205 protein-coding genes, 2 tRNA genes, 7 pseudogenes and 1 riboswitch (1 of these 215 only partly in view) are annotated in these 230686 nt (G+C 61.0%); of the genes and pseudogenes, 129 read left to right on the plus strand and 85 right to left on the minus strand.

Annotated elements, in window-relative coordinates; genetic code table 11:
• Positions 1–36: 36 nt before the first annotated feature.
• Complete coding sequence (locus LOY50_RS06800) at positions 37–627, plus strand: YceI family protein (protein WP_214512127.1); 591 nt, start codon at positions 37–39, stop codon at positions 625–627.
• Between the two features lies 1 nt (position 628).
• Complete coding sequence (locus LOY50_RS06805; RefSeq protein ID WP_258690520.1) at positions 629–1786, plus strand: phosphatidylserine/phosphatidylglycerophosphate/cardiolipin synthase family protein; 1158 nt, start codon at positions 629–631, stop codon at positions 1784–1786.
• A gap of 132 nt (positions 1787–1918) precedes the next feature.
• Here LOY50_RS06805 and bglX read toward each other — a convergent pair whose 3' ends face one another.
• Entirely contained in the window at positions 1919–4210 is a 2292-nt protein-coding gene (gene bglX / locus LOY50_RS06810; RefSeq protein WP_258690521.1) for a beta-glucosidase BglX, read from the minus strand.
• Between the two features lie 251 nt (positions 4211–4461).
• Here bglX and LOY50_RS06815 point away from each other — a divergent pair, with 251 nt between their 5' ends.
• From LOY50_RS06815 to LOY50_RS06840, 6 genes are all read left to right on the plus strand, one after another.
• Positions 4462–5070: a LemA family protein gene (locus LOY50_RS06815; RefSeq protein WP_003198691.1), complete on the plus strand. Its 609-nt coding sequence runs from the start codon at positions 4462–4464 to the stop codon at positions 5068–5070.
• A 136-nt stretch (positions 5071–5206) separates the two neighbouring features.
• Positions 5207–5956, plus strand: coding sequence for a YgcG family protein (locus LOY50_RS06820; RefSeq protein WP_258690522.1), 750 nt, complete (start codon positions 5207–5209; stop codon positions 5954–5956).
• A 27-nt stretch (positions 5957–5983) separates the two neighbouring features.
• Positions 5984–6601, plus strand: coding sequence for a TPM domain-containing protein (locus LOY50_RS06825; protein ID WP_253472157.1), 618 nt, complete (start codon positions 5984–5986; stop codon positions 6599–6601).
• A 213-nt stretch (positions 6602–6814) separates the two neighbouring features.
• The gene (locus LOY50_RS06830; protein ID WP_258690523.1) at positions 6815–8032 is read left to right on the plus strand and encodes an SAM-dependent methyltransferase; all 1218 of its coding nucleotides are present in this window, start codon (positions 6815–6817) and stop codon (positions 8030–8032) included.
• Between the two features lie 235 nt (positions 8033–8267).
• Positions 8268–8849, plus strand: coding sequence for a DJ-1/PfpI family protein (locus LOY50_RS06835; protein WP_253472161.1), 582 nt, complete (start codon positions 8268–8270; stop codon positions 8847–8849).
• Between the two features lie 71 nt (positions 8850–8920).
• Positions 8921–9265, plus strand: a complete 345-nt coding sequence (locus LOY50_RS06840; protein ID WP_057449704.1) for a YegP family protein — start codon at positions 8921–8923, stop codon at positions 9263–9265.
• A 162-nt stretch (positions 9266–9427) separates the two neighbouring features.
• Here the strand turns inward: LOY50_RS06840 and LOY50_RS06845 are convergent, their stop codons facing one another.
• On the minus strand, positions 9428–10447 hold the full coding sequence (locus tag LOY50_RS06845) for a DUF4917 family protein (protein ID WP_258690524.1): 1020 nt from the start codon (positions 10445–10447) through the stop codon (positions 9428–9430).
• Positions 10448–10587: 140 nt separating this feature from the next.
• Here LOY50_RS06845 and yiaY point away from each other — a divergent pair, with 140 nt between their 5' ends.
• The gene (yiaY, locus tag LOY50_RS06850) at positions 10588–11736 is read left to right on the plus strand and encodes an L-threonine dehydrogenase (RefSeq protein WP_258690525.1); all 1149 of its coding nucleotides are present in this window, start codon (positions 10588–10590) and stop codon (positions 11734–11736) included.
• Here yiaY and LOY50_RS06855 read toward each other — a convergent pair.
• The gene (locus tag LOY50_RS06855) at positions 11733–12896 is read right to left on the minus strand and encodes an MFS transporter (RefSeq protein WP_258690526.1); all 1164 of its coding nucleotides are present in this window, start codon (positions 12894–12896) and stop codon (positions 11733–11735) included. The genes yiaY and LOY50_RS06855 overlap by 4 nt on opposite strands.
• A gap of 13 nt (positions 12897–12909) precedes the next feature.
• Entirely contained in the window at positions 12910–14145 is a 1236-nt protein-coding gene (locus LOY50_RS06860) for an aminotransferase class I/II-fold pyridoxal phosphate-dependent enzyme (RefSeq protein ID WP_258690527.1), read from the minus strand.
• A 258-nt stretch (positions 14146–14403) separates the two neighbouring features.
• Between LOY50_RS06860 and fos the strand changes: the two genes are divergently transcribed.
• The 3 genes from fos to LOY50_RS06875 all read left to right on the plus strand — a co-directional run bounded on the left by fos (position 14404) and on the right by LOY50_RS06875 (position 17172).
• The gene (gene fos, locus LOY50_RS06865) at positions 14404–14820 is read left to right on the plus strand and encodes a fosfomycin resistance glutathione transferase (protein ID WP_258691210.1); all 417 of its coding nucleotides are present in this window, start codon (positions 14404–14406) and stop codon (positions 14818–14820) included.
• 175 nt (positions 14821–14995) lie between these two features.
• Positions 14996–16345 (plus strand): GGDEF domain-containing protein, encoded by a 1350-nt coding sequence (locus LOY50_RS06870; protein ID WP_258690528.1) that lies wholly within the window; start codon positions 14996–14998, stop codon positions 16343–16345.
• A 323-nt stretch (positions 16346–16668) separates the two neighbouring features.
• A complete protein-coding gene (locus LOY50_RS06875) occupies positions 16669–17172 on the plus strand; it encodes a DUF4142 domain-containing protein (RefSeq protein WP_258690529.1) in 504 nt (167 codons plus the stop codon).
• 88 nt (positions 17173–17260) lie between these two features.
• Here the strand turns inward: LOY50_RS06875 and LOY50_RS06880 are convergent, their stop codons facing one another.
• Positions 17261–17665 (minus strand): low affinity iron permease family protein, encoded by a 405-nt coding sequence (locus LOY50_RS06880; protein WP_057449713.1) that lies wholly within the window; start codon positions 17663–17665, stop codon positions 17261–17263.
• 175 nt (positions 17666–17840) lie between these two features.
• On the opposite strand from LOY50_RS06880, the gene LOY50_RS06885 reads away from it, so the two are divergent.
• Positions 17841–17987, plus strand: coding sequence for a hypothetical protein (locus LOY50_RS06885; protein ID WP_258690530.1), 147 nt, complete (start codon positions 17841–17843; stop codon positions 17985–17987).
• 121 nt (positions 17988–18108) lie between these two features.
• Here the strand turns inward: LOY50_RS06885 and LOY50_RS06890 are convergent, their stop codons facing one another.
• The 5 genes and pseudogenes from LOY50_RS06890 to LOY50_RS06910 all read right to left on the minus strand — a co-directional run bounded on the left by LOY50_RS06890 (position 18109) and on the right by LOY50_RS06910 (position 20640).
• Entirely contained in the window at positions 18109–18519 is a 411-nt protein-coding gene (locus LOY50_RS06890) for a type II toxin-antitoxin system HicB family antitoxin (RefSeq protein WP_018606974.1), read from the minus strand.
• 40 nt (positions 18520–18559) lie between these two features.
• Positions 18560–18736, minus strand: a pseudogene (locus LOY50_RS06895) (type II toxin-antitoxin system HicA family toxin); the annotation flags it as partial.
• Between the two features lie 337 nt (positions 18737–19073).
• Positions 19074–19433, minus strand: coding sequence for a type II toxin-antitoxin system HigA family antitoxin (locus LOY50_RS06900; RefSeq protein ID WP_018606969.1), 360 nt, complete (start codon positions 19431–19433; stop codon positions 19074–19076).
• Entirely contained in the window at positions 19433–19735 is a 303-nt protein-coding gene (locus LOY50_RS06905; RefSeq protein ID WP_024616086.1) for a type II toxin-antitoxin system HigB family toxin, read from the minus strand. Before LOY50_RS06905 ends, LOY50_RS06900 begins: the two co-directional genes overlap by 1 nt.
• Positions 19736–20010: 275 nt before the next feature.
• A complete protein-coding gene (locus LOY50_RS06910) occupies positions 20011–20640 on the minus strand; it encodes a LysE family translocator (RefSeq protein ID WP_253472196.1) in 630 nt (209 codons plus the stop codon).
• Positions 20641–20784: 144 nt separating this feature from the next.
• Between LOY50_RS06910 and LOY50_RS06915 the strand changes: the two genes are divergently transcribed.
• The 3 genes from LOY50_RS06915 to LOY50_RS06925 all read left to right on the plus strand — a co-directional run bounded on the left by LOY50_RS06915 (position 20785) and on the right by LOY50_RS06925 (position 22585).
• Positions 20785–21267: an Lrp/AsnC family transcriptional regulator gene (locus LOY50_RS06915; protein WP_024616088.1), complete on the plus strand. Its 483-nt coding sequence runs from the start codon at positions 20785–20787 to the stop codon at positions 21265–21267.
• A gap of 807 nt (positions 21268–22074) precedes the next feature.
• Entirely contained in the window at positions 22075–22269 is a 195-nt protein-coding gene (locus LOY50_RS06920; protein ID WP_024616091.1) for a hypothetical protein, read from the plus strand.
• Between the two features lie 130 nt (positions 22270–22399).
• Positions 22400–22585: a hypothetical protein gene (locus LOY50_RS06925; protein ID WP_253472198.1), complete on the plus strand. Its 186-nt coding sequence runs from the start codon at positions 22400–22402 to the stop codon at positions 22583–22585.
• 119 nt (positions 22586–22704) lie between these two features.
• Here the strand turns inward: LOY50_RS06925 and LOY50_RS06930 are convergent, their stop codons facing one another.
• From LOY50_RS06930 to LOY50_RS06990, 13 genes and pseudogenes are all read right to left on the minus strand, one after another.
• On the minus strand, positions 22705–23286 hold the full coding sequence (locus tag LOY50_RS06930) for a hypothetical protein (RefSeq protein WP_258690531.1): 582 nt from the start codon (positions 23284–23286) through the stop codon (positions 22705–22707).
• Between the two features lie 128 nt (positions 23287–23414).
• Positions 23415–23488, minus strand: a tRNA-Gly gene (locus LOY50_RS06935).
• Positions 23489–23650: 162 nt separating this feature from the next.
• Positions 23651–24535: an alpha/beta fold hydrolase gene (locus tag LOY50_RS06940; protein WP_024616094.1), complete on the minus strand. Its 885-nt coding sequence runs from the start codon at positions 24533–24535 to the stop codon at positions 23651–23653.
• Positions 24536–24846: 311 nt separating this feature from the next.
• Positions 24847–25539, minus strand: coding sequence for a pseudouridine synthase (locus LOY50_RS06945; RefSeq protein WP_253472202.1), 693 nt, complete (start codon positions 25537–25539; stop codon positions 24847–24849).
• A gap of 35 nt (positions 25540–25574) precedes the next feature.
• A complete protein-coding gene (locus LOY50_RS06950) occupies positions 25575–25793 on the minus strand; it encodes a cysteine-rich CWC family protein (RefSeq protein ID WP_018606955.1) in 219 nt (72 codons plus the stop codon).
• Positions 25786–26403, minus strand: a pseudogene (locus LOY50_RS06955) (GGDEF domain-containing protein); the annotation flags it as partial. The gene LOY50_RS06950 and the pseudogene LOY50_RS06955, both read right to left, overlap by 8 nt.
• A gap of 251 nt (positions 26404–26654) precedes the next feature.
• Entirely contained in the window at positions 26655–28433 is a 1779-nt protein-coding gene (gene atzF / locus LOY50_RS06960; RefSeq protein ID WP_253472204.1) for an allophanate hydrolase, read from the minus strand.
• Positions 28434–28455: 22 nt separating this feature from the next.
• Positions 28456–32097, minus strand: coding sequence for an urea carboxylase (gene uca / locus LOY50_RS06965; protein WP_258690532.1), 3642 nt, complete (start codon positions 32095–32097; stop codon positions 28456–28458).
• Between the two features lie 285 nt (positions 32098–32382).
• The gene (locus LOY50_RS06970) at positions 32383–33024 is read right to left on the minus strand and encodes an urea amidolyase associated protein UAAP2 (protein ID WP_253472208.1); all 642 of its coding nucleotides are present in this window, start codon (positions 33022–33024) and stop codon (positions 32383–32385) included.
• Positions 33025–33035: 11 nt separating this feature from the next.
• Positions 33036–33761: an urea amidolyase associated protein UAAP1 gene (locus LOY50_RS06975; RefSeq protein WP_253472210.1), complete on the minus strand. Its 726-nt coding sequence runs from the start codon at positions 33759–33761 to the stop codon at positions 33036–33038.
• 14 nt (positions 33762–33775) lie between these two features.
• Complete coding sequence (locus LOY50_RS06980) at positions 33776–34564, minus strand: ABC transporter ATP-binding protein (RefSeq protein ID WP_214512102.1); 789 nt, start codon at positions 34562–34564, stop codon at positions 33776–33778.
• Positions 34561–35376: an ABC transporter permease gene (locus LOY50_RS06985; protein WP_258690533.1), complete on the minus strand. Its 816-nt coding sequence runs from the start codon at positions 35374–35376 to the stop codon at positions 34561–34563. Before LOY50_RS06985 ends, LOY50_RS06980 begins: the two co-directional genes overlap by 4 nt.
• Positions 35377–35391: 15 nt before the next feature.
• Positions 35392–36459, minus strand: a complete 1068-nt coding sequence (locus LOY50_RS06990) for a putative urea ABC transporter substrate-binding protein (RefSeq protein ID WP_253472214.1) — start codon at positions 36457–36459, stop codon at positions 35392–35394.
• A gap of 60 nt (positions 36460–36519) precedes the next feature.
• Positions 36520–36621, minus strand: a riboswitch (guanidine-I (ykkC/yxkD leader).
• 304 nt (positions 36622–36925) lie between these two features.
• Between LOY50_RS06990 and LOY50_RS06995 the strand changes: the two genes are divergently transcribed.
• Complete coding sequence (locus LOY50_RS06995) at positions 36926–37315, plus strand: hypothetical protein (protein WP_214512099.1); 390 nt, start codon at positions 36926–36928, stop codon at positions 37313–37315.
• A gap of 180 nt (positions 37316–37495) precedes the next feature.
• Here LOY50_RS06995 and LOY50_RS07000 read toward each other — a convergent pair whose 3' ends face one another.
• Positions 37496–38608, minus strand: a complete 1113-nt coding sequence (locus LOY50_RS07000) for an enoyl-CoA hydratase/isomerase family protein (RefSeq protein WP_258690534.1) — start codon at positions 38606–38608, stop codon at positions 37496–37498.
• Positions 38609–38739: 131 nt separating this feature from the next.
• Between LOY50_RS07000 and ung the strand changes: the two genes are divergently transcribed.
• Entirely contained in the window at positions 38740–39432 is a 693-nt protein-coding gene (gene ung / locus LOY50_RS07005) for a uracil-DNA glycosylase (protein WP_258690535.1), read from the plus strand.
• Positions 39433–39561: 129 nt separating this feature from the next.
• On the opposite strand, the gene LOY50_RS07010 is transcribed toward ung, so the two are convergent.
• The 4 genes from LOY50_RS07010 to LOY50_RS07025 are packed head-to-tail and all read right to left on the minus strand — an operon-like array spanning position 39562 to position 43620.
• Positions 39562–40602 (minus strand): AbrB family transcriptional regulator, encoded by a 1041-nt coding sequence (locus tag LOY50_RS07010; RefSeq protein ID WP_258690536.1) that lies wholly within the window; start codon positions 40600–40602, stop codon positions 39562–39564.
• Positions 40595–42109, minus strand: a complete 1515-nt coding sequence (locus tag LOY50_RS07015) for a tripartite tricarboxylate transporter permease (protein WP_253472220.1) — start codon at positions 42107–42109, stop codon at positions 40595–40597. Before LOY50_RS07015 ends, LOY50_RS07010 begins: the two co-directional genes overlap by 8 nt.
• A 1-nt stretch (position 42110) precedes the next feature.
• A complete protein-coding gene (locus LOY50_RS07020) occupies positions 42111–42572 on the minus strand; it encodes a tripartite tricarboxylate transporter TctB family protein (protein WP_253472222.1) in 462 nt (153 codons plus the stop codon).
• A gap of 55 nt (positions 42573–42627) precedes the next feature.
• Positions 42628–43620 carry a tripartite tricarboxylate transporter substrate binding protein gene (locus LOY50_RS07025; protein ID WP_003198777.1) on the minus strand — a complete coding sequence of 331 codons (993 nt, stop codon included), beginning with the start codon at positions 43618–43620 and terminating at the stop codon, positions 42628–42630.
• A 424-nt stretch (positions 43621–44044) separates the two neighbouring features.
• Here LOY50_RS07025 and LOY50_RS07030 point away from each other — a divergent pair, with 424 nt between their 5' ends.
• Both LOY50_RS07030 and LOY50_RS07035 read left to right on the plus strand, forming a co-directional pair.
• On the plus strand, positions 44045–44716 hold the full coding sequence (locus LOY50_RS07030; protein WP_253472224.1) for a response regulator: 672 nt from the start codon (positions 44045–44047) through the stop codon (positions 44714–44716).
• Positions 44709–46094 carry a sensor histidine kinase gene (locus LOY50_RS07035; protein ID WP_214512093.1) on the plus strand — a complete coding sequence of 462 codons (1386 nt, stop codon included), beginning with the start codon at positions 44709–44711 and terminating at the stop codon, positions 46092–46094. The genes LOY50_RS07030 and LOY50_RS07035 overlap by 8 nt, the downstream gene beginning before the upstream one ends.
• A 176-nt stretch (positions 46095–46270) precedes the next feature.
• Here LOY50_RS07035 and LOY50_RS07040 read toward each other — a convergent pair whose 3' ends face one another.
• Both LOY50_RS07040 and LOY50_RS07045 read right to left on the minus strand, forming a co-directional pair.
• Positions 46271–47092 carry an HDOD domain-containing protein gene (locus LOY50_RS07040; RefSeq protein WP_258690537.1) on the minus strand — a complete coding sequence of 274 codons (822 nt, stop codon included), beginning with the start codon at positions 47090–47092 and terminating at the stop codon, positions 46271–46273.
• 35 nt (positions 47093–47127) lie between these two features.
• The gene (locus LOY50_RS07045; protein WP_258690538.1) at positions 47128–48069 is read right to left on the minus strand and encodes a folate-binding protein YgfZ; all 942 of its coding nucleotides are present in this window, start codon (positions 48067–48069) and stop codon (positions 47128–47130) included.
• Between the two features lie 149 nt (positions 48070–48218).
• Between LOY50_RS07045 and LOY50_RS07050 the strand changes: the two genes are divergently transcribed.
• Complete coding sequence (locus LOY50_RS07050) at positions 48219–48473, plus strand: succinate dehydrogenase assembly factor 2 (RefSeq protein ID WP_003184348.1); 255 nt, start codon at positions 48219–48221, stop codon at positions 48471–48473.
• Complete coding sequence (locus tag LOY50_RS07055; protein ID WP_258690539.1) at positions 48457–48909, plus strand: protein YgfX; 453 nt, start codon at positions 48457–48459, stop codon at positions 48907–48909. Before LOY50_RS07050 ends, LOY50_RS07055 begins: the two co-directional genes overlap by 17 nt.
• On the opposite strand, the gene nadB is transcribed toward LOY50_RS07055, so the two are convergent.
• Positions 48878–50494 carry an L-aspartate oxidase gene (gene nadB / locus LOY50_RS07060; protein WP_253472232.1) on the minus strand — a complete coding sequence of 539 codons (1617 nt, stop codon included), beginning with the start codon at positions 50492–50494 and terminating at the stop codon, positions 48878–48880. The genes LOY50_RS07055 and nadB overlap by 32 nt on opposite strands.
• 559 nt (positions 50495–51053) lie before the next feature.
• Here nadB and rpoE point away from each other — a divergent pair.
• From rpoE to LOY50_RS07080, 4 genes are all read left to right on the plus strand, one after another.
• The gene (gene rpoE / locus LOY50_RS07065; RefSeq protein ID WP_003172477.1) at positions 51054–51635 is read left to right on the plus strand and encodes an RNA polymerase sigma factor RpoE; all 582 of its coding nucleotides are present in this window, start codon (positions 51054–51056) and stop codon (positions 51633–51635) included.
• Positions 51636–51666: 31 nt separating this feature from the next.
• Positions 51667–52254, plus strand: coding sequence for a sigma-E factor negative regulatory protein (locus LOY50_RS07070; protein WP_258690540.1), 588 nt, complete (start codon positions 51667–51669; stop codon positions 52252–52254).
• Positions 52255–52266: 12 nt separating this feature from the next.
• Positions 52267–53214 carry a MucB/RseB C-terminal domain-containing protein gene (locus LOY50_RS07075; protein ID WP_253472234.1) on the plus strand — a complete coding sequence of 316 codons (948 nt, stop codon included), beginning with the start codon at positions 52267–52269 and terminating at the stop codon, positions 53212–53214.
• Between the two features lie 234 nt (positions 53215–53448).
• Positions 53449–54879, plus strand: a complete 1431-nt coding sequence (locus LOY50_RS07080) for a DegQ family serine endoprotease (protein WP_072347114.1) — start codon at positions 53449–53451, stop codon at positions 54877–54879.
• 62 nt (positions 54880–54941) lie between these two features.
• On the opposite strand, the gene LOY50_RS07085 is transcribed toward LOY50_RS07080, so the two are convergent.
• Positions 54942–56375, minus strand: coding sequence for a M48 family metalloprotease (locus tag LOY50_RS07085; RefSeq protein ID WP_258690541.1), 1434 nt, complete (start codon positions 56373–56375; stop codon positions 54942–54944).
• Between the two features lie 98 nt (positions 56376–56473).
• Here LOY50_RS07085 and LOY50_RS07090 point away from each other — a divergent pair, with 98 nt between their 5' ends.
• Positions 56474–56713 (plus strand): sulfurtransferase TusA family protein, encoded by a 240-nt coding sequence (locus LOY50_RS07090; RefSeq protein ID WP_014337032.1) that lies wholly within the window; start codon positions 56474–56476, stop codon positions 56711–56713.
• Between the two features lie 29 nt (positions 56714–56742).
• The gene (locus tag LOY50_RS07095; protein WP_014337033.1) at positions 56743–57813 is read left to right on the plus strand and encodes an AI-2E family transporter; all 1071 of its coding nucleotides are present in this window, start codon (positions 56743–56745) and stop codon (positions 57811–57813) included.
• A 130-nt stretch (positions 57814–57943) separates the two neighbouring features.
• Here the strand turns inward: LOY50_RS07095 and LOY50_RS07100 are convergent, their stop codons facing one another.
• A complete protein-coding gene (locus LOY50_RS07100; RefSeq protein ID WP_024616115.1) occupies positions 57944–58417 on the minus strand; it encodes a peroxiredoxin in 474 nt (157 codons plus the stop codon).
• A gap of 10 nt (positions 58418–58427) precedes the next feature.
• Entirely contained in the window at positions 58428–58988 is a 561-nt protein-coding gene (locus tag LOY50_RS07105; RefSeq protein ID WP_214512086.1) for a glycine cleavage system protein R, read from the minus strand.
• A gap of 315 nt (positions 58989–59303) precedes the next feature.
• Here LOY50_RS07105 and dapA point away from each other — a divergent pair, with 315 nt between their 5' ends.
• The 5 genes from dapA to LOY50_RS07130 all read left to right on the plus strand — a co-directional run bounded on the left by dapA (position 59304) and on the right by LOY50_RS07130 (position 62992).
• Positions 59304–60182, plus strand: a complete 879-nt coding sequence (gene dapA, locus LOY50_RS07110; RefSeq protein WP_253472239.1) for a 4-hydroxy-tetrahydrodipicolinate synthase — start codon at positions 59304–59306, stop codon at positions 60180–60182.
• 17 nt (positions 60183–60199) lie between these two features.
• Positions 60200–61315 carry an outer membrane protein assembly factor BamC gene (gene bamC, locus LOY50_RS07115; RefSeq protein ID WP_253472240.1) on the plus strand — a complete coding sequence of 372 codons (1116 nt, stop codon included), beginning with the start codon at positions 60200–60202 and terminating at the stop codon, positions 61313–61315.
• 4 nt (positions 61316–61319) lie between these two features.
• Positions 61320–62078: an MBL fold metallo-hydrolase gene (locus LOY50_RS07120; protein ID WP_214512083.1), complete on the plus strand. Its 759-nt coding sequence runs from the start codon at positions 61320–61322 to the stop codon at positions 62076–62078.
• A 27-nt stretch (positions 62079–62105) separates the two neighbouring features.
• The gene (purC, locus tag LOY50_RS07125) at positions 62106–62819 is read left to right on the plus strand and encodes a phosphoribosylaminoimidazolesuccinocarboxamide synthase (RefSeq protein WP_024616118.1); all 714 of its coding nucleotides are present in this window, start codon (positions 62106–62108) and stop codon (positions 62817–62819) included.
• Positions 62820–62902: 83 nt separating this feature from the next.
• A tRNA-Ser gene (locus LOY50_RS07130) sits at positions 62903–62992 on the plus strand.
• Between the two features lie 207 nt (positions 62993–63199).
• Here the strand turns inward: LOY50_RS07130 and LOY50_RS07135 are convergent.
• Positions 63200–63466, minus strand: coding sequence for a hypothetical protein (locus LOY50_RS07135; RefSeq protein ID WP_041475780.1), 267 nt, complete (start codon positions 63464–63466; stop codon positions 63200–63202).
• 343 nt (positions 63467–63809) lie between these two features.
• Here LOY50_RS07135 and LOY50_RS29060 point away from each other — a divergent pair.
• From LOY50_RS29060 to LOY50_RS07145, 3 genes and pseudogenes are all read left to right on the plus strand, one after another.
• Positions 63810–64586, plus strand: a pseudogene (locus tag LOY50_RS29060) (MCP four helix bundle domain-containing protein); the annotation flags it as partial.
• Positions 64587–64664: 78 nt separating this feature from the next.
• Complete coding sequence (locus tag LOY50_RS29065) at positions 64665–65444, plus strand: methyl-accepting chemotaxis protein (RefSeq protein WP_408980859.1); 780 nt, start codon at positions 64665–64667, stop codon at positions 65442–65444.
• Between the two features lie 13 nt (positions 65445–65457).
• Positions 65458–66204: a phytanoyl-CoA dioxygenase family protein gene (locus tag LOY50_RS07145; RefSeq protein ID WP_258690543.1), complete on the plus strand. Its 747-nt coding sequence runs from the start codon at positions 65458–65460 to the stop codon at positions 66202–66204.
• 11 nt (positions 66205–66215) lie between these two features.
• Here LOY50_RS07145 and LOY50_RS07150 read toward each other — a convergent pair whose 3' ends face one another.
• The 3 genes from LOY50_RS07150 to LOY50_RS07160 form a co-directional block, all read right to left on the minus strand.
• Positions 66216–66584, minus strand: coding sequence for a cupin domain-containing protein (locus LOY50_RS07150; RefSeq protein ID WP_258690544.1), 369 nt, complete (start codon positions 66582–66584; stop codon positions 66216–66218).
• A 102-nt stretch (positions 66585–66686) separates the two neighbouring features.
• Positions 66687–67493, minus strand: a complete 807-nt coding sequence (locus LOY50_RS07155) for an AraC family transcriptional regulator (protein WP_014337048.1) — start codon at positions 67491–67493, stop codon at positions 66687–66689.
• A gap of 209 nt (positions 67494–67702) precedes the next feature.
• Positions 67703–67894, minus strand: a complete 192-nt coding sequence (locus LOY50_RS07160) for a DUF1508 domain-containing protein (protein ID WP_014337049.1) — start codon at positions 67892–67894, stop codon at positions 67703–67705.
• A gap of 302 nt (positions 67895–68196) precedes the next feature.
• On the opposite strand from LOY50_RS07160, the gene LOY50_RS07165 reads away from it, so the two are divergent.
• The 6 genes from LOY50_RS07165 (at position 68197) to LOY50_RS07190 (ending at position 73976) form a co-directional block, all read left to right on the plus strand.
• Entirely contained in the window at positions 68197–69165 is a 969-nt protein-coding gene (locus LOY50_RS07165) for a glycosyltransferase family 2 protein (RefSeq protein WP_214512077.1), read from the plus strand.
• A 2-nt stretch (positions 69166–69167) separates the two neighbouring features.
• Entirely contained in the window at positions 69168–69878 is a 711-nt protein-coding gene (locus tag LOY50_RS07170; RefSeq protein ID WP_253472250.1) for a bifunctional 2-polyprenyl-6-hydroxyphenol methylase/3-demethylubiquinol 3-O-methyltransferase UbiG, read from the plus strand.
• Positions 69879–69922: 44 nt separating this feature from the next.
• Positions 69923–70258, plus strand: coding sequence for a GtrA family protein (locus LOY50_RS07175; RefSeq protein ID WP_212800680.1), 336 nt, complete (start codon positions 69923–69925; stop codon positions 70256–70258).
• Positions 70255–72342: a DUF6311 domain-containing protein gene (locus tag LOY50_RS07180; protein ID WP_258690545.1), complete on the plus strand. Its 2088-nt coding sequence runs from the start codon at positions 70255–70257 to the stop codon at positions 72340–72342. Before LOY50_RS07175 ends, LOY50_RS07180 begins: the two co-directional genes overlap by 4 nt.
• Positions 72343–72583: 241 nt before the next feature.
• Positions 72584–73507 (plus strand): LysR family transcriptional regulator, encoded by a 924-nt coding sequence (locus LOY50_RS07185; protein ID WP_253472254.1) that lies wholly within the window; start codon positions 72584–72586, stop codon positions 73505–73507.
• Between the two features lie 103 nt (positions 73508–73610).
• Positions 73611–73976, plus strand: coding sequence for a 5-carboxymethyl-2-hydroxymuconate Delta-isomerase (locus LOY50_RS07190; RefSeq protein ID WP_214512073.1), 366 nt, complete (start codon positions 73611–73613; stop codon positions 73974–73976).
• 3 nt (positions 73977–73979) lie between these two features.
• On the opposite strand, the gene LOY50_RS07195 is transcribed toward LOY50_RS07190, so the two are convergent.
• Complete coding sequence (locus LOY50_RS07195) at positions 73980–74912, minus strand: LysR family transcriptional regulator (protein ID WP_258690546.1); 933 nt, start codon at positions 74910–74912, stop codon at positions 73980–73982.
• Positions 74913–75448: 536 nt separating this feature from the next.
• Here LOY50_RS07195 and LOY50_RS07200 point away from each other — a divergent pair.
• The 6 genes from LOY50_RS07200 to LOY50_RS07225 all read left to right on the plus strand — a co-directional run bounded on the left by LOY50_RS07200 (position 75449) and on the right by LOY50_RS07225 (position 81945).
• Positions 75449–76816 carry a glutamine synthetase family protein gene (locus LOY50_RS07200; protein WP_258691211.1) on the plus strand — a complete coding sequence of 456 codons (1368 nt, stop codon included), beginning with the start codon at positions 75449–75451 and terminating at the stop codon, positions 76814–76816.
• A 166-nt stretch (positions 76817–76982) separates the two neighbouring features.
• Positions 76983–78632, plus strand: a complete 1650-nt coding sequence (locus LOY50_RS07205) for a phosphoethanolamine transferase (RefSeq protein ID WP_253472259.1) — start codon at positions 76983–76985, stop codon at positions 78630–78632.
• Positions 78633–78700: 68 nt separating this feature from the next.
• On the plus strand, positions 78701–79342 hold the full coding sequence (locus tag LOY50_RS07210; protein WP_253472261.1) for a class I SAM-dependent methyltransferase: 642 nt from the start codon (positions 78701–78703) through the stop codon (positions 79340–79342).
• 121 nt (positions 79343–79463) lie between these two features.
• Positions 79464–80597, plus strand: coding sequence for a ribonuclease D (rnd, locus tag LOY50_RS07215; RefSeq protein WP_003198851.1), 1134 nt, complete (start codon positions 79464–79466; stop codon positions 80595–80597).
• Entirely contained in the window at positions 80594–80887 is a 294-nt protein-coding gene (locus LOY50_RS07220) for a YcgL domain-containing protein (protein ID WP_003198853.1), read from the plus strand. Before rnd ends, LOY50_RS07220 begins: the two co-directional genes overlap by 4 nt.
• A 125-nt stretch (positions 80888–81012) precedes the next feature.
• Complete coding sequence (locus LOY50_RS07225) at positions 81013–81945, plus strand: D-2-hydroxyacid dehydrogenase (RefSeq protein ID WP_253472263.1); 933 nt, start codon at positions 81013–81015, stop codon at positions 81943–81945.
• Between the two features lie 405 nt (positions 81946–82350).
• On the opposite strand, the gene LOY50_RS07230 is transcribed toward LOY50_RS07225, so the two are convergent.
• A complete protein-coding gene (locus LOY50_RS07230; protein ID WP_253472265.1) occupies positions 82351–82944 on the minus strand; it encodes a nitroreductase family protein in 594 nt (197 codons plus the stop codon).
• Positions 82945–83104: 160 nt separating this feature from the next.
• On the opposite strand from LOY50_RS07230, the gene LOY50_RS07235 reads away from it, so the two are divergent.
• Together LOY50_RS07235 and LOY50_RS07240 are read left to right on the plus strand one after the other, a co-directional pair.
• Positions 83105–83554 (plus strand): YcgN family cysteine cluster protein, encoded by a 450-nt coding sequence (locus LOY50_RS07235; protein ID WP_018607524.1) that lies wholly within the window; start codon positions 83105–83107, stop codon positions 83552–83554.
• 31 nt (positions 83555–83585) lie between these two features.
• Positions 83586–84815, plus strand: a complete 1230-nt coding sequence (locus tag LOY50_RS07240) for a hypothetical protein (protein WP_258690547.1) — start codon at positions 83586–83588, stop codon at positions 84813–84815.
• Between the two features lie 98 nt (positions 84816–84913).
• Here LOY50_RS07240 and LOY50_RS07245 read toward each other — a convergent pair whose 3' ends face one another.
• The 4 genes from LOY50_RS07245 to LOY50_RS07260 form a co-directional block, all read right to left on the minus strand.
• Positions 84914–85291, minus strand: a complete 378-nt coding sequence (locus LOY50_RS07245) for a DUF2892 domain-containing protein (protein WP_258690548.1) — start codon at positions 85289–85291, stop codon at positions 84914–84916.
• Between the two features lie 77 nt (positions 85292–85368).
• The gene (locus LOY50_RS07250) at positions 85369–85839 is read right to left on the minus strand and encodes an RNA methyltransferase (protein ID WP_003198862.1); all 471 of its coding nucleotides are present in this window, start codon (positions 85837–85839) and stop codon (positions 85369–85371) included.
• 202 nt (positions 85840–86041) lie between these two features.
• Positions 86042–86416 (minus strand): YajD family HNH nuclease, encoded by a 375-nt coding sequence (locus tag LOY50_RS07255; protein ID WP_003184246.1) that lies wholly within the window; start codon positions 86414–86416, stop codon positions 86042–86044.
• A 49-nt stretch (positions 86417–86465) separates the two neighbouring features.
• Entirely contained in the window at positions 86466–87152 is a 687-nt protein-coding gene (locus LOY50_RS07260) for a spermidine synthase (RefSeq protein ID WP_003184244.1), read from the minus strand.
• Between the two features lie 72 nt (positions 87153–87224).
• Between LOY50_RS07260 and LOY50_RS07265 the strand changes: the two genes are divergently transcribed.
• The gene (locus tag LOY50_RS07265; RefSeq protein ID WP_253472271.1) at positions 87225–87512 is read left to right on the plus strand and encodes a hypothetical protein; all 288 of its coding nucleotides are present in this window, start codon (positions 87225–87227) and stop codon (positions 87510–87512) included.
• A 134-nt stretch (positions 87513–87646) separates the two neighbouring features.
• On the opposite strand, the gene LOY50_RS07270 is transcribed toward LOY50_RS07265, so the two are convergent.
• Both LOY50_RS07270 and LOY50_RS07275 read right to left on the minus strand, forming a co-directional pair.
• Positions 87647–88120 (minus strand): cyclic nucleotide-binding domain-containing protein, encoded by a 474-nt coding sequence (locus LOY50_RS07270; RefSeq protein WP_003184242.1) that lies wholly within the window; start codon positions 88118–88120, stop codon positions 87647–87649.
• 246 nt (positions 88121–88366) lie between these two features.
• Positions 88367–90421, minus strand: a complete 2055-nt coding sequence (locus tag LOY50_RS07275; RefSeq protein ID WP_253472273.1) for a S9 family peptidase — start codon at positions 90419–90421, stop codon at positions 88367–88369.
• Positions 90422–90556: 135 nt separating this feature from the next.
• On the opposite strand from LOY50_RS07275, the gene LOY50_RS07280 reads away from it, so the two are divergent.
• From LOY50_RS07280 to LOY50_RS07310, 7 genes are all read left to right on the plus strand, one after another.
• Positions 90557–91054 carry an MFS transporter gene (locus LOY50_RS07280; protein ID WP_214512060.1) on the plus strand — a complete coding sequence of 166 codons (498 nt, stop codon included), beginning with the start codon at positions 90557–90559 and terminating at the stop codon, positions 91052–91054.
• Between the two features lie 32 nt (positions 91055–91086).
• Complete coding sequence (locus LOY50_RS07285) at positions 91087–91863, plus strand: class II glutamine amidotransferase (RefSeq protein WP_014337068.1); 777 nt, start codon at positions 91087–91089, stop codon at positions 91861–91863.
• Positions 91864–91875: 12 nt separating this feature from the next.
• A complete protein-coding gene (locus tag LOY50_RS07290) occupies positions 91876–92418 on the plus strand; it encodes a DUF2937 family protein (RefSeq protein WP_018607553.1) in 543 nt (180 codons plus the stop codon).
• Between the two features lie 306 nt (positions 92419–92724).
• Positions 92725–94011, plus strand: a complete 1287-nt coding sequence (locus LOY50_RS07295) for an MFS transporter (RefSeq protein WP_253472275.1) — start codon at positions 92725–92727, stop codon at positions 94009–94011.
• Between the two features lie 63 nt (positions 94012–94074).
• On the plus strand, positions 94075–94827 hold the full coding sequence (locus tag LOY50_RS07300; RefSeq protein ID WP_258690549.1) for a 5-oxoprolinase subunit PxpA: 753 nt from the start codon (positions 94075–94077) through the stop codon (positions 94825–94827).
• The gene (pxpB, locus tag LOY50_RS07305) at positions 94824–95528 is read left to right on the plus strand and encodes a 5-oxoprolinase subunit PxpB (protein WP_258690550.1); all 705 of its coding nucleotides are present in this window, start codon (positions 94824–94826) and stop codon (positions 95526–95528) included. The genes LOY50_RS07300 and pxpB overlap by 4 nt, the downstream gene beginning before the upstream one ends.
• The gene (locus tag LOY50_RS07310) at positions 95525–96445 is read left to right on the plus strand and encodes a biotin-dependent carboxyltransferase family protein (RefSeq protein WP_253472281.1); all 921 of its coding nucleotides are present in this window, start codon (positions 95525–95527) and stop codon (positions 96443–96445) included. Before pxpB ends, LOY50_RS07310 begins: the two co-directional genes overlap by 4 nt.
• Before the next feature lie 103 nt (positions 96446–96548).
• On the opposite strand, the gene LOY50_RS07315 is transcribed toward LOY50_RS07310, so the two are convergent.
• Positions 96549–97727, minus strand: a complete 1179-nt coding sequence (locus tag LOY50_RS07315) for a VWA domain-containing protein (RefSeq protein ID WP_003198888.1) — start codon at positions 97725–97727, stop codon at positions 96549–96551.
• 34 nt (positions 97728–97761) lie between these two features.
• A complete protein-coding gene (locus LOY50_RS07320; protein ID WP_258690551.1) occupies positions 97762–98607 on the minus strand; it encodes a MoxR family ATPase in 846 nt (281 codons plus the stop codon).
• Positions 98608–98938: 331 nt separating this feature from the next.
• On the opposite strand from LOY50_RS07320, the pseudogene LOY50_RS28955 reads away from it, so the two are divergent.
• Both LOY50_RS28955 and LOY50_RS07325 read left to right on the plus strand, forming a co-directional pair.
• Positions 98939–99052, plus strand: a pseudogene (locus tag LOY50_RS28955) (DUF4160 domain-containing protein); the annotation flags it as partial.
• The gene (locus tag LOY50_RS07325) at positions 99040–99540 is read left to right on the plus strand and encodes a DUF2442 domain-containing protein (protein ID WP_253472283.1); all 501 of its coding nucleotides are present in this window, start codon (positions 99040–99042) and stop codon (positions 99538–99540) included. The pseudogene LOY50_RS28955 and the gene LOY50_RS07325, both read left to right, overlap by 13 nt.
• Here the strand turns inward: LOY50_RS07325 and LOY50_RS07330 are convergent.
• On the minus strand, positions 99537–100613 hold the full coding sequence (locus LOY50_RS07330) for a DUF748 domain-containing protein (RefSeq protein ID WP_258690552.1): 1077 nt from the start codon (positions 100611–100613) through the stop codon (positions 99537–99539). The two genes, LOY50_RS07325 and LOY50_RS07330, sit on opposite strands and share 4 nt — an antisense overlap.
• Before the next feature lie 147 nt (positions 100614–100760).
• Here LOY50_RS07330 and cysK point away from each other — a divergent pair, with 147 nt between their 5' ends.
• The 3 genes from cysK (at position 100761) to LOY50_RS07345 (ending at position 104246) form a co-directional block, all read left to right on the plus strand.
• Complete coding sequence (cysK, locus tag LOY50_RS07335) at positions 100761–101735, plus strand: cysteine synthase A (protein WP_092150801.1); 975 nt, start codon at positions 100761–100763, stop codon at positions 101733–101735.
• Positions 101736–102103: 368 nt separating this feature from the next.
• Positions 102104–103042, plus strand: coding sequence for an aspartyl/asparaginyl beta-hydroxylase domain-containing protein (locus LOY50_RS07340; RefSeq protein ID WP_258690553.1), 939 nt, complete (start codon positions 102104–102106; stop codon positions 103040–103042).
• Positions 103043–103382: 340 nt separating this feature from the next.
• A complete protein-coding gene (locus tag LOY50_RS07345) occupies positions 103383–104246 on the plus strand; it encodes a DMT family transporter (protein ID WP_258690554.1) in 864 nt (287 codons plus the stop codon).
• Positions 104247–104349: 103 nt separating this feature from the next.
• On the opposite strand, the gene LOY50_RS07350 is transcribed toward LOY50_RS07345, so the two are convergent.
• On the minus strand, positions 104350–105258 hold the full coding sequence (locus LOY50_RS07350) for a DMT family transporter (protein WP_258690555.1): 909 nt from the start codon (positions 105256–105258) through the stop codon (positions 104350–104352).
• Between the two features lie 130 nt (positions 105259–105388).
• Between LOY50_RS07350 and aceK the strand changes: the two genes are divergently transcribed.
• The 7 genes from aceK to LOY50_RS07385 all read left to right on the plus strand — a co-directional run bounded on the left by aceK (position 105389) and on the right by LOY50_RS07385 (position 116690).
• Positions 105389–107110 (plus strand): bifunctional isocitrate dehydrogenase kinase/phosphatase, encoded by a 1722-nt coding sequence (aceK, locus tag LOY50_RS07355; protein WP_258690556.1) that lies wholly within the window; start codon positions 105389–105391, stop codon positions 107108–107110.
• 343 nt (positions 107111–107453) lie between these two features.
• Positions 107454–111365, plus strand: coding sequence for an ATP-dependent RNA helicase HrpA (hrpA, locus tag LOY50_RS07360; RefSeq protein ID WP_258690557.1), 3912 nt, complete (start codon positions 107454–107456; stop codon positions 111363–111365).
• Positions 111366–111693: 328 nt separating this feature from the next.
• Positions 111694–112815, plus strand: coding sequence for a beta-ketoacyl-ACP synthase III (locus tag LOY50_RS07365; RefSeq protein WP_258690558.1), 1122 nt, complete (start codon positions 111694–111696; stop codon positions 112813–112815).
• Positions 112816–112989: 174 nt separating this feature from the next.
• Complete coding sequence (locus LOY50_RS07370) at positions 112990–113601, plus strand: RNA polymerase sigma factor (protein ID WP_253472299.1); 612 nt, start codon at positions 112990–112992, stop codon at positions 113599–113601.
• Positions 113595–113831: an anti-sigma factor gene (locus LOY50_RS07375; RefSeq protein WP_258690559.1), complete on the plus strand. Its 237-nt coding sequence runs from the start codon at positions 113595–113597 to the stop codon at positions 113829–113831. The genes LOY50_RS07370 and LOY50_RS07375 overlap by 7 nt, the downstream gene beginning before the upstream one ends.
• Before the next feature lie 281 nt (positions 113832–114112).
• The gene (locus LOY50_RS07380; RefSeq protein ID WP_214512047.1) at positions 114113–115423 is read left to right on the plus strand and encodes an OprO/OprP family phosphate-selective porin; all 1311 of its coding nucleotides are present in this window, start codon (positions 114113–114115) and stop codon (positions 115421–115423) included.
• A gap of 142 nt (positions 115424–115565) precedes the next feature.
• Complete coding sequence (locus tag LOY50_RS07385; RefSeq protein ID WP_258690560.1) at positions 115566–116690, plus strand: GNAT family N-acetyltransferase; 1125 nt, start codon at positions 115566–115568, stop codon at positions 116688–116690.
• Positions 116691–116706: 16 nt separating this feature from the next.
• Here LOY50_RS07385 and aqpZ read toward each other — a convergent pair whose 3' ends face one another.
• From aqpZ to LOY50_RS07410, 5 genes are all read right to left on the minus strand, one after another.
• A complete protein-coding gene (gene aqpZ, locus LOY50_RS07390; RefSeq protein WP_253472305.1) occupies positions 116707–117396 on the minus strand; it encodes an aquaporin Z in 690 nt (229 codons plus the stop codon).
• A gap of 435 nt (positions 117397–117831) precedes the next feature.
• Entirely contained in the window at positions 117832–119664 is a 1833-nt protein-coding gene (locus LOY50_RS07395) for an ABC transporter ATP-binding protein (RefSeq protein WP_258690561.1), read from the minus strand.
• 84 nt (positions 119665–119748) lie between these two features.
• On the minus strand, positions 119749–120312 hold the full coding sequence (locus LOY50_RS07400; protein WP_214512043.1) for a peptidylprolyl isomerase: 564 nt from the start codon (positions 120310–120312) through the stop codon (positions 119749–119751).
• Positions 120313–120316: 4 nt separating this feature from the next.
• A complete protein-coding gene (locus tag LOY50_RS07405; RefSeq protein ID WP_253472308.1) occupies positions 120317–121120 on the minus strand; it encodes an alpha/beta fold hydrolase in 804 nt (267 codons plus the stop codon).
• 14 nt (positions 121121–121134) lie between these two features.
• A complete protein-coding gene (locus LOY50_RS07410; protein ID WP_003198924.1) occupies positions 121135–122058 on the minus strand; it encodes a LysR family transcriptional regulator in 924 nt (307 codons plus the stop codon).
• Between the two features lie 50 nt (positions 122059–122108).
• Between LOY50_RS07410 and LOY50_RS07415 the strand changes: the two genes are divergently transcribed.
• The 4 genes from LOY50_RS07415 (at position 122109) to LOY50_RS07430 (ending at position 126352) form a co-directional block, all read left to right on the plus strand.
• A complete protein-coding gene (locus tag LOY50_RS07415; RefSeq protein WP_018607591.1) occupies positions 122109–122423 on the plus strand; it encodes a hypothetical protein in 315 nt (104 codons plus the stop codon).
• Positions 122424–122573: 150 nt separating this feature from the next.
• A complete protein-coding gene (locus LOY50_RS07420) occupies positions 122574–123173 on the plus strand; it encodes an FMN-dependent NADH-azoreductase (protein ID WP_018607593.1) in 600 nt (199 codons plus the stop codon).
• Between the two features lie 302 nt (positions 123174–123475).
• A complete protein-coding gene (locus tag LOY50_RS07425; protein ID WP_253472310.1) occupies positions 123476–125344 on the plus strand; it encodes an ATP-binding protein in 1869 nt (622 codons plus the stop codon).
• A 141-nt stretch (positions 125345–125485) separates the two neighbouring features.
• The gene (locus tag LOY50_RS07430) at positions 125486–126352 is read left to right on the plus strand and encodes a carboxylate/amino acid/amine transporter (protein WP_253472312.1); all 867 of its coding nucleotides are present in this window, start codon (positions 125486–125488) and stop codon (positions 126350–126352) included.
• A 137-nt stretch (positions 126353–126489) separates the two neighbouring features.
• Here the strand turns inward: LOY50_RS07430 and LOY50_RS07435 are convergent, their stop codons facing one another.
• Positions 126490–127788: a mechanosensitive ion channel family protein gene (locus LOY50_RS07435; RefSeq protein ID WP_253472314.1), complete on the minus strand. Its 1299-nt coding sequence runs from the start codon at positions 127786–127788 to the stop codon at positions 126490–126492.
• 193 nt (positions 127789–127981) lie between these two features.
• Between LOY50_RS07435 and LOY50_RS07440 the strand changes: the two genes are divergently transcribed.
• Entirely contained in the window at positions 127982–129328 is a 1347-nt protein-coding gene (locus LOY50_RS07440; RefSeq protein ID WP_253472316.1) for a DEAD/DEAH box helicase, read from the plus strand.
• A gap of 223 nt (positions 129329–129551) precedes the next feature.
• On the opposite strand, the gene LOY50_RS07445 is transcribed toward LOY50_RS07440, so the two are convergent.
• Positions 129552–129827: a hypothetical protein gene (locus tag LOY50_RS07445; RefSeq protein WP_253472318.1), complete on the minus strand. Its 276-nt coding sequence runs from the start codon at positions 129825–129827 to the stop codon at positions 129552–129554.
• 247 nt (positions 129828–130074) lie between these two features.
• On the opposite strand from LOY50_RS07445, the gene LOY50_RS07450 reads away from it, so the two are divergent.
• Entirely contained in the window at positions 130075–132624 is a 2550-nt protein-coding gene (locus tag LOY50_RS07450; RefSeq protein ID WP_258690562.1) for an exo-alpha-sialidase, read from the plus strand.
• A 248-nt stretch (positions 132625–132872) separates the two neighbouring features.
• Here LOY50_RS07450 and LOY50_RS07455 read toward each other — a convergent pair.
• The 3 genes and pseudogenes from LOY50_RS07455 to LOY50_RS07465 all read right to left on the minus strand — a co-directional run.
• A pseudogene (locus LOY50_RS07455) lies at positions 132873–133037 on the minus strand (addiction module antidote protein); the annotation flags it as partial.
• Between the two features lie 52 nt (positions 133038–133089).
• Positions 133090–133362, minus strand: coding sequence for a hypothetical protein (locus tag LOY50_RS07460; RefSeq protein WP_258690563.1), 273 nt, complete (start codon positions 133360–133362; stop codon positions 133090–133092).
• Positions 133363–133613: 251 nt separating this feature from the next.
• Positions 133614–134345 (minus strand): thioredoxin family protein, encoded by a 732-nt coding sequence (locus tag LOY50_RS07465; RefSeq protein WP_253472324.1) that lies wholly within the window; start codon positions 134343–134345, stop codon positions 133614–133616.
• 185 nt (positions 134346–134530) lie between these two features.
• Between LOY50_RS07465 and LOY50_RS07470 the strand changes: the two genes are divergently transcribed.
• Entirely contained in the window at positions 134531–134923 is a 393-nt protein-coding gene (locus LOY50_RS07470) for a transcriptional regulator (RefSeq protein ID WP_258690564.1), read from the plus strand.
• A 125-nt stretch (positions 134924–135048) separates the two neighbouring features.
• On the opposite strand, the gene LOY50_RS07475 is transcribed toward LOY50_RS07470, so the two are convergent.
• The 3 genes from LOY50_RS07475 to LOY50_RS07485 form a co-directional block, all read right to left on the minus strand.
• On the minus strand, positions 135049–135915 hold the full coding sequence (locus tag LOY50_RS07475) for a DUF6279 family lipoprotein (RefSeq protein WP_253472328.1): 867 nt from the start codon (positions 135913–135915) through the stop codon (positions 135049–135051).
• Between the two features lie 81 nt (positions 135916–135996).
• On the minus strand, positions 135997–136713 hold the full coding sequence (locus LOY50_RS07480; RefSeq protein WP_223472324.1) for a TorF family putative porin: 717 nt from the start codon (positions 136711–136713) through the stop codon (positions 135997–135999).
• A gap of 194 nt (positions 136714–136907) precedes the next feature.
• Positions 136908–137096, minus strand: a complete 189-nt coding sequence (locus LOY50_RS07485; protein WP_018607615.1) for a hypothetical protein — start codon at positions 137094–137096, stop codon at positions 136908–136910.
• A 339-nt stretch (positions 137097–137435) separates the two neighbouring features.
• On the opposite strand from LOY50_RS07485, the gene LOY50_RS07490 reads away from it, so the two are divergent.
• Together LOY50_RS07490 and LOY50_RS07495 are read left to right on the plus strand one after the other, a co-directional pair.
• Complete coding sequence (locus LOY50_RS07490; protein WP_253472329.1) at positions 137436–138272, plus strand: S1 RNA-binding domain-containing protein; 837 nt, start codon at positions 137436–137438, stop codon at positions 138270–138272.
• A 395-nt stretch (positions 138273–138667) separates the two neighbouring features.
• Entirely contained in the window at positions 138668–140122 is a 1455-nt protein-coding gene (locus tag LOY50_RS07495; RefSeq protein WP_253472330.1) for an NCS1 family nucleobase:cation symporter-1, read from the plus strand.
• Here the strand turns inward: LOY50_RS07495 and LOY50_RS07500 are convergent, their stop codons facing one another.
• On the minus strand, positions 140123–141295 hold the full coding sequence (locus LOY50_RS07500; RefSeq protein ID WP_258690565.1) for an MFS transporter: 1173 nt from the start codon (positions 141293–141295) through the stop codon (positions 140123–140125).
• Between the two features lie 103 nt (positions 141296–141398).
• On the opposite strand from LOY50_RS07500, the gene ptrR reads away from it, so the two are divergent.
• The gene (ptrR, locus tag LOY50_RS07505) at positions 141399–142292 is read left to right on the plus strand and encodes a putrescine utilization regulator PtrR (protein ID WP_253472334.1); all 894 of its coding nucleotides are present in this window, start codon (positions 141399–141401) and stop codon (positions 142290–142292) included.
• Positions 142293–142431: 139 nt separating this feature from the next.
• Positions 142432–142560: a PA1414 family protein gene (locus tag LOY50_RS07510; RefSeq protein WP_003198971.1), complete on the plus strand. Its 129-nt coding sequence runs from the start codon at positions 142432–142434 to the stop codon at positions 142558–142560.
• A 206-nt stretch (positions 142561–142766) separates the two neighbouring features.
• On the opposite strand, the gene LOY50_RS07515 is transcribed toward LOY50_RS07510, so the two are convergent.
• The 4 genes from LOY50_RS07515 to speB form a co-directional block, all read right to left on the minus strand.
• Positions 142767–144155 (minus strand): sodium:solute symporter, encoded by a 1389-nt coding sequence (locus tag LOY50_RS07515; RefSeq protein ID WP_258690566.1) that lies wholly within the window; start codon positions 144153–144155, stop codon positions 142767–142769.
• Between the two features lie 260 nt (positions 144156–144415).
• Positions 144416–145930, minus strand: a complete 1515-nt coding sequence (locus LOY50_RS07520; RefSeq protein ID WP_253478447.1) for a cytosine permease — start codon at positions 145928–145930, stop codon at positions 144416–144418.
• Between the two features lie 49 nt (positions 145931–145979).
• The gene (locus LOY50_RS07525; RefSeq protein ID WP_253472338.1) at positions 145980–146387 is read right to left on the minus strand and encodes a nuclear transport factor 2 family protein; all 408 of its coding nucleotides are present in this window, start codon (positions 146385–146387) and stop codon (positions 145980–145982) included.
• Between the two features lie 9 nt (positions 146388–146396).
• Positions 146397–147347: an agmatinase gene (gene speB, locus LOY50_RS07530; protein ID WP_003198979.1), complete on the minus strand. Its 951-nt coding sequence runs from the start codon at positions 147345–147347 to the stop codon at positions 146397–146399.
• Between the two features lie 383 nt (positions 147348–147730).
• Here speB and LOY50_RS07535 point away from each other — a divergent pair, with 383 nt between their 5' ends.
• Positions 147731–148624 carry a LysR family transcriptional regulator gene (locus LOY50_RS07535; RefSeq protein WP_003184133.1) on the plus strand — a complete coding sequence of 298 codons (894 nt, stop codon included), beginning with the start codon at positions 147731–147733 and terminating at the stop codon, positions 148622–148624.
• Positions 148625–148626: 2 nt separating this feature from the next.
• A complete protein-coding gene (locus tag LOY50_RS07540; protein ID WP_258690567.1) occupies positions 148627–149223 on the plus strand; it encodes a tRNA-uridine aminocarboxypropyltransferase in 597 nt (198 codons plus the stop codon).
• A gap of 212 nt (positions 149224–149435) precedes the next feature.
• Here the strand turns inward: LOY50_RS07540 and LOY50_RS07545 are convergent, their stop codons facing one another.
• The 3 genes from LOY50_RS07545 to LOY50_RS07555 all read right to left on the minus strand — a co-directional run bounded on the left by LOY50_RS07545 (position 149436) and on the right by LOY50_RS07555 (position 154598).
• The gene (locus LOY50_RS07545) at positions 149436–150800 is read right to left on the minus strand and encodes an HlyD family type I secretion periplasmic adaptor subunit (RefSeq protein WP_253472342.1); all 1365 of its coding nucleotides are present in this window, start codon (positions 150798–150800) and stop codon (positions 149436–149438) included.
• Positions 150801–151049: 249 nt separating this feature from the next.
• Positions 151050–153209: a type I secretion system permease/ATPase gene (locus tag LOY50_RS07550; RefSeq protein WP_253472344.1), complete on the minus strand. Its 2160-nt coding sequence runs from the start codon at positions 153207–153209 to the stop codon at positions 151050–151052.
• 30 nt (positions 153210–153239) lie between these two features.
• Entirely contained in the window at positions 153240–154598 is a 1359-nt protein-coding gene (locus LOY50_RS07555; RefSeq protein WP_214512017.1) for a TolC family outer membrane protein, read from the minus strand.
• A 455-nt stretch (positions 154599–155053) separates the two neighbouring features.
• Between LOY50_RS07555 and LOY50_RS07560 the strand changes: the two genes are divergently transcribed.
• Positions 155054–163636: a retention module-containing protein gene (locus LOY50_RS07560; RefSeq protein WP_258690568.1), complete on the plus strand. Its 8583-nt coding sequence runs from the start codon at positions 155054–155056 to the stop codon at positions 163634–163636.
• A gap of 295 nt (positions 163637–163931) precedes the next feature.
• Here the strand turns inward: LOY50_RS07560 and LOY50_RS07565 are convergent.
• The 4 genes and pseudogenes from LOY50_RS07565 to LOY50_RS07580 form a co-directional block, all read right to left on the minus strand.
• Positions 163932–164024 (minus strand): annotated as a pseudogene (locus LOY50_RS07565) (DUF454 domain-containing protein); the annotation flags it as partial.
• A gap of 95 nt (positions 164025–164119) precedes the next feature.
• Complete coding sequence (locus LOY50_RS07570; protein ID WP_253472348.1) at positions 164120–164947, minus strand: hypothetical protein; 828 nt, start codon at positions 164945–164947, stop codon at positions 164120–164122.
• A 303-nt stretch (positions 164948–165250) separates the two neighbouring features.
• Positions 165251–165646 carry a YbaN family protein gene (locus LOY50_RS07575; RefSeq protein ID WP_253472350.1) on the minus strand — a complete coding sequence of 132 codons (396 nt, stop codon included), beginning with the start codon at positions 165644–165646 and terminating at the stop codon, positions 165251–165253.
• Positions 165647–165654: 8 nt separating this feature from the next.
• On the minus strand, positions 165655–166242 hold the full coding sequence (locus LOY50_RS07580) for a YecA family protein (protein WP_003198997.1): 588 nt from the start codon (positions 166240–166242) through the stop codon (positions 165655–165657).
• A 438-nt stretch (positions 166243–166680) separates the two neighbouring features.
• Between LOY50_RS07580 and recQ the strand changes: the two genes are divergently transcribed.
• The 3 genes from recQ to LOY50_RS07595 all read left to right on the plus strand — a co-directional run bounded on the left by recQ (position 166681) and on the right by LOY50_RS07595 (position 171431).
• Positions 166681–168807: a DNA helicase RecQ gene (recQ, locus tag LOY50_RS07585; RefSeq protein WP_253472352.1), complete on the plus strand. Its 2127-nt coding sequence runs from the start codon at positions 166681–166683 to the stop codon at positions 168805–168807.
• A gap of 118 nt (positions 168808–168925) precedes the next feature.
• Positions 168926–169360 (plus strand): MarR family transcriptional regulator, encoded by a 435-nt coding sequence (locus tag LOY50_RS07590; protein WP_030141131.1) that lies wholly within the window; start codon positions 168926–168928, stop codon positions 169358–169360.
• Between the two features lie 112 nt (positions 169361–169472).
• Positions 169473–171431, plus strand: coding sequence for a FimV/HubP family polar landmark protein (locus LOY50_RS07595; RefSeq protein WP_258690569.1), 1959 nt, complete (start codon positions 169473–169475; stop codon positions 171429–171431).
• Between the two features lie 170 nt (positions 171432–171601).
• Here the strand turns inward: LOY50_RS07595 and LOY50_RS07600 are convergent, their stop codons facing one another.
• Positions 171602–173158, minus strand: coding sequence for a BamA/TamA family outer membrane protein (locus LOY50_RS07600; protein ID WP_408980860.1), 1557 nt, complete (start codon positions 173156–173158; stop codon positions 171602–171604).
• 30 nt (positions 173159–173188) lie between these two features.
• Positions 173189–173804: pseudogene (locus tag LOY50_RS29070) on the minus strand (patatin-like phospholipase family protein); the annotation flags it as partial.
• 70 nt (positions 173805–173874) lie between these two features.
• Between LOY50_RS29070 and LOY50_RS07605 the strand changes: the two are divergent.
• The gene (locus LOY50_RS07605; protein WP_258690570.1) at positions 173875–174162 is read left to right on the plus strand and encodes a SelT/SelW/SelH family protein; all 288 of its coding nucleotides are present in this window, start codon (positions 173875–173877) and stop codon (positions 174160–174162) included.
• Here LOY50_RS07605 and LOY50_RS07610 read toward each other — a convergent pair.
• Positions 174156–175046 carry a DMT family transporter gene (locus tag LOY50_RS07610; RefSeq protein ID WP_253472368.1) on the minus strand — a complete coding sequence of 297 codons (891 nt, stop codon included), beginning with the start codon at positions 175044–175046 and terminating at the stop codon, positions 174156–174158. The two genes, LOY50_RS07605 and LOY50_RS07610, sit on opposite strands and share 7 nt — an antisense overlap.
• A gap of 274 nt (positions 175047–175320) precedes the next feature.
• A complete protein-coding gene (locus tag LOY50_RS07615) occupies positions 175321–176070 on the minus strand; it encodes an AraC family transcriptional regulator (protein ID WP_253472370.1) in 750 nt (249 codons plus the stop codon).
• Between the two features lie 135 nt (positions 176071–176205).
• Between LOY50_RS07615 and LOY50_RS07620 the strand changes: the two genes are divergently transcribed.
• Entirely contained in the window at positions 176206–177021 is an 816-nt protein-coding gene (locus tag LOY50_RS07620) for a UDP-2,3-diacylglucosamine diphosphatase (protein WP_258690571.1), read from the plus strand.
• A 104-nt stretch (positions 177022–177125) separates the two neighbouring features.
• Here the strand turns inward: LOY50_RS07620 and LOY50_RS07625 are convergent, their stop codons facing one another.
• Both LOY50_RS07625 and LOY50_RS07630 read right to left on the minus strand, forming a co-directional pair.
• Complete coding sequence (locus tag LOY50_RS07625; protein ID WP_258690572.1) at positions 177126–177716, minus strand: HD domain-containing protein; 591 nt, start codon at positions 177714–177716, stop codon at positions 177126–177128.
• A 14-nt stretch (positions 177717–177730) separates the two neighbouring features.
• A complete protein-coding gene (locus tag LOY50_RS07630; RefSeq protein ID WP_027912759.1) occupies positions 177731–178042 on the minus strand; it encodes a DUF962 domain-containing protein in 312 nt (103 codons plus the stop codon).
• Between the two features lie 139 nt (positions 178043–178181).
• On the opposite strand from LOY50_RS07630, the gene LOY50_RS07635 reads away from it, so the two are divergent.
• Entirely contained in the window at positions 178182–179243 is a 1062-nt protein-coding gene (locus LOY50_RS07635; RefSeq protein ID WP_253472375.1) for an AraC family transcriptional regulator, read from the plus strand.
• On the opposite strand, the gene LOY50_RS07640 is transcribed toward LOY50_RS07635, so the two are convergent.
• The gene (locus LOY50_RS07640; RefSeq protein ID WP_253472377.1) at positions 179200–180654 is read right to left on the minus strand and encodes a TrkH family potassium uptake protein; all 1455 of its coding nucleotides are present in this window, start codon (positions 180652–180654) and stop codon (positions 179200–179202) included. The genes LOY50_RS07635 and LOY50_RS07640 overlap by 44 nt on opposite strands.
• 162 nt (positions 180655–180816) lie before the next feature.
• Here LOY50_RS07640 and LOY50_RS07645 point away from each other — a divergent pair, with 162 nt between their 5' ends.
• A complete protein-coding gene (locus LOY50_RS07645; protein ID WP_258690573.1) occupies positions 180817–181380 on the plus strand; it encodes an NAD(P)H nitroreductase in 564 nt (187 codons plus the stop codon).
• A gap of 42 nt (positions 181381–181422) precedes the next feature.
• Here the strand turns inward: LOY50_RS07645 and LOY50_RS07650 are convergent, their stop codons facing one another.
• The 3 genes from LOY50_RS07650 to phhA all read right to left on the minus strand — a co-directional run bounded on the left by LOY50_RS07650 (position 181423) and on the right by phhA (position 183856).
• Positions 181423–182616: an amino acid aminotransferase gene (locus LOY50_RS07650; protein ID WP_258690574.1), complete on the minus strand. Its 1194-nt coding sequence runs from the start codon at positions 182614–182616 to the stop codon at positions 181423–181425.
• On the minus strand, positions 182616–182972 hold the full coding sequence (locus LOY50_RS07655) for a 4a-hydroxytetrahydrobiopterin dehydratase (protein WP_003184087.1): 357 nt from the start codon (positions 182970–182972) through the stop codon (positions 182616–182618). The genes LOY50_RS07650 and LOY50_RS07655 overlap by 1 nt, the downstream gene beginning before the upstream one ends.
• Positions 182973–183070: 98 nt before the next feature.
• Positions 183071–183856: a phenylalanine 4-monooxygenase gene (gene phhA, locus LOY50_RS07660; RefSeq protein ID WP_018614446.1), complete on the minus strand. Its 786-nt coding sequence runs from the start codon at positions 183854–183856 to the stop codon at positions 183071–183073.
• 335 nt (positions 183857–184191) lie between these two features.
• On the opposite strand from phhA, the gene LOY50_RS07665 reads away from it, so the two are divergent.
• The 38 genes from LOY50_RS07665 to fliM form a co-directional block, all read left to right on the plus strand.
• On the plus strand, positions 184192–185754 hold the full coding sequence (locus LOY50_RS07665) for a sigma-54-dependent transcriptional regulator (RefSeq protein ID WP_214510718.1): 1563 nt from the start codon (positions 184192–184194) through the stop codon (positions 185752–185754).
• Between the two features lie 186 nt (positions 185755–185940).
• Positions 185941–187059 (plus strand): dTDP-4-amino-4,6-dideoxy-D-glucose aminotransferase VioA, encoded by a 1119-nt coding sequence (vioA, locus tag LOY50_RS07670; protein ID WP_253472381.1) that lies wholly within the window; start codon positions 185941–185943, stop codon positions 187057–187059.
• Positions 187056–187814 (plus strand): WbqC family protein, encoded by a 759-nt coding sequence (locus tag LOY50_RS07675; RefSeq protein WP_258690575.1) that lies wholly within the window; start codon positions 187056–187058, stop codon positions 187812–187814. The genes vioA and LOY50_RS07675 overlap by 4 nt, the downstream gene beginning before the upstream one ends.
• Positions 187807–188787, plus strand: a complete 981-nt coding sequence (locus LOY50_RS07680) for a hypothetical protein (protein WP_258690576.1) — start codon at positions 187807–187809, stop codon at positions 188785–188787. The genes LOY50_RS07675 and LOY50_RS07680 overlap by 8 nt, the downstream gene beginning before the upstream one ends.
• Entirely contained in the window at positions 188784–189341 is a 558-nt protein-coding gene (locus tag LOY50_RS07685; RefSeq protein WP_253472387.1) for a GNAT family N-acetyltransferase, read from the plus strand. Before LOY50_RS07680 ends, LOY50_RS07685 begins: the two co-directional genes overlap by 4 nt.
• The gene (locus tag LOY50_RS07690) at positions 189338–190117 is read left to right on the plus strand and encodes a phytanoyl-CoA dioxygenase family protein (RefSeq protein ID WP_258690577.1); all 780 of its coding nucleotides are present in this window, start codon (positions 189338–189340) and stop codon (positions 190115–190117) included. The genes LOY50_RS07685 and LOY50_RS07690 overlap by 4 nt, the downstream gene beginning before the upstream one ends.
• A gap of 4 nt (positions 190118–190121) precedes the next feature.
• Entirely contained in the window at positions 190122–190874 is a 753-nt protein-coding gene (locus tag LOY50_RS07695) for a bifunctional 2-polyprenyl-6-hydroxyphenol methylase/3-demethylubiquinol 3-O-methyltransferase UbiG (protein WP_003199040.1), read from the plus strand.
• Entirely contained in the window at positions 190871–194377 is a 3507-nt protein-coding gene (locus tag LOY50_RS07700; protein WP_258690578.1) for a glycosyltransferase family 2 protein, read from the plus strand. The genes LOY50_RS07695 and LOY50_RS07700 overlap by 4 nt, the downstream gene beginning before the upstream one ends.
• Positions 194378–194690: 313 nt before the next feature.
• Positions 194691–195428 carry a flagellar basal body rod protein FlgF gene (locus LOY50_RS07705; protein WP_214510725.1) on the plus strand — a complete coding sequence of 246 codons (738 nt, stop codon included), beginning with the start codon at positions 194691–194693 and terminating at the stop codon, positions 195426–195428.
• 49 nt (positions 195429–195477) lie between these two features.
• Entirely contained in the window at positions 195478–196263 is a 786-nt protein-coding gene (flgG, locus tag LOY50_RS07710; protein WP_214510726.1) for a flagellar basal-body rod protein FlgG, read from the plus strand.
• Positions 196264–196330: 67 nt separating this feature from the next.
• Entirely contained in the window at positions 196331–197026 is a 696-nt protein-coding gene (gene flgH / locus LOY50_RS07715; protein ID WP_253472395.1) for a flagellar basal body L-ring protein FlgH, read from the plus strand.
• Between the two features lie 45 nt (positions 197027–197071).
• Positions 197072–198142, plus strand: a complete 1071-nt coding sequence (locus LOY50_RS07720) for a flagellar basal body P-ring protein FlgI (RefSeq protein ID WP_161796644.1) — start codon at positions 197072–197074, stop codon at positions 198140–198142.
• 10 nt (positions 198143–198152) lie between these two features.
• On the plus strand, positions 198153–199457 hold the full coding sequence (gene flgJ / locus LOY50_RS07725) for a flagellar assembly peptidoglycan hydrolase FlgJ (RefSeq protein WP_253472397.1): 1305 nt from the start codon (positions 198153–198155) through the stop codon (positions 199455–199457).
• Between the two features lie 10 nt (positions 199458–199467).
• Positions 199468–201534: a flagellar hook-associated protein FlgK gene (gene flgK, locus LOY50_RS07730; protein ID WP_258690579.1), complete on the plus strand. Its 2067-nt coding sequence runs from the start codon at positions 199468–199470 to the stop codon at positions 201532–201534.
• A 13-nt stretch (positions 201535–201547) separates the two neighbouring features.
• Positions 201548–203113, plus strand: a complete 1566-nt coding sequence (locus tag LOY50_RS07735) for a flagellar hook-associated protein 3 (RefSeq protein ID WP_253472400.1) — start codon at positions 201548–201550, stop codon at positions 203111–203113.
• Positions 203114–203223: 110 nt separating this feature from the next.
• Positions 203224–206805: a glycosyltransferase gene (locus LOY50_RS07740; protein ID WP_253472403.1), complete on the plus strand. Its 3582-nt coding sequence runs from the start codon at positions 203224–203226 to the stop codon at positions 206803–206805.
• A gap of 63 nt (positions 206806–206868) precedes the next feature.
• The gene (locus LOY50_RS07745) at positions 206869–209763 is read left to right on the plus strand and encodes a TIGR00180 family glycosyltransferase (RefSeq protein ID WP_258690580.1); all 2895 of its coding nucleotides are present in this window, start codon (positions 206869–206871) and stop codon (positions 209761–209763) included.
• A gap of 332 nt (positions 209764–210095) precedes the next feature.
• Complete coding sequence (locus LOY50_RS07750; protein WP_027912745.1) at positions 210096–211022, plus strand: ketoacyl-ACP synthase III; 927 nt, start codon at positions 210096–210098, stop codon at positions 211020–211022.
• Positions 211023–211299: 277 nt separating this feature from the next.
• Complete coding sequence (locus LOY50_RS07755; protein ID WP_003199067.1) at positions 211300–212148, plus strand: flagellin domain-containing protein; 849 nt, start codon at positions 211300–211302, stop codon at positions 212146–212148.
• A gap of 72 nt (positions 212149–212220) precedes the next feature.
• The gene (locus LOY50_RS07760) at positions 212221–212586 is read left to right on the plus strand and encodes a flagellar protein FlaG (protein WP_258690581.1); all 366 of its coding nucleotides are present in this window, start codon (positions 212221–212223) and stop codon (positions 212584–212586) included.
• Positions 212587–212668: 82 nt separating this feature from the next.
• Entirely contained in the window at positions 212669–214099 is a 1431-nt protein-coding gene (gene fliD, locus LOY50_RS07765; RefSeq protein ID WP_214510732.1) for a flagellar filament capping protein FliD, read from the plus strand.
• A 131-nt stretch (positions 214100–214230) separates the two neighbouring features.
• Positions 214231–214626: a flagellar export chaperone FliS gene (gene fliS, locus LOY50_RS07770; protein WP_214510733.1), complete on the plus strand. Its 396-nt coding sequence runs from the start codon at positions 214231–214233 to the stop codon at positions 214624–214626.
• An 11-nt stretch (positions 214627–214637) separates the two neighbouring features.
• Positions 214638–214934 carry a flagellar protein FliT gene (locus tag LOY50_RS07775; protein ID WP_072408529.1) on the plus strand — a complete coding sequence of 99 codons (297 nt, stop codon included), beginning with the start codon at positions 214638–214640 and terminating at the stop codon, positions 214932–214934.
• Positions 214935–215103: 169 nt separating this feature from the next.
• On the plus strand, positions 215104–216579 hold the full coding sequence (locus LOY50_RS07780) for a sigma-54 dependent transcriptional regulator (RefSeq protein ID WP_003199076.1): 1476 nt from the start codon (positions 215104–215106) through the stop codon (positions 216577–216579).
• 110 nt (positions 216580–216689) lie between these two features.
• The gene (locus LOY50_RS07785; protein WP_408980842.1) at positions 216690–217898 is read left to right on the plus strand and encodes a sensor histidine kinase; all 1209 of its coding nucleotides are present in this window, start codon (positions 216690–216692) and stop codon (positions 217896–217898) included.
• A 5-nt stretch (positions 217899–217903) separates the two neighbouring features.
• Positions 217904–219286 carry a sigma-54-dependent response regulator transcription factor FleR gene (gene fleR, locus LOY50_RS07790; RefSeq protein ID WP_258690582.1) on the plus strand — a complete coding sequence of 461 codons (1383 nt, stop codon included), beginning with the start codon at positions 217904–217906 and terminating at the stop codon, positions 219284–219286.
• A gap of 223 nt (positions 219287–219509) precedes the next feature.
• The gene (gene fliE / locus LOY50_RS07795; protein ID WP_003199082.1) at positions 219510–219836 is read left to right on the plus strand and encodes a flagellar hook-basal body complex protein FliE; all 327 of its coding nucleotides are present in this window, start codon (positions 219510–219512) and stop codon (positions 219834–219836) included.
• A 15-nt stretch (positions 219837–219851) separates the two neighbouring features.
• Entirely contained in the window at positions 219852–221636 is a 1785-nt protein-coding gene (gene fliF / locus LOY50_RS07800; RefSeq protein ID WP_253472420.1) for a flagellar basal-body MS-ring/collar protein FliF, read from the plus strand.
• Positions 221629–222648 carry a flagellar motor switch protein FliG gene (fliG, locus tag LOY50_RS07805; protein WP_018611787.1) on the plus strand — a complete coding sequence of 340 codons (1020 nt, stop codon included), beginning with the start codon at positions 221629–221631 and terminating at the stop codon, positions 222646–222648. The genes fliF and fliG overlap by 8 nt, the downstream gene beginning before the upstream one ends.
• A gap of 7 nt (positions 222649–222655) precedes the next feature.
• Positions 222656–223501 carry a flagellar assembly protein FliH gene (gene fliH / locus LOY50_RS07810; RefSeq protein ID WP_258690583.1) on the plus strand — a complete coding sequence of 282 codons (846 nt, stop codon included), beginning with the start codon at positions 222656–222658 and terminating at the stop codon, positions 223499–223501.
• Entirely contained in the window at positions 223491–224849 is a 1359-nt protein-coding gene (gene fliI, locus LOY50_RS07815; RefSeq protein WP_063322402.1) for a flagellar protein export ATPase FliI, read from the plus strand. The genes fliH and fliI overlap by 11 nt, the downstream gene beginning before the upstream one ends.
• Before the next feature lie 6 nt (positions 224850–224855).
• The gene (fliJ, locus tag LOY50_RS07820; RefSeq protein WP_003199091.1) at positions 224856–225305 is read left to right on the plus strand and encodes a flagellar export protein FliJ; all 450 of its coding nucleotides are present in this window, start codon (positions 224856–224858) and stop codon (positions 225303–225305) included.
• 102 nt (positions 225306–225407) lie between these two features.
• Positions 225408–225713: an STAS domain-containing protein gene (locus LOY50_RS07825; protein WP_214510738.1), complete on the plus strand. Its 306-nt coding sequence runs from the start codon at positions 225408–225410 to the stop codon at positions 225711–225713.
• A 5-nt stretch (positions 225714–225718) separates the two neighbouring features.
• Positions 225719–227425 carry a SpoIIE family protein phosphatase gene (locus LOY50_RS07830; protein ID WP_258690584.1) on the plus strand — a complete coding sequence of 569 codons (1707 nt, stop codon included), beginning with the start codon at positions 225719–225721 and terminating at the stop codon, positions 227423–227425.
• Between the two features lie 31 nt (positions 227426–227456).
• A complete protein-coding gene (locus tag LOY50_RS07835) occupies positions 227457–227801 on the plus strand; it encodes an Hpt domain-containing protein (protein WP_253472429.1) in 345 nt (114 codons plus the stop codon).
• Between the two features lie 88 nt (positions 227802–227889).
• Complete coding sequence (locus tag LOY50_RS07840) at positions 227890–229263, plus strand: flagellar hook-length control protein FliK (protein ID WP_258690585.1); 1374 nt, start codon at positions 227890–227892, stop codon at positions 229261–229263.
• A gap of 230 nt (positions 229264–229493) precedes the next feature.
• Positions 229494–229997 carry a flagellar basal body-associated protein FliL gene (gene fliL / locus LOY50_RS07845; protein ID WP_212797040.1) on the plus strand — a complete coding sequence of 168 codons (504 nt, stop codon included), beginning with the start codon at positions 229494–229496 and terminating at the stop codon, positions 229995–229997.
• 9 nt (positions 229998–230006) lie between these two features.
• Positions 230007–230686, plus strand: partial view of a flagellar motor switch protein FliM gene (gene fliM / locus LOY50_RS07850; protein WP_018611773.1) — the 5' portion only. It continues 289 nt past the right edge of the window; only the first 680 of its 969 coding nucleotides appear in the window; it begins with the start codon at positions 230007–230009; its stop codon lies beyond the right edge, outside the window.

The following is a 230686-nucleotide window of genomic DNA, read 5'->3' on the forward strand; positions in this document are numbered from 1 at the left end:
AGGTTCGCCACAGGTTTATCTACCCTCCGAGTGTGTATGTTCAAGCGGTTTTTCCCTCACGCTGCCGCCAGCTTGCTGCTGGCCTGCGCCGCGCTGCCAGCCCAGGCCGACTGGTACCTGGACGGCGAGTCGTCGCGGCTGTCGTTTATCAGTAGCAAAAACGGCAATGTTTCCGAGGTCCAGCGTTTCCTGGTGCTGCACGGTCAAGTCCAGCCCGAGGGCTTGGCGCGCCTGGAAGTGGAGCTGGAGTCCGTCAACAGCGGCATTCCCCTGCGCGATGAGCGCATGCGGGCCGAGCTGTTCGAGATCAAGCAGTTTGCCGAAGCCACCGTCACCGCCAAGATCGACCTGGCGCCGATCCAGGACCTGGCCAGCGGCGCGCAGTTGGAATTGCGCCTGCCGCTGACGGTGAACCTGCACGGCAAGCAGCACGAATACAACGTCGAACTGCTGGCGACGCGCCTGGACGAACGCCGCTTCCAAGTGGTGACACTGGAACCGGTGGTGCTCAACGCGGCGGATTTCGATCTGGCACCGGGGCTGGAAAAGCTGCGAAACCTGGCCGGGTTGTCGGCCATCAGCCTCTCGGTGCCGGTGAATGCGGTGCTGATCTTCACGGCGCGCTGACATGAGCGGCCCGGTATTTCCCTGGCGTGAAGGCAATCGCTTCGAGCTGTTGATCGATGGCCCGCAGTTCTTCCCGCGCATGCTGGTGGAAATCGCCCGTGCCCAGGAACAGGTCGAGCTGGAACTCTATCTGGTGGAGGCGGGCACATGCGCCGAGGCGATGGTCCAGGCGCTGGTGCAGGCCGCCGAGCGTGGCGTTCGCGTGCGGTGCCTGTTCGATGACTACGGCAGCCTGGCGTTTACCCTGGCCCTGCGCAAGCGTCTGACCGAGGCCGGGGTGGAGTTGCGTTTCTACAATCGCCTGAGCTGGCGTCGCTGGGTGCGCAACCTTTACCGGGATCACCGCAAGCTGCTGTTGGTGGACCAACGCCTGGCCGTGGTCGGCGGCACTGGGGTGACCGATGAATTCTGGAACCCCCTCGACGACCGCAGTGAGTGGCACGAAGTGATGGTGGAAATCGTCGGCCCGCTGGTGCTCGACTGGCAGTTGCTGTTCGACCGCCAGTGGCTCGCCAACCGCCATCGGCGAGCCTGGAAACCGGCGTCCAACTTCGGCTTGCCGCGCCTGCCGCGCGTACCGCCAGTGGGCGAGGGCATGGGTCGGGTGGCGTATGCCGACGCCCGCCAGCATCGCGACATCCTGCAATCGCTGTCGCGGGCATTGAACAGCGGCCAGAAACGCATCTGGATGGCGACGCCGTATTTCCTGCCGACCTGGAACGTGCGCCGTTCCTTGCGCAAGGCCGCCGCCCGCGGCATCGATGTGCGCCTGCTGCTGACCGGCCCGCGCACCGATCATCCGTCCGTGCGCTACGCCGGGCACCGTTACTACCCGCGATTGCTCAAGGCTGGCGTGCAGATTTTCGAATACCAGCCATGTTTCCTGCACCTGAAGATGGTGCTGGTGGACGACTGGGTCAGCATCGGCTCCTGCAACTTCGATCACTGGAACCTGCGCTTCAACCTGGAAGCCAACCTCGAAGCCCTGGATTCCAGGCTCAGCAGTGCAGTGGCGGCCAGTTTCGAGCGGGACTTCACCCAGAGCCTGCAAGTCAGCCTCGACGCCTGGCAGCGCCGGCCATTGTGGAAGCGCTTCAAGCAGCGGTTGTGGGGGTTGGTGGATCGGGTGGTGGTGAACTTGCTGGATCGACGCGGCTAGCCCGAACACCCAGATACAACTGTGGGAGCGAGCTTGCTCGCGATGGCGGTCTGATATTCAACATCTGAGTTGAATGTTAAGCCGCTATCGCGAGCAAGCTCGCTCCCACATGGGGTTTGTGTTGCCTGGGGATCAGAGCAACTCAAAACTCTGCTGCTTCACGTCCTGGGAATCCAGGCCGATCTGCACGTTGAACTTGCCCGGCTCTGCCGCGTACTTGAGTTGGGCATTGAAGAACTTCAGGTCGTCTTCGGTGATGGTGAAGTGGATGACTTTCTTTTCGCCGGCCTTGAGCATCACCTTGCGGAAGTTCTTCAGTTCCTTCACCGGGCGAATGATCGAGCCGGTCACGTCCTGGATGTACAGCTGCACCACGGTTTCGCCGTCACGCTTGCCGGTGTTTTCCAACGTCACGCTGGCATCGAGCTTGCCGGTCTTGTTCAGCGTGGTCGACGACAGGGCCATGTCCGACAGGCTGAACTCGGTGTAGCTCAAGCCGTAACCGAACGGATAGAGCGGGCCGGTGGTGTCATCGAAGTACTGTGAGGTGTAGTTGCCCGGCTTGCCTGGCGTGAACGGCCGGCCGATGCTCAGGTGGTTGTAGTAGGTCGGAATCTGCCCCACCGAGCGTGGGAAGGTGATCGGCAGCTTGCCCGACGGATTGTAGTCGCCGAACAGCACATCAGCGATGGCGTTGCCGCCTTCGGTGCCGCTGAACCAGGTTTCCAGGATCGCATCGGCCTGCTGCTTCTCGTCCAGCAACGCCAGCGGACGGCCATTCATCAGCACCAGCACCAGCGGCTTGCCGGTGGCCTTCAGGGCCTTTATCAGTTCGCGTTGGCTGGCCGGGATGTTCAGGTCGGTACGGCTCGACGATTCATGGGACATGCCACGGGACTCACCCACGGCGGCCACCACCACATCGGCATCCTTGGCGGCTTTTACCGCTTCGTCGATCAGCACCTGGGCCGGACGCGGGTCGTCTACCACTTCCGGGGCATCGAAGTTGAGGAAGTTCAGGTAGTCGAGCACCTTCTTGTCGCCGGTGATGTTGGCGCCACGGGCGTAGATCAGCTTCGAGTCAGCGCCCAGGGCGCGGGTCATGCCGTCGAACAGGGTGACCGATTGCGCAGGACGCCCGGCCGCGGCCCAACTGCCCATCATGTCGATCGGAGCCTTGGCCAACGGGCCGACCAGGGCGATTTTTGCTGTCTTCTTCAGGGGCAGGGTCTGGTTGCGGTTTTCCAGCAGGACCAGGCTGCGGCGCGCCACATCACGGGCGTCGGAGCGGTGCATGCGGCTTTCGGCGTAGGTGTCGGCCGGGTCGTCCTCGGCCTTGCCGATGCGCAGGTACGGGTCCTTGAACAGGCCCATGTCGTATTTCGCCGCGAGCACTTCGCGCACCGCGTTGTCGATGTCGCTCTGCTCGATTTCACCGGCCTTGAGCAACCCTGGCAGTTCCTTGCCATAGAGCGAGTCGTTCATGCTCATGTCGATGCCGGCCTTGATCGCCAGTTTCGCCGCTTCGCGACCGTCCTTGGCAACGCCGTGCTTGATCAGTTCGAAAATGGCGCCGTGGTCACTGACCGCCAGGCCCTTGAACCCCCATTCCTTGCGCAGCAGGTCGTTCATCAGCCAGGTGTTGGCCGTGGCCGGCACGCCGTTGATGGAGTTCAGCGCGACCATCACCCCACCGGCCCCGGCGTCGATGGCGGCGCGGTAGGGTGGCAGGTAGTCCTGGTACATTTTCAGCGGACTCATGTCCACGGTGTTGTAGTCCCGGCCACCTTCCACTGCGCCATACAGGGCGAAGTGCTTGACGCTGGCCATGATGCTGTCGGCCGCGTTGGCGCCGTTGCCCTGGAACGCCTTGACCATCACCCCGGCGATGCGCGACACCAGGTAGGTGTCCTCGCCGAAACCTTCGGAGGTGCGGCCCCAGCGCGGGTCGCGGGAAATGTCGACCATCGGCGCAAAGGTGATGTCCAGGCTGTCGGCCGCGGCTTCCTGGGCCGCGATGCGGCCGGAGTGGTAGATCGCGTCCATGTCCCAGCTCGAGGCCAGGGCCAGGGGGATCGGGAAAATCGTGCGGTGGCCGTGGATCACGTCATAGGCGAAGAACATCGGGATCTTCAACCGGCTGCGCATGGCCGCGTCCTGCATCGGACGGTTTTCATCGCGCGTGATGGAGTTGAACGTGCCCCCGATGTTGCCGGCGGCGATTTCCTTGCGAATCATCTCCCGGGGCATTTCCGGGCCGATGCTGATCAGGCGCAATTGGCCGATCTTCTCTTCGAGGGTCATCTGCTTCATCAGGTGGCTGATGAAGGCGTCCTTGTTCTCTATGGGGGCTGGCAGGTTGTCGGCTAATACGGATTGACTGGCCAGACTGACAAACAGGCCCAGCAAACACAGCTTCTTCATGAATAATTTTCTCGCAAGCCTAAAGGGCGGTAATCAGGACACGCCGGTCAGCCAAAATGTGAGGAGCGGCTATTGTTGTTCAGTTAAATGCAGCACACTTTCGAACCCATTGGGCTGAACTTAGTTTCGCACTGCGCATCTTTTAGCCCATCGACCCGTTTCAATCCAGTGCGGCGGCAGATTATGCCCCAGGCGCCGGTGAGATAGGTGGCCGTGTTTTTCCAATGTCATGCAACGGAGAGCTCCACCCGATGAATCCACGACTGAACCACCTTCGCAGCTTGCCGATGCTGGCCCTGATGCTGCTCACCACGTTGCTGGCCGGTTGCGGCATCAATAACATCCCGACCCTGGACGAACAGGCCAAGGCCGCCTGGGGCCAGGTGCAGAACCAGTACCAGCGCCGCGCCGACCTGATTCCCAACCTGGTGGAAACCGTCAAGGGCTACGCCCAGCACGAGCAGGAAACCCTGACCGCGGTGATTGAAGCGCGGGCCAAGGCGACGTCGATCCAGGTCGATGCCAGCACCCTGGACAACCCGGAAAAACTCAAGCAGTTCCAGCAGGCCCAGGACCAGCTGACTGGCGCGTTGAGCCGGTTGATGGTGGTGTCCGAGCGTTACCCGGACCTCAAGGCCAACCAGAATTTCCTGGCGTTGCAATCGCAGCTTGAAGGCACCGAGAACCGCATCGCCGTGGCCCGCCGCGACTTCATCCTGGCCGTGCAGAAGTACAACACCGAAATTCGCACGTTCCCGGGGCGCCTGTGGCACAGCGTGATGTACAGCGACCTGCCGATCCGCGAAACCTTCGAGGCCACCAGCCCCAATGCCGAAAAAGCCCCTGAAGTGAAGTTCTGAAAAAACTGTGGGAGCGAGCCTGTGGGAGCAAAGCTTGCTCGCGATGAACGATAACGCGGTCATTAGCAAGACCGAGGTGCCTTCATCGCGAGCAAGCTCAGCTCCCACACCCGCTCGCTCCCACACAGGAGTTCCAATGCGCGTGTTGAAATTTGGCCTGGTGCTGTTGCTCTGGGTGTTTGCCATCACGGCCCAGGCCGAGCTGAAGTTTCCGGCATTGACCGGGCGGGTGGTGGACGCCGCCCAGATGCTCGAACCCTCGGTGCGCACGCAACTGGAAGCGCAGCTCAAGGCCCATGAACAGGCCACCGGCGAACAGGTAGTGGTGGTCACGCTGGCGGATTTGCAAGGCAGCAGCATCGAAGACTTCGGTTATCAACTGGGGCGCCACTGGGGCATCGGGCAGAAGGATAAAAACAACGGCGCACTGCTGATCGTCGCTCGGGATGACCGTAAACTGCGCATCGAAGTGGGCTACGGCCTGGAGGATCGCCTGACCGATGCGCAGAGTTCGGTGATCATCAACCAGGTGATCACCCCGGCTTTCAAGACCGGCAACTTCAACAAAGGCATCAGCGACGGCGTCGCGGCGATGCTGGTGGTGCTGGGCGGCAGCCCGTTGGACGAGCCGGCACCGGCGTACAGTGCGCACGGGCAGCAGGAGCCGAGTGATTTCGTCGAGCGCCATCCCGGGCTGTTCATCTTCCTGGTGATACTGTTTATTTTGATGATATGGGTCTGCCAGATGCTCGGTATCCTGCCGACCGGAAGCGGTGGCTCCAGCCGTTCGGGCGGTTCCGGTGGAGGCTTCGGCGGCGGAGGCGGCGGGGGCTTCAGTGGTGGCGGTGGCAGTTTCGGGGGCGGCGGTTCGTCGGGCGGCTGGTGATAATAATAATGAGCAGGCACTTTTAACATGGCATTACTGACTGAACACGAACAACGCAAAGTCGCCGAGGCCATCGCCCGGGTCGAGCGGTATACCGACGCTGAACTGGTCACGGTGCTGGCCGCCCGTGCCGACGACTACGCCTATATCCCGCTGTTATGGGCCAGCCTGCTGGCCCTGGTGGTGCCCGGTGTGGTCCATTACCTCTCCGGTTGGTTGACGATGCACAGCCTGTTGCTGGTGCAGTGGGTCAGTTTCATTGTGCTGTGCCTGGTGTTTCGCATCCCCAGGATCACCACGCACCTGATCCCCCGTTCCGTGCGTCACTGGCGGGCCTCCAACCTGGCGCGCCGGCAATTCCTCGAACAGAACCTGCACCACACGGTGGGCAGCACGGGGATACTGATCTTTGTCTGCGAGGCTGAGCGGTACGTGGAAATCCTGGTGGACGAAGGCATTTCCAAGCGCCTGGACAACAAATGCTGGGATGCCATCGTCGCAGCGTTCACCCAGCAGGTTCGCCAGGGGCAGACCTTGCAGGGTTTCGTGACCTGCATCGAAGCGTGCGGCGAATTGCTCAAGGAGCACGTGCCCGTGACCCAGGAACGCAATGAACTGCCGAATCGGTTGGTGGTGCTGGGCTGAAAATTCGCTGCCAGCACAAGCCTGTGGGAGCAAAGCTTGCTCGCGATGAACGATAACGCGGTGAGCCTGCACTATCGTGGCGTATTCATCGCGGGCAAGCCTTGCTCCCACAGAGGCTACTGCTTGCCACACGAACTTTTCCGTGCCCTCGCTGCCCATCCCCCCTAAAATACCCGCCATTCCCGATTCGCCCCGCCCCGAGGCCGCTTGTCCATGTCTGCCACCGCAACGCCCGTCCGTCCCGCGCCGGATCACCACGCCCAGTTCATCGAGCTGCTGCGCACCAGCCTTGAACAGAACGCTTTCATCAAACTGGTGCTGGCCAAGTACGTGGGTGACGAAGCGGACCTCCAGCGGCTGATCATCAAGCAGCTGACGGTCAAGGATCAGCCGTGCCTGTCCTTCGTCTACCGCTACAAGACCCGCGACATCACCAAGAATTTCCCTGTGGCCGAAGGGGTGGAAACCATTGCTGCGCTGTTGCCGGCATCGTTCAAGAACGCGCATTTGCTGGCGGTCACCGACGAGGCGCAGCTGGAGTACAGCAAGAAGGGCAAGAGCTCGCTGTTCAAGAGCCAGCCCCAGCAACTGCGAGAAGTGCCATCTGCCGAGCACAACCGTGAGAAAAACCGCTTTCTCGACCTGAGCCGGCCATTTTTGGCCGACCTGGGCGTGACCAACCACAAGCACGAGCTGATTCCGGCGATGTCGCGCAAGTGGAAGCAGATCAACAAGTTCATCGAGGTCTTCAGCCATGCGCTGACGTCTTCGCCGCTGGCCCTGGACAAACCGGTGCGGGTCTCGGATTTCGGTTCGGGCAAAGGCTACCTGACGTTCGCCATCCACGATTACCTGCGCAACACCTTGCAGGCCGAAGGCGTGGTGACCGGTGTCGAGCTGCGCGAAGACATGGTCAAGCTGTGCAACGAAGCCGCCGCGCGCCTGGAACACCCGGGCCTGAGTTTTCAGCACGGTGACGTGCGCAGCGTGGCGCCGAGCGCGGTGGATGTGATGATCGCCTTGCACGCCTGCGACATCGCCACCGACTACGCGATCCACATGGGCATTCGCTCGGGCGCCTCGATCATCATGTGCTCGCCGTGCTGCCACAAGCAGATCCGCTTGCAGATCCAGAGCCCGGCCTTGCTCAAGCCGATGCTGCAATACGGCCTGCACCTTGGCCAGCAGGCGGAAATGGTCACCGACAGCTTGCGGGCGCTGTTCCTGGAAGCTTGCGGCTACGAGACCAAGGTCTTCGAGTTCATCTCCCTGGACCACACCAACAAGAACAAGATGATCCTGGCCGTCAAACGCGCCGACCCGGTGGACCCCACCGAGCTGCTGGCCAAGATCCAGGAGCTCAAGGCCTTCTACCACGTTACCGAGCACTGCCTCGAAACGCTGCTACGGGCCGATGGTTACCTCGCCTGAGGCTGGTGCCCCAAATACTGTGGGAGCAAAGCTTGCTCGCGATAAGGGCGACACGGTTTAACGGCTAGAACCGCGTCATCGTTCATCGCGAGCAAGCTTTGCTCCCACAGGACTCGCTCCCACAAGGGCTGAGGTGCATCCCGTCAGGTAATCAGCGCTTATCCCTCATCTACCGACGTAGCGGGCTACCTTTAATGCGTTAACCACTCACGCATCCCCCAAAGGAGCCCTTCCCATGGCCGCGAAGAAAATCCTCATGCTGGTCGGCGATTACGTCGAAGATTATGAAGTCATGGTGCCGTTCCAGGCCCTGCAGATGGTCGGCCACACCGTGCACGCCGTGTGCCCGGACAAAACCGCTGGGCAGACGGTGCGCACGGCGATCCACGATTTCGAAGGCGACCAGACCTACAGTGAAAAACCGGGGCACTTGTTTGCCCTCAACCATGACTTTGCCAACGTCCAGGCCGCCGACTACGACGCGCTGCTGGTGCCGGGTGGGCGAGCGCCGGAATACCTGCGCCTGAACGAAGCGGTCCTGCAACTGGTGCGCGATTTCGATCTGGCGGGCAAGCCGATTGCCGCGGTGTGCCATGGTGCGCAATTGCTGGCGGCGGCGGGCATCCTCGAAGGGCGTGAATGCAGCGCCTACCCGGCGTGTGCCCCGGAAGTCCGGCTGGCGGGCGGGACCTATATCGATATTCCCGTGACCCAAGGCCATGTCCAGGGCAACCTCGCAACCGCACCGGCCTGGCCTGCGCATCCGAACTGGCTGGCGGGGTTCCTGACCCTGCTGGGCACGGCGATCACTTTGTAGTAACGCACTGGCAAGGCAAGCGCGGCGGGTCTTTACTCTCGGAGCATGTCTTCATTGCCAGGAGAAAAATCATGTCCGGATGGTACGAAATCAGCAAAAGCAGCAGTGGCCAGTTTCGGTTTGTACTCAAGGCGGCCAACGCCGAGACAATCTTGACCAGTGAGCTGTACACCACCCGCAGCGGTGTCGACGGTGGCATTGCTTCGGTGCAGAAAAACAGTCCGTTGGCCGAGCGCTATGAACTCAAGAACACCAAGGACGGCCATCCGTATTTCAACCTCAAGGCGGCCAACCATGAAGTGATTGGCAGCAGTGAGGCTTATTCATCGGACGCGGCCCGGGACAAAGGCATCGCCAGCGTCAAGGCCAACGGACCGACGACGGTCATCAAGGACAAGACGGTGGCTGCGCTCTGACAGAACGATAATAAGGAGAACTGTGGCGAGGGGATCTGTGGGAGCAAGGCTTGCCCGCGATGCAGGCGCTGCGATTGTGCAGGCTCACCGAGTTATCGTTCATCGCGAGCAAGCTTTGCTCCCACAAATGAATCCCCCTGATCATGCGGGTTTACCCTGCCTTTAAACCTCCACCGGCACCGACAATTTCGGATCACCCAGCGGGTGGCTCTTCGCGTCGAAGAAGCGCAATTGCACCTCCAGCCCCTGGAATACCTTGGCGTAATGCCGCTTCTGATGCTGGATGAACGCCTGGCTACGGGGATAGATCGAAATCGCCACGGTTTTCGGTGCGGCCAGGCGCAAGGCTTGCACAATGTGGTTGTCCTGCTCGCCCAGGGCATGGCCGAACAGGCACAGGTTGTCGCCATGCTGCAGCAACTGGTCGTAGCAGAACGACAGGTAATCGCTGCTGCGGATGGTCTTGAGCTTGTCCTGGCTCGGGCCTTCATTGACGAACAGCGGCACATCGTCGAGGGTCTTGATCGTGTTGTTGATGGCGAAACTGCCCAGCAAGGTGCCTTCGGTGGAGGTGAGCTTGCGCGCCGTGCCGTCCTGGTTGCGCACCAGGTGCAGGCCGCCGTGCAGGTACAACAGGCGTGGTTTGTCGGTGGTCGCCTGGCTCAGGTCGAAACTGTGGTCATCGCCGAAGAACAGGTCGCTGATGCTCTCGGGCGCCTGCTGGATCGCCCAGTAGTTGAGCAGGTCGTAGTTGGTGGTGAACACCGTGCGGTAGCGGCCCAGCTCCTGGTTGAGCGCCGCCAGGGTCGACGGTTGCACCAGCCGCCACGGGATATGCACCGCATGCACGGTGTTGATCAGCGCTTCCTTGATCGCGTAATAGCGATTGCGCGGCGCGGCAGAGCTGACGGCCAGGGCCTTGTTGACCCGACTGGTGGTTTTCAGCGCAGCGAGCACCTGTTCGAAACTGCGCGTCTGCATCGCATCGAACACGCTCAGCTCCGACGGGCTCAGGGGTTTTTCCTCGACGGTGCGGGCATTTTCGAACAGCGAGTCATAGCCGAAATCATCCCACACTGCGCGGCTGGCCCCATTGCCCACCAACAGGCCGCTGAAGGCGGTGTCGGCGCGCAAGGCCTCCCAGTCTTCGAGCCGGGTGTCGTATTCCTGGAAATCGGTCATCGCAAGGATCATCTCAAAACGTGGCAAAGGCAGGGCGCGACTTTATCACGACCCAGTCTTGAGCCAGATCAAGATGCGTCATGACTACTCGGTCATTCTGTAGGCCCTGCCGATCCGGCCTCAACCAGGAGCGTGACCCCATGAGCAGCACTTTTTTTATTCCCGCCGTGAACATCATGGGGCTGGGCTGCCTCGATGAAGCGATGATCGCTATCCGCAACTACGGCTTTCGCAAAGCCCTGATCGTCACCGACGCGGGGCTGGCCAAGGCCGGCGTCGCCACCAAGGTGGCCGAGTCGTTGGCGATACAGGACATCGACTCGGTGATTTTCGACGGCGCCAAGCCCAACCCAAGCATCGCCAACGTCGAGCTCGGGCTGGGGCTGCTGAAGGAGAGCCAGTGTGATTTCGTCGTGTCGCTGGGTGGCGGTTCCCCCCACGACTGCGCCAAGGGCATTGCCCTGTGCGCCACCAACGGTGGGCAGATTCGTGACTATGAAGGCGTCGACCGTTCGAGCAAGCCGCAGTTGCCGCTGATCGCCATCAACACCACGGCGGGCACCGCCAGCGAAATGACCCGTTTTTGCATCATCACCGACGAGACACGCCACGTGAAAATGGCGATTGTCGATCGCAACGTCACCCCATTGATGTCGGTGAACGACCCGGCACTGATGGTGGCGATGCCCAAGGGGCTGACGGCCGCCACCGGCATGGATGCACTGACCCACGCGATCGAGGCTTATGTCTCCACCGCCGCCAACCCCATCACCGATGCCTGCGCCCTGAAGGCCATCACCCTGATCAGCAACAACCTGCGCCTGGCCGTGCGTGACGGCAATGACCTGACGGCGCGGGAGAACATGGCCTACGCGCAGTTTCTCGCGGGGATGGCGTTCAACAATGCATCGTTGGGTTTCGTGCATGCGATGGCGCATCAGCTGGGTGGCTTCTACGACCTGCCTCACGGCGTGTGCAACGCGGTGCTGTTGCCTCATGTGCAGAGCTTCAACGCTTCGGTGTGCGCCGTTCGCCTGACCGACGTGGCCAATGCCATGGGCGCCGATACACGCGGCTTCAGCCCGGAAGAGGGAGCCCGGGACGCCATTGCGGCGATCCGCAAACTGGCCCGTGACGTGGACATTCCGGCCGGTTTGCGGGACCTGGGCGTACGTCTCAACGACGTACCGGTGCTGGCCGCCAACGCCTTGAAAGACGCCTGCGGCCTGACCAACCCACGGGCGGCGGACCAGCGGCAGATCGAAGAGATTTTCCGTAGCGCGTTTTAAACGACCCGCGGCGGCATGCACTTCACACAGAGCATCGCCGCCGCCCCCAGCAGTGCGCACAACGCCGCCAGCGGCCAGGCCTGTTGGCTCAACAACAGGCTGGCCATGGCACCGATCACCGAGGCCATCAGCTGGTGCAGGAACCCACTCAACGCCATGGCATAAGCGCCGGCCACCGGTGAGCCTTCGTTGGCCAGGGACAGGCTGATGGGGTAGATCAACGACTGGCCAAACACCGCGAAGCAATACGGCAGCCAGAAGAGCAGCGCGATGCTGCTCAGGGTGAGGCTGCCTGCCAGCATGGTCATGCTCCCACCCAGCACCAGGGCGATGCCCCAGCCCATCATTCGCCGTTGACCGCTACGCAGTACAAAAGCGTTCACCGCCAGCGCCCCAAGCAAGTACGCCGCACTGACCGGCCAGCCCAGCAGGCCGTATTCAATGGGCGACCAGTGGAAGGTCTCCTGTAGGATCAGCGGCGCGGCGGTGTTGAAGGCGACGATCACGCCGTAACCCAGCCCACCGGCCAAGGCCGGCAGCAGGAACGCGCGTTGTCGCAGGATGTGCCCGTAGATGCCCCACGCCGATTGCCCGTTGCCGGCTTGCACCAGCACCGGGAACCTGGCCCGGGACACCGCCGCTGCCATGGCCAGGCTGACGGCACCCAAGCCATGGAAAATCGCCTCCCAGCCAAAAGCGGCCTGGATCAGCGAGCCCAGGTACTGGCCGATACCGAGGGCAATCACAAAGGCGATCGATATCCAGGACAGCGCCTTGGCCAACAGGTCGCCGATGAAGCTGTCCCGAATCAATACCCGCGCCATCACCGAGATACCGCTGGCGCCGATGCCCTGGATCAACCTGAGCGTCAGGAACGCCTCCACGGTTGTGCCCAGCGGCAGGGCCAGATTGCCCAAACCGTACAACCCCAAGGCCGCCAGCAAGACCGGCTTGCGCCCCAGTCGCTGGCTCAGGCTGCCCCACAGCAACATCGGCAGCGCCATGCCGATCAGGTACACCGACAAGCCCCAGGAAACCCGGGACGCATCGGCGCCCAGGTCCCGGGCGATATCGGGCAGGGCCGGCAAGTAGATGCTCATGCCCAGTTGGGCCAGGAAAACGGTGGCGCAGGTGACGATCAGGGTTGTACGGTTCTTCATCGAGCGTCCTGTCTCAAGGGCGGATGTCACGCCCGTGGGTCAGCAGCAGTTCGGTGACCTTTTCGCAAAACGAGCGAATCACGTTCGGCTCCATGTCGGCGCGCAGGGTAATGCGAATGGCGGCCTTGCCTTGCGGCACCACGGGGAAAAAGACCGCTGAAGTGAAATACCCCAGTTCGGCCAGTTCGACGGCCAGGCTGTTGGCCAGGGTCGCTTCACCGCAGGGCAGCATGCGGATTGCCATGGGATTGCCACGCTGTTCAGTGCGCACGAGGCTGTCGAAGAAGCGGATATTAGCTTGCAAACGCTCCTGCAGGGCGCTGAATTCTCGACTGTGGTGCAGGCGGATCGACGCCATGCCGGCGCCGATGGCCGCTGCGTTCAGGCTCTGGGACCAGTTGCTCGGCCCACCGTAACGCTGCACCAGCGTCTTGTGCCGTTCACTGCCAAACATGATCAGCCCGCCACTGGCGCCAAATGACTTGGCCAGTGAAGCAACGATCAGGGTGCGTTCATCCACGGCCGGGACGCGCGAACGGACCAGGCCTGCGCCGGACTCCCCGACCGCAGACAATGCGTGGGAGTCGTCCAGATAGAGAAACAGGCCATAGCGCTGCTTGAGATACATCAGGCTGTCCAGGTCCGCCAATCCGCCCATGCTGTAGGCGCTGTCGGCCACGTACGCCACGCAGCGCTGGCGTTTGCACAGGTCTTCGATGAAGTCCATGTCGTTGTGCGGGCAGGTGACGACCTGGGTTTCATCGGCGCAGGCGGCCTTGCTGTGGTTCATCGAGTAATGGGCGTATTTGTCGAACACCATGACCGGCGAACACTGGTTGGTGAACGCGCCGCTGGCCAGCAACGGCAGGATTCCAGCACTTGCCGCACTGCACGACAGGGCACTGAGGCAACTGGCCCCGAACAGCTCCGACAATTTGGTTTCGTACTGGTCCAGGATCGCCAGCTTACAGCGATTCCTTGAGTTGGCGACCCGCAGGGTCCCGGTTTCCCACAGGGCAGTCATGGCGCCGTCCAGCAACGCGGGGTGATAGTCCAGGCCCAGGTAGGACGTGGTACAGAAATGATGAAAGGTACGACCGTATTGGTCGACCAGCACATTGGGTGTCTTGACCTCGACATTCAGCCCTGAGATTTTTCCGGCTTCGGTGCCCTGCCAGTTCTGGTCTGCCAGGGAAATCACTTTGCGGTAGTGGGTGAAGTGATGGGGCGCTTGAGCAGTCTGGTTCATGGTGCGATTACATTCCTTGGTGAGTGGTGCTGTCCGTGGGGTGTTTCGATAGCGGGGTGTTTCCAGACTTTACAGATTGTTGTGCAGGGCTTTGAATCGGCTGTTTCCGGCGTGCTTGAGTGTCACTGGAGATTTCTGCGTAGGACTTTGCCTAGGACCTTGGACGGGGAATCCATCAGTGGTGTCGGAGCTTCGGAGCACCCTGGATTTGCCCCAAGCCCGCTGGGTTATCACTCTTTTCTGGAAGGTAGCTTGCTGATGCTCTCAGGCCTCAATCATCTGACCCTCGCTGTCACCGACCTGGATCGCAGTGTGGTTTTTTATGGCGAGCTATTGCAGCTGCGTCTCGAAGCCAAGTGGGACCGCGGGGCCTATTTGTCGCTGCCGGGTTTGTGGTTGTGCCTGGCTTTCGACCCGTTGCGCAGGCCCGAGCCGGCAGCGGACTACACCCATTACGCTTTCAGCATCGCTGCCGAGGATTTCCCGGAGCTGGTGGCGCGGCTGAGCTCGGCCCAGGTGTCATCATGGCGAGACAATCGCAGCGAGGGTGATTCGTTCTACTTTCTCGACCCGGACGGGCACAAGCTCGAGGTCCATGTGGGCGACTTGGCGTCGCGGTTGAAGGCCTGCCGGCAAGCACCGTATGCCGGCATGGTGTTTTTTACGGAGTTCTGACGGGTCGGTGCCGAATCGAGTGGCTGACCTACTTGGCGTTTCATCCCCTACGAATGATTGCCTGCGCTATCCTCATCGGTACTGGGCGCGTCGGTCTCGCTCGTTGTATCGGCGTCAAGAACTGACCAACACTCGCTTCGCTCACCGTTGCATTATCCGGATGACCTCCAGCCCCATGGACACTCGAAGTTCCGCGCCGCTGGCCAGCTACATCGACCTTCTGCTGGACGCCGTATGTGCCGTCGACGGCCAAGGGCGTTTCGTGTTTGTCAGTGCTGCCTGCGAGCAGATTTTTGGCTACACCCCGCAGGAGCTGATCGGCCAGCCGATGATCGACCTGGTGCACCCCGCCGACCGCCAGCGGACCCTCGAGGCGGCGCGGGAGATCATGGACGGCGAGCCCAAGCTCAATTTCGAGAACCGTTACCTGCGCAAGGACGGTCGGGTGGTGCACATCCTGTGGTCGGCGCGCTGGTCGCCGGCGGACCAGCTGCGCATTGCCGTGGCCCGGGACATCACCGAACGCAAACAGGCCGAGTCCCGACAGGCGGCGTTGTATGCGATTTCCGAGGCGGCCCATGCCGCGGCAGACCTGCTGGCGCTGTTCAAACGCATCCACCTGATTATTGGCGAGTGGCTGCCGGCGCTGAATTTTTCGGTGGCGCTGTATGACGAACAATGTTCGCAACTTAACTTCCCTTATCACGTCGACGACCGGGAAGGGCAACCCGAATTGCCGGGCACGGTCACGGGGCGTTTGTGCGCCGAGGTGATTCGCAGCGGCCAGCCAATCCTCCTGACGCCCGGTTGCAACGACTTGCCGCCGGGGTTCGACGACCTTGTGGCGCAGCCGGATGCGCCGTGTTGGCTGGGCGTGCCGCTGAACTCGCAGAGCGGCACGATTGGCGCGCTGATCGTCAAGAGTGCGCCGCACAACGAGCGCTACACCGAGCAGGACAAGGAACTGCTGCAATACGTCTGCGCACAGATCACCGTCGCCATCGAGCGCAAGCAATTGCACGCCCGGTTGCAGCACATGGCTCAGTACGATCAATTGACCCAGGTGCCCAACCGCGAATTGCTCCGTGAACGGTTCAAGTGCGCATTGGCGAGCGCTCGCGCGGCGTCCGGGCGCATGGCCTTGCTGTACATCGACCTGGACCGTTTCAAGCAGATCAACGACACCTATGGCCACGGGGTTGGCGACATGCTGTTACAAGCGGTGGCCAATCGTCTCAAAGGCTGTATCCGCGACACCGACACCGTGGCACGTATTGGCGGGGACGAGTTCGTGGTGCTGCTGCACAGCATCCAGGCCTTGGAGGATGCCCAACGCGTGCAGGAAAAAATCCGCCATGCATTGGCCCAGCCGCTGCGTCTGGACGGGCACTGCCTGAGCATCGAACCGAGCATCGGCGTGGCCTGTTTCCCCGACCATGGCACTGAAGATATTGCCCTGTTCCGCCACGCCGACGAGGCGATGTATGCGGCCAAACGCCAGAATCACAGGACATTCGGTATCTGAAAGCGCGCCACCGTTCGTCGTGGCACGAGCACCTTTCTCAAACCTTCAACCCGTATCCAATTCGAATGTGAGAAGAGGGCTGCGCGCCCTGCATCCACGAATTGGGGGCTGGACCATGCCCGCTTCAGGCGGTATTTATCTGGTAAACATTGCTCATGATCGAACGAAGATGTCCGAAGCGGGTCGCAGAAGTGGGAGAACCACCATCACGACCGTCGATAGAAACCGTCGAAAGTCGAGTCGCACGTTTCGCTGTATTCATGGCTGGTTCTGATTCAACGGTGGATAAACCACCAGAACTTTCATCAGAGGAGGGCGCGACCATGAGCCGTATGGCCAGCTTTTTTCGCACCACCAGTGTTGTCGTGTTGATGGGCCTGGGCGCCAACAGTGCCTGGGCCCAATCGCCTGCCGAATTCATCAACGATGCTTCCGCCAAAGGCATGGCCGACATCGAGACAAGTCGCATGGCCCACGGGAAAGCCGAATCCAGGGAGGTCAAGGACTACACCATCATGGTGATCAATGATCGCACCACGGCCAATCAACACCTGGCGAAGATCGCCAAGAAGCTCGACTTGCCTGTCGCCCCCCGGGAGGAGGTGGCGGACAAGGCCAAGGGCCTGATGCCGCAGGTCAAGGAAGGCGAGTCGTTCGAGGCTGCGTATGCCGCCACCCAGGTCAAGGCCACCGAGGAGGCCATCGCGCAGATCCAGCAGGAGGCCCAGACCACCGAAGTGCCGGAGATCAAGGCCTTCGCCGATGAAACCCTGCCTAAACTGCAGACCCATCTCGAAATGGCCAGGGCGCTGCAGGCCAGCCGCTGATCCGCTGCGTTTTTGTATTCAGGGCCGGGACGTTCGCGTCCCGGCTGATTTTTGCCCGCCAAAATGAGAACCTTCCAGCGCGTCTGCGTCAGCACTGGTTCAGGTCTACTTTGTTCTTTTCTTCCAGCCCTTCAAGACTCTTGGCTTCACCCTGGCCCATGGCCTGGTAATGCTTTCTCAGCGCTTCCAGTTGCTTGAGGTCCAGCGACTCAAGGCCGAGCATGGCATTCTGTGCCTCCTTGGTCGCTCGCAATAACTCATCGACCTTGAGATGCAAGATGTCGGTATCGCGGTTCTGCGTGTTTTGAATCAGGAACACCATCAGGAAGGTAATGATCGTCGTTGATGTATTGATGATCAGTTGCCATGTGTCATTGAAGTCGAAAAGCGGTCCGCTGAGGGCCCAGAGCGCCAACAACACGATGGCCCCCAGAAACGTCTTGGGGCTCCCCGCCCAAAGGGCCAGTTTTTGAGCGATTTTTGCGAAGGTCATTGCTGTGTTCCTTATGGATGCACCTGTCTGGTGTGACAGCAACGAAACGGTGAAAATTCTGCTTACATTTTCAGGCGCCGCTGTTCGGCAAGTTTTTCGTGCAGCCTGAAAATCATCGCAACCAATTGCCGCGTTGGCAGGTCACTCCTTAAGGTCCTCAGCTTCGGAGTCCACCATGAGCCTCGCACGCACTGTTTGCCTTGCCTGCTGTTTGTTCGCCCTGCAAGGCTGCTTCGACAACTCGGGTAACGAGACCAAGGACAACACCGATGGCACCAAGTCCTCGGTGCAGATGAAAGAGTCGGGAACGGAAAACAAATAGTTGTCTAGCTCAACCCTGTTGGAGCGAGCTTGCTCGCGATGGCGTCGGCTCAGCAATAGCAAGAGTGCCTGACGCACTGCCATCGCGAGCAAGCTCGCTCCCACAGGTTATGGCGGCTTTCTTAGCGCCCTTGCTGCAACACCTTCAGCGCTGCCGAAGCCAGGAACCCGGAACGGCTCTTCTCTTCAGGGTGGTGCAACACGTATTCATCAATACGATTGAGCAGATAGCCGGGCAACGTGATGTTGAGTTTCTGCGCCTTGCCCAGGTACTTGGTCACATCGATGTCCACCAGCGCCCAGGTGCAGCCGGCATATGCCGGATTGGCGGCGTGCAAGGTGACGGTGTTGGCCGACGGAATCGGCGAGCCGTCTTCAGCCAGAATCTCGAAGTGACCCTCGATGGCCTCACGCGCCATCGCCATGGCCTCGTCCAGGTCGTCGCCTGCGGAAAAACAACCGGGAATGTCCGGCACTTCAACACCCCAGGCGTGCTTGTCATCGCCCATGGAAATCGCAATCGGGTAAAGCATATTCATCGTCCTCCGCGAACGTCGCGCAACGGGCCGGCTGAAGCAGTGCCTGTTGCAAAATACTGATGGCCGTTTTCTTGAGCAGGTCCTTCTTCGGATGAGGAACCGTGACCAATCCCGGTTTGGTCGGGTGCTTGAAGTGATGGTGGCTGCCCCGAACCCGCACCAGATACCAACCGTCTGCAATGATCTGGCCTATCAAAAATCGGCTATTCACAACACCTCCGTGTGGTGCGCTTGGTAGGTACTATACCTACTGAAAATGAATGATCAACACTATAACCACCGAAGGTGACCTCGGGAGGCATGCGCAGTCACTGCAACGAAGTCTAGAAGCGGCGTCGCACAAGGGCGGTGGCGAGGCGGGGCGGGTTTATTTCGGGATGTGAAGCCGGACGTAATGCTTGTGTGGCGAGGGAGCTTGCTCCCGTTGGGTGGCGAAGCAGCCCTCGAGTTTTAGCTGTTGCAGAAAAAAGTGCAAAAAAACCGGCCATGTTGGACCGGTTTTTTTGATCTTGAGATGCGGCTGCAGATTGGTGTTGAGTCGTTATGTATTACGCAACGTCCGACAGTAGGCTCTCGTAAGGAATTCGCAATCCGTCGTGCAGGCGTTTAATCATCGCCAGACTCAACTTGCGTTTGCGGTTCAGCACTTCAGACACACGGCCGCTCGAACCAAGGAACGGTTCCAAGTCACGCGGAGTCAAGCCTTGTTGATCCATTCGGAATTTAATTGCCTCAATTGGATCGGAGGGGGGCATCGGGTAGTGCTCGTCCTCGTATTTTTCGATTAACAAGGCAAGGATTTCCAGTTCATCGCCTTCAGCCGAACCGACTTCCGCACCCCAGAGCTGTTCGATGCGAGTAAACGCTGCATTCAAGTCATCCTGGTTGCGAATGGGTTTGATGTTCATCATACGGTCTCCGCGTTGATTTGGTCGTACTGGGCGTGGGTGCCGACGAATCGTACAAAACCAAGCTGTCGCTGATAATCGATTGCCAGAATTACTCGGTATTTGTTACCGCCGATGTTGAATACAACCCTGGCGCTTTTGAGAATACTGGCTGTTCTGAGTTCAGCCTTAATCTCTTGAGGCGTTCGATAGGTCGCTTTCTCCATGTGTCGATACCATTCAACCAATGGCGTCTGGGAATCGGCATAAGCTGGATTGCTTTCCCAAAATTCCCGCAAGGTACCTCTCGCGATAATTCGCACCTATTTTCTCCCATTTTGGGAGGAGTCTAGTCTGACTGGGCCGGCGTTGCAATTGGGTTTGTTGGGAAGGTTGATGAACGATTTGCTCGACCCCTAGCACCCCATGCTAGTGCGCTGTTATCAGTTGCGAGGTAGACAATGGATAACGGCCACGCAGCCTATGATCTAGAAGGAAAAATGTATTCGTGGCGAGGGCGTTTGCTCCCGCTGGGGGGCGAAGCAACTCCTGGATTTACAGTCCAAATACCAGGAGCCACTTCGCGAAACTACGGTCGCTATGACTGCTGCACAAACGTCAACCGTACCGCAAAACCAATCAGAAGACTGCCAAACAACCACTGCTGCACGCGCTGGGCCGAAGGCGAACGCTGAAGCCAGCGACCGAGTGCGACACCCGCCAATGCATAGGCGCTATCGAATAGCAGGCCGACGCCGACCAGTACCATGCCCAGAGTCGCGAATTGCCCCAGTACTGGTCCGCCTTGTGGATCAATGAACTGCGGCAACAGCACTGAGCAAAACAGCAAGGCCTTGGGGTTGAGCAGGTTCGTCAGCAGCCCACGCCGAATCGCCTGGTGCCAACGCCGCTTTCCGGCCTCGACAGCGGCGCTTTCAAAACTCGGCAACAAGGTGGTCCGCAGGCATTGAAAACCGATCCATAACAAGTAGGCAGCCCCGGCCAGGCGCACCACATCGAATGTCCATGGTGCTGTCTTGAACAAGGCCGAAAGCCCCAACGCCGCCAATGCAACATGACACCCACGAGCAACCCCCAGGCCCACCGCCGTCGCCAGCGCCGCGCCCCTGCCCTGACGGGCACCGGTTTGCAGCAGCAGAATCATGTCCGGCCCGGGCAACACGTAGACCACCATCAAGGCCATCAGGAACAACCAGAGCTCTGCCACGTGACACCCCTTTGAGCGACGATTTGATAGCGTCAGTCTAGAGCCGAGAGGTAGGGCAGGTGGTTGCGAAGTCAACTTCTAAAGCGTTGCTAATTGGCATAACCTGCCACTTATTCGTGCCATTAAATCGGAATCTGCCAATCCATGAAACTGGACGCCTTCGACCGCAAAATCCTCGCCGCGCTGCAACGGGACGGCCGCCTGAGCAACGTACAACTGGCCGAAGAAATCGGCCTGTCCCCGTCGCCCTGCTTGCGCCGCGTGCGGATGCTCGAAGAAGCCGGTGTCATTCGCGGTTATCAAGCCATCCTGGACCGTGATGAAGTGGGCCTCGGATTAACGATCTTTGTCGGCGTGAAAGTTGAACGGCACAACGACGAACAAGCCGAAGCGTTTCGCCAGGCCGTCACGGCGTTGCCGGAAGTGATCTCGGCGTTTCTGGTGTCAGGCGAATCGGATTTTCTGTTGCAAGTGGTGGTGCCGGATTTGCGGGCCTACGACCGTTTTCTCACTGGGCGGCTGCTGAAACTGCCGGGTGTGAGTGATATCCGGAGCAACTTTGCGATTCATACGGTGAAGACGCCGGGGGCGTTGCCGTTGGGGCATTTGCCGGGGACTGAGCAATGAACGACACAAGTGGGCGGCCAAGATACAAAAAGCCCCGCTGCGAAAAACGCCGGGGCTTTTTGTTTTGTCGTTAGGTGGGAGTCGGTCGGGGACTTGAGAAACCGCCGCCATCCTTTCCTAGATTCGGGTGGCGGCCGTACGTGGGCTAGGAACCGGGAATCAAGGCACCCGGCACACCCGAGGGTGTCCCACGCACAGCCGCCATAAAACATCATCGCAAACACAAAAAACGCCTGCAATTTTATGGGCGCTGTGCGCCTTGAACTCAACGGGTTCCTAGGCCCGGTCGCTGAATTTGCAGCGACGTCTGGAGAGTAGCCACCGAAGGACAAGGGCAACAAGGCGAAAGCTCGCCGAAAAGCAACGTAAGCGCACCCCCTACGCAATTCTCGGATTTTGCCTACAAATCTCCCGGGTCCATGCAATACGTGGCGAGGGAGCTTGCTCCCGCTGGGCTGCGCAGCGGCCCCTCTTGTGAGCGCTTCGCACTCAAGCGGGAGCAAGCTCCCTCGCCACGGGACTCATTTGTTCTCAGGACTATGTCCGAGGTTGCCTCTACCTAAAAACAAGCGCCAACAAGACGATCAACTGACCGAAAAACAGTTGATTCTCTGTCGTACGCAACTCTCTGATCTTGCCTACAAACGAAGCGGGAGTTACCCGCTATCCACAGCAGGGTAGATAGGAAATAGTGCCCCGCAGAACGGACTGCACGATTAGTGATAAGCCATTGACGTCCGACAGATTTTGCCGGCTTCGCAGAAAACGACGCTTGGTGCGGCGGCTCAAACCTTGGAAGGATGATCAATGCTTCAGAACGACCGCGATAATTTAGAACTCGATAAACTATTGGTCGAAACCCGAAAGCTGTTGGCTGAGACTCGCAAACTTACGGCCGAGGAAACGAAGCTGAAGCACGAGGCCTTCTGGTACCCGTACGCAGTAGGGGCAGGGGTTGCGACCGCCCTTGTCGCCGTTGCGGGTTTTGGGATTAAAATTTGAGCGCTGGTTCGCCAGAATGCGCCAATACCCACCCAACATTACTGGTACTTGAGCTTCGCAAGCATACGGCTCACATTGCTCGAAATGGTTCAGGCTCAGCGCGACCCACGACCTCGGAGGAGAAAGAAACATGCCTACACCTCGTAGTTATCAAGCAAGCATCGAGCAATTGCATCAAGAGGTAGAGGCGTTAGCTGAAGAGATGAGACGCCCGGCTCCGACCACGCTCCGCGTTACGTTGCTGCCGTTCAGCATCGGTGCTGCGTTCGCCTTGACTCTGTTTGCCGTCGTCGCTTTTATCGCAAAACATGTTTGATTCTCTGTCGCCCAAATACTTTTTTCGGCATAGCCCAATCCGGTTCGGTCGGCACCCTTGCCGCCTACCAGTTCCCCTCTTGGCGAGGGCGCGGTGAAATCTTCTTCATGAGCGCTCATTCATGCTCTTGGCGTACTGCTCTTCAAAGCGCCTGCTGCACAACGCCTCGCAATAGCCTTCAGCATGCGCCGACGGATAAGCCCGCTGACCGGCCGAATCAAATACCAATACGACGTAAAACTTCGCAACGCATCCGCGTCGAGGCAATGCACCCGTGTCTGCGTGGTGACCCTCGTCAAGCCCGGTCGCAGCAACTGGCAGGTGAAGCTAATGACCAGCTTCACATTCCCCGACTCATTGAATAGCTCGAACGCTTCGGCATCCGCGACAACGACTTGACCGTAGTCAGCTTTCCACAGCTTGCCGGCGAGCCCGTAAGCGACCTCTACATCGCCGTTGCGCTGAAGCAACGTGAAATTATCCATGCCGAAAGAAGCGCGTTGATCAGCCTCTGGGTGCCGGGATCGACCCAGCAGGCGCATGGGGAGTTCGCGAAGTTTGATTGCATACCGAAAAAAACGATCGTCTTCGGGGCGATGGGCGAGGATTGCCGCCATGGCATGGGAAGGGTCTACGGGGATGTCCATGGTATGCAATTCACTGAACTGATACGTAGGCAAATATGAGTCAATCAGGTGCATCCTTGCTCTCCTTCATAGGTACTCGGGTGCCAATCCCACAAAATTCCAGACCAAAAAAAACCGGCCACCAAGAGCCGGTTTTTTAATCCCTCGCCAAAAAAACATACGACGCAGGACCAGAATTCGATTGGAGCGGGTGAAGGGAATCGAACCCTCGTTATCAGCTTGGGAAGCTGGAGTAATGCCATTATACGACACCCGCTCAGAGCGGCTGACTTTGTACCAGATGTGGGCACGGATTTGAAGTTTTTCTTCACGCAACGTGCGGTCAGTCGTCTATGCGAGCCTCAAACCAGAGCGGTCGTTGGCGGGCAAGCCCCGTTGCTGAAGGCGCAGGACGGGGCTTGCTCGCCAGGACTCGGTTTCAGATGGCCAGTGCATGGTAGCCCTGTACGTAGCTATAGCGCGGTCGGCTTTCGTGGTGTTCCGGTGTGAGGAAACCCAGCAAGGCGTTACGGCTGTCGCGGCAGGCGGCTTTGTGTTCCATGTCCAGGAAGTGCCCGGTGGCTTGCAGTGTGCTGAAGCTGCTGTACTGCACGTGATCGGCAAAGAGCCTGGCGTCGTCGGCCGCGGTGTATTCGTCCCATTCGCCGTTCAGGAACAACACCGGCACGTTGATTTTTTTCGCGGCGTTGACGTAGCACAGCTGGTCGCTGTGGAGCACATCGCTGATGTGGAAGTGCATCTGCCCGTACTCATGCTCGGCCAAACTGCTGACATGGCGATAGTTGAAGCGCTTGAACAGCGGCGGCAAATGCTTGCCGATGGTGCTGTTGACCAAGTGCCCGACACGGTCGCCGTCCAGGCTGCCGAGGTAATCCACACCGCGTTCCAGATAGTCGCGCATCGGCGCATTGAGCACCGGCGAGAACGAACTGATCACCGCTTTTTCGATGCGCCGTGGCCGTTGCGCCAAGGCGGTCAGCGTAGCGGCGCCGCCCCAGGAAAACGACAGCACGTGCTCGGCGGCGAAGTGGTCGATCAGTTCCAGGAGAATCTGGCCCTCGATCTCTTTCGTCAGCATTTGCTCATGTCGGTTGTGAGCTTTTGACTTGCCCGCGTAGGGTTGGTCGTACAGCACAACATTGAATTGCGGGTAGAGGTTTTTGGCGGTCTGTGCAAACGACGCGGTGGTGGCCATTGAGCCGTTGACCAGGATGATGGTCTTTTGTGCGGCGTCTGCGCGATAGAACTCCGTGTAAACCCGATACTGACCCTGTATATCCAGCACAGCGATTTCTGGCCTCATGTCATAAGACTCCTGGCAAGCGGGTATGCGCGCAATGAGATTGCACGGGCAATGTGACAGGTAGGCATACGCCTGGAAGATAAAGCCCATGTCGATCCAAAAAAAACGGTCGACGGGTATTGTTATAGGCGGGCAGTTCGCCGGCGGGACAAGGCGGAACCTGAGGGTTCCAGCCGGCAAAAAGTTTCTTGGAAGTATGTTGTGACTCATCGGTCACATTTCGGCCGACGACCTGATTCAAGCAGGGGGACGACCGTTGCGCAAGTACCTATCGGAAAATTGTTCGACACTTCTGCCCAGCGGTAGCAGGTTCAGATGAGATGGACTTCTTCAAGGCTCAAGGCGCGGTACTGGCCCGGCTCGAGATGGGCGTCCAACGTCAGCGGGCCCATGCGCTCGCGGTGCAGGCGCAGCACCTTGTTGTTGAAGTGGCCGAACATGCGCTTGACCTGGTGATAGCGCCCTTCAACGATGCTCAAGCGCGCCGATCTGGGCCCCAGCAGCGTCAGCTCTGCTGGTTGGGTGGTGAGGTCTTCGAAGGCAAAGTACAGGCCCCGGGCAAAGGTGTCGGCGTATTCGGCCGTGATGATTTGCTCGGTTTCGACGTAGTAGACCTTGGGCAGTTTGGTCTGTGGTTGGGTCAGGCGCCGCGACCAGGCGCCGTCATTGGTGATCAGCATCAGCCCGGTGGTGTTGAAATCCAGGCGCCCGGCGATGTGCAGGTCGTCCTTGTCCGGTTCGTCCAGCCAGTCGAGGACAGTGGGGTGTTGCGGGTCGCGAGTCGCACTGACACAGCCGGGCGGCTTGTGCAGCATGAAGTAGCGCGCCGGCCGGCCTGCTTGCAGCACTTCGTCGTCGACTTCTACACGGCTGAATTCACGGACTTGTGCATGGGGATCGCTGACGGTCTGGCCGTCGATCCGCACCCGGCGCTCCACCAGCAACAGGCGCACTTGTTGGCGATTGAATCGCGGCAGATTACTGAGGAAACGGTCGACGCGCATGGGCAGTTCAGGCAAGGCAACGGAGGGCGGGCATCTTACGCGATCGGCTGGGGCTTGGCGCGCAACTGGGCTTCGACCTGGGCGCAGCGTGGGCACAGGCAGGACTGATCACGCAGCTCGGCTGGCAATGCCTCGAGCACGGCCGGGTCGATGCTCACGCCGTAACACCAGCAGGCGCGGTCGGCGGTTCGTGGGTCGGCCAGGGTGCAGTCATTGGCACCGCCGCAGGCCGGGCAAAGATCGGGTTTATTCATAACTGGAGTGAGGCATTTCCACGCAGGTTCGATTGCACCCGGTCTGCCGGGCGCGTTGCAGCGCATGATCGGTCCGCGACAGCAGGCTGTGCAAGGTGTCTTCGTCCTGCAAGGTGGTGAGGCCGAGGCTGACGGTGACCAGCAATTGGTTTCCACTGCAGAAATAGCGCTGCTTTTCGATGTGCTGACGAATTTTCTCAGCGATTTTCAGACCGGTCTGTCCGTCGGTGTCCTTGAGCAGGACGACAAAGGCTTCCGTGCTCCAGCGGCACACGATGTCCGAATACCGCAGGCTTTGCGTCAGGTCGCGGGCGAACCCGGTCAGCAGTTGATCGGTGGCGATATGACCATGGGTGGTGTCCAACCGCTTGAAATCGTCCAGTTCCACCAGCAGCGCAGTCAACGGTTTGGGCTCGCGCTGGGCTTCGTGCAGGGCTTGCACGGCCAGCAGGTCGAAACCACGGCGATTGGGTAGTTCGGTCAGGCTGTCGAGGGTGGCCTGGGCGTCGATGCGTTGTTGGTAGCTGTTGATCAACCGATAAAGGATTGCCAGGACTGCCAGCGTCACGAGTATGCCGATCAGCAGGTTCACGTACAGCGTCTTGAGGATGTTATCGCGTACCGAGGCATGGGCTGCGTAATAGCCCAGCAACGCAATGATCAGGAAACCTATACCGAGCAGCGTCACCACCGCCAGGAGCGGCTTGCGCTGGGAATACAACGGCGAACGGAGCGACATGGCGATTCCCTTGGCGCAGACCCAATGAAATCAGTTTAGTGGCCTTGTGGGAAAAGACATTCGGATTTGCAGGTTTGTAGGACCATGGGGAGGGAGCAAGCTCCCCCGCCACAGGTTCAGCCTTATTCCAGGCTACGCAGATAAGCCCGCCACCCCCCCAGGTGACTGATGTCCCGAGCGCCGTCCAGGCCGTACGATTCGCAGATGAATCCGCTTTCCCAGCGACCATCGGCCAGTTGCACCTTGCCCAGCCCCAACGGTGCGGGGATACCAGTCAGGAATGAACCCAGTTCGCTGCTCGGCAGTTCCCAGACCTCCACCTCGATTGCCACGCCGCCCTCGCTGACCCGAAGCATGCCGGGGCGCAGGGGTGGGCCACCGGCCAGGGCGTAGAGGCGGTAATCCGCTGAGCTTTGGGTGGCCTCGATCAGACGCGCACCGCGTTGCTTGAGTTGCCCGTTCAGCGCCAACCCGTCCAGGTGTGCGCCACACACCACCAGCCGCGCCCGGTCGTGGCGCGCCGGGTTGGCGGGCACGGGCAAGGCCTTGTCCTGTTGACGCTGCAGGGCATCGGCCACGCTCAAGAGGTATTGGTCGGTGAAGGCTCGACCGAACAACGTCACGCCCCAAGGCAAGCCGTTGCCCATGAACGCACTGGGAACGGCGACGGCGGCGTAGTCCAGCAGGTTCATGAAATTGGTGTAGTAACCCAGCTCCGAGTTGCGCAGCACCGGTTCGGCGGCCAGTTCGGCGAGGGTCACCGGCCGGCCGATGGTCGGTGTGAGTACGCAATCGAGCGCGTCCATGGCCCGGTCGCATTGGGCTTTGAGTGCTTGCAAACGGTAGCGGGCGCGGAAGGTTTGTACTCCATCCACCGTAGGCGCTTTCGCCAGGACGGTGCGGATGACCGGCAGTACGGCTTCCGGCTCACGCTCCATCAAGGGGCCGGCAACGCTGTAGCGTTCGGCCACCCAGGGGCCTTCATACAGCAGCCGTGCGGCTTCCAGGAACGGCGACAAGTCCAGTTCCATGGCTTCGCCGCCCAGGCGTTCGAGTCGGTCGATGGCTTCCTGAAACAGTTGCGGACCTTCCTGGCAGCCGAAAAATGCCAGGTCCTGCTGGCGCGGCACACCGAAGCGAAAGCGCCGGGGCGCGCCGAACGCGGCGCCGTCGTTCCACTGCGGGTTGTGGCGGCTGTAGTCGTCACGAGGGTCTGGACGGGCTGTCAGCGCCAAGAGCTGGCTGGCTTCCTTGGCCGTCGCCGTGAAGGTGGTGACGCAGTCCAGCGTGCGACAGGCCGGGACCACGCCCGCCGTGGAGATCAACCCCAGGGTGGCCTTCAACCCCACCAGGCTGTTCAACGCTGCGGGCACCCGCCCGGAGCCGGCGGTGTCGGTGCCCAAGGCAAAGCTCGCCACGCCCAGGGCCACGGCCAGCGACGAGCCGGCGCTCGAACCGCCTGCCGGATAGTCGGGCAACACGCTGTTGCGGCAGGCGCCGTAGGGCGAGCGAGTGCCATTGAGCCCGGTGGCGAATTGGTCGAGGTTGGTCTTGCCCAGAGGGATCGCGCCCAGTGCCAGCAACTGCTCGACAATGGTCGCCGAACGGTCTGGCACGTAGGCAAACGCGGGGCAGGCGGCGGTGGTTGGAATGCCGGCCAGGTCGATGTTGTCCTTGATGGCAAACGGCACTCCGTACAGCGGCAGGCTCTCCAAGTCGCGGCTTTCCAATGCGGTCAGGTAGGGTTCCAGCTCCTCTGCCGTCAGCAGGTGGATGAACAGGTGATAGTCCGGGTTCAGCGCCGCGGCTTTTTCCCGCAGGCCCAACAGCAATTGGCGTGGCGTCAGTTCGCCGCTGCGGTAGGTATTGCGCAGGTCGTCCAAGCGAAGAGAGAAGTTCATGGTGTTAATCCTTTGATTGAGTTCAGTCACGGTCCAGCACCACGACGCGCTGTCCGGCGCGCACTGCAGAACCGGGTTGGACACGCACCTCGCGCACCACGCCGGCCGAGGGCGCAAGCAGCGGGATTTCCATTTTCATCGACTCGAGAATAACCAGCACATCGCCGGCGGCGACCCGTGCACCAACGTCTACCTGCACCTGCCAGAGGTTGCCGGCGATGTGGCTGTCGACACTCAGTTGACCGTCAGTCAGTTGCGAACCTTCGCTCGGCGCGATGGCCGGTTCTTCACTGTCGAAGTGCGCCTGGCCGCTGGCGATCCAACGCTCGCGCTCGGCGTCGAAGGCGCCTTGTTGCCGTTGGCGGAACGCGGCGATGCCGTCGGCTTCCTGCACCAGGAAACGCTGGTAGTCGGCGAGGTTGAGCTGGCTGTGCTCGATCTCCAGGTCGAAGCGGCCCAGGGGGAACTCGCGGCGGATGCGCAGCAGTTCGTCGGCGCTGACCGGATAGAAGCGGATCTGGTCGAAGAACCGCAGCAGCCACGGCTTGCCGTCGAAGGCGGCGACGTCCCGATAACGGTTCCACATCTGCAACGTGCGCCCGACGAACTGATAGCCGCCAGGACCTTCCATGCCGTACACGCACATGTAGGCGCCGCCGATGCCCACCGAGTTTTCTGCGGTCCAGGTGCGGGCCGGGTTGTATTTGGTGGTTACCAGTCGATGGCGCGGGTCGAGCGGCGTGGCGACCGGCGCGCCGAGGTAGACGTCCCCCAGGCCCATCACCAGGTAGCTGGCGTCGAACACCGTGCGTTGCACTTCATCGAGGTTGGGCAGGTCGTTGATGCGCCGGATGAACTCCAGGTTGCTCGGGCACCAGGGCGCGTCCTTGCGCACCGTGGTCATGTATTTTTCGATGGCCAGCTGACAGGCCGGGTCATCCCAGGACAGCGGCAGGTGGACGATGCGCGACGGCACTTGCAGGTCCTGGGCGGCGCACACCGCGTCCCACTCACCGGCGACGATATTCAGTAGATCGGCCAGGGGCATTTGCTCGGGTTGGTAGTGCACTTGCAGCGAGCGAATGCCCGGCGTCAGGTCGATCACGCCGGGCAGGTGTTTGTGTTCCAACGCCTGCATCAAGGCATGGGCGCGAAAGCGCAGCACCAGGTCCAGTTCGGGGGCGCCGATTTCCAGCAGCAGGTGGGTGTCGCCAGATAGCCTTGCCACCAGGCGGGTATCGTCCTGGCCGATATCCAACACCACAGGCGACACCACTCCCTGTGGGAGCGAGCTTGCTCGCGATAGCGGCGGGACATCCAGAATCGATGGGACTGACAGACCGCTATCGCGAGCAAGCTCGCTCCCACAGGGGGACCATTGCAGGGCCAGTGAGCGGGCGGTGGAGATATCTACCGGCACAAACCGCACCTTGTCTCCCGCCTTGAGTTGCCCCAACTGCCACAGGTCCGCTTCGATCACCGTCACCGGGCAGACGAAACCGCCCAGGCTTGGGCCGTCGGGGCCGAGGATGACGGGCATGTCGCCGGTGAAGTCCACGGCGCCGATGGCGTAGGGGTTGTCATGGATGTTGGAAGGGTGCAGCCCGGCCTCGCCACCGTCGGCGCGGACCCATTCGGGTTTCGGCCCGATCAGGCGCACGCCGGTGCGGCTGGAGTTGAAGTGCACTTCCCAGGCCGTGTCGAAGAAGGTCTGGATGTAGCGCTCGGTGAAGTATTCGGGCGCGCCGTGCGGGCCGTAGATCACGCGGATCTGCCGCACGCTTGGCAGTTCCAGGATCGGCGCGCTCGTTGGCGGCAGCGTCGTGTGTTCGTCCAGCGGCGCCAGGTGCAACACGTCGCCGGTACACAGCGCTCGTCCGCCGTGGCCGCCAAACTGGCCGAGGGTGAAGGTGCTTTTACTGCCCAGGTAATCCGGCACTTGCACGCCGCCTTGCAGGCACAGGTAGCTGCGCGCCCCGGCGCCAGAGATGTTGCCGATCGCGAGGGTGGCGCCGGCAGCAATCGACAACGGTGTGTTCATCGGCACCGCTTCGCCGTCGAGCGTGAGGGCAATCACCGCACCGGTCACCGCCACTCGGGCAGCGCAGTTGAAACGCAGCAGCGGCCCGTTCATGGTGATTTCCAATGCCGCCGCACCTTCTTCGTTGCCCAGCAGGCGATTGCCCAGGCGCAACGAACGGCTGTCCATCGGCCCCGACGGCGGCACCCCCACCGCCCAATAACCGAGGCGGCCGGGATAGTCCTGGACGCTGGTCTGGGTGCCGGGGCTGAGCACTTCAACGGTGTTGGCGCGATAGACCAACGCCTCCAGGCAGCGGGTCCAGGGTTGGCCGCTGGCAAACGGTGTGTCGAGGAGAATCTGTTGCAGGTAGTGGCGGTTGGTCTCGACGCCGTACAGCAGGCTGTCGTCCAGCGCTTGGTGCAAGCCCAGGCGTGCCTGCTCGCGGGTCGGCGCCCAGCGAATGACCTTGGCGATCATCGGGTCGAAGTAGGGCGGGATCTGGCAACCGGCCTCGACCCAGGTGTCGATGCGCAGTGCCTTGCCGTCGGCCTGGGGAAATTTCACGGCGGTCAGCAGCCCCGGGCTTGGCTGGAAATCCCGACCTGGGTCCTCGGCATACAAGCGCGCCTGGATCGCGTGGCCCTCGGCTTTCAAACCTTGGCCGAGCTCGTTCAGTGGCGGCAGATCACCGGCCGCCAATTGCACCATCCAGCGCACCAGGTCCACGCCCCACACCTGCTCGGTGACGCCGTGCTCCACTTGCAGGCGGGTGTTCACTTCCAGGAAATAGAAGCGCCCGGCGTCGCTGTCGAACACGAATTCCACGGTGCCGGCGCTGCGGTAGTTCACGGCCTGGGCCAGTTGGATCGCCGCCGCGCAGAGTTCGTCGGCCATGCCCTCGGGCAGGTTCGGCGCCGGGGTTTCCTCGAGGACTTTCTGGTTGCGCCGTTGCACCGAGCAGTCGCGCACGCCCAGGGCGATCACCTGGCCCTGGCCATCGCCGAATACCTGCACTTCCAGATGCCGCGCGCGTTCGATGTACTTTTCGATGAACACCCCGGCGTCGCTGAAGTTGTTCTGGCCCAGGCGCTTGACCGCTTCGAAGGATTCGCTCAGGTCGGCGGCGCTGCGACACACACGCATGCCGATACCGCCACCGCCCGCGGTACTTTTGAGCATCACCGGATAGCCCAGCTGTGTGCCTGCCAAGAGCGCGGCGTCGAGGCTGTCGAGCAGTTCGGTGCCTTCGAGCAGTGGCACTCCGTGCCGGCGCGCCAGGTCGCGGGCGGTGTGCTTGAGGCCGAACACACGCAGTTGGTCTGGCGTCGGACCGATGAAGGCAACACCGGCAGCTTCGCACGCTTGCGCGAAGGCGGCGTTTTCCGAGAGAAAGCCGTAGCCGGGATGGATCGCTGTCGCGCCGCTGCTTTTGGCGATCGCCAGGAGCTTGTCCACCGCCAGATATGTATTGGCCGCCGCGCCTTCGCCCAGGCAGTGGGCTTCATCGGCCTGGAGGATATGCAAGCTGGCGGCGTCGGCCTGGGAATACACCGCAACGCCCTCGACCTTCAGCTCACGCAAGGTCCGCAGGATGCGGCAGGCGATGGCGCCACGGTTGGCGATCAGGATTTTTTCGAACATGGCATTGCCCCCTCAGGCATGCGTGCTGCCTGAACTGGGATGCGGGCCGTCCCGCAGTTTTCGATGGCCGCCGGGGTCGTCCCTGGCGACAAACCTCCAAACACCACTGCCCCCTTGTGGGAGCGAGCTTGCTCACGATAGCGGTGGTACATCCAACCTTGATGTAACTGATAGACCGCTATCGCGAGCAAGCTCGCTCCCACAGGGGATCAGGGCGTTATTTGATGCACTGCCCCGACCGGCTCTGGCACAACACAAACAACCAGCGGCGCAGGCGGGTAAGTTTCAGTTCCATATCAAGAGCTCCGCTGGCGTGGGGTTGTAGGCGTTGCAGGGGTTGTTCAGTTGCGGGCAGTTGGAGATCAACACGATCACGTCCATTTCGGCCTGCAGGTCGACGTATTTGCCCGGCGCCGAGATGCCGTCTTCGAAGGTCAGGCCGCCGTCGGCGGTGACGGGCACGTTCATGAAGAAGTTGATGTTCGGCCCGATGTCGCCCTTGCCCAGCCGCCCGTCGTGGGCGCAGGCCCGCAGGTAGTTGTCACGGCAGCTGTGCATGTAGCGTTTTTCCAGGGCGTAGCGCACGGTGTTGCTTTCCTGGGCGCAGGCGCCGCCGAGGGTGTCGTGGCGCCCGCAAGTGTCTTCGACGATGGTCAGCATCGGGTGGCCGAGGTTGGAATACAGCACGCTGCCGGTGCTCAGGTAAACGCTGTTCTGCCGGCGCAGGGTGCGCTGCACGTCGTAGCGTTCCTTGGGGTTGACCAGGCTGTAGAACAGCGTATCGACCGCCTGGTTGCCTTCCAGGTCGAGGATGCGCAGGGTCTGGCCCTTCTTGACCTCCACCAGCCACGGTTCCCCGGCGGGGATGGTGGCGCGATAGATGGCGGCGTCAGGCTGCTTTTTTACGGTGGCGATGGCGAGTGACATGGCAGCGATCCTCAGGCGAACAGGCGGTCGGTGTTGATGAAGCCGCGCTGGTTTTCCGGGCGCGAATGGCGACAGTGCTCGGCGACGCTGGCGTCAGCGTTCATCCAACTGAGCTTGAGCGGTTGCGGGGCGTATTGCGGGTTCGGGTCCATCGGGTGTTGCAGCGCTGTCAGCACCATCAGGGTGTCCATCGGCGCGTACAGCTCGATGTAGTCGCCGGCCTGGGAGTTGCCTTCAACGAAGTGAAAGCCGCCGGCCTCATCGACATCGACCCGGCTGAACAGGTTGAGGGTCATCAGCAGGTCGGACAGGCCCAGCCCCCATTTACCCAGCTCCACCAGCAGGTTGTCGGTGCCGTTGCGAAAGAAGCCGTTGCGCAGTTCCTGGTAGCGGCCCTGACCATATTTTTCAGCGGCTTCCTCGGCGCAGAGCACGCCGCCGAGGCTATCGCTCCAGCCGCAGGTGTCGGCGGTGATGGCCGCCAGCACCCGGCCCATGTCGGAGTAGAGGCAATGGCCGGCGGTGAGCTTGGCGGTGTGTTGGCATTTGAGGCTGTCGGGCAGGTTCAGGCGTTCGGTTTTTTCGTTGGCATTGAGCATCGTCAGGCTCACGTTGGCCCCGCCGCGCAGGTCGGTCAGGCGCAGCAGTTGGCCGCGCTTGAGCACGAAGGAACGGTGGCCGCCGCCGGGCAGCATTTCTTCGGCGAAGGGTGTAAACAATTGGGTCGAGTCGGTCATGGGAGAAACTCCTTTCAAGCGATACGCAACGTGCCGGCCAGTTCGGCGGGCAGGGCGTCGACGGCGGCACGGGCGGTGCGGCGGTCGCTGTTCAATGGAATGTCGTAGGTAATGCGTGCGCCATAGGCGCCGGGGGCGTGCGGGTCGGTGCGGACCTTGTCGAACACCAGCAGGCGTGTGCCGAGGCTGAAACCTTCGGACAGGTCATGGGTGACCATGAACACCGTCAGCCGGGTTTCGCGCCACAGCTCCAGCAACAGGGCGTGCATGTCTTTGCGAATGCCCGGGTCGAGGGCGCCGAAGGGCTCGTCCAGCAGCAGGACACGCGGCTTCATGATCAGTGCCTGGGCGATCGCCAGCCGCTGTTGCATGCCTCCGGACAGTTGCGCCGGGTATTTATCCAGCGCATGGCCCAGGCCGACCTTGTCCAGCAGTTGTGCGGCTTCTTCGCGGGCCTGGCGCTTGGCGCTGCCGAACAGCCGCCCCAAAAGTGCTGAGCGCGGCAACTCCAGGCCCAGGGTCACGTTGTCCAGCACGCTCAGGTGCGGGAACACCGAATAACGCTGGAACACCACGCCCCGGCTGGCATCCGGCTCGCCGGCCAAGGGCGCGCCGTCCAGGAGAATCTGTCCGCGGCTGGCGCGTTCCTGGCCCAGCAGCAAGCGCAGGAAGGTCGATTTGCCGCAACCCGAGGCACCCACCAGGGTGCAGAACTCACCCTCAGAGACGCTCAGGTTCAAACGCTCCAGGACCACCTGGTCGGCATACTGTTGCCAGACGTTGTTCACCGTAATGAAGCTCATGCCTTCGCCCCCTCGTACCAGGGGAACGCTTGCCGGGTCAGGCGCTTGAGGCCCCAGTCCATCAGCCAGGCGAGCAGGGTGATCCACACCACATACGGCAAGATCACGTCCATCGCCAGGTAACGACGCACCAGGAAAATCCGATAGCCCAGCCCATCCGTAGAGGCGATGGCTTCAGCGGCGATCAGGAACAGCCAGGCCGAACCCAGCATCAGCCGCAGGGAAATCAACAGGCGCGGCAGCAGTTGCGGCAACACCACCCGCAGCATCAGGGTCCAGGTCGACGCACCGAGGGTCTGGGCCTTGATCAGCAGTTCGGGCGGAATTTCCCGGGCGCGCTGTTCCAGGTCGCGCGCCAGGCACGGTGTGATGCCAATCACGATCAGCATCACTTTCGACAGTTCGCCCAGACCGAAGACGATGAACAGGATCGGCAGGATGGCCAGTGGCGGCACCATCGACACCACGGTGAGCAACGGTGACAGCGGTGCGCCAAACAGTGGCAACGTACCGGCGGCAATGCCCAGGCACAGCCCGGCCAGGGCGCTGATGCCCAGGCCGATGGCCAACCGGCGCAGGCTCGACACGGTGTCTTGCCAGAGCAGGTAGTCGCCGCTGCGGGCATCGGCTGTGAAGGCCAGGCGTTTGACCGCATCGGCCATTTGCACAGCGCTGGGCAGGAGCTTGTCGTTGGGGTTGTCCGTCAACCGTTCGGCCGAGCCCATGAAGTAGGCGAACAACACCAGCGCGAATGGCAGGATCACCAGCAACAAGCGGCTGGGACGATCCGGGTAGCGGTTGATCAGGCGCATGCCAGGTCCTCCGGTTTACAGCTTGGCGTCGGCGGCCAGCTGCACGTAGGTCGGATCAAAGCGCAGCTTGAGGTTGGCCTTGTCGCCGCGGGTCACGCCATTGGCGAACGCCATGCCGACCGCGTTGGTGTCCTTGGCGCCTTCACCCAACAAGCCGTGCTGGAACGAGAACTCGGCCACCTTGCCCATGGTGGCGGGCAGTTGCTCGCTGGTGGCGAAGGTGAGCGCTTCCTTGGGCGTGGCGAACAACTTGGTGGTGTCCAGTTGCGCCTGGAAACCTTTGAGGTCGGTGCCTGACGCTTTGGCCATGTGTTCCAGCGCCGTCTTGCTCGCGGCGTTTTTTGCGTTCATCAGTGCCACCACTTCAAACCAGGCGCCGGTCAACGCTTTGCCCAGGGCGGGGTTGTCCTGGAGGGTCTGGGTGTTGACCACCATCATGTCCATGATTTCGCCGGGAACCTGGCTGGAATTGAACACTTCGCTCACACCTGGCTGGGCCTTGATGTCCGAGAGCATTGGGTTCCAGGTGGTGACGGCCTTGACCTGGTCGGTGTTGAAGGCGGCAGAGATATCAGCGTCGGAGGTGTTGACGACTTTCAAGTCTTTCTCGGCGAGACCAACCGAATCCAGGGCGCGGGCCAGCAGGTAGTGGGACACCGACAGTTCCACCAGATTGACGTCCATGCCCTTGAGGTCGGCGACTTTCTTGTCCTCGCCCTTGAGGACGATGCCATCGTTGCCGTTGGAGAAATCGCTGATGATCAGCGCGGTGCTGTCCACGCCACCGGCGGCGGGAATGGTCAGGGCGTCCATGTTGGTCATGGTGCAGCCATCGAACTGACCGGCGGTGTACTGGTTGATGGATTCGACGTAATCGTTGAGCTGCACCACATCGATCTGGATGCCGTATTTTTTCGCCCATTTATCGACGATGCCTTGGCTACCGGCGTATTCCCAGGGCATCCAGCCGGCGTAAATGGTCCAGCAGACGCTGAAGTGGTCTTTTTGGGCGGCGGCGGATGAGAAGCTCGCGAGGGCCGAGAGGGCGGCGAGGAGCAGGGCTGACAGACGAAGCTTGAGCATGGTGGTTCTCCAGTTGATCAAGGGCGGACAGGAGCAACGCGGCACCGCGAACGGTGGCTTGTCTCCCGGGCTTTTGTCCCGCCGTGTAACCTCAACTGGAGGTCGCCAACTCTCGGACCAGCCACTCGCCAGAAGCGAGCCGGAACCCTAGTCAGCCATTGCAAATTGTGGTGCCGCGAACCTGTGATGACTCCTGCACGGGATTTGTTAAAGCGAGAGCCGTGCCAATTCGAGCAAAGGCCCGGGTTAGAGAGGGCAGGTGTAGGGGAGGGATACCTGAGGACGGGTTTGTGCTTGCTTGTGGTGCCGTCGCGCACCGGAAGAGGGCGACGAGCGACATGTTTCTAGTTGTTGCCAGGTCGCACCAGATTCCGATTTTGCTGTCTGAATATGCGTCAGTCACACAAAGTTGGCTGCCGCCCATCAGCGTCGCTGATGTGGCCCATTCGCGGTCCAGGAGGCCGCCATGTATCGACGACTGCTGCTCATTGCGTTTCTCGGTTTGACTCTTTCGGCATGCGTGCCTTATTACGACGGAGACTCGAGCTACTACCGTTCCGAGGTCTACACCTCACCATCGCCGGTCTATTACGGTGGCGGGAGTTATTATTCGGCTCCGCGTGGCTATTACGCCCCGCGGTATTACCAACCGGCGCCGCGCTATTACTCGGCACCGCGTTACTACCAACAAGGCCCACGCTACTACTCGCCACCGCGAGCGGCGTACCGGTCTTATCCGAATCGGGGTGGCTGGGACGGCCATGACCGGGGCGGCTGGAATGACGACCGAGGCGGTCGAGGCGGACGTGATCATCGGGGACGCGGCGATCACGATGGACGGGGCAGTCACCGCTGATCGTTGGGCAACAAGAAGCGGCGCATTGAGCGCCGCTTTTTTTGTGCCTGCAATAAACCCGATGGGATAACTTGTGGGAGCGAGCTTGCTCGCGATTACGGTGTGTCAGGCACTTCGATATTGCTGGCCCACCGTAATCGCGAGCAAGCTCGCTCCCACAGGGATCTTTTTCCTGGATCGTTACTCGTTGGACAAATCCGCCAACGGATGCCGCCCTTCCCACGCCTTGTGGAAATGCGCTTCCACCGCCGCTTCGGGCACATGGTTGATGTCCGGCCAGTGCCAACGGGGCTTGTGGTCCTTGTCGATCAGCCGCGCGCGCACGCCTTCGCTGAATTCCGGATGGCGACAGCAGTTGAGGCTCAAGGTGTATTCCATCCGGAACACGCCGGCCAAGGACAAATGCCGGGCACGGGCGATCTGTTCCCAGACCAGATAAGCGGTCAAGGGCGAACCTTCGGTCATGGTCTTGGCGGCGCGGGCGATCAGTGGGTCCGAGTGGTCCACCAGCAGGCTGAGGGCTTTCCAGGCGCAGCGCACATCGCTGACATCCAGCCATTCATCGATTTTCTGCCGACGTGGCAGCCATTGGGCTTCGGGCATTTGGTCGACCGCTTCCTGTTGCAGGGCCTTGAGCAGGCTGTTGAGCTGCATCTCGGTCTGTTCCTGCCAGTTGAGTTGCAGCAGGCCTTCGATCAGGTCGTCCTGTTGTTCATCCAGCAAAAAGCGGTCGGCCAGGTCCAGGTCGATGGCGTCCCGGGCATTCATGTGGGCGCCGGTCAGGCCGAGAAACAGGCCGAGCTTGCCGGGCAGGCGCGACAAGAACCAACTGGCGCCGACATCCGGGTACAGGCCGATGCTGATCTCCGGCATTGCCAGGCGACTGCTTGGTGTGACGATGCGGGTACTCGCCCCTTGCAGCAGACCCATGCCGCCGCCCAGTACATAACCATGGCCCCAACACAGCAGGGGTTTGGGGTAGGTGTGCAGGTTGAAGTCCAAGCGGTATTCCGCCGCGAAGAATTGTGCAGCCAGCGGCGGTACTTCACCGGGATGGGCACGGCAGGCCTCTACCAGGCTGCGTACTTCACCGCCAGCGCAGAACGCCTTGGCGCCGTTGCCGCGCAATAACACACACACGACCTGCGGCTCCCGGGCCCAGGCATCGAGACGATCACGCAAGGCGTTGATCATCTGCAGGGACAAGGCATTCAGGGATTTTTCGGCGTCCAGGGTGGCGATGCCGATACGGGCACCGTCGATGCCGGTGAGCTCTTCGAAGTGCAGATTCATCGTGACCTCGATCAGAAATTTGAATAATCAGTATGACCGCTGCGTAGGAAAGTGCTGGTTCTGCGTCAGATCAATTGACAAGCCATGTAGGCTTTCCTAGGGTGCGCCCATTGTTTTTACCGGATGCAACCATGACTGCCGACGACCGTATCAAACTCGAACCGAGCTGGAAGCAGGCACTGCGTGCCGAGTTCGACCAGCCCTACATGGCAGAGTTGCGCGAATTCCTGCGTCGGGAATACGCCGCCGGCAAGGAAATTTATCCACCGGCACCGCTGATTTTCAACGCCCTTAATTCCACGCCGCTGGACAAGGTCAAGGTGGTGATCCTCGGCCAGGATCCCTACCACGGTCCGGGCCAGGCCCATGGCTTGTGCTTTTCGGTACAGCCGGGTGTGCCAGCGCCGCCGTCGCTGGTGAACATCTTCAAGGAATTGAAGCGCGACCTGAACATCGATATTCCCAACCATGGCTATCTGCAAAGCTGGGCCGACCAAGGCGTGTTGCTGCTCAACACTACCATGACCGTGGAGCGTGCCAACGCCAACGCCCACGCAGGCAAGGGCTGGCAGCATTTCACCGACCGGGTCATCGAAGTGGTCAGCGAACACCAGCAGAACCTGGTCTTCCTGTTATGGGGCGCCCATGCCCAGGGCAAGCAGAAACTGATCGACGCCACCAAGCACTTGGTGCTGACCTCGGTCCACCCGTCGCCGTTGTCGGCTTATCGGGGTTTTCTGGGGTGCGGGCATTTCAGTCGGGCCAACAAGTTTCTCGAGCAACATGGCGAGGCGCCTATTGATTGGCGGTTGCCGCCGCTTTAAGTGGTCGGCAGTAAGGGCCTCATCGCGAGCAAGCTCGCTCCCACATGGGTTTTGTGGTGGGATGCAAAATGGGTGCTCGCCGCAGATCCTCTGTGGGAGCGAGCTTGCTCGCGATGAAGGCAACTCGGTCTACAAGTCCGAACCCGGCTTGCGCATCCAATACCTGAACAACGGCTCCGCCAGAAACAGCACAAACAACAACCGCATCACCTGCAACGCCGTCACCAATGGCACCGACAGTTGCAACGTCTCGGCCGTCAGGCTCATTTCCGCGATGCCGCCGGGCATCATGCCCAGGGTCAGTGAACGCAGGTCCAGCTGGGTCAGGGTGCTCAGGCCCAACGCCGCGAGAGTGGCGATCAGCATCGTCAACACCGTGCCGATCAGGGTACGCCCCATGAACGACGGCGCCCGACGAAAGAACTGCCGGTTGAAATGACAACCCAATCCGCTGCCGATCAACCACTGGCCGACCTGGCTGGCGCCGTTGGGCAGGCCGATGTGCAGGTCCCAACCGACGCTCACCGCCGCACTGACCAGCAATGGTCCGAACAACCAGGGATTGGGTTGGCGCAAGCGCTCCCAGACCCAGGCGAGCAGGGCGCCCGCCGGGAACAGCATCGCCAGCCACAGCCAGTCCACCGTCGTGGCGTGTTGCACCGGTGCACCTTCGCCCAACAGGTACTTGAAGGCCGCCGGTACGCACAGCACCACTACCAGCACTCGCAGGCTCTGGCCCGCCGCAACACGACTGAGGTCGGCGCCGTTGCGGGCGCCGAGGTTGACCATTTCGCCGGAACCGCCCGGCATGCTCGAGAAGAACGCGGTGGCGCGATCCTCGCCGGTGCGACGCATCAGCCAGACACTCACCACGCTGGACACGCTGGTGATCAGCGCGCCGAAGAAGATCAGGCCGAAGTGGCTCAGGACCTGCTCCATCACCACCGGGGTGAAGTGCAGGCCGATACCGATGCCCACCACCCATTGGCCGCATTTACGGCCACCGGGGATTTCCATCAGTTGCCACGGCGTAAGACAGCGCACCAGGATGATCGCCAGCAACGAGCCGACCATCCAGGGCAAAGGCCAGCCGATCAGGCTGGCCAGGTAACCGCCGGCCAGGCCGACCAGCGGTGTTCCCCACCATTGTCTGAATATCGCCTCAGACATTGGCCAGGGCGCGACGTTGTGCGGCGCGGCGCCGCCAGATCCGCAGCAATGGCATGAACAGCATGATCGCCGTCAGCACCCAGCAGCCGAAGGTGATCGGGCTCGACCAGAGGATCTCCAGCGCACCGTTGGAAATCGACAGCGCACGACGCAGGTTCTGCTCCATCAGGCCACCGAGGATGAAGCCCAGCAGCACCGGCGACAGCGGGAAGTCCAGCTTGCGCAGGATATAGCCGAAGATGCCGATACCGATCATCAGGAACAGGTCGAACGTGGTGGCATGCACCGCATAGACACCGATCCCGGTGATGATCGCGATGACCGGAACCAACGCCCAGTTCGGCACGGCCAGGATCCGGGTGAAGATGCGGATCATCGGGATGTTGAGAATCACCAGCATGACGTTGGCGACGAACAACGACGCGATCAGGCCCCAGACGATGTCCGGCTGTTGCTGGAACAGCAGGGGACCAGGCGTGATGTTGTACAGCGACAGCGCGCCGATCATCACCGCCGTGGTGCCCGAGCCGGGAACACCGAGGGTCAGCATCGGCACCAGCGCACCGCAGGCCGCGCCACCGATAGCGGTTTCCGGGGCGGCGAGGCCGCGCTTGTCGCCCTGGCCGAACGTGCCACCGGCGCCGGCAATGCGTTTTTCGGTCATGTAGGCCACGGCACTGGCCAGGGTCGCACCAGCACCCGGCAGCACGCCCATGATGAAACCGAGTACGCCGCAGCGCAGGTTCACAGTGAAGACCGACGCGGCTTCCTTGAAGTTGAACATCATCCGCCCGGTGGCTTTTACCGCTTCCTGGCCGCGATGGGTTTTTTCCAGCAGCAACAGGATTTCGCTGATGGAGAACAGGCCCAGCACCAGCACGACGAACTGGATGCCGTCGGTCAGGTGGATGTTGTCACCGGTGAAGCGGTAGACGCCGCTGTTGGCATCGATCCCGACACTGGACAGGAACAGGCCGATCAGCGCCGCGATGAAGGTCTTGAGCGGTCGGTCGCCGGCCATGCCACCGAGGCAGACAATGGCGAACACCATCAGCACGAAATATTCCGCCGGCCCGAAGGCAATCGCCCATTTGGCCAGCAGCGGTGCGAACAACACCATGCCGCAGGTGGCGATGAACGCGCCGATGAACGAACTCCACGCCGACAGCGACAACGCCACGCCGGCCAGGCCTTGGCGGGCCATCGGGTAGCCGTCGAGGGTGGTCATCACGGTGGAGGCTTCACCCGGGATGTTGAGCAGGATCGAGCTGATACGTCCGCCGTATTCGCAACCCAGGTACACCGCGGCCAGCAGGATCAGCGCCGATTCCGGCGGCAGCCCCAGGGCAAAGGCAATCGGGATCAGCAGCGCCACGCCGTTGATCGGGCCCAGGCCCGGCAGCAGGCCGACCACGGTGCCGATCAGGGTGCCGGTCAGTGCTGTGACGAGGTTGTAGGGAGTCAGTGCAACGCCAAAACCCTGGCCGAGATAATTCAGGGTATCCATATCAATTCTCCAGGACGTCGAGCAGGCCCAGGGGCAGCGGCACGTCCATCAGCTTGTCGAACAACAGATAAAGACCGATGGCCATCAGGCTGATGATCACCACGCTCGGCACCCAGCGACCGCCGTAAAGGCGCGCCATCGGCACGCCGATCAGGATGCTGGCAAGGATGAAGCCCAGGGGTTCGAAGGTCCCGGCGAATACCAGCAGCAGCACCACGCAGATGCCGATTTTCTGCAAGGTTTCGCGGTCCAGGTGCGGGTCTTCGTCGCTGTGCACGATGGGTGTAGGGCGAAACACCATGTACAGCAATGCCAGCCCCATCAGCCCGAGCATCAGCAAGGGAAAGGCGCGCGGGCCGACCGGTTCGTAGGAAAAGGCGGCTTGATAGGGCCAAGCCATCAGCGCCAGGCCGATACAGACCAGTAGCAGCACCGCGGCAAAAATACGTTGGATGGTGAGCATGACTAACTCCTGGGCGACGCCGACAGTGCCGGCGCCGCCGCGAGAACAGAGACGGTTACTGGATCAGGCCGAACTCTTTGGCCAGCACCTTGTAATCAGCCACTTGTTTCTTCACATAGGCATCCAGTTCCGGTCCGGTCATGGCGAACGGGAACAGCTCGCGCTGGTCGCGCAACTTGGCGAACTCTTCGGAAGCCAGCAGTTTGTCGAACGCGTCTTTCCACCAGGCGTAGTCTTCATCGCTGACCTTCGGCCCGAGGTAGAAGCCACGGACCACTGGCCAGAGGATGTCGTAGCCTTGTTCGCGAGCGGTCGGGATGTCTTTCATTTCCGGCTCGTCCAGGCGTTTATCGGAGAACACTGCCAGCAGGCGCATGTCACCACTCTGGATGTGCGGCATGGAGTCGGAAATGTCCGTACTGCCGACCTGAATATGACCGCCGAGCAGGGCCGTGGCGATTTCACCACCGCCTTCGAGTGCCACGTAGCGCAGTTTGCGCGGGTCGATGCCGGCAGCCTTGGCGATCAGGGCTGTTTGCATCCAGTCCTGGCTGCCGACGGTGCCGCCGGAGCCGATCACCACCGAGCCTGGATCTTTCTTCAGGGCCTGCACCAGATCGTCGAGGTTCTTGTAGGGCGAATCGCTTTTTACCGCGATGGCGCCGTAGCTGGTACCAACGGCCGCCAGCCAGCGCACGGCGTTTTCATCGAAACGACCGAACTTGCCTTGGGCCAGGTTCAGCAACGAACCACTGGACCAGGCCACCAGCGTGCCGGCGTCGGCCGGACGTTGGGCGACCACTGCGTTGTACGCCACCGCGCCAACACCGCCGGGCATGTAGGTCACGCGCATGGGTTTGGTCAGCAGCTTCTGGTTCACCAGCGCGCTTTGCGCCAGTTTGCACGTCAGGTCGAAACCGCCGCCCGGTGCCGCCGGGGCGATGCATTCGGGGCGCTTGGGCTCTTTGGATGGATCGGCGGCGAGCAACTGCCCGGCGAACATCAGGCATCCGGCGGCCAGGGCTACTTTACGCAGTGATAGGTTCATTGTTGTCTCCACAGGATTGTTGTTATGTGTGGTGAAAATGTGTCGTGACGGATCCCGCCCAGGTCATCGCTGATGGGGCGCGCAGGTCGTTACCGGGATTGAATACAGGGCGACACCGCCCAAGGCGGTCTGGTTGGAGCGAGAAGGGCGAGCAGGCGCTGGGGCCTGTAGCTGCATGGACAGCATGGTGAGTACTCCGCTTTTATTTTTCTTATTTTAGGACGAAAACGCTTCGTGGCATTTTTCATTCGCGATCGGGCCGCGGCGGTCAGTCGAAACTATCCGTAAAGTGACTCTAACGGCCTAACCTTTCGCTAACCTTTCAAAAGCTTTCAGCGTGTTTTTTGCCTTCACAGTCGCGGATGCGGCTGTAAACTCCGCGCCAAAGAATGGCGTCGGCCATCCCTGAATCGAGGAATAATCCATGCGTGTTCTGCTCGTCGAAGACCATCTGCAGCTCGCCGAAAGCGTTGCCCAAGCGCTCAAGAGCACTGGTTTGACCGTGGACGTGCTGCACGACGGCGTCGCGGCCGACCTGGCCTTGAGCAGCGAGGAATACGCAGTAGCGGTCCTGGATGTCGGGCTGCCGCGCATGGACGGTTTCGAGGTTCTGGCGCGTCTGCGGGCCCGTGGCAAGACCTTGCCGGTGCTGATGCTGACCGCTCGCAGCGACGTCAAGGACCGTGTCCATGGCCTGAACCTCGGCGCCGACGATTACCTGGCCAAGCCATTCGAGCTCACTGAGCTGGAGGCTCGGGTCAAGGCACTGTTGCGCCGCAGCGTGCTGGGCGGTGAACGCCAGCAGCGCTGTGGCGGGCTGGTCTATGACCTGGACACCCGCCGCTTTACCCTCGACGATGAGCTGTTGACCCTGACGTCCCGCGAGCAAGCCGTGCTGGAGGCGTTGATCGCCCGGCCGGGGCGGGTGATGAGCAAGGAGCAACTGGCGGCCCAAGTGTTCGGCCTGGACGAAGAGGCCAGCCCCGACGCCATCGAAATCTACGTCCATCGCTTGCGCAAGAAACTCGATGGTCGTGCGGTGGCGATCGTGACGTTCCGCGGCCTTGGCTACCTATTGGAAAATCGCAATGCATAAGCCCGACAGCCTGCGCTGGCGGCTGCTTCGCAACCTCGCACTGCTGCTGGTGGTCTTGATGCTCGCCAGCGGCTTGAGCGCCTATTGGAACGGTCGCGAGGCTGCCGACACCGCCTACGATCGGACCCTGCTGGCCTCGGCCCGGACCATCGCCGCGGGCCTTTCGGCGCGTGACGGCAGCCTCAGTGCGGATGTGCCCTACGTGGCCCTGGATACTTTCGCCTACGACAGCGCCGGGCGCATTTATTACCAGGTCAATGACATCGACAAGAAGCTGATTTCCGGCTACGAAAACCTCCCCGGCCCGCCGCCCGGCACGCCGCGCACGGACGATTACCCAGCCCTGGCGCGTTTTTACAACGCTCGCTATCAGGGTCAGAACGTGCGGGTGGTGAGCCTGCTCAAGGCCGTGAGCGAGCCGAACATGAACGGCATGGCGGAAATTCGCGTAGCGGAGACTGAAGAGGCGCGGGTCAGCATGGCCCGCGGGCTGATGGCCGACACGCTGTTGCGCCTGGGCATGCTGGCCGTGGGCGCGCTGCTGTTGGTGTGGTTTGCAGTCAGCGCGGCATTGCGCCCGCTGGAGCGCTTGCGCACGGCGGTGGAGGAACGCCAGTCGGATGATCTGCGACCGTTGCCGCTGGTGGAAGTGCAGCACGAATTATGGCCACTGGTGCGGGCCCTCAACCATTTCACCGAGCGTCTGCGCGGGCAATTCGAGCGTCAGGCGCAGTTCATCGCTGATGCCGCCCATGAGCTGCGCACGCCCTTGGCCGCGCTCAAGGCGCGTCTTGAGCTGGGCTTGCGAGCCAGCGAGCCAGCGACCTGGCGTGAAACCCTGGAAACTGCGGCCCAGGGTACTGACCGGCTAACCCACCTGGCTAACCAACTGCTGTCCTTGGCGCGTGTGGAAAACGGCGCCCGGGCCATTGCCGAGGGCGGCGCGCAGCTGCTTGATCTCAGTCAGTTGGCCCGTGAGTTGGGTATGGCCATGGCGCCGCTGGCCCATGCCCGAGGGGTGGCGCTGGCCCTGGAAGCCGACGAACCGGTATGGCTGCGGGGCGAGCCGACCTTGTTGAACGAGTTGTTGAGCAACCTGGTGGACAACGCCCTGGCCCATACCCCATCGGGCGGCAATGTAATCCTGCGGGTTTCTGCCCCGGCCGTGCTGGAGGTCGAGGACGATGGCCCCGGCATTCCGCTGCACGAGCGGGACCGGGTGTTCGAGCGCTTCTATCGACGCAACCAGCAAGTGGCCGGTTCGGGGCTGGGCTTGGCGATCGTCGGCGAAATCTGCCGTGCGCACCTGGCGCAGATCACCTTGCACGATGGGCAGGAGCGCGGGTTGAAGGTGCGGGTGAGTTTTATCCCAGGGTAACCCTGACGATGCAAAACCCTGTGGCGAGGGAGCTTGCTCCCGCTGGGGTGCGAAGCAGCCCGAAGCTTTTGCGGCCGCTGCGCGACCGAGCGGGAGCAAGCTCCCTCGCCACAAAAGCGTCTCCTGACCACAAAAGAGCGGCATGGCCAGAGAGGCCTTCATGGCTTCAGATGTCTCTAATAGAACATCGACCGCGCTTCTTCGATATCCGCGCAGCGGGCCTTGTTCTCCGGGTCGATGCCCAGTTTCTTGAAGGCGGGAACCCCGGACATGTCAATCATGCTCAGGGGATGGTCGGTGTCCTTGTAGCAATACAGCGCTGCGACCTGCACCAGGTCGACATAATCGATTTGCTTGGAATCCCGGGTGAAATCCAGATACAGCCCCGGCAGTTTCACCAGCCGCTCCGGAAACTCCCAGACGCTGAGTAGTTTGTCCCCCAGCACCGGGTGAATCGTTTCGATGACGTGGTTGAGGCTGACCGGGTCCGACAGCAATTCATTGTTGTCTTGCGCATACGTCAGGATCGGCAACACGCCGATCTGGTGCACCAGCCCACCCAACGCAGCCTGGTCGGGCTTGAGTTGGGTGTAACCGCGACACAGCGCATAGCTGACGCCGGCGATCTCCAGGCTCTTGCGCCAGACGTCGCGCATCTTCAGTTCCACCACCTCGGAGCGGGCGTGGAAAATCTGCTCCATGACCAGGCCGATGGCCAGGTTGCTGCTGTAGTTGACGCCCAATCGAGTGATGGCCGTGTGCAGGTCGGTGACTTCCTGGGTGGCGCGCAGCAGTGGGCTGTTGACCACTTTTATCAGGCGTGCCGAGAGGGCCGTATCGCGGCCGATCACTTTGCTCAGGTTGCTGACGCTGATTTCCGGGTCTTCGGCGGCCCGGCGAATCTGCAGGGCCACTTCCGGTAATGTCGGCAGAACCAAGTCATCGTTGTCGATGGCCTGCACCAAATCCCGTTGGACCTTATCCGCCAAATCGCTCATTTCGGTTCTCTAGGGTATTGCGGCAAATGCTGCGATCAGCGCTGGATTTCGCGGTCGCGATCCAGTTCGTAAGGCAGGTCCAACTGTTGAAGGCGTGGGCCTTCCAAGGTACCGAGGTGCAAATTGTCGTCTTCTGCTGCTTCGGCCTGCAATACCGCCAGTAGTTCGATGCTTCCTTCGCCGCGGGCGGCCATCACCACTTCGCCGATGGAACTGCCATGCGTGGGGGAGAACAGCGCCGTGCCGGGTTCCGGCAGTTCGCTGGCGTCCAGTTGCAAGCGGTACAGGCGTCGCTTGAGCTTGCCCAGGTATTGCATGCGGGCGACGATTTCCTGGCCGGTGTAGCAGCCTTTCTTGAAACTGACGCCGCCGACGGCTTGCAGGTTGAGCATCTGCGGGATGAACAGTTCGCGGGTGGCCGGCATGACCTGGCCGATTCCGGCGCGGATCTGGCCCAGCAGCCAGGGGTTCAGGTCCGCTTCGGCCAATTCTGCGCCCAGGCGGGTTCGCAGCGTCTGTGCCTGTTCGGCGGGTGCCCACAATTCGGCGCGACCGGGAGATACGCGGATGGCGATCAAGGCTTCATGGCGAGCCACACTGTCGGTGTCGCTTGACAGTTCGAGGCCCAGGCCAGTCAGCGCCTTGTCGGCGTTTTCCAGGCCGAAGCGAACCCAGGCCGCGCTTTCGTCGGTGAGCTTGGATTTGGAGAACACGGCATATTTTTTCAGGTCGGCCAGTTGCGGTTCGAGCAGTTCGGCGGCCATGGCCATCAACACACCGTCGCCTTCGAGCAGGATGCGGAAGCTCGATTGCATCCGGCCTTTCTGGGTGCAGCGGGCGCCGAGGCTGGCCCGGCTGTCGCTCAGGTAGTCGAGGTTGCAGGTCAATTGGCCTTGCAGGAATTTGCTGGCATCCACGCCGCGGACCGCGAGGACGCCTTCGTGGGACAGGGTGCAGAAAAAAGCGGAATCAGCCATGGGTCATCGCAGGATAAAAGGTCTGGTGGACATCATAAGGTGGCGCCCTTGAAATGGGTAGTTCACAAAGGATCGGTGGTGCCCGACCAAAGCTGTCTGTTCCACTGCGGCGGGGCCTGTATACTTGCGCTCTATTTGAGGAGCGCTCCATGGTCGAAGATGTTGAACTGAATCGCCTCTACTGGCACAGCCGCCGCGGCATGCTTGAACTGGACGTGTTGCTGGTGCCATTCGTCAAAGAGGTTTATCCCCATCTCAATGAAGTGGACCGCGCGTGCTATGTCCGCCTGCTCGAATGCGAGGATCAGGACATGTTCGGCTGGTTCATGGAGCGCAGCGAATCCGAAGACCCTGAGTTGCAGCGCATGGTCCGGATGATTCTGGACCGTGTCCAACCCAAGTAAGCGCTTCGAATGCCGCTGGCAGGCCTCCGGGCAACTGCTGGCGGCCTATCTGCTGGCCCAGGTGTTTGCCCTGGGTTCGTTGTTCCTGTTGTCCGTACCGTCCTGGTTCGCAGCGCTTGGCATCGTATTGTGCCTGGCCCATGGCGCCTGGGTGATTCCCCGATATGTAGTGCTGACCCATCGCCGGGCTTTCTGCGGGCTGCGTCGTAATGCCGCTGGCTGGCAACTCTGGAGTCGGGCCGATGGGTGGCGGGCTGTGCAACTGCGCCCCGATAGCCTGGCGTTGCCGATGATCGTCGTGCTGCGTTTTCGCTTGCAGGGTGAACGGCGGGTCCGCTCGGTGTGTGTGCCGCGCGACGCGCTGGCGCCGGATATCCATCGGCGCCTGCGGGTGCGGCTCAGGTTCAGTCGGCGTAGGTGGGCGGCACCAGGATAGTATCCCGTGCCTCGGGCAGCAGGTTCGGGTAGTCCAGCGTGTAATGCAGCCCCCGGCTTTCCTTGCGTTCCATGGCCGAGCGAATCATCAGTTCGGCCACCTGGGCCAGGTTGCGCAGCTCGATCAGGTCGCGACTGACTTTATAGTTGCTGTAGAACTCGTCGATTTCATCCAGCAGCAGGCGCACCCGATGTTGTGCCCGTTGCAGGCGCTTGTTGGTGCGCACGATGCCCACGTAGTCCCACATGAATCGCCGCAGTTCGTCCCAGTTGTGCGCGATGATCACGTCTTCGTCCGAATCGGTGACCTGGCTGGCGTCCCACGAGGGCAGGGCGGCTGGAACGGCAATCTGCGGCAATTGCGCCAGGATGTCTGCCGCCGCCGAGCGGGCGTAGACAAAGCATTCCAGCAGCGAGTTGCTGGCCATGCGGTTGGCGCCGTGCAGGCCGGTGAAGCTGGTTTCGCCGATGGCGTACAGGCCAGGCACGTCGGTGCGGCCCTGTTGGTCGACCATCACGCCACCGCAGGTGTAATGCGCTGCCGGCACCACCGGGATCGGCTGCTTGGTGATGTCGATGGAAAACTCCAGGCAGCGTTCGTACACCGTCGGGAAGTGGCTCTTGATGAACGCTTCGGGCTTGTGGCTGATGTCCAGGTAAACGCAATCGATACCCAGGCGCTTCATTTCGTGGTCGATGGCCCGGGCGACGATGTCGCGCGGTGCCAGTTCGGCGCGCGGATCGAAGCGCTGCATGAAGCGTTCGCCGTTGGGCAGCTTCAAGTGTGCACCTTCGCCACGCAGGGCTTCGGTGATCAGGAAGCTCTTGGCCAGCGGGTGATAGAGACAGGTGGGGTGGAACTGGTTGAACTCCAGGTTCGCCACCCGGCAACCCGAACGCCAGGCCATGGCGATGCCATCGCCGCAGGCGCCGTCGGGGTTGCTGGTATAAAGATAGACTTTTGCTGCGCCGCCGGATGCCAGGATGACGAAGCGCGCGCCGTAGGTGTCGACTTCACCGGTGCCGCGATTGAGCACGTAGGCGCCGAGGCAGCGATCGCCGTCCAGGCCCAGGCGTTTTTCGGTGATCAGGTCGACCGCGACGCGCTGTTCCAGCAATTCGATGTTCGGCCGCAGTCGCGCTTGTGCGAGCAGGGTCTTGAAGATCGCTGCTCCAGTGGCGTCGGCCGCATGGATGATGCGCCGATGGCTGTGACCGCCTTCGCGCGTCAGGTGGAACTCGAAACCGCCGTCTTCGGTGCCCGATTGTTCGTCACGGGTAAACGGCACACCCTGGTCGATCAGCCACTGGATGGCTTCCCTGCTGTGCTCCACGGTGAAACGCACCGCCTGTGGATTGCAAAGGCCACCGCCGGCGTTGAGGGTGTCGTCGACATGGGATTCAATGGTGTCGGTATCGTCCAGTACGGCTGCGACACCGCCCTGGGCCCAGAAGGTCGAACCGTTGGCCAGGTCGCCCTTGCTCAGGACTGCAATGCGCAAATGCGCGGGCAAAGTCAGTGCCAGGCTCAATCCGGCGGCTCCGCTGCCGATTACCAGAACATCGTGTTGAAACTGTTGGCTCATTCGAATGGTTTCCGCTCAAGGCGACCCGGGTCGGGGTTGGCGCAAGACACCGCTTCAACGGGTCAGGCAGCCACGCAGCCCACTAGTATATAGAGGGGGGGATCGGCACAATAGCCGGGCATTCATGGCAATGTGAAACCAGCGTGACAGAAAAGCGACACGCTTCGTCGGATCGCCGGTTTGGGTACAACATCGATAAGGCCGCCGTTTCGAGGACAGAACGCTGTTTATCTCGTCACGGTTGCCTGATATTCAGTGTGCAGCGCTATAAATAGCGGGAACTTTTGCCGAGCGCCTACGTTCAATAGACGGTTGTCTGCAAAAGGGAGCAGCGTCGGGTTGGTGCAAGATTTCGATTGGAGTCTCTGCCGTCAGTCCCGGTGACAGATTATTCGCGCAGCCGGGGAATCTCCTGCTGCGTTTTTCGTGCGTGCCGAGATCAGAGCGCGCCGGAAACTTGCTTGGAAGGGGGAGAACTTTTGCGAAAAGCCCGAGTCTATGTTTGCAAGCCCGGTCAATTAGTAATGCAAGCCTCCTTCGAGCTTATCGAGGAGTGTTCATGCTAACCCAGGAAGAGGATCAGCAGCTGGTCGAGCGCGTCCAACGCGGCGACAAGCGAGCTTTCGATCTGCTAGTGCTTAAATACCAGCACAAAATTCTCGGGTTGATCGTGCGTTTCGTGCACGACACCCATGAAGCGCAGGATGTCGCTCAGGAAGCCTTCATCAAGGCCTACCGCGCACTTGGTAATTTTCGCGGGGACAGCGCGTTTTACACGTGGCTTTACCGCATCGCCATCAACACGGCGAAAAACTATCTGGTTTCACGCGGCCGCCGGCCGCCGGATAGCGATGTAAGTTCTGAGGATGCCGAGTTCTATGATGGCGATCATGGCCTCAAGGATCTCGAGTCACCAGAACGCGCGTTGCTGCGGGATGAGATCGAAGGCACTGTCCATCGAACCATCCAGCAATTGCCCGAAGATTTGCGTACGGCTTTAACTTTACGCGAATTCGACGGTCTGAGTTACGAAGACATTGCGAGCGTCATGCAATGTCCTGTAGGCACCGTGCGCTCCCGGATCTTCCGCGCCCGGGAGGCCATTGATAAAGCCCTGCAACCTTTGTTGCAGGAAAACTAGAGACAGCGGCGACAGCCAAGAGAGGAACGCCATGAGTCGTGAAGCCCTGCAGGAATCGCTGTCCGCAGTTATGGACAACGAAGCGGACGAACTGGAATTGCGTCGGGTATTGAATGCCTTCGACGATGTTGAAACCCGTGAGACCTGGGCTCGTTACCAGATCGCCCGGGCCGTGATGCACAAGGACTTGTTGCTTCCACGCCTGGACATCGCTGCGGCCGTTTCCGCTGCATTGGCTGACGAAGCCGTACCGGCAAAAGCCTCCCGCGGACCATGGCGCAGCCTGGGTCGCCTGGCAGTAGCCGCTTCGGTCACCGTGGCCGTACTGGCCGGTGTGCGCCTGTACAACCAGGATGAGATTGCCGGCGTGCAGATGGCGCAGCAGTCCAACCAGCCAGGCTTGGTCGCTCCACAGGTCAAAGGCCCAGCGGTACTGGCCGGTTACAGCGAAGGCTCGGAAACCGCAGGCCCGATGGTCAATGGTGTTCTGCAAGGCCAACCTGGCTGGCGTGATCAGCGTCTGCCCAACTACCTGCGTCAGCATGCTCAGCAAGCTGCCCTGAAAGGTACTGAAAGCGCGCTGCCTTACGCCCGTGCAGCCAGCATGGAAAACCGTTAATAAGGAAAACCATTGCGCGCCATACCTCTATTCACGCTTCTGCTTGGTGGCTGGTGTGCGATTCCAGCCCATGCCGATGAGGCTCAGGATTGGTTGAACCGCCTGAGTCAAGCCGAGCAGCAGCAGAGCTTCCAGGGCACTTTCGTTTACGAGCGCAACGGTAGTTTTTCTACCCATAACATCTGGCATCGCGTCCAGGATGGCAAAGTCCGCGAGCGGTTACTCCAGCTCGACGGCTCGGCACAGGAAGTCATGCGCATTGATGGACATACTCAATGCGTCAGTGGCTCCTTGATCGCGGGGCTGGGCAATACGCCTGACGGCACCTCACGTGCGCTCGATCCGCAAAAACTCAAGAATTGGTACGACCTGGCCGTCATTGGCAAGTCGCGCGTGGCCGGGCGTCAAGCGGTCATTGTGGCATTGACGCCCAAGGACCAGCATCGCTATGGCTTCGAGCTGCACCTGGACAAAGAGACTGGCTTGCCGCTCAAGTCCCTGTTGCTCAATGACAAGGGCCAGTTGCTCGAACGTTTCCAGTTCACCCGCTTGAATGTCGCGGCGCCGACAGACGGTGATCTGCAAGCCAGCGCCGAATGCAAGGCTGTCACGCAGGATTCCGTCAAGGTCGTCGCGGTGAAAGCCGCCTGGCACTCGGACTGGCTGCCGCCTGGTTTCGAGCTGTCCAGCAGTGCCGTGCGCAAGGACCCGGACACCCAGGTCCAGGTCAACAGCTTGATGTACGACGATGGCCTGGCGCGCTTCTCGGTGTTCCTGGAACCGTTGAACGGTGCCAACGCCACTGATACCCGTACTCAGCTCGGCCCGACGGCTGCCGTCTCCCGCAGGCTCACGACGCCCCAGGGCGAAATGATGGTCACGGTGGTCGGTGAGATTCCTATCGGTACGGCGGAACGGATTGCGCTTTCCATGCGCTCCGACGTCACGGCGACTCAATAGCCTGCTGGCTGCATGGGTGGTTCGATTGTGCGAGAGGCTGATGATGCCAGGGCTTGATCGAAATGCCGAAACTTCCTGTCAGTATTTTCATTTGCAAAAAACCAGCTTTTTTTCTATAGGTCAGAGCCGCTCGGCCCTGGCCTTGTCTGTTTCCGGAACAAAAATACCGGCGTATCTTTTCCTGGTATTCCTTGCTCCATATCGCTTAACCATGCTCGTCGTAACGGGAGCCGTATGTCGATACCACGCTTGAAAACCTATCTCTCTATCCTTGCCACCGTGCTTGTGCTCGGCCAGGCCGTTCCTGCCGTGGCGGTCGAGTTGCCCGACTTTACGCAATTGGTCGAGCAGGCGTCGCCCGCCGTAGTGAACATCAGCACGACCCAGAAACTGCCGGATCGCCGCGTATCGGACCAGCAAATGCCGGACCTGGAAGGCTTGCCGCCGATGCTGCGAGAGTTCTTCGAGCGCGGCATGCCGCAACAACCCCGTTCGCCCGGCGGTGGTCGCCAGCGCGAAGCGCAATCCTTGGGTTCGGGTTTCATTATTTCGCCTGATGGCTACATCCTGACCAACAACCATGTGATCGCCGATGCCGACGAAATCCTGGTACGCCTGGCCGATCGCAGTGAGCTCAAGGCCAAGCTGATCGGCACCGATCCACGTTCCGACGTGGCGCTGTTGAAAATCGAAGGCAAGGATCTGCCCGTGCTCAAGCTGGGCAAATCCCAGGACCTGAAAGCCGGCCAATGGGTCGTGGCCATCGGTTCGCCGTTCGGCTTCGACCACACCGTGACCCAGGGCATTGTCAGCGCCATCGGTCGCAGCCTGCCGAACGAAAACTACGTGCCGTTCATCCAGACCGACGTGCCGATCAACCCGGGTAACTCCGGTGGCCCGCTGTTCAACCTCGCGGGTGAAGTCGTCGGCATCAACTCCCAGATCTATACCCGTTCGGGTGGCTTCATGGGCGTGTCCTTCGCGATTCCGATCGACGTTGCCATGGACGTGTCCAACCAACTGAAAAGCGAAGGCAAGGTCAGCCGTGGCTGGTTGGGCGTGGTCATTCAGGAAGTGAACAAGGACCTGGCCGAGTCGTTCGGGCTGGAAAAACCGGCCGGTGCGCTGGTGGCGCAGATCCAGGAAGGTGGCCCGGCTGCCAAGGGCGGCCTGCAAGTGGGTGACGTGATCCTGAGCATGAATGGTCAGCCGATCGTCATGTCTGCCGACCTGCCGCACTTGGTGGGTGCCCTCAAGGCCGGTGCCAAGGCCAATCTGGAAGTGATTCGTGAAGGCAAGCGCAAGAACGTCGAATTGACCGTCGGCGCCATTCCTGAAGAAGGCAAGGAGTTGGATTCGCTGCCCAAGTCTGGCGTCGAGCGCAGCAGCAACCGTCTGGGCGTGGCGGTGGCCGAACTGACTGAAGAGCAGAAGCGCACCCTGGAGCTCCAGGGCGGTGTGGTGATCAAGGAGGTGCAGGATGGTCCTGCCGCCCTGATCGGCCTTCAGCCGGGCGACATCATTACGCACCTGAACAACCAGGCCATCGGTTCCGCCAAGGAGTTCACCGACATCGCCAAGGCGTTGCCGAAGAATCGTTCGGTGTCGATGCGGGTCCTGCGCCAGGGGCGTGCAAGCTTCATCACCTTCAAGCTGGCCGAATGACCGGTTAGCGGCTCAAAAAAAACCGCCTCGAGAGAGGCGGTTTTTTATTGCCTGGCAAATGCTCAGCCCATCATGTCCTTGACCATGCGTTCCTGCTCCATGAGTTCCCGCTGTCGGGCATCGATGCGTGACGACAGGGGAAAATTGGTGCCGGCGCGCCGTTTGGCGAAGTCCAACTGCTGAATGGCCTGACGGTAGTCGCCTACCAGTGCGAAGTACTCGGCACGAGCCTGATGCAGGCCGATGATGTTGCCCGACAGCCCGCGGGTCTCGGCCACCATGTACCAGACGTCCGGATCGTCCGGGCGGGTCTTGAGCAAGGATTCCAGGGCCTTCTCGGCATCGGCGGGGCGGTTCTGCTTGAGCAGCAGGTCGACGCGTACCTGGTTGAGTGGATAGTTGCCTGGGTATTGGCCCAGCATCCGCTCGACGCGCGATTGAGCGTCGGCCAGTTTGTTGTTGGTGATGTCCAGGTCCACCTGGGCGAGGTTGTAGATGATCTCGTTGGGCGATTTGGCCAGCAACGGCTGGAGGTTCTCCCGGGCTTCATTCAACTGGCCCCCCTTGATCTGCGCGATCGCCAGGCCATAGCGTGCCACGTCGTTCTTCGGGTTCTCATCCAGCTGCGCCCGGAAGCGCTTGGCGGCCAGGCCCGGGGTTTCTTCGTAGGTCAACTGGACCCGAGCGCGAATCAGTTGATAGCGCACACTGTCCTCGATACCGCCCGGCTTGGCCTGTTCGGCGCGGTTGCGGGTGTCGGCGATCCGGGATTCGGTCACCGGGTGAGTCAGCAGGAATTCCGGGGGTCTGGCGTCGAACCGGTACTGGCGCATCAGACGCTCGAACATGGTCGGCATGGACCGTGGATCATAGCCGGCTTTCTCGAGGTTCTGGATGCCGATGCGGTCCGCTTCCTGTTCGTTCTGGCGCGAGAAACGCCGTTGTTCCTGGATGGCCGCAGCCTGGGTCCCGGCGATGGCCGCGATCCCCGCGTCACCGCCACCGGCGGCGGCAATCACGATGCCGGCCAGCAGCGCGGCCATCATTGGCACTTGCATGCGCTGCTGGGCTTCGACGCCGCGGGCGAAGTGGCGTTGTGACAAGTGCGCCAGTTCGTGGGCCATGACCGAGGCGTATTCGCCTTCGGTCTGTGCATTGAGGAACAGGCCGCCGTTGACCCCGACGATTCCGCCAGGTGCGGCGAAGGCGTTGAGCTGCGGGCTGTTGATCAGGATGAACTCCAGGCGTCGGTCGTTGACCTGGCTGGTTTCCACCAGTTTATAGACGCTGGATTCGACGTAGTCCTTGAGCTGTGGATCGTTGAGCTGTGAAACCTGGCTGCGCAGCAGGGCCAGCCAGGCGCGGCCCAGTTGGTGCTCCTGTTCTGGCGAGACGATGGCAGAACTGGCATCGCCAAGTGACGGCAGGTCGTCGGCGAAGCCCGGTGAGGCAAGCAGGCAAGCGAGCGTCAGCAGGGTGGGGCGCAGAAATGTCATGCACGAAGCCTTAGTCGACAAAGACCTTACTGTAGCCGGACACCGGGCCCGGGACCAGATATTCTAGGCCGCTCAACGATCTGCCGCGGAGTGAACCCATGACTGATGCTGTAGCCCACGATGCCGAACTGGACGCCAGCGGCCTGAACTGTCCGTTGCCGTTGCTCAAGGCCAAGCTGGAACTCAATCGCCTGGCCAGCGGCAGTGTGCTCAAGGTGATCGCCACGGACGCGGGCTCGCAGCGTGATTTCCGCACCTTCGCCCGATTGGCCGGTCATACGCTGCTGCGTGAAGAAGACGATAACGGCGTCTACCGTTACTGGCTGAAAAAGGCCTGAAAACCGACAGCGTTTCTTAAGGATTTTTAATGTTCAAAGTGTTACGCGACTGGATCCAGCGCTACTTCTCCGATGAAGAAGCTGTGGTCCTGGCAGTGCTGCTATTCCTGGCCTTTACCGCCGTGCTCACCCTGGGCGGCATGCTGGCGCCGGTGCTGGCGGGGATGGTGCTGGCGTACCTGATGCAAGGGTTGGTCACGACCCTGGAGCGCTTGCGGTTGCCGGGTGCGGTGGCGGTGGGCTTGGTGTTCGCCCTGTTCATGGGCTTGTTGTTGGTGTTCATAATCGTGATCGTGCCGCTGCTCTGGCACCAGTTGGTGACGCTCTTCAACGAGTTGCCGGGGATGCTTGCCAAATGGCAGTCCGTGCTGTTGCTGTTGCCCGAGCGTTATCCGCACCTGGTGTCCGACGAGCAGGTGTTGCAAGCCATTGAAGTCGTGCGCGGCCAGATTGGCAAGTTCGGCCAGTGGGCGCTGACGTTTTCGCTGTCCAGCCTGCCGCTTTTGGTCAACATCATGATCTACCTGGTGTTGGTGCCGATCCTGGTGTTTTTCTTCCTCAAGGACCGGGAAATGATCGGTCGTTGGGTCCGAGGCTACCTGCCGCGTGAGCGAGCGCTGATTACCCGGGTGGCCCAGGAGATGAACCGGCAGATCGCCAACTACATTCGCGGCAAAGTCATCGAGATTTTCATCTGCGGTGGCGTGACCTACATCGGCTTCGTCGCCCTGGGGCTCAATTATGCCGCCTTGCTGGCGCTGCTGGTGGGCATCTCGGTGGTAGTGCCTTATGTCGGCACCGTGGTGGTGACCGTGCCGGTGGCCTTGATTGCGCTGTTCCAGTGGGGCTGGAGCGATCAGTTCATCTACCTGATGGCGGTCTACGGGATCATCCAGACGCTGGACGGCAACGTGCTGGTCCCGCTGCTGTTTTCCGAGGCGGTGAACCTGCATCCGGTGGCGATCATCTGCGCGGTGCTGCTGTTTGGCGGGCTGTGGGGGTTCTGGGGGGTGTTCTTTGCGATTCCCCTGGCGACGCTGTTCAAGGCGGTGCTGGATGCGTGGCCGAGCAAGGAGCCGGTGGTGGCGCCGTTGTTGTAGCTTGGGTAATGGGGTGAGGCTTTTGGCCCCATCGCGAGCAAGCTCGCTCCCACAGGGATTTGATTAACACCACCAATCCAGTGTGGGAGCGAGCTCGCTCGCGATAGCGCCAGTACAGGCAGCGAAAATTTCAGCCCTTGTTGAGGGCCTGAGCCGCCGCCAAAACCGCATCCACATGCCCCGGCACCTTCACGCCACGCCATTCCTGGCGCAGCACGCCGTTCTTGTCGATCAGGAATGTGCTGCGATCAACGCCCAGGTACTCCTTGCCATAGAGCTTTTTCAGCTTGATCACGTCGAACAGCTGGCAGACGGCCTCGTCCTTGTCGCTGATCAGCTCGAACGGGAATTCCTGCTTGCACTTGAAGTTCTCGTGGGACTTGAGGCTGTCCCGGGAGACGCCGAACACTTCGGTGTTGGCGGCCTGGAACTGCGCATACTGGTCCCGAAAACCCTGGCCTTCGGTGGTGCAGCCCGGGGTGCTGTCCTTGGGGTAGAAGTAGATCACCACCTGTTTACCCTTGAGGGCGGCGAGGCTGATGGTCTGCCCGCTGGTGGCGGGTGCCTGGAAATCGGTAACCGGCTGGTCGACTGCAACGGCCATGAACGCTTCCTTACATTGGGTTTTGTGGGCGCCACGGTTCGATCAGGGCATCCAGGTTCATCGCATCGGCGAAGTCCAGGAACTGATCGCGCAGCCAGCTGATCTGGGTGCCGGCCGGCAGGGTCACGGTGAACGTGGCATTGAGCATGGTGCCGCCGGTCTGCGGGGCCTGGTAGGTGTCGCAGGTCAGGTTTTCCAGCTCGACGTGATGGTCCATGAAGAACTGGCACAGCTCGTTGATGATGTCCGGACGATAGGCTGAGCTCACATAAGCCACGTAGGGCAGGGCCTGGGGACGGTTCTCCAGCGCGGCGCTACGCACCACGTTGACGGTGAAGGCATGCTTCTTGGCCAGCGCCGGCAGGCTGCCTTCCAGGCGAGCCAGGGCGTCCCAGCTGCCGGAGATCTCGAGCACGAGTGCACTGCATTCGCCATGACGGGTCAGGCGTGAGGTCACGACGGCGCAGCGATTTTCATGGCTGGCGCGGCACAGGACGTTAGTCAGCTCCATGGGGTTGGCGCCAAGGGCACTGATAACAAGGAATTGTTCGCGGACTGTGGGGGTGGACATGCAGCATTCCTAAAGCGATGAGCGGTCGGTACTGTTGCCGCTCGATACAGCGCCAGGCCCTGAGAAACGAACGGCTCAAGCCTTGTGCCCGGGGTTGCGCTGCATTCCATGACAGCAGGAACGCACCAGGACAAACCCGGGATCGGGGCTTGCGGCGACGAAAACGGAGGCTGGAAACCGGCGTATGAGCTTGTCGGTACCGATCAAAGCCTGAAGGGTAGCGAAAACCATCGCCAAGGGGAATGGTAGTTCGCTTGTACAAGCATCTTGGCGCCAGTACCATTACCGCTCTCTTTTTCCGGCAGGAGCGGTTTCATGATTGCGGGCAGTATGGTGGCACTGGTCACACCCATGGATGCACAAGGGCATCTTGACTGGGCCAGCCTCAGCAAACTCGTGGACTTCCACCTTGAGAACGGCACCCATGCCATTGTCGCTGTCGGTACCACCGGCGAGTCGGCAACCCTCGACGTCAATGAGCACATCGAAGTCATCCGTGCCGTGGTCAAGCAGGTCAACGGGCGCATTCCCGTCATCGCCGGCACCGGCGCCAACTCGACCCGCGAGGCCGTCGAGCTGACCCGCAACGCCAAGGAAGCCGGTGCCGACGCTTGCCTGCTGGTCGTTCCGTACTACAACAAGCCGACCCAGGAAGGCTTGTACCAGCACTTCAAGCACATTGCCGAAGCCGTCGACATCCCGCAGATCCTCTATAACGTTCCCGGCCGCACCTCCTGCGACATGCAGGCCGAGACCGTGATCCGCCTGTCCACCGTGCCGAACATCATCGGCATCAAGGAAGCCACCGGCGACATGAAGCGCGCCAAGGCCATCCTCGATGGCGTGAGCAAGGACTTCATCGTGCTGTCTGGCGATGATCCGACCGCGGTCGAGCTGATCCTGCTGGGCGGCAAGGGCAACATCTCCGTCACTGCCAACGTTGCCCCACGCGAAATGGCCGACCTGTGCGAGGCCGCGCTCAAGGGCGACGCCGAGACCGCACGGGCCATCAACGAAAAACTGATGCCATTGCACAAGGACCTGTTCCTCGAGGCCAACCCGATTCCGGTGAAGTGGGCCTTGGTTGAAATGGGCCTGATGCACGAAGGCATCCGCCTGCCACTGACCTGGCTGAGCACCCCCTGTCACGAACCGCTGCGGCAGGCCATGCGCCAGTCCGGCGTCCTGGTTTAATTGAGGAAGTACAACGCATGAAGCGAATGGCCGGACTTTCCGCACTTGCCTTGATTATCTCCAGCACCAGCGGCTGCGGATGGATCTGGGGGCCGGAAGGTTACTTCCGCGACCGTGGTAGCGATTACCTGCAGGCGCAACAGACTGCACCGATGCAACTGCCGCAAGACGTCAGCGTTGCCAAGCGCCTCGATCCGCTGCTGCCGATCCCGCGCAACGTAGCCGACGACAGCGTCAAGGGCGAATACATCGTCCCACGTCCACAGCCGCTGTCGGCCGTGGCCGATGCCAGCGACTACACCCTGCAGAAGAGCGGCGACTCCAGCTGGGTCATGGGCCAGCATCCACCGGCCGAAGTCTGGCCGGTGGCGATCCAGTTCTTCCAGGACAACGGTTTCCGCCTGGACGAACAGCGCCCACAAACTGGCGAATTCACCACCACCTGGCAGCGCTCCGATGAACTGTCCGCCGCCATGGCCAAGCGCATGAGCGCCGCCGGCGTTGCTGCCGACAGCGAAACCCGCGTGCGGGTGCGTATCGAGCCGGGCGTGCAGCGCAACACCAGTGAAGTCTATGTGGTCAGCGCCGAGCGACCTGCTGGCAGCACCGCCGACGTGGCCTTCAGCAACCGTTCGGTCAATACCGGCCTCGACGCTGCGCTGGTGGACGACATGCTCGCCAGCATGAGCCGTAACGCGGAGCAGGGCGGTTCGGTCTCGATGCTGGCCTCCAAGGAGTTCGATGCGCCGAGCCGCGTCAGCCTGAGCGAAGACGGCAGCGGCAACCCGGTGCTCAACGTCGGCTCCGACCTGGACCGTGCCTGGTCGAGCGTTGGCCGTGCGCTGGAGCAGGGCGAATGGCGCGTTGAAGACATCAACCGCAGCCTGGGCCTGTACTACATCAACCTCGCTGAAAAGGCCGAGAAGAAAGACGATAAGCCTGGCTTCTTCAGTGGCCTGTTCGGCAGCAAGCCGGACAAGGAAGAAATCGAAGCCCGCGCCGAGCGTTATCAGGTTCGCCTGAGCAAGGTCGGCGACAACGTCCAGGTCACCGTCGAGAAGAACATCAACACCGTGGCGCCGGCCGATGTGGCCCGCAAGGTGTTGGGCGTGATTCAGGACAACCTGGGCTGATCCGATGCGTTTTGCCGTTCTCGGCAGCGGTAGCCAAGGGAACGGCACGCTGGTAGCCAGCGCCGGCACGTATGTGTTGGTCGATTGTGGTTTCTCCCTGCGGGAAACCGAGAAGCGCCTGTTGCGCCTGGGTGTGCACCCGGCGCAACTGAGCGCGATACTCGTGACCCACGAACATGCCGACCACGTGCATGGCGTGGGTTTGCTGTCTCGGCGCTACAATCTGCCGGTGTACCTGAGCCGTGGGACACTGGAAGGCCTGCGCAAACCCATCGAGCCGGCCGGGTTCGTGGCCGGTGGCGAGCAACTGCGCATCGGTTGCCTGGATATCAGCGTGGTCAGCGTGGCGCACGATGCCCGGGAACCGACGCAATATGTGTTCAGCGACGGCGAGCGGCGCTTTGGGCTGCTGACCGACCTGGGGTCGTATTGCGACAGGGTGATGGACAGTTACCGGGACCTCGATGCGTTGATGATCGAGTCCAACCACTGCCGCGACATGTTGGCGCGTGGTTACTACCCGTACTTCCTCAAGCAGCGGGTAGGCGGGGAATACGGGCATTTGAACAACCACCAGGCAGCGTTCCTGGTGGCCGAGTTGGGCTGGCAAGGCCTGCAACACCTGGTCCTGGCCCATCTGAGCAGCAAGAACAACCTGCCGCAGCTGGCCCGGCAATGTTTTGTCGACACCCTCGGGTGCGACCCGGACTGGCTGCAACTGGCCGATCAAGATTCAGGGCTCGACTGGCGACATATCGCCTAGCCCACTACTTAGCAAGCGGAGCCCATCATGGAAAAACGTGAAGAACTCTACCGCGGCAAAGCCAAGTCGGTTTACAAGACCGACGACGCTGACCGCTTGATCCTGCTGTTTCGCAACGACACTTCGGCGTTCGACGGCAAGCGTATCGAACAGCTGGACCGCAAGGGCATGGTGAACAATAAGTTCAACGCCTTCATTATGCAGAAGCTCGAAGCCGCCGGCGTGCCGACCCAGTTCGACAAGCTGCTGGGCGACAACGAATGCCTGGTCAAGAAGCTGGACATGATCCCGGTCGAATGCGTCGTGCGTAACTACGCCGCCGGCAGCCTGGTCAAGCGCCTGGGTGTGGAAGAGGGCTTGAAGCTCAACCCTTACACCTTCGAGCTGTTCCTGAAGGACGACGCCAAGGGCGACCCGTTCATCAACGAATCCCACGTCGTGGCATTCGGTTGGGGCACCGCCGAGCAACTGGTCCGCATGAAGGAGTTGTCCCTCAAGGTCAACGAAGTACTGACCAAGCTGTTCGACGACGCCGGCCTGCTGCTGGTGGACTTCAAGCTTGAATTCGGTGTGTTCAGCGACGGCTCCATCGTCCTGGGCGACGAATTCAGCCCGGACGGCTGCCGCCTCTGGGACAAGGACACCAAGAAGAAGATGGACAAGGACCGCTTCCGCCAGGGCCTCGGTGACGTCATCGAAGCCTACGAAGAAGTCGCCCAGCGTCTGGGTGTGCCGCTGTAATCGACGCAAGCATCTGATAGCACGGAAAAAATTTCGCTCGGGGGTTCGCTTCCGGCGAATGTGCTGGTATGATGCGCGCCACTGGAGAGATGCCGGAGTGGCCGAACGGGACGGATTCGAAATCCGTTGTACTGGCGACAGTACCTAGGGTTCAAATCCCTATCTCTCCGCCATTATTGTGTATGACTAAGCCCCTGAAATGGTTGAACATTTCAGGGGCTTTTTCGTTTTCGTCATCTGTCAGTCTGGCGTAAATCCTGTGGGAGCAAAGCTTGCTCGCGATTGAGGTAAGCCAGCCGACAACGATATTGGCGACTCTACCGCTATCGCGAGCAAGCTTTGCTCCCACAGACTTTATCTCTAGCTGACAAGTATTATCCCTAGGCAGGTTCCGCATCCAAGCGTCGGGCTATGACGTCGAGCACGTCGCAGCCATCCCTCAAGGAGATGCAGCACAGCTGTGCAAAGTCCTGGAGGACCACTGAATCACTCGGAATGTCCCCTCGCATGGCGAGGTTCTCTAAAAGCTGGGTGACCGCGCGAATTCTATAGCCCGCCGTGTCGAGCAGGATGTGCAAAGGCGCAGAAGTGTCGACGAAGAGGGGTTGATCATCGGCATTGCTGGTAAGAGCCATGTATCTATTCATTTCAAACTCCGCTTGATTGAGGGCTTTCTTACCATTTGTCATTGAGTCGCCAAACCCAAGCCGTTCTTACGAGCGACATTTGGACTATAGGGCCTCGCTGGAGAAATCATCAATCAGATGATGAGTCAGAAAATTCTCTAAATTATGTGGGCGGGAAATGTCAGAAAAGTCCCCGCTGCAATTGCGTTCTCCCAGCTTTTTATCCCGCCCCAACCCCCTCCATAACCCGCATAACCACGGCATTTCCAACACCCAAAGCTTTGTAACAATTGGACTAATGGTCTATAGCTCAAGGCATGGCTGCCGATAGGCCAGTTAATCCCCATGAAAGGAGTGACACCCCATGCCGCGGTTTTTTGCCGATCTGGGCTTTCGCTGGAAAATCACCCTGCCCATTGCGTTCCTGGCGTTGCTGTTGGTGCTGATGGGGTGGTCGGGCATGCGTGGCATTAGCCAGGTGACTGAGTCGAGCACGCAATTGACCAAGCGCTACCTGCCGGCCATCAGCCTGTTGCTCAACGCCGATCGTGATCTCTACCAGGCCTTTGTTGCCGAGCGCAGTCTGCTTGGGGGCAATGCGGGCAGTCATTCCGAGGCACTGCGTGCCAGTCATCGGGACAATCTGAAGCAAGCTTATGATCGCGTGCAGAAATATGCGGCGATGCAGCCGAGTGCCGAGGCGTTGGCGCTGGTCAGTCAGTTCAATGACCGTTTTGCACAGTGGTCGCAGGTTTCGCGGCAGGTGGTCGAGCAGGCCGCGAGCAATCCGCAGGCGGCCAGTGCGCTGAGTTTTGGTGACGGTGAAAGTAAGTTCGACACCATGCGCGATGCCATCGACAAGCTGGGTGAACTGGAAGACGAAGCATCGCTGCGCGAGGGGCAAGCGGCGATTGACCATGGCCAGGCTGTTGGGGTGCAGCAGGGCGGTATCTTGTTGGTGGGTCTGCTGGGTTGCATCCTGCTGATTGTGGCCTTGCCCATGGTCGTGCTTCGCCCAATGCGTCGACTGCTGCACCGTGTTGAACAGATAGCCGAGGGCGGTGGCGATCTGAAGGGCCGTCTTGAGGTGCGTTCGGCTGACGAGTTGGGCCAGCTTGGCAGCGCGTTCAACCGCTTCCTCGATAAGCTGCAGCCGTTGATTGCCGAAGTGGGCCGCGTGACCGGGGAGGTGGACGCCGCCGCGCGGGCCATGGCGAATATGGCCGCGACCAATGACAAGTTGATCAGCAGCGAACACGCGGCGCTCGACCAGGTCAGTACCGCGGCGACCCAGATGAGTGCCGCGGTGCATGAGGTGGCACACAATGCCGTGAACGCGTCGGACGCCGCGCAGCAAGCCAGCAGTCAGTCTCGTGACGGCACCGCGGTCGTCAGCAGCACCATCGAATCGATCCGTCAGTTGGCCCAGGAAGTGGAGAGCGCTTCGGGCACCATTGAGGCACTGGCCCAGGAAACCTCCAGCATCGGTGCCGTGCTCGAGGTCATCCGAGGCATTGCCGAACAGACCAACCTGCTCGCGCTGAACGCGGCCATCGAGGCGGCACGGGCGGGCGAGCAAGGCCGCGGTTTTGCTGTCGTGGCCGATGAAGTCAGGGCCCTGGCGGCGCGTACCCAGGATTCGACCAAGGACATTCAGGTGCGTATCGAACGGCTGCAAAGCGGTGTCGCCAGGGCCGTGCAAGCCATGCAGGTCGGCAGCAGCAAGGCCCGTGACAGCGTCGAACGTGCGGCGGGTGTCGATCAGGTGCTCAGCGGCACCAGTGGCTCGATTCAGCGGATCAACGACATGGCCGCGCAGATCGCCAACGCCTGTGAGGAGCAGAGCAGTGTCACCGAAGAAATCGCCCGCAACATCTCCGACATCCGCGACTTGTCCAACGAAGCGGCAGCAAATTCTGCCCAGAGCATGCATGCCAGCCAGCAGCTTTCCGGCCTGTCGAGAAACCTGGCAGAACTGACCGGCCGCTTCCGCACTTGAGACGGATGCGGTCGTGTCCATCGACGATCGCCTGAGAGTCCTGCATCAGGACGGTTTCGTCCTGATGCAGGGCGTGTTGGATGCCCGGCAGATCGCCGACCTGCGCCATGCCATTGACCAGTTGAAGCCCCTGCATTGGGACTACAGCGGCGTCATCGATCATTACAAATGTGTGTTCAATCGCGATCCGTTCTGGCTGCCGTTCCTGGATGTGGCCGGGGTGATCGAGCTGGCCGAGGCGGCCCTGGGCGATGATTGCCATGTCATCGGCCAAACGGCCTGGCGCTGCCGTCCCGGTTTTACCGGGGCGCCGTTGCACCTGGATTATCTGGTGATGCAATTGCCGCCAGGGTTGTTGGCCGACCCTGGCTTTGAACTGCCGATGCAGGTTTTTACCGCGCAGTTTTACCTGGATGACATCGACGCCGACTTGAGCCCGACCCAGGTCATTGCGGGCAGCCACAAAGCCGGTCGGGCGCCAGTGAAGGGCGAAACGCAATGGCAGGGGCGCCCCGCGCAGCCCGTGCTATGCCGGGCGGGCGATGTGCTGGTACTGCGCAGTGAGTTATGGCACGCCGGCAGCGACAACCGGACCGCCGACCGCACGCGTTACATGCTCCAAGTGCACTATGGCCGGCGGATGGTCGCGCAGAAGTTCTCACCTTACTTGCATTGGCAGTTCAACCCTGTGGTCTTGGCCGCCGCGACACCTCGTCAGCGACGGTTGTTGGGCGATCACCAGGAAGCTGAATACGATTGAGCCTGGCTCAGTCAGATCCACACATCATTGACTGCCGTTCGCTCATTGGTTTGCTCGCCGGTATTGAGGACGCCGCGAGGCTCGATCAACAGCAGTTTCACTTCGTGTGCGGCGCTGGGCTTGTGCTCGACACCTTTTTTGACCACGTACATTTCGCCCGGCCCTATGGTCACCGCACCGTCGAGAAAGTCGATACGCAACTCGCCCTCCAGCACGATGAAGGTTTCATCGGTGTCGGCGTGGGCGTGCCAGATGAATTCGCCTTCGAGCCGGACGATCTTGAATTGGTAGTCATTCATTTCGGCCACGACTTTCGGTGCCCATTGTTCGTGGAACAGTGCGTATTTCTGAGCGAAGTTGATGGGGGCGTAGTGGGTCATCGAGGCATGCTCTTCAGGTGGGTGGTGAGCTGTACCTTACTGTCGGAGCCTGGGTGCGTATTGGATGATCGTGCAGCTTTTTGCCGTGCGCAGCCTCTGCCTTCAGCGCAGCATTTTCAGCCAGCGTGCCGGTGAAATACCGAAGGCCTGGGTGTGCAGTCGGGTCATGTGGCTCTGATCGAAAAAACCACAGGCCAGGGCTGCTTCGCTCAACGGCATGCCATGCAATACCAGGCGCCGGGCTTCGTTCAAGCGGCGCTGAGTGATGTAGCGATAGGGGCTGGTGCCGTAAAGTGCCCGGAAATCCCGGGACAGGCTCCATCGATCCCGGCCGCTGGCCTGCACCAGGTCATCCAGTGTGATCGCCTGGTGGAGGGCATCGTGGATGAACAGGCGGGCACGCTCCGCCGCCGGGTAGTCGATCAGCCGCCGCCCACGTCGGCTGCCGGCCGCGATGTCGAGTGCCTGGGCCATATCGTAGATGGCGTCCTCTTCCTCCAGCGGGTCGAGGGGATGATCCAGGCCGTTCAATAGTCGACGGGTCGCGATGTTGAGGCGAGGGTCGTTGGACAATCCTCCTCCGATGAAGGGCAATGGCTTGCCCCCCAGCACTTGCTGGATCAGCGACGGTTCTATGTAGAGCATCCGGTAGCGAAAACCCTCGCTCGTCCCGGCTTCGCCATCGTGCACCTCGTCCGGGTGCAGGACGACGGTGCCGCCGGGCTGGCTGTGGCGTTTGCTGTGGCGATAGTTGAAGCTCTGCACGCCGGAAAGTGTGATTCCGATGGCGTAGGTGTCGTGGCGATGGGTGGTGTAGCCATGCCCGCTGAAATAGGCCTCGATGCGTTCCATTTTCCTCGATTCGGGCGCCCGTACCAGCCAGTCGCGATTATGGATTGATCGAGTCATTGCACCAGCCTCCTGCTTTAGTCCGCATACCCTACCTGCCTGAAAACTTTCGTTACAGCAAAAAAAAGCTAAACCGGTGTAGGAGCTGCGTAGGAGCTGTCGAGTGCAACGAGGCTGCGATCTTTTCCCTGACACTTGAATCTCAGGCGAAAGATCAAGATCAAGAGATCGCAGGCTTCGCCAGCTCCTACAGGGCCCGCGCGGCGCTGTTAGATCTCCTTTACCGGCGTTTCGCCCTGGACATTCTTGATCAGCCCGATGACGTGAAGGCAGTCACTCTTGTTCACATAGGATTCGCCGCTGGCGATCGTTTCGTGGTTGCCGGCTCTCAAGCGCCAGCGCCATTGGCCTTTTCCAGTGCTCGGGGTGCCTCGGGTCTGTCGATAGATTTCAAAATACATCGGTTCGCTCCCTGCGATTCATTCAGTCAAGACATGCGTTGGACATGTGGCTGCCAGCCTAGCCAAGTGGCTGGTTTTGGCTACGGGAAATTCGTTTCCATTGGTTATCAAATATTGCCGGAAATGAGCCTGGATCGGGCGTTCGACTACTTCCATGGAAAAAGTCATGTTGCGAACATGTGGTCGGCTGGAAGTTCGGGCTTGATCCTTGCGTTGCCCTGCTCGGTCCTGCTTAATACGTTTCGACGCCTAGGGCCGCAAGCCGATGGGACTGAAAACACTATAAGAAAAAGAGCCATCAAGTGACTGAATATCCAGGAACGGATCTGCAGGGTCGTCTAGCGCTTTCGCTTGTCATTCCGGTCTACAACGAAGTCCAGTCCATCGATGTGTTCATGGCCAGGATCGACCAGGTCTTTGCCCATGAATCGCTGGTGAGCCTGGAGCTGGTGTTCGTCAACGACGGCAGCGTGGACGACACATTGGTGCTGCTGCTGGAACGGCAGAAGACCGATCCGCGCATCCGAGTCGTCGACCTGAGTCGCAACTTCGGCAAGGAAGCGGCGTTGAGTGCCGGCCTGCAAGCCGCCCGCGGCCAGGCGGTGGTGCCGATCGATGTCGATCTGCAAGACCCTCCCGAAGTGATCCTGGAAATGATTGCCCATTGGCGCAACGGTGCCGAAGTGGTGCTGGGCCATCGGATCAACCGCGACTCCGACTCCTGGGCCAAGCAGGTTTCCGCCAACGGGTTCTACCGGCTGCACAATAAAATCGCCGACCACAAGCTGCCGGAGAATGTTGGCGATTTTCGCTTGATGGATCGCTGTGTGGTCGATGCCCTGCAAACCCTGCCTGAATCGCGGCGCTTCATGAAAGGGCTGTTTGCCTGGGTAGGATTCCGCACCACCTACGTGGATTACGTCAGGCCTGAGCGGGCCGCCGGTGAAAGCAAATTCAACGGCTGGCGCCTGTGGAATTTTGCCCTTGAAGGCATCACCAGCTTCAGCACCGAACCGCTGCGTATCTGGACGTACCTGGGGCTTTGCGTGTCGCTGGTGTCCTTTGCGTTCGCCATCTTCATCGTGCTTCGGACCCTGATTTCCGGGGTTGACCTGCCGGGCTATGCCTCGCTGATGGTGGCGGTCACGTTCCTGGGCGGGTTGCAACTGATCGGCATCGGCGTGCTGGGTGAGTACCTGGGCCGCACCTACATCGAATCCAAGCGTCGACCGGTTTTCCTGGTGCGGCGCATCTATGACGCCAAGGACTGACCATGGACCTCAAGGAAACCGACATCCTGGGCCCCGAGATCGGGCAGCATTGGTACTACCGCTCGAAGGCGCGCGCCATGCTGCACATGCTCAAGGGCACCTCGGCCAGTACACTGCTGGACGTGGGCGCCGGGTCGGGCTTTTTTTCCCATCACCTGCTGACCCATACCGCAACGGCCCAGGCCTGGTGCGTGGACATCAGTTACCCGGCCGACTCCGACGCCAGCACCGCCGGTAAACCGGTCCGCTACCGTCGTGCCATCGACACGCTGGACGCTGACCTGGTATTGCTGATGGACGTGCTGGAGCATGTGGACGATGACGTGGGGCTGCTCAAGGCCTACGTCGACAAAGTGCCGTCCGGCAGCCGTTTCCTGATCACCGTGCCGGCGTTCCAGTTTCTCTGGAGCGGGCATGATGATTTTCTCGAGCACAAGCGCCGCTACACCCTCAAGCAGCTGGAAAGTGTCGTGGCGCAGGCCGGTCTGCAGGTCCAGCAAGGTGCGTATTACTTCGGCCTGGTATTTCCCATTGCCGCCGGTCTGCGCCTGTTGCAGCGCAAGGCGTCCGGAGCCCCGGCCAAGTCGCAGCTTGCGCGGCATCATCCGCTGGTCAATGGCGTGTTGAGGTCACTGTGCAGCCTGGAGCGTCCGTTCATGGGCGCCAATCGTATGGCCGGCCTGACGGTGTTCTGCCTGGCGCAGAAGCCGTGACCTGGACGCACTCGCCGTTGCTGCGACGTGCCTTGCGCTTTGCCATGACCGGCCTGCTCGTCACGGCGGTGCATGTGGTGGCTGCGGTGCTGTTCGTGCACCTGATCCTGGCGAACCCGCCACTGGCCAATGGTTTCGCCTTTGTCGTGGCGACCGTGGTGTCGTACCTGATCAACACCCTCTGGAGCTTTTCCAGCCGCTTGCATGGCCGCACCCTCGGCCGTTTCGTGGTGGTCTCGATCGGCGGGTTGGGGCTGGCGATGCTGGTGGCCTGGGTGGCCCAGCGCGTCGGCCTGGATTACCTGGCGGGCATAGCAGCCGTGGCGCTGATTATCCCGGTGTTCACCTTCATCCTGCATAATTTCTGGACGTATCGATGACCGTTCGTGGTGAGCGTTACTGGGTTTGCTTGTTGCCCATCCTGTTGGGTGCGCTGGCGTTTCTGCTGGTGATCGGCCCGCGGGTACTGGATCCGACGAACATCGGCTGGTTGGGGGAGGGCGATGCGGCGACCCATTATATGGGCTGGGCGTTTTTCCGCAGTTCGCCCTGGACCTTTCCGTTGGGCATGAACCCTTCCTATGGTTTGGAATTGGGCAACGGCATCATTTTTTCCGACTCCAACCCGCTGCTGGCGTTCCTGTTCAAACCCTTCAGTGCCTGGCTGCCCGAGACGTTCCAGTATTTTGGCCTGTGGTTGCTGGCCTGCTTCATCCTGCAAGCCTGGTTCGCCTGGAAATTGGTCGGTCTGCTGACGCCATCTCTGTGGATCAGGCTGTTGGGGACCGGGTTGTTTGTGTTCTCGCCGCCGATGTTTCTGCGCATGGGCGGGCATCTGTCGTTGTCCGGGCATTTCCTGATCCTGGCGGCCTTGTACCTGGCGCTACGACCGGGCTTGCAGAAGCGGCGGCTGGCCTGGGGCGTGCTGTTGGCCGCGACAGCGTTGGTGCATGCCTACCTGTTGGCCATGGTGGCGCTGATCTGGTTGGCTGACCTTGCCAGCCAGGCCATCAAGGGCCGGTTGTCCCGACGCGATGCCTGGATCGAGCTGGGTGGCTTGTTTTTGCTGGTCGCGTTCTGCTGCTGGCAAGCGGCTTATTTCAGCGTGGGTGGCGGGACCGTGGCAGGCGGTTTTGGGTTGTACCGTCTGAACGTGATGTCGCTGGTCAACCCCAGTGGCTGGTCATACACCTTGCGCGATATGCCCCAGGGCCCCGGGGACTACGAAGGTTTCAATTACCTGGGCTTGGGCGTCCTCCTGCTGGCGATCTGCGCCGGCGTGGCATTGCTGCAAGGCAACACCGGTTTGGCGAATGCCGTGCGCCACAGGCGGCTGTTGCTGTTGGCATTGATCGGGCTGACGCTGTTTGCGCTGACCAACAAGCTCGGCATCGGCATGCAGAATATGCATTACTGGCTGCCCAAACCCCTTGAACTCCTGGCAAACGTCTTTCGTGCGGCCGGCCGGATGTTCTGGCCGGTGTTCTACGCCATCGTATTTACCGTCATTTTCCTGGTGATCCGCGGCAACAAACCACGGGCGGCGGCGTGTCTGCTGGCCATCGCCCTGCTGGTGCAAATCCTGGATACCCGCGCTGGATGGGCCGGCCTGCGCCAGAGCCGGATGATGCCGGCCGCCTCCAGTTGGCCCACGTCCATGAATGATCCGTTCTGGGCCAGTGCGGCCAGCCATTATTCGAAAGTCCGGACGCTGCTGCCGCAGAACCAGCCGGAAAATTGGCTGCTGACCAGCCAATACGCCCTGAAGCATGGGTTGGAAACCGATGGCGTGTACCTGGGACGCATGGGCACCCGTGAGATCGAACAAGCCCAGCGCCGCGCCGCGCAGATGCTTGCCAGCGGCGAGTATGCAGCGGATTCGCTGTACATCCTCGACCCTGGCGCCGCGCTTCAGGCGGCGAAGACCGTCAATCGCCAGACCGACCTGTTGACCCGTATCGATGGCCTCGTGGTGCTGGCGCCGGGTTGGAAGTCATGTGCCCAATGCCCACCGCTTGCCGATGAGACGCTGGATGTGCAGGTGAAGATCGGCGAGCGCCAGGTGTTCAGCCGAATCAACGCGATGTTGGTCGACGGCTGGGGACGCGTCGAGGATTGGGGAACTTGGTCGGAAGGGACCGAGGCTGAGATTGTCTTGCGCATTGCGCCAGAAGCGCGCGTCCTCTCGATCGACGCGGCGGCGTTCGTGCAGCCCCCCCTGCATACGCGCCAGCGAGTGGACGTCTCGATCAACGGTGTGGCGGCGTTGTCGACGCAGTTCACGCGCCTGCAAGACAACACCCTTGAACTGCCCCTGACACCGGCCATTCGTGAAACGATGGGCGCGGATGGGGCGTTGCGCGTGCATTTCCATTTGCCCGATGCCATCAGCCCCAAGGCGCTGGGGTTGGGGAGGGATGAGCGAGTCATGGCGCTGGGGCTGAAGTCGCTGATCGTGAGGTAGGGCTTTTTCATTGTGGCGAGGGAGCTTGCTCCCGCTCGGTTGCGCAGCAACCGCAAAATCTTGGGGCCGCTTCGCCCGAAGCGTCGGACCGGCCCCGCGGGAGCAAGCTCCCTCGCCACAAAAGCAGGGTGCCTCTTCCAATTTATTTGACGGTATTACACAGGCGCTTAGCCTTTTTGCGCATAGACGCGCAGCCCCTGGCGTTTCTACACTGCATCCCATCAAGGATCGAGGGCAGTGGATGAACCGCAACGAATTGCGCAAGGCCGACATCAACCTGATGGTGGTTTTCGAAACGCTGATGCTTGAGCGTAACGTGACGCGGGTGGCGGAAAAACTGTTCCTGGGCCAACCGACCATCAGCTCGGCCCTCAATCGTTTGCGCAAGATGTTCAACGACCCGTTGTTCATTCGCGTCGGCCACCGCATGGAGCCGACGGCCCGGGCTGAAGAAATCATCCGGCATCTATCACCGGCCCTCGATTCGCTGTCAGTGGCCTTGAGCCTGACCCACGATTTCGATCCCACCAGCAGCACCATGACGTTTCGCATCGGCCTGTCGGACGACGTCGAGTTCGGCCTGTTGCCACCCCTGCTGAGCAGCCTGCGGCAAGAAGCGCCGCAAATCGTGTTCGTGGTGCAGCACGTCGATTACTGGCGCATCCCCGATTTGCTGGCGTCAGGCGACATCACCGTGGGCATCAGCCAGACGCGCGGGCTGCCGGCCAACGCCAAGCGCAAATTGTTGCGACACATCCAGCCCCGCGTGTTGCGCGCCGATGCGTCGGACACGCCGCTGACCCTGGACGAGTATTGCGCGCGGCCTCATGTGCTGGTGTCCCATACCGCGAACGTTGCCGGGTTTGCCGATGAATGGCTGGCCGAGATCGGACGCACACGCCAGGTCGTGCTGTCGGTGCCGCAATACAGCGCATTGCCGGCATTGCTGGCCGGCACTGACCTGATCGCCAGCTTGCCGGACTATACCGCCGCCGCCATGGCGGCTTCGGGGCAACTGTTCGACGAACCCTTTCCTTTCAAGACCCCGACCCTGGATTTGTCCATGGTCTGGCTGAGCCATGTCGACAGTGACCCGGCCGAGCGCTGGTTGCGGTCGCGGTTGGAGGCCTTCATGGGCGAGCGTGGGGGCTTGGTGCAACCCTGACACCGGCCCGCAGCGAAACAAAACCTGCCCCAACGTTTAAAGTCGAGGTAAGGTTGTGACGGCTGAAATCCCCTTGTCATATTTTCGAATCGGAGTCGAACACATGCCTCACCTGCACATGGAGTACACCGCCAACCTGCCTGAGCTGAAGGCGGATGTCGCATTGCTGCGCCTGAACAATGCGTTGGTGGCTTCCGGTCAATTCGCTGCCGAGCTGGACATCAAGAGCCGGGCCGTGAAGCTCGAGACTTTCCGGGTGGGCACGGGGCTGGGCGAGCGGGGCTTCGTGCACGTGAAGCTGGCCTTGCTGAGCGGTCGCTCGCCGGAAATCAAGAAGCAGCTGGCCGATAGCCTGCTGGCCGTGATCCAGGAACTGGGGCCATGGCCGGCCGACGTTAGCGTGCAACTGTGCGTGGAAATCCTCGACATCGATCGAGGCCCGTATGCCAAGGACTTGATCGGTCAATAACGATCAGGTGTTGCGGGCGGCGCAGGCCTTGATGATCTGTTCGCGCAGCCAGGCGTTGGCACTGTCCTGATCGCCGGCCAGGCTCCACTGCATGTTCAGGGTGAACCCCGGCAGGCCCTGGGGCGCTTCGTGATGATTGAAGATCGCCTCGTTGGCCAGCAGTTTCTGGATGCGGCGGGGCAGGGTCAGGATGAAGTCGGTGCCGGTGATCATCTTCAGTGCGGCACTGTAGCTGTTGGCGCGGGCGGCAATCTGGCGTTGATGCGTCTGCTGCGACAGCCAACCGTCCACCATGTTGGTCGCTGACGACCAGGGCGTCGGAAACACGTGTCGACGCCGTACGAAAGACTGAAGGCTCAGTTGCGGCTCAAGTGGCGTCGCCCGTTTATCCACCACACAAACCAGGTCTTCCTCCAGCAACTGCCGGGATTTGAAATCGACATGGTTGCTGTGGAAGTTCGGGCCGAAGCAGATCACCAGGTCCAGGCTGCCGTCGCGCAACTCTTCGGCGGGGATGTCGGCTTCGAGCTTGTGCACGTTCACCACCACCGGCAGATTGGCGTAATCGAAGCCTTGCAGCAGTTGCGGCAGGATCAGCTGTTCGAAATATTCCGGTGCGCAAATATTGAAGGTAATGGCTTGCCGGGTCGGATCGAAGGTGGGTGTACCAGCATGGCACAGGTTGATGCTTTGCAAAATGGCGCGCACATGGTCGTACATGCCCTCGGCCTTATAGGTGGGGCGCATGCCGGTGCGGGTGTTGATGAATAGCTCGTCTTCGAAGCAGGTTCGCAGTTTCTTGAGGCAATAACTGACGGTTGACTGACTGACGCACAATGCCTCGGACACGCCGGTGACACTGCTTTGCTCGTACACGGCGCTAAACACCATGAGGTCTTGCATGTCGAGCTTTCTGAGGGAGTTACTGTTCAGCATCCGTTCTGTCTCTCGCTGTGCTCCTTGCGCGGATTTTGCGCAAACCAGGCTGACGATCCTAACGGAACGAACGTGCCAAGAGAATGCCAGGCAGGCGCTTTCATGGTCGGGAACGGGACAGATAATGTAGGGAACACGACGTGTTGATCAACGACTGTTTGGTTTGCCTATGTTTAGTTAGCTGCGATCCAAGCTCCATCAAATCCAGGTTTAACCTCCCTGGGTGCCATGGGACGCTTGTCCGATGTGTTTCCTGTGATGCGCTCATGGACGGTTGGCCCCTGGCATTCCAATACCCCTCATCTGCCGCGGTCGATCCGGTCGGCCGGTTCACGCCTGCCATGGCCCCAACCCTCAATGCGTTGCCCTCCGAGCTGGCCTTTTGGGCGCTCTGGCATTGCCGTCACGCCCGTCCTCCAGATACTCGTATTACCTGTTGATCATTCGCAGTGCTCGCTCAATGGCGAGCACAGACTGACGGTGCCTTGTCGCCCGTCCGACATGGAAATACGAGCCTTCTCATGAGCCTTGCCAAGATTTCTTTCGCACCCGTGCAACACGCCGAGGTGTTCCTTGCGCAGAACCCTGATATCGAACTGTTCGAGCTGTTCATCCTCGACAACAACGGCGTGCCCCGGGGCAAGTTGTTGCATCGGGACGAATTGCTGGCGGTTTTCGAAAGTGGCCGGCCACTGCCCAGTACGATTCTCGGGCTGACCGTCAATGGCGATGATGTGGAAAATTCCGGGCTGGTGTGGGACGTCGGTGACATCGATTGCCGTGCCTATCCCCTCAGCGGCAGCTTGCAGCGCATGCCGTGGCGATTGATTCCCACGGCCGCCGTGCAGGTCAGCATGCATCCCCAGGAGGGCATGCCAGCGACCATCGCTGATCCACGTTATCTGCTCAGCCAGGTGATCGAGGCCTTGCAGGCCGACGGCTATTACCCGGTGATGGCGGCGGAGCTGGAGTTCTATCTGCTGGACGCGCAACGCGACAGCCAAGGCCGGCCACAACCGGCGCGGGACGCCGACGGTGGCCGACCGCGTGCTACCCAGGTCTATGGCTTGCGCGAGCTGGAGCAGATCGAGCCGTTCCTGGCCGACCTGTACGCTGCGTGCAAGCTGCAAGGCATTGCGGCCCGGACCGCCATTTCCGAATACGCACCGGGACAAGTGGAGATCACCCTTGAACACCGCAGCGATGCCTTGCAAGCCATGGATGAAGCGGTGCGCTACAAGCGACTGGTCAAGGGCGTGGCCCACAAGCACGGCATGCAGGCCTGTTTCATGGCCAAGCCGTTCGATCACTTGGCGGGCTCCGGCATGCACATGCATGTCAGCCTGGCGGACCGCGATGGTCACAATTTGTTTGCCAGTGACGCCGCCGACGGCACGCCGCTGTTGCGCCAGGCAGTGGGTGGGATGCTCGATACCCTGCTCGATTCGCTGTTGATGTTTTGTCCGAACGCCAACTCCTACCGGCGATTCCAAAGCAACAGCTACGCACCACTGGCGGCGACCTGGGGCGTGGACAACCGCACGGTGAGCCTGAGGGTACCGGGCGGCCCGGCGTTCTCGCGGCACATCGAGCATCGTATCTGCGGCGCCGATGCCAACCCTTACCTGGCTGCGGCGGCGATACTGGCCGGCATTCATCGTGGCCTACGTGAACAGTGCGACCCCGGGAAGCCTGTCGAAGGCAACGGTTACGCCCAGGCGAGCGAGCTGTTGCCCACCGACTGGCTCACCACCCTGCGTGCCCTCGAGGCATCGACCTGGGCCCGGGAAGCGTTTGGCGATGAGTTTCTTGGCGTTTATCTGGCGGTCAAGCGCGCCGAATACCGTCAGTTCATGGGGGAAGTCGGGGAGCAGGACTGGCGCTGGTACCTGCATCAGGCCTGAAACCGGCTGGCCAGCGGTTTCTTAAATAATTATTTAGTAGCAACTTTTTCACGAAAAATTGATGGTGGGCTACCTAAAGTTTGTGCTGCCGTAGGAAATGAATTTTTCACATTTTCCTGCGGCACTTCTTTTTCAAAGAGCAACTTTCAGGAAATCGTCAACCATCATGCTGACCATTAAAGCCGTGCGCCCCGAGTGGGTGACACTGGCCGCCAGTGCCTTTTTGTTAGTGGGTTTCAATCTCGTTCTCTGGCAACACTTGCTGGCGATCACCACGGCTGACGCTCGTGGCCTGCTGATGTGCGTGGCGTTTGGCCTGATGATTTTCTGCGCGTTCAACCTGGTGTTGACGCTCGTGGCCTTCCGTCCGCTGCTCAAGCCCGTGCTGATGCTGTTGTTCCTGATCAGTGCTGGCGTGGCGTATTTCATGGCCCAATACGGCGTATTGATCGATGCGGGCATGTTGCGCAACTTTGCTGAAACCAATGCCACGGAAGTCCGCGATCTGTTGTCGCTGAAGTTATTTATCTACCTCGGGTTATTGGGGGTGCTGCCTTGCTGGTTATTGTTCAAGACCCCGATCAGCTACCGTCGCTGGCCCAAAGAGTTATTAAGTAAGTTGCTGGTCGGTGTGGCCTCGGCCGCGGTGATTGGCATGGTCGCACTGGCCAACTACCAAGGCCTGTCTTCGTTGTTTCGCAACCACCACGAGTTGCGCTTGATGGTCGTACCGAGCAATTACATCGGTGCTTCGTTCGGCTACTTGCGTGAGCAGGTCGCGTCGGCCAAGCGGCCGTTCATCGCGCTGGGCGAGGACGCGAGCCGTAACCCTGCCTGGCAAACCCACAGCCGCAAATCCCTGACCGTACTGGTGGTGGGCGAGAGTGCCCGGGCCGAGAACTTCGGCATCCTCGGCTATAACCGCGATACCACACCGACATTGAACAAAGAGGCCGGCCTGATCGCCTTCACCGACGTGCATTCCTGCGGCACTGAAACCGCCGTGTCGGTGCCCTGCATGTTTTCCAACATGGGGCGCAAGAACTACGACGCCAGCATCGCCAAGAATGAAGAGGGTTTGCTGGACGTGCTCAAGCGCGCCGGGCTGGAGGTGATCTGGCGGGACAACCAGTCTGGCTGCAAGGGCACCTGCGACCGGGTCACCGTGCAGGATGTGAGCAATCTGAAGGATCCAAACCTGTGTGCGAGCAGCGAATGCCGTGACGAAATCCTGCTCCAGGGTTTGCAGCATTTCATCGACACGCTCGACAAGGACACGGTGCTGGTGCTGCACCAGATGGGTAGCCACGGGCCGGAATACTTCAAGCGCTATCCCAAGGAATACGAGCATTTCACCCCGGTGTGCGAAAGCAACGCGCTGAACAATTGCAGCCGCGAGAGCATCGTCAACGGCTACGACAACACGCTGGTGTACACCGATCATGTGCTCTCGACCCTGATCGATCTGCTGCGGGCCAACCAGGACAAGGTCGACACGGCCATGCTGTACCTGTCGGACCATGGCGAGTCCCTGGGCGAATACAACCTGTTTCTCCATGGCACGCCCTACATGCTCGCCCCGGAGCAACAGAAACACGTGGCGATGCTTGCCTGGTTTTCCGACAGTTATCAGAAGTCTTTTTCGGTCGACACCCATTGCCTGCAACTGAGTCGGCAAAAGCCCTTGAGCCAGGACAACCTGTTTCACTCGATGCTCGGGCTGCTGGAAGTCAACAGCCAGGTCTACAACCGGGACCTGGACCTGTTCGCCAACTGCCGCGGTGCGGTGATTGACGGTGTCCTGGCCCGAGAGTGATGGCCTGGACCTTTTTTTCACGCAGCGTTGTTTAACCTGTCATCCATCCAATCCCAAGAGCCGTTCGTATGTCCGGGCTACCCCCATCCACCGTCGAGCTTGAGTTCGCCAGGCAGCATGACCAGGAACATGCGCAGGTCTGCTGTCGGCCGGCGCCTCGACGGTTGCGCCTGGCGTTCTGGCGCGACGAGCACATGGTGCGCAACGCCCTGAAGGTGGCGGGCGAGCCCGGGTTGGTGCTGGATGTGGCCTGTGGCGCGGGACGGTTCTGGCCGGTGCTGGCCGAGCACGCCAACCGGGTGATCCTGGCGGCGGACCCGTCGCCGGACATGCTCGAACATGCGCTCACCCACCATGGCGGCGCGTTGCTCCAACGGGTCAAGACCTTCCCGAGTTCAGCGTTCACCATTGGGCTGTCGGCCAACGCGGTGGATTGTATTTGTTGTCTGCAACTGTTTCGCCACGTCAGCGCCAGCGAGCATCGCCTGGCACTGTTGCGCGAATTTCATCGGGTCAGTCGCGACACGGTGATCGTTTCGGTGCAAATCGAAGGACGCCTCAAGATCGGCCAGGCGCCGCAACGAAGCCTGGCCGACAAGGCCGATCTCGAAGCCGAGTTTCGCCAGGCCGGTTTTAACGTGCTCTGGTATCAGGATTTCCTGCCCGGTTTCGCGCTGACGCGTGTTTATGTATTGCGTAAGACCGGTTAAGTCCTGATGTAGGACTATTCTTGCTTTTTCGCAGGCGATTTCTCTTAGGCTGCTGCTCTATGGATGCTCGCAATCGCCGGCGGCGATATATACTGCGCGCCATTCTTCAAGGGAGAGCCGTGTGGCCATCGATATTCACTGGATTCGCGACAACGATAGCCTCGGTCAGTTTTGCGCCGAGTGGCAGCAGTTGCCATTCGTCGCCCTCGACACCGAATTCATGCGGGTCGACACTTTTTACCCTATTGCCGGTTTATTGCAGATCGGCGACGGCAAGCGTGCCTACCTGATCGACCCCTTGACCATCGACAATTGGCAACCCTTGGCCGCACTGCTGGAAAACCCGGCGGTGCTCAAGGTGTTGCACGCCTGCAGCGAAGACCTTGAAGTGCTGCTGCGCCTGACAGGCAGCCTGCCTGCGCCGCTGTTCGATACGCAATTGGCCGCCGCCTACCTGAACCTGGGTTTCTCCATGGGCTATTCGCGGCTGGTGCAGGAAGTGCTGGGTATCGAGTTGCCCAAGGGCGAGACCCGTTCCGACTGGCTGCAACGGCCCCTGTCCGAGACACAGATCAGCTATGCGGCAGAGGATGCCGTGCACCTGGCAGAAGTTTTCGTACTGCTGCGCCCGAAGCTTTCCGACGAAAAATACCGTTGGGTCCTGGAAGACGGCGCCGAACTGGTGGCCAACCTGCGTCGCGAGGTCGACCCGTACGAGGTCTACCGCGAGGCCAAGCTCGCCTGGAAACTGTCCCGCGCCCAATTGGCCGTGCTGCGCGAGTTGTGCGCCTGGCGCGAACGTGAGGCGCGGGCCCGTGACCTGCCGCGCAATCGCATCATTCGCGAGCATTCGCTGTGGCCCCTGGCCCGTACCCAGCCGGATAACCTCGGCGCGTTGGCGAAGATCGAAGACATGCACCCGCGCACCGTGCGCCAGGACGGCCAGTTTCTGCTGGACCTGATCCAGCGCGCCGCCAGCGTGCCGCCCGAGCAATGGCCACCGGCCGTGGCCGAGCCATTGCCCATCGAGGCCTCGGCCCTGGTCAAGCGTCTGCGGGCGCTGGGACAGGCTGAAGCCGAGCGCCTGGAAATCGCCCCGGAGCTGATGCTGCGCAAGAAAACCCTCGAAGCGCTGATCAAGAGCGGCTTCCCCGAGGGCCCTTACCAATTGCCCGATTCGCTGCGTGGCTGGCGCCGCGAATTGATGGGCCAGGCGCTGCTCGACAGCCTGGCCACTGCCGGAGAACAGCCTTGAAACGTATCTGCTCCATCTATCGAAGCTCGAAGAAAAACGAGATGTACCTGTATGTGCTCAAGAGCGATGCCTTGGAGCGTGTACCTGAGCCGTTGATGGCCGCCTTTGGCAAGGCGATCCATGCCTTCGACCTGGTCCTGAGCCCCGAACGGGCGCTGTCCCGGGAGGACATCAACAAGGTGTTGGAAAACCTCGACACCCAGGGCTATCACTTGCAAATGCCGCCGGCCGAAGACGAGTACATCGAGCATTTGCCCGAAGAGTTGTTGCGCCGCAACGACCCGGTCTGACGGTCTCTGAGGCACCTGTTCTGGGTGCCTCTGGAAAACACTGGAATGGTTTATTGACGACGATCGTATGGATGGAGCGACACTCTGTCGGCGGTTGTCTGCACTGTTTTTGAAAGGTTTGATTCATGCGCGTTCTGATTGCCGAACACGACCACCCGGTGTACGCCCAGCTTCTGCGTCAGGCGGCACCCGATATTGAAGTGCTGACCAGCGGCGACTCCGCCGAATTGTCGCGACTGGCCACCGATTGCCCGGTCTGGCTCGGCCAGCCTGATCTGCTGGCGACCCTGTTGCGTCAAGGCCATAGACCCAGCTGGCTGCAATCGACCTGGGCAGGTATCACGCCGTTGCTGGCCGAAGGCTTGACGCGCAATTACCGCCTGACCCGTGCGGTGGGTATTTTCGGCCAACTGATGGCCGAGTACGTGCTGACCTACATGCTCGGCCATGAGCGCGAGGTGCTGGCACGTCTGGTCAGCCAGGTCGAGCGCAAGTGGGATAACCGCCAGGGGCAAGGCCTGGCCGGGCGCAAGGTATTGATTGTCGGGACCGGTGATATCGGCCAGCGTGTGGCGCAGTTCCTCGTGCCGTTCGGTGTGCAGTTGTACGGCGTTGCCCGCGAAGCCCGGGCGTTGGCGCCGTTCATCGAGGTCGGGGCGCTGAAGGATCTGCCACGCCTGGTGGGCGAGGCGGATTACGTGATCAATTTGCTGCCCAACACCCCCGATACCCATGATGTGTACGACGCGGCGCTGTTCAAGCAATTCAAGCCGACCGGGTTGTTCATCAACGTCGGTCGCGGCGTGGCGGTAGTGGATGCGGACCTGGTGCAAGCCCTGAAGGAAGGGCACCTGGCCGGTGCGGTGATCGACGTCTGCCGCCAGGAGCCGCTGCCGCAGCGCCACCCCTTCTGGACCGCCTGGGGCCTGCTGCTGACCGGCCACAGCTCGGCACCGACCTCGCCACCGATGATGGTGCAGTTGTTCCTGGAAAACCTGCGGGCCTACCAGGCGGGCGAAGCACTGCGCGGGGAAGTGGACTTCACCCGGGGCTACTGAAGCTAACCCCTATCAAACTGTGGGAGCGAGCTTGCTCGCGATAGCGCCAGGTCAGCTGCATCGATGCCGACTGAGACACCGCCATCGCGAGCAAGCTCGCTCCCAGAGTGGGTCTCCAGCGGGCACAAGAAATGCGTTCGCCACAGATCAAACTGTGGGGGCGAGCTTGCTCGCGATAGCGTCAGGTCAGCTACATCGATGCCGACTGAGACACCGCCATCGCGAGCAGGCTCGCTCCCACAGTGGGTCTCCAGCGGGCACAAGAAGTGCGTTCGCCACAGATCAAACTGTGGGAGCGAGCTTGCTCGCGATAGCGTCAGATCAGCTACATCGATGCCGACTGATACACCGCCATCGCGAGCAAGCTCGCTCCCACAGTGGGTCTCCAACGGCCATAAAATGGGGTTACAGGCTGAAATCGCCTTCTGCCACCAGTTCGCTCAACGGCCGGCGCGGGCTTGGGGTTTCGCGGGCCTGGAGGTACTCGGCCAGTGTCGATTTGTCCCCCAGCTTGCCAATCGCCACGGCGGCGTGCAGGGCGTAGCCTTCCGGGATCTTCAGTTCCTTGCGGGTCAACTCCTGGTCGAACCCGGCCATGCCGTGGGTGTGCCAGCCGCTGAGGCTGGCTTGCAGCGCCAGGTGGCCCCAGGCCGCACCCGTATCGAAGGTGTGGCTCTGCGCTGGGGTTTCTTCGGTGGCGCCGGGCACGGCGAAGGTGGTTTTCGAAATAACGATCACCAGTGCCGAGGCGTGTTGGGCCCAGCCGCGGTTGAATTCATTGAGCAGGCCCAGGAAACGCTCCCAATTCGGCGTGTCGCGGCGCGCATACAGGAAACGCCACGGCTGGGAGTTGTACGCCGACGGCGCCCAGCGTGCAGCTTCGAAGAAGCCCAGCAGGGTTTCTTCGGCAATGGTCTCGCCGGTAAAGGCACGGGGCGACCAGCGTTCGATGAATTGAGGGTGAATCGCGTAATCGGCAATGCGGGGGTTGGCACTCATGGGCTTACCTGATTGGGGTTTGGAAAGTCGATGAAACAACCTACGTCCCGCCGCCCGGCCTGACAAGTCCCGGCCTACCGACAGTCGCCAATGCTTGGCCTGAAGGGGCCCGGGCACTAGACTGTCGGCCTTTTCACCACTTGATGTTGATGCTTGAGCCATGGCCGCCAAAGTCGAACCGTTCTGGAAACGCAAAACCCTCGATCAGCTCGATCTGCAGGAATGGGAATCGCTGTGCGACGGCTGTGGCCTGTGCTGCCTGCAAAAACTCGAAGACGAAGACGACAATAGCGTCTACTACACGCGCATCGCCTGCAAACTGCTGGACCTGAAAACCTGCCAGTGCACCGACTATCCCAACCGCCGCGACTTTGTCCCCGACTGCATCCAGCTCACGCCGGGCAAGGCCGATGAGTTCAAATGGCTGCCGCCGACCTGCGGTTATCGGCTGGTCAGCGAGGGCAAGGACTTGCCGTTGTGGCACCACCTGGTCTGCGGTGATCGCGATGCCGTGCACCACGAACGCATTTCCCAGTCCGGGCGTATGCTGGCCGAAGGCAGCGTGCCGGAAGACGATTGGGAAGATCATCTGATTTTCCGCGCCGGCTGAGCCGTCGGGCGGCGCGCCCCAGGGAGAACCCATGGCTGCAGGATTGAAACGGGTGCTGGCCGCCGGGCTGCTGGCGATGTGCGGGCCGCTGTGGGCGGCGCAGAAAGTCGATCTGGATTATCACGTGCACCTGTTGCCCCAGAGCGATCAGGCCGAGGTGCGCCTGACCCTGGCCCGGGGTTCGGCGGTGCGCAGCCTGGATTTCGACCTCGGCGACGGCAGTCGCTACAGCGATTTCAAGGCCGACGGCCAATGGCAACTCACCCCCGGCAAAGAGGCGCGAGGTGTCTGGCGGCCGGCAGCCGACAAGGCCAGCCTGAGCTACCGCGTGCGCATCAGCCATACGCGCAAGAACGCCACCTTCGAAACCCGCATGACCCCGACTTGGGCGTTGCTGCGCGGCGACGACCTGGTGCCGTCGGCCAAGCTCGACCAGCAGGACGGCGTCGAACTGGTGGCCCGTCTTGAAGTTGAATTGCCCAATGGCTGGAAAAGCATCGAGACGCCCTGGCCGCGCATCGGCAAGCAACGCTTTCGCATCGACAACCCCTCGCGCCTGTTCGACCGCCCCACGGGCTGGATGCTCGCCGGCAAACTGGGCAGCCGCCGCACCCGCCTGGGCGAAACCGAGGTGACGGTGGCCTCGCCCCAGGGCCAGGGCATGCGCCGGATGGATGTGCTGACGCTGCTGACGTTCGTCTGGCCGCAGGTACAAGCGCTGGTGCCGCGCCATCCGGCCAAGTTGCTGATTGTCGGCGCTGGCGATCCGCTGTGGCGTGGCGCCCAGGCCGGTCACGACTCGATCTACCTGCACAGCCGTCCGCCGCTGGTCAGCGAGCGGGGCAGTAGCCCGTTGTTGCGGGAGTTGGTGCAGGCGCTGGCCCGGGTCAATGATCATTATCGCAGTGACTGGATCAGCGAGGGGCTGACCGAGTACTACGCCATCGAACTGCTGCGCCGCGCTGGTGGCCTGAGCGATGAGCGTTATCAGACCCTCAATGACCGGCTCGCCCGCGACAGCAAGGGCGTCACCACCCTGCGCGGCGAACAGATCAGCCCCGCGGCGGTGGCCAAGGCGGTGTTGCTATTGCAGGAACTGGACCGCGAGATTCGCCTGAAAACCCGCAACAAGCGTTCGCTGGATGATGTATTGCAGGGGGCGATGCGGCTGGAGACAGTGGATACCAAGGAGTTTGTGCAGCTCAGTGAGAGCGTCCTGGGTGGGGCTTCTACTGTGCTGGATACCAAGTTACTTCAGTAATATCGCTATCGCGGGCAAGCCTTGCTCCCACAGGTGTTGCATCGTATCTGTGGGAGCAAGGCTTGCCCGCGATGAGGCCATCAGCGGCACTGCAAAAATCAGAGCCCAACCTTGGGCGAATCCAACGAATCATTCCCCGTCACCGTAGCCGTGCCAGTCGCCGCCTCGGCATTGGCCTTCAGGCGGCTCAGCTCATCGCCGGCCTGTTCGATGCGGGCGCGGGCGTTGCTGAGGTTCTGCCGATTCTTTTCCAACAAGGCCTTGGCCGAGCAATGCCCAGTGATCCCCCGCGCCAGCGCCATGCCGCCGATCGCCAGTTGAGCCAGGCCGACCACACCGCCACGGCGCAAACCCTTGCCCATCATCAGCACACCGCCGGCCAGTGAGCCAATGCGTTCCCAACCCTGCACGTTTTGCGGCGGATGGGATTGGAAAGGGGTGGTCTCAATCGGCTCGAACGGATTGTTATCGCTCATGATCTGTCTCCAGTGTGGGGATTGGTATAAAACTGACTGCCCGAGCGATTGCCTTGTTCAATCGAATGTTGCACCGATCAGCGGAATTGCGGCCCCGAACGGGTGTTGTTGCCTTTGGCCATGCGGTCATACAGCACGACGTTGACGGTGGCGGCCAGGTTCATGCAGCCGGTGGTGGGGATGTACACCACGTCCTCGCACCAATCGCGAATGTCCTTGTCCAGTGAACCGTCTTCCGGGCCAAAAATGTACAGCGCCCGGTCGGGGTGGGTGTATTCGGGCAGTGGGCGAGCGCCTTCCACCAGCTCCACGGCCACCGGCACACAGCCCAGGGGCAGGATTTTCTTCAGGTCGTCGATACCGATCAGCGGGATGTCGTAGTGGACTTTCTTGGTGTCGGTGACGAAGTCGGCGGCACGCTCATAGCGCTTGCCGGTGTAGAACACCGACGCCACGCCGTAGCAGCCGGCGGCACGCATGACCGAACCGACGTTTTCCGGTGACTTGGGGTTGAACAGACCGATGCAGCTATAGCGTTTGTTGGCCACGGGCGGGGTGCCTTTGGGGAAAAGGCGCGATTATACGGGGAATGGGGGAGGGTGGTCAGTTTCGAGATGTGTGGTGTTTGTTGATCGCCATCGCGAGCAAGCTCGCTCCCACAGGTTTTGTGAACGCCGAAAATCCAATGTGGGAGCGAGCTTGCTCGCGATGACGGCCTTGCAGTCTGTAAAGATTTTTTGGTGATGACGATTACTCGTCCTTCTTCATCAACCCGGCCAGTGCGGCGAAGGGGTTGTGGGTCGCCTTGGCGATTTTCGGGGTGCTCAGGGAGCCGTCGCCGAAGTATTGCTGGTCGGTGTAGCGCGAGTGTTCGTTGTCGTGGCAGTACAGGCACAGCAGTTCCCAGTTGGAACCGTCCTGCGGGTTGTTGTCGTGGTTGTGGTCGCGGTGGTGAACGGTCAGTTCGCTCAGGCGCTTGCCGGAAAACTCACGGGCGCAGCGGCCACAGACATGGGGGTACATTTTCAGGGCTTTGTCGCGGTAGCCCATCTCCCGGTCGCGCTGGGCATCGGCGAGGATGCGGTCCAGCTTGGCGGTGTTGGACGGTGGCGTTGACGAACTCATGGGTTCACCTTTGTAGAAAAAGACTGATGACGGTTGGACAGAGTTTAGCTCAGCCCTTGAGCTTCTCGGCAATCCAGATGGTGTGGCGGGTGCCTTTGTTGCCATGGGCGAACACTTGCACCTCTTCGGCCTTGAAGCCGGCCTTCTTCAGCTTGTCGGAAAACTGCCGGTCAGCGCTGGCCGACCACACCGCCAGCACGCCTTTGGGCCGCAGGGCCTTGGCGCAGGCGGCCAGGCCTCCCGCCGAATACAGCCAACTGTTGGCTTTCTGGGTCAGGCCTTCCGGGCCGTTGTCGACATCGAGCATGATCGCGTCGAAACCCTGGGGTTCGGCTTGCAGCACCTTGGCCACGTCTTCCATGCGGATGACTGTGCGCGGGTCCGACAACGGTCGCCCGGCCTTTTCACCCAGGGGGCCACGGTTCCACTCCACCACGCCGGGCACGAGTTCGGCCACCACCACTTCGGCGGTCTTGCCCAGGTGCTTGAGGGCCGAGGCGAGGGTGAAGCCCATGCCGAGGCCGCCGATCAGCACGCGCGAGCCGGGACGACCGGCGACCTTGCGGCAAGGAATCTCTGCCAGGGCATCTTCGGAACCGTGCATGCGGGTGTTCATCAACTGCCCGCCGTCACCGCCCTGGATCTTGATGACGAAGTCTTCGCCGTACTCGAACAGGCACAGGGCACCGCCGTTATCAGGGATGGGTGTGGTGTCGAGCAGAACGAAACGTTTCATGGAAATCTCGTAGGAGGGCAAACCGCGCGGTAACGACTAGCCTTAAAGCAGACAATAGCCACGGAGCCATTGATGAAGTGCATCATTCTAACGGCCATTGCCCTGGCGGCGCTCTCAATAAGTTGCGCCCAGGCTCAACAACCGACGATTCCGGTCAACCCGCCCAGCATCCCCGGGGCGCCTGGCACCGCCACTCCCATGCCCTATCCGCCGGTCACGCCCAACGGGGTGCCCAAGGCTGGCCCCGGAAGCGGCGGGCCGCCCTTGCTGCCACCGATCGAAATGCCCAAGCCACCCAAGGACCAGCCGATACCGGGCATGGAACCCAAGCCTGTGAAGGCCAAGTCGCCGGGGGGGTAGGATAACGAAACCCTGTGGGAGCGAGCTTGCTCGCGATGGCGTCGGGTCAGTCAGCATTGATGTTGCCGCAGAGACCGCTATCGCGAGCAAGCTCGCTCCCACAGGGAAACTCCAGCTAGGTTTAATGGTTGCGATCAGACCTGCTGCGACAACAACTGCCCATCGGCCATGCGCAGGCGCTTGGACAGGGAGACGGCGAGGGCGCGGATGATCTTGGCGGCGATCTTGGGGGCGTCGTTGAGCATTTTTTCCAGGGAGTCCTTGCCCAGGTTCAGCAACTGGCAATTGCTGGCAGCGATGCAACTGGCCGAGCGCCGTTCGCCGTCGAGCACGGCCATTTCGCCGAATGCCCGGCCGCTGCGCAGCGTGGCGATGGTCACGGGTTGGCCGTCGGGGCCGGTTTTCTGCACGGCCACCTGGCCGGTGTGGATGATGCACATGAAGCTGCCGGCATCACCCTCGCGGAAAATCGCTTCGCCCTCGGCGATGGCGCTGATGCTGAAATAGCCCGACGCCGCGGCGAAGTCGACAGGCAGCAACTGGTCGAACAGACCGCAGTCCATCAACCAGTCGCGGATTTCTTTGTTCAGTAAGGTCGGTTCTGACATGTTGGCACGGTCTTTTTCTTGTGTTTGTTGCAGGTTCAGTTTGGCCCGGGTGTAAGCAGACCTCTGGGACAGACTCTTGTGGGAGCAAGGCTTGCCCGCGATGGCATCAGCTTGATCTGACAGACAGAACTGAGTCGCCTGTATCGCGGGCAAGCCTTGCTCCCACAAAGTCTTGCACCTACATTGGACTGGGGTTTATCTGGGCCCGGCGCATGGAGCTAAGACCCGGCCATCCCCCAGAGTTCCTCAGACCACCCCCAAAACCTTCAAGACAAATGCATATTCGAGCGCTACGTCACGCAATCCCTGGTAGCGCCCGCTCATTCCGCCATGGCCGGCGCCCAGTTCGGTCTTGAGCAGCAGGGGGTTGTCGTCGGTTTTGGTGGCCCGCAATTTCGCCACCCACTTGGCCGCTTCCCAGTACTGCACGCGGCTGTCGTTGTAACCGGCGATCGCCAGCAGCGCCGGGTAGGCCTGGGCGCTGACGTTTTCGTACGGGGCGTAGGCTCGGATCCGATCATAAACGTCCGGCTCCTCTGGGTTGCCCCATTCGTCGTATTCGGTGACGGTCAGCGGCAAGTCCGGGTCGAGCATGGTGTTGAGCACGTCGACGAACGGCACCTCGGCAATCGCAACCTTGAACAGCTCCGGGCGTTGATTGAGCACCGCACCGATTAGCAGGCCACCGGCGCTGCCGCCGCTGATTGCCAGTTGCTCGGCGGTGGTGAAACCGTTGCTGATCAAATGTTCGGCGCAGGCGATGAAGTCGCTGAACGTGTTGTGCTTGTGTTCCTGCTTGCCGGCGCGATACCAGGCTTCCCCCAGCTCACCGCCGCCGCGCACATGGGCGATGGCAAACGCCACGCCGCGGTCGAGCAGGCTCAGCCGCGCATGGGAAAACCACGGGTCGAGGCTCTCGCCATAGGCACCGTAGCCGTACAGGTACAGCGGTACCGGCTGGCCGAGGGCTTCGCGCTTGACCACCAGGCTGATGGGCACCTGGGTGCCGTCCGGTGCCGTCGCCCAGAGCCGCTGGCTGACGTAGGCATCGGCATCGAACGGCCCCAGCACCGGGGTTTGCTTGAGCACGACCTGTGCGCCGCTGGCCAGGTCCAACTGGCGGATCTGCGCGGGACGGTTCAGGGCCTCGTAGCGCAGGCGGATGCGATCGCTGACGAATTCCAGGCTGTTCTGCACATGCAGGCTGTAGGCCGCATCCGGCAGTTGCACCCGATAGGCCGGCAAGCCTTGCGGGTGTACCTCGATGATGGGCAGGCCGCCTTCGCGCAGGCTCAAGGTCATGGCCCCGGCGTTCAGGCTCAGGCCGTCGATCATCACCGTGTCGCTGTGGGGGATAAGGTTCTGCCAGTCGGCCTCGGTCGGCGCCACGCCGGTGTCGGCGGCCTGGTACAACGCGAAATTGATCCCGTCACGGTTGCTGCGGATCAACCAGGTCCATTGGCCATCGAGCAGGCCGTGGTCGACGTCGTATTCATGGTTTTCCACGCGGGGCGCCAGGCAGGTAAAGGGGCGCTGCGGGTGCGCGGCGTCCAGCACCCAGATTTCACTGGTGGTCTTGCTGCCCAGGGACAGGATCAACTGCTTTTCCGAGCTGGAACGGTAGCAATGCAGGAAAAAACGCCCGTCTGGCTCATGGAACACTTCTTCGGCGGCCGTGCCATCCAGGCGATAGCGCCAGAGTTTGTGGGGGCGATGAGTGTCGTCCAACTCGCCAAAAAACAGCGTCAGGCTGTCGTTGGCCCAGGTCATGCTGCCGTCGCAATCGGTGAAGGACAGTTCGCTGACCTTGTCGTTGGACAATTCCTTCACGAACAGGGTGTAGATCTCATCGCCCGTGGTGTCCAGGCTGTAGGCCAGGCGCTGGTGGTCGGGGCTGATGCTGAAGGCGCCCAGGGAAAAGAAGCCACCGCCGGCCAGCACGTTCGGGTCCAGCAGCAGTTGTTCACGGCTTTCATCCACGCTCAGGCTGTCATCGGCCGGACGCGGGCAGCGGTAGTGACGCGGGTATTCGTCACCGGCTGTGGTACGGGTGTAGTACAGGTACGGGCCCCAGGGCGAGGGCAGTGACAAGTCGGTCTCGAGAATCCGCCCCTTGATCTCCTGGAACAGGGTTTCGCGCAGTTCGGCCTGGTCGGCGAGTTGCGCCTCCTGGTAGCTGTTTTCGGCCTTGAGGTAGTCGAGCACGGCGTCGGTGTCGCGTTCCTGCAGCCAGGCGTATGGATCAACACCGGCGTCCCTGCGGGCAATCGGGGCGTTGGAAACGTGGGCAGATAGGGACATGAAAGGCTCTCGAACGTTGTACGAAAAGGGACACATGGCCTGGACAGAATCAACCACACAGGCCATTCGCCAGATGCCGGGGCAGCCTGACGAGCGAAAAGCCGTTACTATAAGCGTCTCTTTGCCTGCCTTGCCATGGACACCATGACCGAGAATGACTATCTGATCGCCTGGGGCCTCTACGCCTTCGCCGCCCTGGGCTGCCTGTTGGTGTGGATGCGCATGACCCGCTGGATGTGGCGCTGGTTGCGCGAACCGCTGCGGTTGCTGCTGGCGGTGTTGCTGTTTTGCCCGACCATCGTTGATCCGGTGAAGGACAAGGTCGCCCCGGCCCTGGCCATTGTTGCCCTGGACGTGCTGTTCAAAGTCGGCAACAACGTCTGGCGGGCGGCTTCCGATCTGCTCATGTACGGCATGATCGCCTTCGGCCTCTACTTCATTTTGGTGCTGATCCGCTTCCCCATCGAGCGGGCCGCCAACGCTCGCAAGGAACGGGCCGCCGCCGCAAAAGCCGCCGCCGCGGCCGATGAGCCGGAGGACGAGCCGCCATTTGGCGTGGCCGGTGATGACCGTTACGGTCGCCCGCCCGTGCCGAGCAATCCCCAGCGTTCGCGTATCGAACCGCGCCTGTAACCGGGCCTGCCCCTTGAAGCGAGAGTTCGAGCATGTGTGAGTTATTGGGCATGAGCGCCAATGTGCCAACCGACATCGTGTTCAGCTTCACCGGGCTGATGCAGCGCGGCGGCAAGACCGGGCCGCACCGGGACGGTTGGGGCATCGCCTTCTATGAAGGCCGTGGCCTGCGCCTGTTCCAGGACCCGGCCGCCAGCAGCGAATCGGAAGTGGCGAACCTGGTGCAGCGCTATCCGATCAAGAGCGAAGTGGTGATCGGGCACATTCGCCAGGCCAACGTCGGCAAGGTCTGCTTGTCCAATACGCACCCGTTCGTGCGTGAGTTGTGGGGCCGCAACTGGTGTTTTGCCCACAACGGCCAACTCGCCGATTTCCAGCCGGGCGTGAGCTTCTACCGCCCGGTGGGCGATACCGACAGCGAAGCGGCCTTCTGCGATCTGCTCAACCGCGTGCGCCAGGCCTTCCCCGAACCGGTGGAGGTGGAACAATTGCTACCGGCGCTGATCGAGGCCTGCGCCGAATACCGCAGCAAAGGCGTGTTCAACTGCTTGCTCAGCGATGGCGACTGGCTGTTCTGCTATTGCTCGACCAAACTGGCCCAGATCACCCGTCGCGCGCCGTTCGGCCCGGCGCGGCTCAAGGATGTGGATGTGATTGTCGATTTCCAGGCTGAAACCACGCCCAACGACGTGGTGACGGTGATCGCCACCGAACCGTTGACCGAAAACGAAACCTGGACCCGCTACGAACCGGGCCAATGGAGCCTGTGGCGACGCGGCGAATGTGTCAGCCACGGCCGGACCGAATAAGGACGTCACGTTATGTTGCTCAGTTATCTACGGCTGGTGTTGTTCGCGGTGGGCCTGTTGGTTGGGGTCCAGGTGCCGGGCTTCATCAATGATTACGCCAAGCGGGTCGAGGCACACCTGATCGAGGCACAGACCGGCCTGCAAGGGTTCCAGGGCACCGCCAACCAGTTCTTCAAGGGCGACATGCAAGCCCTGGTGGCCCATTACCGCGCCAGCGAAGACCCGATCTTTCGCAGCGACGCCGACAGCCTGAACACCTTGCTCGTGCGCCAGCAGGCCTTGGACAAGCAGTTCCAGGCGATGCAAGGCCCGTGGTACATCCGCTTGCTGCAAGTGGCGCTGGCCGCCGATCCGGACATCCGCAAGGAAACCTGGAACGGCTACAGCTACCAGATCCTGTTGACCCCCGAGGCCATGGTCTGGGGCATCAGCGGCGCGATGTTGCTGTCGTTCGGCCTGGAATGCCTGTTCCGCCTGATCGACTGGGTGGTGCTGGGCGGCAAGCGCCTGCGCCAGGGTCGGCCGATTGAAGAGCGCGACCTGCGCGGGCTGTAGCGCCGCAGCAAGCTTTTGTGGTGAGCAAGGCCTGTGGGAGCAAGGCTTGCCCGCGATAGCGTCAGCTTGGTCCGACCGACAGAACTGAGTCGCCTGTGTCGCGGGCAAGCCTTGCTCCCACCCAAGCTCCCTCGCCACCAAAGCGGTCCGCCTTTGCTGGCGATGTTCTGCCCAATCAAGTTTTTCTTATGACCCAGCCAAGGTTTTATTCGTTGGACGGGATCGGCCGCGCGCTCAAGAATCGACGCATCGGTCTCCACGTCAGCGTCGTCGAGACTTACAACAATAAAACTGCGGAGAACCACCATGAGTGCACCCGACACGCTCGGCGTCCCCCAACCCCAGGCCCGTTCCGGCCCATTTGACTGGTATCGCAATATCAACCAGCAGGAACGTCGCACCTTCTGGAGCTGCAAGATCGGCTACGCCCTGGACGGCATGGACACGCAGATGCTCAGTTTCGTGGTGCCGACCCTGATCGCGATGTGGGGCATCACCACCGGACAGGCAGGCCTGATTCACACCAGTACCTTGATCGCTTCGGCCATTGGCGGCTGGGTGGCGGGCATTCTCTCGGACCGCATCGGTCGGGTGCGCACCCTGCAACTGACGGTGCTGTGGTTCGCTTTCTTCACCTTCCTGTGCGGCTTTGCCCAGAATTACGAACAACTGTTGATCTCCCGCACACTGATGGGCTTTGGCTTCGGCGGCGAGTGGACTGCCGGCGCGGTGTTGATGGGCGAGGTGATCCGCGCCAAGGACCGCGGCAAGGCCGTGGGCATGGTGCAGTCGGGGTGGGCGCTGGGTTGGGGCATGACGGCGATCCTGTATGCGCTGCTGTTCTCGGTGCTGCCGCCGGAAGACGCCTGGCGCGCCTTGTTTATCCTGGGCATTGTCCCGGCGATATTCGTGATATTCGTCCGGCGCCTGGTCAAGGACCCGGAAGTCTATAGCCAGGCCAAGGCTCGGCAAACGCCAAGCAACCCGGCGAAGTTCTACGAGATCTTCGCCCCCGGCATACTCTTCACCACCCTTCGTGCCTCGTTGCTGACCACCGGTGCCTTGGGCGGTTACTACGCCATCACCTCCTGGCTGCCAACGTTCCTCAAGAATGAGCGGGGCTTGAGCGTGTTGAGCACCGGTGGCTACCTGGCGATGGTGATCGTCGGTTCCTACATCGGTTACGTCATCAGCGCGTACCTGTCGGATATCCTGGGTCGGAAAAAGAACTTCGTCCTGTACGCCGTTGGCTCCTTCACCATCGTGCTGCTGTATACCCAACTGCACGTGAGCAATAACGTGATGCTCTGGCTGGGCTTTCCCCTGGGGTTCTTCGCTTCGGGCATGTTCAGCGGCATGGGCTCGTTCCTCACCGAGCTGTTCCCGACTCGCATTCGGGGTTCGGGCCAGGGTTTTTGTTACAACATCGGTCGCGCGTTGGCGGCAACGTTCCCGCTATTGATCGGCCTGCTGAGCCAGAAAGTGCCGTTGAGCGTGGGTATCGGTGCCTTTGCGGCGGTGTCTTATGGCGTGGTGATCCTCGCGGCGTTGAGCCTGCCGGAAACCCAAGGCAAGCAGTTGGAAGCTGAGTAACTGATAACCTGCGGGCACATGTCCCACAGTTAAACGAAGAAAGAACCTACAGGAGCGTTCACCGTGAGCCGCCTGCTATTGAACTGCGACATTGGCGAAAGCTTCGGCAGCTGGACCATGGGTCTGGACGCCGAGGTGATGCCCTTCATCGATTGCGCCAACATCGCCTGCGGCTTTCATGCCGGCGACCCGAGCATCATGCGCAAGACCGTCAGCCTGGCCCTGAGCCATGGCGTGCGAATCGGCGCGCACCCGGCCTATCAGGACCTGGCGGGCTTCGGCCGGCGTTCCATGGCCTACGGTGCCCAGGAATTGCAGGACTTGCTGCATTACCAGATCGGCGCCCTCGACGGCATCTGCCGGGCGCAAGGCGCACGGGTCAGTTACGTCAAACCCCACGGCGCGATGTACAACGACATGATGGCCAACCCGGCGCAACTGCGTGCGGTGATCCAGGCCGTCGCGGCCTATGATCGGCAATTGCCGTTGATGCTCATGGCGACCCGGGACAACAGCGCCGCCCAGGCCCTGGGCGACGAGTACGGCCTGACCTTGTGGTTCGAAGCCTTTGCCGACCGCGCCTACGACAGTGCCGGTCGCCTGGTTTCGCGGCAAGCGCCGGGTGCGGTGCACCACGATCCCGAGGTGATTATCGGGCAGGCCCTGACCATCGCCCGCGGCGATGTGTTGACTGCCAGTGACGGCAGCGCCTTGCACCTTATGGCCAACACCCTGTGCGTACACGGCGACAACGCCAGCTCCGTGGCGGCCGTGCAACGCATCCGCGAAGCCCTGGACCGGCAGAGTGCGCCATGAGACCACGCTTGGAAGTGGTGGCGGTGGACTGCTTGATGGTGCGCCTGTTCGATGAGATCGCCGAGGCCAACATGCCCTGGATGCTCGCCGCCAGCGAGCGCCTGCGAGCGGTGTTTGCCGAGCATCTGATTGACCTGGTGCCGTCCTATACCACGTTGATGGTGCACTACGATTTGCTCGCCCTGAACCCGGTGCAGGCTCGTGACTTGATCGACGAGGCGTTGAATAACCTTTCACCGGATGCCCGGTCCGCCGGCCAATGCCACGTGCTGCCGGTGTGGTACGACCTCCGTGTCGGGCCGGAGCTGGAGCTGCTGGCGAGCCGCAGCGGGCTGACGGTCGCCCAGGTGATCCGCCGCCACAGCGAACGCGAGTACCAGGTGTTTGCCCTGGGCTTCGCCCCCGGCTTCGCCTTCATGGGGCTGGTGGACGAGGAACTGGCCGCACCGCGCCTCGACACGCCGCGCAAGCGAGTGGCGGCGGGCAGTGTCGGCATTGCCGAGCGCCAGACTGCGGCGTATCCGGTGGTATCGCCCGGTGGCTGGAACCTGATCGGTCGTACCCCGACCAAACTGTTTGATCGCGAGCGCGACGGCTACAGCCTGATGCAGCCGGGGGACACGGTGCGTTTTGCCGCCGTGGACCATGCCGAATTCATCGCGCTGGGTGGCGACGACACACCGTTGGAGGCCCAGGCATGAGCCGGTTGTTGATCGAGGCCAGCACCCCGCTGTGCCTGTTGCAGGACGCCGGCCGTTTCGGCGTGAGGCATCTGGGCGTGACCCAGGGTGGAGCGGCGGACTGGTTGTCGATGGCCTGGGCCAACTGGATGCTCGGCAATGCCCTGGGGGCCGCAGTGGTGGAGATTACCCTCGGCGGTTTCACCGTGGTGGCCGAAGAGGATTGCGTGCTGGCGCTGGCCGGGGCGGATCTGGGCGCACGGATAGACGGCCAGGGGGTGGCGTCATGGCGCTTCTTCAGCTTGCGCAAGGGCCAGGTGCTGGCGCTCACCCAGCCCGTGCTCGGTGCCCGGGCCTACCTGGCAGCCCCCGGCGGCTTCAATGCGCCTGCGGTGCTGGGCAGCCGGGCGACGGTGGTACGTGAGGAGCTCGGTGGCCTGGATGGGCGAGGGCGGGCGCTGAGTCGTGGCGAGCACCTGAGCTATTCAGGCGCGGCGACGCCTCGGCCCATGCCGCACACGCGGATTCCGGACTTCCAGCCAGCGCAGCCGCTGGACTTGATCCTGGGGGCGCAGAACGGTGCGTTCAGTGGACGGAGCCTGTTCGATGCGTTCAACACCCCGTGGACGCTGGACAGTCGCGCCGATCGCATGGGCATCCGTTTGCTGGGCACGGCGTTGGAGTATCAGGGGCCGGCGATGATTTCCGAGGGCATTCCGCTCGGTGCCGTGCAGGTGCCGCCGGATGGCCAACCGATTGTGCTACTCAACGACCGGCAAACCATCGGTGGCTATCCACGCCTGGGCGCCTTGACCCCGTTGGCCCTGGCTCGGTTGGCGCAATGCCTGCCGGGGGCGCAGGTGCGGTTGCGGCCAGTGGTGCAGGAGGTTGCGCATCGGCAGCAGGTTGAGTGCCTGCAGGTGTTTTTGAAAGGCTAGAAGCATCGCGAGCAAGCTCGCTCCCACACTGGATCTTCGTCACACATGAGATCCCCTGTGGGAGCGAGCTTGCTCGCGATGAGGCCCCAAAGGGCACCAAAGATCACTTGGAAAGAAACCGCATCCCTTCCTCCAACCCTCGCAAGGTCAGCGGGTACATCCGGTCTTCCACCAATTCGCGCACGATATTGGTCGAGGCGGTATAGCCCCAGGTGTCCTTGGGGTACGGATTGATCCAGATGAGCTTCTTGTACTTCTCCATGAAGCGCTGCATCCACACATAACCGGCTTCTTCGTTCCAATGTTCGACGCTGCCGCCGGCCTGGGTGATTTCATAGGGCGCCATGGCGGCATCGCCGATGAAGATCACTTTGTAGTCGGCGCCGTACTTGTGCAGCAAGTCCTGGGTCGAGGTGCGTTCCGAAGTGCGGCGCAGGTTGTTTTTCCACACCGATTCGTAGACGAAGTTGTGGAAGTAGAAATACTCCAGGTGCTTGAACTCGGTCTTGCAGGCCGAGAACAGCTCTTCGCAGATTTTCACGTGAGCATCCATCGAACCACCGATGTCGAACAGCAGCAACAACTTGACGGTGTTGCGTCGTTCCGGGCGCATCTGGATGTTCAAAAGGCCGGCGTCGCGGGCGGTGTGGTCGATGGTGCCGTCGATGTCCAGCTCTTCGGCCGCACCCTGGCGAGCGAACTTGCGCAGGCGGCGCAGGGCGATCTTGATGTTGCGGGTGCCCAATTCCACTTGGTCGTCGAGGTTCTTGTACTCGCGCTGGTCCCAGACCTTCACAGCCTTGCCCTGGCGCTTGCCGGCGTCGCCGACCCGGATGCCTTCGGGGTTGAAGCCGCCGGAGCCGAACGGGCTGGTCCCGCCGGTGCCGATCCACTTGTTGCCGCCGGCATGGCGTTCCTTCTGTTCTTCCAGGCGTTTCTTGAATTCTTCGATCAGCTTGTCCAGGCCACCGAGGGATTGGATCTGCGCTCGCTCTTCGTCGGTCAGCGAACGCTCGAATTCCTTGCGCAGCCAGTCTTCGGGAATCAGCGCCTGGAGGTGATCGTCGAGTTTCTCCAGGCCGTTGAAGTAGGCGGCGAACGCCCGGTCGAACTTGTCGAAATGCCGTTCGTCCTTCACCAGGATCGCCCGGGACAAGTAATAGAACTCGTCCATGTCGGCGAAGATCACCCGCTGTTTCAGCGCGTTGATCAGGTCCAGCAGTTCGCGCACCGACACGGGCACCTTGGCGGCGCGCATCTCATTGAACAGGTTAAGCAGCATGGCAATCGCCCTCGCTCTTGTTAGACGAAGAGGATCAGCGAGTGCCGCGACGGCTCATGAACGCCAGGCGCTCGAGCAATTGCACGTCCTGTTCGTTCTTGACCAGGGCGCCGGCCAGCGGCGGGATGGCCTTGGTCGGATCACGTTCGCGCAGTACCGCTTCGCCGATGTTGTCGGCCATCAGCAGCTTGAGCCAGTCCACCAGTTCGGAGGTGGAAGGCTTTTTCTTCAGGCCTGGCACCTTGCGCACGTCGAAGAACACGTCCAGCGCTTCGCTGACCAGGTCCTTCTTGATGTCCGGGTAATGCACATCGACGATTTTCTGCAGGGTGACGCGGTCGGGGAAGGCGATGTAGTGGAAGAAGCAGCGGCGCAGGAACGCGTCCGGCAGTTCCTTTTCGTTGTTGGAGGTAATGATGATGATCGGCCGTTTCTTGGCCTTGATGGTTTCGTCGGTCTCGTAGACGTAGAACTCCATCTTGTCGAGTTCCTGCAGCAGGTCGTTGGGGAACTCGATGTCGGCCTTGTCGATTTCGTCGATCAGCAGGATCACCCGCTCCTCGGACTCGAACGCTTCCCAGAGCTTGCCCTTCTTCAGGTAGTTGCGCACGTCGTGGACCTTGTCCACGCCCAACTGCGAGTCCCGCAGGCGGCTGACCGCATCGTACTCATACAGGCCCTGGTGGGCCTTGGTGGTGGACTTGATGTGCCAAGTGATCAGACGCGCGCCAAAGGACTCGGCCAGTTGTTCGGCCAGCATGGTCTTGCCGGTGCCCGGTTCGCCCTTGACCAGCAATGGCCGCTCCAGGGTGATGGCGGCGTTCACGGCCAGTTTCAGGTCATCGGTGGCCACGTAGGTGCTGGTGCCTTCGAACTTCATCTGCAATTTCCTCGAACGTGTCGCCGGCCTGGCGAGGCGGGGCGCGCGAAAATAAATATCGTGCCCGACTATAACGCGGCGCCCCGCCGACTGTGAACGCAGACGCTGTATTCAGTCTCTGAATGGAGCGTCACATGTTGACTCAGTCTCGGCGCCTTGCCAGTATTGCGTATCGCCAATTTGGCGATACGCTTCCGAGTTCATGTTTTTACTTACGGTCAGCCGCTCTTGTGGCGAGGGAGCTTGCTCCCGCTCGAGTGCGCAGCGCTCGCAGGCTTTTGGGGCCGCTTCGCAGCCCAGCGGGAGCAAGCTTCCTCGCCACAGGGGTACCACATTCGAAGTGATGATGGGCCGGGCGCCGCCATTGATCATCAAGGAAGCGCTGGACTGGGTCAGCGCCCATCAAGCGCAACTGCTGGAGGATTGGCAACGATGCTACCCATGAAACGACCGCGGCTATTGGCCGTGCAGCCTTTATTGCCGTTCAGCCTGGACCTGACGTTCATTGACGGTCAGCAACTGAGGCTGGACTTGAGCGCCGATGTACAACGTTATCCAGGCTTGCAGCCTTTGCTTGAAGATGGAGCGTTTGAGGGCGCAGCCCTGGGCGACGATGGCTGGAGCGTGGAATGGCCTGCGCTGGATATCCAGATCGGTGCCGATACCTTGTATCTGGACGCACTGGCGCAGAACGCCGTGGACGAAAATACCCGCATCTTCATCGGTTGGCGCGCCCGCACGGGCCTGCCGCTGAACCAGGCGGCTGAAGCACTGGGGGTCAGCGCTCGCAGCATCAGCCGCTACAGCAGCGGTCGCGAGGCTGTGCCGCGTTCGCTGGCCTTGGCATGCCTGGGCTGGGACTCATTGCAGCAAGGAGCGGGAATAGCGGCAGCAGAAGCGCCCGGCCGCTACACCGTCACGCGCAAGCCCTAATCGGTCGACGGCGGCGGTTGTTCATAACGGGCATTGAAGGCCTCGACGAAACCGTTGCGCAGGATCTGCAGGAAGGCTTCGAAGGCGCTGATGTCCTGCTGGTGAACATTGCCGCTGAGTTCCACGCGGGTGGCGAACTGGTTCTTGCGCTGGTTCTTGAGGGCCGTTTCGCCTGTGCCGACCAGCGCTTCCCAGACCGAGCGGAAGATGTTCTTGTTCTGGTTTTCCACGTCCTGCTGCCAGTCGAACACATCGACATCGCGCAGCAATGGCTTGATGTAGCCGCTGAGCTTGGCGTTGTCGGCTTCGGCCTCGATCACCAGGTCGCCGTGACCGGCATTGAAATCGAATTTGCCATAAGCGGCGGCGAAATCGTTCAGGCGCTTGAGCTCAATGTTCCTGGCCCGCAGGCGGAAGTCGAAATCCTCGAAGTCGCTCAACGGGTCGAAGGTGGCCTGCATTTCCAATGGAGCGTGTTCGGCCACCAGAGCCTTGCCCTCGAAACGGGCGTCGCGCTTGCCTTTGGTGTCGACCACGTTGGTCAGGTTGTAGAAGTTGGCGTTGACGTTGGTGGCTCGCAGGTTGACCGGTGGCTTGGAGTTGAAATTGCGGAAGGTGACCTTGCCATCGCGGATGCGCACTTCGTTGAAGGTGATGGGCAGCAGTTTGCTCAACTGCTCGCGCCAGTTGGTGCCCCGGCCGGTCTGGGAGTTCTGGCGGTTGGCGCCGCCGTCGACGAAGTTCACTTCCGGGCGGGCGAATTCAACCTCGGCGACCACCGCATGGTCATACCACAGCGAGTGCCAGCTCACAGACAGGTCCACCAGCGGTGCGCTGACGAACGGCACCGGGACCTTGCCGTCGACCTTGACGATTTCCAGGCCATTGATCCGGTAGGCACCGCGCCACAGGGCCAGGTCCACGTCGGTGATCCGGCCGCGATAATCGCCCATGTCGGCCAGTTTTTCGTTCAGGTAGTCGCGTACCAGATAAGGCAAGGTGAAATGCAGGGTCACCAGCACCGCGACGATGGCGGCGAAAACCCACAATGGCCAACGGTATCGACGCTTCATGTCAGTCAGTCTCCAGCGTTTGTTGGGGGAGCGCCTTCTAATGCCATTGACTGTCGCAACAACGGGAACGTTCGGTGCAACTGGACGCCCATGGGCAAGAGGCATACCTTTAAAGGCTTACATTCCCGCTGCATCAAGGACCCAGCCATGAGCCGTATATTCGCTGACAACGCCCATTCCATCGGTAATACGCCGCTGGTGCAGATCAACCGCATTGCCCCGCGCGGTGTGACCATCCTGGCCAAGATCGAGGGGCGTAACCCAGGGTATTCGGTCAAGTGTCGGATCGGCGCGAACATGATCTGGGACGCTGAAAGCTCGGGCAAACTCAAGCCGGGCATGACCATCGTCGAACCGACTTCGGGCAACACCGGGATTGGCCTGGCGTTCGTCGCCGCCGCTCGTGGCTACAAGCTGATGCTGACCATGCCCGCCTCCATGAGCATCGAGCGCCGCAAGGTGCTCAAGGCCCTGGGCGCGGAACTGGTGCTCACCGAACCGGCGAAGGGCATGAAAGGGGCCATCGACAAAGCCGCCGAGATCATGGCCGGCGATCCAGCCAAATACTTCATGCCGCAGCAGTTCGATAACCCGGCGAACCCGGCGATTCACGAAAAAACCACCGGTCCGGAAATCTGGAACGACACCGACGGCGCGGTGGACGTGCTGGTGGCCGGTGTGGGCACCGGCGGCACCATCACCGGCGTTTCACGGTACATCAAGAACACCTGTGGCAAACCGATCCTGTCGGTGGCGGTCGAGCCCGAGGTTTCGCCGGTGATTACCCAGGCGATGGCGGGCCAGGAGATCAAGCCCAGCCCCCACAAGATTCAGGGGATCGGCGCCGGGTTCGTGCCGAAGAACCTTGACCTGTCGATCGTTGACCTGGTCGAGCGGGTCTCTGACGACGAGTCCAAGGCCATGGCCCTGCGCTTGATGCAGGAGGAGGGCATCCTCTGCGGGATCTCTTGTGGCGCGGCGATGGCCGTGGCCGTACGCCTGGCGGAAAAACCGGAGATGCAGGGCAAGACCATCGTCGTGATCCTGCCGGATTCGGGCGAGCGGTACTTGTCGAGCATGTTGTTCAGTGATCTGTTTACCGAGCAGGAGATTCAGCAGTAACCGTATGTAGGAACTGGTGGAAGAGCTTTTGTGGCGAGGGAGCTTGCTCCCGCTCGAGTGCGCAGCGCTCGCAGGCTTTTGGGGCTGCTTCGCAGCCCAGCGGGAGCAAGCTCCCTCGCCACAAAGGTTGTCGCAGGAGCTTGCCTTGGGAGCCTGCCGCAAGAGGCCTCAGGTTGCATTTGCACGGGTTGTTTGACAGGCGTCAGCCAAGGTTCAGGTGGCGCCTGTTAGAAAGTGTTTATTGCGTTTTACTCAACAGAGAATGTTGTGTCAGACGGTGTTTACCCGGGCCATTAGGGATTAACATGGCCTTCGGCTACGTCGGGCAGTAGGCGTTGCGTCAGTTGTTTTGGACAAGGAATTATAAAATGACCGTTTCGTTTGTCGCCAAGGCCTCGGTGTTGCTGCTGTTTCTGGGCAGTACGCTTTATGTGCATTTGCGTGGCAAGGCGCGTTTGCCGGTGTTGCGTCAGTTCGTCAACCACTCGGCGCTGTTCGCCCCCTATAACACCTTGATGTACCTGTTCTCCGGCGTGCCCTCCAAGCCTTACCTGGACCGCAGCAAATTCCCCGAACTGGATGTGCTCAAGGACAACTGGCAAGTCATCCGCGACGAGGCCATGCACCTGTTCGACGAGGGCTACATTCGCGCTGCCGAGAAGAACAACGACGCGGGTTTCGGCTCGTTCTTCAAGAAGGGCTGGAAGCGTTTCTACCTCAAGTGGTACGACAAACCGCTGCCGTCGGCTGAGCTGTTGTGCCCCAGGACGGTCGCGCTGGTCAGCCAGATCCCCAATGTCCGGGGCGCGATGTTTGCCCTGCTGCCGGGTGACAGCCATCTGAATCCCCACCGGGATCCCTTCGCCGGCTCGTTGCGTTATCACTTGGGCCTGTCCACCCCCAATTCCGACGACTGCCGGATCTTCGTCGACGGCCAGATCTACGCCTGGCGTGACGGCGAAGACGTCATGTTCGATGAAACCTATGTGCACTGGGTCAAGAACGAAACCCCGCAGACCCGCGTGATCCTGTTCTGTGATGTCGAGCGGCCCTTGAAAAGCCGGTTGATGACCCGCCTCAACCGCAGCATCAGCGCGTTCCTCGGCCGCGCTACCGCGCCACAGAACCTGGACGATGAACACGTCGGCGGCATCAACCGGGCCTATGCCTGGAGCAAATCGTTCAGCGACGGCATCAGTGGCCGGGTCAAGCAATTCAAACGCAAGCATCCCAAGGCCTACCGGGTGATGCGGCCGGTGTTGGCGGTGGCGGTGCTGACGGCGCTTGGCTATTGGTTGTTCGGTTAAATATTGCGTTGTCCATCGAGCGCTGGTTATAGTCAGCGCTCTTCGGGTTTTCGAACCCGCTCCTTCAAGAGATCGGCTCATGCCTGCATCCCCTGTCATCGCGGTTGTGGTTCCAGCGTTCAACGCTGGCGTCGTGCCGTGTGGGAACCAGCAGCCTGCGCAGATCGGTCAATACCCCCCACCTGTCCGTAGCTCATCGGTGTACGCCTTCGTATCACCGCCGGGTGTTGGCATTCAGGGCTGATCGGCAACGGTTGCCATCCCCCTGTGCCCGCCTGAAAAAACTACTGGACTTCAGTTTCGGCTGAGTTGGCTTTTTGCCTGACTACAGGTGGTATTCATGTTTTCCCTTTCCAAAAACGCCTTGTTGGCGGCGGCTTCCACGAGCCTGTTCGTTTTGCTGTGGAGCAGTGGGGCGATTTTTTCCAAGCTGGGCCTGGCCCATGCTTCTCCCTTCGCCTTTTTGCTGATCCGTTTTGCCATCGCGCTGTCGGCGCTGGTGCTGTTGATTCCGTTGCTCAAGTTCAAGCTGCCCAAGACTGGCAAGCCGATGCTGTACGCGGCGACCACCGGGTTGGTGCTGCTGGGCGCCTATCAGATTTTTTATCTGCTGGCGCTGCAAATGAGTGTCACGCCGGGGGTCATGGCAACCCTGATGGGCGTGCAACCGATCCTGACCGTGGTGCTCATGGAGCGGCAGCGTTCCTGGTTGCGGATGTTCGGCCTGATGCTGGGGTTGGTCGGGCTGGTCATGGTGGTGTACCAGGGCATCGGCCTGGCCGGTATGTCCCTGGCCGGGATGCTCTGCGGGTTGCTGGCACTGGTGAGCATGACGGCCGGTTCGATCATGCAGAAGCGCATCACCGACAACCCCCTGGGCACGCTGCCGGTGCAGTACCTGGCCGGGCTGTTGCTGTGCGCGGTGTTCGTGCCGTTCCAGCCGTTCCATTTCGAGTACAGCACAGGGTTCTTCGTGCCGGTGTTGTGGATGGGGCTGGTGGTGTCGGTACTGGCGACATTGCTGCTGTACCGACTGATCGCCCGCGGCAACCTGGTGAATGTCACCAGCCTGTTCTACCTGGTACCGGCGGTGACGGCGATCATGGACTACCTGGTGTTTGGCAACCGGCTGGCGTTGTTGAGCTTGCTGGGGATGGTGCTGATCATCGTGGGGTTGGTGTTTGTGTTTCGTAAGAGCCGCTAGCCCTTAGCTATTGGCTGGCTGTACCACCGCCATCGCGAGCAAGCTCGCTCCCACAGGGTTATGCACAGCCCTTTGTGGGAGCGAGCTTGCTCGCGATGGCGTACTACCGGGCAGACACCTCAGCCGGTTTCACCGCAGCGGGCTTGAGCACCAACCACAACGCCGCCGCAATCAACACCCCACCATACAGATGCGCCATCCCCAACGGCTCATCCAGCAGCAACGCCCCCCACAGCACGCCGAACGGTGGGATCAGGAAGGTCACGGTCATGGATTTGACCGGGCCGATGGAACTGAGCAGGCGGAAGTAAAGAATGTACGCCAGCGCGGTGCACACCAGGCCCAGCCCCAGCAGTGACAACCAGACGCTCCAGCCACCCCAGCTGGCCGGTGGTTGGCTGATGACGCTGTAGCCAAACAGCGGCAGCAAGAACACCGTGGCGCCGAACATGCTGCCCAGGGCCGAGAGACGGCTGTCCAAGCCACCTTGCTGATCGAGCCAGCGACGGGTGAGGAAACCGGCAAAGCCATAGCAGGTCGTGGCCAGCAGGCAGGCGAGGGCGCCCATCAACAGTTGCAGGTCGAACGCCACCGGGCCGGCACGGGTCAGGATGCCGACGCCGAGCAGCCCAAGGAAGACACCGCCGACCTTGGCTGGGGTGAGTTTTTCGCTGAAGAACAAACCGCCGATCAACACCCCCATCAACGGCGTGGTGGCGTTGAAGATCGCCGAGTAACCGGCCGGCAGCACCTGGGCCGCCAGCGAATAGAACGTGGCCGGAATGCCCGAGTTGATCAGGCCCAGCCCCATCACGACTTTGAGCTTGCCGCGAAAATTCCAGTCGACGCGCATCAGGGCCAGGATCACCAGCAGCCCGACGAAGGCGATGGACACGCGAAAAAAGGCAGTGGGGATTGTGCCAATGACGGGGGCGATAATGCGCATGAACAGGAAACTGGCGCCCCAGATAGCGGCCAGTGACAGTAAACGCAGGATATCAACGAGGTTCACAAGTCATTCCTTCCTTGATTGGGCGGCAAGTGTCGCCGCCCTGAATGGCGATGGCAATGGTTGCGTTGCCGCGTGATTGGCCTCTAAGCTCAGTCGCCAATAACAAGCATGACCCGCCGAGGTTTACCCTATGCCGCAGCCATGGCCCGCCATCGAAATCGCCCGTTCGATCCTCGACGGCTTCGACGATTATCGTGAGCATTTCCGGCAGATCACCGATGGCGCCCGCGCCCGGTTCGAGCAGGCCCTGTGGTTGGAGGCGCAAACGGCTTCGGCGGCGCGCATCAATTTGTATGAAGAAAAAGTCTTCGAAACCGTTGCCAGGCTGCACAACGCCTTCGCTGACGAAACCCTGATGGACGTGAGCTGCTGGCCACTGGTCAAGAGCGCCTACATCAGCCTGATCGACCTGCGCTTCGACGATGAGCTGTCGGAAACCTGGTACAACTCGATCTTTTGCGGGTTGTTCAGCCACGACCTGATCAGCGACGGCACCATGTTCATCCACACCACCCGGCCCAGCCTGCGCCGGGCCCGTGCCGCCCAGACTCGCACCTACAAACCCCAGGGGCAGTTGGACCGGATGCTGGCGAGCGTGTTCGCCGATTACCGTTTCAGCGAGGACTACGCCGATCTGCCGGGCGACCTGCAGCGCCTCGAAGCGCAGTTGCGTGAGAACCTGCCGGACTGGGTCTGCAAGGACCCGGAGCTGACGGTGGAGTTGTTTTCTTCAGTGCTCTATCGCAACAAGGGCGCCTATCTGGTGGGCCGGATCTACACCCGCGAGGACCAGTGGCCGCTGGTGATCCCGCTGTTGCACCGCGAGGGCCGGGGTATCCAGATCGATGCGCTGATTACCGACGAGGCGCAGGTGTCGATCATCTTCTCGTTCACCCGCTCGTACTTCATGGTGGACGTGCCGGTGCCGGCGGAATTCATCGGCTTTCTCAAGCGCATCCTGCCGGGCAAGCACATCGCCGAGTTGTACACCTCCATCGGTTTCTACAAGCACGGAAAATCCGAGTTCTACCGAGCGTTGATCAACCACCTGGCGAACACCGACGACCAGTTCATCATGGCCCCGGGTGTGCGTGGCATGGTCATGAGCGTGTTCACCCTGCCGGGCTTCAACACGGTATTCAAGATCATCAAGGACCGTTTCTCGCCGTCGAAAAACGTCGACCGGGCCACGGTGATCGAGAAGTACCGTCTGGTGAAAAGCGTCGACCGGGTCGGGCGCATGGCCGATACCCAGGAGTTCGCCGATTTCCGTTTTCCCCTGAGCAAGTTCGAGCCGGCGTGCCTGGAGGAACTGCTGGAAGTGGCGCCGTCCACGGTCTCGGTGGAAGGCGACACGGTGCTGATTCGTCACTGCTGGACCGAGCGCCGCATGACACCGCTGAACCTGTACCTGGAAAACGCCAACCCGGACCAGGTGCGCGAGGCGCTGGAAGACTATGGCCTGGCCATCAAGCAACTGGCGGCGGCCAATATCTTCCCCGGCGACATGCTGCTCAAGAACTTTGGCGTGACCCGTCACGGCCGCGTGGTGTTCTACGACTACGATGAAATCTGCTTCCTGACCGAAGCCAACTTCCGCCACATCCCCCAGCCCCGCACACCGGAAGACGAAATGGCCTCCGAGCCCTGGTACTCCATCGGCCCGCTGGACGTCTTCCCCGAAGAATTCCCGCCGTTCCTGTTCGCCGACGCCGGGCAGCGCAAGCTGTTCGACCAGTTGCACGGCGAGTTGTACAACGCCGACTACTGGAAAGGCCTGCAAGAGGCTATCAGGGCGGGGAAGGTGATCGACGTGTTCCCGTACCGGCGCAAGGACCTGGACAACGAATAACCGTGGCGGTGAACGAAGTCCCTGTGGCTTTTGTAGCTTTTGTGGCGAGGGAGCTTGCTCCCGCTGGGTCGCGAAGCGGCCCCGGGATTTTGCGGCTGCTGCGCAACCGAGCGGGAGCAAGCTCCCTCGCCACAACAGCATTTCTTGACGCAAATCCCCTGTGGGAGCGAGCTTGCTCGCGATAGCGGTGTATCAGCCAGCATTGAGGGTGACTGACTCACCGCTATCGCGAGCAAGCTCGCTCCCACAATTTAGGGGGTGGGGCTGCTTTGTGTGCTCGGCGCAATAGCCGCAAATCTGCGACAATCGCCCCCTGCTCAAACCGACGACCCTTGCGTACCTGATGACTGACCAAGCCCCCGCTATCGACAAGCTGCTGAAAAACCTCGACCACGCCATGCTCGCAGACCGCAACCGGTTGCGACGCCAGTTGTTCGAGCTGCGCAAGAAGCCCGACGAGGCCAAGCTGGCCCAGTGGGTGACGCGCATGCAGGCGTCGTGCGATCAGGTGCTGGCGCGCAAGGCGAGTCTGCCGGTGATCCGCTACGACGATAATTTGCCGATTGCCGCCAAGCGCGACGAAATCAAGGACGCGCTGCTCAAGCACCAGGTGCTGATCATCGCCGGCGAAACCGGCTCGGGCAAAACCACGCAGTTGCCGAAGATCTGCCTGGAAATCGGTCGCGGCCAGCATGGCTTGATCGGCCACACCCAACCGCGGCGGATCGCCGCGCGCAGTGTGGCGAGCCGGGTGGCCGAGGAACTGGCCACGCCGTTGGGGGCGCTGGTGGGCTATCAGGTGCGGTTCGAGGACCAGAGCGACGCCAACACCCTGATCAAGCTGATGACCGACGGCATCCTGCTGGCCGAGACCCAGAATGACCGTTACCTCGAGCGCTACGACACGATCATCGTCGACGAAGCCCACGAACGCAGCCTGAACATCGACTTCCTGCTCGGCTACCTCAAGACCCTGCTGCCACGTCGTCCGGACCTGAAAGTCATCATCACCTCGGCGACGATTGACCTGGAGCGTTTCTCCAAGCATTTCGATGACGCGCCGATCGTGGAAGTCTCGGGCCGCACCTTCCCGGTGGAAACCTGGTATCGCCCGCTGACCCTGGAGCAGGACGAGGAAGGCAACCGGGTCGAGGACGACTTGACCGTCGACCAGGCGATCCTCGCCACCCTCGATGAAATCGCCGCCTACGAGCGCAGCGAGCGGCGCAGCCCTGGGGACGTGCTGGTGTTCCTGCCGGGCGAGCGGGAAATTCGCGACGCCGCGGAGATGCTGCGCAAGGCCCAGCTCAAGCACACCGAGATTCTGCCGCTGTATGCGCGACTGTCGCCGGCCGAACAGCAACGGATCTTCCAGTCCCACCCGGGCCGTCGCGTGGTACTGGCGACCAACGTCGCCGAAACCTCGCTGACCGTGCCGGGCATCCGCTACGTGATCGACAGCGGCACCGCGCGCATCAGCCGCTACAGCTACCGGGCCAAGGTCCAGCGCCTGCCCATCGAAGCCATTTCCCAGGCCAGTGCCAACCAGCGCAAGGGCCGCTGCGGGCGGGTCGAGCCGGGGATCTGCGTACGGCTGTACAGCGAAGAAGATTTTCTTGGACGGCCGGAGTTCACTGACCCGGAAATCCTGCGCACTAACTTGGCGGCGGTGATCCTGCAGATGCTGCACCTGCGTCTCGGCGAGATCACCGATTTTCCGTTCATCGAACCGCCGGACGGCAAGGCCATCAGTGACGGTTTCAACCTGCTGCAAGAATTGTCGGCGGTGGACCGCAACAGCCAGTTGACCCCGCTCGGTCGCCAGTTGGCACGCCTGCCGGTGGACCCGCGCATGGGCCGGATGCTGTTGGAAGCGGCGAAGCTGGGCAGTTTGCAGGAAGTGTTGATCGTCGCCAGCGCCATGTCGATCCAGGATCCCCGCGAGCGTCCGCCGGAGCGCCAACAGGCGGCGGACCAGGCCCACGCTCAGTGGAAGGACGCGGATTCGGACTTCGCCGGGCTGGTCAACCTGTGGCGCGGTTTCGAAGAGCAGCGCCAGGCCCTGACCGCCAGCCCGCTGCGCAACTGGTGCCGCAAGAACTTCCTCAATTACCTGCGCCTGCGCGAGTGGCGTGACTCCCATCGCCAGTTGAGCCTGATCTGTCGCGACATGCAGCTGAGCCTCAACAAAGAACCGGCCGACTTCCCGAAATTGCACAAGGCGGTGCTCTCGGGCCTGTTGAGCCAGATCGGCCAGAAAACCGAAGATGGCGACTACCTCGGTGCTCGCCAGCGGCGGTTCTGGGTCCACCCCTCGTCGGGCCTGGGCAAGAAGCGTCCGCAATGGCTGATGACCGCCGAATTGGTGGAAACCACCAAGCTGTATGCGCGCATGGTGGCCAAGATCGAACCGGACTGGATCGAACCGCTGGCCGGGCACCTGATCAAGAAAAACCACTTCGAACCCCATTGGGAGAAGAAGCGCGGGCAGGTGGTGGCCTATGAGCAAATCACCCTGTTCGGGCTCATCGTCGTTGGTCGGCGGCCAGTGCATTACGGGCCGGTGGACCCGGTGGTCTCCCGTGAACTGTTCATCCGCGAGGCGCTGGTGCGCGGCGAGATCCAGTCCAAGGCCAAGTGCCTGAGCGCCAATACCCGGTTGCTGGAGCAACTCGACGAGCTGGAAGCCAAGGCCCGTCGCCGCGACATCCTGGCGGACGAGGAAACCCTGTTTGCGTTCTACGACGCGCGCTTGCCGGCCGAGATCCACCAGACCGCGACGTTCGACAGCTGGTACCGGATCAACAGCCAGAAAGACTCGCAACTGCTGATCATGCGCGAAGAAGACGTGCTGGCCCGCGAAGCCAGCGAAGTCACCGCCGCACATTACCCCGACACCTTGCGCGTCGGTGACCTGACCTTGCCGCTGAGCTATCACTTCGAGCCCAACCACCCGCGCGACGGCGTGACGTTGCGAGTGCCGGCGCCACTGCTGCCGATGCTGCCGCCGGAACGCCTGGAGTGGCTGGTGCCAGGGGTGATCGAAGCCAAGTGCATCGCCCTGGTGCGCAACCTGCCCAAGGCCTTGCGCAAGAACTTCGTGCCGGTGCCGGATTTCGTCAAGGCGGCGCTGCAACGCATCACCTTCGCCGAGGGCTCTTTGCCGCAGTCCCTGGGCCGTGAGCTGCTGCGCATGACCGGAGCGCGGGTCAGCGACGAAGCCTGGGCCGAAGCGGCCCAGCAAGTGGAAAGCCACCTGCGCATGAACCTGGAAATCGTCGACGGCCAAGGCAAGTTCCTCGGCGAGGGCCGCGACCTGGCCGAGCTGACGGCGCGTTTTGCCGAAGCCAGCCAGGCGGCCTTGGCCGTGCCGCAAACGGCGAAAAGCCAGGCACCGGTGGAGGCGAAGGTCTTCGCGCCGGTGGCCGAGAAAACCCAACAGAAGATCGCCGGGCTGTCGATGACGGTCTACCCGGCGCTGGTGGAAGAGGGCGGCGTGGTCAAGGAAGGGCGTTTCCCGACGCCGGCCGAAGCCGAGTTCCAGCATCGCCGGGCCTTGCAGCGCTTGCTGATGCAGCAATTGGCCGAGTCGGCCAAGTTCCTGCGCGGCAAGCTGCCGGGGCTGACGGAACTGGGCCTGCTGTACCGCGACCTGGGCCGCATCGACAGCCTGGTGGAAGACATCCTGCTCGCCAGCCTCGACAGTTGTGTGCTCGAAGGCGAAGCGAGCCTGCCCCGTGACGGCGCCGCGCTGGCTTCCCTGGCCGAGCGCAAGCGCGGCGGCTGGACCGAGCACGCCGAGCGCCTGGCGAAGCTGACCCTGGACATCCTCAAGCTCTGGCATGGCCTGCAAAAACGCTTCAAGGGCAAGATCGACCTGGCCCAGGCCGTGGCGCTGAACGATATCAAGCAGCAACTCAGCCACCTGGTGTACCCGGGCTTCGTCCGCGAAACCCCGCATCAATGGCTCAAGGAATTGCCGCGCTACCTCAAGGCCATCGAGCAACGCTTCGAGAAGCTCGGTAGCCAGGTGCAGAAAGACCGGGTCTGGAGCGGCGAGCTGTCGAACCTCTGGGCCCAATACCAGGCCCGCGCCAGCAAACACGCCCAGGAAGGCAAGCGTGATCCGCAACTGGAGCTGTACCGCTGGTGGCTGGAGGAATACCGGGTGTCGCTGTTCGCCCAGCAACTGGGTACCAAGGTGCCGATCTCGGACAAGCGCCTGGGCAAGCAGTGGGGGCAGGTGGAGGGTTGATGGCAAAGCCCCTCTAACCCCTGTGGGAGCGAGCTTGCTCGCGATAGCGGTGGTTCAGCCTGCATTGATGTTGACTGATACACCGCTATCGCGAGCAAGCTCGCTCCCACAGGGTAGGGTGTTGTAGTGAAGGGAGAATGGGCCAAACGCCAGTGTTTATGGCAAACTTCGCAGCTATAAATGCCGGTCCCGTGGTTTTGAGCTTCAATGCCCCGGGCGGATCGGAATAAAGCGATGCCAGGGCTGCTTCCCCGGATGGGAAAAGTCCCTTTGTGTATTGGTACGTCGGTGCCAATGCTTTCTGCCTGAACAGATCAGAGACACGACCATGCATAACGTCGTCATCAGCGGCACCGGCCTGTACACCCCGGCCAACAGCATCTCCAACGAAGAGCTGGTGCAATCTTTCAATACCTATGTCGCGCAATTCAACGCCGACAACGCCGACGCCATCGCGCGCGGTGAAGTCGAGGCCTTGACCGAGTCCAACGCCGCGTTCATCGAAAAGGCTTCCGGCATCAAGAGCCGCTTTGTCATGGACAAGGACGGCATTCTCGATCCACAACGCATGACCCCACGCTTGCCCGAGCGTTCCAACGACGAGTGGTCGGTGCTGTGTGAAATGGCTATTGGCGCTGCGAAGCAGGCCCTGGAACGCGCCGGCCGCACCGTCGCCGACATCGACGGAGTGATCGTCGCCTGTTCCAACCTGCAGCGTGCCTACCCGGCCATCGCCATCGAAGTTCAGGAAGCCCTGGGCATCGAAGGTTTCGGTTTCGACATGAACGTGGCCTGTTCCTCGGCCACTTTCGGCATCCAGGCAGCAGCCAACAGTGTGCAACTGGGCCAGGCCCGGGCAATCCTGATGGTCAACCCGGAAGTGTGCACCGGTCACTTGAACTTCCGTGATCGCGACAGCCACTTCATCTTCGGCGACGCGGCTACCGCCGTGATCATCGAGCGGGCGGACCTGGCGACCTCGCCGTACCAGTTCGACGTGGTCAGCACCAAGCTGCTGACCAAGTTCTCCAACAATATCCGCAACAACTTCGGCTTCCTCAACCGCGCCGCGGAAGAAGGCGCCGGTAGCCGCGACAAGCTGTTCGTCCAGGAAGGCCGCAAGGTGTTCCGCGACGTCTGCCCGATGGTGGCCGAGCTGATCGGTACCCACCTGGAAGAAAACCAGCTGAACGTTGGCGAGGTGAAGCGCTTCTGGCTGCACCAGGCCAACCTGAGCATGAACCACTTGATCGTGCGCAAGCTGCTGGGACGCGAAGCCTCCGAAGAGGAAGCCCCGGTGATCCTCGACCGCTACGCCAACACCAGTTCGGCCGGTTCGGTGATTGCATTCCACAAATACCAGGATGACCTGCCCAGCGGCTCGGTTGCCGTACTCAGTTCGTTCGGCGCCGGTTATTCGATTGGCAGCGTGATTTTGCGCAAGCGTTGATCCACTGTTGCTGCGTCGAATTTTTTTGTGGGGGCAAGTCCTTGTGGGAGCAAAGCTTGCTCGCGAAACAGGCGACTCGGTTTATGGAGGACCGCGTCGCCTGCATCGCGGGCAAGCCTTGCTCCCACATAAATCCCCGCCACAACCGCGATCTATCCAGCAATAGGGCGTTGAATGACGATCACCGATGACACCCTCCTGCTCCAACGCCTCCTGGCCGGTGAGCAGCAGGCCTACAAGGAGCTGGTCAGCGCCTACCAGAGCCCGATGCGCGCCGTGGCCTATGCCATCGTCGGCAGCCGCCATGTCGATGAAGTGGTGCAGGACGCGTGGCTGTCGGTGGTGCGCAATCTCAGTGGTTTCCAGGGGCGTTCCAGCCTCAAGACCTGGCTACTGACCATCACCGCCAACGCTGCCAAAGGGCGCTACAAACAGAACCGTCGGGAGGTGTTGCTAGACGATCTGCCGTCACCCCATGGCACCCTCGGCGATGATCGTTTCGCCGCCGACGGTCATTGGCTGCTGGCACCGTTCGCCTGGCACCAGGACACGCCTGAGGCGCTGCTCACGATGGAGGAATTACGCGATTGCCTGGAGCACACATTGCTCAGCCTGTCGGAACTGCAAGGCAGCGTGCTGAACCTGCGGGAACGCCAGGGGCTGGAGCTGGAAGAAATCTGTAATCTTCTGGATATTTCGCTCTCCAATGTGCGAGTGCTGTTGCATCGCGCCCGGCTGAAAGTCTTCGCGACTGTTGAACATTTCGAGGAAACCGGCGAATGCTGACCTGCAAGGAACAAGTGGCGCGCTCCAGCGATTATCTCGACGGCCAGTTAAGTTTTCGTGAACGCCTGATGGTGCGTCATCACCTGATGTTCTGCCCCAACTGCCGGCGTTTTATCCGCCAGATGCGCCTGATGCAGGCGACCCTCAGGAAACTGCCGCAACCGCCGATTCCCGACCTGGATCACCTCGCCGAGAAACTCGCCGCCGAGCGCCGTAGAAATACCCATTAAACCCCCAGACACCACCCACCCCCTGTGGGAGCGAGCTTGCTCGCGATAGCGGTGTATCAGTCAACATCAATGCAGACTGAACCACCGCTATCGCGAGCAAGCTCGCTCCCACAGGGGTTTCTGGTTATTCCCATTCGAAGTAAAAAGTTCCGCTGTCATAAAATCTTTATGTGATAGCAACTCGCCTGACACAACCCGTCGCCAAGATCCCCTCCCAACACCAGCGGGCCCAGTTCCGCGTGTTTTCTAACGGCACAGACTACCAACAGGGGAATTCTTCGATGATCCGCAAGCACTTCGCAGGTGTTGCCGCCAGCGCACTGGCAATGGCAGTAACCGCCCAGGCTTTCGCCGGCACCGTCACCACCGACGGCGCCGATATCGTGGTCAAAACCAAGGGCGGCCTTGAGGTCGCTACCACTGACAAAGAGTTCAGCTTCAAGCTCGGTGGTCGTTTGCAGGCTGACTACAGCCAGTTCGACGGTATCTACACCGACAACGGCAAATCGGCCGACGCCGCTTACATCCGTCGCGCCTTCCTGGAACTGTCCGGCGTGCTGTACACGGATTGGGCCTACACCATCAACTACGACATGTCCCACAACAGTGGCGACTCCGATAACGGCTACTTCGACGAAGCGTCCCTGGCCTACAACGGCTTCAAGCCGGTTTCGATCAAGGTTGGTCGTTTTGACCCCGACTTCGGCCTGGAAAAAGCCACCAGCTCCAAGTGGGTGACTGCGCCAGAGCGTAACGCCGCCTACGACCTGATCGACTGGACCAACAGCCATCAGAACGGCCTGGGCCTGCAAGCCTCCAGCACCTTCGCCGATTCGTTCTATGCCTCGGCCGGTGTGTTCAGCAAGGACACCGACGACACCGACGGCGACAGCGTCAAGCAAGTCAACGGTCGCTTTGTGTTCGCCCCGATGCACGAAGCCGGCAACGTGCTGCACTTCGGTGTGAACGTGGCTTCGCGCGACGTTTCGGACACCGTCTTCGATGCGCGTTATCGCTCCCGCCTGGGCATGCGTGGCGTTGAAACCCTGGGTGGCAACGACGCCGGCCCTAACGGCAACCGTCCGGTACTGGGCGGCGCGAACAACTCGCCAGCCGGTTCGTACGACCGCGACACCGCGTTCGGCCTGGAAGCCGCTTTCGCCATGGGGCCTGCGTCGATCCAGGGTGAATACATCACTCGCAAGACCAAGGCTGATGCCGATGGTTTCGAAGACATCAAAGGCCATGGTTTCTACGTACAGGGCGCGTATACCCTCACCGGCGAGTCCCGTGGTTATAAAGTCGGCAAGTTTGACGCGATCAAACCTCAGAACAAATCCATCGGCGCCTGGGAAGTGTTCTATCGCTTCGACAGCTTGACCGTCGAAGACGACAACATCACCACTGCCTCGGCGACCCGCGACGTGGGCGATGCCGAAGCCAAGGTGCACAACCTGGGCGTGAACTGGTACGCCAACGAAGCGGTGAAAATTTCCGCTGCCTACATCAAGGCCAAGACCGACAAAGTCACCAACGCCAATGGCGACGACGATGGCGACGGTTTTGTGATGCGTGCCCAGTACGTGTTCTAAATCGCGCTGACTTGATACACCGCTCTGACTTCATCCGTTAAAGCGCTCCTTTGAACCCCGCCCCTGGCGGGGTTTTTTTATGTGCGCCTGGTCAGGATCGGCGATACTCGCTCCATCCGTCGTCTGGCTATCGAGGAATCGCATGCCGCTTCACGTCTTGGACAGCCTGTCCACCATCGCGCCGCACGAGTGGGACGCGCTGGTGCCCGCCAACCAGCCTTTCCTGCGCCACGCCTTCCTCAGCACCCTGGAAGACAGCGCCAGCCTGGGGCCGAATTCCGGTTGGCAAGCCGAGCATTTGCTGCACATTGAAGACGGTCGTCTGCTGGCGGCCTTGCCCAGTTACCGCAAGTGGCATTCCTACGGCGAATACGTGTTCGACCACGCCTGGGCCGACGCTTGTGCCCGCGCCGGCATCGACTACTACCCCAAGCTGCTGACAGCGGTGCCGTTCAGCCCGGTCAGTGGCCCGCGGTTGCTGGCGGCGCGCGGGGAAGATGGCCTGGAGCTGCTGGGCAGCTTGCCGGGGTATCTGGAAATCGAAGGGCTTTCCAGCGCCCACATCAACTTCACCGACGCCTTCACCGACGCGGCACTTGCCGGGCAGGAGGGCTGGCTGCAGCGAATCGGCTGTCAGTATCACTGGCAAAATCGCGGTTATCGGGACTTCCAGGATTTTCTCGATGCGCTCAGTTCCCGCAAGCGCAAGCAGATGCGCAAGGAGCGCGAACAAGTGGCGGGGCAGGGCATCGCGTTCGAATGGCTCGAAGGTCATCAGTTGGACGAGGCGCAGTGGGATTTTGTCTACGCCTGTTACGCCAACACCTACGCGATACGACGGCAGGCGCCGTACCTGACCCGAACATTCTTCAGCCTGCTGGCCGAACGCATGCCCGAGGCCATTCGTGTGGTGCTGGCCAAGCAAGGTTTGCGACCGGTGGCGATGGCGTTCAGCCTTGTGGGCGGCGACAGTTTCTACGGACGTTACTGGGGCTGCCTGGCGGAGTTCGACCGCCTGCACTTCGAGACCTGTTTCTATCAAGGCATGGACTACGCGATTGCCCACGGCTTGCAGCGCTTTGACGCCGGCGCCCAGGGCGAGCACAAATTGATTCGCGGGTTCGAGCCGGTGATTACCCGCTCATGGCATTACCTGCGCCACCCTGGTTTGAAGGCGGCGGTCGAGGACTTCCTCATGCGCGAACATGAGGGTGTACTGGCCTATGCCGAAGAGGCGAAGACAGCATTGCCTTATCGGCAGTGCTGATCTTCGCGGGTGTGACTCAGCGGTTTTCCTGGCCCAGCCAGCGGTACGAGACACCGCCGATGACGGCGCCCAGCAGCGGCGCCACCCAGAACAGCCACAGCTGCTCGATGGCCCAGCCACCGACAATCAGCGCCGGACCGGTACTGCGGGCCGGGTTGACGGACGTGTTGGTGACCGGAATCGAGATCAGGTGAATGAGCGTCAGGGCCAGGCCGATGGCAATCGGTGCCAGCCCGGCCGGCGCACGTTTATCGGTGGCGCCGAGGATGATCAGGATGAACATCGCCGTCATGACCAGTTCGGTGACAAAACCGGCCGCCATCGAATACCCACCGGGAGAATGCTCGCCATAACCGTTCGCGGCCAGGCCGGACGCGGCCAGGTCAAAGCCTTCCTTGCCGCTGGCGATGAAGTAGATCAACGCGGCGGCCAACACGCCCCCTATGACTTGGGCAATGATGTAGGCAGGCAACTCCCTGGCCGGAAACCGCCCGCCCACGTACAAGCCCACCGACACCGCGGGGTTCAGGTGGCAGCCCGAGATGTGCCCGATGGCGAACGCCATGGTCAACACCGTCAAGCCGAAGGCCAGGGCAACCCCCAGCACGCCAATCCCGGAGGCGGCCAATACTGCGCTGCCACAGCCACCCAATACCAGCCAGAACGTACCCAACAACTCAGTCGTTGAACGTTTGAGTAAAGACATAAGGTTCCTTGATGAAACAGTCGTGATGATCGGTTATGCATCCAGCAGTATTACGACAGGTTCATCTCCAGAACCTGACTTGAGTACAGCAGAGCGCGGCGACAAATCCAGCGACAAAAAAAACGCCAGCGTCATGGACGGTGGCGGTTTTGGCCGTGGTCGGCGGGGAGTATGTGGTTGCGGTGTGGGCTAAATGGATCCTGGACAGAATTTTTCAGTATTGCTGATTCAAACCGGATCCCTGTGGCGAGGGAGCTTGCTCCCGCTGGGCTCTGTAGGAGCTGGCGAAGCCTGCGATCTTTTAATCTTGATCTTTTGCTTGAGATTCAAGTGTCTGGGGAAAGATCGCAGCCTCGTTGAACTCGACAGCTCCTACAGGCGCACCCCAGCGGGAGCAAGCTCCCTCGCCACGGGGTCAGTGGTGTCTGGTAGAGATCAGTCGATCCCCACGAACCCACCCGTCTGGTGCTGCCACAATCGCGCATACAACCCGCCATGGGCCAGCAGTTCGGCATGGCTGCCGGTTTCGGCGATGCGACCATTCTCCAGCACTACCAACCGGTCCATCCGGGCGATGGTGGAGAGGCGGTGGGCGATGGCGATCACGGTCTTGCCTTGCATCAGCGTCTCGAGGCTTTCCTGGATGGCCGCCTCGACTTCCGAGTCCAGCGCTGACGTCGCTTCGTCCATGATCAGGATCGGCGCGTCCTTGAGCAGCACCCGCGCGATAGCGATGCGCTGGCGCTGGCCGCCGGACAGTTTCACGCCGCGTTCACCCACATGGGCATCGAAGCCGGTGCGGCCTTCGGCGTCCGACAGCAGTGGGATGAACTCATCGGCCCGGGCCTTGCGCACGGCTTCCCAGAGTTGCGCATCGGTGGCGTCTGGCTTGCCGTAGAGCAGGTTCTCGCGAATCGAGCGATGCAGCAGCGAGGTGTCCTGGGTGATCATGCCGATGCGCTCGCGCAGGCTTTCCTGGCCGACTTCGGCGATGTCCTGGCCATCGATGAGAATGCGCCCGTCTTGCACGTCATAGAGGCGCAGCAGCAGGTTGACCAAGGTGGATTTACCCGCGCCGGACGGACCGATCAGGCCGATTTTCTCGCCGGGCCTGATGGTCAGGTTCAGGTCGCCGATCACGCCGCTTTTCTTGCCATAGTGGAAATCCACATGCTCGAAACGCACTTCACCCCGGGCCACCGCCAGGGGCTTGGCCTGGTCGCGGTCGGTGACACTGACCGGTTGGGAGATAGTCTGCAGGCCGTCCTGGACCATGCCGATGTTTTCGAAGATGCCGGTGACGACCCACATGATCCAGCCGGACATGTTGACGATGCGGATCACCAGCCCGGTGGCCAACGCGATGGCGCCGACGCTGATCAGCGACTGGGTCCACAACCACAGCGCCAGCGCCGTGGTGCCGACGATCAGCAGCCCGTTCATGCTGGTGATGACCAAGTCCATGCTGGTCACCACCCGGCCAGCCAACTGGGCTTTTTCGGTCTGCTCCTGGATGGCTTCGCGGGCGTATTGCTGTTCGAAGTTGGTATGGGCGAACAGCTTGAGGGTGGTGATGTTGGTGTAGCCGTCGACGATCCGGCCCATGAGTTTGGAGCGGGCGTCGGACGACACCACCGAGCGCTCCTTGACCCGTGGCACGAAATAACAGAGTGCACCGATGTAGGCGGCGATCCACATCAGCAGCGGGATCATCAGGCGCCAGTCGGCTTCGGCGAACAGCACCAGGGAACTGACGGCGTAGATCAGCACGTGCCACAGGGCATCCACGGCCTGCACCGCCGAGTCACGCAGGGAGTTGCCGGTCTGCATGATGCGCTGGGCGATGCGCCCGGCGAAGTCGTTCTGGAAGAAATTCAGGCTCTGCTTGAGCACGTAGCTGTGGTTCTGCCAGCGAATCAGGCTGGTCATGCTGGGGCTCAGGGTCTGGTGCACGAGCAGGTCATGCAGGGCCACGAAGATCGGCCGGAAGATCAGCGCCACCACGGCCATCCAGGCCAGCTCCAGGCCATGGACCTTGAAGAAGTCCACATTGGGCGTGCCCTGGGTCAGGTCGATGATGCGGCTCAGGTAGCTGAACAGCGCCACTTCGATCAGCGCGCCGATCAGGCCCACCACCAGCAGTACGGCGAAGCTGGGCCAGACCTGTTTCAGGTAATAGGTGTAGAAGGGCAGGACGCGATTCGGCGGGGCCGAGGTGGGGGCGTCGCGGAAGATATCGATCAGTGTTTCGAAACGGCGATAAACCATCAGTCAATGCCCTGGCAGGGGCTCTCCTTTATTGCTATGGCCGGCGCGGGATGACCGCGCCGGCCAGGCTTGCCGTGTGCCTCTTCAGTCGATGCGCTTGGCCGACTTGATGAGCACAGGGTCGATCGGCACGTTTTGCATGCCTTGTTTGGTCGTGGTCTGGGAGTTGACGATGACGTCCACCACGTCCATGCCCTTGACCACTTTAGCGAACACTGCGTAGCCGGCGTCACGGCCCGGATCGAGGAAGGCGTTGTCGGCCACGTTGATGAAGAACTGGCTGGTGGCCGAGTCCGGGTTGGACGTGCGGGCCATCGACAAGGTGCCACGAACGTTGTGCAGGCCATTGCTGGCTTCGTTCTTGATCGGCGCCTTGGTGTCTTTTTGTTGCATGGCTTGAGTGAACCCGCCGCCCTGGGCCATGAAGCCCGGGATCACACGGTGAAAAATCGTGTTGTTGTAGAAGCCGCTGTCCACGTACTCAAGGAAGTTCTTGGTACTGATGGGGGCCTTGACCGGGTCCAGCTCGATTTCGATCTGGCCGTTGGTGGTGTCCAGCAATACATGCGGTGCCTTGGCGGGTGTCGCGGCCATCAGGTTGGCGGCAAACAGTACGGTGCCGGCGGCAAGGGCGATTTTTTTCAGCATGGGGTCAGTGATCCTGAGTGGTGGAATCGGTTGCGGTCAAAAAGTCGAGCAGGGTTTGGTTGAAGCGTTCGGGTTGGTCCAGCGGGGTAGCGTGCCGTGAATCGGCGATGACCACCAGCCGTGCGTCGGGCAGCAGTTTTACATAGGCTTCTTTCAGCGCCACCGGGGTGTAGTCGTGGTCGGCGCAGATGACGAGGGTTGGACAGGCAACCTGCGAAAGTCGTTCCTGAACGCCCCAGCCTACAATCGCATCGAAGCTGGCGAGATAAGCACGTTTGTCGTTCTTTGCCCAGCGTCGGGCCATTTCCAGGCGTAACTCGGTTTGTTCGGGCTTGGGGAATAACTTGGCGCCGAGGGCCTTGCCGATGGTCTCCAGGCTGAGCAGGCGCATCAGGCTCCAGCGCTTGAACCATTGCCAGCAATCGTCGAGCGTGCGGACCTTGACCTGCGGGGCACTGTTGACGATGCACACGCTCTTGACCCGATGAGGCTCATCCACCGCCAACTGAAAAACAATCATGCCCCCCATGGACCAACCCACCAGATGCACCGGGCCCAGGCCCAGGTGTTCGATCAAGGCGATCAGGTCGGCGCTGAAACCTTCGATGCTGTAGCGCTCCCGCGGCTTGTCGGAGCGACCGTGGCCGCGCACATCCATCACGATCAGGTGGTAATGGGCGGACAGCACCGGGATCTGCTTTTCCCAGTCGCGGGTGCTGGAACCCAGCCCGTGGACCAGCACCAAGGGCGTGCCGTGGCCGTATTCCTCGTAGTGCAGGTTGCAACCTTCGTGCTCGAAATAGGCCATCGGGGAAATCCTTGTCAGGCTTGTTCAGGGGCGGCGAATGGCGCATCCAGCGGCGCGGTGTCGAAGGTGCGCAGCAATTCGATCAGGATTTGCGTGGCCGGGCCCAGGGGTTTTTCCTTGTTCGAATACAAATAGAAGCTCGGGTTGCGGCTGCCGCCCTGATCCAAGGGTAGCTGTTTAAGCGTGCCTTCCTTGAGTTCCCGCTCGATCATGTGCCGGGGCAGCCAGGCGAAGCCCAGGCCGCTGCCTACGAAGGTCGCGGCGGTGGCCAGGCTGCCGACGGTCCAGCGCTGCTCGGCGCCGAGCCAACCCACGTCGCGAGGTTGCTGGCGTCCGGAGTCGCGGATCACTACTTGCAACTGACTTTCCAGATCCTGGAACGTCAGCTCGCGGTTGAGGCGATGCAGGGCGTGTTCGGGATGGGCCACCGCGACGAATTCAACGTCGCTCAATTCGGCTCCCAGATAGCCAGGAATGCTGAAGCTGCTGATGGCCAGGTCGGCCACGCCTTCGAGCAGCACTTCTTCGACACCCGACAACACTTCTTCGCGCAGCCGTACCCGGCAGCCACGGCTTTGTGGCATGAACGCCGTCAAGGCGCGAACGAGGCGGGCGTTGGGGTAGGCCGCGTCGACCACCAGGCGCACTTCCGCTTCCCAGCCTTGCTCCATGTGGTGGGCCAGGTCTTCCAATTGGCTGGCCTGTTTCACCAGTTGCCGGGAACGGCGCAGCAGTACGCCACCGGCTTCGGTCAACACGGCCTTGCGTCCATCGATGCGCAGCAACGGTACGCCGAGCTGATCCTGCATGCGGGCCACGGTGTAGCTCACTGACGACTGGGAGCGATGCAGCACTTCAGCGGCCTGGGCGAAGCCGCCGTGGTCGACCACGGCCTGCAAGGTGCGCCATTGATCAAGGGTTACGCGGGGCGCTTTCATATCGAGCTCCTCTTGTCCTAAGCTGGCAGTCCCTTGGTGGAGACTGCCGAATGAAGAAAATCTGTTGTGTGGTGCTGGCCTTGCTGCCACTGACTGCGTTTGCCTACCCGATCGATGTGGAAAAACACCTCAACGGCCTGAGCATCGACTACAACGCCTATGACACCGATGCCGATATCGGTTCCATCCAGGTCAACAACTACGGCAGCACCGATGCGGCTTGTACCGTGGTCTTCAGCAATGGCCCGGAAGCACCTCGCACCCGCAAGCTCGAAGTCGCCGCCGGCAAGTTCAAGAACGCCACGGCCAAGTTCAACCGCAACATCATCAAGCTGCGCATCAAGCTGACCTGTCAGCCGAAATAGCCCGGCAGTGGGGCAGGCAATATTGCTTGCTTCGCTTATAAACGAATTTATCGATGCTTTACAGCAGTTATTTGCGCTTTTTCATCGATATGTTCGCGTTTAACCTTCGCTCCATCGACTGACAACATTCTCAGATGGAGCCTACAAGCCATGTCCCGCGTTCTGATCATCGAAAGCAGTGCCCGCCAGCAAGACTCGGTGTCCCGTCAACTGACCCAGACCTTTATCAGCCAGTGGAAAGCGGCGCACCCGGCCGATGAAATCAGCGTTCGCGACCTGGCCATCAACCCGGTACCACACCTGGATGCCAATCTGCTGGGTGGCTGGATGAAGCCGGCCGAGCAGCGCAGCGACGTTGAAAACGCCTCGCTGGAGCGCTCCAACCAACTGACTGATGAACTGCTGGCCGCCGACGTGCTGGTAATGGCTGCACCGATGTACAACTTCGCCATCCCCAGCACCCTGAAAGCCTGGCTCGACCATGTGCTGCGTGCCGGGGTGACGTTCAAATACACCCCCACCGGCCCTCAAGGCCTGCTGGCCGACAAGCGCGCCTTCGTGCTGACCGCCCGTGGCGGCATTCATGCCGGTGGCAGCACGGACCATCAAGAACCCTACTTGCGCCAGGTCATGGGCTTCATCGGGATCCACGACGTGACCTTCATCCATGCCGAAGGCATGAACCTGGGCGGCGACTTCCAGGAGAAGGGCCTGAATCAGGCCAACGCCAAACTGTCCCAGGTCGCCTGATCCGTTAATCCTCGGATAATCGCCAGGTGGTCTAGTGGCCTGGCGCTTCCCTTCAAATCGTTTTGCGCATCGAACCTCCCTTTGCACTTATTGCTCCTGAGTGCATCAGCCCGATTGAACGCTTTAGCGAGATCGGGCTTTTTTTTTGGGGAAATGGAAATAACCACCACCTAAACATGAACGGCCCCTCAAGCCTTGAGGGCCGGGAGATAGGCAGGCCGTAAACTCACTCGGATTGGGCAAGTCTGTCGACGTCTGGCTGTGGTAATTTATGCGCCGAATTACAGTAGGGAGGCTGTGATATGTTAAAAATCAAACGGCAAACATGGGCTCTATTCCTGGTCTATCTCATAGGGGCAGGTGGCTATATCTACTACCTCTATGTCGAGACGCAAAGCGTCCTTACTGACAACATTAATAATAAATTGCTGCATGCCGCGCTGGGTGCTTCGGCCATCCTCGGCGACCGTTACCATGACAATCTGGTCGATAAACAATCCAAATCGCAAGCGCAGGACTGGGATACCATTCAGCGCCTCTCCGGCTTCAACGAGTCCATGGGCACTGCTTTTGTCTATAGCGTGATCAAGCGAGGTGCAAAGGCCTACCTGGTCAGTTCCAGCGCATCGAAAAAAGAAATTCAAGAGAAGAATTTCGTGCGCTTTTTCGACCCTTATCCCGATGCCAGCCAGGCGTTGCTCGATAGTTTTGAGCGTACCGAGCCAACCTGGATCGACTACTCGGATCATTGGGGTGATTTTCGCGCGGTCTTTGTCCCCTTAAAATCACAGGACGGTACGGTGTATGTTGTCGGGGCGGAAGTTACCTTGGCGAGCTACTACCAACAACTTAATCATGACTCCCTGTACCACATCATCCTGGCCATCCTGGTATTTCTCGCTTTCCTCCTTTTACGCATGCGCGCTCATCTCCAGCAACTGCGAGTCAATGAGCAGGTATTGAATCAGGCTAAAAATGCCGCCGAAGACGCTGATCGTTCAAAAACCAGCTTTCTGGCAACCATGAGTCATGAAATTCGCACCCCGATGTACGGTGTCATTGGCGCGACCGAGTTATTGGCCCGGTCCGCCCTGGATCCCGAGCAACGCCGTCTTCTCACAACGATTCATTCCAGTGGACGGACCCTGCTGTCTCTTATCGATAACATTCTCGACCTTGCCAAAATCGAAGCGGGCAAACTTGAATTGAAACCTCGTGTTTTCGAAGTGAGAGCACTGGTTTCATCCTGTATGGAACTAATCCGGCAAAATATCCAGGACAAACCCATAGTGCTGGAGGCGCAGTTTTCCCCGGACGTACCGCCTTTGGTCAAGACCGATATGGATTGCCTTCGCCAGATATTGATCAACTTGCTGGGCAATGCGGTCAAATTTACCGAAGCCGGAAAAATATCGCTGCTGGTCACCACCAGCGGTTACGGCTCTCAAGCGTGGCTCGACTTCTCCATACGCGATACCGGCATCGGTATCCCCACGGAACGGCAAGACAATCTGTTCAAGCCCTTTGCCCAGTTCAAAGGGCCGGCTAGCCAACGCTTCACTGGGAGTGGGTTGGGTCTTTCTATCTGTAAGAACCTGCTCGAGGCGCAGCAGGGGACTTTAACGTTCACCAGTCAGCCAGGTGTCGGCTCGACATTCTCTTTCTCTCTCCCGCTTGCGCTTTTTTCAGTCTCGGAAATACCCATCAAGGATGATCATGCGGCGGTTGGCTTCGACTCGTCTTTTGCCGAGGATTATCCGCTCGATGTCCTTCTGGCGGAGAACCATCCGGTGAGCCAGAAAGTGGCCATGGCGATGCTACAAGAGTTGGGTTATGCACCCGACCTTGCGTCAGATGGCCTGGAAGCGGTCAATCGTTGCGTGGCTTCGATGCCAGAGATCATTCTGATGGATATCAACATGCCCGTGATGGATGGGATGGAGGCTGTGCGTAGAATCCGCGAGTTACCCCAGGGCGACACTTGCTACATCGTTGCTTTCACCGCGAGTGTTTTTTCCAGCGAGATAGAACGTTTCAGGGCCGCTGGTGCCGATGACATCTTGACCAAACCGGCCAACTTCCAGGCGCTGACCCGAGTGCTCCAGCGTGCCGCCAGCCATCGGCACCAGCGTCAGGCCACTCCTTGGGTCGTGGATGAAGTTCCAAGTTAGCGGGAAATCTGTGGGAGCGAGCTTGCTCGCGATTACGGTGGCTCAGAAATACAAATGCTGACTGACACCCCCAATCGCCAGCAAGCTCGCTCCCACCGTTCAAAACCGCTATCTTCGCCGCCATTCGAAACGAGGGGCGGTATGGGCTATCTACTTTTTGTGACATTGATCCAGGCGTTTTCCTTCAGCCTGATCGGCGAGTACCTGGCTGGGCATGTGGACAGTTATTTCGCGGTGCTGGTGCGGGTGTTGCTGGCCGGGCTGGTGTTCATTCCGCTGACGCGCTGGCGCCAGGTGGAGCCGGCGTTCATGCGCGGCATGCTGTTGATCGGCGCCTTGCAGTTTGGCGTGACCTACGTCTGCCTGTACCTGAGCTTCCGAGTGCTGACGGTGCCCGAGGTGCTGCTTTTCACCATCCTGACGCCCCTGCACGTGACCTTGATCGAAGACGCGTTGAACCGTCGCTTCAATCCCTGGGCGCTGATCGCGGCGCTGGTGGCCGTGGCCGGTGCGGCGGTGATTCGCTACGACCGGATCAACCCGGATTTCTTCATGGGCTTCTTGCTGCTGCAGCTGGCCAACTTCACCTATGCGGCCGGACAGGTGCTGTACAAGCACCTGGTGGCCCGCCACCCGAGCGAGCTGCCGCATTACCGGCGTTTCGGTTATTTCTATCTTGGTGCGCTGATGGTGGCGTTGCCGGCTTTCCTGCTGTTCGGCAAGGCCAACTTCTGGCCTGAAGCGCCGCTGCAATGGGGCGTGCTGGTGTTCCTCGGCCTGGTTTCCACCGCGTTGGGGCTGTACTGGTGGAACAAAGGCGCCTGCCTGGTCAATGGCGGGACGCTGGCGGTGATGAACAACCTGCATGTGCCGGTGGGGCTGCTGGTGAACCTGCTGATCTGGAACCAGCATGAGGCACTGGGGCGGTTGCTGCTGGGTGGGTCGGTGATATTGGCGGCGGTTTGGATCAGTCGGTTGGGGGTACGCCAACCGCTGCCTGCACACTGAGTCCTTCACCTTGAATTCTGGATTCTGAGCACTGTGGGAGCGAGCTTGCTCGCGATGGCGGTGTGTCAGAAACATGGATGCTGACTGATACACCGCCATCGCGAGCAAGCTCGCACACAGGGGAATGGGGGGCGGCTTTAGACCACCTGCTTCTGCGGTTCCGGCAGGTGGCTCGCCCCCAGCACCGCCGGCAGCAGCCCCGAGCGCAGGTCCGTGCCGCTTGGCTGCTGGTAGAGGTTCAACCCAAATTCCGGCATCACCGCCAGCAGGTAATCGAAAATATCCCCCTGGATGCGCTCGTAGTCCGCCCACGCAGTGGTACGGGTGAAGCAGTAGATTTCCAGCGGGATGCCCTGGGCGGTGGTCTGCAACTGCCGGACCATGCAGGTCATGTTCGGCTGGATCTCCGCGTGGCTTTTCAAATACGCCAGCGCATAGGCGCGAAAGGTGCCCAGGTTGGTCATCCGCCGACGGTTGGCCGACATCGCCGCGACGTTGCCCTGGGCCTCGTTCCAGGCCTTGAGTTCGGCCTGCTTGCGGCCGATGTAGTCGGTCAGCAGGCGCACCTGGGTCAGGCGCTGTTCTTCCTCGTCATGCAGGAAACGCACGCCGCTGGCGTCAATGAACAGGCTGCGCTTGATCCGTCGCCCGCCGGACTGCTGCATGCCGCGCCAGTTCTTGAACGACTCGGACATCAGCCGCCAGGTGGGGATCGAGACGATGGTCTTGTCGAAATTCTGCACCTTGACCGTGTGCAGCGTGATGTCCACCACGTCACCGTCGGCGCCGACCTGGGGCATCTCGATCCAGTCGCCGACCCGCAGCATGTCGTTGCTGGTCAGTTGCACGCTGGCGACGAACGACAGCAGGGTGTCCTTGTAGACCAACAGGATCACCGCCGACATCGCACCCAGGCCTGACAGCAGCAACAGCGGCGAGCGGTCGATCAGGGTGGCAACGATGATGATCGCGCCAAACACATACAGCACCATCTTCGTCAGTTGCACGTAGCCTTTGATCGAGCGGGTACGTGCATGCTCAGTGCGGGCGTAGACATCCAGCATGGCGCTGAGCAGGGCACTGAGGCTCAGCACCATGAACAGGATGGTGAAAGCCAGGGCGACATTGCCCAGGAAAATCATGCTGGTCTTGCTCAGTTCCGGCACCAGGTGCAGGCCGAACTGGATGATCAGCGACGGCGTCATTTGCGCCAGGCGATGAAAGACCTTGTTCTGGCGCAGGTCGTTGACCCAGTTCAAGGCCGGTTGGCGCCCCAGCAACTTGGCGGCGTGCAAAATCAGGTAACGTGCCACGCGCCCGAGTACCAATGCGATGACCAGCAGCAACATCAGGGCGATGCCGGAATGCAGGATCGGGTGCTGGTCAAGGGCACCCCAGAGGTCTTGGAAATTGACCCAGAGTTGTTTGATGTCCATGGACGAAACGGTTCTTCTATAAAGACGCGACGGTGCGATTAGAGCATTTAAGCCCGGTCAAGTGACCGTTGATGCAATAGCAGCTGATAAAAATGCACTGATTTACCGCCGTTTGTATAAAGAAACTCGGCCTTCGCGCTCGAAACCGTTACCCTATGCAGCTGTTTTTTTGCATTTCTTCGAGGTAGCACCCGTGTTTTCCCAATTCGCCCTGCACGAACGCCTGCTCAAAGCCGTGGCCGAGCTTAAATTTGTCGAGCCAACGCCGGTGCAGGCAGCGGCTATTCCGCTCGCGCTCCAGGGGCGTGACCTGCGGGTGACGGCACAAACCGGCAGCGGCAAGACCGCCGCGTTCGTGCTGCCGATCCTCAACCGCCTGATCGGCCCAGCCAAGGTCCGCGTCAGCATCAAGACCCTGATCCTGTTGCCGACCCGTGAACTGGCCCAGCAGACCTTGAAGGAAGTGGAGCGCTTCTCGCAGTTCACCTTCATCAAGTCCGGCCTGATCACCGGCGGCGAAGACTTCAAGGTCCAGGCCGCCATGCTGCGCAAGGTGCCGGACATCCTGATCGGCACCCCAGGGCGGATGATCGAGCAGTTGAACGCCGGCAACCTCGACCTGAAGGAAGTCGAAGTACTGGTGCTGGACGAAGCCGACCGCATGCTGGACATGGGTTTTGCCGAAGACGTGCAGCGGCTGGTGGACGAATGCGTCAACCGCCAGCAGACCATGCTGTTCTCCGCCACCACTGGCGGCTCGGGCCTGCGCGAGATGATCGCCAAGGTGCTGAACAACCCTGAGCACTTGCAGCTCAACGCGGTCAGCCAACTGAACTCCACCACCCGCCAGCAGATCATCACCGCTGACCACAACCAGCACAAAGAGCAGATCGTCAACTGGTTGCTGGCCAACGAGACCTACGAAAAAGCCATCGTATTCACCAACACCCGGGCCATGGCCGACCGCATCTACGGCCGCCTGGTGGCCCAGGAATACAAGGCGTTCGTACTGCACGGCGAGAAAGACCAGAAGGACCGCAAGCTGGCCATCGACCGCCTCAAGCAGGGCGGCGTGAAAATCCTCGTCGCCACCGACGTCGCCGCCCGCGGCTTGGACGTGGAAGGCCTGGACATGGTCATCAACTTCGACATGCCCCGCAGCGGCGACGAATACGTGCACCGCATCGGTCGTACCGGTCGTGCCGGCAACGACGGCCTGGCGATCTCGCTGATCTGCCACGGCGACTGGAACCTGATGTCGAGCGTCGAGCGCTACCTCAAGCAGAGCTTCGAGCGCCGCACCATCAAGGAAGTCAAAGGCACCTACGGCGGGCCGAAGAAGGTCAAGGCCTCGGGCAAGGCCGTTGGCGTGAAGAAGAAAAAGGTCGACGCCAAGGGCGACAAGAAGAAAACCGGCGCCAAGGCCCCGACCAAGCGCAAGACCGCCAACCGCCCGAAGAGCGACACTCCGTCGCTGGTCAGCAAGGACGGCATGGCCCCACTCAAGCGCCGCAAGCCAGAGGCGCCAGCGGCTGAGTGAGTCAGCGTTAGCGTTTTATGAAAAAACCGGACCTTGGGTCCGGTTTTTTTATGGGCAACTGAATCTGACACCATACCCTGTGGCGAGGGGGATTTGTGGGAGCAAAGCTTGCTCGCGACACAGACGCCTCGGTTTCTGAAAGACCGCATCGCCTTCATCGCGGGCAAGCCTTGCTCCCACAGATCCCCTCCCACAAAAGCGGGTTGTGCTCGGCCTTGTGCAGTCAACCGGCTTTCTTTTCTGCCTTCTTCAGCTCTTCCAAACGCTTATCGATCAACTGGCACTTATCCGGCACATCCTTGCTGGCAGTCTCCATGTCCATTTTCTGCAACTCATCGTTAATTTCCTTGGCCTTAGTTGGGTTCTGTTCGGTGAGCTTGGTCACTTCATTTGCCAATTGTTCGCGCTTGGCGGTCGCTTCCTCTGGCGTGCAAGTGGCCCAGGCGGGCAGGGCACAGGTGAGGGTGGCTGCAAGGGTGAGTTTCAAGAGGGTTTTCATGGCAGAGCCTCATATTCCTTGTTGGGCAGGTAATGGGTTGAGGCCCGGGTTGGTTGGAAAGTTCACCTTGAGTCGCCACCGCTTGAGGTCTTTTTCGGCGTTCCCCTAGCCGATATTAAACAGTCGACTACCATGGAGAATGCGTTTGGACACTTCGCTGTCGGTGCAGATCATGCTTTAGCAAATGGAATAGCTATCCAGGCATACGTATGACCTGAGGTAGTCACTCACTCAAGGAATGAAACCTATGAGCCTTAGAACGATACTCGGTCGGTTGATGTTGTGTCTGTGTGGTCTATTTGCGTTCTCATCGGCCTATGCGGAGAGACTGATTACCGCCACGCCGCTATTACAAGGTGGGGGGATTGTCGTCGATGTCTTTGACAATCCAGCCGCCTCAGGCGGCAAGCCTTCTTCGACGCGCACTGTGCCATTCAAGTCCACATACACTGTTCCGGTGGTGCAGTCGTTCAAGGGCCAGGTCTATATGTTCTGGACCAGTAGAGATGATCAGAAAAATATCTATTACTCCTCCTCAGTAGAGGGAAAAAGCTGGTCCGCGCCAAAATTCATCCCGGTGGGCAGCATCTTGACTGATGTCTCGGCAACCGTATTCAAGCAAGAACTGGTACTGACCTTTGCTGATGTGCAAGGTCGCTTAAATACTATCAGCTCTCGGGACGGAACCGGCTGGCCGCCTAATGTCAGCCCTGTTCCGACCGTCCATACGGCCGCAAGTAACAAGCCTGTCGTCTATAACGGTCAGTTGTTCGTCTTGTATAACGAGAACAGGGGTAAGGCTGTTTATTACGTGACCTATGATGGCGTTAAATGGAGCTCGGAGAAAACCGCATTCCAAGAAGGCCCCGAGACGATCGTGAATCTGGTACCTGTCGTCTATAACGGTGATTTGAGGGTCTATTACACTTTCTTTAACGGCGGCCTGTTCGAGCGTACTTATGACCGGGGTGGTAACTGGGGCGCGAAGCAGGGGCTGACGGGGATACCTGACAAGGGCTCCCTGAACAGTGCAACGATGGTCAATGAGCGCTTGTTCATCAGCAGTGGCCCCAATATTTATTATTCGGCCGATTCTATCGGCCCAACCGGTTCAACCGCTGGACTTAAATGGGCGCCCTATTACGCTTATTCCGGGCGCTCTGCCTACCCCTCGGGGTTGGGGGTTTCCTATGGCATTACTACAAGCGATCTAACCGCGCGTAACCCGCAACTGCCTGTGGATCTGCCGACGGGCCTTAGCCATACCGACTATGCAACCTTCGCCTGGCGCAGCTTTTTCGCACTGAACAATACGGCTGCGGCACCATTGCCCGCTAACCGCGGCGTCGGCAACCCCGCCAGCAGCTTTGCCGATTCGGGCAAGGTGTCGAAGTCTCCCAGCCCCTTGTTATGGCAGACCTTCGCTCACCGTACCGAGTTGTTCCCGGGAATGAACAGAAACGGAGCAGGCGGCCCTACGCGTCCATTTGGTTCTGACCCGCAATACAGTTATATCGAGTTTCCCCAGGGGGCACCTTTGGCGTCGGGCGCTACCTATGCTCATTACAACAATCTGGATGAGGCGACCCAAATCGGTCAGAACGCCATATTTTTCCCGGTTAATCCTCCACATGCAGCGAAGACAACAGAAGACCCAACCGGGGACTACGTGCCTTCAAAGGACAGTCAGATATTGTTTGAGGCCAAGGCGAATCCGGTCATCTATGAGTATGCCAAGAAGCTGACCAGCTACCCCGACACCAATATAGTCCTGCCCGACGGAGCAGTGGAGGTCAAGGCTGCATGGCGCAAGCTGGCAGACATCCCAGTAGAGAATCGCGGGCGCTACCATACGGCAACGGTGGTGACCTACCAAGGCACCGATGCTAGTCCGACGGCTCACAACGAAGACTACGCATTGGTTGCGTTGCACATCATCCATAAGACGGCGAATTACCCGACCTTCATCTTTGCAACGTTCGAGCACGAAGATGCCCTGACGTTACCTGACGGCAAGTCGCCGACCGGTCTCTACTACATCGCCAACTACAACAGGATTGATTACCCCACCACTTCCGCATCGAAGCCTGATGGCCCACCGGTCGCTAAGTTTTCCGACGGCGACAAAACCCATGAGGTTGTCCTGCCCAGGACCGATTTCGTGAAGTCGAGCGTTCCGCAAATCTACTCCGGTACCAAGGGGATACCCAAGGGGCAGGCCGGTCCGATCACTGTAGTGCAACCGCTAACCGTCTTTAACGAAGTCGCTGCGGTCAACAAACAGGTCCAGGCGCTGATGGAGGAGAGCGGCGAATTCACCGATTCAGTCTGGAAGCACTACCGTCTTAAAGGGGTGCAGGCCATCCCTTCGAGCGAACAAACAGACCCGGATTACTACCTGGCCAATATCATGGTCGAAAGCAGTCAGCCGGGGATCCAGCTGTTTCGCGGAGGCAACTCATTCCCCATTCCGGAGGACAGCATCCTGACCAATACCCGTGACTTTAAGAACATCAGGGTGCCGGATTATGACCACGGCACGCAAAGCCTGACCATGGGCGGTTGCATGGGGTGTCACGGCATCGCCCAGAGCCAATTGAAACAAGGCTTCAGTTTCCTGTTTGATGCGATCAAACCACCCAAGGTCAAACCCCATACGCCGAACTTCGTTGAGCCTACCGGCTTCAGGAACCCAGAAACCGTAGGCTTGCCGGATCCTCACACCATGGTTGAGCGGGCCCGCAAATATGCTTTGGGCTTTCAGGGGCAGGACGTGGTTGAGAGTACGGGCAAGTAGCAGCCAAACACCTCGAGCAGGAGGGTCGCAAACGCGGACTGCCCTGCTGTCTGAAACAGGAGCAACGCTCTTTCAATAAAAAACCGGACTTGGGTCCGGTTTTTTTATGGGGGGCGGACCCGGCCGCAGCTGCAAAGGGCGAAACGAGAATATATAGAAACCTGGATTGTTGCCGCTTTACGATCTGTGGGTTGCTCGCCAGCATGTTGATTTGTTGCAGGTAGGAAAGCTCGCTTTCGCATGATTCATTCCCTGGACAATTCGGTCATCCCCTTGGCGCGTGCGACTACTTCCATGGCTTTGTCGATATAGCTTGTATCGCCGGTTTCCAGGGCATCACTCATGAACTCCGCAATGGTCTCTGGAGTGCTGAGGTATTCTGCGGGATCAAATTCTGTGAAGGTCTCAATCATTTTGTGCTCTCCACGCATGTAAAAACGGCGACCCAAAGGTCGCCCGTTTTCATTATTCCGATGCCTGCCTCCGCACCCGTCTCCCAATCACGTCCATCACATCACACCCATCGCGCAGCGCTATTGTCAGCATCTTGCAGAAGTCAGAAAGCACCACCGTATCGGAGCTGATATCTGAGCGGAACGCGATGTTTTCCAGCAGTTGGGTCACGGTGCGGATGCGGTAGTCGGCGGTTTCGAAGAGGACATCGAGTGGTGCTTCGGTGTCGATGAGCAGGGTGGCCGGGGTGCAGTCAATTCCGGTGATGGGCATGTATCTGGTCATAAGCAGAGCCTCGAAAGTTGATGAGTCTCTCTGTAGATCGGGTCGCCAAACCCGGTCGCCTTTTTGGGTGACGAGGGACTATAGGGCGACTCGCTCTTGAGCTACAAGACACCGCTTTCCGAGCTTCATGTAGGACGTTTGGCCTAGCGGTTGTCGGCTTTGGTTCAGGCAACGCAGGCGAGTGCTGCGCAGTCGAGCGGGAGCAAGCTCCCTCGCCACGGGGATCGCGCTCGACTGGGCGGGTTGGCGTATCAGCTGTGGCAGCAGTTGTGGGGCTTGGCCTCTTGGTATTTATCGTGATGCCGCACCCAGTCCATGATTTCGTCTTCGTTGCGGCCCTTGGGCGTCAGGTCGAGGTAGTTGTAGGTGCCGACCAGGATGTCCAGGCCGCGGGCGTAGGTGGAGTAGGTGTGGAAGATGTCGCCGGCTTCGTTGCGATAGAAGACGCTAAGGCCGGGGAGTTCGCCTTCGGTGGTGTCGGTTTTTTCGTAGTTGTAGGTGGCTTTTCCGGCGGCGGTGTCTTGGGCTTTGAAGCTGACGCCGAAGTCGTAGTTGAAGTCGCAGCCTTCGGATGAGACCCAATCGAAGGCCCAGCCCATGCGGCGCTTGAAGGGTTGGAATTCGGCGAAGGGCGCGCGGGAGACGGCGACCACGGCCACGTCGTGGTGGGCCAGGTGTTGGTTGGCGCCGTCGATGTGGTCGGACAGGAAGGAGCAGCCCTGGCAGCCTTCTGTCCAGCCGGGGCCGAACATGAAGTGGTAGATGATCAGTTGGCTGCGGCCGCCGAACAGGTCGGCCAGGCTCAGTTCGCCGTGGGGGCCTTGGAAGCGGTAGGGTTTGTCGATTTTGACCCAGGGCAGGGCGCGACGTTCGGCGCTGAGTTTGTCTCGTTCGCGAGTGAAGGCCTTTTCGTGGGCCAGGTGTTGGCGGCGGGCGGCGAGCCATTCTTCCCGCGAGACGACTGGATGATTCTCTACGTTCATGGTGATTTCTCCTGTAGGCAGTTGCTCAAGTCGGCGTTTCACTCATTGGTCGTTCGGCCTTGGATAAATTCGACAAGCCGTTGGTCGGCTGGTGGGATGGCCCGTCCGCCAACCCGGCTGAACGGTGGCGTGGCGCCTCGGTCACAACCTAGGTAGGCATCTCACTCTTTGGAGGATGGACCAGGATGACGACTTATAACTGGGACTTGATCGAACGGTTGTTGCACGAAGTGCAGAACGGCGCCGGCCACAGCTTTGCTCCTCGGGCTTACGCGGAGGAGTACGCGGCGGCAAAAGCGGCTGAAGGCGAGGCGATCGAGAACCTCGATCATCTGAAAGCGGTCGCCGGGGAGTATGAAAAGTTACTGCTGGAGCGCGGGTATATCGAGCCGCGACCGGAGGAAGAGGGCGGCAATGGTGAGAATTTTGTGCTGACGCCGCGGGGCTCGCGGTTGTTGAGCCTGATCGATAGCAGCATTCCGGGTAACGATCATCCGCGCCAGGTGCTGGATGAGCAGGACGATGCGCTGGATGAGTTTACGTTTGATGAGTTGGCTTCGAAGGCGCAGATTGCCTGACAGGCCTGCACTGAATCCTGTGGGAGCGAGCTTGCTCGCGATAGCGGTCTGACATTCAACAGGTGTGTTGCCTGTTCAACCGCTATCGCGAGCAAGCTCGCTCCCACAGGGGATGTGTGCTGGTTTTATGAGTGTGTTGCTTTCAGGCACTTCAAGTCAGTGAAATCCTTTTTTACCCCGTCGATCTTCTTCAGCAGCTGTTCGCGCTGGGGCGGGGTGCTTTCGGCCATTAGGTCCACCAGCAGGCTGCGGGCCTGGGCTTCGGTTTTGCTGAAGGCCTCGCGGTAGGCAGGGGTCCAGAGGCTTTCGCGGTTGACCAGCAGTTGCTCGATGCGTTTCGGGAAGTCGGGGCTGTGGCGTTGGGCGACGGCTTCGCTGAACTGGTTTTGCCAGTGGGCGCGGTTGGCGATCCATTGCTGGTTCTGGTCCCCCAGGGCGGTGGACCAGGCCGCCACCCTTTGGCGTTGGGCGTCGTTGAGCGGGCCGAGCCAGTCGTTCAGGCGCTTTTCCATGCGTTCGCTACGTTCCTGGATCTGTTCCTGCAGCGTTGGCTTGAGGTATTGCTGCTGGCGTTTGCGCTGGTCCTTGACGAAGGCGGCGTCCATGTCATCGACTTGGTCGTCGTTCAGGCCTTGCAGCAGTTCGATGGCCGAAGGGGTGATTGCCCGGGCGGTTTCGGCGATGGCGGCCTTGGCTTCCCGGGTGCGCTGCTGCAGGGCTTCGTCGGTTACCTGGTCGGTTTGCACCATGGTCTTGAGGCGATCCAGCCAGTCGAGGTAGCCGGGCAATTGGGTGGTGCAATGCCAGGTCAGGTGGTCCTTGAGGCGTTCGTTGAACCAGTCTTTTTGCTCGCCTCTGATGTCCAGGTAATCGTTGAGGGTCCAGGGGATGATCAGGTCGAGGTTGCGGTAGGCCAGGCCGATGCGGCTGCAGGCGGTGAGCGTCAGCAGCAGGGCGATGAACATGGCAGTGCGGGTCAACCAGCGCGGCATGAGCGAGTCCTTGCGAAGGCGTAGGTGCTTTGTTTGAGCATCGCAGACGCGCGGCAGTTCAGCCGATTAAATGCGTAACGCTTAGTAAAAAGGGTGGGCCATCTTGAGGGTCAGCAGGCTGTCGCATTCGCTGTTGTGGCCGGAGTATGCCGAGCAACTGCTGCCGCTGAGGCTTGAGTCGCTGTAGATCAGGTCCAGGTCGAGGCCCTTCCACGGGCGGGAAATTTTCAATGACCAGTCGCTGAAACTGCCGACATAACCGTTCTCGACCGAGACCGGTGTGTTGAGCTGGTGGGTGGTGTATTTGGCGCTGATGCCAATGCCGAACGGTATGTTGCCGCCCAGGTCGGCAAACAGTGTGCTGTTCTGTTTGTCCGGGTCGTTGCTCAGGGCTGCGCCGAAGCGGCTGCCAAGCACGGTCAGGCCGCCGTAGAACTCTTGGCTGTCGAGGGTATCGACGGTGGGGTAGCTGTAGTGGATCAGGCCGACTTCGTAGCCCAGGGTCTGGTCGAAGGGTTGTTTAAAGCCCATGTAGGAATCGACTTCAAGGTCGGCGGAAGGTGTCAGGCCGGCGCTGGGTGACCACTGGCCGACGTACCAGCCACTGTCGTGGCTCAGGTCCAGGCCACCGTGGAACGAACCGCTGCTCGACGGCGTGACCAGGCCCTCGGCCATGCTACGGCTGGGCGTGGTACCAAGCTTGAGGTCGAAGTCGCCGAGCTCGCGCTGGAACACCTGCCCCTGAGCGAGGGAACAAGTCATCAGGCTGATCATCAGCAGAACAATAGGGATACGCATGCTTCACTCCATGAAAGCGAGAAGCAGGATCGGTCAAAAAGCTGAAACGCTTGAGCTAGAGAGGTGAAAGCATACCGGCGAATGCTCGGCTGCGAAGGCCGTTCGTCGATTGATGGGAAATGGGTGGGGCGGGGGAGGGTTCCAGTCCAAGCGCTTCGAAGCTCAAAGCGCTTTGGGACCAGGTGACGCGCAGGTTACTTCTTGCCCAGGCTGATCTGCTTGGACGGGCCGAATGTCTGGCCGCTGACGCCTTTGGCAATTTGCTGGATCTCGCCGCCGGACTTGAGGAACGCAGCGATCTGGTCGTTGATCGACTCGCTGGTTTCAACGGCTGGAGCTGGCTTTGCTTTGCTGTTGGATGCTTTTACGCGCATGACGGCCATTAACCTGTAGATAATTAATTGGGCCAGGCATCGTACAGGAAATACTTGACAATTGCTTGGCAAATATCCTTCTGAATTATCGCTATCGTGATGGGAATAATGAGCGATTATCCTGCAATTATCGCCCTAAGCCTCTGTTTTAAATAACAACCGTGGGTGAGTTACGGCGTTGACAGCGAGCTGTAGGCAGCGTCGCCTGCCTGACGAATGGCCGCGCCTGGGGCGAAAGCCCAGGAAAATCAACGGTTGTGCAGGACCTTGCTGGCAAACCTTGCCGGCGGCCACGAATCGCGCCGCAAAACCGGGTAGAATGCCGCCCACGCAATGAGGGTATTGGAAATGGCTTTAGTCGGGCGCTACAACAGTTTGCAAGTGGTTAAACACACTAACTTCGGTTTATATCTGGACGGCGGTGCGGACGGCGAAATCCTGCTGCCCAACCGTTATATCCCCAAGGATATTCCCAGTGAAGATGAAGACTGGCTCAATGTTTTTATTTATCTGGACAGCGACGACAAACTGATCGCCACCACGGAAAAACCCAAAGTTCAGGTGGGTGAGTTCGCCAGCCTGAAAGTGGCTGAAGTCAACAGCATCGGCGTGTTTCTGGACTGGGGCCTGCCCAAGGATCTGTTGCTGCCGTACTCCGAAGAAAAGCGCCAGATGACCGCCGGCGAATACTGCGTGGTGCACGTCTACCTCGACAAGCACACCCGCCGCATCACTGCCACGGCGCGTCTGGATCGTTATCTGGACAAGACCCCGGCCAACTACACGCCGGGTCAGGAAGTGGATTTGCTGGTCGCCGAAGCCACCGACATGGGGTTCAAGGCGATCATCAACAACAAGCACTGGGGCCTGATCCACAAGAACGAAATCTTCAAGTTCATGCGCGCCGGCAAACAGGAAAAAGGCTTCATCAAGGAAATCCGCCCGGACGGCAAGATCAGCCTGAGCCTGCAGCCCGTGGGCCAGGAAGCCTCCACCAGCCTGAACGCCAAGATCCTCGCCAAGTTGCGTGAAAACAACGGCACGTTGCCGGTCAGCGACAAGAGCGATCCGGTGCTGATCAGTAGCCTGTTTGGCGTGAGCAAGGGCAACTTCAAGAAAGCCATTGGTGCGCTGTACAAGAATGGGCAGATTGTCATTCATGCCGATCGCATTGAATTGAGCTGATTGACCACAGAATCCTGTGGTCCTGTGGCGAGGGAGCTTGCTCCCGCTGGGGCGCGAAGCGGCCCCCGAGCCTGCCACCTCGGAGTGTCTGATTGACTTAACACTCCTGGTTTTGGGCTGCTTCGCAGCCCAGCGGGAGCAAGCTCCCTCGCCACAGGTTGATCCTCTCTGTATACAAAATCCTGCACCTTTAGCATGCACCCGCGCCCTGTTCGTGGGCGCATGCCTGCTCTTGCCCGGCTTTAAGCGCCGCTGAACCCCCCGGCTTGTCTCACATTTCGCCGCTATGGCACGCATTCTGCGTAGCAACGCGTATACAAACCATGCCGGCTCCCGTGCGCAGTATGGTGAGCAGGTCGATGCGGGGGCACGGCGGTACTCAAAGGAGCCCCGCAATGTCCGAGCAATTGCCCAACGGCTACAGCCCCCGCCTCTATAACGAGGACTTGGGCCCGCTGCCGCAGAAATGGAATTGGTACAACATCTTCGCCTTCTGGATGAGCGATGTGCACAGCGTGGGTGGCTATGTGTTTGCCGCCAGTCTGTTCGCGCTGGGGTTGGCGAGTTGGCAGGTGTTGATTGCCTTGCTCGGCGGGATCTGCATCGTGCAGTTGATCGCCAACCTAGTCGCCAGGCCGAGCCAGCAGGCGGCGGTGCCGTATCCGGTGATCTGTCGGCTGGCGTTCGGCGTGTTCGGGGCGAATATCCCCGCTGTCATTCGTGGCTTGATCGCCGTGGCCTGGTACGGCATTCAGACGTACTTGGCCTCCAGCGCGCTGATCATCGTGGTGCTACGGTTTTTTCCTTCGATGGAAGCCTACGCGACGCCGCATTTTGCCGGCTTGTCCTACCTAGGTTGGTTCGGTTTCCTCAGCTTGTGGTTCGTTCAGGCGCTGGTGTTCTGGACCGGTATGGAATCGATCCGTCGTTTCATCGACTGGGCCGGGCCGGTGGTCTATGCGGTGATGTTCCTGTTGGCCGGTTGGATCGTGTGGAAGGCCGGTTGGAGCAATATCAGCTTCACCCTGGCGGAAAAGTCCTTGTCCGGCTGGCAGGCGTTCGGCCAGGTGATCGTGGCGACGGCGCTGGTGGTGTCGTACTTTTCCGGTCCGACCCTGAACTTCGGCGATTTCAGCCGTTACTGCCGGAGCATGTCTGACGTGCGCCGGGGCAATTTCTGGGGACTGCCGGTGAATTTCCTGGCGTTCTCCCTGGTCACCGTGGTGATTGTTTCCGGGACCTTGCCGGTGTTCGGCGAAATGCTTCATGACCCGATCGCCACCGTGGCGCGCATCGACAACAGTGTGGCCGTCTTGCTGGGCGCCTTTGCCTTTGTGACCGCCACCATCGGCATCAACATTGTCGCCAACTTCGTCTCCCCGGCGTTCGACTTCGCCAACGTCGCGCCCAGCAAGATCAGCTGGCGCGCCGGCGGCATGATCGCGGCGGTGGCCTCGATTTTCATCACGCCGTGGAACCTGTTCAATAACCCTGAAGTGATCCACTACACCCTGGACGTGTTGGCGGCGTTTATCGGGCCGCTGTTCGGGATCCTGCTGGTGGATTACTACCTGATCAAAAAGCAGCAGATCGACGTGGATGCGCTGTTCAACGACGGGCCGAGCGGGCGTTATTACTACAGTGGCGGCATCAACTGGACCGCAGTCAAGGCGTTGATTCCGGCGACGCTGATGGGGGTGGCGATCACCTTCACGCCGCTGCTGCAACCGATGGCCAACTTTGCCTGGTTCACCGGTTGCTTCCTCGGTGGGGTGTTGTATTTCGCCTTGGCGCGACGTGAGCCGGCCGCGCAGTTGAACAAGTCGTTCAGCCCGGCCGGCCAGGCCTGATCAACGCAGGGCGGTCTGGGCGCACGGCCTTGCCACGGCCTGGCTGGTGGGCCGCAGCAGCAGGCCGCCGGCCAGCAGCAGACCGCTGCCGGCGATGATCAGCGCCGGTTGCAGGCCGCCGCTGAAATGGCTGCTCAGCGCCGCCAGCAGTGGCCCGCTCAGCTGGCCCACGGCAAAACAGGCGGTCAACAGGCCCGCATTGCGCTGGGTGGCGTGGGGCGCCAGTTCCCGGGAGCGCAGCATCACCAGCTGCATGCAGGCCAGGAACGGCGTGCCACACAGAATCACGCCCAATGCCAGGCCCGGTCCGCTGCCCAACAGGCAGGCAAACACCCCAGCGGCTTGCAGCCAGAGCGTACCGATCAGCCAGCGACCGGTGGTGTTCGGGTTGGGGCGACGCAGGCTGACCAGTAACACACCGGTGGCGGCGGCCAGGCCGAAGCAGGGCCAGAACAGGTCGGCCAGCCATTGTCCGTGGAACTGCGCCGAGGCCATTTGCGACAGGAACGTGGCTGGAATGATGTAGCCCACGCCATACAGCGCGTACACCACGCCCAGTCGAGCGATGCCGGCGTTCGGCGCAGGGCTGGCCGACCCGGCGACAGGTGTTGCGACGGCCGGCTGCGGCAGGATCGGCAAGATCACCAGCAACATCGCCAACGCCACGCCGGCATATACCAGCCATAGGGTCGCGGAGGTCTGGCCCAGCAGGTTCAAGCCCAAAGCGAGCAGGCCGGTCAGGAAAATTCCCAGACCCGGGCCGGCAAACACCAGCGCGCCGAGCCGTGGCCGTCCCGCCGCCGCTGCCAAGGGCTGGCTCAGGGCGGTGATCATCACCAGCACCCAGGCACTCGCCACGCCGGTGCCAAAGCGCAATGCCAGGTGTGGCCAGAAACCCCAGGCCCAGAACGAGGCCAAGGTCAGCAATACACACAGCCACAGGCCGCCGAGCAACCGTCGCCGCACCTGTTCTGGACGGCGGGCGAACATGGCATCCAGCGCGCCGAGGAAATAACCCAGGTAGTTGGCCGCGGCAATCAGACCGGCGGCGGTCAAGTCGAGCTGACCTTCGCCGATCAAATGAGGTAACTGGGGCGTAAGGGCGAAGCGGCCAATGCCCATGGCCATCATCAGCGCGATGAAACTGCCGAGCAGGCGAATAAGAGGTGACATGGTCGTTCTCCAGTGTCGAGGCGAATGACCGTCAGGCTAGGACTGATTGACTTTCATTAAAAATGAATAATAGTGAGTAACTTGTTCTTTTTTGGAGAAGGTCGTGGAGTTCAGCCAATTACGGATTTTCCAGGCCGTGGCCGAGGAAGGTTCCATCACCCGGGCCGCCGAGCGCCTGCACCGGGTGCCGTCGAACCTTTCGACCCGGCTCAAGCAGCTTGAAGAGCAACTGGGCGTGGACCTTTTCCTGCGCGAGCGTCAGCGTTTGCAGTTGTCACCGGCAGGAAAAGTCCTGCTGGACTATGCGGCCAAGCTGTTCGCCTTGCACGACGAAGCCCATGCGGCGGTGCAGGGCGGCCAGCCGGCCGGGGACTTCCTGCTGGGCACGATGTACAGCACGGCGGCGACGCATCTGCCGGACTTGCTGGCGGCTTATCACCGGGCGTATCCGGCGGTGAACCTGCAAGTGCAGTCCGGGCCGAGTGGCGAATTGCTCGAGGGCCTGCTCACCAATCGTCTCGACGCGGCGTTGGTGGATGGCCCGCTGGAGCTGGCGGGGCTCGATGGCGTGCCGTTGTGCGACGAGCGGTTGGTGCTGATAACCGAGGCCGATCATGCGCCGGTACGCAGCGCGCTGGATGTGCAGGGCCGCGCGGTGTTCACGTTCCGGCGTGGTTGCTCCTACCGGATGCGCTTGGAGGCCTGGTTTGCCCATGACCACGCGACCATGGGCCGGGCGATGGAAATCGAGTCTTACCAAGGGATGCTGGCGTGTGTGATCGCCGGGTCCGGGGTGGCGTTGATGTCCGAGTCGATGCTGGCCAGCCTGCCGGGCCGCGAGCGGGTGACGGTGCATCCGTTGGCCGAGCCGTTTGCCAGCGCCACGACCTGGCTGATGTGGCGCAAAGGCATGGTCGGGGCCAACCTCAACGCTTGGATTGAATTGCAACAACAGGCCTGGCCGCGAGCGCCCATGACGACGGCGCAATCGGCTTGAACTCCGGGAGGTGGATTTGGATCAATTCAGTAACAGATCATTGCAAACTGAGACGAGCATTGCGTAGAACATCGGACTATTATCAGTGCGAAGGGGCCACAGTAATTTGCCGCTCGTACCACCCTGAGGGGGCACCACGATGAAAGAGAAAATCCAGAATTGGCTTCACGACCTGGGTGTCGCGCTTGGCCTGATCGAGCCACCGATGCAACCGGTACCGATCCGCACCGATGACGAGCAACGCCGCCGCCAACCGCGCCGCCGGTAAACCCACCAGGATTTGGAGAGATCGCAGTTGCGGACCATTTCAGTCGAGATGGCCCGCAACTGCGATCTTTTTATTTCTGAAGACTGAATCTGTGGGAGCGAGCTTGCTCGCGATAGCGGTGGACCAGCATGCATTCAGGTTGAATGTACCGCCGTCATCGCGAGCAAGCTCGCTCCCACAGGGATCTCATTGCCCAGGGTTATCGGTCAAACCACCTTGGCCACCACGCTCGGCCGTGGCGACAACAAGCTCACCAGCACAAAACTCACCAGCGCCACGCTCAGGCTGTAGTAGATCGGCGTGTTGGCGTCCAGGCCATCCTTGAGCATGAAGAACAGCGCGGTCAGGAAGCCCAGCGACATGCTGGTGATCGCGCCGGCGGTGGTGGCGCGTTTCCAGTAGATGGCGCCGATCAGCGGGATCAGCATGCCGCCCACCAACAGGTTGTAGGCCAGGGTCAGGGCGCTGATGACGTCGCTGACCACCAGGGCGATCACCAACACCACCGCCCCCATCAGCAGGGTCGCGATGCGGTTTTCGTGGACGTCGCCACTGCCGCTTTCACGGCCCTGGCGCAGACGGGGCAGCAAGTCCTGGACCACCGTGGTGGACGCCGCGAGCAGGCCCGCTGCGGCGGTGGACATCAAGGCTGCCAGGGCCGCGGCGATCACCAATCCACGAATGCCGTTGGGCAGGCTGGTCTGGACGATGCTGGCGAAGGCGTTGTTGACGTTTTCCAGGTCCGGCAGCAAGACCTTGGCCGCCATGCCGATCAACGCACCGGCCAGGCCGTACAGCATGCAGTACAGGCCGGCGGCGGTGCCGGCCACTTTGGCCACGCCTTCGCTGCGAGCGGTGAACACCCGCTGCCAGATGTCCTGGCCGATGAAGATGCCGAAGAAGTAGATCAGGAAGTAGGTGAGGATGGTGTCCCAGCCAATCGCGGTGAAATCGAAATAGCTGGCCGGCAAAGCCGCCACCATCGCATCCCAGCCGCCGGCATCGACGATGGACATCGGCATCAAAAGGAACACCAGGCCAACGGTCATGATCAGAAATTGCACGATGTCGGTGAGGGTCAGCGACCACATGCCGCCGATGGTGGAATACAGCACCACCACGCCGCCGCCCACCAGGATCGACACCCAGAACGGCAAGCCGAACAGCACCTGCATCACGGTGCCGATGGCGATGGTCGAGGTGGCGCCGATCATCAGTGCGTAAACCAGCATGATCAGCGCACTGGCCTGGCGCGCGGCCGGGTTGTAGCGGCGCTCCAGCACCTGGGTCACGGTGTAGATCTTGAGCTTGAGTAACGGCTTGGCGAGGAACAGGCTGAGGCCGACGATGCCCAGGCCGATGGCGCCGCACAGCCAGAATCCGGAAATACCGTAGACGTAGCCCAGGCGCACGGTGCCAATGGTGGACGCGCCGCCCAGCACGGTGGCGGCCATGGTGCCCAGGTAAAAGCCCGGGCCGAGATTGCGCCCGGCGACCAGGTAGTCGTCACGGGTTTTAGCGCGGCGCATGCCGTACCAGCCGAGGGCGATCATGCCAGTGGCGTAGAGAAGAACGACGATTAAGTCCAAAGCCATGGTGGCGTGTCTCCGATTGTCTTTTTTATGTGGGGCGAGGCGATGCTGTCCCTGGCACTGCAGCCTCAGTGCGAACGCTGTTGTGGCCAGAGATTGCTCCCGCAGGGCTCTGTAGGGGCTGGCGAAGCCTGCGATCTTTTGATCTTTCGCTTGAGATTCAAGTGTCTGGGGAAAGATCGCAGCCTCGTTGCACTCGACAGCTCCTACGGGCGCAGCCCAGCGGGAGCAATCTCTGGCCACAGGTATTTCGTGTGTTCGGATCAGGCGGTTTGCCTGAGGACCGGCTTATCGACGGGCATCGAAGCGTCCTTGCTCCGCGGATCCTGCGGCCCATACACCGCCGCGGGTTCCGGAAACAGCCCCAGCAACACCAGGTACACCACCGAGGCCAGGCCCAGGGTCACCGGCAGGCTGATGTCGATCCCGCCGGCCAGTTCCCCCAGCGGCCCGACGAACTGCCCCGGCAGGTTGACGAAGCACAACCCCACCAGCGCGCTGGGGATCCATGCCCCCAGGCCGCGCCAGTTCCAGCCGTGGCTGAACCAGTAGCGCCCGCCGGTTTCGCCGCGGGTGAACACTTGCAGGTCATCCGGGCAGTAGAAGCCGCGGCGCACCAACAGGCCGATGATCATGATCACCATCCACGGCGTGGTGCAGGTGATGATCAGCACGGCGAAGGTCGAGACGCTCTGTACCAGGTTCGCCGCGAAGCGCCCGATGAAGATGAACGCAATCGACAGCACGCCGATCAGCAGCGTTGCCTTGACCCGCGACAGTACCCGTGGAAACACGCTGGACATGTCCAGGCCGGTGCCATACAGCGACGTGGTGCCGGTGGACATGCCGCCGATCACCGCGATCAGGCACACCGGCAGGAAGAACCAGCTCGGCGAAACCGCCAGCAGCCCGCCCACGTAGTTGTTGGCCGCGATGTAGTCCGGCGCCTTGATCGCCACGATGGTGGCGGTGGCGAGGCCGAACAGGAACGGGATCAACGTCGCCAGCTGCGCAGCGATCACGGCCAGCATGATGCGGTGCTTGGGCGTGTTGCGGGGGATGTAGCGCGACCAGTCACCCAGGAACGCACCGAAGGAAATCGGGTTGCTCATGGCCACCAGCGCCGCGCCGATGAACGCCGCCCAGAAGCCCGGCTGGCCGAGGCTGACGGTGCCGGCGAACTGGCTGTCGAAGGTCGGTGCGAAGGCCAGGATGCCCAGCAAAAACAGCAGGCTGGCCGCCCACACGGCGATGCGGTTGACCCACAGCATGAAGCGAAAGCCGTAGATGCATACCGTCAATACCAGCAGGGCGAACAGGCCGTAGGCCAGGCCCAGGCTCAGGTCGGTCTCTGGCACGCCGATCAGCCGCTTGGCGCCGCCGATCAACGCGTCCCCCGAACTCCACACCGACAGCGAGAAGAACGCGATGGCGGTCAGCAACGAAAGGAACGAGCCGACGATTCGCCCGTGCACGCCGAAGTGCGCACCGGAAGAAACCGCGTTGTTGGTGCCATTGAGTGGGCCGAACAGGCCCATGGGCGCGAGGATGATCGAACCGACCAGGACACCCAGCACAATGGCCCAGACCCCGGCCTGGAATGACAGGCCGAACAGCACTGGGAAACTGCCGAGCACGGCGGTGGCGAAGGTGTTGGCGCCGCCGAAGATCAAGCGAAACAGGTCGCTTGGGCCGGCCGTTCGTTCGTGGTCCGGGATCTGTTCGACCCCGAAGGTTTCAATTTGCGTAAGGCTGTTGTCGTTATTGTTATGCATGATCTGCTCCGATCATCGAGGCGCATTCATCGAATGTGAATGTCGCCTGTTGCTAAGGGGATGGCAGCCCTTCCGGCATTGCGGACAAATGTTCGTGACAGGCCAGCCATAGGCCTTGTTGTTCTTGGCGAAACACAATGGTTTCGCGCTCCTGGCTAAAGTGCAGCTCCCCTAGCATGCGCAGCTCGGTGGCCACGTCATGGATGAAAATCGCCACGTCCCCTTGCAGGCTGACGAAGGCGTTGCTCGAGGTGCAATTGAGCACCTCGAAGCCATCCTCGGACCGCCAGCGATCCCACAACGCCAGGTAGGCATCGCGTGACAGCAGGGGCTGTTCGAGGGTGTAGAACACGAAACTCGCATCGGCCGTGAATGCGCCGAAGTAGGCGTCGCGCTCATTGCGGGCGAAGGCCGACACCAATTCGGCGGCGGCCTTGAGAACCTGATCTCGATCATTCATGACCGCACCTCAGCGATGAACCACGCCGGGCAATACGCAGAGCATCTCGTACAGCAGGTTGGCGCCCAGCAGCGAGGTGTTGCCGGTGGTGTCGTACGGCGGCGAGACTTCTACCAGATCGCAACCGACCAGGTCGAGGCCCTGGCAGCCACGGACGATTTCGATCGCCTGGATGGTGGTCAGGCCGCCGATTTCCGGAGTGCCGGTGCCAGGGGCCCAGGCCGGGTCGATACCGTCGATGTCAAAGCTCAGGTACACCGGGCCGCCGCCGACTTTCTCACGCACTTCGGCCATCAGTGGGGCGAGGGATTTGTGCCAGCACTCTTCGGCCTGGACCACGCGGAAACCCTGGTTGCGGCTCCAGTTGAAATCATCGGCGGTGTAGCCCTGGGCCCGCAGGCCGATCTGCACCACGCGGTCGCAATCGAGCAGACCTTCTTCCACGGCGCGGCGGAAGGTGGTGCCGTGGGCGATCTTCTCGCCGAACATGTGGTCGTTCACATCGGCGTGGGCGTCGATGTGCACCAGGCCGACCTTGCCGTGTTTCTTGTGGATGGCCCGCAGGATCGGCAGGGTGATGGTGTGGTCGCCGCCCAGGGTCAGGGGGATGACGTTGTGTTCGAGGATCTTGTGGTACGACTCCTCGATGATCCGCACCGCGTCCAGCAGGTTGAAGGTGTTGATCGGCACGTCGCCGATGTCGGCCACCGACAGCGAGTCGAACGGCGCGGCGCCAGTGGCCATGTTGTAGGGGCGGATCATCACGGATTCGGCGCGGATTTCCCGCGGCCCGAAACGGGTGCCGGCGCGCAGGGAGGTGCCGATGTCCAGCGGCACGCCGACGAACGCAGCGTCCAGGCCGGCAGCGGTTTGCAAATGGGGGAGTCGCATCATGGTGGCGATGCCGCCGAAGCGCGGCATTTCGTTGCCGCCCAGTGGTTGGTGAAGAATCTTGTCCACGGGTAGGGCCTCATCGTTGTTTTATTTATCAGGGGCCGATTCTGCGAAAAGCGTGGGATGGGAAGAATCGCTGGTGGCAAATACTTAGTTCAGATTTTTCTAAACTAATGGCGGGTGGGGCGATAGACTCCGCATCAGCGCAGTCCTGAGGCAAATGATGCCCCCTGTGGCGAGGGAGCTTGCTCCCGCTGGGCTGTAGGAGCTGTGTAGGAGCTGTCGAGTGCAACGAGGCTGCGATCTTGTCCCAGACAGTTGAGTCTCAAGCGAAAGATCAAGATCAAAAGATCGCAGGCTTCGCCAGCTCCTACAGAGCCGAGCGGGAGCAAGCTCCCTCGCCACAAAAGCGCGACAAGTCCTGTCTATGTGTGATCCGGAGACACCCCATGGCCAACGCTCTACCCGACCTGAAGCTGCTGCGCATTTTCGTCAGCGTGGTCCGGCACCAGGGGTTCGCCAATGCCCAGCACGAGCTCAACCTTTCCACGTCGGCCATCAGCACCTACATGAGTCAGCTTGAGTCGGCCCTGGGCCTGGTGCTGTGTCATCGCGGCCGGGGCGGGTTCAGCCTGACCAGCAAGGGCGAGTTGTTCCATCAGGAAACCTTGCGCCTGTTGGGCGAGCTCGAAGGGTTCGAGCAGTACGCGGCAGCGCTCAAGGGTGAACTGCGCGGCACGCTGAACCTGGGAGTGATTGACTCCACCGTCAGCGACAAGGCCTTGCCGTTCGCCGAAGCCATCGGTGCCTACAGCCAGGAGCACCCGGCGGTGCATTTGCACCTGTCGGTCATGAGCCCTTACGAGCTGCAACTCGGCGTGCAGGACAACCGCCTGGACCTGGCCATCGGTGCGTTTTCCACGCGCATGAGCGGGCTGGTCTACATGCCGCTGTACCGTGAGCAGCACTGGTTGTATTGCAGCAACCGTCACCCGCTGTTCAACGAGCGGCGCATTCCCGAGCAGGTCATCACCCAGCAGCGCATGGTCGGGCGCGGTTACTGGAGCCAGGCCGAACTGGCTCGCCACGGCTTCAAGCACAGCGCGGCGACGGTGGAGAGCATGGAGGCGCAGTTGATCCTGGTGTTGTCCGGCGCCTACGTCGGTTACCTGCCTGAACACTACGCCCAGGCGTGGGTCGACAAAGGCGACTTGCGTGTGCTGCTGCCGGCGACCTTTGGCTATCAGGCGCCGTTTTCGATGATCGTGCGCCGTGGTCGCAGCCGCGAGCCGCTGATCCAGACCTTCCGCGATTTGCTCAAAGCTCAACTGAATCAGGCCTGACCATGTCCAGAACTCAATGCCCGCGTTGCCAACGACCGCAAAGCCACTGCCTGTGCCCGTTGATCCCCAGCCTCGACAGCCGCACCCGCGTCTTGCTGTTGCAGCACCCCAGCGAAGTGAACCACGCCTTGAACACCGCCCGCTTGGCGGCGTTGGGGCTTAACAACGCTGAACTGATCGTGGGCGAGGTGTTCGAGGATTTGCCCAGGCTGCTCAATCAACCGGGTTATCAGGTGCGGTTGTTGTTTCCCGCTGACGATGCACAGCCGCTGCAAGCCTATGCGCCCTCCGATGAGCCGTTGCTACTGGTCGTGCCCGACGGCACCTGGCGCAAGGCGCGCAAGCTGCTGCACCTCAACCCGCTGCTGGCGGCGCTGCCGAGGGTGACATTGGCCGAGGGCGGGGTGTCTCGTTATCGTTTGCGCAAGGCACCGGGGCCGGGGGCGTTGTCGACGGTGGAGGCGATTGTCCAGGCGTTGCAGGTGCTTGAGGCGCCGGCGAGCTTTGAGCTGTTGCTGAGGCCGTTCGAGGCGTTGATCGAGGGGCAGATTGCGGCGATGGGGGAGGAGACTTACCAGAAGAACCATGGAGGGGTATAGAGACCCCTGTGGCGAGGGAGCTTGCTCCCGCTCGGCTGTAGGAGCTGTGTAGGAGCTGAGTAGGAGCTGTCGAGTGCAACGAGGCTGCGATCTTGTCCCAGACAGTTGAGTCTCAAGCGAAAGATCAAGATCAAAAGATCGCAGGCTTCGCCAGCTCCTACATAGCCCAGCGGGAGCAAGCTCCCTCGCCACGGGGTCGGGGTAAATTCGGATCAGCGCTCACGCATCGCCTCGGTCCGCGCCTTCAATACCGGCTTGAGCAAGTAATCCAGGACACTTTTCTCCCCGGTGATGATGTCCACCGTCGCCACCATCCCCGGAATGATCAGCAAGGGCTTGGCATCTCCGCCCAGGTGGTTTTTGTCGGTGCGCACCTGGATCAGGTAGAAGCTGTTGCCCTTGTCGTCGGTAATGGTGTCGGCGCCGATCAGTTCGAGCTTGGCGCTCAGCCCGCCATAGATCGTGTAGTCGTAGGCGCTGAACTTGACCATGGCTTTCTGGCCCGGGTGCAGGAACGCCACGTCCTGGGGGCGGACCTTGGCTTCGATCAGCAGGTTGTCTTCCAGGGGCACGATTTCCACCATGTCGTTGCCCGGCTGCACTACACCGCCGATGGTGTTGACCTTCAGTTGCTTGATCACCCCATGCACCGGCGAGACTACGGTGGTGCGGGTCACGCGGTCGTCGATGGCGATGCTCGAGGCGGTGATTTTCGACAGTTCGGTGCGTTTCTCGTTGAGGTCCTTGGCTGCCTCGGAGCGAAAGGTCTGTTCCGATTCGTCGATCTTGCTCTTGATCTCGTTGATCGCCGATTCGGCCCGGGGAATGGCCAGGGTGGTGGCGTTGAGCGAACCGCGGATTTCCACCGCGCTGCGTTTGAGCCGCAGGATCTCCACCGGTGATACCGCCCCGGTGCGCACCAGCGGGGCGGACATGTTCATTTCTTCTTGCAGCAAGGCCAGGGCCGAGCTGAACTGGCCTTGCTTGGAGCGAAACTCCGCCAGTTCCTGGGTCTTCTGCCGCAGCTGTTCGGTCAGGGTGCGTTGTTCGCTGGCCAGGCGCCGTTGCCGTTGTTCGTACAGTGAGCGCTCATCCTCGGCCACTTGCGGGGCCTTGGCGATCACCTCGGCCGAAAGATTGAATGGCCGGCCCTCGGCCTCGGCCGACAGGCGCTCGACCTGAGCGGTCAAGGCATAGCGGTCGGCCTCGCTTTCGCCCTTGTTCGACAGGAAGCGCGTGTCGTCCAGGCGCAGCAGGGTGTCGCCCTTGTTCACCATCTGGCCTTCACGGACGAATATCTCAGTGACGATGCCGCCCTCCAGGTTCTGGATCACCTGGATCTTGCTCGACGGAATCGCCTTGCCTTCGCCGGTGGTGACTTCCTGCAACACCGCGAATTTCGCCCAGACCAGCCCCGTGATGATCAATCCGGCGGCCAGCCACACGGTCACCCGCGAGCGGCGGGGCGAATCCTGCAGCGTGGCGCCGGCGGTTTCCGGCATGAACTCGCTTTCGGCGCTTTTGCTGAAACTGCCGAAGTAGCTTCGGGCGGCTGAATCCGGTGTTTGAGCAGACATGGGGCGGTACCCGTCAGTGAGAGAAAATAAAGCCAAACACGATTATTGCAATGAGGCAGAACACTGCTTTTGTGGCGAGGGAGCTTGCTCCCGCTGGGTTGCGAAGCAGCCCCAAAAACCATTCACCTCGGTGTAACAGGTAGATCGCGCGGGCAGGTTTTACGACGGCTGCGCCGCCGAGCGGGAGCAAGCTCCCTCGCCACAAGTGTTAACTATGTCCCCGAACCAAACAGGGGGATGTGTTGGCAGCTATACCGCCGCAGAGCCCACACGCCCCTTGCGCAGCGCATCGATCACCGCTTCCTTCGGCCCATCCGCCACAATCCGACCGTTATCCAACACCACCAGGCGGTCCACCAGGCTCAGCATCGAGGTGCGGTGGGTGACCAGCAGCACGGTCTTGCCCTGTACATGGGTGTGCAGCTTTTGGCGCAAGACGTCTTCGCTGCTGTTGTCCATGGCGCTGGTGGGTTCGTCCAGCAACAGGATCGGCGGGTCGAGCAGCAAGGCCCGGGCCAGCAGCACGGCCTGGCGTTGGCCGCCGGAGAGCAGTTGCCCGCGCTCACCCACGGGGCGGTCGAAGCCTTGGGGATGTTGGCGCGCCAGTTCGGTGACACCGGTCAGTTCTGCCACTTCCAGCATGCGCGCGTCGCTGATGTAGCGGGCGCCCAAGGTGAGATTGTCCCGCAGGCTACCGGCCAGCAGCGGCAGGTCATGGGCGACGTAGCCGATCTGTTGGCGCAGGTCGGCGACGTCCAGTTGCCGCAGGTCCAGGCCGTCGAGCAGCAACTGGCCTTCCTCCGGCGCATAGAAACCCATCACCAGGCGCGCCAGGGTGCTCTTGCCCGAGCCACTGCGGCCGATGATCCCGACCCGTTCACCGGGTTTGAGGCTGAAGCTGATGTTCGCCAGCGCTGGGGTGCTCTGGCCGTTGTAGTGGAAGGTCACGCCGTTGACGTCCAGCGCGCCCTGCAATTGGGTGCGATCCAGCGGCCGTTGTTTGGCATCGCGTTCCTGCGGCAAGGCCATCAGGGCATCGGTGCTGCGCATGGTGAGCTGGGCTTGCTGGTAACGGGTGATCAGCCCGGCGATCTGCCCGAGCGGGGCGAGCACCCGGCTGCCGAGCATGTAGGTCGCCACCAGCGCGCCGACGCTGAGGTTGCCGGCGATGATGCTGTAGACCCCGGCGACGATGGTCGCCATGCCGGCCAGTTGTTGCAGGAACAAGGTGCCGTTGGTCGCCAGTGCCGAGAGGTTGCGCGCGTGGCTGTCCAGGCGGGTGAGGGCGCCGTGGGTGCTTTCCCACTGATGCTGGCGCTCGCTCTCGGCGCTGCAGGCCTTGAGGGTTTCCAGGCCGCCGAGGGTTTCGATCAGCAGTGCCTGGCGCTGGGCGCCCAGGGCCAGGCTTTTTTGCACGGTGTCGCGCAGGCGCACCTGGATGATCATCGCGAAGACAATGGTGATTGGAAACGCCACCACTGGAATCACCACCAGCCAGCCCCCCAACAGGCCGATCACCACCAGCATCAGCAGGGCGAAGGGCAGGTCGATCAGGCTGGTGAGGGTCACCGCCGTGAGGAATTCGCGCAGCCCCTGGAAGTCGTGGATGCTCTGGGCGAAGCCGCCGATGGTCACTGGCTTGGCCTTCATCGCCATGCCGGTGATGCGCTCGAACAGGGTGGCGGAGAGAATCACGTCGGTTTTCTTGCCGGCGGTGTCCAGCAGATGGGCGCGCACCACCCGCAACACCAGTTCGAAACCGGTGCCGATCAACAGCCCCACGGCCAGCACCCACAAGGTCGACGTGGCCTGGTTCGGCACCACGCGGTCGTAGGTCTGCATGACGAACAGCGGCACCATCAGGCCTAGCAGGTTGATCAGGAAACTCGCCAGGATTGCGTCGCTGTACAGCCAGCGCGACAGTTTCAAGGTGTCGCGAAACCACGCCTCGACCCGCGGCACCAGGGGCGAGCGCAGGTCTTCGAGTTCATGGCGCGGCCGGGCGAACAAGGCCTGGCCGCTGTAGTCGAGGGTCAGTTCCTCGCGACTGACCCACTGTTCGCCGCCGTCGGCTTCGCTGGGCAGGATCAGCGCCTTGCCGTCCTCGCCCCAGCGTCGCAAGACCGCACAGCGGCCCCCCGCCAGGATCAACATCACCGGCAGGTTCAGGGGTGAAATATCTGCCAGCTCACGACGCAACAGCCGCGCCTGCAAGCTTGCCCGGGCCGCTGCGCGCGGCAGCAGGTCCAGGCTCAAGCGTTGGTGCGCCATAGGAAGCCCGGCGCTGAGGCTGGCGCGACTGACCGTCGCACCATGGAGTTTGCAGAGGATCAACAGACCGTCCAGCAAAGGATCATCGAAGTTCAGGCGCGGGTCAGCGCTCGGGGTTGCGGGTTCCATGCTGGTCACGTCGGTTGCTCCCATATTTTTTCGAGGGGGCTACTTCAGTTCCGGCAGCCGAGCCTGGTTCTTGACTTCGGTCTGCGCGACCGTATCGGCCGGCAGCACGATCCGTTGTTTGTGCAACAGCAGGCCCATGTTCGCCAGCACCCGGTACATCGAGTACTCCTCGGTGTAACGCACCTCGGTGTAGCGACGGTTGGCGTTGTACAGCTCGTTTTCGCTGTCGAGCAGGTCGAGCAGGGTGCGCTGGCCGAGACCGAACTGATCCTGGTAGGCGGCGCGCACACGGGCGGTGGTGTCGGCATATTCGCGGGCGGTGGGGGTCTGTTTGCGGGCGTTGAGCATCGCGTTCCAGGCCAGGCGCGTGTCTTCGTTGAGCTGGCGCAGGGCATTGTTGCGGATGTCCATGGCCTGGTTGATCTGGTGGGCGTTGGACGCCAGCCGCGCCTTGTCGCTGCCACCGCGAAACAGGTTGTAGTTCATCACCACGCCGACCCGCCAGTTGTTGTCGTGGCCTTCTTCGCCACCGATGTTGTTATTGGCGCCCACCGCCGCCTCGGCGTCGAAGCGCGGGTAGAACGGCGACTTCGCCACTTCGTACTGGCTCTCGGCGGACTGTATGTCGGCCTGGGCCGATTTCAGGTAGGGGTTGTTATCTACCATGCTTTGCTGGGCTTCGCGCAGGTCGGCAGGGAGTTCGCCTTTGGTCGAGGGCGGCGCTTCCAGTTCATCGGGCATGCGTCCGACCACGCTGTAGAAGTTCGCCTCGGCGTCGGCCAGGTCGACCTGGGCGGTGTCGTAGTTGTTTTCCGCCAGGGCCCGACGGGCGTTGGACTGGTCGGAGTCGGCGTTGCTGCCCACCCCACGTTCGGTGCGCAGGCCGATCTGGTCGTTGACCCGCATGTGCGCTTGCAGGTTGTTCTTGGCCAGGGTCACCAACTCGCGGCGCTTGAGCACTTCCAGGTAGACCTCGATGGTGCGCAGCGCCAGATCCTGGGCGGTGCCCTGGGCGTAATAGGCCCGGGAGTTGACCACGCCCTGGGTGCGCTCCACTTCATTGGCGGTGTTGAACCCGTCGAAGATCATCTGCCGCAGGCGCAGCTCCGATTGGGTGTAGGTCAGGATATTGGTGTGGTGATTGCCCAAGGCCCGGGTATTGGTGTTGTCGCTATAGCCACGACCGTAACCGCCATTCAAATCCACCGATGGGAAAAAGCCCCCTCGGGCGACTTTGACGTCTTCATTGGCCGACAGACGGCTGTCCACCCGTTGTGCCAGCTCTGGGTGAGTGGCAATGGTGCTCTGGATCGCCTCGGTCAAGGACATTGCCTGCGCCTGAGAAGAGCAGGCCATGGCCAGTAAAACCGCGCTGCAGAGGGGGGTTAGAACGCGCATGGGGTGCATCTCCTGAGGTCTGTAGTGCTTCGCTTGTCGCCAAAATGTTGACGTTTTAAAGATCAAAACCGTTTCAACCTTGTAACAACACAGCTAAGAACATCCTGAGCAAAACCTAAGAAGAATTTCTCATAACGATTATTTCGAAAAAAACTTATGTGCTTGAAAAAAACCGGCACATTGTTCAAAGCGAAAGCCTTTGAATCTGCGGGTTTCGACGGATTTTAGGCGTCAATAAAAGTTCCATGCAGATGTTTAAGCAACGTGAAGAAGTGTCGAAAGGGCGATCTGTGAGGTGGTTTTTGGTGACGGTTTTTTGTCGTTTCGGCGAATTGCCAGCACCTTCTGCTTTCACGAAAGCTGGCAGATTTTCCAGCTTTTTGGGTCGCCAAACCTGAGGACGGATTCTTCACCCAGACAGGTGCCGATTGCGGTCGGCAACGGAGGAAATGCACATGGCAGCGCTCATCGGTATCGTCAGCAAAGTGGTCGGGCAAGTTTTCGCAGAAGCGGCCGGTGGTCTGCGGCGGCCTCTGGTCGAAGGCGATCGGCTTTATGCCGGCGAACACCTGGTCACCGGTGCCGAAGGGGCCGTGGCTGTTCATATGCAAAACGGCCAGACGTTGACCCTGGGCCGCGAAAGCAACCTGACCCTGACCCCGCAGTTGCTCGCCAACCATGTGCCTCATGTCGACACGCCTGACGCGGCGACACCGAGTAACGCGCAACTGACCGATGTGCAAAAGCTGCAGCAAGCCATCGCCGCCGGTGCCGACCCGACTCAGACCGGTGAAGCCACGGCCGCCGGCCCCGAGGGCGGCAACCCGGGGGGCGTGGGCGGTGGGCACAGTTTTGTGCTGCTGGAAGAAGTCGGCGGGGAGGTCGATCCGCTGATCGGTTTCCCAACGGCCGGGTTCAACGGGATTCCCGAGTTTCCACAGCTGCGCCTGGCCGGTGATCCGGACAACACGGGCGACAATGCAACCGTGCCGCCGGTGACACCGGATAACCCGGTGACCCTCGACGGGGTCAATGTCGAGGGCGGCGAACTGACTACCAACGAGGCCAATCTGGCCGATGGTTCGGCCAGCAATGCGGGGGCGCTGGTGCAAAATGGCACCTTCACGGTTTCCGCGCCTGACGGGCTGAGCAGCCTGAGCATCGGCGGTATCAACGTAATCAGCGGCGGCGTGCCCGCAGGCTTCCCCCAGACGATTACATCGCCTCTGGGCAACACGTTGACCATCACCGGCTATGACCCGGCCACGGGCGTGGTCAGCTACAGCTACACCCTGACGGACAACGAAACCCATCCTGCCGGTGGCGGTGCCAACAGCATCACCGAGCAGTTCCCGGTGGTGGCCGTCGACACCGACGGCGACACGGCCACCGGCACCCTGGACGTCAACATTACCGATGACGTGCCCCAGGCGATCGACGACAGCCACGCCAACACGGCGTCGGAAACCCTGGTGACCCTCACCGGCAACGTATTGCCCAACGACCATCAGGGCGCCGACCGGATCCCCACTGGTCCCGACAGCGGGCCGATCATCGGCGGGACGTTCACCGGCACCTACGGCACCCTGGTGCTCAACCCCAACGGCACGTACACCTACACCCTCAACACCAGCGACCCGCAATTCGTCGCGTTGCATGGCGGGGGCAGCGGCACCGAGACGTTCACCTACACGCTGACCGATGCCGACGGCGACACCAGCACCGCGAACCTGGTGCTGCAAGTGCACAATAACGACGACCCTGTGGTGTTAGTGGGCCTTGGTGCCGAGGGTGGTGAGCTATCGCTGCAGGAGAAAAACCTCAGCGACGGCAGCAGCCCGGATGCATCGGCGCTGACTCAAAGCGGCACCTTTACCGTGACGGCGTTGGACGGTGTGCAGACCTTGAGCGTGGGCGGCATCAACGTCGTCACCGGCGGTGTAGCAGCCGGTTTCCCACAGTCGATTACCACCGCGCTGGGCAACACCCTGACCATCACCGGCTACAACGCCACCACCGGCGTGGTCAGCTACAGCTACACGCTGCTGGATAACGAAGCCCATCCAAACGCCAACGGCGCCAACAGCCTCAGCGAGCAATTTGCGGTCGTCGTCACCGACGACAACGGCACCACCGCCAACGGCAACCTGGACGTGAACATCGTCGACGACTTGCCTAAAGCCGTGGACGACAGCAACGCCAGCACGGCCTCAGAAACCCACCTGACCCTGACTGGCAGCGTACTGACCAACGACACCCAAGGTGCAGACCATGTGGCGTCCGGCCCAATCACCCCCGGTACCTTCACCGGTACTTACGGCACCTTGGTGCTCAACGCCGACGGTTCCTACACCTACACCCTCAACACCGCTGACGCCGATTTCAAAGGCTTGCACGGCGGTGGTAATGGCAGCGAAACCTTCACCTACACCCTGACCGATGCCGACGGCGACACCAGCACCGCCAACCTGGTGCTGCAAGTCCATAACAACGACGACCCGGTGATCATCACCGGCCTCGACACTGACGGCGGTGAGCTCACGGTCCAGGAGAAAAACCTCAGCGACGGCAGCAGCCCGGATGCATCGGCGCTGACTCAAAACGGCACCTTTACCGTGACGGCGTTGGACGGTGTGCAGACCCTGAGTGTTGGCGGCATCAACGTCGTCACGGGTGGTGTAGCAGCTGGTTTTCCACAGTCGATTACCACCGCGCTGGGCAATACACTGACCATCACCGGCTACAACGCGACCACCGGCGTGGTCAGCTACAGCTACACCTTGCTGGATAACGAAGCTCATCCAAACGCCAATGGCACCAATAGCCTTAGCGAGCAATTTGCGGTTGTTGTCACCGACGACAACGGCACCACCGCCAACGGCAACCTGGACGTGAACATCGTCGACGACTTGCCTAAAGCCGTGGACGACAGCAACGCCAGCACGGCCTCAGAAACCCACCTGACCCTGACTGGCAGCGTACTGACCAACGACACCCAAGGTGCAGACCATGTGGCGTCCGGTCCAATCACCCCCGGTACCTTCACCGGTACTTACGGCACCCTGGTGCTCAACGCCGACGGTTCCTACACCTACACCCTCAACACCGCCGATGCCGACTTCAAAGGCCTGCACGGCGGTGGCGATGGCAGCGAAACCTTCACCTACACCCTGACCGATGCCGACGGCGACACCAGCACCGCCAACCTGGTGCTGCAAGTCCATAACAACGACGACCCGGTGATCATCACCGGCCTCGACACTGACGGCGGTGAGCTCACGGTCCAGGAGAAAAACCTCAGCGACGGCAGCAGCCCGGATGCATCGGCGCTGACTCAAAACGGCACCTTTACCGTGACGGCGTTGGACGGTGTGCAGACCCTGAGTGTTGGCGGCATCAACGTCGTCACCGGCGGTGTAGCAGCCGGTTTCCCACAGTCGATTACCACCGCGCTGGGCAATACGCTGACGATCACCGGCTACAACGCCACCACCGGAGTGGTCAGCTACAGCTACACCTTGCTGGATAACGAAGCCCATCCAAACGCCAACGGCGCCAACAGCCTCAGCGAGCAATTCGCCGTAGTCGCCACTGACGACAACGGCACCACCGCCAACGGCAACCTGGACGTGAACATCGTCGACGACTTGCCTAAAGCCGTAGACGACAGCAACGCCAGCACGGCTTCGGAAACCCACCTGACCCTGACCGGCAGCGTGTTGACCAACGACACCCAAGGTGCAGACCATGTGGCGTCCGGCCCAATCACCCCCGGTACCTTCACCGGTACTTACGGCACCTTGGTGCTCAACGCCGACGGTTCCTACACCTACACCCTCAACACCGCTGACGCCGATTTCAAAGGCTTGCACGGCGGTGGTAATGGCAGCGAAACCTTCACCTACACCCTGACCGATGCCGACGGCGACACCAGCACCGCCAACCTGGTGCTGCAAGTCCATAACAACGACGACCCGGTGATCATCACCGGCCTCGACACTGACGGCGGTGAGCTCACGGTCCAGGAGAAAAACCTCAGCGACGGCAGCAGCCCGGATGCATCGGCGCTGACTCAAAACGGCACCTTTACCGTGACAGCGTTGGATGGTGTGCAGACCTTGAGCGTGGGCGGCATCAACGTCGTCACGGGTGGCGTGGCAGCGGGTTTCCCTCAGTCGATTACTACCGCGCTGGGCAACACCCTGACCATCACCGGTTTCAACGCTGCGACTGGGGTGGTCAGCTACAGCTACACCTTGCTGGATAACGAAGCCCATCCAAACGCCAACGGCGCCAACAGCCTCAGCGAGCAATTCGCCGTAGTCGCCACTGACGACAACGGCACCACCGCCAACGGCAACCTGGATGTGAACATCGTCGACGACTTGCCTAAAGCCGTAGACGACAGCAACGCCAGCACGGCCTCAGAAACCCACCTGACCCTGACCGGCAGCGTGTTGACCAACGACACCCAAGGTGCAGACCATGTGGCGTCCGGTCCAATCACCCCCGGCACGTTCACCGGTACTTACGGCACCTTGGTGCTCAACGCCGACGGTTCCTACACCTACACCCTCAACACCGCCGATGCCGATTTCAAAGGCTTGCACGGCGGTGGCGATGGCAGCGAAACCTTCACCTACACCCTGACCGATGCCGACGGCGACACCAGCACCGCGAACCTGGTGTTGCAAGTCCATAACAACGACGACCCAGTGATCATCACCGGCCTCGACACTGACGGCGGTGAGCTCACGGTCCAGGAGAAAAACCTCAGCGACGGCAGCAGCCCGGATGCATCGGCGCTGACTCAAAACGGCACCTTTACCGTGACGGCGTTGGACGGTGTGCAGACCCTGAGTGTTGGCGGCATCAACGTCGTTACGGGCGGTGTGGCGGCCGGTTTCCCTCAGTCGATTACCACCGCGCTGGGCAACACCCTGACCATCACCGGCTACAACGCCACCACCGGCGTGGTCAGCTACAGCTACACCTTGCTGGATAACGAAGCTCATCCAAACGCCAACGGCGCCAACAGCCTCAGCGAGCAATTCGCCGTAGTCGCCACCGACGACAACGGCACCACCGCCAACGGCAACCTGGACGTGAACATCGTTGATGACTTGCCGACCGCTCACGCGGATTCCGCCTCGGTGGATGAGGGCGGGACGGTCAGTGGCAACGTCCTGAACAACGACGAAGGCGGCGCCGATGGGCCGGCCGCGAGCGGTGCTGTGATCGGCGTGCGTGCTGGCAACGACACCTCGACCCCGGCGATTGGCGGCCTGAACACCCAAATCAATGGCACCTACGGCTACCTGACCCTGGATGCCAATGGCAACGCCGTCTACCACAGCAACCCGAACACCGTCAGCGCCCCGGGCGCGACCGATGTCTTCACCTACACCGTGCGTGATGCCGACGGCGACGAAAGCACTACCACCATCACCATCGATGTCCACGATATCTGCCTCGTCGCCACACCCGACCACGAAGTCAGCGTCTACGAAAAAGCCCTTGACCTGAACCAGGACGGCCAGGACCTGGCCCCCGGCACTGTCACCGGCAGCGCCCCGAGCGCCACCAGCGAAACCGCCAGTGGCAGCCTCATCAGTTCGGTCAGCGGTGCCGTTGGCGCAGTGACCTTCGCGCTGGTGGGCAACGCCAACGGTGCCTACGGTCAACTGTCGCTTCACCCCGACGGCTCCTACACCTACACCCTGACCTCGCCAGCCACCACCACGCCCCACGCCAACGATGGCCCCAACGTCTTGAGTGAAAGCTTCACCTACCAGGCCACGGACTCGTTGGGCAACACGGTCACCAGCACCATCGTCATCGACATCGTCGACGACGTGCCCAACGCCCATGCCGATTTCGCTTCGGTGGTGGAGGGCGGCACGGTCAACGGCAACGTGCTGGACAATGACGTGCTTGGCGCGGACGGCGGCATGGTAATCGGCGTACGCGCCGGCAATGACACCTCAACCTCCGCTGTCGGTGGTCTGAACAACCAGATCAACGGCACCTACGGTTACCTGACCCTGGACGCCAACGGCAACGCCGTCTACCACAGCAACCCCGACGCTGTCGGCGCGCCAGGCGCGACCGATGTCTTCACCTACACCGTGCGCGACGCCGATGGCGATGAAAGCACGACTACCATCACCATTGACGTGCACAACAGCTGCCTCGTCGCAGAAACCGACCATGACGTTACTGTCTATGAAAAAGCCCTCGATCTGAATCAGGATGGCCAGGACCTTGCCCCTGGCACCGTCACCGGCAGCGACCCGAGCGCCACCGGTGAAACCGCCAGCGGCAGCTTGGTCGGGGCGGTCAACGGGGCCACGGGCGCCGTCACCTTCACCCTGGTGGGCAACGCCACCGGCGCCTACGGCCAGTTGCTGCTCCACCCGGACGGTTCCTACACCTACACCCTGACCTCGCCGGCCACCACCACACCCCATGCCAACGATGGCCCGAATGCGCTGAGCGAAAGCTTCACCTACCAGGCCACGGATTCCCTGGGCAACAGCACCACCGGCAGCCTGGTGGTCAGCATCGTCGATGACGTGCCAAAGGCCGTTGCGTCCGAACGTTCGGTCACGGCGGTGGAGATCGATACGAACCTGCTGATCGTGCTCGACGTCTCCGGCAGCATGAAAGACGACTCCGGCGTGCCGGGGCTCTCGCGGATGGATCTGGCCAAGCAGGCGATCAGCGCCTTGCTCGACAAATACGACGACCTGGGCGATGTGAAAGTCCAGCTCGTGACCTTCAGCGGCAGCGCCACCGAACAGAGCACCGTGTGGGTGGATGTGGCAACTGCCAAGACGCTGATCTCCGCGCTGAGCGCCCACGGTGACACCAATTATGATGCTGCCGTGGCGATGGCCAAGACTGCGTTCGCAAATCCCGGCCAACTGACCGGCGCACAGAACGTTGGCTATTTCTTCTCCGACGGCAAGCCGACCCTGGGTGAAATCGGCTCGGCAGACGAAGCCGCCTGGAAAGCCTTCCTCGACGCCAACGGCATCAAGAACTACGCCATTGGCTTGGGCAGCGGCGTCAGCAACACCCACCTCGACCCGCTGGCCTACGACGGCAGCGCCCACACCAACACCAATGCGGTGGTGGTCACCGACCTGAACCAACTCAACTCGGTGCTCTCCGACACCGTGCAAGGTGCGCCGGTCACCGGCAACCTGCTGGGCGAGGGGGGTTCCTTCGGCGCCGATGGCGGGTTTATCAAAAGCCTGGTGGTCGATGGCACCACGTACAGCTACGATCCGGCGGCCAACGGTGGCCAGGGTGCACTGACCGCCAGCGGCGGGCTCAACCATGGCTCCTTCAATACCGCCACCAACACACTGAGCATCGCCACCGACCACGACGGCACCCTGGTGGTCAACCTGGATACCGGCGCGTTCAGCTACACCTCCCAGACCGCCACCAGCACCTTGATCACCGAGCACGTCGGCTACACCGTCAGTGACAACGATGGCGATCTGGCCAGTTCCAACCTGGTGATCAACGTCGTGCCCAACAGCCCGCCGATCGCTGTCGACGACAACATCATCACCAACGTGCTGTCAGGCAATATCGTGATCCCGGGTGAGTTGTTGCTGGGTAACGACAGCGACGCCAACGGCGATCCGCTCACCGCATCGCCCACCAGTTTCAATACCGGTTGGGTCGCCAAAGGCGCGGATTTCACCGGTAGCAGCGGCACGGCCAGCTTCACCGGCAACAACGTGCAGTCGATCAACCTCAGCCGCAGCGCCTTCGTCGCCAATGCCGCGACCATGACGGCGGTACTGGTGGTCAGTGGCGCGCTGGGTGCGGTTTCCAACAATAATGCCAACGATGAAGACCGCCTCAACATCAGCCTCAAGCAGGGTGAAACGCTGACTCTGGACCATAACCTGGCGGGTGGGCATATCAACCTCGAGTACTCTCTCAACGGTGGGCCTTTCATTGCGATCAGCGACGGCGCCTCGTTCACTGCGGCAGCGGATGGCAACTACCAGATCCACGTCACCAACATCCCCAATCCCGGCGGCGGTAATTCCAACGCTGCGGAAAACTATCAACTGACCATGACCGTCAACTACGCCGGCGCCCAGGACAGCACACCGGATTACCACGGCAGCTACACCGCCAGCGACAACCATGGCGGTAGCGACAGCGCGGCGGTGGACATCAGCTACCAGGCGGGCCATACCCTGACGGGCACCACCGGGGATGATGTGCTGATTGCCGGCAACGGTGACAACACCCTCAATGCGGGCGACGGCAACGACATCCTCAGCGCAGGCTCGGGCAACAATACCCTGCACGGTGGGGCAGGCAATGACCTGCTCTACAGCGGCACGGGCAACGACCTGCTCGACGGTGGTACGGGCAACGACACTGCGAGCTATGCCCACGCCACCGCCGGGGTCACGGTGAACCTGGGATTGTTGGCGGCGCAGAACACCGTAGGCGCCGGCACCGATACCCTGACAGGCATCGAAAACCTGGTCGGTTCGAACTTCAACGATACGCTTACCGGTGACGGCGCCAGCAACCGCATCAACGGTGGATTGGGCCATGACGTGCTCAATGGCGGTGGCGGCGATGACCTGCTGATCGGCGGCCTGGGCAACAACACCCTGACCGGCGGTAGCGGCGCCGATACCTTCCAATGGCAGGCAGGCAACAGCGGCCACGACGTGATCACGGACTTCGCGCCCGGCGTCGACAAACTCGACCTGTCCCAGCTGTTGCAAGGGGAGAACGGCAGCACCGCGTCACTGGATGATTACCTGCATTTCAGCGTGAGCGGCAGCGGTGGGGCGGTCATCACCAGCATCGACGTCAGTGCCATTGCCGGTGCCACGCCGAACCAGACCATCGACCTGGCCGGCGTCAATCTGGCCAGTCATTACGGCGTCACACCCGGCGCAGACGGGATGATCGCGGGCGGGGCGGATACGGCGACCATCATCAACGGCATGTTGAATGACCATTCGTTGAAGGTGGACACGGTGTGAGGTGAGCTGAAACAACAAAACCCGCCATTTTCGCTAAGGAAATGGCGGGTTTTGTTTTTCTGAAACTTGTTGGTGGATCCCCGGATTTACTGGACGCACGCATGCCTTTGTGGCGAGGGAGCTTGCTCCCGCTCGGCTGCGCTGTAGGCGCTGTGTAGGAGCTGTCGAGTACAACGAGGCAGCGATCTTTCCAGCACCCATTGGGTCGAGAGCGAAAGATCAAGATCAAAGGATCGCAGGCTTCGCCAGCTCCTACAGGCCCAGCGCGAGCAAGCTCCCTCGCCACAGTGGAGGCTCAGGGCTTGCGCAATGTCTTCTGCTTGAGGATATGAACCGTCACCAGCACCGCACTGGTGAGCATGAACCCCCGGGCCCACGGCAGGGGCACCACGCTTGACCAGCCGATAGCCAGAAGAAATAAATGCCTCCCGTTGTTCTACCATTTTTCACTTAGTCCTCTTCTCTTCCTTTTCTTCCAGGACATCAGGGTGAGGACTGTCCAATTGGCAGGAGCTCCACGACACTGATGGCCTTGATTTTTCGTCCACCGCTGCTGGCCTCCGCCGGGCACGCCATCAATTCGACGTCATCCAGATCGAAGGCGCCGCCGATCGAGGCAAAGTTTAGAGTGAGGTTGGTTACCGTGGAGTCTTGTTCAGGAATAAAAGCTGCCTCATAGTTTCCCGCCTGAGAAAAAGTGACATGCTGATTAAATTCTGGAATGGAAACTTTGCCTTGACCGTAATAGTTGGTTATTTTGAACTTTACATTGGCCGATGCACCGGCCTTGACCGCAACGTGTTGAAACAGCGAACCCGAGTTGTCGAATTGAGCTCGACCGTCAACACCTTTTACCCTGCCGTTTTGCTCCCATTCGAGGAGTGAGGAGTTGTCGAAACCACCATTCTTAATCAGTTGAATAGGTGTGCACTCAGCCGCTGCCTCAAAATATAATTCGACATCATCGACGTCGTATGAATTCGAAGCCGAAATAAATATCAAATCCGCATTCCCGCTCCCGTCAACGATGAAACTAACCTCGTAAGGGCCTTGGTGGTCGATGGCGTAGCTGCTGGCGCTTGACGATAGCTTGACCATTCCGCCGGCGCCGTAATAGCTCTGGATATTAAATGTGACCTTGACTGAGCCGGCTCCCGGCAGTTCGACGGCCTGACTGAGACGGCCTGAACTTTCGAATCTCGCACGCCCCTCTGCTGGTGTTACACGATTTGCGTTCCATGAACCAAGATCCTGATCAAACGTTCCGTTCCTGATCAGGTTTTCACCATTGCTGGGTTTAGGCAATGCCATGGTATGACTCCTTGCAAATGTCACTCTGGCAAAGGACGCCCTTCGTACCGAGTACTTTGAAGAATGGGTATGAGCGTCTATTACGATGTGAGTGAAGGGTGGGCCTGTAGCAAACCACCGACGTGCAGGGCTGGATACTGTCAAAGTTGACAGGTATGGGTGAATTCGGATGATCGGTTCGAATGGCTGATTGATTATTACAATTATCCGGTTCAATCAGGAAATGGCGGATGCGTGTCCGGGGAAGCGGCGTTAACAGCCCAGTGGGGCAAGCCCCTTTGCGCTTGAAAACACTCGCACCGCTCACGGCTTGGGCAACGTCTTTTGCCTGAGAATATACACCGTCACCAGCACCGCACTAGTGAGCATGAACCCCCGGGCCCACGGCAGGGGCACCAGGTAGCAGGAAAAGAGGATGCTCGCCCACATCAGCCCGATGGCATAGACCTTACCTTTGAGCGGGATGCCGTTGCCACTGAGGTAGTCGCGAATCCACGGGCCGAGGCGGGGATGTTCTACCAGCCATTGGTAGAAGCGCGGCGAGCTGCGGGCGAAACAGGCCGCCGCCAGGAGCAGGAAAGGGGTGGTGGGCAGTACGGGGACGAAGATGCCGATGACCCCCAGCGCTACGCTCAGCCAGCCAATGGCCAACAGAACGTAACGCAGGATCAGCGAGCGATTGCCGACTGGCGAGGGCACCCGGTCACTCAGTGGTGGCGAGGCTTGAGGATCGCCGGTTTCTCGTCCGGTGCGTTGCACAGCAGGTACAGGGCCGTGAGGGCTTCGGGGATCTGGACGATCATGTCGTCCATCAGGTTGGCGTCGGCGGCGATGTCGGAAAATTCCGGTTGCTCGTCGAACAGGCCGGAACCGACCATGATCGGCAGCAGCATTTCGCTGACTTCCTCTTCGGCGGTTTCGAACCAGGCGGCTTCGCGCAGGAACACGCCTTCCATGAAGCCGATGCACCAGCCACGCAATTCCGAATCGTCCGGGTCATCGCCCAGGTCCAGGTCGCACGGCAGTTCGAATTCTTCGTCGGAAGCCAGTTGGCGGGCGATGTGGGCCTTGAGGCCGACCAGCGTGGCTTCGATTTCGGCACGCTGGGCTTCGTCGCTGTAATGCGGCTCTTCGGCGAACAGGGCGTCGATCCACTCACGGTCCGGCACCGTTTCTGCGCAGATGGACAGGGCGGTCAGATAGCCGTGAGCGGCCACGTAGTCCAGCGCCTCTTCGTGCAGCTCATCGGCGTCGAGGAAGACTTGCAGGCGGGTCAGTTGCTCAGCGAAGGACATTACGGGCTACCTTGGGGAATAAACAATGCGGGAATTCTAGGCCTTCTTGAGCGCCCAGGCCAGCCGCGTGGCGTATTTGCCTCTTGAAGGCCAGGGGTGGACACAAATGGGGGGGCGCCGCAGATCAAATGTGGGAGCGAGCTTGCTCGCGATGAGGGCGGCACATCCAGCACCTTCTCAAAATGACCCACCGCTATCGCGAGCAAGCTCGCTCCCACAGGGACTTGTGGCAACAGAAGCAATGTGTTGGGTATCCCTAGCCGCTAGCGCCTCCTGTCAGCAGCCCCCTTTGCAACGAAGGCCTCGGGTATACTGCCGCGTTTTGTGATGCCCTGCGGCGTCCCGCCGGTTCGAAACGCACACTTACGATTTGCCGGTGCAGCGTTTGTGATTCTGAACCAGCCTTGCAGGGATGTTTCGGTGATTTTTGGAGTTTCTATGCTCGAACAGGCTCAACGCGTCCTCAAGGACATCTTCGGCTACGACAGTTTCCGTGGCCGCCAGGGTGCCATTATTGAGCGCGTGGCCAGCGGTGGTGATGCCCTGGTGCTCATGCCCACCGGCGGCGGCAAATCCTTGTGCTTCCAGGTCCCGGCGCTGTTGCGCAACGGCCTGGCCGTGGTGGTCTCGCCACTGATCGCATTGATGGACGACCAGGTCGCGACCCTCGAGGAGCTGGGGGTTGCCGCCGCTTCGCTGAACTCCACCCTCAGCGCCGAGCAACAGCGGGACCTGGCGACCCGCATCAAGCGCGGCGAAGTGAAGATGTTGTACCTGGCCCCGGAACGCCTGGTGCAGCCGCGCATGCTGGCGTTCCTGCAGAGCCTGGAAATTGCCCTGTTCGCCATCGACGAAGCCCACTGCGTGTCCCAATGGGGTCATGATTTCCGTCGCGAATACCTGCAACTGGGACAATTGGCGGAACTGTTCCCCGACGTGCCGCGCATCGCCCTGACCGCCACCGCCGACAAGCGCACCCGCGAGGAAATTGTCGAGCGCCTGCACTTGCAGGATGCCGAGCGCTTCCTGTCCAGTTTCGACCGTCCGAATATTTTCTACCGCATCGTACCCAAGGAGCAGCCGCGCAAGCAGTTGCTGGCGTTCCTTGCCGAACGTCGCAGTGATGCCGGCATCGTCTACTGCCTGTCGCGCAAGAAGGTCGATGAAGTGGCGGCGTTTCTTTGTGAGCAGGGGTTCCCGGCGTTGCCGTATCACGCCGGCCTGCCCAACGACCTGCGGGCCTATCACCAGAAGCGCTTCCTCAACGAGGAAGGCCTGATCATGGTGGCCACCATTGCGTTCGGCATGGGCATCGACAAGCCCAACGTGCGTTTTGTCGCGCACCTGGACCTGCCCAAGTCCCTCGAGGCGTACTACCAGGAAACCGGGCGTGCCGGCCGTGACGGCTTGCCGGCCGATGCCTGGATGGCCTACGGCCTGCAAGACGTGGTGATGCTCAAGCAGATGCTGCAGAACTCCGAAGGCGATGAGCGCCACAAGCGCCTGGAGCAGCACAAGCTCGACGCGATGCTCTCGCTGTGCGAAGAAACCCGCTGCCGTCGCCAGACCCTGCTGGCCTATTTTGACGAAGACATGCCCCAGCCTTGCGGGCATTGCGACAACTGCGTCGATGGCGTGGAAACCTGGGACGCCACCGAGCCGGCCCGCCAGGCCTTGTCGGCGATTTTCCGCACCGGCCAGCGCTACGGTGTCGGGCATCTGGTGGACGTGTTGCTGGGCAAGGACAACGAGAAGATCCGCAACTTCGGCCACCAGCACCTGTCGGTGTTCGGCGTGGGCAAGGCCCGTACCGAGAGTGAGTGGCGTTCATTATTCCGACAACTGGTGGCCCGCGGCCTGGCCGACATCGACCTGGAAGGCTACGGCGGCCTGCGCCTGAGTGCGACTTGCCGGCCGTTGCTCAAAGGTGAAGTCACCCTCGAACTGCGCCGCGACCTCAAGCCGGCAACGGCGGTCAAGAGCAGCAAGAGCCAGGCCAGCCAACTGGTGCGGGGCGAAGAGCGCGATCAATGGGAAGCCTTGCGGGCCTTGCGGCGTAAGCTGGCCGAGGAGCACGGCGTGCCGCCGTACGTCATCTTCCCCGACTCGACGCTGCTGGAAATGCTTCGCAGCCAGCCCACCTCCCTGGCGGAAATGGCCCGGGTCAGTGGCGTGGGCGCGCGCAAGCTGGAGCGGTATGGCGAGGCCTTCCTCCAGGTCCTGGGCGGCGAGGCCGAAGCACCGAAAGCGGTGGCCGATGTACGCCACGAACTCATTACGCTGGCCCGGGCCGGCATGACGCCGTTGCAGATCGCCGGGCAACTGCAGTGCTCGGAAAAGAACGTCTACACGATGCTGGCCGAGGCCATCGGCAAACAGCAGTTATCCCTGGAACAGGCACTGGATCTGCCCGAGGAACTGATGGGTGAAGTGCAGGATGCCTTCCTGGATGGCGAAGGCGAGTTACCCCCAGTGTCTGAAGTTGCCGCACTGTTTGTCGGACGGGTTCCCGAAGGCGTGCTGTATTGCGTCAGGGCTGCATTGCAGTCGGAATTTGAAGTCTGATCAGTGAGTTACGTTACTTTAACGATTCAGTACAAGGCGAGCCTTGCTTGAATCCAAAGCTCATGCTTAGCTGACTAATAATTAGTTTTTCTCTATTTCAGATCTGATGAGTTTTTTTATGCCGTTAACCGATCAACACCGTTTTGGCATGCAGTTGGCGCAAATGTCTCGTGGCTGGCGTGCCGAACTGGACCGTCGCCTGGCCGGGCTGGGCCTGTCCCAGGCGCGTTGGCTGGTGCTGTTGCACCTGGCCCGTTTCGAACAGGCGCCGACCCAGCGTGAACTGGCCCAGAGCGTCGCCGTCGAAGGACCGACGCTGGCCCGGTTGCTCGACAGCCTGGAAACCCAGGGGCTGGTGCAGCGCCAGGCCGTGGCCGAGGACCGCCGGGCCAAGAAAATCGTGCTCTGCGCACCGGCCCTACCGTTGATCGAACAAATCGAAACCATTGCCACGCAACTGCGTCGTGAGCTGTTCGAAGGTGTCGACGAAGCGGACATGCGCGTGTGCATGCGGGTTCACGGTACGATCCTGGCCAACCTGGAAAGATCCTGAGGCATATCCCTGGCGCCAGACTTTTGAGATTCGGCGATTAGCGAACTATAACCAGTACTAAGTGATCGTATTGGATGCGTTTACGCTCAGTCGGTAGTCGAAAGGGATACCCATGCTTGAAAGTTTGCAGTCCACGTTGCGCAGTTGGGTCAACGTGTCGGTCGTCGTGGGTGCCCTGGGGTATTCGGCCTTGGCGTCGGCGCTGGGGCTGGGGGACATAACGCTCCATTCCGCCCTGAACCAGCCGTTGCGCGCCGATATCGCCCTGGTCGATGTGGCCGGGATCGGCGAGGGCGATCTGTCGGCCAGCCTGGCGAGCCCGGACGATTTCAGTCGTGCGGGTGTGGAACGGGCATTCTTTCTCAACAACCTGCGCTTCACGCCGGTCTTGCGCGGGGAGCGCAGCTTCATTCGGGTGACCTCCAGCAAACCGGTGGAGGAACCCTTTCTCAACTTCCTGGTGCAGCTCAATCAGCCCAACGGGCGCTTGCTGCGCGAATACACCGTACTGATCGACCCGCCGGGCACACCGGGTATCGTGCCGGTCCGTGAAGAACCTTCCGAGGCCCCGCAGTCCATCAAGCCGCCCCCGGCGGTACAGGGCAAGCGTTACACCGTGGTGCCGGGAGACAACCCCTGGATCATCGCCAAGCGCCTGCATGACGCCGGCAGCAACGCGTCGGTCAATGAGTTGATGCAAGGAATCCAGGCCTTGAACCCCGGCAGCGACCGGCTTTCCATCGGCCAGCGCTTGTTGTTGCCCGATTCGGCCGTGCTGCCGACGTCGGCTGCAACGCCGGCCGGCCAGGCCCCCGCCGCGTCCGATGAGCAATTGGCCGCCAGCGTGCTGCAAAACCAGCAGCAACAGAAGACTATCGAGCAACTGCAGGCCCGGCTCCAGGCCCAGGACGAGGAAATCGCGGGCCAACGCAAGCAGATCAGCGAATTGCAGGCCCGGCTGGCCGAGGTAGCGCCAGCCCCTGTGGCATCGACGCAACCGCAACCGGCGCTTCCTGCAGCGGAACCGGCGTCGGACGCGCAACCCGCTACAGAACCGGCAGCAGAGCCAGAGGGCATCAATTGGACATGGGTGGCGGGGCTGGTGGGCCTGTTGGGGTTGCTGGCGCTGTTACTGTTCGTTCGGCGTCGGCAGCAGCAGGCCGAGTTGGAACCGATGGCCGGGCGTCCCGAGCCGATGCTGGAGGAGGGCGACGAAACCTTTGCAGCAATCCCCGATACGGAGCCGTCCGAGACCGCGGCATCGTTCAATAACGGTGACACGCCCCTGGGTGATGTGCTGGAGGGCGTCGGGATCTACCTGACCTACGGTCGATTCACCGAGGCCGCAGGGCTGTTGCGCGCCGCGTTGCTGGCGGAGCCGGAACGCACCGACCTGGGCCTCAAGTTGCTGGAAGTACTGGGCAAGCAGGGCGATGTCATCGGTTTCCAGGCCCAGGAACATCATCTACTGGCACAGGGTATCGATGCCGGGACGTTGGAGGAGATCCGCGGGCGCTACCCCAAGGTTTCCATGATCGCCGCGCCGACAGTGGCGTCGGTACAACCTCAGGTACCGGTTCTTGCATCTACTCCGGCACCGACACCTGCTCCTGAACGTGAGCCGGTGTCCGGTGACGAGTTCGAGTTGGACCTGGATGCACTGTCCATGGACACCAGCTGGGACCTCGCCGATGCCCAGGACAACACTGCTGATAAAGAGGCTGTTTCACCCTATGCCGCCGAGAGTTTTTCGCTCTCGGGTTTTGACGAACCGGACCTGCAATGGGAAGCGCCACTGGAAACCGAGTCGCTGGACGATGCCTTCCTCGATAGCTTTGCCGACGAAGAACAGTCGCTGGAACTTGAGCCACTGGCCCTTGAACCTGTTTCCCTGGACACCCTGTCCCTCGAGCCCCAGGCCCCGGAACACTCGGTCAAGCTGGAACAGGCACAGAATTGCATCGACGATGGAGACCTGAAAACCGCCGTCTCCCTGCTTGAAGAACTGCTCGAGGAGGGCGACGAGCCGCTCAAGCAGACCGCCCGGGTGCTGCTGGCAGGGATTCGCTGAAGCTATAAATGGATGTTGAGTCCACTGGCCTCTTCGCGAGCAAGCTCGCTCCCACAGGGATCTTGGGTGAACAGTCGTCCCGCGAACACCCCGGCACCCCTGTGGGAGCGAGCTTGCTCGCGATGACGGTCTGTCAGGCCATCAATCCAGCCCAGGCAACACCCAGCCCATCAAAACGTCTGCCCCAGGTTCAGATACACCGCCTGTTCATCATCGTCGTTAAAGCCATAGCTGAAATTCAGTGGCCCCAGCGGTGTATCGAAGCCGAGGAAGATACTGGCGGCGTTGATGTAGCCGCTGTCGAATTCGTTGTCGTTGTTCCAGGCCCGGCCGCGTTCCAGTGAGCCGCCGATGTACAGCGGGAAGTCCAACGGCAGGTAGGTTCGCGGTGTGAGGCGGCGGTAATACACAGCGCGCATCAGGCTGATGTTCTGCCCGGAGACCCCGTCTTCGCGAAAGCCCGACAGTTGCCGCGCGCCACCGAGCACAAAGCTGGACGTCACGACTTCAGCCGTGTCCAGTGTTCGACCGTAGCGCCCACCCAGGATGAAGGTGTCCGGGCCGCTGCTCAGGGCTTTGTCCAGCTTGAACTCCCACTGGCGGTAACGCTGGTCGGAACCCAGCCCTGGTTCGTATTGGCGCCAGGTCAGGCCGATGTCTTCCCCTTCGTGGGGGAAATACACGTTGTCGAAGGAATCGAAGGAGTACTTCAGCTCATAGAAACCTTCATTGAAGTTTTCGCTGGGCTGGTCGTGATCGCCGATGCGCACATCCGCCTTGCCCCAGGCCTGGCCGACACCGAAGCGGATTTCGCCGTTGTTGCCGATCTGGCGGCCCACGTTCAGCCCGAAGCCATAGCGCTCGACGCGATACTGGGCCACCGGATCGTTGTCCAGGATGGACTCCACGTTGCGGGATTCGAATTGCCCGTAGGGGGCGATGAAGTAGCGTGAACCGACATCCAATGGCTGGTAGAACTCGCTGTACAGCTCCTGCTTGTCGCCGATCTGCGCCCGGGTCAGCCATTCGGCACCGAGGCGATTGATGCCGTTGACCCGATAGCTGGCCCCCAGGTTGAAAGCGCTGTCGCCGCGCATGTCGTCCGACAGGCTCAACCCCAGCCGCAGGTAGTCGGTGCCGGTGCGTCTTCCCCGGGCGCTGATCACCAGCGTGTGATCCGGGCCCTTGCGGACTACGCGGTATTGCACCTGTTCGAAGTAATCCAGGCCGTACAGCGTGCCCATGTCGGTCTGCAGGCGACCCAGGTCCAGCGGCTCACCGATCTTCTGGCGAACGTAATAGCGGATCACGTCATCGCCGACTTTCGAGTCGTTCTCCACACGAATGGCGGTGATGACCGGCGTGCGCTCGCTTGGGGTGCGCGCGGCCATGAGCTCGGCGTCGGGCGCCTCGGACGGGCGTAGAGGAGCCAAGCGTGCCTCGAGTATCCGCGTGGCACGGTAACCGGCGTCGATTATCTCCTGGGCCCGGCCGAAATCGGTGGAGCCGAAGCTCGCCAGCGCTGGCTGGATCAGCACGTCGTCTTTCTTCAGCGTTGCCAGTTGCTCTTCAGAGTTGCGCCGGGTCATCAGGGTGGTCGATTGGTTCAGCACGTCGACCACCGTGACCAGTTGCTTGCGGTTGCGCAGGGGCGTGCCGATGTCGACCACGATGGCCACGTCCACCCCCATTTCCCGGGCCACATCCAGCGGGATGTTGTCGGACATGCCGCCGTCCACCAGCAGCCGGCCGTCCAGTTCCACCGGGGCGAATACCGCCGGGATCGACATGCTGGCGCGAATGACCTTGGGCAGATGACCTTTTGCGGAACACGACTTTTTCGCCCGTGGCGATGTCAGTGGCGACTGCGCGAAACGGGATCGGCAGTTTGTCGAAGTCCCGTGTATCGCTGGCGTGGGCCAGCAGGCTTTCGAGCAGCAGGGCCAGGTTCTGGCCCTGGATGACCCCCAAGGGCAGGCCGAGACTGCCATCGTCACGAAAGCTCAGTTTCTGTTTGACCAGGAAGTCCCGGTCATCCTGCTTGCGCCGGAATGGTACGTCCTTGCGCGGCGGCGCATCGGACAGAGCCTGTTGCCAGTCGATGCCCAGGGCGAGTTTTTCCAGTTCGTCGATCTTGTAGCCCGAGGCATACAGCCCGCCGATCACCGCGCCCATGCTGGTACCGGCGATGGCATCGATCTTGATGCCTTGCTCTTCCAGGGCCTTGAGCACGCCGATGTGGGCCAGCCCCCGTGCGGCACCGCCGGACAGCACCAGGCCGATTTTCGGGCGTGGCGCTTCGACGGCGGGCTCGTTGGCATGGCCGAGCAGGGGCAACAGCAACAGAAGCAGGAGGGGTAGGAGGCGGCGCATCGTCAATCTCGGGGCGGGCGTCAAAGGCGGGTATTATAACGACGCCTTCGAACCCAGGAGTCCACCCGCAATGACCGAACGTAAACCGGAAGTCGTCATCACGTATTGCACCCAGTGCCAATGGTTGTTGCGCGCTGCCTGGCTGGCCCAGGAACTGCTCAGCACCTTCGGCGACGACTTGGGCAAAGTGTCCCTGGTGCCGGGCACCGGTGGCGTGTTCCACATCACTTGCGACGATGTGCAGATCTGGGAGCGCAAGGCCGATGGCGGTTTTCCCGAAGCCAAGGTTCTCAAGCAGCGGGTCCGCGACCGGATCGATCCGGAGCGGGACCTGGGCCACAGCGATCGGGTTCAGTGAGACGCCGCTTGGGCGCCAACCTCCGGTTTCTTCGAACCGCCCAGTTGGCTTGAGATCACAATGGCCGCGATGATCACCACACCGCCCAACAGCATGCGCAGGGTCGGGTGCTCATCGAACAGCCACCAGGCCATGGCGATGCCGTAGACCGGCTCCATGGCGAACACCACCGCCGCCGTGCGGGCCTTGATCACCGCCAGGCTGGCGACGAACAGGCTGTGGGCCAAGCCGGTGCAGAACACGCCGAGCAAGCCGATCCACAACCAGTCGATGGGGCGAACCTCGCTCAATTGTGGCGCGGCCATCGGCAGCAGGCACAACCCGACCACCACGTTCTGGCACAGCGCGGCCTGCACCGGCGGGACGTGCGCCGAACCGGCACGATTGGTCAAGGACAGCAGGGAGAAGAGCAACCCCGAGGCCACGGCCCACAGCAGGCCAGTGGTGGCACCGCTGGCCAAGTCGAAGTTCGGCGTGACCAACACCAGGCCGACGCTCACCAACACCACCAACCAGATTTCATTGGCGCGAATCCGTTCGCGGAAGATCAGCCCTTCAAGCAACACCGTGAAGGCCGGAAAACTGGTGAACCCCAGCGTGGCGACCGCCACGCCGGCAACCTTCACGGCGATGAAAAAACTCACCCAGTGTCCGGTCAGCAACAACCCCCCGAGCAGCAATCGCCGGCCATCCTGGGCCCGCAGCTTCTGCCAGCGACTGTTGCTGGCGAACCGGGCAAACATCGCCAGGGCGAGCACGGCGAAGACGGCGCGACCAAACACAATGACCGTTGGCGAGGCTGTGGCGAGTTTGCCGAATACACCGGTCAGGCCAAACATGAGGGCGCCGATGTGCAGGGCGCCGAGGGCGGTACGAGGTGTCATTTCAATCCTTTTAACAGATAAGCCAAAACCGACGGACAAACATCAATCCCCTGTAGGAGCTGACTGTAGGAGTTGACTGTAGGAGCTGACGAGTGCAACGAGGCTGCGATCTTTCCCCAGACACTTGAATCGCAAGCGAAAGATCAAAAGATCAAAAGATCGCAGCCTCGTTTCACTCGTCAGCTCCTACACAGCTCCTACTGCTCCTACAGGGCATTTAAGCGTTGGAGAGGTGCTGGCGTCTGTCGCGATCCTAGCGATTTTTAGCGCGAATCTAGCGTTGACGCCGCAGCGTGCCCGGAGAGACGCCGAATTCGCGCAGCACCGCTGCGGCGAAGGCACTTTGGGAGCTGTAGCCGACGCGGTGGGCGATCTCACCGATGGGCAGCTGCGACTCACGCAACAACGCCACGGCCTTGTGCAGGCGGCGACTGCGGATGTAATCCATCGGGGTTTGCCCGCACTCGGCGACGAAGCGCGCGTGCAGGCGGGCGCTGGAGAGGCCGGCGACTCGCGCCAGGTCCGCCACTTGCAGCGGATAGGCGGCGTTCTGGTCGATGTGGGCGTTGAGTGCGGCGTAGGGCAGGCGCCGGCCGCCGAGGGTTGCCTGGCGAGCGTTATTGAGACTCGCCAGCAGCAGCACCGCGCCTTGCTGGGCGATCACCGGATCGTCCACCGGGCTGCCCGCCAGCCAACTGACCAACTGGCTTTGCCCCGCATCCAGGGGCAGGCGAGCGGTATCGTCGAGCAAGCGGCGGCTGGCGTCGGCGTGATCCCCCAGGCATTGCCCGAGCCAGTCATCACTGGGCACATCCAACACCAGGCAACGGCTGCCGTGGGGGCTGCCGCAGCCGTGATGCGCGCCGGCCGGTACCACCACGAAGCTTTGTTGCACCACCTGGCTGCCATGCCCTTCGACCTCGAAATCCAGCGCGCCAGACAGCCCGAACACCAGTTGGGCATGGTCATGGCTGTGGGCGATCAAGTCGTGGCTGTAGTGGCGTAGCGTGAGGATCGGTCTCATCGCGGTCTCCCGTGTCTGGCCGCCAGCATACACCGAGGGCGCAACGCCCGGCGCTGTCACGCAATGGACTTGTGTTTGTCATGGGCCATTAACCGCTGGCGTGCACAGTGGCAAAAACGATCAGAGGGTTGCCCAATGACCAGCGCCGAGCTCGCCAAACCCAGCCGCAAACAGCGTGTTCGCACCCTGTGGATTTCCGATGTGCATCTGGGGACCCGGGATTGCCAGGCCGAGCACCTGTCGCAGTTCCTCAAGGGCTACCACGCCGACAAGGTCTACCTGGTGGGGGACATCATCGACGGTTGGAAACTGCGCGGTGGCATGTATTGGCCCCAGGCCCACACCAACGTCATTCGCCGCTTGCTGACGATGAGCAAGCGCGGCACCGAAGTGATCTACGTCACCGGCAATCATGACGAATTCCTGCGGCGTTATTCGAAGCTGATCCTGGGCAATATCCAGTTGGTGGACGAAGCGGTACACGTCACGGCCGATGGGCGGCATCTGTTGGTGATCCATGGCGACCAGTTCGATGTCATCACCCGGTACCACCGTTGGCTGGCGTTCCTTGGGGATTCGGCCTACGAGTTCACCCTCACGCTGAACCGCTGGCTCAACCATTGGCGAGCCCGTTACGGCTACGGCTACTGGTCGTTGTCGGCGTACCTCAAGCACAAGGTCAAGACCGCCGTCAGCTTCATCAGCGATTTCGAAGAAGCCATCGCCCACGAGTGTGTGAAGCGCGAACTGCATGGTGTGGTCTGTGGGCATATCCACCATGCCGAGATGCGCATGGTGGGCGAGGTGGAATACCTCAATTGTGGCGATTGGGTCGAATCCTGCACGGCGCTGATCGAGCACTGGGACGGGTCGATCGAGTTGTATCGGTTGGCGGAGGCCCAGGCGCGGGAGGCGCAGTTGAAAGCACTGAAAGTCGCCGAACCTGCTTGAGCCCGTAGGAGCTGACGAGTGCAACGAGGCTGCGATCTTTCCCCTGACGCTTGAGTCTCAAGCGAAAGATCAAAAGATCGCAGCCTCGTTGCACTCGTCAGCTCCTACAAGGCCGGTGCGTCAGCCATCGCCGCCTTGTAGATCGACTGCTTCGGCGCAGCAAACACCCTTTCCAGCATCGGCTCGAAGAAACTCAACGGCAGCGTGTCGTACTCGGGGTCGAACGCCGCCGCGTCATATTTCGCACAAAAGTCGACCGTCGCCTGGTACTGCGGATGTTCGAAAAACTGCTCGCGCAGGTGCCGGTCCATGCCCAGGTGATGGAAGAAGTAATAGCCCTGGAAAATCCCGTGTTTTTCCACCATCCACAGGTTTTCGGCGCTGACGAAGGGCTTGAGGATCGCCGCGGCGATGTCCGGGTGGTTATACGAGCCGAGGGTGTCGCCGATGTCGTGGAGCAGGGCGCAGACCACGTATTCGTCGTCCCGTCCGTCACGGTAGGCGCGGGTGGCGGTTTGCAGGGAGTGGGTCAGGCGGTCCACCGGGAACCCGCCGAAGTCGCCGTCCAGCAGTTTCAAATGGGCCAGGATCCGGCCCGGCAGTTGCCGGGCATAGGCGCTGAAATCGGCTGCGATGATCGCCCAGTCTTCCTGGGTGCCGTCCCGCATGTGGGTAAAGCGTGCATGAGTGTTCATAGGCAATCCTTTGGCTAGAACGCCACCTTGCCCAGCAGCATGTCGCGGTACATGACGAAATCGCCGAGCAGGCTGTAGAACGGATGCTGGAAGGTGGCGGGACGGTTTTTTTCGAAGAAGAAGTGCCCGACCCAGGCAAAGCCGTAGCCGGCCACGGGCAGTGCGAGCCACAGCCACCCGCTACCCACGACGAGGGCCATGACGAACACCAGGATGACCAGGGAGGTGCCGATGAAATGCAATCGGCGGCAGGTGCTGTTGCTGTGCTCGCCGAGGTAATACGGGTAGAACTCGGCGAACGTATTGAATCGTTTAGCGTTTTCCACGACGGCTGACTCTGTGGTTATTGTTCTGATACTCGAAGTCTAGAACCATCATTTACAACAGCCAGTGACAATGGGCGCCACTTTAGTATCCTTCGCAAATCCAGCCGTACCCTGCGGCTCGTCATGCAAGTAAAACGTCATGAACGAACGAACGACTTCTTCAAGCTGGGCGATGGGGATTGTCAAGGCGTTGGAAATCGACGGCCTGGATTGTCGGGTGCTGTTCAAGCAACTGGGGCTGGACTTTGATGCGCTGGACGATCCGGATGCACGCTTCCCCCAGGACTCGATGACGCGGCTCTGGCAACGGGCGGTGGAGTTGTCGGGTAACCCGGCCATTGGCTTGAACATGGGCAAAGTGGTGCGCCCGGCCTCGTTCCATGTAGTGGGCTACGCCTTGATGTCCAGTCGCACGCTGGCGGAGGGTTTCCAGCGACTGGTGCGATACCAGCGGATCATTGCCGAAAGCGCCGACTTGAGTTTTCGTCGGCTGGAAGAAGGCTACGGGCTGATTTTGACGGTGCACGGCGACCACTTACCCCCCACTCGCCAAAGTGCCGAAGCATCCCTGGCCTGTGCGTTGGCCCTGTGCAACTGGCTGACCGGGCGTACCTTGCACCCGGTAAAAGTGCTGTTCCAAGGCACCGAACCCCTGGACCTGGCGCCTTATCAGCGAGCCTTCTGCGCGCCGCTGGTGTTCGACGCGTCTTATGACGCGCTGATTTTTGAACGGGCTGACATGGAGGCGCCGCTGCCTACGGCCAACGAAGCCATGGCGCAGTTGCATGATCGGTTTGCCGGTGAATACCTCGCGCGTTTTTCGGAAAGCCGTGTGACGCACAAGGCACGACAAGTGTTGTGCCGACTGTTGCCCCAGGGCGAGCCCAAGCGTGACGTGGTGGCGCAGACGCTGCACTTGTCACAGCGCACCTTGCAGCGGCGCTTGCAGGAAGAGGGCACCAGTTTCCAGAGTTTGCTTGAGGACACCCGTCGCGAACTGGCCGAGCAGTACCTGGCGCAGCCGGGCATGACGCTGCTGGAAATCGCCTATTTGCTGGGGTTTGCCGACCCGAGCAATTTTTTCCGGGCCTTCCGTCGCTGGTTCGACACCACGCCTGGCGAATACCGGGCACGGTTGGCGAGTCAGCCTGAAGCGGTCAGTGACGCCAGAACGCCGGGATACACAGCACGAACACCGTGATGATCTCCAGTCGGCCCAGCAGCATGCCTCCTGACAGAATCCACTTGGCCGCGTCCGGCAGCGGTGCGAAGTTGCCAGCCGGCCCGATGGTTTCCCCCAGCCCCGGGCCGACGCCGGACACGGTGCTGGCCGCGCCGGTCAGCGCCGTCATCCATTCCACGCCCAGCAACGACAGCAGCAGGGCGATCACGCAGATGGTGATGGCGAAGAAGAACGAGAACGTAAGGATCGAGCGGACGATTTCTTCGTCGAGGCGATGACCGTTGTATTTCTGCTTGATCACCGCGCGGGGGTGGATCAGTTGATTAAGGTTGGCCCGCAGCAGGATGTAGGCGACCTGGAAGCGGAAGATCTTGATCCCGCCGGCCGTCGAGCCTGAACAACCGCCGACGAACCCCAGGTAGAAAAACAGCATCAGCGAAAAATTGCCCCACAGGCTGTAGTCGCCGAGGGCGAAACCGGTGGTGGTGACGATGGACGTCACGTTCAGCGCCACGTGCCGCAGCGCGTCCAGCCAATGCAGGTCGGTGGTCGCCCAATACCAGGTGCCGAGCACCAGCCAGGTCACCAGCAACACCCCGATGAGCCCCTGGACCTGCTGGTCCTTGATCAGCGCCCGACGATTGCCCCGCAACATCGAGACGTACAGGGCAAACGGCAGGCTGCCGAGGATCATGATGACAATGACGACCCAGTGCACCGCCGGCTGGGTCCATTTGGCCAGGGACAGGTCCGAGGTGGAAAAACCGCCGGTGGAGATCGCCGACATCGCATGGTTGATGGCATCGAACAGGCTCATCCCGGCCCACCAGAGCGCCAGGGTGCCGAGAATGGTGATGCCCACGTAGGACGCCACGATCAGCCGCGCCACCATGTGGGAGCGGGGCATGACTTTTTCCGAGCGGTCCGACGATTCGGTCTGGAACAGCCGCATGCCACCGATGCGTAGCAAGGGCAGGATCGCCACCGCCATGCCGATGAAGCCGATACCGCCGAGCCAGTGCAGCAGCGAGCGCCACATCAGGATGCCCGGGGACATGGTGTCCAGGCCGCTCAGGACGGTGGCGCCGGTGGCGGTGATGCCCGACATGCTTTCGAAAAACGAGTCGGTGTAGCTGATCTTCTGGGTCAGCAGGAACGGCAGCGCGGCAAAGATACACACCACCAGCCAACTGCTGACGGTCAGCAAGTACATGTCGCGCGGGCGCAGGTGGATGTGTTCCGGGCGCCCGGGCAGCACCAGGGCCAGGCCGGCGAGGAAGGTGATCATGCTCGACCAGAGGAACGACGGCAGGTCGCCGGTGCGCTCGAAGACCATCAGGGTGGCCATGGGCACGACCATGAAGATCGCCAGGGTGATCAGGAAGATGCCGATGATGAAACCAATGATCCGCAGGGTCGGCAACGCCATGAAGTCCGCTCAGGCTGAAAAAGGAAGGGCGCCATTCTACCCGCGACAAGCGCCCTGTAAACCGGCACCCGGCGCGGAGTGGGCAGCTGGCCGCGGAATTTGCGCTAACGAACTCGCCGCACAGCCACTAGAATAGCCGGACATTTTTTCAGGAGGTGGCCGATGCAGGCTCTCGACGCTTTGCTCAACCGTGTTTCCGTCCCGCGCCTGGTGGAGCCGGCCCCCACGCCGGAACAGCGCGAACTCATGTTCGCCGCGGCCATGCGGGCACCGGATCACGGCCAGTTGCGGCCATGGCGTTTTCTGACGGTCGAAGGGCAGGCGCGCAATCGCATGGGCGAACTGCTGGCCGAAGCAGCGCGGTTCAATGACCCGCTGGTACCGGAAGCCGTCGTGGAAAAGGCCCTCAACGGCCCATTGCGCGCGCCCCTGGTCGTGGTGGTGATCGCCCGTCTGCAGGACCATTTCAAAATCCCCAAATCCGAGCAACTGTTGGCGGCCGGCTGCGCGGCCCATGGCATCTTGTTGGCGGCGTATGCCCAAGGGGTTGGCGGCGTGTGGCGCACCGGTGAACTGGCGTACTCGCCGCATGTGGCCAGGGGGCTTGGCCTTGAGGACGGGGAAGAGGTGATCGGTTTCCTCTACCTGGGCACGCCGCAGAAAGAAGCGCGCACGGCGCCGAAGGTGGAAACCGCCGAATTTGTCAGCGAGTGGACAGGCCTGTAGGAGCAAGCTCCCCCGCCACAAAATCAACGGCCGACGGTGGCGTTATTTACACTCGTCAGCAATAGCCTCGGCCAGCAGGTCCAGGCGCGTGGCGTCGATGCCGGCCACGTTGGCCCGGCCGGTGCCGACCATGTAGACACTGTGGCGCTCGCGCAGGTGCTTGACCTGTTCCGGCGTCAGGCCGGTGTAGGAAAACATCCCGCGTTGCACGCCGATATGGGCGAAGCGCTCGCGCAAGCCATGGGGTTCGAGGGCCTCCAGCAAGCCGCTGCGCAATTGCGCGATGCGCAGGCGCATGGCCTGGACTTCATCGGCCCACAGGCTCTTGAGTTCCGGGTTGCCGAGAATGGTCGCCACCACGGCCGCACCATGGTCCGGCGGTGTCGACCACAGGTTGCGGGCGATGTTTGCCAGTTGGCTGCGGATGTCCACCAGCTTCTCGGCATCCCGGGCACAGACGATCAACGCACCCGTACGATCGCGGTAGAGGCCGAAGTTCTTCGAGCAGGAACTGGTGACCAGCACTTCCGGCAGGGTCTGGGCAAACAGCCGGACCGCCCAGGCGTCCTGTTCCAACCCATCGCCGAAGCCCTGGTAGGCGAAGTCGATCAGTGGCAGCAGGTCGCGGTCGCGCACCACCTCCAACACCTGGTGCCATTGCTCATGGGACAGGTCGAACCCGGTGGGGTTGTGGCAACAGGCGTGCAGCAGCACCACATCACCTTTGGGCGCCTGGTTCAGGGCCGCCAGCATTGCTTCGAAATCCAGGCGGTTATCGGCGCCCACGTAAGGGTAGTGACTGACCTTGACCCCGGCCGCGGCGAAGATGGTCTCGTGGATCGGCCAGGTCGGGTTGCTCAGCCACACGCCACGGCCCGGCAAACATTGGGCGATGAAGTCGGCACTCAGGCGCAGCGCACCGGTGCCGCCTGGTGTCTGGGTGGCGCCGGCACGTTTGGCGCTGATCAGTGGTGAGTCGGCGCCCAGCACCAGCTCGTTGATCAATTGGCCGAACGCAGCGTCGCCATGGCCGCCGATGTAGGTCTTGGTGGTCTGGCGATCCACTAGCCGTTGTTCAGCCTGTTTCACTGACTGAAGAATCGGCGTCAGGCCCTGGGCATCCTTGTAGACGCCCACGCCCAGGTCGAACTTGCTCGGGTTGGCGTCCGCCCCGTAGGCCTCCATCAGGCCCAGGATCGGGTCGCCGGGTACCCGGCCGATGGCGTCGAAATGCATTACTTGCGGCCCTCGGCGGTCTTGGCCACGTCATCGGTGCGGGCGGCCATGATGAAATCGTTGCGGTGCAGGCCCTTGATGGAGTGGCTCCACCAGGTCACGGTGACTTTGCCCCATTCGGTGAGCAAGCCAGGGTGGTGGCCTTCGGCCTCGGAAATTTCACCGACAGCGTTGGTGAATGCCAAGGCGTGCTTGAAGTTCTTGAACAGGAAAACTTTTTCCAGTTGCATCACGCCGTCGCGCACTTCGATGTTCCAGTCGGGGATCTGCTTGATCAGCACCGGCAGTTCTTCGTCGCTGACTTGTGGGGCATCGGCGCGGCAGGCTTCGCAATGGGCTTGGTTCAGAGTGTTCATGGTGTGTTCCCGGATCGAATATTTGAAAACGTCGATGCACCCACGCTAAAGCAAAGCCGTGTTGTGCAACAGACTCAATTGAGATTAAAAGACGCGGTTCACGCAGCCTTCGGTGGGAATTTCGGCGTGTGCAGGCCCAGTTCCCGACCGCGCTTGACCATGCCCATGATGTCTTCGTGGGCCAGGTCGAACAGGCGCTTGAGCTCGGGCAACACGAAATACACCGGTTGCAGGATGTCGATGCGATACGGCGTGCGCATGGCTTCCAGTGGATCGAAGGCCTGATGCTCAGGCTCGTCGGACAGGCAGTACACGGTTTCCTTGGGCGAGGACAGGATGCCGCCACCGTAGATGCGCCGGCCCTGCGGGGTCTGCACCAGGCCGAACTCAATGGTCATCCAGTACAGGCGCGCCAGGTAGACGCGTTCTTCCTTGGACGCCTGTAGGCCGAGCTTGCCGTAGGTGTGGGTGAATTCGGCAAACCAGGGGTTGGTCAGCAGCGGGCAGTGGCCGAAGATCTCGTGGAAAATGTCCGGCTCTTGCAGGTAATCCAGCTCTTCGCGGGTACGAATGAAGGTCGCCACTGGAAACTGCTTGCTGGCGAGCAATTCGAAGAAGGTCTGGAAGGGGATCAGCGCCGGCACCCGGGCGACTTGCCAGCCCGTGGTCGCGCCCAGCACCTTGTTGATTTCATCCAGTTGCGGGATACGGTCGTGGGGCAGGCCAAGCTTGTCGATGCCGTCCAGGTATTCCTGGCACGCACGGCCTTCGATGACTTTCAGCTGGCGGGTGATCAGCGTGTTCCACACCGCATGTTCTTCGGCGGTGTAGTGGATAAAACCTTGCGCATCGGGCTCGCGGGCCACGTACTGCGTCTGCTTCATGCTGCTCTCCTGCTGATTTCCCTCTGGGGGAAGATGTGTTTGTTGTTATGTCCAGCGATGTATTAGAGATAACTCGAAGCAGGGGGATACGCATCGGCCTGGCTAAGAGGGCTTGGGTGAAGAAAGGGTTAATTTGTAAAGTTTTCGTTACGAATTGGTCGGTGCTGCGGTGTTGTCGGGTTTTTCAGGTGGGAATCGGCCTACATCTGTCACATAATCTTGACGACTATTTGCGTTGTCGCGCAGAAAACCTTTGTGGCGAGGGAGCAAGCTCCCTCGCCACAGGGGGATTTGAATGGCGCGCCTTTCTATCTCATACGCACCCGGGCCTCTTCATGCGCATCAAAGTCCATTGCCAGAACCGCATCGGCATCCTGCGGGACATCCTCAACCTGCTGGTGGAGTACGGCATCAACGTCGCCCGGGGGGAGGTGGGTGGCGAGCATGGCAATGCGATCTACCTGCACTGCCCAAACCTGATCAACATCCAGTTCCAGGCGCTGCGTCCGAAATTCGAAGGCATTGCCGGGGTATTTGGCGTCAAGCGTGTAGGGCTGATGCCCAGCGAGCGTCGGCACATGGAGCTCAACGCCTTGCTCGGTGCCTTGGAATTCCCGGTGCTGTCCATCGACATGGGCGGCTCCATCGTTGCGGCCAACCGGGCGGCGGCGCAGTTGCTCGGGGTGCGAGTGGACGAGGTGCCGGGGATTCCCCTGTCCCGCTATGCCGAGGATTTCGACTTGCCGGAACTGGTGCGGGCCAACCAGTCGCGCATCAACGGCCTGCGGGTCAAGGTCAAGGGCGATGTGTTCCTGGCCGACATCGCGCCACTGCAATCGGAGCACGACGACAGCGAAGCCATGGCCGGTGCGGTGCTGACGCTGCACCGGGCCGACCGGGTGGGCGAACGTATCTATAACGTGCGCAAACAGGAGCTGCGTGGCTTCGACAGTATTTTCCAGAGTTCGAAGGTCATGGCGGCGGTGGTCCGTGAGGCCCGGCGCATGGCACCGCTGGACGCGCCGCTATTGATAGAGGGTGAAACCGGCACTGGCAAGGAGCTGCTGGCCCGCGCCTGTCACCTGGCGAGCCCGCGCGGGCAATCGCCATTGATGGCGCTCAACTGTGCCGGGCTGCCCGAGTCCATGGCCGAGACCGAGCTGTTCGGCTACGGCCCCGGAGCCTTCGAAGGCGCCCGGGCCGAAGGCAAGCTCGGCCTGCTGGAACTGACTGCCGGGGGGACGCTGTTCCTCGACGGGGTCGGGGAAATGAGCCCGCGCCTGCAAGTGAAACTGCTGCGCTTTTTGCAGGACGGTTGCTTCCGGCGTGTCGGCAGCGATGAAGAGGTGTACCTGGACGTCAGGGTGATCTGCGCCACCCAGGTCGATTTGTCCGAACTCTGCGCCCGGGGCGAATTCCGCCAGGATCTGTACCACCGCTTGAACGTGCTTTCCTTGCACATCCCACCGCTGCGCGAATGCCTCGATGGCCTGGCGCCGCTGGTTGAACATTTCCTCGACCAGGCCAGCCGCCAGATCGGCTGCGCCTTGCCCAAGCTGGCCCCGGCGGCGATGGACCGTCTCAGCCACTACCACTGGCCGGGCAACGTCCGGCAACTGGAAAACGTGCTGTTCCAGGCGGTTTCCCTGTGCGACGGCGGGACGGTGAAGGCCGAGCATATCCGCCTGCCGGACTACGGCGTGCGCCAACCCCTTGGCGATTTTTCCCTTGAGGGTGGCCTGGACGACATTGTCGGGCGCTTCGAGAAAGCGGTGCTGGAGCGCTTGTACTCCGAGCACCCCAGCAGCCGGCAACTGGGCAAGCGGCTGGGGGTTTCCCATACGACCATTGCCAATAAGTTGCGCGAATACGAAGTCGGCAAAGAACCCAGTGCGTGAGCTGAGGTGACGCCGATTATCGGGCTCGCAAGGAGTTGGCCGATTTTTTGCTGGAGTACCCGCACATCAAGAGTCAGCTGTCGGTTTCATGGCGTTGCAGCCCGCCGATATAGACCGTGATGCAACGCCGCGTCTGAGGGATTCCCGAGTCGTGTGCCATTTTTCAGTCACCCGAGTAGTGTACCCATGGCCGATTCCATTACCGTTACCAGCCCGCTGCTACCTCCTCTGGAAGAGTTCACGCCTTACCTGCAGCGTATCTGGGACAGTAAGCGCCTGACCAACGGCGGCCCTTTCCACGAACAACTGGAAAAGGAGTTGGCCGAGTACCTCGGCGTCCAGCATCTTTCGCTGTTTTCCAACGGTACCCTGGCATTGGTGACGGCGCTCCAGGCTCTACGCATCACTGGTGAAGTCATCACTACGCCCTATTCGTTCGTGGCTACCTCTCACTCGCTGCTGTGGAACAATCTCAAACCGGTGTTCGTGGATATCGATCCAGTTACCAAGAACCTCGATCCGCGACGTATCGCCGAAGCCATCACCCCGGCGACTTCGGCGATTCTTCCGGTCCATTGCTATGGCATTCCCTGTGATGTCGAGGGCATCCAGGACGTCGCCGACACCTATGGACTCAAGGTTATCTATGACGCCGCACATGCCTTCGGGGTCCGACACAACGGCGAAAGCATCCTCAACAACGGCGACCTGTCGATCCTCAGCTTCCACGCCACCAAGGTCTTCAATACTTTCGAAGGCGGCGCCATCATCTGCCGTGACGAAAAGATCAAGCAGCGTATCGATTACCTGAAGAATTTCGGTTTTGCCGATGAAGTCACGGTCATGGCTCCCGGCATCAACGGGAAGATGAACGAGTTGCAGGCCGCCTTTGGTGTGCTGCAGTTGCGCTATATCGATGAGGCTCTCAGCCGTCGACAAAAGGTGTTTGAGTATTATCAGAGCGCGCTGGAAGGCATACCTGGTATCAGTCTCCTGGAGCAACCGCAGGGGCTGGACTGGAATTATGCCTATTGTCCGATCCTGGTCGACGGTGAGCGCTTCGGCGTGAGCCGGGACGAGCTGTATGACCGCTACCGTGCTGAAAACATTCTCGTGCGCCGGTATTTCTACCCGCTGATATGCGAGTTTCCGATGTACCGCGGCCTGCCCAGTTCGGATCTCTCTCATTTGGGGAATGCCTACAAAGTGTCTCGCGAGGTACTGTGCCTGCCGATCTATCCGGATCTCGATCCGCAGACCCAGACGCGGATCATCGAGGTACTGCTCAAGGCTCGGGCGGCATGAGCCAGGCCCTCACCTCGAAGGTGTGCGCCCCGGCAACTGACCAGCAGCGCCGCATTGCACTCATGCAACCTTACTTGCTGCCCTATCTGGGTTATTTTCAGCTGATCGCTGCTGTCGACTGTTTTGTCATCTACGACAATGTGCAGTTCATCAAGAACGGCTGGATTGAACGCAACCGCTATCTGCTGGGACAGGAGCCGAAGTGGTTCCGGGTGTCACTGACCAAGGGTAGTCACACTGATCAGATCATGGAAAAACGTATTGCCGAGACGTTCGACCCTGGCGATATCCTTAACAAGCTGAGCTTCGCCTATCGCCGTGCGCCCCACGCGCCGCGCGTGCTTGCGTGGCTTGAGGCACTGCTGGTCGAGCCTGCTTCGAGCATCGCTGAGCTCAACGAACGGATACTGCGGTCCTGCTGTTCCCTGATCGGGTTGCAAACGCCGATCATCCGTTCCAGCGATCTGTCGATTTGCACTGACAGCCGAGCCCAGGACCGGGTACTCGATGTGGTCCAGGCTTGCGCTGGCACCCGCTACCTCAACCCCTTCAACGGCGCTCATCTTTACCAGGCCGAGGCATTCCAACAGGCCGGTATCAGCCTGGAGTTGCTCAAGGCCACCTTGCCCGACTACCGACAGGGGGATGCTGAACAGCCCTTCGTGCCCGGCCTGTCGATTCTCGACGCCTTGATGTACAACGACGCGCAGGTCGTGGGGGCGTGGGCAAAACGAGGAGAGATTGTCCGTGCCTGAAGCCATCGGCGGTTATTTCGAACTGGAGCTGCGCAAGGGGCACCATCCTTACCCGCAGGCCGTTGCCTTCAACTCGGCCCGCTCAGCCTTCAAGGCGTTGGTGTTGGCGCGCAACCTGCGCCGGGTTCATCTGCCTATCTACATCTGCGATGTCATGCAGGACGTGCTGCGCGGGTCCGGCATAGAAGTGTTGCGATATGCGCTGACCGAGCGGCTCGAGCTGGCGGATCTCCCAGCCCTGCAAGCCGATGAGGCTTTGCTGTTCGTCAATTATTTCGGACTCAAAGCCGACTACATCAGCGAGGTGCTTGCTGTTCGCTACGGCAAGCAATTGATCGTCGACAATTCCCAGGCGCTGTTTTCCCAGCCGCAGTCCGCGATTGCAACCCTTTACTCCCCGCGCAAGTTCGTCGGCGTTGCTGATGGTGGCTGGCTGGCCAATGCCCCTGCTGGCCTGCCGCAAGCGCAGAGCAGTCGTTCCCAGGCGCGTTTCGGCGCGCTGCTGGGGCGCCTTGAAGACTCCCCGCAACATCACTATGCGACGTTCCAGGCATTGGAGCAGGCGCTGGAGAACGATGGCGTCAAGGCGATGGCCACCAGCACTGCGCGCCTGCTCGACAGTATTGATTACCACGAAGTCGCCAGGCGCAGGATAGACAACCTGGCGCACCTGCGCCGACGCCTGGACCACCTCAACCGCTTTGCCATCTGGCCGGTGCAGCCCGTTGCCGCATTGTGTTACCCGCTGCTGGTCAAGTCCGCCGAGACGGCCACCCGATTACGCGCTCAACTGCTGGACCAACATATCTATGTGCCCAGCTACTGGCGTGAAGTGCTGGACAATCCAACTGTGCCGCCCATCGAAAGGGACTGGGCACAATGCTTGCTGCCGCTGCCGATCGACCAGCGATACAACGTCGATGACATGAATCGTCTCGCCGACGTCATCCTTCAGAACACGGGAAAATCATGAGCATTCAAGGTCAACGCATCCTGCTCAGGGCACTGGAGCTTGAGGACTTGCCGCTGCTGCATCAATGGTCCAACGATGAGGCCCTCTGGAGCCTGCTGGGCGGATGGCATTTCCCCACCTCGCGGGAAGCGCAAAGGGAGTGGCTATTGGGTCTCAAGAGCGACTCGCTCAATCAGCGATTCGGTATCGAGGTCCAAGGCCATGGCCTGATCGGTACGGCGAACCTGGTCAGCATCGACTGGAAAAACCGCACAGCCGAACACGGCATGATGATTGGCGACTCCTCCCTGCGCGGCCAGGGTCATGGCACCGACGTGATTGCCACGGTGATGCGCTATGCCTTCGACGAACTGGGCTTGAGCCGCCTCTCGACCACCATCATTGAGTACAACGCGGCGTCCCTGGCGACCTACACGCGCAAGACCCCTTGGGTCATCGAGGGTGTGCAGCGCCAGTGGTACTACCGCAAGGGCCAGCGTTGGGACCGCATCATGCTGGGCGTGAGCGCCGAAGAGTACCGCGCCTGGCAAGCCGCGCGGGGAGACAACCTATGAACCCGGTGTTGCAAGCGCTGCAAGCGAACGGCTACGTCTGCCTGCCCTCCCTGATTGCGGATCCGCTGCTCGGCCAACTGCGCGAAGACCTGGGGCGCGCCATAGACCGTTGCCGTCAGGTGCAACTGGAAAATGGTATTACCCAGCGAACCGAACAGACCGCGCACCATATCCTGACGCAGGACTCCAGTTTCGTTGAATTGCTCGATCGATTCGCCGAATGGGGGATCGTCGACATTCTGCGGCACATGCTCGGCGGTGCCGCGATTCTCAATTCGTTTGGCGGCCTGAACAACCTGAGCAGCACCGACGCCTATGTGCGTAATGTGCACCGTGACGTACGTTCCTGGTCAGCCGAGTCCATGCAGATGGCCCAGGCGCTGGTGCTGCTCGACGACTTCACTGTCGACAACGGTGCGACCCTGTTCCTGCCGGGTTCGCACGCGGCACCGGACAAACCCGAGCCTCAGGTGTTCGAGGAGCAGGCCCGCAAGGCCTTGGGCAGTGCTGGTTCTATCTACTTGTTCGATTCACGCATCTGGCATGCCGCCGGTGTCAATCGTACCGACCAACCACGACGGTGCCTGACGCTGACCTTCACACGCAGCTATTTCAAACCGCAGTTCGATTATTGCCGAGCGCTCGGCGAAGACTTCTGCCGCTCGCAAACACCGAGCATGCAACAACTGCTGGGGTGGTATGCCCGTACCCCCTCGACCCTTCACGAGTGGTACCAACCTGAAGAACAGCGTTTCTACAGGAAAAGTCAGGAATAACACCATGTCCGTACGCGATTACAACAAAGAGTTTCAGGATAACGCTCACCGCAGCTACTTCTACGATTTCGATTCGCGGCTGCGACGCTACATGCTGGACAGCTTCGGCCCCTGGCTGGCGAAGGGACCGACCCTGGAAATGGGTTGCTTCGAAGGTGCCTTTACGACGCTGTTCGCTGAGCGCTTTGCCGACCTGACGGTCATCGAAGCGGCCAGCGACCTGATCGATGTCACCCGTAAAAAGGTCGGCTCAGGCGTCAGGTTCGTCTGCAGTACCTTTGAAGAAGCCGAGCTGGAACCACGCTTCGAGAATATCTTCCTGATCCACACCCTGGAGCACCTCGACGACCGCCAGGCAGTGCTCAAGCGCGTGCGCAACTGGCTCGCGCCTGGGGGGCGTTTGTTCATTGCCGTACCAAACGCCAATGCACCTTCGCGCCAGATCGCCGTCAAGATGGGCTTGATCGAGCACAACAGTGCCGTGACCGAAGGCGAGCGTCTGCATGGCCACCGAGTGACCTACACCCTCGATACCCTCGATCACGAAGTACGCAGTGCCGGTTGGCATGTGAGCCACCGTGGAGGGGTCTTCTTCAAGCCGCTGGCCAACTTCCAGCTGGACAAGGCTCTGGAAACCCAGCTTATCGATGAGCGTTTCATGGATGCCTGCCATGCCCTGGGCATGGTCTATCCAGACTTGTGCGCCAGTGTCTTCGTCATTTGTGAGCAGCCCTCCAGCCCCAAGGCCACCGTATGACCACCCCGTCCCTGCATGGCAAACCGCGTCACCCTTACTACATCGGTGCTCCCAACTATCGGGAAACCTCCTCGGGCGTGTGCGTATTGCACTACCTGTGCCACGTCCTGAACCTGTCCGGCTACGAGGCCTACCTCACGCCCTGCCAGGTCAACCCGAAACTGCGCACCCCGATCCTTACCGACGAGGTGCGTCGGCAGCACCGGTCGCTAGGCTTGGCGCCCATTGCTGTGTATTCCGAGGTGATGGACGGTAACCCGTTAGACGCACCGATCGTAGCCCGTTACATTCTGAACCGTGAAGGCTTCCTCACTGGCCGTGCGATCAAGTCGCAAAAATCAGACCTGTTTTTCTATTTCACCCAGGATTTCGGTGGCGACAGCGATAACAGCAACCTGCTCCTGTTGCCGGTCATCGACTCGGAGTTGTTTTCACCGCCAACCGAGCCGGTGCAGCGCAGTGGCAACTACCTGTACCTGCACCGCATCGACAGGTCCAAGGTCGACTACTCGATGTTGCCGGACGGTATCGAAGTCCTGAGCATGGACAACCCGAAGACCCTTGCTGAACTGGCACAGATTTTTCGAACGGCCTCAACGCTTTACAGTTACGAAATTTCGGCAACGTGTACCGAAGCCATGCTTTGTGGTTGCCCGGTTATCTACATGCCTGGCGGTCATGTGAAGACCCAGCCGTTCATCGAGCAGTTTGGTGATGCGGGCTCGGCACTTTATGACGAACCAGGTGGGCTGGAGCGCGCCCGTGCGACGGTGATGCAAGCTCGCAGGCGCTGGCTGGACCTTGAAAAGGACTTCTGGCCTCAACTGGAACGTTTCATCGATATCACTCAGCAGGCTGCTATACAGCATGCCATTGATGTTCGTGTGCCCTCCATCAAGGACTGGCTGCGCAACCGAGTGCTGACGCCGATCCAGCAGCAACTTGTCGATCAGCGCCGTCAGCAGCTCAGCGGACAAACCAGCCTGACGCTGCTGATACTCGATCCCCAGGGCGACTTCAATGCCTTGAGCGATACCGTGGAAAGTCTTGCGCTGTGGCGATCACGCTCCTCGATCAGCATGAGCATGGTGGTCTTGAGCCCTGCGCCAAGTCCGGCCAACTTGCCCGGCAGTCTGCACTGGCTCACCTGCGCCCAGCCAGGCGCCGTCGAGTTGAACGAAGTTCTGCAGGCAGACGACAGCGACTGGATCATGCTGCTGACGGCCGGCGACGAGGTCTTGCCTGCGGGCACGTTGATGCTCGATCTGGAACTGCCGGGTGCCAACGGTTGCCGGATGATCTATTGCGATGGCATGTATCGCTCAGAGAATGGCCCTCAAGCGGTCTTCCGGCCTAGCATCAACCTCGACTACCTCTTGAGCCTGCCGTTGACTATGGCCAACCACTGGCTGATTCGTCGCGAGTTGGCGCTGGAGGTTGGCGGTTACGATCCTCAGGTGCCTGCGGCGCTCGAGCTGGACTTGATCCTGCGACTGATCGAAACCGGGAGCATGAACGGCATCGCCCATCTGAACGAGCCGCTGGTAGCCAGCAACACGCCGACCCTTGTCGATAACCCGGACGAGCTCTATGCCCTGCAACGGCACCTGGACAATCGCGGCTACACGAACGCCAGGGTCCTGCAGGAGCCGCCTCGGCATTACCACATCAAGTACGGTCATGATCAACAGCCCCTGGTGTCGATCCTGATTCCTACCCGGGACCAGTTGCCGCTGCTGCAGCGCTGCGTGGAAAGCCTGTTGTCCAAGACCCGCTATCCGTACTTCGAGATTATTCTGATCGACAATGGCAGCGAGACCGAAGAGGCACTCACCTGGCTGAGCGAGATGGAGTCGATCGGGGGGGACAAGGTTCGTGTCATCCGCTTCCCTTATCCATTCAACTTCAGCGCCATGAACAACCTGGCGGCCAGTCAGGCGCGCGGCGAATACCTGGTGTTGTTGAACAACGATACGGCAATCATCCGCGAGGATTGGCTGGATGAACTGCTCAACCACGCCTTGCGCCCCGAAGTGGGGATCGTTGGCGCCAAGCTGATTACCCCGGAAGGCACCGTCCAGCATGCAGGCCTGATCACCGGTTTGCGCGGCCCTGCCGGCAGCCCATTCACCGATCAGGCTGCCAACGGCGGCGGCTACATGCAGCGCCTGGTGGTCGACCAAAACACCAGTGCGGTCAGTGCGGCCTGTCTGATGATTCGCACGGCGATCTACCTGGAAGCCGGCGGTATGGATGACGCGCTGTTCCAGGTCACCTGCAACGATCTGGACCTGTGCCTGAAAGTGGCGAACCTTGGCTATCTGAATGTCTGGACCCCTCATGCCGTGCTCGTGCATGAGGGGGAGGGGACTTGGTCAAGCGTTGGCAAGGACCCACTCAACCAGCAACGCTTCGCCTTGGAACAAGAGCAAGCCTTGAGTAAATGGCTGAGCGTCCTGGCCAATGATCCTGCCTACAACAGCAACCTGTCGTTGCGCGGCGCCGGCTTCGAGCTGGAAGCCATCAACGAGCTGTCCTGGCGACCGCTGTCCTGGCGGCCGCTGCCTGTGGTGTTGGTGCATCCTGCGAAGTCGGCAAAAGCCGCCAGGTTGCGTATTGTCGAGCCGTTCAAGGCTTTGCGCGACTTCGGCAGAATCGAAGGCTGCATCAGCAGTAGCCTGTTACCGGCAACGACGCTTGCGCGCTACAACCCCGACGTCATCGTCTTCCAGCATCAGGCTGACCCGCTTCGACTGGAGCAGATGCAAAGCATCAGCACTCTTTCCCGCGCGTTCAAGGTCCTTGAGCTGGATACGCTGACGCCAGAGGTTCCGGGGTGGATGACTTCGCTGCAGCAAGCGGCAAGCCTGGTTGACTGCGTCGTGGTGGCGACGCCTGCAATGGCCCACGCCTGTGCCGGGCTGCATCAGGATATTCGTGTTCTCGAAACGCGCCTGGACAACAGATGGCGCAATCTTTCCGTCGTGCGCCAGACGTTTGGCATCCCTCGCATAGGCTGCGCTATCGATCCGGCGCAACCCTTCGTCCAGCCGTTGATCCTTGAGTTGATGCAAGCGCTGGCCGGTCAAGTGGAGTGGGTGCTCTGGGGGGATGTGCCCACGTATCTGCAAGCGCTCGCCTGCGAGGTTCATGATGACGTTCACGACAATCCCGATGTCATGGCCAGCCTCAACCTGGATATTGTCCTCGCTCCACAGGGCTTCGGTAAGAACGACCAAGGGGCGAGCTTGCTTCATCATCTGCAGTATGGTGCTTGCGGCTACAGTGTGATCGGCAGCGACACCGCCGATTACCTGGGCGATCTCGCCATCACGCGGATCGCTGACAGCCGAGGGCAGTGGCTGGAGGCGATCAACGGGCACCTGGCTGATCGGCACGCCTCACGACAACAAGCTGAGCGACTGCGCGAGCAAGTGCTGGCCAACTGGGTCTTCGACGATACCTACGCGGCACATTGGGTCAAGGGATGGCTGCCCAACTGACGGAGGCCTGAGTGAGGCGGCAGGGGAAGTACCCCCTGCCGCCTCAATGGTCAATCCGACCCTCTGTGGTCTGCTCGCACAGGCTGCGCCATACCGCGCTGCAGTAGAAGCGATCAAAGGCTGACACTTGCCACTTAACGGCATGACACCGCCGGTTTTTCGACTTCGACACATTTAATCAACCCCCCTCTGAATCCCTCAAACCCTTTGTTTGCCGGGCCTGGCCCCGCCAGAAAAAAGTTGGTCTGCAAATTGCTTAAGGCTGTGCAACACAGCAGTGGGCGGCAAACGTCCGGCATGCAGAGGAACGACAGTGGACAAGTACCTTTATGTGGCAATGACCGGCGCCAGCCAGAACGCACTGGCGCAGCGGGCCCATGCCAACAACCTGGCGAACATCTCCACCAATGGTTTTCAGAAAGACCTGGAGCAGGCGCGCTCGATGCCGGTGTTCGGCGACAGCTTTCCGGCGCGGGCGTTTGCCCTGTCCGAACGACCTGCTACTGATTTCACCCCGGGTGCGCTGATTGAAACCGGTCGCGACCTCGACGTCGCGGTCAGCGGGCCGGGCTGGATGGCCGTGCAGAACCCCGACGGCGGTGAAAGCTACGTGCGCACCGGCAGCCTCAATGTTGACGCCCTGGGCGTACTGCGGGCCGGCAACGGCATGCCGGTGATGGGCAACGGCGGTCCGATCGCCGTGCCGCCGGAGCAGAAAATCGAGATCGGCCAGGACGGCACCATCAGCATCCGCGCCATGGGCGAAGGCCCGCGGGTAATGGCTGAAGTGGACCGCATCAAGCTGGTCAACCCGGACCTCAAGAACATGACCAAGGGCCTGGATGGTTCGATCCGGACCAAGGACGGCCAGCCGGCGCCCATCGATGCCAACGTGCAGTTGGTGTCGGGTTTCCAGGAAGCGAGCAACGTCAATGCCGTGGATGAGATGACCTCGGTGCTGGCCCTGGCCAAGCAGTTCGAGCTTCACGTCAAGATGATGAACACCGCCAAAGAAGGCGACGAGGCCATGGCTCGGGTCTTGCAGATCTAACCATTAACTAAAGCGTCGCGCCGAAAAACAGGCGTACGAGGAGAATCGAATGCTTCCGGCTCTATGGGTTGCCAAAACAGGTCTGTCCGCCCAGGACACCAACCTGACGACCATTTCCAACAACCTGGCGAACGTTTCGACCACGGGTTTCAAACGTGATCGTGCCGAGTTCCAGGACCTGCTGTATCAGGTGAAACGCCAGCCTGGCGCCCAGTCGACCCAGGACAGCGAACTGCCGTCGGGCCTGCAAGTGGGTACCGGTGTACGCATTGTCGGCACCCAGAAAAACTTCACCGCCGGCAGCCTGCAAACCACCGAGCAGCCGCTGGACATGGCCATCGACGGTCGCGGTTTCTTCCAGATCCTGCAGCCGGACGGCACCACGTCCTACACCCGTGACGGTACGTTCCACCTCGATTCCAACGGCCAGATCGTCAATGCCAGCGGTTTCGCCCTGGAGCCGGCGATCATCATCCCGAACGATGCCCAGACCTTTACCGTGGGCCGTGACGGCACCGTGTCCATCACGGTGGCGGGCAACCCGGCCTCCCAAGTGATCGGCAACCTGCAGACCGCCGACTTCATCAACCCGGCCGGCCTGCAAGCGGTGGGCAACAACCTGTTCCTGGAAACCGCCGCCAGTGGTGCGCCACAAATCGGCACCCCGGGCCTGAACGGTTTCGGCACCACGCTGCAGAACACCCTGGAAACGTCCAACGTGAGCACCGTGGAGGAGATGGTCAACATGATCACCACCCAGCGCGCCTACGAGATGAACTCCAAGGTGATCTCCACTGCCGACCAGATGCTCTCGTTCGTTACGCAGAATCTGTAATCACGTCGTCCGTCATTGCATAGACAGGGCGGCCCCAGGGTCGCCTGCAACACCAAGAGGTAGGGTCATGAAACGCTTCGTATCTGTTCTGGCACTGAGTGGGATCACCGCACTCGCGGGCTGTGTCGCGCCGACACCCAGGCCCAATGACCCGTATTACGCCCCGGTGTTGCCGCGCACGCCGTTGCCGGCTGCGGCCAACAATGGTTCGATCTACCAGGCCGGCTTCGAGCAGAACCTGTACAGCGACCGCAAGGCCTTCCGGGTCGGTGACATCATCACCATCACCCTGAACGAGCGGACCCAGGCCAGCAAGAACGCCAACTCGCAAATGGACAAGACCAGCAATACCAGCGTCGGCCTGACCTCGCTGTTCGGCTCCAGCTTGACCGCCAACAACCCGATCGGGGGCAACGACCTGAGCCTCAACGCCGGGTACAACTCTGACCGTGCCACCAAGGGCGACAGCAAGTCCGGCCAGAGCAACAGCCTGACCGGCTCGATTACCGTGACCGTCGCCGATGTGCTGCCCAACGGCATCATCGTCGTGCGCGGCGAGAAGTGGCTGACCCTTAACACGGGTGACGAACTGGTGCGCATCGCCGGCATGGTTCGCGCCGATGACATCGCCACCGACAACACGGTTTCCTCGACCCGTGTGGCCGATGCACGCATCACCTACTCGGGCACCGGTGCCTTTGCCGATGCGAGCCAGCCAGGTTGGTTCGACCGTTTCTTCCTCAGCCCGAAGTTCCCTTTCTAGGTGGCCCAGTTGAATCTTAAGCAGCTGTTGCTCGGTGCCCTGGTGATGTCCGCGGCCTTCACCGCTCAAGCCGAGCGTCTGAAGGACATTGCCAGCATTTCCGGCGTGCGTTCCAACCAGTTGATCGGCTATGGCCTGGTCGTGGGGCTGAACGGCACCGGTGACCAGACCACCCAGACCCCGTTCACCCTGCAGACCTTCAACAACATGTTGTCGCAGTTCGGCATCAAGGTGCCGGCCGGTTCCGGCAACGTCCAGTTGAAAAACGTCGCGGCCGTGTCGATCAGTGCTGATCTGCCGGCGTTCGCCAAGCCTGGCCAACAGGTGGATATCACCGTCTCGTCCATCGGTAACTCCAAGAGCCTGCGTGGCGGCACTCTGCTGCTGACGCCGCTCAAGGGTATCGACGGCAACGTCTACGCCATCGCCCAGGGCAACCTGGTGGTGGGCGGTTTCGATGCCGAGGGGCGCGACGGTTCGAAGATCACCGTCAACGTTCCGTCGGCCGGTCGAATCCCTGGCGGCGCGTCGGTGGAACGTGCGGTACCGAGCGGTTTCAACCAGGGCAACAGCCTGACGCTGAACCTCAACCGTTCCGACTTCACCACCGCCAAGCGTATCGTCGACAAGATCAACGACATGCTCGGCCCAGGCGTGGCCCAGGCCCTCGATGGTGGCTCGATCCGCGTCACCGCGCCTCTCGACCCAAGCCAGCGGGTCGACTACCTGTCGATCCTGGAAAACCTCGAGGTCGATCCGGGCCAGGCGGTGGCGAAAGTCATCATCAACTCGCGTACCGGCACCATCGTGATCGGTCAGAACGTCAAAGTGTCTCCGGCCGCCGTGACCCACGGCAGCCTGACCGTGACCATCACCGAAGACCCGATCGTCAGCCAGCCTGGCCCGTTGTCCAACGGCCAGACGGCGGTAGTGCCCCGTTCGCGGGTCAATGCCGAGCAAGAAGCCAAGCCGATGTTCAAGTTCGGCCCGGGCACTACCCTGGATGAAATCGTCCGGGCGGTGAACCAGGTCGGCGCGGCGCCGGGCGACTTGATGGCGATTCTCGAAGCCTTGAAGCAGGCCGGCGCGTTGCAAGCCGACCTGATCGTGATTTGAGGACCGGTCCATGGACATGCGCAAGGGCACTTTGATCAGCGGGGATTCGGGTTCCTACTCGGACCTGAACCGTCTGAACCAGCTCAAGGTCGGCGACAAGAACAGCGACGGCAACCTGCGTAAAGTGGCCCAGGAATTCGAGTCGCTGTTCCTTGGCGAAATGCTCAAGTCCATGCGTTCGGCCACCGATGCGCTGGGCAAGGACAATCCGATGAACACACCGCAAGCCAAGCAGTACCAGGAAATGTACGACCAGCAGTTGGCCGTTTCCATGTCCCGCGAAGGCGGTGGTATCGGCCTGGCCGATGTGCTGCTGCGCCAGATGTCCAAGAACAAACCGCTGGCGCCAGGCGAGGCGGCAAGCTTGTCGGCCGCCAAGCAGCAAGAGGCGCTGGACAAGGTTGCCAAGGCAGCGGTGCCAACGCCAGTGGCCGCCGGCACGCTGCCTGATGGCCCGCTTTCGCGTTCCAACGGCCAGCGTCCGCTGTGGGCTTCCCGGGCGGTGAACGTGCCGCAAGGGGCGGGCGAGGGTACTCACCGCAATGACATGGAGCTGATCAACCAGCGCCGTCTGGCCTTGCCGCCGAAACTGGCTGACCGCCTGCTTGCCGGGCTGGTGCCTTCGGCCGCCGCCAACGCCGATGCGCCTGCACAGAACGTCCTGACGGATCGCGCCATCGCCGCCGTCAAGCCGGCGACTGGCGAACTGGCCAATGGTGACTGGTTGGCTGCACTCAAGGCCGCCGAGCCGAAAGGCGACATGCAGGTCTATGGCCGCGCCGTGGCCCAGCCACCGCTGGCACCGGCACGCAAGGCCTTCCGCGATGCCGACGAATTCGTCAACGCCATGCTGCCAATGGCCAAGGAAGCCGCCGACCGCATCGGTGTCGACCCGCGTTACCTGGTGGCCCAGGCCGCCCTGGAAACCGGTTGGGGCAAATCGGTCATGCGCCAGCCCGATGGCACCAGCAGTCACAACCTGTTCGGCATCAAGGCCAGCGCCAATTGGAAGGGCGATTCGGCCCGGGCGATCACCAGCGAATTCCGCAATGGCGCGATGGTCAAGGAAACGGCCGAGTTCCGCTCCTATGCCTCGTACCGCGACAGTTTCCATGACTTGGTCAACCTGCTGCAAAGCAACAGTCGCTATCAAGATGTACTGAAGTCGGCCGATAACCCCGAACAGTTTGTACGCGAGTTGCAGAAGGCCGGTTACGCCACCGACCCGCACTACGCCAGCAAGATTTCGCACATAGCCCGGCAGATGACGAGTTACCAAAACTACGCTTCGGCTGGCGCCACCACGACTTTATAAGGTCTGAACCATGAGTTTGCTCAATATCGGGATGTCGGGTCTGTCCGCAAGCCAGACCGCACTGGTGACCACGGGTAACAACATCGCCAACGTCGATACCGCAGGGTATTCGCGTCAGCAGACCGTGCAGACCACCAAGGCGTCGAACCAGTACGGCAACGTGTTCATCGGTTCCGGCACGACCCTGGCCGATGTGCGCCGGGTGTATAACGCCTTCCTTGAAGCACAACTGAAAACCACCACGTCGCTCAACAGTGACGCAGCGGCCTATCAGGGCCAGATTACTCCGCTCGACTCCCTGTTGTCGGACAGCGGCACCGGTCTCAACGGTGCGCTGACCAAGTTTTTCGCCTCGGTGCAGAACGTCAACGCCAAGCCGGGTGACGATGCATCCCGTCAGCTGCTGCTCAGCGATGCCCAGGCCTTGAGCAACCGTTTCAATTCGGTTGCCAACCAGTTGACGGAGCAGAGCCAGAACATCAATGGCAACCTGTCGAATATGGTCGACCAGGTCAATAACCTGGCGGCCACCGTGGCGCAGTTGAACAAGAAAATCGCCGAAGTCTCCAATGCCGGCGGCGCGCCCAACGACCTGCTCGACGCCCGCGGCGAAACCATTCGCCAGCTCTCGACCTTCACCGGCACGCAGGTTGTCGAGAACGGCAGCAGCCTGGACATTTACCTGGGCTCCGGCCAACCGTTGGTGATGGGCAGTATCGTCAATACCTTGCAAGCGGTGCCGGACAAGAACGATCCGGGGCGCATTGGTATCCAGCTCAACAGCGGTTCCAGTTCCATGGACCTGACCTCGGTGCTCACCGGCGGCGAGATCGGTGGCCTGATGCGCTACCGCAGCACCGTGCTCGACCCGGCCATGAACGAGCTGGGTCGCGTGGCCCTGGTGGTCGCCGACCAGATGAACAGCGTCCAGGCCTCGGGCATCGACATGAACGGGGCCTTCGGCTCCAACCTGTTCACTAACATCAACAGCGCCGCGCAGATCAGCCAGCGCAGCGTTGCGTCGTTGAACAACAGCGCCGGCTCCGGCAACTTCAACATCGCCATCAAAGACTCCGGCAAGCTGACCACCAACGACTACAAGGTGACGTTCACCACCGGCACGGACTACACCGTCCAGCGCCTGCCCGACGGCACCTCGATGGGCGCGTTCAACACTGCGACCACGCCGCCGCCGGTGATCGACGGTTTCTCGATGACCTTCGCCAACGGCACCGCTGCCGCCGGCGACACGTTCAAGCTCACGCCGACCCGCAACGAGGCGGCCAACATCAAGACCGAGATGACCGACTCCAAGCGGCTGGCGATTGCCGCGCCGTTGGGCGCCGCCATCGTGCCAGGGGGCAGCGGTACGCTGACCATTCCGGCCAACGGCCAGCCGAGCATGACCACCAAGCTGGACATCTACGACGCCGCCACCACGACCATCATCCAGAACGGCATCAAGAACTCCATGCCGGTCAAGGTGGTGTTCGGCGCGACGTCCGCCGATGGCACCAGCCAGGCTTATCAGTTGCTCGATGCCAAGGGCACTCAGATCAGCAATGGCACGATCAAACCTGGCGAAAGCAACACCCTGAGCCTGAGTGTTCCGCTCAAGGACGCCAGTGGTAACCCGATCATGGATTCTTCCGTGCCACCGGTACAGCGCACCGTCACGTTCGACATGTCCATTGCCGGTGCTCCGTCCAGCGGAGCGTCCATCAATGTCAGCCTCAGCCAGCCCGGCAGCCTGGACAACCGTAACGGTACTGTCCTGGCCGGCTTGCAGACCGCCAAGACCGTGGACACCGGTTCCTCCAGCAAGGGCATTTCCCTGAACGATGCCTACGGCAAGCTGGTGGAGGGCGTCGGCGCCAAGGCCGCCCAGGGCAAGCTCGACAGTGCCGCCACTGGCGCGATCCTGGACAACGCCAAGACCGCCCGCGATTCGTTGTCGGGCGTGGACCTGGATGAAGAAACCGGCAACCTGGTCAAGTTCCAGCAGTACTACACCGCGTCTTCGCAGATCATCAAGGCGGCGCAGCAAATTTTCAGCACTTTGATCAACAGTCTTTAAGGAGCCGTAGCCCATGCGCATTTCTACTTCTCAGTTTTACGAAAGCACGGCTGCGAACTACCAGAAAAATTTCGCCAAGGTGGTCAAGACCAGCGAAGAAGCCAGCAGCCTGGTACGTGTGAACACCGCCGCGGATGATCCGGTGGGCGCTTCGCGCCTGCTGCAACTGGGCAACCAGGCTTCGATGCTTTCCCAATATGAAGCCAACGTCACCACCATCAAGGCGACCCTGGGCACGACCGAAGCGGTCATGACCAGCATCGGCAACGTGCTCCAGCGCGCCAAGGAATTGGCCGTCAGTGCTGGCAACGCCGCCTACACCGACTCGGACCGTAAAGCCGTTGCCTCGGAATTGGGGTCGATCGAAGATCAGTTGCTGAGCCTGATGAACACCAAGGATGAAAACGGCAAGTACATTTTTTCCGGTTCCAAGGGCGATGTCGTACCGTTCACCCGCAACGACGACGGCACCTACAGCTACAACGGCGACCAGGTGACCCTGGACCTGCCGATCGGCGACACCATGTCGATGGCCACCAACAGCACTGGCTGGGAAGTGTTCCAGCAAGCCGTCAACACCAGTCGCAGCCAGGTCACCATGACCGCGCCGGCGGTGGATGATGGTCGCGTGGTGTTGACCAACGGCCAAGTGTCGTCCAGCGTGACCTACAACAGCCAGTTCCGCAGTGGCGAGCCGTACACGGTGGAGTTCACCAGCGGCACCCAGTTGAAAATCACCGATTCGGGTGGCAACGATGTGACCGCCGAAGCCAGCAAGGGCGGTGTCATCGAGCCTAATAACCAGATCGGGCAGACTGTGAGCTTTCGCGGCGTCGACTTGACCTTGAACGTCAATCTTCAAGCGGGCGACGTTGCCGGAACGGTGTTGCCAGGCCATACCTTCACCCTGGCCGCCAAGCCCGATACGTTCACTCCGGCCCGCAGCCCGGGCAACACCACCGCGACTCAGATCACCGGTAGCCAGATCACCGATCCAGTGGCCTACCACGCCAGCTTCCCGACGGGGTCGGCGGTACTGAAGTTTACCAGTGCCACGGACTTCGACCTGTACGCCGCGCCACTGACCGCTGACAGCAAGCCGGTGTCCAGCGGCACCCTGGCGGGTAACGTCGCCACCGCATCCGGTGTGAGTTTCACGCTCAATGGTGCCGTGGCCGCCAACGACCAGTTCAGCATCGCGGTCAATACCCACGAGACGCAGAACGTACTGGACACCGTGAACCAGTTGCGGACTGCCTTGAACACGCCGACCGATGGCGACAACATCGCCATCCAGAAACTCAATGCGTCACTGGCTTCGGCTATCGGTAACCTGGCCAGCGGCACTGACCAGTTGACCAGTGCATTGAGCTCGGTCGGCGGTCGCGGCCAGTCGCTCGATACCCAGAGCGATACCAATCAGAGCTTTGTCCTGGCTAACACGCAGACCCAGTCGGCGATTCGTGATTCCGACGCGGCCGAGGTGATGACGCGCCTGACCTTGCAGCAGACTATGCTTCAAGCGTCGCAGTTGGCGTTCAGCAAGATCGCTCAATTGGGCCTGTTCAACAAAGTGTGATCCAGGGCCGGGACCGTGACGTTATAAGCGGTCCCTGACCCGTTCCTTTATACGATTCAGGACGTCCTGCTCTCGCCTGAGTTGGCGCCCACCGGTTGAGAGCCAAGCGTGTGAAATCAGCTCCTCTTGTCAGCATTGCCATCCCCGCGTTCAACCCACGCTTTTTCCGCCTAGCCTTGCAAAGTGCGCTCGAGCAGACCTACGAGAACCTTGAGATTGTCATCTGCGACGATTGCCGCACCGATGAAATCGAGCAGATCGTCCAGGAACTTTGCGCGGGCTCCAAGGTTGCGATGCGCTACCTGAGCAACCCGACCCGGCTGGGCTTCCAGCAGAACCTGCTGCGCTGTCTTGAAGAGTCCCGGGGCGAGTTCATCAAGTTCCTGTGCGATGACGACCAGTTGCTGGCGTTCTGTGTCAGTCAACAGGCGGCCATCCTGCAGGAGCATGCCCAAGTATCGCTGGTGATCAACAAGCATCATTTAATCGATGCAGACAACTACGCCTTGCCGGTCCGTGTTGAAAACACGGGCATCACGCAATTCGATGCGCTGTTCAACGGCAATGACATGCTGGCGTACTTCGAAAAAACCACCCGTAATATTCTCGGCGGTTTGAGTGGTGCATTGATGCGCCGCGCAGATGTCGAGGCCTTGTTGCCAGCGTTGGCGCGGCCCGGCGAAGGCTTCGAGGCAGTCCTCGATTTTGCCTTGTTCATCTGCCTGTTGCGCCGGGGTAATCTGGTCCAGCTTTACGCCGAGGGAAGCGGCCAGCGGTTGCATCCAGAGCGCCTGGGGCTTCAGTTCAAGATGCTCGAAGCTGCCACGGTGGAACTGACATGGCTCAAGGAAATGCTGGCCCAGCGCAGCGGCGAGCCGGCGCCAGCCAGCGGCTGGGTGCGTTACCAGTCCTTGGGGCAGCCCAAGGAGCCAGGGGCGCCCGAGTGGGAAGAAATCAACGTCTACTCGGTCATTGCGACTCGCCAGGGCGTCATCGGCTCGCAAGTCGGCACTGATATCGAAAGCTACGCAGACCTCTATGCGCAGTGGTTGACGTGTCGACGTTTCAGTCCATTGCGCAAACAAGTCTTGTCCCGGCAGATTGCCCGCTGGGCCTATCGTCCGATGATCATCCCCATCATCGTCGATGAGCAGGACGATCCTTATGCGTTGGGCATTACCCTGCAGAGTATCGCTGCCCAAGCCTATGCCTGCGAATCAGTGCTGCTGCTCTCCAATGGTCGCCAGGCTGTGGACAACCATGTCCTGCGCCTTGGCCTGCAAGCGGACTGGGCGCAGCAGCTCAACGGGCTGTTGCCTCAACTGGACGGCGCCGATTGGTTCTACCTGCTGCGTGCCGGCGATCGCTTGACGGAGTCGGCTCTGCTGATCATGGCCGATCGGATTGTCAGCTCGCCAGCTGCTGCCTGTCTCTACAGCGATGAAGGTGCGCTGGTGGATGACAAGTCGGTGGAGCCGATCTTCAAGCCCGACTTCAATCTCGACCTGATGCGCGGTTATCCCTATGTCGGTCGGACACTGGCTTTCGAGCGTGCGCGATTCCTGGCTTCGGGTGGATTCGATTCGAGCCTGGGCGAATTGGCGCCCCATGACTTGATCTGGCGACTGGTGGAAACGGATGGGCCGCAGGTCATTGGTCATATTCCGGAAGTCCAGGTCGAGTCGACGTTTTCGTTTGCCAAATGGCTGTCGTTGTCGGAAGTCATCGAGCAAAACGCCCGGCTGATCGAAGCTCATCTACAGCGTATCGGCGTGCCGCACCGGCTTCACCCAGGGCCGCTCCTGGCGTTGATCCCGCGCATCGAATACCTGTTCGCCGAGCGACCACTGGTGTCGATCATCATCAGCGTCAAGGATGACCTGAGCGCGCTGGAGCGTTGCGTCAACAGCCTGATCAGTACGACCGCGTATCCGCACTACGAAATCATCATTGTCGATAACGCCAGTGAAAGCGCCGAGCTGCAGCATTGGCTGCGAGCCATGGCCGAGCTGGGCAGCGAAACGTTGCGAATATTCTTGCACCCGGGAAGCGGCAGCGAAGCGGTGATCCGCAATTTCGCCGCACAGCATGCCCGCGGCGAATACCTGTTGTTGCTCGACCCCAATTGCATTGTGCTGGAAGCTGCCTGGCTGGATGAGTTGCTCAATCAAGGACAACGTCCCGAGGTCGGTATCGTGGGGCCTCGTACACTCAACCAGCAAGGCCGGGTCATCGACTCCGGCATGATCATGGGGCTGGGAGGGTTGGCGGGCAGGGCCTTCGTCAACGAATCGGTCACGTCTGGCGGCTATATGCAACGCTTGCAGACGGTGCAGAACTGGAGCGCTGTCGGCGATCACTGCCTGTTGGTGCGCAAGCAGGTGCTGGAGGAGGTCGGTGGGTTCGATGAGTCGATCACAACGCAGCGCATCAACTCTCTGGAGTTATGCCAGCAGGTGGGGAAAAACGGTTACCTGATCGTCACCACACCTTACAGTGATGTCGTGCTGGCGTCCGGCATGGAAGCGAGTCGTGATCCTTCGTGGAAAGAGCGGCTGGAGCATGAGCAAGAGGCGTTCTATCAGCGCTGGTTGCCCAGGATCGCCAACGATCCTGCCTACAACCGTAACCTGACCCTGACCGGGAAAAGCTTCAGTCTCGAGCCCGGACCACGCACCGGCTGGAATCCGTTGATCACCCGCAACGTACCTTCGATCCTGGGGTTGGCGGTCAATACCTCGGCGGTGGGGCATTACCGGGTCAGCCAACCGTTGTTCGAACTGGAAGCGGCTGGGCGAATCGTGGGGCGTGTTGCCTACGATACGCCTTCGATCATCGACATCGAGCGCCAGTCACCGGATGTGATCGTGCTTCAAGGTCGCTATAACGTGGGTAAATTCAAGGACATCGCTCAAGTCAAGACTTACTCCAACGCCATGCGCATCTACGAATTGGATGACTACATCGCCAGGGTCCCGGAGAAAAACGAACACCGCCGCAATATGCCGGACAACCTTGAGGACTTGCTGCGACAGGGGATCGGCCTGTGTGATCGGGTGGTGGTGTCCACCCATCCATTGGCAGACGCTTTGTCGAGCATGCACCACGATATCCGCGTGGTGCCCAACATGCTGGCTGCCGGCCTGTGGAATCAGCTTAGAAGCCAGCGTGCAACCTCCAGCAAGCCGCGTATCGGTTGGGGGGGCGGCACCAGCCACCGTGGCGACCTGGAGCTCATTGCCGATGTGGTTCGGGAACTGGCCGACGAAGTTGAATGGGTTTTCTTTGGCATGTGCCCCGATTTGCTCAAGCCCTATATCCATGAGTTCCATCCTGGCGTGAGCCTGGCGCTTTATCCGGCAAAACTTGCCAGCCTGAATCTCGACTTGGCCTTGGCGCCGTTGGAATTCCATATTTTCAACGACTGCAAAAGCAACCTTCGCCTGTTGGAATACGGTGCGTGCGGCTATCCGGTCATTTGTTCGGATACCGAAGCCTATCGGGGACACCTGCCTTGCACCCGGATCCTCACCAACAGCGCCGAAGAATGGCTGGAGGCAATCCGTATGCACCTGGCGGATCCGATTGCCAGCTACCGGATGGGCGACGAATTACGTGAAGTGGTGCTGCGCGACTTTATCTTGCGCGGCGATAACTTGCAGTACTGGGCCAATGGTTGGCTACCGGATTGATGAGTTTCAACCGCGAAACTCCCGGTGTCGCTGATGCGACCACCCACTTGTTAAGGAATGAATATGCAAAGCAATGTCCCAACAGGATCGACTGCGCCGTTGAATGAACGGTTTACCCTGGTGCTGCTCGCTCACGACCAGTCGACTGCCCTGCGGCGGGCGTTGCGCTACTACCGCGACAGTTCGTTTGCGGTGCTGGTGATCGACTCATCGAGCCTGATCGATGCCGATATCACGGTAGAGTTCCCCAGCGTGCAATACCTGCACGCACCCACGGCCATTGGTTTCGGCGACAAGGTTCGCCAGGCCGTCGAGCGAGTTGCCACGCCTTACCTGGTGATTGCCGATACCGAAAGTTTCCTGCTGCCCCAAGCGCTCGAGCAATCGTTGAGTTTCCTCGACGCACACGCTGAATACGGCGCTTGCCAAGGCTACAGCCTGGCGTTCGAGGCCCATGCCGACCGTGTCGACTATTACCTGCTCGATCGCAAGGGCTGTGAAGATTATTCCGGCGCATCGGCCGAAGCCCGGCTCGCCGTGTTTACCGAGGATTGCCCGTCATTGGTCAGTGCACTCACGCGCACTGAAACGCTGCGGCGCAGTTACGCTTCGCTGCCCGTCGGTTTTGATTCGCGGTTGCAGGAGGCCGGCCATTGCTTTGGCTTGGTGACGGATGCAAAGGTTCGCTTGCTGGACATTCCTTATGGTGTGCACGAGCGCAGTCGCGTGGCGAAGCCACGGAACCCGGTTGGCATGGCGCCTGGTGCCGAGGACTTGCGAGCAGTCGCTGAACAGGAACGCATGAGCACTATGCTGGCCGACGCCTTTGGCGCGGCTGCTTCGGCGCGGGAGCATGCCCGGGCCATACTCAAGAAGCTGGTCGAGCGTTCGGTGCCGCAGGCTGGGAAACTGTTCGAGTCGACCTGGGATTCGCGGCGTGGCGAACCGGTTCGTCGTTTCGAACCGACGCAATACGTTGAGTTGCCATTTTATAACCAGGCTTTTTTCGACGTGCTTACTTCGCTGGAATTCCTGCTTCATGCGGCGCCAAGCGGGCAGGTGCAGTTGAAGGAGCTGGAAGCGGTCATGCTCAAGCAGAAAGAGCTGTCTCGCCCCCAGCGCAACACCAGCGCCGAGCCGCTTGATGAACAACTGGCAAGGGCTTTCCTGAGCTATGCCTTCAACCAGGATCTGGTGAAGCAACTGCTCGAGGTCATGCGAGCCAAGGGTGACACGCGCTACGTGCAGATGCTCCAGGCCTGGGAGCAACGACTCAAGGCAGCGGCATATGAAAATACCGCAAGGTTGTTCGACGCCACGCGCTCCGGTCAATTGCTGCGCTGGCTCGAAGCGCGTGAACCGAGCGCCAGTGAGGCGCAGAAAGTGTCCAAATACCTGGCCGCTCGCAACGGTGGTCCTACGTTCGGTATTTTGATCCTGGATCTGGAGGCCGATGTCTTCAAGATGCAGGCAACCTTCGACAGCGTGATCAATGGCTATTGCCGGGCGTTCAAGATTGTCGTGTTCACCACTGGCGACCTGCCGGCGGAGACCACACCGCAGAACGTCCTGCATTTCGTCAAAGTCAACGAAAGCAACTACGTCGACAAAATCAATCAGGTTGTCAGCCAAAGCGATTGCGATTGGATGGTCATGGCCGAGGCCGGCGATGAATTGACGCCGGGTGGCCTGTTCCGCGCGGGTGTGGAATTGCTGGCCGCGCCACAGTGCCAGGCCGTGGCGATGGATGAGTTCCAGCGCCAGCCTGACGGGACGCTGGCCGACGTCTTCCGGCCGGGGTTCAACCTTGACTTGCTGCAAAGCGCCCCGGCCTTGATGGCCCGTCATTGGTTGGTACGCCGCGAGACATTGGTAAAACTCGGCGGTTATTCGCGCGAGTTCAAGAACGCATTGGAGTTCGACCTGCTGTTGCGCTTGATCGAGCAGGATGGCCTGGAGGGGCTTGCCCACCTGGATGAGCCTCTGCTGATTTGCCAGGCCCCTGCGGTGGAAGATAACGCCGATGAGCGCAAGACATTGCTGCGTCACCTGGCGGTTCGGGGTTATCAGGCTGACGTGAGCGCGGTCGTGCCGGGCACGCACAAAATCGACTACCGCTTTGCCGATCGCCCCATGGTGTCGATCATCGTCCATGGCATTGGCGATCTGACAGCGCTACAACGTTGCCTGCTCAGCGTACTGCAGCGCACTCGATATCAGCGCTACGAAGTATTGGTTCCCACCGGGGCGGCAAACCATTCCGTGCTGCGCACCTGGCTCAACGGCCAGGGGCAGCAGGCCAGTCGCGTTCGGTTGTTGGATATCGAGTCGGGTGCCGCGACGGGGGCCTTGATCAACGCTGCCAGCCAGGAGACCAAGGGCGACTATCTGGTGACACTGGCGGCCGACAGCGAAGTGATCAACGTCAACTGGATCGAATCGCTGCTCAATCAGGCCTTGCGGCCGGAGGTGGGCGTGGTCGGCGCCAAGCTGGTCGAGCGCGATGGGCGTATCACCCAGGCCTGCCTGATTCTGGGCCTGAATGACGAAGTGGGCTCGGCCTTCATCGGCGAGCCGAAGACCGCCAGAGGCTACATGAACAGGTTGGTCGTGGAGCAGAACTGTTCGGCGGTGTCTTTTGCCTGCTTGATGATTTCCAAGCAGTTGTTCAACGCTGCTGACGGCATAGACAGCGAGCTGTTCGACGATGCCTTGGGTGACGTGGATCTGTGCCTCAGAGTCGGCCAGGCCGGGTACCTGACGGTATGGACGCCCCATGTGCAGGTGATCCAGTCCGGCGTGCTGGCGAGTACGCCAGAGGCGCGTGCGGCGCTGCGTGAGAAGTGGTCCGAAGCGCTCGCCCAGGATCGCTTCTACAACGGCAACCTGGCATTGCAAGGTGCTGGTTTTACCCTGGGACCGGTGCGCAACGTACCCTGGACCGACTTGCTGGTATAACCCCCCGCCTTGCGAGGCATTTCATCGACGCCGGCAGCTAAAACCTGCTGGCGTTCTTGCCCAATTACCCCGCCATTCTCAAGACTCCTGTCCAGTGTCCGATGCCGTCGCGGGAAATGACGCGGCTTCGTTTGTCATGAAAAAATGCCCCTCCAGGACAAAACGGCGTGACGCATAGGTCATAAAGTGCATCTTCACTGTATTGTATTCCCCGGAGTGGAGGCCCGTTCGTTTGCCGGATAAGGCGTCCGCCCTTGGAAATCAACCATTTTTGAAGCGCCCCTGAGCTTTTGGGGGTGAACCTAGTCGCAGTACATGATCGGGAAGCCATGATGATTGGCATAAAAAGCATAGCGAGTTATGTGCCGACCGCTGGTGTGGATAACTACGCTCAGGGTGCCAAATTCGAGAAGGATGAAGAATTCATCCTTGGCAAGATTGGTTCGGCGTTCCTGCCGCGCAAAGACGCTGACCAGGAAACCTCGGACCTGTGTGTCGAAGCAGTGAATGCATTGTTCGCCAACAACCCGCAGCTTTCGCGCGAATCCATCGACGCATTGATCGTTGTCACCCAGAACGGTGATGAAGAAGGGCTGCCGCACACGGCCGCCATCGTGCAGGACAAACTCGGGCTGCCGACCCATGTGGCGGCGTTCGACATATCGCTGGGCTGCTCGGGCTACGTGTACGGCATCTACGCCCTGAAAGGCTTCATGGAGGCCGCAGGGCTGAAAAACGGGCTGCTGGTGACCGCCGACCCGTATTCGAAAATCGTCGACCCTGAAGACCGCAACACCACCATGTTGTTTGGCGATGCCGCCACCGCCACGTGGATGGCCGAGGGCGCCAGCTGGCAGTTGGGCAAGGCCAAGTTCGGCACCGATGGTTCCGGCGCGCCGCACCTGAAGGTCAGTGACGGGGTGTTTTTCATGAACGGCCGCCAGGTCTTCAACTTCGCCCTGTTGAAAGTGCCCGCTCATTTGCACGAACTGCTGGACGAATCGTCACTGCAAGCCAGTGACATCGATGCGTTCTGCATTCACCAGGGCAGCGCGGCGATTGTCGATGCCGTGGCGCGGCGTTTCGAGGGTGAGCCTGAGAAGTTCATCAAGGACATGGTCGAGACCGGCAATACCGTGTCGTCGAGCATTCCGCTGCTGCTGGAAAAGCACGTCCTGGATGCTGACTGGAAGCGCGTGGCGATCAGCGGTTTCGGTGTGGGCCTGTCGTGGGGCTCGGCGATTCTTTATCGCGATTGATCGAATCACGTTTTTCCAATAGCGCTTCAGGTTGGCCTGGGGCGCTTTTTTTTGGCCCGCGATTTTGTCCTGCGGTTTCTTGGCGCCATTTTTCGGGCTTTATCGCGCGACTAAAGCCTTGTTTTTCAAGGGGTGGCAGTCTGCTAGCAAATATTTTGAAAAAAGCCCTCAAGCAAGTTCCTAATCCGACGATAACTATTACGAAGGTTCTCTAGGCCACACCCCGGCGGTTGCCAAGGGCCGGAAGCCGCAGTACCCAACCAACGAGGAATTCGTCATGGCTTTAACAGTAAACACCAACACCACTTCGCTGAACGTTCAGAAGAACCTCAACCGTGCTTCCGACGCTCTCTCCACTTCGATGACTCGCCTGTCTTCCGGCCTGAAAATCAACAGCGCCAAAGACGACGCCGCCGGCCTGCAGATCGCTACCCGCATGACCTCGCAAATCCGCGGTCAGACCATGGCGATCAAAAACGCCAACGACGGTATCTCCATGGCGCAGACCGCTGAAGGCGCGATGCAGGAGCAGACCAACATTCTGCAACGTATGCGTGAACTGGCCATCCAGTCCCGTAACGATAGCAACAGCGCAACCGACCGTGTCGCTCTGAACAAAGAGTTCTCGCAGATGAGCGACGAACTGACCCGTATCGCCAACAGCACCAACCTGAACGGCAAGAACCTGCTCGACGGTACTGCTAGCACCATGACCTTCCAGGTTGGTTCGAACACTGGTACTGACAACCAGATCTCCCTGACCTTGAGCGCCAGTTTCGACGCTGCAAGCCTGGGTGTTGACTCGGCAATCACCATCATTGGTTCCGACAGCGCTACCGCTGAAACCAACTTCTCGGCCGCCATGGACGCAATCACCAGCGCGATCGACACCATCAACAGTGCTCGTGCTGACCTCGGTGCTGCACAAAACCGTTTCGCCAGCACCATCTCCAACCTGCAGAACATCAACGAAAACGCCAGTGCTGCACTGGGTCGCGTACAAGATACCGACTTCGCTGCTGAAACTGCACAACTGACCAAGCAGCAGACTCTGCAGCAAGCGTCTACTTCGGTTCTGGCCCAGGCCAACCAACTGCCATCCGCTGTACTGAAGCTGCTTCAGTAATAGCCGGATGAGTTTTAGCGGGGGAGTGCGCTTGCGTGCTCTCTCGCTTTTTCCGTTCAAGAGGTGATGGACATGGATATGAGCGTGAAGCTGAACTTGTCTTATCCAGCGGCGAAGCCGGCACCGACAGTGGTCGGCAAGCCAGTGGAGAAGCCTCAAGCCGAGGTTGCTACCGTGACACCGGTCAAGGAAGCGCCTAAAGACGCTGCCGCCGAGCAGGACAAACTCAAGAAGGCCGTTCAGGAAATCGAGAAGTTCGTTCAGTCGGTCAAGCGCAACCTGGAGTTCTCTATTGATGAGCCTTCAGGCAAAGTAGTGGTCAAAGTGATTGCCAGTGGTTCCGGTGAAGTGATTCGCCAGATCCCGAACGAAGAAGTTCTGAAGCTGGCCAACAGTTTGAATGATGCAAACAGCTTGTTGTTCAGCGCCGAAGCCTGACAACTGGCACGAATTTTGTTGCTATGTCCTTTTGGGCGTTGTAAGGGTCAAAAGGCCGGCGACACACTGAAGGGAGTCCCACATGGCAAGTCCAATTCTACCTGGCTTGGGTTTAGGCTCTGGCCTTGATACCACTGCGATCGTCAAGGCGCTGGTCGATTCCGACAAGGCCGCCAAGCAAGGTCAGATCACCCGAGCGACGACGACGACTTCCAACAGTATCTCCGGGGTGGGCACCCTGAAGTCGTTGTTGGCGGCTTTCAATACCGCGATGAAGGACTTGTCCAGCACAACGACTCCGCAATTCTCGGGTTTTGCTGCGACATCCTCTGCCCCCACAGTGCTCACGGCCACCGCCAGCAACTCGGCGGTGGGCGGGACCTATGCGATCAAGGTCAACAATATCGCGACGGCTTCCAAGGTCACCTCGGCGGCCTTTGCTGGCGGTACTAGCAGTGCCATCCCGAGCGGCACGCTGACCATCGCGCAGAACGGCGTCAACTACAACCTCAATGTGGGGGCCGGTGCGACCCTGCAATCGGTTCGCGACTCGATCAATGCCGACACTTCACTCAAGGCTGCGGGTTTCAGTGCCAACATCATCACCGACTCTTTCGGTTCGCGCCTGGTGCTGGGTTCAAGCACGACCGGCGCCGGTTCCGACATCTCGGTAAGCGGCATCGCGGGGCTGGAGATCGATGGGACGAACGTCGTGGGTGCTGGCGGTGCTGCGCTGACGGCCACTTCGGCGGGCGCCATCGGTGCCCTGGCCCAGGATGCCAGCTTCACCGTCGATGGCATGCTGCTGACCAGCAAGAGCAATACGGTCAGCACGGCGATTTCCGGGTTGACCTTGAACTTGCTCAGTGGCGGACCGAGCGCCAGTTCAACCGTCACCGTGGCGCCGAACAACGATGGCCTGAAAGCCTCGATCCAGAAATTCGTCGATGCCTATAACGCGATCGCCAATAGCATCACCGCACTGACCAAGCCGTCGCTCGACGATGATGGGAAGCTGACGGTGCCGGCAAAATTGACCGGTGACGCGTTGCCTCGCTCGCTGCTGGCGGCGATTCGAACGCCCTTGTCTGAAACCGGCGCTGGCGACAAGCTGACGTCGCTGGCCCAGTTGGGTATCACCACCGATCAGAAGACGGGTGCGCTGAACTTCAATAGCGTCAAGTTCACCGAAGCGATGAACGATAAAAAGCTCAGCGGTGAAGTCCAGACGTTGTTCACGGGTACCAATGGCTTGCTGGAGCGCATGGGCAAGGCGATCGAACCCTTCACCCAGACCGGTGGCGTCCTCGATCAGCGGACCACGGCGCTGACCAAGACCCAGACCCGCCTGAAGAACGATCAGGAGGCTCTGGATCGTCGGGTCGAGACCCTGACCGCTGTGCTGACTAAAAAGTACAACGATATGGATACCCTGGTCGGCAAGCTGAAGGCCACTGCCAGCAATATCACCTCGATGTTCGAGGCGATGGCGGCACAACAGAAAAACAGCTGATTTCGACTGACGAAAAAAAGCCCGGCAACGTTTTGACAACGTTCCGGGCTTTCGGCTTTTCGACCTAAAGTTTTTTGACGCAGCGTCGATACGCTGTTTATACGAACCGAAGATTTTTGATGAGGTAGAACATGAATCCGATGTTGGCCCTTCGCCAATACCAGAAGATTGGCGCCCAAGCGCAAACCTCCGAAGCAAGTCCCCATCGTCTTGTGCAGATGCTCATGGAAGGCGGGCTGGACCGCATCGCCCAGGCCAAGGGCGCGTTGGAGCGCAAGGATATTGCAAACAGAGGCATCCTGATCAGCAAGGCCATCGGCATCGTCGGTGGTTTGCGTGAAGGCCTGGACCTGGAAAACCAGGCCGAGTCGGTCGCTGAGCTGGATACTCTTTACGCTTACATGATGAAACGCCTGGCTGAAGCCAACGTCAAGGCCGATCCGAAGATCCTCGACGAAGTCGCCGGTCTGCTTCGCACGGTCAAGGAAGGCTGGGATGCCATTGCCACACCTGGTCCGCAATTCTAAGGAGTGCTCTCATGAGTCTTGTCCTGCAGCGAATCGAACACACCCGTGATGCCTTGGTTGATGCCCTGGCCGAGCGAAACTGGGAGGCCATCGGTCAGTTGGACCTGGCTTGTCGTTCCTGCATGGAAGATGTCCTGAGCGAGTCTGAGGTGGACGAGGCGGCGTTGCGCAATAATCTTGAGGAGTTGCTGGGGGTGTATCGGCAATTGCTGGAGGCGGCGACGGGAGAGCGTCAGGCGATCGTCGACGAGATGCAACAGATCCATCAAGCACAGAACGCGGCAAAGGTTTACCATCTGTTCGGTTAATACTCAGTTAATCCGAGCTTGTTGCGCCATAAATTTGACTGTGCACGGTTTTTTGACTTAACTAGTAACTGTTTACAGATTTAAGGCGTCTACAGGCATGACAAGTCTGCAAGCGTCTAGCTTGCCCCCTAATTTCGGGCATTGGGTTGACTAGGGAAGTTGCTATTGCATGTGGCGTGAAACCAAAATTCTCTTGATCGATGACGATAGCGTCCGCCGCCGCGACTTGGCGGTGATCTTAAATTTTCTTGGCGAAGAAAATTTACCTTGCGGAAGCCATGACTGGCAGCAGGCCGTCGGCTCCTTGTCGTCCAGTCGCGAGGTCATTTGCGTCCTTATCGGGACCGTGAATGCCCCCGCAACGCTATTGGGCTTGCTAAAGACACTCTCAACCTGGGATGAGTTCCTTCCGGTTTTGTTAATGGGCGAAAATTCTTCCCTTGACTTGCCTGAAGACCAGCGTCGCCGAGTACTTTCCACGCTCGAAATGCCGCCCAGCTACAGCAAGCTGCTTGATTCGCTGCATCGCGCGCAGGTTTATCGCGAGATGTACGACCAGGCCCGTGAGCGCGGCAGGCATCGCGAACCCAACCTTTTCCGCAGCCTCGTCGGCACCAGCCGGGCGATCCAGCACGTGCGCCAGATGATGCAGCAGGTCGCCGATACCGACGCCAGCGTGCTGATCCTGGGCGAGTCGGGCACCGGCAAGGAAGTGGTTGCGCGCAATCTGCATTACCACTCCAAGCGCCGCGAAGCGCCATTTGTGCCAGTCAACTGTGGCGCGATCCCGGCCGAGTTGCTGGAGAGCGAGCTGTTTGGCCATGAGAAGGGCGCCTTTACCGGCGCGATCACCAGCCGCGCCGGGCGTTTCGAACTGGCCAATGGCGGCACGCTGTTTCTCGACGAAATCGGCGACATGCCGCTGCCGATGCAGGTCAAGCTGCTGCGGGTCCTGCAGGAGCGCACCTTCGAGCGCGTGGGCAGCAACAAGACCCAGAGCGTCGATGTGCGCATCATTGCCGCAACGCACAAGAATCTCGAGAGCATGATCGAGGTTGGCAGCTTCCGCGAAGACCTCTATTACCGTCTCAACGTTTTCCCGATCGAAATGGCGCCGCTGCGTGAGCGGGTCGAAGACATCCCGTTGCTGATGAACGAACTGATCTCGCGCATGGAGCACGAAAAACGCGGTTCGATCCGCTTCAACTCGGCGGCGATCATGTCCCTGTGCCGCCATGGCTGGCCGGGCAACGTCCGTGAGCTGGCCAACCTGGTGGAGCGCATGGCGATCATGCACCCGTACGGGGTGATCGGCGTGAATGAATTGCCGAAGAAATTCCGCTACGTCGACGACGAAGACGAGCAAATGGTCGACAGCCTGCGCAGCGATCTGGAGGAGCGGGTGGCAATCAACGGCCATACGCCAGATTTCACCGCCAATGCCTTGTTGCCACCGGAAGGCCTGGATCTCAAGGATTACCTGGGAGGCCTGGAGCAAGGGCTGATCCAGCAGGCGCTGGACGATGCCAACGGTATCGTGGCCCGCGCCGCAGAACGCTTGCGCATCCGTCGTACCACCCTGGTAGAGAAGATGCGCAAGTACGGCATGAGCCGTCGCGAAGGAGATGAACAGGCGGATGATTGACGCCTGTTTTCCAACCGCCTGATTTTCAGGCGGTTTTTTTTCGGCACGGGTATTGCTATAGCCCTCGCAACGTTCCGTTTAACTGACGGTCAGCCAAGCGAGAGAGCACGATGACCCAAGCCGCCCAGATGTCGCCTGTCCCCGAACCGGGACACATGCCGTCCGCCGAGCAGGCGAGCCGGCTTGGACTTGAGCAGGCATTTTCGCTGTTCAACCAGATGTCCAGCCAACTGACTGATTCCTACAGCCTGCTCGAAGCCCGGGTCACCGAGCTCAAGGGTGAGCTGGCCGTGGTCAGCGCCCAGCGCATGCAGGAGCTGGCGGAAAAGGAACGCCTGGCTAATCGTCTGCAAAATCTCCTCGACCTGTTGCCCGGTGGCGTTATCGTCATCGACGCCCACGGCCGTGTGCGCGAAGCCAACCCCGCGGCTTGCGAGTTGCTCGGCCTGCCGTTGGAAGGCGAGCTGTGGCGGCATGTCATTGCCCGCTGCTTTGCGCCCCGGGAAGACGACGGTCATGAAGTGTCCCTCAAGGACGGTCGGCGCCTGTCCATCTCGACGCGCTCGCTGGATGCCGAGCCGGGGCAGTTGGTGCTGCTCAATGACTTGACTGAAACCCGGCACCTGCAAGACCAGTTGGCCCGCCATGAGCGCCTGTCTTCCCTGGGGCGGATGGTAGCGTCGCTGGCCCATCAGATTCGCACGCCGCTTTCTGCCGCGCTGCTCTATGCCAGTCATTTGACTGAACAGCAATTGCCGATGGAAACCCAGCAACGGTTCGCCGGACGCTTGAAAGAGCGCCTGCACGAGCTGGAGCATCAGGTGCGCGACATGCTGGTATTCGCGCGCGGCGAGTTGCCGTTGACCGACCGTGTCACCCCCAAGGCCCTGCTGCAATCGCTGCAGGCAGCGGCGTTGACCCATGTGCAGGAGCTGCCGATCCGCTGGCAGTGCGACAGCCACGTCGGGGAAGTGTTGTGTAACCGCGACACGTTGGTGGGCGCGGTGTTGAACCTCATCGAAAACGCGATCCAGGCCAGTGGCGGCGACGTCCGGCTGAAAGTGCATTTATATACACGCGACAACACCTTGCGCCTGTGTGTCAGCGACAACGGCAGTGGTATCGAGCCGGTCGTGCTGGCGCGCTTGGGCGAGCCATTCTTCACCACCAAGACCACTGGCACCGGCTTGGGCCTGACCGTGGTCAAGGCTGTGGCGCGGGCCCATCAGGGAGAATTGCGACTGCGCTCGCGCCTGGGCCGTGGCACCTGTGCGACGGTGTGCTTGCCGCTGTTTTCCAATGCGCCAGGGGTGGAGTGAAAGCAATGGCGATCAAGGTGTTGCTGGTTGAGGATGACCGGGCCCTGCGCGAAGCGCTGGCCGACACGCTGGTGCTGGCCGGGCACGACTACGTCGCCGTCGGTTCGGCGGAAGAAGCGCTGCTGGCGGTGGGGCGCGAAGCATTCAGCCTGGTGGTCAGTGACGTCAATATGCCGGGCATGGACGGCCATCAATTGCTCGGCCTGTTGCGCGCCCGTCAGCCGCAACTGCCGGTCCTGCTGATGACCGCTCACGGCGCCGTCGAGCGAGCGGTGGACGCCATGCGCCAGGGCGCTGCGGATTATCTGGTCAAGCCGTTCGAGCCAAAAGCGCTGCTGGACCTGGTCGCACGTCATGCCTTGGGCAGTCTCGCGGTCGAGGGCGAAGGCCCGGTGGCCATCGAGCCGGCCAGTGCGCAACTGCTGGAATTGGCCGCGCGGGTGGCGCGCAGCGATTCAACCGTGTTGATTTCCGGCGAGTCCGGAACGGGCAAGGAAGTGCTGGCGCGCTATATCCATCAACAGTCCCGGCGCGCCAGCGAACCGTTCATTGCCATCAATTGCGCGGCGATTCCCGACAACATGCTCGAGGCGACACTATTCGGGCACGAAAAGGGTTCGTTCACGGGGGCCATCGCGGCCCAGGCCGGTAAATTCGAACAAGCCGACGGCGGCACGATCCTGCTCGATGAAATTTCCGAAATGCCGATGGGCTTGCAGGCCAAGTTGCTGCGGGTATTGCAGGAGCGGGAAGTGGAGCGGGTCGGTGCGCGCAAGCCCATCAGCCTGGACATTCGCGTGGTGGCGACCACCAACCGCGACCTGGCCGGCGAAGTGGCGGCGGGGCGGTTTCGTGAGGACCTCTATTACCGCCTGTCGGTATTCCCGTTGGCTTGGCGTCCGTTGCGCGAGCGCACCGCCGATATCCTGCCGCTGGCCGAGCGTTTGCTGAACAAACACGTCAATAAAATGAAGCATGCGGCTGCGCGGTTTTCAGCGCAGGCTCAGGCTTGTCTGGTTGCCTACCCGTGGCCGGGCAACGTTCGGGAGCTCGATAACGCCATCCAGCGGGCCTTGATCCTGCAGCAGGGCGGCTTGATCCAGCCGGAGGATTTCTGCCTGGCGGGTCCGGTGGCCTGTGCGCCATTGCCTGCCTTGACGCCGGCACCGGCAGCAGCGCCGGATGTCGAGAGCGATTCGGTCGGCGCCTTGGAAGACGATCTGCGGCGTCGCGAGTTCCAGATGATCATCGACACCCTGCGCGCCGAACGCGGTCGGCGCAAGGAAGCGGCCGAACGCCTGGGGATCAGCCCGCGCACCCTGCGCTACAAGCTGGCGCAAATGCGCGACGCCGGCATGGACGTGGAGGCTTACCTGTTCGCCAGTTGAATAAGCACCAAAAATCCCTGTGGGAGCGAGCTTGCTCGCGATAGCGGTACATCAGTCGCATTGATGCCGGATGTGCCTGGGTCATCGCGAGCAAGCTCGCTCCCACATGGGCTCGTGCGCGTATTTGTTTTCCATCGCCATGGAGCTGGCACCCTTGTTGCTAATACCTGAATACCCGCTGAGTAAGTGTCAAAAAAATGCGGGCCGCCAGAGAGAGTAGACCATGAGCCAAGGTATTGAATTTAATCGGTTGATGTTGGACATGCGGGCCATGCAAATGGACGCAATGGCCCAGCCTAAATCGGTCGCGGTCCCCCAGGTGGGTGGCAGCAGCTTTTCCGACATGCTCGGTCAGGCCGTCAATAAAGTGAACGATACCCAGCAGGCATCGAACCAGTTGGCCAGTGCTTTCGAGATTGGCAAAAGTGGCGTCGACCTGACGGACGTAATGATCTCCTCGCAGAAAGCCAGTGTCTCGTTTCAGGCGTTGACCCAGGTTCGTAACAAACTGGTTCAAGCCTATCAAGACATCATGCAGATGCCGGTTTAAGGAAATTATTGAGTCATGGCAGAAGCAGCCGTTGATAACGTTCCGGCCAAGGCCACTCCGGTAGACGGCAAACCGCCGCTGTTCGGTCTGTCCTTCCTGGAAAATCTCTCCGAGATGACCATGCTGCGTCAGGTGGGCCTGTTGGTCGGCCTGGCTGCCAGCGTGGCGATTGGTTTTGCCGTGGTGCTGTGGTCCCAGCAGCCGGACTACCGGCCGCTGTATGGCAGCTTGGCGGGCATGGACGCCAAGCAAGTCATGGAAACCCTGGCTTCCGCCGACATTCCTTACACTGTCGAACCCAATTCCGGCGCGTTGCTGGTCAAGGCCGATGACGTTGCCCGTGCGCGCCTCAAGCTCGCAGCGGCTGGCGTGACGCCTACCGATGGCAACATCGGTTTCGAGATCCTCGACAAGGACCAGGGCCTGGGCACCAGCCAATTCATGGAAGCGACCCGTTATCGTCGCGGCCTGGAAGGTGAGCTGGCGCGGACCATTTCCAGCCTGAACAACGTCAAGGGCGCCCGTGTGCACCTGGCCATCCCGAAAAGCTCGGTGTTCGTGCGCGATGAGCGCAAGCCCAGCGCTTCGATATTGGTCGAGCTGTATTCGGGCCGCTCCCTGGAGCCAGGCCAAGTGCTTGCCATCATCAACCTGGTGGCGACCAGTGTGCCTGAGCTGAGCAAATCGCAGATCACTGTGGTCGACCAGAAAGGCAATCTGCTGTCCGATCAGGCGGAAAACTCCGAACTGACCATGGCCGGCAAGCAATTCGATTACAGCCGTCGCATGGAAGGCATGCTGACCCAGCGGGTGCACAACATCCTGCAACCGATCCTGGGTAATGATCGCTACAAAGCCGAAGTGTCGGCCGATGTCGACTTCAGTGCCGTCGAGTCCACTTCCGAGCAGTTCAACCCGGACCAACCGGCGTTGCGCAGCGAACAGTCGGTGAATGAACAGCGTACCGCCAGCAATGGTCCGCAAGGCGTGCCGGGTGCCCTGAGCAACCAGCCGCCATCGCCGGCCAGCGCGCCGCAGACCACCGGTGGCGCCACGGCCGCCGCCGGCATGGTGCAGCCAGGCCAGCCACTGATCGATGCCAATGGCCAGCAGATCATGGACCCGGCCACCGGCCAGCCGATGCTGGCGCCGTATCCGGCCGACAAGCGTCAGCAGTCGACCAAGAACTTCGAGCTTGACCGCTCCATCAGCCACACCAAGCAGCAGCAGGGCCGTTTGACTCGCCTGTCGGTCGCCGTGGTGGTGGACGACCAGGTCAAGGTCAACGCGGCCAACGGCGAAACCAGTCGTGCGCCATGGAGCGCCGACGAATTGGCGCGCTTTACTCGCCTGGTGCAGGACGCCGTCGGTTTCGACGCCAGCCGCGGCGACAGCGTCAGCGTGATCAACGTGCCGTTCTCCCTGGAGCGCGGTGAAGTGGTCGCCGATATTCCGTTTTATTCGCAACCCTGGTTCTGGGATGTGGTCAAGCAAGTACTGGGTGTGCTGTTTATCCTGGTGCTGGTGTTTGGCGTGCTGCGCCCGGTGCTCAACAACATCACCGGTGGCGGCAAGAACAAGCAGTTGGCAGGTTTTGGTGATGTCGAGCTGGGAGGCATGGGCGGCCTGGATGGCGAATTGGCCAACGATCGCGTCAGCCTCGGCGGGCCGCAGAGCATTCTGCTGCCAAGCCCGAGCGAAGGCTATGACGCTCAGTTGAACGCCATCAAGAGTCTGGTGGCAGAAGATCCGGGTCGTGTGGCCCAGGTCGTGAAAGAGTGGATTAACGCAGATGAGTGATAATCGAGCCGCTGTTGCCAAATTGTCCCGGGTCGACAAAGCCGCGATCCTGCTGCTGTCCCTGGGTTCGACCGACGCTGCCCAGGTGCTGCGTCACATGGGGCCCAAGGAGGTCCAGCGTGTGGGCGTAGCCATGGCACAAATGGGCAACGTACACCGTGAGCAGGTCGAGCAGGTGATGAGTGAGTTCGTCGACATCGTCGGCGATCAGACCAGCCTGGGCGTCGGTTCCGACGACTACGTGCGCAAGATGCTCACCCAGGCACTGGGCGAGGACAAGGCCAACGGCCTGATCGACCGGATCCTGCTGGGCGGCAACACCAGCGGCCTGGACAGCCTCAAGTGGATGGAGCCGCGGGCGGTTGCCGACGTGATCCGTTACGAGCACCCGCAGATCCAGGCGATCGTGGTGGCTTACCTCGACCCGGACCAGGCCGGTGAAGTGCTGGGCAACTTCGACCACAAGGTGCGCCTGGATATCATCCTGCGGGTGTCTTCGCTCAACACCGTGCAGCCGGCGGCCCTGAAAGAATTGAACCAGATTCTCGAGAAGCAGTTCTCGGGCAACTCCAATGCCGCGCGCACCACCCTGGGCGGCATCAAGCGCGCGGCGGACATCATGAACTTCCTCGACAGTTCGATCGAAGGTCAGTTGATGGACTCGATCCGCGAGTTCGACGAAGACCTGTCCGGTCAGATCGAAGACCTCATGTTCGTGTTCAACAACCTGTCCGATGTCGACGATCGTGGCATCCAGGCGCTGTTGCGCGAAGTGTCGTCCGACGTGCTGGTACTGGCCCTCAAGGGGTCGGACGAAGGCGTCAAGGAAAAGATCTTCAAGAACATGTCCAAACGGGCGGCCGAACTGTTGCGCGACGATCTCGAGGCCAAGGGCCCGGTACGCGTCAGCGATGTGGAAACCGCACAGAAGGAAATCCTCACCATCGCCCGCCGCATGGCCGAAGCCGGAGAGATTGTTCTCGGTGGCAAGGGCGGCGAAGAGATGATCTAAGGTCGTTATGTCTGCCAAGAGTGATGAAGCACCCAGCGACCTGATCCGCGCCCGTGACGTCGGTGGTTTCGACGTCTGGTCGCTGCCCAGCTTCGACCCCCATGTTCCCGAGCCTGAGCCGGAACCGGCGGAAGAACTGCCGGAGCCGGAGGAAGTGCCGCTGGAAGAAGTCCAGCCACTGACCCTCGAGGAAGTCGAGGGCATTCGCCAGGAAGCCTACAACGAAGGCTTTGCCGTGGGTGAAAAGGAAGGCTTCCACAGCACCACGCTCAAGGTCCGCCAGGAAGCCGATGTGGCGTTGACGGCCAAGCTCCGTGCCTTGGAATCGCTGATGCTCAACCTGTTCGACCCTATTGCCGAGCAGGACACCCAGATCGAGAAATCTCTGGTGGGGCTGGTGCAGCACATCGCCCGGCAAGTGATCCAGCGCGAACTGGCCATCGATTCGACCCAGATCGAACATGTCATGCGCGAAGCGCTCAAGTTGTTGCCATTGGGCGTGGGCAACGTGCGGCTGTACATCAATCCCCAGGATTTCGAGCTGGTCAAGGCCCTGCGCGAGCGCCATGAAGAAACCTGGCGCATCGTCGAGGATGCTTCGCTGCTGCCCGGCGGTTGCCGTGTGGAAACCGAACACAGCCGCATCGACGCCACCGTTGAAACCCGCATCAGCCAGATCATGGCCAAATTGTTCGACCAGTTGCACGAACAGGCCCTGCATCCGGCCGCTCCCGACCTGAGCCTGGAGTTGCCGGACGAACCCCTGATCAGCGCTGATGCCGCGCCGGCCGATGCTGGCTTGGATGTACCTGAATTGGATGCTTCTGCATTGGACAGCCGCGATGCGCCTTGAGCGAACCAGTTTCGGCAAGCGCCTGGGCAGCTACGCCGAGGCCAGCGAGCTGGCCGGCCAACCGATCCTGGAAGGCCGCCTGCTGCGCATGGTCGGCCTGACCCTCGAAGCCGAAGGTCTTCGTGCCGCCATGGGCAGCCGTTGCATGGTGATCAACGACGACAGCTATCACCCGGTGCAAGTCGAAGCCGAAGTCATGGGTTTCTCCGGCAGCAAGGTCTTCTTGATGCCAGTGGGCAGCGTCGCTGGCATCGCCCCGGGTGCGCGCGTGGTGCCCCTGGCCGACAACGGTCGCCTGCCCATGGGCATGAGCATGCTCGGGCGCGTGCTGGACGGGGCCGGACGAGCCCTGGACGGCAAGGGCGGCATGAAGGCTGAAGACTGGGTGCCGATGGACGGCCCGACGATCAACCCCCTCAAGCGCGACCCCATCAGCGTACCGCTGGACGTGGGCATTCGCTGCATCAACGGTTTATTGACGGTCGGACGCGGCCAGCGCCTGGGCCTGTTTGCCGGTACCGGGGTGGGCAAGAGTGTGCTGCTGGGCATGATGACCCGCTTCACCGAGGCCGACATCATCGTGGTGGGGCTGATCGGCGAGCGGGGTCGTGAGGTGAAGGAATTCATCGAGCACATTCTCGGCGAGGAGGGGCTCAAGCGTTCGGTGGTGGTGGCTTCGCCTGCGGACGATGCGCCATTGATGCGCCTGCGGGCAGCCATGTACTGCACGCGCATTGCCGAGTACTTCCGCGACAAGGGCAAGAATGTCCTGTTGCTGATGGATTCGCTGACCCGTTTCGCCCAGGCCCAGCGGGAAATCGCCCTGGCCATCGGCGAGCCGCCGGCCACCAAGGGCTATCCGCCTTCGGTATTCGCCAAGCTGCCGAAGCTGGTGGAGCGCGCAGGCAATGCGGAAAAGGGCGGCGGTTCCATCACCGCGTTCTATACCGTGCTGTCCGAAGGCGACGACCAGCAGGACCCCATTGCCGACTCGGCCCGGGGCGTACTTGACGGGCACATCGTGCTGTCCAGGCGCCTGGCCGAAGAAGGGCATTACCCGGCCATCGACATCGAGGCGTCCATCAGCCGGGTCATGCCGTCGGTGATCAGTGCCGAACACATGAAGCGGGCCCAGCAGTTCAAGCAGTACTGGTCGCGCTACCAGCAAAGCCGCGACCTGATCAGCGTCGGCGCCTATGTCCCCGGCGGTGATCGCGAGACCGACACCGCCATCAGTCTTTACCCGTCCATGGCCGTTTACCTGCGCCAGAGCCTGAACGACAACATCGGCATGGGCGCCAGCGAAGCGCACTTGCAGACTATTTTCGCCCCGGTCTCAGGCACGTAACCGGCCATGGCCACGAGTCGTGCGGCACGCCTGGCACCGGTGGTGGATATGGCGGAAAAGGCCGAGAAGACAGCCGTCCAGCGCCTGGCGTATTTCCAGGGCCAGGTCAAAGTCGCCGAAAGCAAGCTGGCAGACCTCGAAAACTTTCGACTCGAATACCAGGAGCAGTGGATCGCCCGGGGCGCCCATGGGGTTTCCGGGCAGTGGTTGTTGGGTTACCAGGGATTCCTCGCGCAGTTGGGTACCGCTATCGACCAGCAGCGCCAGAGCCTGGTCTGGCACCAGAACAACCTGGAGAAGGCCCGCCAGAGCTGGCAAGAGGCGTTTGCCCGGGTCGAAGGGTTGCGTAAACTGGTGCAGCGCTATATTGATGAGGCGCGGCAACTGGAAGACAAGCGTGAACAGAAACTGCTGGATGAATTGTCCCAGCGCCTGCCGCGCCAGAATCCCTATTGATGAGAAGCCAGGAGTTTGTCGGATGATCGAGGCAAAACCTTGCTCAGACCTCTACCTGATGCTACACCTTGTACACGTATGTCCATGACAGGGAAGCTGAACATGTCAGTCGTTACAGAAGTATCCCAAGATGGGAAGAAGTTGACGATTTCGATCGAAGGTCGATTCGATTTCGGACGGCACCAGGAGTTTCGCGAGTCTTACGAGAGACTCAATAGCAAGCCCGAGTCCATTGTGGTGGATTTGAAGAAGGCCACCTATCTCGACAGTTCCGCCTTGGGCATGCTCTTGCTGTTACGCGATCATGCCGGTGGCGACGAGTCGGACATCCGGGTCGTCAACAGCAGCAGCGACGTCAAGAAAATCCTTGCGATCTCCAATTTCGACAAGCTGTTCGACATCAGTTGATCGCCATGCAATCGTCGTCGGAGCCATTGACGGTCCTGATTGCCGAAGACAGTGCCGCTGATCGACTGCTGTTGTCGACCATCGTCCGTCGCCAGGGGCATCATGTGCTCACTGCGGCCGATGGCGCCGAAGCGGTCGACGTCTATCTGCAAAAGCGTCCGCACCTGGTGCTGATGGACGCAATGATGCCGGTGATGGACGGCTTCGAAGCCGCGCAGAAAATCAAGCAGTTGGCCGGGGACCAGTTGGTCCCGATCATTTTTCTCACCTCGTTGACTGAGAGCGAAGCCCTGGCCCGTTGCCTGGAGGCGGGCGGCGACGATTTCCTGGCCAAACCCTACAATCAAGTGATCCTGGCGGCCAAGATCAAGGCCATGGACCGTTTGCGGCGATTGCAGGCCACGGTGGTGGAGCAGCGCGACCAGATTGCCCGGCACCATGACTATTTGCTCAACGAGCAACGGGTCGCCAAGGCCGTGTTCGACAAGATCGCCCACTCCGGCTGCCTGAGCGCGCCGAACATCCGTTACTTGCAATCGCCTTATGCCTTGTTCAACGGTGACCTGCTGCTGGCAGCGTTCAATCCGGCCGGCGACATGCACGTCCTGCTGGGGGATTTCACCGGCCACGGTTTGCCGGCGGCGGTCGGCGCGATGCCGCTGGCGGAAGTGTTCTACGGGATGACCGCCAAAGGCTACGGCCTGGCGCAGATCCTGCGAGAGATGAATGCCAAGCTCAAGCGCATCCTGCCCGTGGACATGTTCTGTTGCGCGACGTTGTTATGCCTGAGCTTCCAGCGTTGCACGGTAGAGATCTGGAACGGCGGCATGCCTGATGGATACCTGCATGACAGCCTCAGCGGCGTGCGTACGCCATTGCCGGCGCGGCACCTGCCGTTGGGCGTGCTCACCCCTCAATTATTCGATGACCGCACCGAAGTGCATACCATGTCGCTGGGTGACCGGGTGTTCCTGTTGTCCGATGGCGTGATCGAGACCAGTGACCGCGACGACCAGCCATTTGGCGTGGAACGGTTGCAGCAGGTATTTTCAGCCAACCGTGAACCTGACCGTCTTTTTGAGGATATCCAGCAGGCCTTGCAGGATTTTCGCGGTGAGGCCCGTGACGATTTCAGCATGGTCGAGGTGCGACTGGTCGCGCCGACGCAACTCAATCCGCCGCCACCGGTCTATTCCGATAGCGGCCAGTCCAGCCCGCTGGATTGGTCGGTGAGCTTCGAGTTCCGGGCGCAGACGCTCAAACGCTTCAATCCGATGCCCTATTTGCTGCAGTTGTTACTTGAGGTCCATGGGCTCAGGGTACAGAGTGGCGCCCTTTACAGCGTCATGTCGGAGCTGTATTCCAATGCCCTGGATCATGGGGTGCTGGGGCTCGACTCCAGCCTCAAGCGTGACGCGGTGGGTTTTGCCCGCTATTACAGAGAGCGCAATACGCGCCTGGATGAGCTGAGCGACGGCTATGTGCGGGTGCACTTGCATGTCTCGCCAAACGGCGAGGGTGGGTGCCTGGCCATAGAGGTCGAGGACAGTGGCGAGGGTTTTGATGTCGCCAGGGTGCTGACGCGTCCTGTGGACACTGATCGGTTGTCGGGGCGCGGCGTGAGCCTGGTACGCCAGTTGAGCCACCAAGCCAGCTGGTCAGACGATGGTCGTAGTGCGCGCGTGGAGTTTTTCTGGGAGGCTCCGGCCTAATCGGCGCCATTCTTGATCAGGGAGCGAACAAGTGAACGAAATTCATCTGGACCGCGACGTACTCAGCACGCTGAAGGAAGTCATGGAGGAGGGGTATCCGGAGTTGCTGGATACGTTTCTCAATGACTCGGAGGCTCGCTTGCGCGTGCTGCATGAGGCACGGGACGCTGAAAAACTGAGCGCCACGGCCCACAGCTTCAAGGGCAGCAGCAGCAACATGGGCGCTATCCGCCTGGCCGAGCTGTGTGGCGAACTGGAACAGCGTGCCAAACAGCCGTCATTGGGCGGTATCGAGAAACTGGTCAACGAAATCGACAGCGAATTTGCTTATGTTCGCAAGCTTTGCAGGGAAGAGCGCGCAGGCTTTCACTGCTGAGATTTGACGGTCGGGCAGACATTGGCCCGTGCCTTGCATTGCCTAGTCTCGACTGTACCTATGATTCCAGTGCAGCGGAGACCTTTTTATGCCCGTTACCCCCAATACACTGCTTCAGGCCTCTGTCCAGGCCAAGCCCAAGGCCGCCGTCAATTCACCGGCAGCGGCCCCGGATCTCGGGGATAGAGCCTCCAGCTTCGCTCAAGTCTTCGCCAAGCAGGCGCCTGTCAAGACCGCTGCGGCCCCAGAGCCACCAGTGAAATCGGCGCGCGACAACGCCTCCAGCAACACCGTCAAAAAAGACACCGGCAACCAAACCCCTGCCGCCTCGGAACCGACGGTTGCCGATAGCGGCAAACCCTTGCCCGCGGACAAACCGGCCAGCGCCGACGATGAGACCGCCAGTGACGACAACGCCGACTCGGCTGAAACGCCAGTGGCGGATGCTGCCTCCGTCGATCCGAGCCTTGATCCAGGATTGCTGCCCGACATGACGGTGCCGGTGGCGACAATCGCACCGGAACCTGCGCCTGTGGCCACGACCGAGGTTCAGGTCACCACGGTCGTCGAGGCACCGGTTACCCCGCTGGTCGCGCCAGCCCAGGCTGCGGTGGTCCCGGAGGTCGACCCAGCCTTTGACCCTGAAGCCGACCCGCTCGACGCATTGCCCGCCTTGCGGTTGGCCATGGAGCAGGGCGGTCATGTTTCCGCCACCAGCCAGGCGCAATCCAAGACTGCCGCCCCGGCGTCGCTCGACGGCGAGCCGACTTCGGCGCAGACCTTCGCCGCAGGCATGGCGAGCATGCTCACCGTGCAGGCCGACCAGAACAGTACCGAGTCCGGCAGCCAGGGCGGTGACAAGGCATTCGGCGGCTTGATCAGCGAGGGCCTCAAGGACCTGAACGCCGCTTCCAGTGATACTCGCGTGGACGATTTCGCCAACCGCCTGGCCGCACTGACCCAGGCTGCTACGCCCAAGACCGCCAACGCGGTGCCGGTCAACCAGCCTATCGCGATGAATCAGAGCGGTTGGACCGAAGAGGTGGTCAACCGGGTGATGTACCTGTCCAGCGTCAATCTCAAGGCGGCCGACATCCAGCTGCAACCCGCCGAACTCGGACGCCTGGATATCCGGGTGAACATGGTTCCGGACCAGCAGACCCAGGTCACGTTCATGAGCGCCCACTCCGGCGTTCGCGAAGCCCTCGAAGGCCAGTTGCATCGCCTGCGGGACAGTTTTGCCCAGCAGGGCATGGGCCAGGTCGACGTCAGCGTGTCCGATCAATCCCGTGGCTCGCAGAACCAGGGGCAGCAGGCCCAGCAGCAAGCCCAGGCCGGGCGCACGACGTCGTCCGGTGGGCGAGTGGACTCGGTGGATGAGCACCTGCCGGCCAGCGTCGCGGAAGTGGCGACCAGTACCACCAGCGTCATCGGCAGCAGCGCGGTCGACTACTACGCCTAATGTCACACCCCCCCTCTGTGGGAGCGAGCTTGCTCGCGATAGCGGCTTGTCAGTCACCTTGCAGGTAACTGATCCTTCGCTATCGCGAGCAAGCTCGCTCCCACATTGGTTTTAGGGCGATCAAAGATTGCATCCGGCTCGCCATCTCCTCTCTTGCCACTTCTGGCATAACACTTGCTCCTGCCTTGCCGTGCAACAGTGAAAACCCCGATTAGTGACGGATTATTGGCATGGCGAAGAGTGAAGCAGCAGCTGTAAAAGACCCTGCAACCAAAGGCAAACTCAAGCTGATCATCGTGATCGTAGTGGGGTTGCTCCTGGCGATCGGTGTGTCCGTGGGCGCGACCTGGTATTTCATGCACAGCGCCCAAAGCAAGCCGGCAGTCGCGGCCGAAGCTGCGCCAGTGGGCAAGCAGCCGGCGATTTTCGAACCGATGGCGCCAGCCTTCGTGGCCAACTACACCCAGAACGGTCGTCAGCGCTACATGCAGGTGAGCATTACCCTGTTGGGTCGCAACCAGGCTGACCTGGAGGCGCTGCGGGTGCATATGCCACTGATCCGCAATAACCTGGTGATGCTGTTTTCCGGACAGAATTTCGACACCCTGGCCACTCCGGTCGGCCAGGAAATGTTGCGTCAGAAAGCCACGGCCAGCGTGCAGGAAGTCGCTCAGAAAGAGCTTGGCAAAGTGGTGATCGAACAGTTGCTCTTCACTAACTTCGTATTGCAGTAGGAACACGACATGGCCGTGCAGGACCTGCTGTCCCAGGACGAAATCGATGCGCTGTTGCATGGTGTCGACGACGGTCTGGTACAGACCGAAAACGCTGCTGAACCGGGCAGCGTCAAAAGCTACGACCTGACCAGCCAGGATCGCATCGTTCGCGGACGCATGCCGACCCTGGAAATGATCAACGAACGTTTCGCCCGCTACACCCGCATCAGCATGTTCAACATGCTGCGCCGTTCGGCCGACGTGGCCGTCGGTGGCGTGCAGGTGATGAAGTTCGGTGAGTACGTGCACTCGCTGTACGTGCCCACCAGCCTCAACCTGGTGAAGATCAAGCCGTTGCGTGGCACCGCGTTGTTCATCCTTGACGCCAAATTGGTGTTCAAGCTGGTGGATAACTTCTTCGGGGGTGACGGTCGTCACGCCAAGATCGAAGGTCGTGAATTCACCCCGACCGAGCTGCGGGTGGTGCGCATGGTACTGGAGCAGGCCTTCGTCGACTTGAAGGAGGCCTGGCAGGCGATCATGGAAGTGAACTTCGAGTACATCAACTCGGAAGTGAACCCGGCCATGGCCAACATCGTCGGCCCGAGCGAGGCCATTGTGGTCTCGACCTTCCACATCGAACTCGATGGCGGTGGCGGCGATCTGCACGTGACCATGCCGTACTCGATGATTGAGCCAGTGCGTGA

This window comes from Pseudomonas sp. B21-010, from assembly GCF_024749325.1.
Taxonomy (GTDB): Bacteria; Pseudomonadota; Gammaproteobacteria; order Pseudomonadales; family Pseudomonadaceae; genus Aquipseudomonas; species Aquipseudomonas kilonensis.

Bases quoted from the DNA above. Each gene is read 5' to 3' on its own strand.
- LOY50_RS06800 (WP_214512127.1), top strand. From the start codon at position 37: ATGTTCAAGCGGTTTTTCCCTCACGCTGCCGCCAGCTTGCTGCTGGCC.
- LOY50_RS06805 (WP_258690520.1), top strand. From the start codon at position 629: ATGAGCGGCCCGGTATTTCCCTGGCGTGAAGGCAATCGCTTCGAGCTG.
- bglX (WP_258690521.1), bottom strand. From the start codon at position 4,210: ATGAAGAAGCTGTGTTTGCTGGGCCTGTTTGTCAGTCTGGCCAGTCAA.
- LOY50_RS06815 (WP_003198691.1), top strand. From the start codon at position 4,462: ATGAATCCACGACTGAACCACCTTCGCAGCTTGCCGATGCTGGCCCTG.
- LOY50_RS06820 (WP_258690522.1), top strand. From the start codon at position 5,207: ATGCGCGTGTTGAAATTTGGCCTGGTGCTGTTGCTCTGGGTGTTTGCC.
- LOY50_RS06825 (WP_253472157.1), top strand. From the start codon at position 5,984: ATGGCATTACTGACTGAACACGAACAACGCAAAGTCGCCGAGGCCATC.
- LOY50_RS06830 (WP_258690523.1), top strand. From the start codon at position 6,815: ATGTCTGCCACCGCAACGCCCGTCCGTCCCGCGCCGGATCACCACGCC.
- LOY50_RS06835 (WP_253472161.1), top strand. From the start codon at position 8,268: ATGGCCGCGAAGAAAATCCTCATGCTGGTCGGCGATTACGTCGAAGAT.
- LOY50_RS06840 (WP_057449704.1), top strand. From the start codon at position 8,921: ATGTCCGGATGGTACGAAATCAGCAAAAGCAGCAGTGGCCAGTTTCGG.
- LOY50_RS06845 (WP_258690524.1), bottom strand. From the start codon at position 10,447: ATGACCGATTTCCAGGAATACGACACCCGGCTCGAAGACTGGGAGGCC.
- yiaY (WP_258690525.1), top strand. From the start codon at position 10,588: ATGAGCAGCACTTTTTTTATTCCCGCCGTGAACATCATGGGGCTGGGC.
- LOY50_RS06855 (WP_258690526.1), bottom strand. From the start codon at position 12,896: ATGAAGAACCGTACAACCCTGATCGTCACCTGCGCCACCGTTTTCCTG.
- LOY50_RS06860 (WP_258690527.1), bottom strand. From the start codon at position 14,145: ATGAACCAGACTGCTCAAGCGCCCCATCACTTCACCCACTACCGCAAA.
- fos (WP_258691210.1), top strand. From the start codon at position 14,404: ATGCTCTCAGGCCTCAATCATCTGACCCTCGCTGTCACCGACCTGGAT.
- LOY50_RS06870 (WP_258690528.1), top strand. From the start codon at position 14,996: ATGGACACTCGAAGTTCCGCGCCGCTGGCCAGCTACATCGACCTTCTG.
- LOY50_RS06875 (WP_258690529.1), top strand. From the start codon at position 16,669: ATGAGCCGTATGGCCAGCTTTTTTCGCACCACCAGTGTTGTCGTGTTG.
- LOY50_RS06880 (WP_057449713.1), bottom strand. From the start codon at position 17,665: ATGACCTTCGCAAAAATCGCTCAAAAACTGGCCCTTTGGGCGGGGAGC.
- LOY50_RS06885 (WP_258690530.1), top strand. From the start codon at position 17,841: ATGAGCCTCGCACGCACTGTTTGCCTTGCCTGCTGTTTGTTCGCCCTG.
- LOY50_RS06890 (WP_018606974.1), bottom strand. From the start codon at position 18,519: ATGCTTTACCCGATTGCGATTTCCATGGGCGATGACAAGCACGCCTGG.
- LOY50_RS06900 (WP_018606969.1), bottom strand. From the start codon at position 19,433: ATGAACATCAAACCCATTCGCAACCAGGATGACTTGAATGCAGCGTTT.
- LOY50_RS06915 (WP_024616088.1), top strand. From the start codon at position 20,785: ATGAAACTGGACGCCTTCGACCGCAAAATCCTCGCCGCGCTGCAACGG.
- LOY50_RS06920 (WP_024616091.1), top strand. From the start codon at position 22,075: ATGCTTCAGAACGACCGCGATAATTTAGAACTCGATAAACTATTGGTC.
- LOY50_RS06925 (WP_253472198.1), top strand. From the start codon at position 22,400: ATGCCTACACCTCGTAGTTATCAAGCAAGCATCGAGCAATTGCATCAA.
- LOY50_RS06930 (WP_258690531.1), bottom strand. From the start codon at position 23,286: ATGCACCTGATTGACTCATATTTGCCTACGTATCAGTTCAGTGAATTG.
- LOY50_RS06940 (WP_024616094.1), bottom strand. From the start codon at position 24,535: ATGAGGCCAGAAATCGCTGTGCTGGATATACAGGGTCAGTATCGGGTT.
- LOY50_RS06945 (WP_253472202.1), bottom strand. From the start codon at position 25,539: ATGCGCGTCGACCGTTTCCTCAGTAATCTGCCGCGATTCAATCGCCAA.
- LOY50_RS06950 (WP_018606955.1), bottom strand. From the start codon at position 25,793: ATGAATAAACCCGATCTTTGCCCGGCCTGCGGCGGTGCCAATGACTGC.
- atzF (WP_253472204.1), bottom strand. From the start codon at position 28,433: ATGAACTTCTCTCTTCGCTTGGACGACCTGCGCAATACCTACCGCAGC.
- uca (WP_258690532.1), bottom strand. From the start codon at position 32,097: ATGTTCGAAAAAATCCTGATCGCCAACCGTGGCGCCATCGCCTGCCGC.
- LOY50_RS06970 (WP_253472208.1), bottom strand. From the start codon at position 33,024: ATGTCACTCGCCATCGCCACCGTAAAAAAGCAGCCTGACGCCGCCATC.
- LOY50_RS06975 (WP_253472210.1), bottom strand. From the start codon at position 33,761: ATGACCGACTCGACCCAATTGTTTACACCCTTCGCCGAAGAAATGCTG.
- LOY50_RS06980 (WP_214512102.1), bottom strand. From the start codon at position 34,564: ATGAGCTTCATTACGGTGAACAACGTCTGGCAACAGTATGCCGACCAG.
- LOY50_RS06985 (WP_258690533.1), bottom strand. From the start codon at position 35,376: ATGCGCCTGATCAACCGCTACCCGGATCGTCCCAGCCGCTTGTTGCTG.
- LOY50_RS06990 (WP_253472214.1), bottom strand. From the start codon at position 36,459: ATGCTCAAGCTTCGTCTGTCAGCCCTGCTCCTCGCCGCCCTCTCGGCC.
- LOY50_RS06995 (WP_214512099.1), top strand. From the start codon at position 36,926: ATGTATCGACGACTGCTGCTCATTGCGTTTCTCGGTTTGACTCTTTCG.
- LOY50_RS07000 (WP_258690534.1), bottom strand. From the start codon at position 38,608: ATGAATCTGCACTTCGAAGAGCTCACCGGCATCGACGGTGCCCGTATC.
- ung (WP_258690535.1), top strand. From the start codon at position 38,740: ATGACTGCCGACGACCGTATCAAACTCGAACCGAGCTGGAAGCAGGCA.
- LOY50_RS07010 (WP_258690536.1), bottom strand. From the start codon at position 40,602: ATGTCTGAGGCGATATTCAGACAATGGTGGGGAACACCGCTGGTCGGC.
- LOY50_RS07015 (WP_253472220.1), bottom strand. From the start codon at position 42,109: ATGGATACCCTGAATTATCTCGGCCAGGGTTTTGGCGTTGCACTGACT.
- LOY50_RS07020 (WP_253472222.1), bottom strand. From the start codon at position 42,572: ATGCTCACCATCCAACGTATTTTTGCCGCGGTGCTGCTACTGGTCTGT.
- LOY50_RS07025 (WP_003198777.1), bottom strand. From the start codon at position 43,620: ATGAACCTATCACTGCGTAAAGTAGCCCTGGCCGCCGGATGCCTGATG.
- LOY50_RS07030 (WP_253472224.1), top strand. From the start codon at position 44,045: ATGCGTGTTCTGCTCGTCGAAGACCATCTGCAGCTCGCCGAAAGCGTT.
- LOY50_RS07035 (WP_214512093.1), top strand. From the start codon at position 44,709: ATGCATAAGCCCGACAGCCTGCGCTGGCGGCTGCTTCGCAACCTCGCA.
- LOY50_RS07040 (WP_258690537.1), bottom strand. From the start codon at position 47,092: ATGAGCGATTTGGCGGATAAGGTCCAACGGGATTTGGTGCAGGCCATC.
- LOY50_RS07045 (WP_258690538.1), bottom strand. From the start codon at position 48,069: ATGGCTGATTCCGCTTTTTTCTGCACCCTGTCCCACGAAGGCGTCCTC.
- LOY50_RS07050 (WP_003184348.1), top strand. From the start codon at position 48,219: ATGGTCGAAGATGTTGAACTGAATCGCCTCTACTGGCACAGCCGCCGC.
- nadB (WP_253472232.1), bottom strand. From the start codon at position 50,494: ATGAGCCAACAGTTTCAACACGATGTTCTGGTAATCGGCAGCGGAGCC.
- rpoE (WP_003172477.1), top strand. From the start codon at position 51,054: ATGCTAACCCAGGAAGAGGATCAGCAGCTGGTCGAGCGCGTCCAACGC.
- LOY50_RS07070 (WP_258690540.1), top strand. From the start codon at position 51,667: ATGAGTCGTGAAGCCCTGCAGGAATCGCTGTCCGCAGTTATGGACAAC.
- LOY50_RS07080 (WP_072347114.1), top strand. From the start codon at position 53,449: ATGTCGATACCACGCTTGAAAACCTATCTCTCTATCCTTGCCACCGTG.
- LOY50_RS07085 (WP_258690541.1), bottom strand. From the start codon at position 56,375: ATGACATTTCTGCGCCCCACCCTGCTGACGCTCGCTTGCCTGCTTGCC.
- LOY50_RS07090 (WP_014337032.1), top strand. From the start codon at position 56,474: ATGACTGATGCTGTAGCCCACGATGCCGAACTGGACGCCAGCGGCCTG.
- LOY50_RS07095 (WP_014337033.1), top strand. From the start codon at position 56,743: ATGTTCAAAGTGTTACGCGACTGGATCCAGCGCTACTTCTCCGATGAA.
- LOY50_RS07100 (WP_024616115.1), bottom strand. From the start codon at position 58,417: ATGGCCGTTGCAGTCGACCAGCCGGTTACCGATTTCCAGGCACCCGCC.
- LOY50_RS07105 (WP_214512086.1), bottom strand. From the start codon at position 58,988: ATGTCCACCCCCACAGTCCGCGAACAATTCCTTGTTATCAGTGCCCTT.
- dapA (WP_253472239.1), top strand. From the start codon at position 59,304: ATGATTGCGGGCAGTATGGTGGCACTGGTCACACCCATGGATGCACAA.
- bamC (WP_253472240.1), top strand. From the start codon at position 60,200: ATGAAGCGAATGGCCGGACTTTCCGCACTTGCCTTGATTATCTCCAGC.
- LOY50_RS07120 (WP_214512083.1), top strand. From the start codon at position 61,320: ATGCGTTTTGCCGTTCTCGGCAGCGGTAGCCAAGGGAACGGCACGCTG.
- purC (WP_024616118.1), top strand. From the start codon at position 62,106: ATGGAAAAACGTGAAGAACTCTACCGCGGCAAAGCCAAGTCGGTTTAC.
- LOY50_RS07135 (WP_041475780.1), bottom strand. From the start codon at position 63,466: ATGAATAGATACATGGCTCTTACCAGCAATGCCGATGATCAACCCCTC.
- LOY50_RS29065 (WP_408980859.1), top strand. From the start codon at position 64,665: ATGGCCGCGACCAATGACAAGTTGATCAGCAGCGAACACGCGGCGCTC.
- LOY50_RS07150 (WP_258690544.1), bottom strand. From the start codon at position 66,584: ATGACCCACTACGCCCCCATCAACTTCGCTCAGAAATACGCACTGTTC.
- LOY50_RS07155 (WP_014337048.1), bottom strand. From the start codon at position 67,493: ATGACTCGATCAATCCATAATCGCGACTGGCTGGTACGGGCGCCCGAA.
- LOY50_RS07160 (WP_014337049.1), bottom strand. From the start codon at position 67,894: ATGTATTTTGAAATCTATCGACAGACCCGAGGCACCCCGAGCACTGGA.
- LOY50_RS07170 (WP_253472250.1), top strand. From the start codon at position 69,168: ATGGACCTCAAGGAAACCGACATCCTGGGCCCCGAGATCGGGCAGCAT.
- LOY50_RS07175 (WP_212800680.1), top strand. From the start codon at position 69,923: ATGACCGGCCTGCTCGTCACGGCGGTGCATGTGGTGGCTGCGGTGCTG.
- LOY50_RS07180 (WP_258690545.1), top strand. From the start codon at position 70,255: ATGACCGTTCGTGGTGAGCGTTACTGGGTTTGCTTGTTGCCCATCCTG.
- LOY50_RS07185 (WP_253472254.1), top strand. From the start codon at position 72,584: ATGAACCGCAACGAATTGCGCAAGGCCGACATCAACCTGATGGTGGTT.
- LOY50_RS07190 (WP_214512073.1), top strand. From the start codon at position 73,611: ATGCCTCACCTGCACATGGAGTACACCGCCAACCTGCCTGAGCTGAAG.
- LOY50_RS07195 (WP_258690546.1), bottom strand. From the start codon at position 74,912: ATGCTGAACAGTAACTCCCTCAGAAAGCTCGACATGCAAGACCTCATG.
- LOY50_RS07205 (WP_253472259.1), top strand. From the start codon at position 76,983: ATGCTGACCATTAAAGCCGTGCGCCCCGAGTGGGTGACACTGGCCGCC.
- LOY50_RS07210 (WP_253472261.1), top strand. From the start codon at position 78,701: ATGTCCGGGCTACCCCCATCCACCGTCGAGCTTGAGTTCGCCAGGCAG.
- LOY50_RS07225 (WP_253472263.1), top strand. From the start codon at position 81,013: ATGCGCGTTCTGATTGCCGAACACGACCACCCGGTGTACGCCCAGCTT.
- LOY50_RS07230 (WP_253472265.1), bottom strand. From the start codon at position 82,944: ATGAGTGCCAACCCCCGCATTGCCGATTACGCGATTCACCCTCAATTC.
- LOY50_RS07235 (WP_018607524.1), top strand. From the start codon at position 83,105: ATGGCCGCCAAAGTCGAACCGTTCTGGAAACGCAAAACCCTCGATCAG.
- LOY50_RS07240 (WP_258690547.1), top strand. From the start codon at position 83,586: ATGGCTGCAGGATTGAAACGGGTGCTGGCCGCCGGGCTGCTGGCGATG.
- LOY50_RS07245 (WP_258690548.1), bottom strand. From the start codon at position 85,291: ATGAGCGATAACAATCCGTTCGAGCCGATTGAGACCACCCCTTTCCAA.
- LOY50_RS07255 (WP_003184246.1), bottom strand. From the start codon at position 86,416: ATGAGTTCGTCAACGCCACCGTCCAACACCGCCAAGCTGGACCGCATC.
- LOY50_RS07260 (WP_003184244.1), bottom strand. From the start codon at position 87,152: ATGAAACGTTTCGTTCTGCTCGACACCACACCCATCCCTGATAACGGC.
- LOY50_RS07265 (WP_253472271.1), top strand. From the start codon at position 87,225: ATGAAGTGCATCATTCTAACGGCCATTGCCCTGGCGGCGCTCTCAATA.
- LOY50_RS07270 (WP_003184242.1), bottom strand. From the start codon at position 88,120: ATGTCAGAACCGACCTTACTGAACAAAGAAATCCGCGACTGGTTGATG.
- LOY50_RS07275 (WP_253472273.1), bottom strand. From the start codon at position 90,421: ATGTCCCTATCTGCCCACGTTTCCAACGCCCCGATTGCCCGCAGGGAC.
- LOY50_RS07280 (WP_214512060.1), top strand. From the start codon at position 90,557: ATGGACACCATGACCGAGAATGACTATCTGATCGCCTGGGGCCTCTAC.
- LOY50_RS07285 (WP_014337068.1), top strand. From the start codon at position 91,087: ATGTGTGAGTTATTGGGCATGAGCGCCAATGTGCCAACCGACATCGTG.
- LOY50_RS07290 (WP_018607553.1), top strand. From the start codon at position 91,876: ATGTTGCTCAGTTATCTACGGCTGGTGTTGTTCGCGGTGGGCCTGTTG.
- LOY50_RS07295 (WP_253472275.1), top strand. From the start codon at position 92,725: ATGAGTGCACCCGACACGCTCGGCGTCCCCCAACCCCAGGCCCGTTCC.
- pxpB (WP_258690550.1), top strand. From the start codon at position 94,824: ATGAGACCACGCTTGGAAGTGGTGGCGGTGGACTGCTTGATGGTGCGC.
- LOY50_RS07310 (WP_253472281.1), top strand. From the start codon at position 95,525: ATGAGCCGGTTGTTGATCGAGGCCAGCACCCCGCTGTGCCTGTTGCAG.
- LOY50_RS07315 (WP_003198888.1), bottom strand. From the start codon at position 97,727: ATGCTGCTTAACCTGTTCAATGAGATGCGCGCCGCCAAGGTGCCCGTG.
- LOY50_RS07320 (WP_258690551.1), bottom strand. From the start codon at position 98,607: ATGAAGTTCGAAGGCACCAGCACCTACGTGGCCACCGATGACCTGAAA.
- LOY50_RS07325 (WP_253472283.1), top strand. From the start codon at position 99,040: ATGCTACCCATGAAACGACCGCGGCTATTGGCCGTGCAGCCTTTATTG.
- LOY50_RS07330 (WP_258690552.1), bottom strand. From the start codon at position 100,613: ATGAAGCGTCGATACCGTTGGCCATTGTGGGTTTTCGCCGCCATCGTC.
- cysK (WP_092150801.1), top strand. From the start codon at position 100,761: ATGAGCCGTATATTCGCTGACAACGCCCATTCCATCGGTAATACGCCG.
- LOY50_RS07340 (WP_258690553.1), top strand. From the start codon at position 102,104: ATGACCGTTTCGTTTGTCGCCAAGGCCTCGGTGTTGCTGCTGTTTCTG.
- LOY50_RS07345 (WP_258690554.1), top strand. From the start codon at position 103,383: ATGTTTTCCCTTTCCAAAAACGCCTTGTTGGCGGCGGCTTCCACGAGC.
- aceK (WP_258690556.1), top strand. From the start codon at position 105,389: ATGCCGCAGCCATGGCCCGCCATCGAAATCGCCCGTTCGATCCTCGAC.
- hrpA (WP_258690557.1), top strand. From the start codon at position 107,454: ATGACTGACCAAGCCCCCGCTATCGACAAGCTGCTGAAAAACCTCGAC.
- LOY50_RS07365 (WP_258690558.1), top strand. From the start codon at position 111,694: ATGCATAACGTCGTCATCAGCGGCACCGGCCTGTACACCCCGGCCAAC.
- LOY50_RS07370 (WP_253472299.1), top strand. From the start codon at position 112,990: ATGACGATCACCGATGACACCCTCCTGCTCCAACGCCTCCTGGCCGGT.
- LOY50_RS07375 (WP_258690559.1), top strand. From the start codon at position 113,595: ATGCTGACCTGCAAGGAACAAGTGGCGCGCTCCAGCGATTATCTCGAC.
- LOY50_RS07380 (WP_214512047.1), top strand. From the start codon at position 114,113: ATGATCCGCAAGCACTTCGCAGGTGTTGCCGCCAGCGCACTGGCAATG.
- LOY50_RS07385 (WP_258690560.1), top strand. From the start codon at position 115,566: ATGCCGCTTCACGTCTTGGACAGCCTGTCCACCATCGCGCCGCACGAG.
- aqpZ (WP_253472305.1), bottom strand. From the start codon at position 117,396: ATGTCTTTACTCAAACGTTCAACGACTGAGTTGTTGGGTACGTTCTGG.
- LOY50_RS07395 (WP_258690561.1), bottom strand. From the start codon at position 119,664: ATGGTTTATCGCCGTTTCGAAACACTGATCGATATCTTCCGCGACGCC.
- LOY50_RS07400 (WP_214512043.1), bottom strand. From the start codon at position 120,312: ATGCTGAAAAAAATCGCCCTTGCCGCCGGCACCGTACTGTTTGCCGCC.
- LOY50_RS07405 (WP_253472308.1), bottom strand. From the start codon at position 121,120: ATGGCCTATTTCGAGCACGAAGGTTGCAACCTGCACTACGAGGAATAC.
- LOY50_RS07410 (WP_003198924.1), bottom strand. From the start codon at position 122,058: ATGAAAGCGCCCCGCGTAACCCTTGATCAATGGCGCACCTTGCAGGCC.
- LOY50_RS07415 (WP_018607591.1), top strand. From the start codon at position 122,109: ATGAAGAAAATCTGTTGTGTGGTGCTGGCCTTGCTGCCACTGACTGCG.
- LOY50_RS07420 (WP_018607593.1), top strand. From the start codon at position 122,574: ATGTCCCGCGTTCTGATCATCGAAAGCAGTGCCCGCCAGCAAGACTCG.
- LOY50_RS07425 (WP_253472310.1), top strand. From the start codon at position 123,476: ATGTTAAAAATCAAACGGCAAACATGGGCTCTATTCCTGGTCTATCTC.
- LOY50_RS07430 (WP_253472312.1), top strand. From the start codon at position 125,486: ATGGGCTATCTACTTTTTGTGACATTGATCCAGGCGTTTTCCTTCAGC.
- LOY50_RS07435 (WP_253472314.1), bottom strand. From the start codon at position 127,788: ATGGACATCAAACAACTCTGGGTCAATTTCCAAGACCTCTGGGGTGCC.
- LOY50_RS07445 (WP_253472318.1), bottom strand. From the start codon at position 129,827: ATGAAAACCCTCTTGAAACTCACCCTTGCAGCCACCCTCACCTGTGCC.
- LOY50_RS07450 (WP_258690562.1), top strand. From the start codon at position 130,075: ATGAGCCTTAGAACGATACTCGGTCGGTTGATGTTGTGTCTGTGTGGT.
- LOY50_RS07460 (WP_258690563.1), bottom strand. From the start codon at position 133,362: ATGACCAGATACATGCCCATCACCGGAATTGACTGCACCCCGGCCACC.
- LOY50_RS07465 (WP_253472324.1), bottom strand. From the start codon at position 134,345: ATGAACGTAGAGAATCATCCAGTCGTCTCGCGGGAAGAATGGCTCGCC.
- LOY50_RS07470 (WP_258690564.1), top strand. From the start codon at position 134,531: ATGACGACTTATAACTGGGACTTGATCGAACGGTTGTTGCACGAAGTG.
- LOY50_RS07475 (WP_253472328.1), bottom strand. From the start codon at position 135,915: ATGCCGCGCTGGTTGACCCGCACTGCCATGTTCATCGCCCTGCTGCTG.
- LOY50_RS07480 (WP_223472324.1), bottom strand. From the start codon at position 136,713: ATGCGTATCCCTATTGTTCTGCTGATGATCAGCCTGATGACTTGTTCC.
- LOY50_RS07485 (WP_018607615.1), bottom strand. From the start codon at position 137,096: ATGGCCGTCATGCGCGTAAAAGCATCCAACAGCAAAGCAAAGCCAGCT.
- LOY50_RS07490 (WP_253472329.1), top strand. From the start codon at position 137,436: ATGGCTTTAGTCGGGCGCTACAACAGTTTGCAAGTGGTTAAACACACT.
- LOY50_RS07495 (WP_253472330.1), top strand. From the start codon at position 138,668: ATGTCCGAGCAATTGCCCAACGGCTACAGCCCCCGCCTCTATAACGAG.
- LOY50_RS07500 (WP_258690565.1), bottom strand. From the start codon at position 141,295: ATGTCACCTCTTATTCGCCTGCTCGGCAGTTTCATCGCGCTGATGATG.
- LOY50_RS07510 (WP_003198971.1), top strand. From the start codon at position 142,432: ATGAAAGAGAAAATCCAGAATTGGCTTCACGACCTGGGTGTCGCGCTT.
- LOY50_RS07515 (WP_258690566.1), bottom strand. From the start codon at position 144,155: ATGGCTTTGGACTTAATCGTCGTTCTTCTCTACGCCACTGGCATGATC.
- LOY50_RS07525 (WP_253472338.1), bottom strand. From the start codon at position 146,387: ATGAATGATCGAGATCAGGTTCTCAAGGCCGCCGCCGAATTGGTGTCG.
- LOY50_RS07535 (WP_003184133.1), top strand. From the start codon at position 147,731: ATGGCCAACGCTCTACCCGACCTGAAGCTGCTGCGCATTTTCGTCAGC.
- LOY50_RS07540 (WP_258690567.1), top strand. From the start codon at position 148,627: ATGTCCAGAACTCAATGCCCGCGTTGCCAACGACCGCAAAGCCACTGC.
- LOY50_RS07545 (WP_253472342.1), bottom strand. From the start codon at position 150,800: ATGTCTGCTCAAACACCGGATTCAGCCGCCCGAAGCTACTTCGGCAGT.
- LOY50_RS07555 (WP_214512017.1), bottom strand. From the start codon at position 154,598: ATGCGCGTTCTAACCCCCCTCTGCAGCGCGGTTTTACTGGCCATGGCC.
- LOY50_RS07560 (WP_258690568.1), top strand. From the start codon at position 155,054: ATGGCAGCGCTCATCGGTATCGTCAGCAAAGTGGTCGGGCAAGTTTTC.
- LOY50_RS07570 (WP_253472348.1), bottom strand. From the start codon at position 164,947: ATGGCATTGCCTAAACCCAGCAATGGTGAAAACCTGATCAGGAACGGA.
- LOY50_RS07580 (WP_003198997.1), bottom strand. From the start codon at position 166,242: ATGTCCTTCGCTGAGCAACTGACCCGCCTGCAAGTCTTCCTCGACGCC.
- recQ (WP_253472352.1), top strand. From the start codon at position 166,681: ATGCTCGAACAGGCTCAACGCGTCCTCAAGGACATCTTCGGCTACGAC.
- LOY50_RS07590 (WP_030141131.1), top strand. From the start codon at position 168,926: ATGCCGTTAACCGATCAACACCGTTTTGGCATGCAGTTGGCGCAAATG.
- LOY50_RS07595 (WP_258690569.1), top strand. From the start codon at position 169,473: ATGCTTGAAAGTTTGCAGTCCACGTTGCGCAGTTGGGTCAACGTGTCG.
- LOY50_RS07600 (WP_408980860.1), bottom strand. From the start codon at position 173,158: ATGTCCGACAACATCCCGCTGGATGTGGCCCGGGAAATGGGGGTGGAC.
- LOY50_RS07605 (WP_258690570.1), top strand. From the start codon at position 173,875: ATGACCGAACGTAAACCGGAAGTCGTCATCACGTATTGCACCCAGTGC.
- LOY50_RS07610 (WP_253472368.1), bottom strand. From the start codon at position 175,046: ATGACACCTCGTACCGCCCTCGGCGCCCTGCACATCGGCGCCCTCATG.
- LOY50_RS07615 (WP_253472370.1), bottom strand. From the start codon at position 176,070: ATGAGACCGATCCTCACGCTACGCCACTACAGCCACGACTTGATCGCC.
- LOY50_RS07620 (WP_258690571.1), top strand. From the start codon at position 176,206: ATGACCAGCGCCGAGCTCGCCAAACCCAGCCGCAAACAGCGTGTTCGC.
- LOY50_RS07625 (WP_258690572.1), bottom strand. From the start codon at position 177,716: ATGAACACTCATGCACGCTTTACCCACATGCGGGACGGCACCCAGGAA.
- LOY50_RS07635 (WP_253472375.1), top strand. From the start codon at position 178,182: ATGAACGAACGAACGACTTCTTCAAGCTGGGCGATGGGGATTGTCAAG.
- LOY50_RS07640 (WP_253472377.1), bottom strand. From the start codon at position 180,654: ATGGCGTTGCCGACCCTGCGGATCATTGGTTTCATCATCGGCATCTTC.
- LOY50_RS07645 (WP_258690573.1), top strand. From the start codon at position 180,817: ATGCAGGCTCTCGACGCTTTGCTCAACCGTGTTTCCGTCCCGCGCCTG.
- LOY50_RS07650 (WP_258690574.1), bottom strand. From the start codon at position 182,616: ATGCATTTCGACGCCATCGGCCGGGTACCCGGCGACCCGATCCTGGGC.
- LOY50_RS07655 (WP_003184087.1), bottom strand. From the start codon at position 182,972: ATGAACACTCTGAACCAAGCCCATTGCGAAGCCTGCCGCGCCGATGCC.
- phhA (WP_018614446.1), bottom strand. From the start codon at position 183,856: ATGAAGCAGACGCAGTACGTGGCCCGCGAGCCCGATGCGCAAGGTTTT.
- LOY50_RS07665 (WP_214510718.1), top strand. From the start codon at position 184,192: ATGCGCATCAAAGTCCATTGCCAGAACCGCATCGGCATCCTGCGGGAC.
- vioA (WP_253472381.1), top strand. From the start codon at position 185,941: ATGGCCGATTCCATTACCGTTACCAGCCCGCTGCTACCTCCTCTGGAA.
- LOY50_RS07675 (WP_258690575.1), top strand. From the start codon at position 187,056: ATGAGCCAGGCCCTCACCTCGAAGGTGTGCGCCCCGGCAACTGACCAG.
- LOY50_RS07685 (WP_253472387.1), top strand. From the start codon at position 188,784: ATGAGCATTCAAGGTCAACGCATCCTGCTCAGGGCACTGGAGCTTGAG.
- LOY50_RS07690 (WP_258690577.1), top strand. From the start codon at position 189,338: ATGAACCCGGTGTTGCAAGCGCTGCAAGCGAACGGCTACGTCTGCCTG.
- LOY50_RS07695 (WP_003199040.1), top strand. From the start codon at position 190,122: ATGTCCGTACGCGATTACAACAAAGAGTTTCAGGATAACGCTCACCGC.
- LOY50_RS07700 (WP_258690578.1), top strand. From the start codon at position 190,871: ATGACCACCCCGTCCCTGCATGGCAAACCGCGTCACCCTTACTACATC.
- flgG (WP_214510726.1), top strand. From the start codon at position 195,478: ATGCTTCCGGCTCTATGGGTTGCCAAAACAGGTCTGTCCGCCCAGGAC.
- flgH (WP_253472395.1), top strand. From the start codon at position 196,331: ATGAAACGCTTCGTATCTGTTCTGGCACTGAGTGGGATCACCGCACTC.
- LOY50_RS07720 (WP_161796644.1), top strand. From the start codon at position 197,072: ATGTCCGCGGCCTTCACCGCTCAAGCCGAGCGTCTGAAGGACATTGCC.
- flgJ (WP_253472397.1), top strand. From the start codon at position 198,153: ATGGACATGCGCAAGGGCACTTTGATCAGCGGGGATTCGGGTTCCTAC.
- flgK (WP_258690579.1), top strand. From the start codon at position 199,468: ATGAGTTTGCTCAATATCGGGATGTCGGGTCTGTCCGCAAGCCAGACC.
- LOY50_RS07735 (WP_253472400.1), top strand. From the start codon at position 201,548: ATGCGCATTTCTACTTCTCAGTTTTACGAAAGCACGGCTGCGAACTAC.
- LOY50_RS07745 (WP_258690580.1), top strand. From the start codon at position 206,869: ATGCAAAGCAATGTCCCAACAGGATCGACTGCGCCGTTGAATGAACGG.
- LOY50_RS07750 (WP_027912745.1), top strand. From the start codon at position 210,096: ATGATTGGCATAAAAAGCATAGCGAGTTATGTGCCGACCGCTGGTGTG.
- LOY50_RS07755 (WP_003199067.1), top strand. From the start codon at position 211,300: ATGGCTTTAACAGTAAACACCAACACCACTTCGCTGAACGTTCAGAAG.
- LOY50_RS07760 (WP_258690581.1), top strand. From the start codon at position 212,221: ATGGATATGAGCGTGAAGCTGAACTTGTCTTATCCAGCGGCGAAGCCG.
- fliD (WP_214510732.1), top strand. From the start codon at position 212,669: ATGGCAAGTCCAATTCTACCTGGCTTGGGTTTAGGCTCTGGCCTTGAT.
- fliS (WP_214510733.1), top strand. From the start codon at position 214,231: ATGAATCCGATGTTGGCCCTTCGCCAATACCAGAAGATTGGCGCCCAA.
- LOY50_RS07775 (WP_072408529.1), top strand. From the start codon at position 214,638: ATGAGTCTTGTCCTGCAGCGAATCGAACACACCCGTGATGCCTTGGTT.
- LOY50_RS07780 (WP_003199076.1), top strand. From the start codon at position 215,104: ATGTGGCGTGAAACCAAAATTCTCTTGATCGATGACGATAGCGTCCGC.
- LOY50_RS07785 (WP_408980842.1), top strand. From the start codon at position 216,690: ATGACCCAAGCCGCCCAGATGTCGCCTGTCCCCGAACCGGGACACATG.
- fleR (WP_258690582.1), top strand. From the start codon at position 217,904: ATGGCGATCAAGGTGTTGCTGGTTGAGGATGACCGGGCCCTGCGCGAA.
- fliE (WP_003199082.1), top strand. From the start codon at position 219,510: ATGAGCCAAGGTATTGAATTTAATCGGTTGATGTTGGACATGCGGGCC.
- fliF (WP_253472420.1), top strand. From the start codon at position 219,852: ATGGCAGAAGCAGCCGTTGATAACGTTCCGGCCAAGGCCACTCCGGTA.
- fliG (WP_018611787.1), top strand. From the start codon at position 221,629: ATGAGTGATAATCGAGCCGCTGTTGCCAAATTGTCCCGGGTCGACAAA.
- fliH (WP_258690583.1), top strand. From the start codon at position 222,656: ATGTCTGCCAAGAGTGATGAAGCACCCAGCGACCTGATCCGCGCCCGT.
- fliI (WP_063322402.1), top strand. From the start codon at position 223,491: ATGCGCCTTGAGCGAACCAGTTTCGGCAAGCGCCTGGGCAGCTACGCC.
- fliJ (WP_003199091.1), top strand. From the start codon at position 224,856: ATGGCCACGAGTCGTGCGGCACGCCTGGCACCGGTGGTGGATATGGCG.
- LOY50_RS07825 (WP_214510738.1), top strand. From the start codon at position 225,408: ATGTCAGTCGTTACAGAAGTATCCCAAGATGGGAAGAAGTTGACGATT.
- LOY50_RS07830 (WP_258690584.1), top strand. From the start codon at position 225,719: ATGCAATCGTCGTCGGAGCCATTGACGGTCCTGATTGCCGAAGACAGT.
- LOY50_RS07840 (WP_258690585.1), top strand. From the start codon at position 227,890: ATGCCCGTTACCCCCAATACACTGCTTCAGGCCTCTGTCCAGGCCAAG.
- fliL (WP_212797040.1), top strand. From the start codon at position 229,494: ATGGCGAAGAGTGAAGCAGCAGCTGTAAAAGACCCTGCAACCAAAGGC.